146 protein-coding genes and 10 pseudogenes are annotated in these 179,693 nt (G+C 71.8%); 72 read left to right on the forward strand and 84 right to left on the reverse strand.

All coding sequences use genetic code 11. From position 1 onward, the window contains the following. Window positions 1-288 precede the first annotated feature (288 nt). The 13 genes from SCATT_RS34835 to SCATT_RS34890 all read right to left on the reverse strand — a co-directional run bounded on the left by SCATT_RS34835 (window position 289) and on the right by SCATT_RS34890 (window position 15,630). Entirely contained in the window at window positions 289-1,035 is a 747-nt protein-coding gene (locus SCATT_RS34835; RefSeq protein WP_014150620.1) for a phytanoyl-CoA dioxygenase family protein, read from the reverse strand. Window positions 1,036-1,055: 20 nt separating this feature from the next. Continuing rightward, the gene (locus SCATT_RS34840) at window positions 1,056-3,662 is read right to left on the reverse strand and encodes a YcaO-like family protein (RefSeq protein WP_014150619.1); all 2,607 of its coding nucleotides are present in this window, start codon (window positions 3,660-3,662) and stop codon (window positions 1,056-1,058) included. Further along, complete coding sequence (locus SCATT_RS34845) at window positions 3,659-4,846, reverse strand: JmjC domain-containing protein (protein WP_014627114.1); 1,188 nt, start codon at window positions 4,844-4,846, stop codon at window positions 3,659-3,661. The genes SCATT_RS34840 and SCATT_RS34845 overlap by 4 nt, the downstream gene beginning before the upstream one ends. Further along, entirely contained in the window at window positions 4,843-6,396 is a 1,554-nt protein-coding gene (locus SCATT_RS34850; protein ID WP_014150617.1) for a radical SAM/SPASM domain-containing protein, read from the reverse strand. Before SCATT_RS34850 ends, SCATT_RS34845 begins: the two co-directional genes overlap by 4 nt. Window positions 6,397-6,429: 33 nt before the next feature. Continuing rightward, window positions 6,430-8,214, reverse strand: a complete 1,785-nt coding sequence (locus SCATT_RS40515; protein WP_014627115.1) for a JmjC domain-containing protein — start codon at window positions 8,212-8,214, stop codon at window positions 6,430-6,432. Window positions 8,215-8,236: 22 nt separating this feature from the next. Beyond that, window positions 8,237-8,515 (reverse strand): hypothetical protein, encoded by a 279-nt coding sequence (locus SCATT_RS34860; RefSeq protein WP_014150615.1) that lies wholly within the window; start codon window positions 8,513-8,515, stop codon window positions 8,237-8,239. A gap of 470 nt (window positions 8,516-8,985) precedes the next feature. After that, on the reverse strand, window positions 8,986-9,510 hold the full coding sequence (locus tag SCATT_RS34865) for a GNAT family N-acetyltransferase (RefSeq protein WP_014150613.1): 525 nt from the start codon (window positions 9,508-9,510) through the stop codon (window positions 8,986-8,988). Window positions 9,511-9,602: 92 nt separating this feature from the next. Continuing rightward, the gene (locus tag SCATT_RS40830) at window positions 9,603-9,995 is read right to left on the reverse strand and encodes an ATP-binding domain-containing protein (protein ID WP_078590564.1); all 393 of its coding nucleotides are present in this window, start codon (window positions 9,993-9,995) and stop codon (window positions 9,603-9,605) included. A gap of 54 nt (window positions 9,996-10,049) precedes the next feature. After that, a complete protein-coding gene (locus SCATT_RS34870) occupies window positions 10,050-10,826 on the reverse strand; it encodes a class I SAM-dependent methyltransferase (RefSeq protein ID WP_014150612.1) in 777 nt (258 codons plus the stop codon). A 167-nt stretch (window positions 10,827-10,993) separates the two neighbouring features. After that, window positions 10,994-11,860, reverse strand: a complete 867-nt coding sequence (locus tag SCATT_RS34875; protein WP_014150611.1) for a chymotrypsin family serine protease — start codon at window positions 11,858-11,860, stop codon at window positions 10,994-10,996. 145 nt (window positions 11,861-12,005) lie between these two features. Then, on the reverse strand, window positions 12,006-13,058 hold the full coding sequence (locus SCATT_RS34880; RefSeq protein WP_041823536.1) for a BTAD domain-containing putative transcriptional regulator: 1,053 nt from the start codon (window positions 13,056-13,058) through the stop codon (window positions 12,006-12,008). Between the two features lie 333 nt (window positions 13,059-13,391). After that, entirely contained in the window at window positions 13,392-14,933 is a 1,542-nt protein-coding gene (locus SCATT_RS34885) for an FAD-dependent monooxygenase (protein WP_014150609.1), read from the reverse strand. Window positions 14,934-14,997: 64 nt separating this feature from the next. Further along, window positions 14,998-15,630 (reverse strand): acyl-CoA-like ligand-binding transcription factor, encoded by a 633-nt coding sequence (locus SCATT_RS34890; protein WP_014150608.1) that lies wholly within the window; start codon window positions 15,628-15,630, stop codon window positions 14,998-15,000. A gap of 201 nt (window positions 15,631-15,831) precedes the next feature. Here SCATT_RS34890 and SCATT_RS34895 point away from each other — a divergent pair, with 201 nt between their 5' ends. Next, window positions 15,832-16,308, forward strand: a complete 477-nt coding sequence (locus SCATT_RS34895; RefSeq protein WP_231904889.1) for a GNAT family N-acetyltransferase — start codon at window positions 15,832-15,834, stop codon at window positions 16,306-16,308. 303 nt (window positions 16,309-16,611) lie between these two features. Beyond that, window positions 16,612-17,847 carry a PP2C family protein-serine/threonine phosphatase gene (locus SCATT_RS34900; RefSeq protein WP_014150606.1) on the forward strand — a complete coding sequence of 412 codons (1,236 nt, stop codon included), beginning with the start codon at window positions 16,612-16,614 and terminating at the stop codon, window positions 17,845-17,847. Window positions 17,848-17,898: 51 nt separating this feature from the next. On the opposite strand, the gene SCATT_RS34905 is transcribed toward SCATT_RS34900, so the two are convergent. The 5 genes from SCATT_RS34905 to SCATT_RS34925 are packed head-to-tail and all read right to left on the reverse strand — an operon-like array spanning window position 17,899 to window position 23,164. Then, window positions 17,899-18,543, reverse strand: coding sequence for a response regulator (locus tag SCATT_RS34905; RefSeq protein ID WP_014150605.1), 645 nt, complete (start codon window positions 18,541-18,543; stop codon window positions 17,899-17,901). After that, on the reverse strand, window positions 18,507-19,805 hold the full coding sequence (locus SCATT_RS34910) for a sensor histidine kinase (protein WP_014150604.1): 1,299 nt from the start codon (window positions 19,803-19,805) through the stop codon (window positions 18,507-18,509). The genes SCATT_RS34905 and SCATT_RS34910 overlap by 37 nt, the downstream gene beginning before the upstream one ends. A 49-nt stretch (window positions 19,806-19,854) precedes the next feature. Then, window positions 19,855-21,426, reverse strand: coding sequence for an ABC transporter permease (locus tag SCATT_RS40160; RefSeq protein ID WP_231904887.1), 1,572 nt, complete (start codon window positions 21,424-21,426; stop codon window positions 19,855-19,857). Then, window positions 21,360-22,361 (reverse strand): ABC transporter permease, encoded by a 1,002-nt coding sequence (locus SCATT_RS40165; RefSeq protein WP_014150602.1) that lies wholly within the window; start codon window positions 22,359-22,361, stop codon window positions 21,360-21,362. The genes SCATT_RS40160 and SCATT_RS40165 overlap by 67 nt, the downstream gene beginning before the upstream one ends. Beyond that, window positions 22,361-23,164, reverse strand: coding sequence for an ABC transporter ATP-binding protein (locus SCATT_RS34925; RefSeq protein ID WP_014150601.1), 804 nt, complete (start codon window positions 23,162-23,164; stop codon window positions 22,361-22,363). Before SCATT_RS34925 ends, SCATT_RS40165 begins: the two co-directional genes overlap by 1 nt. Window positions 23,165-23,296: 132 nt before the next feature. On the opposite strand from SCATT_RS34925, the gene SCATT_RS34930 reads away from it, so the two are divergent. Further along, window positions 23,297-23,581: a hypothetical protein gene (locus SCATT_RS34930; protein WP_014150600.1), complete on the forward strand. Its 285-nt coding sequence runs from the start codon at window positions 23,297-23,299 to the stop codon at window positions 23,579-23,581. Window positions 23,582-23,876: 295 nt separating this feature from the next. Here the strand turns inward: SCATT_RS34930 and SCATT_RS34935 are convergent, their stop codons facing one another. Together SCATT_RS34935 and SCATT_RS34940 are read right to left on the reverse strand one after the other, a co-directional pair. Next, window positions 23,877-25,559, reverse strand: coding sequence for a carboxylesterase/lipase family protein (locus tag SCATT_RS34935; protein ID WP_014150598.1), 1,683 nt, complete (start codon window positions 25,557-25,559; stop codon window positions 23,877-23,879). Window positions 25,560-25,759: 200 nt separating this feature from the next. Further along, window positions 25,760-26,773: an amidohydrolase family protein gene (locus tag SCATT_RS34940; RefSeq protein WP_014150597.1), complete on the reverse strand. Its 1,014-nt coding sequence runs from the start codon at window positions 26,771-26,773 to the stop codon at window positions 25,760-25,762. 119 nt (window positions 26,774-26,892) lie between these two features. On the opposite strand from SCATT_RS34940, the gene SCATT_RS34945 reads away from it, so the two are divergent. From SCATT_RS34945 to SCATT_RS35770, 3 genes are all read left to right on the forward strand, one after another. After that, a complete protein-coding gene (locus SCATT_RS34945) occupies window positions 26,893-27,525 on the forward strand; it encodes a TetR/AcrR family transcriptional regulator (RefSeq protein ID WP_014150596.1) in 633 nt (210 codons plus the stop codon). Window positions 27,526-27,682: 157 nt separating this feature from the next. Next, a complete protein-coding gene (locus SCATT_RS34950) occupies window positions 27,683-30,670 on the forward strand; it encodes a DEAD/DEAH box helicase (RefSeq protein WP_014150595.1) in 2,988 nt (995 codons plus the stop codon). A 336-nt stretch (window positions 30,671-31,006) separates the two neighbouring features. Continuing rightward, complete coding sequence (locus SCATT_RS35770; RefSeq protein WP_014150594.1) at window positions 31,007-33,235, forward strand: putative Ig domain-containing protein; 2,229 nt, start codon at window positions 31,007-31,009, stop codon at window positions 33,233-33,235. Between the two features lie 90 nt (window positions 33,236-33,325). Here the strand turns inward: SCATT_RS35770 and SCATT_RS40835 are convergent. Then, a pseudogene (locus SCATT_RS40835) lies at window positions 33,326-33,883 on the reverse strand (hypothetical protein); the annotation flags it as partial. Between the two features lie 3 nt (window positions 33,884-33,886). Between SCATT_RS40835 and SCATT_RS34965 the strand changes: the two are divergent. Beyond that, window positions 33,887-34,408 carry a GNAT family N-acetyltransferase gene (locus SCATT_RS34965; RefSeq protein WP_014150592.1) on the forward strand — a complete coding sequence of 174 codons (522 nt, stop codon included), beginning with the start codon at window positions 33,887-33,889 and terminating at the stop codon, window positions 34,406-34,408. Window positions 34,409-34,468: 60 nt separating this feature from the next. On the opposite strand, the gene SCATT_RS34970 is transcribed toward SCATT_RS34965, so the two are convergent. Beyond that, complete coding sequence (locus SCATT_RS34970) at window positions 34,469-35,941, reverse strand: endo-1,4-beta-xylanase (protein WP_014150591.1); 1,473 nt, start codon at window positions 35,939-35,941, stop codon at window positions 34,469-34,471. Between the two features lie 450 nt (window positions 35,942-36,391). Between SCATT_RS34970 and SCATT_RS34975 the strand changes: the two genes are divergently transcribed. Then, window positions 36,392-37,888, forward strand: coding sequence for an arabinofuranosidase catalytic domain-containing protein (locus SCATT_RS34975; RefSeq protein WP_014150589.1), 1,497 nt, complete (start codon window positions 36,392-36,394; stop codon window positions 37,886-37,888). A 354-nt stretch (window positions 37,889-38,242) separates the two neighbouring features. Here the strand turns inward: SCATT_RS34975 and SCATT_RS34980 are convergent, their stop codons facing one another. Then, window positions 38,243-38,494, reverse strand: coding sequence for a hypothetical protein (locus SCATT_RS34980; protein ID WP_014150588.1), 252 nt, complete (start codon window positions 38,492-38,494; stop codon window positions 38,243-38,245). A 508-nt stretch (window positions 38,495-39,002) separates the two neighbouring features. On the opposite strand from SCATT_RS34980, the gene SCATT_RS34985 reads away from it, so the two are divergent. Beyond that, the gene (locus SCATT_RS34985) at window positions 39,003-39,497 is read left to right on the forward strand and encodes a GNAT family N-acetyltransferase (protein WP_014150586.1); all 495 of its coding nucleotides are present in this window, start codon (window positions 39,003-39,005) and stop codon (window positions 39,495-39,497) included. Window positions 39,498-39,603: 106 nt separating this feature from the next. Here the strand turns inward: SCATT_RS34985 and SCATT_RS40170 are convergent, their stop codons facing one another. The 4 genes from SCATT_RS40170 to SCATT_RS35005 form a co-directional block, all read right to left on the reverse strand. Beyond that, a complete protein-coding gene (locus SCATT_RS40170) occupies window positions 39,604-40,218 on the reverse strand; it encodes a hypothetical protein (RefSeq protein WP_014150585.1) in 615 nt (204 codons plus the stop codon). A 249-nt stretch (window positions 40,219-40,467) separates the two neighbouring features. Further along, window positions 40,468-40,851: a RidA family protein gene (locus SCATT_RS34995; RefSeq protein WP_014150584.1), complete on the reverse strand. Its 384-nt coding sequence runs from the start codon at window positions 40,849-40,851 to the stop codon at window positions 40,468-40,470. 43 nt (window positions 40,852-40,894) lie between these two features. Next, window positions 40,895-42,385: a carboxylesterase/lipase family protein gene (locus SCATT_RS35000; protein ID WP_014150583.1), complete on the reverse strand. Its 1,491-nt coding sequence runs from the start codon at window positions 42,383-42,385 to the stop codon at window positions 40,895-40,897. A 22-nt stretch (window positions 42,386-42,407) separates the two neighbouring features. Continuing rightward, window positions 42,408-43,322, reverse strand: coding sequence for an MBL fold metallo-hydrolase (locus tag SCATT_RS35005; RefSeq protein WP_014150582.1), 915 nt, complete (start codon window positions 43,320-43,322; stop codon window positions 42,408-42,410). A 318-nt stretch (window positions 43,323-43,640) separates the two neighbouring features. Here SCATT_RS35005 and SCATT_RS40665 point away from each other — a divergent pair, with 318 nt between their 5' ends. Next, window positions 43,641-44,324: an ATP-binding protein gene (locus SCATT_RS40665; protein ID WP_014150581.1), complete on the forward strand. Its 684-nt coding sequence runs from the start codon at window positions 43,641-43,643 to the stop codon at window positions 44,322-44,324. Further along, complete coding sequence (locus SCATT_RS35015) at window positions 44,321-45,880, forward strand: helix-turn-helix domain-containing protein (RefSeq protein WP_014150580.1); 1,560 nt, start codon at window positions 44,321-44,323, stop codon at window positions 45,878-45,880. The genes SCATT_RS40665 and SCATT_RS35015 overlap by 4 nt, the downstream gene beginning before the upstream one ends. A gap of 10 nt (window positions 45,881-45,890) precedes the next feature. Here SCATT_RS35015 and SCATT_RS35020 read toward each other — a convergent pair whose 3' ends face one another. The 6 genes from SCATT_RS35020 to SCATT_RS35045 all read right to left on the reverse strand — a co-directional run bounded on the left by SCATT_RS35020 (window position 45,891) and on the right by SCATT_RS35045 (window position 54,276). After that, window positions 45,891-46,907, reverse strand: a complete 1,017-nt coding sequence (locus SCATT_RS35020) for a LacI family DNA-binding transcriptional regulator (protein WP_014150579.1) — start codon at window positions 46,905-46,907, stop codon at window positions 45,891-45,893. Window positions 46,908-47,027: 120 nt separating this feature from the next. Next, window positions 47,028-49,076 (reverse strand): glycoside hydrolase family 2 protein, encoded by a 2,049-nt coding sequence (locus tag SCATT_RS35025; protein WP_014150578.1) that lies wholly within the window; start codon window positions 49,074-49,076, stop codon window positions 47,028-47,030. Between the two features lie 80 nt (window positions 49,077-49,156). Next, window positions 49,157-50,068, reverse strand: coding sequence for a carbohydrate ABC transporter permease (locus tag SCATT_RS35030; protein WP_014150577.1), 912 nt, complete (start codon window positions 50,066-50,068; stop codon window positions 49,157-49,159). Then, a complete protein-coding gene (locus tag SCATT_RS35035; protein ID WP_014627128.1) occupies window positions 50,065-51,051 on the reverse strand; it encodes a carbohydrate ABC transporter permease in 987 nt (328 codons plus the stop codon). The genes SCATT_RS35030 and SCATT_RS35035 overlap by 4 nt, the downstream gene beginning before the upstream one ends. Window positions 51,052-51,080: 29 nt before the next feature. Beyond that, entirely contained in the window at window positions 51,081-52,457 is a 1,377-nt protein-coding gene (locus SCATT_RS35040; RefSeq protein ID WP_231904886.1) for a sugar ABC transporter substrate-binding protein, read from the reverse strand. Between the two features lie 157 nt (window positions 52,458-52,614). After that, window positions 52,615-54,276 carry a ricin-type beta-trefoil lectin domain protein gene (locus SCATT_RS35045; RefSeq protein WP_014150574.1) on the reverse strand — a complete coding sequence of 554 codons (1,662 nt, stop codon included), beginning with the start codon at window positions 54,274-54,276 and terminating at the stop codon, window positions 52,615-52,617. 721 nt (window positions 54,277-54,997) lie between these two features. Here SCATT_RS35045 and SCATT_RS35050 point away from each other — a divergent pair. The 3 genes from SCATT_RS35050 to SCATT_RS35060 all read left to right on the forward strand — a co-directional run bounded on the left by SCATT_RS35050 (window position 54,998) and on the right by SCATT_RS35060 (window position 58,814). After that, a complete protein-coding gene (locus SCATT_RS35050; protein ID WP_014627130.1) occupies window positions 54,998-55,894 on the forward strand; it encodes an SAM-dependent methyltransferase in 897 nt (298 codons plus the stop codon). Window positions 55,895-56,828: 934 nt separating this feature from the next. Next, window positions 56,829-58,595 (forward strand): SpoIIE family protein phosphatase, encoded by a 1,767-nt coding sequence (locus SCATT_RS35055; protein ID WP_014627134.1) that lies wholly within the window; start codon window positions 56,829-56,831, stop codon window positions 58,593-58,595. Between the two features lie 45 nt (window positions 58,596-58,640). Further along, the gene (locus SCATT_RS35060) at window positions 58,641-58,814 is read left to right on the forward strand and encodes a CsbD family protein (protein ID WP_014150571.1); all 174 of its coding nucleotides are present in this window, start codon (window positions 58,641-58,643) and stop codon (window positions 58,812-58,814) included. 75 nt (window positions 58,815-58,889) lie between these two features. Here SCATT_RS35060 and SCATT_RS35065 read toward each other — a convergent pair whose 3' ends face one another. Further along, window positions 58,890-59,576, reverse strand: a complete 687-nt coding sequence (locus SCATT_RS35065; protein ID WP_014150570.1) for a DUF4241 domain-containing protein — start codon at window positions 59,574-59,576, stop codon at window positions 58,890-58,892. 319 nt (window positions 59,577-59,895) lie between these two features. Here SCATT_RS35065 and SCATT_RS35070 point away from each other — a divergent pair, with 319 nt between their 5' ends. Then, window positions 59,896-60,726 (forward strand): helix-turn-helix domain-containing protein, encoded by an 831-nt coding sequence (locus tag SCATT_RS35070; RefSeq protein ID WP_014150569.1) that lies wholly within the window; start codon window positions 59,896-59,898, stop codon window positions 60,724-60,726. 219 nt (window positions 60,727-60,945) lie between these two features. Continuing rightward, window positions 60,946-61,653 (forward strand): DUF6585 family protein, encoded by a 708-nt coding sequence (locus tag SCATT_RS35075; protein WP_322972898.1) that lies wholly within the window; start codon window positions 60,946-60,948, stop codon window positions 61,651-61,653. A gap of 53 nt (window positions 61,654-61,706) precedes the next feature. Here SCATT_RS35075 and SCATT_RS35080 read toward each other — a convergent pair whose 3' ends face one another. Continuing rightward, entirely contained in the window at window positions 61,707-62,312 is a 606-nt protein-coding gene (locus tag SCATT_RS35080; protein ID WP_014150567.1) for a carboxymuconolactone decarboxylase family protein, read from the reverse strand. Between the two features lie 345 nt (window positions 62,313-62,657). Here SCATT_RS35080 and SCATT_RS35085 point away from each other — a divergent pair, with 345 nt between their 5' ends. Next, window positions 62,658-63,176, forward strand: coding sequence for a hypothetical protein (locus tag SCATT_RS35085; RefSeq protein ID WP_014150566.1), 519 nt, complete (start codon window positions 62,658-62,660; stop codon window positions 63,174-63,176). Window positions 63,177-63,450: 274 nt separating this feature from the next. On the opposite strand, the gene SCATT_RS38360 is transcribed toward SCATT_RS35085, so the two are convergent. After that, window positions 63,451-63,711 (reverse strand): hypothetical protein, encoded by a 261-nt coding sequence (locus SCATT_RS38360; protein ID WP_014150565.1) that lies wholly within the window; start codon window positions 63,709-63,711, stop codon window positions 63,451-63,453. Window positions 63,712-64,166: 455 nt separating this feature from the next. Here SCATT_RS38360 and SCATT_RS35095 point away from each other — a divergent pair, with 455 nt between their 5' ends. The 14 genes from SCATT_RS35095 to SCATT_RS35155 all read left to right on the forward strand — a co-directional run bounded on the left by SCATT_RS35095 (window position 64,167) and on the right by SCATT_RS35155 (window position 79,100). After that, complete coding sequence (locus SCATT_RS35095) at window positions 64,167-64,802, forward strand: response regulator transcription factor (protein ID WP_231904884.1); 636 nt, start codon at window positions 64,167-64,169, stop codon at window positions 64,800-64,802. Between the two features lie 288 nt (window positions 64,803-65,090). Beyond that, on the forward strand, window positions 65,091-66,533 hold the full coding sequence (locus SCATT_RS35100; protein ID WP_014627139.1) for an MDR family MFS transporter: 1,443 nt from the start codon (window positions 65,091-65,093) through the stop codon (window positions 66,531-66,533). A gap of 60 nt (window positions 66,534-66,593) precedes the next feature. After that, window positions 66,594-67,418: an HpcH/HpaI aldolase/citrate lyase family protein gene (locus SCATT_RS35105; protein ID WP_014150562.1), complete on the forward strand. Its 825-nt coding sequence runs from the start codon at window positions 66,594-66,596 to the stop codon at window positions 67,416-67,418. A 48-nt stretch (window positions 67,419-67,466) separates the two neighbouring features. After that, the gene (locus tag SCATT_RS35110; protein ID WP_014150561.1) at window positions 67,467-68,672 is read left to right on the forward strand and encodes a phthiocerol/phthiodiolone dimycocerosyl transferase family protein; all 1,206 of its coding nucleotides are present in this window, start codon (window positions 67,467-67,469) and stop codon (window positions 68,670-68,672) included. 150 nt (window positions 68,673-68,822) lie between these two features. Then, window positions 68,823-69,620, forward strand: a complete 798-nt coding sequence (locus SCATT_RS35115; protein ID WP_014150560.1) for an IclR family transcriptional regulator — start codon at window positions 68,823-68,825, stop codon at window positions 69,618-69,620. Beyond that, window positions 69,617-70,495, forward strand: a complete 879-nt coding sequence (locus SCATT_RS35120) for an HpcH/HpaI aldolase/citrate lyase family protein (protein WP_014150559.1) — start codon at window positions 69,617-69,619, stop codon at window positions 70,493-70,495. Before SCATT_RS35115 ends, SCATT_RS35120 begins: the two co-directional genes overlap by 4 nt. 109 nt (window positions 70,496-70,604) lie before the next feature. Then, window positions 70,605-71,804: a CaiB/BaiF CoA transferase family protein gene (locus SCATT_RS35125; RefSeq protein WP_014150558.1), complete on the forward strand. Its 1,200-nt coding sequence runs from the start codon at window positions 70,605-70,607 to the stop codon at window positions 71,802-71,804. Window positions 71,805-71,825: 21 nt separating this feature from the next. After that, a complete protein-coding gene (locus tag SCATT_RS35130; RefSeq protein ID WP_014150557.1) occupies window positions 71,826-73,844 on the forward strand; it encodes a CocE/NonD family hydrolase in 2,019 nt (672 codons plus the stop codon). A 15-nt stretch (window positions 73,845-73,859) separates the two neighbouring features. After that, a complete protein-coding gene (locus SCATT_RS35135) occupies window positions 73,860-74,984 on the forward strand; it encodes an ABC transporter substrate-binding protein (RefSeq protein ID WP_014150556.1) in 1,125 nt (374 codons plus the stop codon). A gap of 127 nt (window positions 74,985-75,111) precedes the next feature. Further along, window positions 75,112-75,315 carry an ABC transporter permease family protein gene (locus SCATT_RS35780; protein WP_014627142.1) on the forward strand — a complete coding sequence of 68 codons (204 nt, stop codon included), beginning with the start codon at window positions 75,112-75,114 and terminating at the stop codon, window positions 75,313-75,315. A 12-nt stretch (window positions 75,316-75,327) separates the two neighbouring features. Further along, window positions 75,328-75,663, forward strand: coding sequence for an ABC transporter permease subunit (locus SCATT_RS35785; RefSeq protein ID WP_014627143.1), 336 nt, complete (start codon window positions 75,328-75,330; stop codon window positions 75,661-75,663). Beyond that, the gene (locus tag SCATT_RS35145; RefSeq protein WP_014150554.1) at window positions 75,660-77,654 is read left to right on the forward strand and encodes a dipeptide/oligopeptide/nickel ABC transporter permease/ATP-binding protein; all 1,995 of its coding nucleotides are present in this window, start codon (window positions 75,660-75,662) and stop codon (window positions 77,652-77,654) included. The genes SCATT_RS35785 and SCATT_RS35145 overlap by 4 nt, the downstream gene beginning before the upstream one ends. Then, on the forward strand, window positions 77,581-78,597 hold the full coding sequence (locus SCATT_RS35150; protein ID WP_014150553.1) for an ABC transporter ATP-binding protein: 1,017 nt from the start codon (window positions 77,581-77,583) through the stop codon (window positions 78,595-78,597). Before SCATT_RS35145 ends, SCATT_RS35150 begins: the two co-directional genes overlap by 74 nt. A gap of 5 nt (window positions 78,598-78,602) precedes the next feature. Beyond that, window positions 78,603-79,100 carry an ATP-binding protein gene (locus SCATT_RS35155; RefSeq protein WP_014150552.1) on the forward strand — a complete coding sequence of 166 codons (498 nt, stop codon included), beginning with the start codon at window positions 78,603-78,605 and terminating at the stop codon, window positions 79,098-79,100. Window positions 79,101-79,171: 71 nt separating this feature from the next. On the opposite strand, the gene SCATT_RS35160 is transcribed toward SCATT_RS35155, so the two are convergent. From SCATT_RS35160 to SCATT_RS35180, 5 genes are all read right to left on the reverse strand, one after another. Continuing rightward, a complete protein-coding gene (locus SCATT_RS35160; protein ID WP_173405608.1) occupies window positions 79,172-81,598 on the reverse strand; it encodes an SdrD B-like domain-containing protein in 2,427 nt (808 codons plus the stop codon). A 463-nt stretch (window positions 81,599-82,061) separates the two neighbouring features. Further along, complete coding sequence (locus SCATT_RS35165) at window positions 82,062-83,210, reverse strand: pyridoxal-dependent decarboxylase (RefSeq protein ID WP_014150550.1); 1,149 nt, start codon at window positions 83,208-83,210, stop codon at window positions 82,062-82,064. Next, window positions 83,207-84,502: a phthiocerol/phthiodiolone dimycocerosyl transferase family protein gene (locus SCATT_RS35170; protein ID WP_014627147.1), complete on the reverse strand. Its 1,296-nt coding sequence runs from the start codon at window positions 84,500-84,502 to the stop codon at window positions 83,207-83,209. Before SCATT_RS35170 ends, SCATT_RS35165 begins: the two co-directional genes overlap by 4 nt. 63 nt (window positions 84,503-84,565) lie before the next feature. Next, the gene (locus tag SCATT_RS35175; protein ID WP_014150548.1) at window positions 84,566-85,669 is read right to left on the reverse strand and encodes a terpene synthase family protein; all 1,104 of its coding nucleotides are present in this window, start codon (window positions 85,667-85,669) and stop codon (window positions 84,566-84,568) included. Window positions 85,670-85,735: 66 nt separating this feature from the next. Next, window positions 85,736-87,103, reverse strand: a complete 1,368-nt coding sequence (locus SCATT_RS35180) for a cytochrome P450 (protein ID WP_014150547.1) — start codon at window positions 87,101-87,103, stop codon at window positions 85,736-85,738. Window positions 87,104-87,336: 233 nt separating this feature from the next. On the opposite strand from SCATT_RS35180, the gene SCATT_RS35185 reads away from it, so the two are divergent. After that, window positions 87,337-88,245, forward strand: a complete 909-nt coding sequence (locus tag SCATT_RS35185; RefSeq protein ID WP_014150546.1) for an alpha/beta fold hydrolase — start codon at window positions 87,337-87,339, stop codon at window positions 88,243-88,245. A 67-nt stretch (window positions 88,246-88,312) separates the two neighbouring features. On the opposite strand, the gene SCATT_RS35190 is transcribed toward SCATT_RS35185, so the two are convergent. The 3 genes from SCATT_RS35190 to SCATT_RS35790 form a co-directional block, all read right to left on the reverse strand. Next, the gene (locus tag SCATT_RS35190; RefSeq protein ID WP_231904883.1) at window positions 88,313-89,692 is read right to left on the reverse strand and encodes a DUF6519 domain-containing protein; all 1,380 of its coding nucleotides are present in this window, start codon (window positions 89,690-89,692) and stop codon (window positions 88,313-88,315) included. A 268-nt stretch (window positions 89,693-89,960) separates the two neighbouring features. Beyond that, window positions 89,961-90,245 (reverse strand): hypothetical protein, encoded by a 285-nt coding sequence (locus SCATT_RS35195; protein ID WP_014150544.1) that lies wholly within the window; start codon window positions 90,243-90,245, stop codon window positions 89,961-89,963. A gap of 33 nt (window positions 90,246-90,278) precedes the next feature. Continuing rightward, window positions 90,279-91,988 carry a peptidoglycan-binding protein gene (locus tag SCATT_RS35790; RefSeq protein WP_014150543.1) on the reverse strand — a complete coding sequence of 570 codons (1,710 nt, stop codon included), beginning with the start codon at window positions 91,986-91,988 and terminating at the stop codon, window positions 90,279-90,281. Window positions 91,989-92,194: 206 nt separating this feature from the next. On the opposite strand from SCATT_RS35790, the gene SCATT_RS35205 reads away from it, so the two are divergent. The 4 genes from SCATT_RS35205 (at window position 92,195) to SCATT_RS35220 (ending at window position 97,085) form a co-directional block, all read left to right on the forward strand. After that, window positions 92,195-92,836, forward strand: a complete 642-nt coding sequence (locus SCATT_RS35205) for a hypothetical protein (protein ID WP_014150542.1) — start codon at window positions 92,195-92,197, stop codon at window positions 92,834-92,836. A gap of 179 nt (window positions 92,837-93,015) precedes the next feature. Next, window positions 93,016-94,062, forward strand: coding sequence for an NAD-dependent epimerase/dehydratase family protein (locus SCATT_RS35210; RefSeq protein ID WP_014150541.1), 1,047 nt, complete (start codon window positions 93,016-93,018; stop codon window positions 94,060-94,062). Window positions 94,063-94,429: 367 nt separating this feature from the next. After that, entirely contained in the window at window positions 94,430-95,890 is a 1,461-nt protein-coding gene (locus SCATT_RS35215) for a cellulase family glycosylhydrolase (RefSeq protein ID WP_014150540.1), read from the forward strand. A gap of 157 nt (window positions 95,891-96,047) precedes the next feature. Continuing rightward, a complete protein-coding gene (locus SCATT_RS35220; RefSeq protein WP_014150539.1) occupies window positions 96,048-97,085 on the forward strand; it encodes a D-alanyl-D-alanine carboxypeptidase family protein in 1,038 nt (345 codons plus the stop codon). Window positions 97,086-97,273: 188 nt separating this feature from the next. Here SCATT_RS35220 and SCATT_RS35225 read toward each other — a convergent pair whose 3' ends face one another. Beyond that, window positions 97,274-98,491: an alpha/beta hydrolase family protein gene (locus SCATT_RS35225; RefSeq protein ID WP_014150538.1), complete on the reverse strand. Its 1,218-nt coding sequence runs from the start codon at window positions 98,489-98,491 to the stop codon at window positions 97,274-97,276. A 92-nt stretch (window positions 98,492-98,583) separates the two neighbouring features. Between SCATT_RS35225 and SCATT_RS35230 the strand changes: the two genes are divergently transcribed. Beyond that, on the forward strand, window positions 98,584-99,183 hold the full coding sequence (locus tag SCATT_RS35230) for a TetR/AcrR family transcriptional regulator (RefSeq protein WP_014150537.1): 600 nt from the start codon (window positions 98,584-98,586) through the stop codon (window positions 99,181-99,183). 344 nt (window positions 99,184-99,527) lie between these two features. Here SCATT_RS35230 and map read toward each other — a convergent pair whose 3' ends face one another. Further along, entirely contained in the window at window positions 99,528-100,310 is a 783-nt protein-coding gene (map, locus tag SCATT_RS35235) for a type I methionyl aminopeptidase (RefSeq protein WP_014150536.1), read from the reverse strand. Between the two features lie 65 nt (window positions 100,311-100,375). Between map and SCATT_RS35240 the strand changes: the two genes are divergently transcribed. Further along, window positions 100,376-100,681: a helix-turn-helix domain-containing protein gene (locus tag SCATT_RS35240; protein ID WP_014150535.1), complete on the forward strand. Its 306-nt coding sequence runs from the start codon at window positions 100,376-100,378 to the stop codon at window positions 100,679-100,681. A 107-nt stretch (window positions 100,682-100,788) separates the two neighbouring features. Here SCATT_RS35240 and SCATT_RS35245 read toward each other — a convergent pair whose 3' ends face one another. Next, window positions 100,789-101,616, reverse strand: coding sequence for a class I SAM-dependent methyltransferase (locus tag SCATT_RS35245; RefSeq protein ID WP_014150534.1), 828 nt, complete (start codon window positions 101,614-101,616; stop codon window positions 100,789-100,791). 543 nt (window positions 101,617-102,159) lie between these two features. On the opposite strand from SCATT_RS35245, the gene SCATT_RS35250 reads away from it, so the two are divergent. Together SCATT_RS35250 and SCATT_RS35255 are read left to right on the forward strand one after the other, a co-directional pair. Beyond that, window positions 102,160-102,915: a (5-formylfuran-3-yl)methyl phosphate synthase gene (locus SCATT_RS35250; protein ID WP_014150532.1), complete on the forward strand. Its 756-nt coding sequence runs from the start codon at window positions 102,160-102,162 to the stop codon at window positions 102,913-102,915. 91 nt (window positions 102,916-103,006) lie between these two features. After that, window positions 103,007-104,095 (forward strand): NAD(P)-dependent alcohol dehydrogenase, encoded by a 1,089-nt coding sequence (locus SCATT_RS35255; protein ID WP_014150531.1) that lies wholly within the window; start codon window positions 103,007-103,009, stop codon window positions 104,093-104,095. Between the two features lie 40 nt (window positions 104,096-104,135). Here the strand turns inward: SCATT_RS35255 and SCATT_RS35260 are convergent, their stop codons facing one another. The 4 genes from SCATT_RS35260 to SCATT_RS35275 form a co-directional block, all read right to left on the reverse strand. Then, window positions 104,136-105,041, reverse strand: coding sequence for a class I SAM-dependent methyltransferase (locus SCATT_RS35260; RefSeq protein WP_014150530.1), 906 nt, complete (start codon window positions 105,039-105,041; stop codon window positions 104,136-104,138). Window positions 105,042-105,477: 436 nt separating this feature from the next. Continuing rightward, window positions 105,478-106,230: a class I SAM-dependent methyltransferase gene (locus SCATT_RS35265; RefSeq protein WP_014627157.1), complete on the reverse strand. Its 753-nt coding sequence runs from the start codon at window positions 106,228-106,230 to the stop codon at window positions 105,478-105,480. Window positions 106,231-106,541: 311 nt separating this feature from the next. Continuing rightward, a complete protein-coding gene (locus tag SCATT_RS35270; RefSeq protein ID WP_014150528.1) occupies window positions 106,542-107,333 on the reverse strand; it encodes a hypothetical protein in 792 nt (263 codons plus the stop codon). Between the two features lie 12 nt (window positions 107,334-107,345). Further along, a complete protein-coding gene (locus SCATT_RS35275) occupies window positions 107,346-107,879 on the reverse strand; it encodes an RNA polymerase sigma factor (protein WP_014150527.1) in 534 nt (177 codons plus the stop codon). A 286-nt stretch (window positions 107,880-108,165) separates the two neighbouring features. On the opposite strand from SCATT_RS35275, the gene SCATT_RS35280 reads away from it, so the two are divergent. Continuing rightward, on the forward strand, window positions 108,166-109,551 hold the full coding sequence (locus tag SCATT_RS35280; protein WP_014150526.1) for a helix-turn-helix domain-containing protein: 1,386 nt from the start codon (window positions 108,166-108,168) through the stop codon (window positions 109,549-109,551). 328 nt (window positions 109,552-109,879) lie between these two features. On the opposite strand, the gene SCATT_RS35285 is transcribed toward SCATT_RS35280, so the two are convergent. Continuing rightward, window positions 109,880-110,275 carry a hypothetical protein gene (locus SCATT_RS35285; protein WP_231904882.1) on the reverse strand — a complete coding sequence of 132 codons (396 nt, stop codon included), beginning with the start codon at window positions 110,273-110,275 and terminating at the stop codon, window positions 109,880-109,882. A gap of 774 nt (window positions 110,276-111,049) precedes the next feature. Here SCATT_RS35285 and SCATT_RS35290 point away from each other — a divergent pair. Then, window positions 111,050-111,418 (forward strand): peptidoglycan-binding domain-containing protein, encoded by a 369-nt coding sequence (locus tag SCATT_RS35290; RefSeq protein ID WP_014150524.1) that lies wholly within the window; start codon window positions 111,050-111,052, stop codon window positions 111,416-111,418. A 953-nt stretch (window positions 111,419-112,371) separates the two neighbouring features. On the opposite strand, the gene SCATT_RS35295 is transcribed toward SCATT_RS35290, so the two are convergent. Beyond that, window positions 112,372-113,919 (reverse strand): glycosyltransferase family 39 protein, encoded by a 1,548-nt coding sequence (locus SCATT_RS35295; RefSeq protein WP_014150522.1) that lies wholly within the window; start codon window positions 113,917-113,919, stop codon window positions 112,372-112,374. 391 nt (window positions 113,920-114,310) lie between these two features. Here SCATT_RS35295 and SCATT_RS40865 point away from each other — a divergent pair, with 391 nt between their 5' ends. Both SCATT_RS40865 and SCATT_RS40840 read left to right on the forward strand, forming a co-directional pair. Next, entirely contained in the window at window positions 114,311-115,660 is a 1,350-nt protein-coding gene (locus SCATT_RS40865; protein WP_231904881.1) for a helix-turn-helix domain-containing protein, read from the forward strand. Next, the gene (locus SCATT_RS40840; RefSeq protein ID WP_106433048.1) at window positions 115,621-115,941 is read left to right on the forward strand and encodes a DUF2690 domain-containing protein; all 321 of its coding nucleotides are present in this window, start codon (window positions 115,621-115,623) and stop codon (window positions 115,939-115,941) included. Before SCATT_RS40865 ends, SCATT_RS40840 begins: the two co-directional genes overlap by 40 nt. Before the next feature lie 40 nt (window positions 115,942-115,981). Here SCATT_RS40840 and SCATT_RS35315 read toward each other — a convergent pair whose 3' ends face one another. Continuing rightward, complete coding sequence (locus SCATT_RS35315) at window positions 115,982-116,947, reverse strand: Lrp/AsnC family transcriptional regulator (protein WP_014627162.1); 966 nt, start codon at window positions 116,945-116,947, stop codon at window positions 115,982-115,984. 115 nt (window positions 116,948-117,062) lie between these two features. Between SCATT_RS35315 and SCATT_RS35320 the strand changes: the two genes are divergently transcribed. Then, complete coding sequence (locus SCATT_RS35320; protein WP_014150518.1) at window positions 117,063-118,499, forward strand: FAD-dependent monooxygenase; 1,437 nt, start codon at window positions 117,063-117,065, stop codon at window positions 118,497-118,499. A 178-nt stretch (window positions 118,500-118,677) separates the two neighbouring features. On the opposite strand, the gene SCATT_RS35325 is transcribed toward SCATT_RS35320, so the two are convergent. The 4 genes from SCATT_RS35325 to SCATT_RS35345 all read right to left on the reverse strand — a co-directional run bounded on the left by SCATT_RS35325 (window position 118,678) and on the right by SCATT_RS35345 (window position 123,262). Then, window positions 118,678-119,919, reverse strand: a complete 1,242-nt coding sequence (locus SCATT_RS35325) for an amidohydrolase family protein (RefSeq protein ID WP_014150517.1) — start codon at window positions 119,917-119,919, stop codon at window positions 118,678-118,680. A 170-nt stretch (window positions 119,920-120,089) separates the two neighbouring features. Then, window positions 120,090-120,533, reverse strand: a complete 444-nt coding sequence (locus tag SCATT_RS35330) for an RrF2 family transcriptional regulator (RefSeq protein WP_014150516.1) — start codon at window positions 120,531-120,533, stop codon at window positions 120,090-120,092. Between the two features lie 479 nt (window positions 120,534-121,012). After that, on the reverse strand, window positions 121,013-121,876 hold the full coding sequence (locus SCATT_RS35335; protein ID WP_014150515.1) for a DUF1963 domain-containing protein: 864 nt from the start codon (window positions 121,874-121,876) through the stop codon (window positions 121,013-121,015). 720 nt (window positions 121,877-122,596) lie between these two features. Next, the gene (locus SCATT_RS35345; protein ID WP_014150513.1) at window positions 122,597-123,262 is read right to left on the reverse strand and encodes a SigE family RNA polymerase sigma factor; all 666 of its coding nucleotides are present in this window, start codon (window positions 123,260-123,262) and stop codon (window positions 122,597-122,599) included. A gap of 436 nt (window positions 123,263-123,698) precedes the next feature. Between SCATT_RS35345 and SCATT_RS35350 the strand changes: the two genes are divergently transcribed. Next, window positions 123,699-124,898, forward strand: coding sequence for an alpha/beta hydrolase (locus SCATT_RS35350; protein WP_014150512.1), 1,200 nt, complete (start codon window positions 123,699-123,701; stop codon window positions 124,896-124,898). A 134-nt stretch (window positions 124,899-125,032) separates the two neighbouring features. Here SCATT_RS35350 and SCATT_RS35355 read toward each other — a convergent pair whose 3' ends face one another. Further along, window positions 125,033-125,446 carry a hypothetical protein gene (locus SCATT_RS35355; RefSeq protein ID WP_014150511.1) on the reverse strand — a complete coding sequence of 138 codons (414 nt, stop codon included), beginning with the start codon at window positions 125,444-125,446 and terminating at the stop codon, window positions 125,033-125,035. Window positions 125,447-125,630: 184 nt separating this feature from the next. Beyond that, window positions 125,631-125,900, reverse strand: a pseudogene (locus SCATT_RS40675) (zinc-binding dehydrogenase); the annotation flags it as partial. 184 nt (window positions 125,901-126,084) lie between these two features. Here SCATT_RS40675 and SCATT_RS35365 point away from each other — a divergent pair. Next, a pseudogene (locus SCATT_RS35365) lies at window positions 126,085-126,301 on the forward strand (aminoglycoside phosphotransferase); the annotation flags it as partial. Between the two features lie 25 nt (window positions 126,302-126,326). Here SCATT_RS35365 and SCATT_RS35370 read toward each other — a convergent pair. Together SCATT_RS35370 and SCATT_RS35375 are read right to left on the reverse strand one after the other, a co-directional pair. Next, complete coding sequence (locus SCATT_RS35370; protein ID WP_014150509.1) at window positions 126,327-126,977, reverse strand: NAD(P)-dependent oxidoreductase; 651 nt, start codon at window positions 126,975-126,977, stop codon at window positions 126,327-126,329. A gap of 121 nt (window positions 126,978-127,098) precedes the next feature. Next, complete coding sequence (locus SCATT_RS35375) at window positions 127,099-127,611, reverse strand: MarR family winged helix-turn-helix transcriptional regulator (protein WP_014150508.1); 513 nt, start codon at window positions 127,609-127,611, stop codon at window positions 127,099-127,101. 142 nt (window positions 127,612-127,753) lie between these two features. On the opposite strand from SCATT_RS35375, the gene SCATT_RS35380 reads away from it, so the two are divergent. Continuing rightward, on the forward strand, window positions 127,754-129,007 hold the full coding sequence (locus tag SCATT_RS35380; protein ID WP_014150507.1) for a metal-dependent hydrolase family protein: 1,254 nt from the start codon (window positions 127,754-127,756) through the stop codon (window positions 129,005-129,007). Window positions 129,008-129,078: 71 nt separating this feature from the next. Here SCATT_RS35380 and SCATT_RS35385 read toward each other — a convergent pair whose 3' ends face one another. Then, a complete protein-coding gene (locus tag SCATT_RS35385) occupies window positions 129,079-131,808 on the reverse strand; it encodes a DUF6924 domain-containing protein (RefSeq protein ID WP_265736677.1) in 2,730 nt (909 codons plus the stop codon). Window positions 131,809-132,236: 428 nt separating this feature from the next. On the opposite strand from SCATT_RS35385, the gene SCATT_RS35390 reads away from it, so the two are divergent. After that, on the forward strand, window positions 132,237-132,473 hold the full coding sequence (locus SCATT_RS35390) for a hypothetical protein (RefSeq protein ID WP_014627165.1): 237 nt from the start codon (window positions 132,237-132,239) through the stop codon (window positions 132,471-132,473). A 156-nt stretch (window positions 132,474-132,629) separates the two neighbouring features. On the opposite strand, the gene SCATT_RS35395 is transcribed toward SCATT_RS35390, so the two are convergent. From SCATT_RS35395 to rpmG, 3 genes are all read right to left on the reverse strand, one after another. Further along, the gene (locus SCATT_RS35395) at window positions 132,630-134,012 is read right to left on the reverse strand and encodes a TolB-like translocation protein (RefSeq protein WP_014150504.1); all 1,383 of its coding nucleotides are present in this window, start codon (window positions 134,010-134,012) and stop codon (window positions 132,630-132,632) included. Between the two features lie 272 nt (window positions 134,013-134,284). Then, entirely contained in the window at window positions 134,285-134,539 is a 255-nt protein-coding gene (locus SCATT_RS35400) for a type B 50S ribosomal protein L31 (protein WP_014150503.1), read from the reverse strand. Window positions 134,540-134,544: 5 nt separating this feature from the next. Further along, window positions 134,545-134,709, reverse strand: a complete 165-nt coding sequence (gene rpmG / locus SCATT_RS35405) for a 50S ribosomal protein L33 (RefSeq protein WP_014150502.1) — start codon at window positions 134,707-134,709, stop codon at window positions 134,545-134,547. An 80-nt stretch (window positions 134,710-134,789) separates the two neighbouring features. On the opposite strand from rpmG, the pseudogene SCATT_RS40195 reads away from it, so the two are divergent. Next, window positions 134,790-135,093 (forward strand): annotated as a pseudogene (locus SCATT_RS40195) (hypothetical protein); the annotation flags it as partial. A gap of 317 nt (window positions 135,094-135,410) precedes the next feature. Here SCATT_RS40195 and SCATT_RS35410 read toward each other — a convergent pair. Next, on the reverse strand, window positions 135,411-136,043 hold the full coding sequence (locus SCATT_RS35410) for a helix-turn-helix transcriptional regulator (RefSeq protein ID WP_014150500.1): 633 nt from the start codon (window positions 136,041-136,043) through the stop codon (window positions 135,411-135,413). Window positions 136,044-137,301: 1,258 nt separating this feature from the next. On the opposite strand from SCATT_RS35410, the gene SCATT_RS35415 reads away from it, so the two are divergent. The 6 genes from SCATT_RS35415 to SCATT_RS35440 are packed head-to-tail and all read left to right on the forward strand — an operon-like array spanning window position 137,302 to window position 147,327. Then, window positions 137,302-137,574: a phosphopantetheine-binding protein gene (locus SCATT_RS35415; protein WP_014150499.1), complete on the forward strand. Its 273-nt coding sequence runs from the start codon at window positions 137,302-137,304 to the stop codon at window positions 137,572-137,574. Window position 137,575: 1 nt separating this feature from the next. Continuing rightward, on the forward strand, window positions 137,576-140,827 hold the full coding sequence (locus tag SCATT_RS35420) for a non-ribosomal peptide synthetase (RefSeq protein WP_014150498.1): 3,252 nt from the start codon (window positions 137,576-137,578) through the stop codon (window positions 140,825-140,827). After that, a complete protein-coding gene (locus SCATT_RS35425; protein ID WP_014150497.1) occupies window positions 140,824-141,570 on the forward strand; it encodes a thioesterase II family protein in 747 nt (248 codons plus the stop codon). The genes SCATT_RS35420 and SCATT_RS35425 overlap by 4 nt, the downstream gene beginning before the upstream one ends. 37 nt (window positions 141,571-141,607) lie before the next feature. Further along, entirely contained in the window at window positions 141,608-143,401 is a 1,794-nt protein-coding gene (locus SCATT_RS35430) for an AMP-binding protein (protein ID WP_014150496.1), read from the forward strand. Window positions 143,402-143,418: 17 nt separating this feature from the next. Then, the gene (locus SCATT_RS35435; protein WP_014150495.1) at window positions 143,419-146,430 is read left to right on the forward strand and encodes a condensation domain-containing protein; all 3,012 of its coding nucleotides are present in this window, start codon (window positions 143,419-143,421) and stop codon (window positions 146,428-146,430) included. A gap of 6 nt (window positions 146,431-146,436) precedes the next feature. Continuing rightward, entirely contained in the window at window positions 146,437-147,327 is an 891-nt protein-coding gene (locus SCATT_RS35440; protein WP_014150494.1) for a TIGR03621 family F420-dependent LLM class oxidoreductase, read from the forward strand. Window positions 147,328-148,430: 1,103 nt separating this feature from the next. Here SCATT_RS35440 and SCATT_RS35445 read toward each other — a convergent pair. The 8 genes from SCATT_RS35445 to SCATT_RS35480 all read right to left on the reverse strand — a co-directional run bounded on the left by SCATT_RS35445 (window position 148,431) and on the right by SCATT_RS35480 (window position 157,115). Further along, the gene (locus SCATT_RS35445) at window positions 148,431-149,090 is read right to left on the reverse strand and encodes a response regulator (protein ID WP_014150492.1); all 660 of its coding nucleotides are present in this window, start codon (window positions 149,088-149,090) and stop codon (window positions 148,431-148,433) included. Then, window positions 149,087-150,262 carry a sensor histidine kinase gene (locus SCATT_RS35450; protein WP_014150491.1) on the reverse strand — a complete coding sequence of 392 codons (1,176 nt, stop codon included), beginning with the start codon at window positions 150,260-150,262 and terminating at the stop codon, window positions 149,087-149,089. Before SCATT_RS35450 ends, SCATT_RS35445 begins: the two co-directional genes overlap by 4 nt. After that, window positions 150,259-151,092, reverse strand: coding sequence for a CPBP family intramembrane glutamic endopeptidase (locus SCATT_RS35455; protein ID WP_014150490.1), 834 nt, complete (start codon window positions 151,090-151,092; stop codon window positions 150,259-150,261). Before SCATT_RS35455 ends, SCATT_RS35450 begins: the two co-directional genes overlap by 4 nt. Before the next feature lie 196 nt (window positions 151,093-151,288). After that, window positions 151,289-151,678 carry a D-ribose pyranase gene (gene rbsD / locus SCATT_RS35460; protein WP_014150489.1) on the reverse strand — a complete coding sequence of 130 codons (390 nt, stop codon included), beginning with the start codon at window positions 151,676-151,678 and terminating at the stop codon, window positions 151,289-151,291. After that, window positions 151,675-152,592 (reverse strand): ribokinase, encoded by a 918-nt coding sequence (locus tag SCATT_RS35465; RefSeq protein WP_014150488.1) that lies wholly within the window; start codon window positions 152,590-152,592, stop codon window positions 151,675-151,677. The genes rbsD and SCATT_RS35465 overlap by 4 nt, the downstream gene beginning before the upstream one ends. Window positions 152,593-152,633: 41 nt before the next feature. After that, window positions 152,634-154,583 carry an ABC transporter permease/substrate-binding protein gene (locus tag SCATT_RS35470; protein WP_014150487.1) on the reverse strand — a complete coding sequence of 650 codons (1,950 nt, stop codon included), beginning with the start codon at window positions 154,581-154,583 and terminating at the stop codon, window positions 152,634-152,636. Continuing rightward, window positions 154,573-156,102: a sugar ABC transporter ATP-binding protein gene (locus SCATT_RS35475; RefSeq protein WP_014627170.1), complete on the reverse strand. Its 1,530-nt coding sequence runs from the start codon at window positions 156,100-156,102 to the stop codon at window positions 154,573-154,575. The genes SCATT_RS35470 and SCATT_RS35475 overlap by 11 nt, the downstream gene beginning before the upstream one ends. Further along, window positions 156,099-157,115 carry a LacI family DNA-binding transcriptional regulator gene (locus SCATT_RS35480; protein WP_014150485.1) on the reverse strand — a complete coding sequence of 339 codons (1,017 nt, stop codon included), beginning with the start codon at window positions 157,113-157,115 and terminating at the stop codon, window positions 156,099-156,101. The genes SCATT_RS35475 and SCATT_RS35480 overlap by 4 nt, the downstream gene beginning before the upstream one ends. A 677-nt stretch (window positions 157,116-157,792) precedes the next feature. Between SCATT_RS35480 and SCATT_RS35485 the strand changes: the two genes are divergently transcribed. Next, window positions 157,793-158,278, forward strand: a complete 486-nt coding sequence (locus SCATT_RS35485) for a DUF2716 domain-containing protein (protein ID WP_014627171.1) — start codon at window positions 157,793-157,795, stop codon at window positions 158,276-158,278. 123 nt (window positions 158,279-158,401) lie between these two features. After that, window positions 158,402-158,857 (forward strand): hypothetical protein, encoded by a 456-nt coding sequence (locus SCATT_RS38380; RefSeq protein ID WP_014150482.1) that lies wholly within the window; start codon window positions 158,402-158,404, stop codon window positions 158,855-158,857. Between the two features lie 72 nt (window positions 158,858-158,929). Here the strand turns inward: SCATT_RS38380 and SCATT_RS38385 are convergent, their stop codons facing one another. Further along, window positions 158,930-159,115: a hypothetical protein gene (locus SCATT_RS38385; RefSeq protein ID WP_193789276.1), complete on the reverse strand. Its 186-nt coding sequence runs from the start codon at window positions 159,113-159,115 to the stop codon at window positions 158,930-158,932. Between SCATT_RS38385 and SCATT_RS35500 the strand changes: the two genes are divergently transcribed. Both SCATT_RS35500 and SCATT_RS40200 read left to right on the forward strand, forming a co-directional pair. Further along, window positions 159,068-159,790, forward strand: coding sequence for a class I SAM-dependent methyltransferase (locus tag SCATT_RS35500; protein ID WP_231904877.1), 723 nt, complete (start codon window positions 159,068-159,070; stop codon window positions 159,788-159,790). The two genes, SCATT_RS38385 and SCATT_RS35500, sit on opposite strands and share 48 nt — an antisense overlap. A 159-nt stretch (window positions 159,791-159,949) precedes the next feature. Then, window positions 159,950-160,069: pseudogene (locus tag SCATT_RS40200) on the forward strand (IS481 family transposase); the annotation flags it as partial. 389 nt (window positions 160,070-160,458) lie between these two features. On the opposite strand, the gene SCATT_RS35505 reads toward SCATT_RS40200, so the two are convergent. Both SCATT_RS35505 and SCATT_RS37635 read right to left on the reverse strand, forming a co-directional pair. After that, a complete protein-coding gene (locus SCATT_RS35505; protein ID WP_014150479.1) occupies window positions 160,459-160,929 on the reverse strand; it encodes a DIP1984 family protein in 471 nt (156 codons plus the stop codon). Between the two features lie 720 nt (window positions 160,930-161,649). After that, a pseudogene (locus SCATT_RS37635) lies at window positions 161,650-161,792 on the reverse strand (IS5/IS1182 family transposase); the annotation flags it as partial. Between the two features lie 35 nt (window positions 161,793-161,827). On the opposite strand from SCATT_RS37635, the gene SCATT_RS35510 reads away from it, so the two are divergent. Further along, window positions 161,828-162,304: a hypothetical protein gene (locus SCATT_RS35510; RefSeq protein WP_078590497.1), complete on the forward strand. Its 477-nt coding sequence runs from the start codon at window positions 161,828-161,830 to the stop codon at window positions 162,302-162,304. A 118-nt stretch (window positions 162,305-162,422) separates the two neighbouring features. Here SCATT_RS35510 and SCATT_RS35515 read toward each other — a convergent pair. The 3 genes and pseudogenes from SCATT_RS35515 to SCATT_RS35525 form a co-directional block, all read right to left on the reverse strand. After that, a pseudogene (locus SCATT_RS35515) lies at window positions 162,423-162,644 on the reverse strand (transposase); the annotation flags it as partial. Window positions 162,645-162,974: 330 nt separating this feature from the next. After that, window positions 162,975-163,553 carry a hypothetical protein gene (locus SCATT_RS35520; protein ID WP_231904874.1) on the reverse strand — a complete coding sequence of 193 codons (579 nt, stop codon included), beginning with the start codon at window positions 163,551-163,553 and terminating at the stop codon, window positions 162,975-162,977. Between the two features lie 103 nt (window positions 163,554-163,656). Next, entirely contained in the window at window positions 163,657-164,766 is a 1,110-nt protein-coding gene (locus SCATT_RS35525) for an epoxide hydrolase family protein (RefSeq protein ID WP_050990271.1), read from the reverse strand. Window positions 164,767-164,860: 94 nt separating this feature from the next. On the opposite strand from SCATT_RS35525, the pseudogene SCATT_RS35530 reads away from it, so the two are divergent. Together SCATT_RS35530 and SCATT_RS35535 are read left to right on the forward strand one after the other, a co-directional pair. Then, a pseudogene (locus SCATT_RS35530) lies at window positions 164,861-165,787 on the forward strand (LysR family transcriptional regulator). A 741-nt stretch (window positions 165,788-166,528) separates the two neighbouring features. After that, entirely contained in the window at window positions 166,529-168,556 is a 2,028-nt protein-coding gene (locus tag SCATT_RS35535) for a HelD family protein (RefSeq protein WP_014150470.1), read from the forward strand. A 944-nt stretch (window positions 168,557-169,500) separates the two neighbouring features. On the opposite strand, the pseudogene SCATT_RS40845 reads toward SCATT_RS35535, so the two are convergent. After that, window positions 169,501-169,680 (reverse strand): annotated as a pseudogene (locus SCATT_RS40845) (helix-turn-helix domain-containing protein); the annotation flags it as partial. Between the two features lie 23 nt (window positions 169,681-169,703). On the opposite strand from SCATT_RS40845, the gene SCATT_RS35540 reads away from it, so the two are divergent. The 9 genes from SCATT_RS35540 to SCATT_RS35575 all read left to right on the forward strand — a co-directional run bounded on the left by SCATT_RS35540 (window position 169,704) and on the right by SCATT_RS35575 (window position 178,241). Beyond that, window positions 169,704-170,036: an amidohydrolase family protein gene (locus SCATT_RS35540; RefSeq protein ID WP_014150469.1), complete on the forward strand. Its 333-nt coding sequence runs from the start codon at window positions 169,704-169,706 to the stop codon at window positions 170,034-170,036. Window positions 170,037-170,421: 385 nt separating this feature from the next. Next, window positions 170,422-171,765 (forward strand): YcaO-like family protein, encoded by a 1,344-nt coding sequence (locus tag SCATT_RS35545; protein WP_041823513.1) that lies wholly within the window; start codon window positions 170,422-170,424, stop codon window positions 171,763-171,765. Window positions 171,766-171,864: 99 nt separating this feature from the next. Beyond that, entirely contained in the window at window positions 171,865-172,572 is a 708-nt protein-coding gene (locus SCATT_RS35550; RefSeq protein ID WP_014150467.1) for a TOMM precursor leader peptide-binding protein, read from the forward strand. Next, complete coding sequence (locus SCATT_RS35555; RefSeq protein ID WP_014150466.1) at window positions 172,569-174,710, forward strand: hypothetical protein; 2,142 nt, start codon at window positions 172,569-172,571, stop codon at window positions 174,708-174,710. Before SCATT_RS35550 ends, SCATT_RS35555 begins: the two co-directional genes overlap by 4 nt. Beyond that, complete coding sequence (locus SCATT_RS35560) at window positions 174,710-175,477, forward strand: nitroreductase family protein (RefSeq protein ID WP_014627183.1); 768 nt, start codon at window positions 174,710-174,712, stop codon at window positions 175,475-175,477. The genes SCATT_RS35555 and SCATT_RS35560 overlap by 1 nt, the downstream gene beginning before the upstream one ends. A gap of 74 nt (window positions 175,478-175,551) precedes the next feature. Then, a complete protein-coding gene (locus SCATT_RS40525) occupies window positions 175,552-175,680 on the forward strand; it encodes a hypothetical protein (protein ID WP_014150464.1) in 129 nt (42 codons plus the stop codon). 120 nt (window positions 175,681-175,800) lie between these two features. After that, window positions 175,801-176,370, forward strand: coding sequence for a GNAT family N-acetyltransferase (locus tag SCATT_RS35565; protein ID WP_014150463.1), 570 nt, complete (start codon window positions 175,801-175,803; stop codon window positions 176,368-176,370). 72 nt (window positions 176,371-176,442) lie between these two features. Next, window positions 176,443-177,390: a daunorubicin/doxorubicin resistance ABC transporter ATP-binding protein DrrA gene (locus tag SCATT_RS35570; protein ID WP_014150462.1), complete on the forward strand. Its 948-nt coding sequence runs from the start codon at window positions 176,443-176,445 to the stop codon at window positions 177,388-177,390. Then, a complete protein-coding gene (locus tag SCATT_RS35575) occupies window positions 177,387-178,241 on the forward strand; it encodes an ABC transporter permease (protein WP_014150461.1) in 855 nt (284 codons plus the stop codon). The genes SCATT_RS35570 and SCATT_RS35575 overlap by 4 nt, the downstream gene beginning before the upstream one ends. Before the next feature lie 188 nt (window positions 178,242-178,429). Here SCATT_RS35575 and SCATT_RS35580 read toward each other — a convergent pair whose 3' ends face one another. Both SCATT_RS35580 and SCATT_RS40205 read right to left on the reverse strand, forming a co-directional pair. Further along, the gene (locus SCATT_RS35580) at window positions 178,430-179,497 is read right to left on the reverse strand and encodes an IS3 family transposase (protein ID WP_014142133.1); all 1,068 of its coding nucleotides are present in this window, start codon (window positions 179,495-179,497) and stop codon (window positions 178,430-178,432) included. Further along, a pseudogene (locus SCATT_RS40205) lies at window positions 179,443-179,622 on the reverse strand (transposase); the annotation flags it as partial. The gene SCATT_RS35580 and the pseudogene SCATT_RS40205, both read right to left, overlap by 55 nt. Window positions 179,623-179,693: the final 71 nt, after the last annotated feature.

Genomic DNA, 179,693 nt, shown 5'->3' on the forward strand with positions numbered 1-179,693 from the left:
GCGCGCCGCGTCGTCCTTGGCCACCAGCCCCCCGCGTCGTGTCCCTCCCGCACCCCCTCGGTGCGAGGACGGTGCAGCATAACGCGGGGGCGAGGCGGGGGAAGCCTGACAGTTCCCGGAGGCTGATTGTTCCGGGCCGCCCAGGGTCGGAAGTAGGCCCTGAACTACCGGGCGTCGGGCCCGAGTTAGCGGGACACGGCGGCCGGTTCCTCGGGTCGGCGAAGCCGTCGAGGTGCCGGGCGCTGACGGCATCCGCCTGGTCGGTCGGGGCCGCCGCGTCCCAGCCCGTCAGTACGGGAAGTCACGGCGCGACTGGTACTGCTTGCCCCCGAGCAGTCGCACCACGATGTCCGACGGGTTGGTGAGCGCTCTCAATTGGGCGCGCATGTCTTCCTGCGGGACGCAGAAGGTGTGGGTGTAGGTGACGAGGAGGGCGGACCTCAGTGCTGTGGTGCGGTTGGGGCGGGAGGTGTGCCACCAGGCGCCGTCGGCGAAGATCGCGCTGCCGCGGGGGCCGGTGAGGATCTCGCCGTCGTCGCACCAGGAGTCGCCCATGTCGGGCAGGCGGTCGGCCCGGTGGGAACCGGGGATGCCGGCGGTGGCGCCGTTGTCTTCGGTGAAGTCGTCGAGGAACCAGATGCATTGGCCGGCGAGGGGGATGGCCGGCCATGGGGGTGTGAGGGTCCAGTAGGGGTGGTCGGCGTGCCAGTACTGCTCGACCGAGCCGGGCCACAGCGCGTTCGCGCTGAACGTCGAGCAGATCAGGTCCTCGCTCAGGTAGCGCCGCCAGACCGCGAGGACGAGCGGGTGCACCAGGGCTTCGGAGAACACCGGGTCCTTGACCAGGAGGTGCAGGACGCGCTGGTGACCGCTGGAGTGCAGATTGCGTCCCTTCTCCGCGTGCAGCAGGCGTTCCAGGGCCGTCCGCATGCGGTCGACGGTCGGTGCGGGCAGCAGGTTCTCGACGACCACGTAGCCGCGCTCGCCGATGGTGCGCACCGTCGAGTCGACCAGGTCGAGTTCTGTCGTCGTCATGGCGTTTCTCCGGACGGGGGTCAGGACCAGCGGGGCAGGAGGTCGCGAAGGAGCGCCAGGCGGGCGCGTTCTCCGGTGGCGAAGGGGTTGTTGGACTCCAGGCCGGGCACCATGACCCGGACGACGTGCGCGGGTTCGGTCTCCGGACACGTCAGGTCGAGTACCGGAACGTGCGCCAGACCGGCGTCACCCACCCGCCGCAGCGCCCACCACAGGTCGTCGAGGACGTCGTCGCTGGTCAGGCCCGGCGCCAGCGGGGCCGGCACGATGTCCGGGTCGAGCCAGAACCAGGCGTCGTCGTGCGCGATGGGGCGTGGCCTCTCATGGCGGCCGAGGCTGCGGGCCTTGATCGTGAGGTCTTCCCTGCCTCCCGCCACCAGGCAGGCGATCGACTGCGCGGCCTCCAGCAGCGCCATTTCGACCGCCGTGCCGGGATCCGGATGGGTGCCGTAGCCCTCGGAGCGGTTCAGATCGCGCCACACGGTCGCCATGAACGTCGGGATCCTGACATCCGCCGTGATGTCGAGGACCCGGACGACGTGCCCGACCCGCCGCAGCCGCTCCGCCACCTCACGTGCCCCGTCCGGGACGGTGTCGAGGTCCACGAAGCGGAACGGCGGCGCCCCGGTCCGGCCGGGGTTGACCATGGCGATCTCCGCGAGACGCTGGGCGTGCCGCTCGACGTACTCGCACAGCCCGTGCAGCAGCGCCTCCTCCCGGGAGAAGCCGGACCCCAGGCCGTTGGTGGCGATGACCTTGCGCGCGCCTCGCGGGCTGAAGCAGATGTCGTGCGGGCCGCGTTCGAGCCGCAGCAGGTCGAGGGGGACGAGCACCGTCCGGCCGGTGAGGACGTCCGGGCAACGCACCCAGGTCAGCGGGGAGCCGGGGGTGTAGCCGGTGTCGTAGGGCAGGGCGAGGCTCGTCGGGTCGACGGCGTCGCCGGTCAGCTCGCGGTAACTGCCTTCGACGAGGTCGCCGGCGCAGGGCACCCACTGCTCCTGCGCCCACTTCTCCAACTCCTCCATGACGCTGCCGATGTGCGCGCCGTCCTCGGTGAGCCCCTTGCCGCTCCCGTACGTGCTGGACCAGCAGCCGTCGGGGCGGGCGGCCTGGGCGATCTGGATGCCGCCGATGTCCCCGAGTTCGCCGACCATGCCGATCCGGGTGATCCCGATCGTCTTCGCCAGCCGGGTCGCGTGGTCGCGCGCCTCGGCCAGCGGCAGGCAGAAGCGCCGTTCGCCCGGGGGCTTCTGGCGGTGTCGCAGCGGCAGGTCCGGATGGGGCACCGGCCGGCCGGCGGGCACGGTTCGTCCCGCCATCGTCGCGGCCAGCGCCCGTCCCGCGCGGCGTGCCCGTGCGAGCCGGTGGACGAAGGCGTCCTGCGCGGCGCGGTCGTCGTACCCCCACCGAGCCCACCGCCGCCGCATGGCTTCCACGTCGAAGGCAAGGTTCGCCTTGCACAACACCCGCCACGCCTCGGTGAGTTCCTCGGCGGAGGGCGGACGGGGGTCCCGCTCGGCGAACAGGTTGAGCCCGCCCAGCCGCATCACCTCCCGCTTGAGCGACGCGTGGTGCAGGAACAGCGCCACGCGAAGGGACCGCCGGAACGCGTCGGGATCGGCCTTCGCCCAGGCCATCAGCCCGGCTTCCGCGACGGCCTCCGCCTCGGCCCGGTGGTTCAGCGTGGGCACGTCGATGCCGAGGTCCGCGAGGGTGACGCGGGCTTCCTCCGAGCTGAGCCACCCCCACCGGCGCACGGCGGTCCGGAACAGCGCCTGTGCCGCGGGCACGTCGACCGGTTGGGCCAGTTCGGGCGGTACGGGGTGGGCGGCGCGCGCCCACGGTTCCAGCTTTCCGGTGAACGTGAGGAACGCGAAGAGTTCGTCGTCGACCCGGTCGCCGCTCTCCCAGATCAGCGCGGTGCCGGTGGTGACGGAACCGGGGGCGGGGCCGGGAACCGTTCGCGCCGCTGTCGCGCGGGACGCCGACCCTCGCGGGAGCACCGCGGTCGCCGCGCCGATCGCCTCCAGGACCGACTGGGCGTCCCGGTGCTTGAGGTCGTGACCGGCCAGCATGGCGACGAGGTCTTCACCGTCGGCCCGTTCCAGCAGGCCGGCGCGGTGGGCGATGCGCCGGTAGGTGCGTGCCTTGAACGGCAGTTCGAGCGCGGCCGAAAGCAGCCGCTCGGCGGCGGGTGCGTCGATCGTGCCCGAGCGGTGGAGGCGGTCGACCGCGTAGCGCACGTTCACCGAAGGCACCGTCAGCGGGGCGCCGGTCTCCTCGTCGAACAGCAACGCGACCTCGTCGTCCCGCGTCACGACGCCGTCGCGGTACCAGGCGTACACCAGCCCGACGCCGATGACACCGGGCACCTCGGTCGCGCGCAACGCGCCCATGCTGCCGCCGCCGTACACCACGACCCCCCGCTCGACCGCCGCGCGCACCTCGGCCGGGCTGACGGAGAGGGTCTGCTCGAAGACACCATCGATGATCCCGACGACCTGACCGGCCGGGATCGCCTCGAGGTCGCCGCGCCGGACCGGGCGGCGGTAGTCGGCGTCCAGGATCGGGCGGGCCTCGGCGAGCGGCATCGACGGTCCGAGGAAGACGATCGGCCGTGGGCTCACCGTGCGACCTCCTCGATCTCACCGGCCCGGGCCCGGCGCAGCAGGCCATCGGCGACCAGCTTGCGCACCACGTCCACCACGGCGTCCGTTCCCAGCGCGCCGGGCAGGTCGGCGGCGCGCACCACGGGTGCCTTCGCGACGTGCTCTAACGCGGCCAGGACGTCGATCGGGCCCCGCACCGCGCCGCCCGGGAAGTGGATCGTCGCGGAGCCGCCGTCCTCGGTCACGTGGCAGTCCGCGCCCCGAGCCCGGACCAGCCAGGTGTTCTCGTCGATGTCGTCCAGCCCGTCGTGCCGGCCCAGCCCGCCGTCCGGCAGGACCACCCGCCGCGTGGTTCGCCGCGCGGCCACCCCGCCGAGCAGGCCCGGCAAGGCGGTGCGCACGTCCGGGGAGGCGAGCAGCTCGGCCAGGCCCGAGGCGAGAGCGGCGGCATCGGCCGTGCGCGCGCGGGGAACGTGCGCGTCCAGACCGGGCAGGGCCGCCACGACCTCGTCGAGGACGTCCCGCCACCGCAGCGGGAACAACCGGAGCGTCACATGCAGGGAGCGCTCGGCCCCGGTCCGGGCCGCGTGGCCGCAGTGCTGAGGTATGTACAGCACGTCTCCCGGCCCGAGCGAGAACTCCCGGAACCGCAGTCGCGCCCACTCCCGCGGCGGGACCGCGCCCGGCCGTGGCGGGCCGGCCCGTTCCTCCACCATCCAGGACTTGCGCCCCTCCATGTGGAGGACGAGGCTGCCGTGCTCGTCGCGATGGGGTGCGAAGCCCTGGGCGGAGCGCGGCGTGGCGAAGACGTGGGCGCCGGCCGGTTCGCGGAGGGGGACGCCGTGGTCGGCCAGGTCGAGTTCGACGCTTCGGCACAGGTCGGCCAGGGGCGGTGAGAGCCGGTGCGCCTTGGTCAGGTACAGCGTTTCGCCGCCCTCGAACGCCCGCCGGACCTGCCGCAGGTCGAGCATCCCGTCGGCGTCGATGAACACGGCCGGAAGACAACGCCGTTCACCACCCCGGGCGAGGTGGAGCACGCCCTTGTGGGCGTGGTGCAACGCGCCGAGCATCGCCTCGAAGCCGTCGAGGTCGAGCAACGAGGCCCCCGCGGCGGCGCCGGGGAAAAGACACGGGTCAAGGGCCCATACGGTGTCGAGGAAGTCCGTCACGGTCGTCGGGCGGAGCAGATCCGCGAGCGTCACGAACCCTCCAGCCCGGTTTCGGGCCGGACCTGTTGTGCGGGCTCGGGGACCGCTCGGTAGCGGCGGACGAGGAAGCGGCGCCTGCGGACCTTCTCCTCGGGCGTGCAGGTGGTGATCAGCCTGCTGCCGGTGTGCTTCTCGTCCTCCACCCGGCAGCTGCCGCCGCAGATGTTGCGCAGGTCGCAGGAGCTGCAGCCCTTCCGGTGGTCGACCCCGAAGGCCGCGGCCGTGCGCCCGAGATACTTGGTGATCTCGCCGAGGGGCAGCTGGTCGATGTGTCCGAGTGCGCCGGACATCAGGTGGCAGGGGTACACCAGTCCGTCGGGTGCGACGACGAGCTGTTCGGCGTATCCGCAACCGCTGATCTTCTGCACCATGTTGGGCCCGTGCACCCGGTCGTCCTCGGCGCGCAGCCCGCCCAGCAGTTCGTCGACCCAGGCACGCACCTGGTCGGTGTCCAGGTCGTGGTCGAGGTCGGTGCCCCGCCCGTGCGCCATGGCGCCGTAGCTGATGCGGAACCGCAGATCGGTGCCGCGCCACTGCTCGATGAAGCCGGGCAGTCCCGCTTTGATCGCCGGCCAGTTGTTGACCATGATGGTGGTGCTGACCCGGGTCTGCACCCCGGCGTCGAGCAGCAGCCGGATGGCACGCGTGGCCCGGCGGAAGGAGTGGCGGCCACGGATCGCGTCGTGGATCTCCGCCGTGGGCCCGTCGATGCTGATCTGGACGATGTCGGTGTAGCGGACGATGTCGTCGAGGTGTTTGGGCACGGCCATGCCGTTGGAGAACAACGTGACTTCCAGCCCGAGTTCGTGAGCGCGTCGCATCACCGGGACGCAGCCCTCGTGCACTAGCGCCTCGCCGCCGGTGAGCAGCAGCTTCTGCCCGCCGTTCGCGGCGAAGTCCTCCACCAGCTGGATCCAGCGCTCGGTGGGCAGTTCACCGTCCTTGGGCAGGAACGGGCTGGAGTTGGTGTAACAGTGCACGCACTGGAGCTGGCAGCGGTGGGTGAGGTGGAACCGGGCGAACATGTGCGGCCGGACCTGCTTGACGGAGTGGTAGCCGCGGATGCCGCGGACCATCCCGGCGAAGGCGAGCCGCCCGACGAGCTTGGCCATCGCCTCCGTCGCCGCCTCCGGGGCGAGCCCGCGGTTGCGGTGCATCTCACGCGCGGCGTCGGCGGGTGTCGTGCCCGCGGTGAGGAGGGTGAGCAGTTCGTGGTCGATGTCGTCGGCGACCAGCAGCTTTCCGTCCTCGACGGCGATCCAGAGGTGGTCGTCGTCGACCTCGTGGTGGACGAGCGAGGAGACGAACGGGATCGGCTCCGTCGTGGACAGGTCGTAGATGTCACGGGTGCCGTCCGCGGACCGGCGCGCGGGACGTTCCTCGTCCGTGGCGGCGGGGGGAGCAGGGTCCTCCAGGCCGACGGCGCCGAACGGGGCCCGGTCCGGTGCCCCGAAGCGGGGGATCGGCTGCGCCTCGTCGGGTCCGGAGAGTGCCGGGCCTCCCTGCCAGGCACGTAGGGTCAGCAGAGTCTCTTTGCCGCTCATCGTGTTCCTCTCGGGCCGGACCGGGGATCGGGGTCAGCGCAGCCGGGGGCCGGCGACCCATGCCACCAGCGCGCGACGCAGGCCCTCGGTGACAGGCGTGACGCAGTGGTCGATCAGGGACGGGAAGACCAGCACCGAACCCCGCTCGCGCGGCAACTCCTCGGTCTCCACGCCGAACATCCGCAGCGCCCCGCCCTGGTACGAGGCCGGATCCGACAGCTGGACGATGACCGTGATCTTGCGGGGGGAATCGAGCTGGTCGTGGCTGTAGTCGTTGTGCCGGTGGAAGTGCCCGTTGCCAGGGAGGTATTCGACGTATTGCGGAGCACGCGTGATGCCCGTCAGGTCGAACCCGTAGACGGTGCGCGCGGCCTCCCGTGCCACCTCCTCGACCAGCCGGTACACCCACGCCGTGCGCGGCCCCTTGGGTACGTGCCGCATCTGGGCGCGCCGATGGCTGGGGTGGCCGGTCTCGTCCACCGTGGTCGGTGCGGTCAACGGGAGTTCCCGGCAGGCGGCGACGAGGTCGTCGCACTCGGCGGCGGAGAGGGGTTCCCGCAGGCGCATCCAACCGAGGTGGTGGCCGGCTGCCGGGCCCTTGTCCCGTACCAGCGTCAGGTCGCGTGTGCGGACCGCCGCGGGCACCGGCTCCTGCGCCGCCGCCGTCTCCCGCGCGGCGGGGATCGCCGCCGGGACCGCCGGCTCGGGCCCCGCTGCCTTCTCCACCGGGTGGAAGATGTGGTGTCTGACCAGGATCCGGGTCAGTTCGACGGCGTCGTAATCGGCTCCGACCGCCGGAAGCTGCCGGGGTACGAAGGACTCCGCCTTCGCCACGTAGTCGATCACGGGTTGGAGCCGGCCGTCGAGACGCAGCGTGCCGCCGGGGAAGGTCAGGCGGGCGAGCCCGTTCTCGCTGCCGGATTCGCTCGGCATCAGCGGCACCCTGCCAACGAGGGTGTCTGCTTCGACCGTGGCAGCGGCGGCGTCCGCGAGCAGTTGTCCGCCGGGCAGCGGGTCGAGCCCGGCGATCCAGCGGATGCGGCGGCTGCGCAGGTAGCCGGGGACGTCCAGCTCCGGGAGGCCGGGCAGCGTGGACCCGGCGGTGTCGGGCCCGGTGACCGAGCGACGGAACGGCTCGTGCGCCCGCAGCATGTCCGCCAGGGCGTCCGCCCACGACAAGGTGTGCAGGCCGATCGTGAGGTGGAGCGACGCCTCGTCGGTGGTGTGCGCGACGTGGGGGAAGCCGGCGGGGATCGACAGGACGTCGCCGGCCTCCAACGTCGCGGAGACCACCGCCTCCGGCCCCTGCGACCCGGGGCCGAACACCTCCCACCGCTTGCTGCCGTGCAGTTGGACGACGAGCACCGAATGATCGTCGTGGTGCCGGCCGAAGCCTTGCGCCCGCGGCGGCGTGAGGTACGCGTTGGCGCTCACCGGATCGCCCGGCAGCAGACCGAGCCGGAGCAGGTCGAACTCGATGCCCCGGCACAACTCACCGACCGGTGGACAACGCGAGGGAAGGCACGACAGCAGAAGCGTCGCACCGGACCGGTAGGCGGCCAGCACATGCCGTCCGGGAACCCGGTCGGCACGGTCGGCGACGACCGGCCTGGCCTGGCCGTTCTGCACGACGCTCAGCTCGGCGCCGCCACCGCACGCCAACCGCTCGAAGTCCGCGAGCGTGAACAGCCGCCCGACGAGAGGCACCGCCGCCCCATGGAGCAGCAGCGCCTCTCGTTCCCAGCTCGTGCGGAGGAAAGCCGCGATGTCCCGGTCACCGAGGACCGCGGACAGCCCCCACTTCTCGGTGTCCACCACGATCAACTCCGAACGGCACCGCTCAACAGCTCGGCCCGCCGATGTTGGAGAAACACCCGGTGCTCGCGGTGATCATGCCGAAGCTCTGGTTCTCCACCTCGACGTCGATGCTTTCGAGGGAGATGGACATCTTCCCCGGGACCGGCATCGCCTCGTCGGCCCCCTCCGTCCGGGGGCTTCGCGGTGTGGCCGGGGCCTGGTCGGCGTCGGTCAGCTCCACCAGCGGGCTGTCGACGCCTTCGTACACCTCGGCCACGATCTCTTTCTCGGCCAGCTGCGACGGGTTGGCGGGCTCGGGCACGGCACGCTCCTCAAGGTCAGGGCGGACGACGGAACGAAGGGGGAATGTGTTGGGGAGGAAGCTCTTACCTGTGATCTCCCGGCACGGGACGTGACGCCTGTTCTCGCGGCGATCACCCGACACGCACGGCGTCGGCAGCTCACGGCAGGGACTTCCGGAAGTGCCCGTACATCGGGCAGTCCTGAGAGTGCATGCTGAGTCTGCCGCGCCATGCGGCTCTTCCGGCAGGCGTTAGTCAGCCAATCCCCTGGCACGGCCTGCGTGCGGCCTGCGCCGGTCGGCCCGGAACCCCAGCAGTGTCTTCAGCCCCAAGAGGATGTCCCCTGTGCTGGTCAGTGCCTCGGGCCGGACGCGCGGGGTGAGGGTGCGCGGGCAGCCCTGAGATGCTGGGTTCTGAGGTCGTCCGCGCCCGAGCCGCAGGCCGGAAGTGGGTGGCTCCCCTCCACCGCGCAAAAGGCTCACAAGGGGGCTCAGACACGCAGCTGCCGGAGCATGACGGTGAAGCTGGGTGCGCCCGGGAACGGCTGCCGGTCGCCGATCCGGCGGTAACCCCACGTCGCGTACAACGCCTCCACCTTCGGGTGCTCGGAGTCGACCAGGAGCACGGCCAGCGCCTCCGGCCGGCCCGCGATCAGTGCCGCGTGGAGCTGCGCCGCGGCCCCGGTCTTCCGCCGGCGCGGGATCACCATCAGCTCGGAGACGGCGAACGTCGAGGCGTCCGCCGGTGGCGTGGGCAGATGTTCACGCCACCACTCACAGCCGGGCGGGGCCGGGGCCCCGTAGGCGAACCCGACCGGCTCCTCACCGTCGTAGCCGACGACACACGTGAACCCCGGGTAGCCGCCCCAGCGATCGACGGACCCGGCGAAGTGCCGGCCGGCCTCGTCGTCCAACTCGTCCGCGTAGGCGCCCGCGTGCACGTCCATGAGCGTCTGCCGGATGCCCGGCAGGCCCTCGCGGCCGAACCGGCGAAGCGCGACGGGTGTGCGGCTCAAGAGCTGCTCCCTTCGGTGTGGCGCCGATACCCGACGCCCCGTCACCAAGGCGGCTGTGGTTTCTCGTCCCCGCCACGACAGCACGGTAAGGGCTACCTCCGGCCGGCGGGAGACGGTGGACGGTAGTCCGATCCCCGCCGCCCACGCCGTTCAGGTCGGACCTCACCTCCCCGTGAAGGCTCGCGGGGCCGGACGGTCCGGGCGAGCTGGGCCGGTGCCGGACCGGGGTGGAGGATGGCGAGTCTGCGGGTCGCCCTGGTGAGGGCGACGTACAGATCGTTCAGGCCACGCGGTGAGCCGTTCCTGATCGCCTGGGGGTCGGCGATCAGTACGGAGTCGAACTCCAGCCCTTTGGCCTGGAGCGCGGTGAGGACGATGTCCAGGACGCCCTCGGCGTAGGCGACCTGCTCGGCGTGCGCGCGAGCGGCGTCCGCCCGTTCGCGACGGTCGTCGTGGCCCAGCAGTTCGGCGGCTTCATCCAGCAGCGGAACGTCGGCGGAGCGCCTTGACCGCGGGCCGGGCCGAGTTGACGTGCCGAATCACGCCCGGGCGGTCCATACCGTCCAGGTGTCCTCTTCCCGGACGGGGAACAGGCCGCGCAGTTCGTGGGTGACGTGGTCGGCCAGGCGCCGGAGCTGGTCGTCGTCGAGGTGGTGCAGGACGGATCGTCCGGTGCGGGCCATCAGGTCTTGCCGTACGTCGTCGGCGTCGGCGTAGGTGCGGCGGACCTCGGTGAGGGTGCGGGTGCGGACGGGGGTGAGTCCGGCCGTGCGGATCGCGGTGGTGATGTCCGCGGTGGTGGGGCGGCGGGCTCGCTCGATGGTGAGCAGGGCGGGGAAGGCGTCGAAGAAGTAGCCGCGCAGGTGGGAGGGGGAGGCGGGGCGCAGTACGTCGTCGAAGGTGCGGTCCTGCACGATGAGGTGGCCGCCGGGTGACAGCAGGCGTTTCGCCTCGCGGAAGGCGGCCGGCAGGTCGGTGAGGTGGTGGACGAGGGCGCGTTCGAAGACGATGTCCACGCTGCCGTCCGGCAGCCCGGTGGCACACGCCTCGCCTTGGACGAACGTCAGCCGGTCCCGGCCACGGCAGCGTTCCCGGGCTCCGGAGAGCATGGCGGCCGAGAAGTCCACCGCGGTGACCGTGTCGGCGCCGAGGTCCAGCCACGCCGTGGAATACACGCCGCCGCCGCAGCCCACGTCGGCCACCCGCTTGCCGGCCGGGTCCACCAGCGAGCGAATGAGGGCGCCCCAGCTCTTGTCGGCCTCGCGCCGGGCGTACGTGGACCGGTTGGACTCGTCATGGAAGTCGATGGCGGGCATGCGCAACCTCCGGTGAGAAGTATCTCGACGTCAAGGTACTATGCCGGGTCCGTACCGCACCGCGCGCCTCAGTGGGAGTGCCCCTCGTGCCGACACGGGGTGACCGGGTCGGCACCCGACGAGGACGGTCGCGGGCGGCCCCGTGCCCGCCCGCGACCGTCGGTGGTTCACGGGTTGTCGGTCACCTGGAAGCCGGCGCCGTAGATGCCGGGGTGTGCGGTGTCGCGTGCCCGCAGGTCGGCGAGGATGTTCGCCGAGCTGGTGTAGACGTAGGGAGGGATGCCCAGGACCCTGGCCTTGGTGATCCCGGCCCAGGGGCCGGCCGCCTGGAAGCCGTTCGCGGAGGACGGGTAGGCGCTGCCGGGGACGTGCCATATCGCCGGGCCACCCGAGTCACCGGCTTGGTGCCCGGCCCAGGACTGGTAGACGCCGTTGGAGTTGTTGGTGATGCGTCCGTAGAGAACGCCGAGTTGACCCGAGACCACCAGCTCGTTGTCGTTGTCGAGGGCGGCGCCGAGGAGGCGTTCGTTGTCCAGGGGCGGGGTCAGGGCGTTGGGGCTCGGCTGGCCGCCGGGCACCTCCAGCTCGCCCGTCTCCTTCAGGTACGGGCCCTGCGAGGAGAGCGTCACCGCCGGGACCAGCTCGATGATCATGTAGTCCTTGGTGGGGTGTCCCACCGTCGAGCCTTCCGGGTCCTTGAAGTACCGCACGTACCCGATGGGTCCGAAACCGGCGTCGTTACGGTCGTAGACGGGTTGGACGTTCTCGGGGATCTCGCGGTCCGAGTACTGATGGCTGGGATCGGTCAGGCAGTGTCCTGCCGAAATCGCTATCTTCCGGCCGTACTTGTCGTGGCCGACCGCCCCGATGGTGCAGAACTCGTTGGAGGAGTTCGGGGGGAAGTAGATCTGCATCCCGTTGAAGACGCGCTTGCCTGAGTCGGCATGGGCGTCGGCCGTCCCCGTGACGCCGGTGACGGCCAGGAAGACCCCCAGCACACTGGCGAGTACGCCGAGACTTTTCCGTCTGCGCATACGTATGTCCTTTTCGTTCGAGTGACGTCTTCTTCCGCCGAGACGTCCCACGGGTGGCCGCAGCACGTCACGACGGACGCTACGAGCATCCGATGAAATCGCCGTGAAAGATGAAATCGCCGTGAAAGGTGAAGGCCCCCTTCCGTCAGGCCGCGTCCTCCATGACGAGGACGGGGTCCACGCCCTCCCCGCGCAGCACCGCGCGCCGTGCCCGCAGCAGCAACTCGCCCGGCCGCACCCCGAGTTCGTCGGCGAGCTTCCGGCGGGCGCGGTCGAAGACGGCCAGCGCGTCGGCCCGCAGCCCGTTGCGTGTGAGCGCGCACATCAGCAGCGCGCAGACCGGTTCGTTCAGCGGTTGCTCCAGGGCGAGGGCGGACAGCCCGGCGACCGCGTCGGCGTACCGGCCGAGGCGGAGCTGCCAGCCCGCCCTGCGTCGCGTCAGGGCGGCCCTGCGCTCGACGAGACGCAGCCGCGCCGACTCGGCCGACGGTCCCGGCAGGCCCGCCAGCGGCTCGCCGCGGAACAGGTCCAGCGCCAGACCGCACAGGCGCATCGCCTCGGCCAGGTCGCCCGCCCGCTCGGCCCCGCCCGCCGCCGCGGCCAACTCCTCCATGTGTGCCACGTCCACGTCGACCAGACCGCGGTCGAGCCGGTAGCCGTACCGGTCGTGACCGATCACCGGGTCCGGGCGGTCGTCACGCCGCAGGACCTTGCGCAGCCGGTAGACATAGACCGGCACGACGTTGCCGTCCGGCCAGTTGGTCCCCCATACGCCGTCGAGCAGTTCGCGTCGGCTGACCGACCGGTCGGGGCTCAGGGCCAGCGCCGCCAGGACGGCCTGCTGGCGGACCGGGCCGAGGTCCACGAACCGTCCGGCGCGGCACGCCCGCAGCGGGCCGAGCACGGAGATCCGCAGCCACGGAACGGACATCGGACCCGGCCCGTGCCTGCGTGGGCCGTGGCCGGGCGTGACCAGGCCGCAGTCGAAGGCGTGGACGATGGCGGCGGCCCGGTCGCGCAGGCCCAGCTTCGCCAGAATGCTGCGGAGATGCCAGGCCACCGCGTGCTCCGGCACCGCGAGGAGGTCGGCGATCTCCGCGTCCGCCAAGCCGCAACCGATCGCGTACAGAACCTCGTTCTCCTGATCCGTGAGGGCTGTCACCGTCGGTCGTGCGTGGAGCGCGGTCGTCGTAGGCATGGCGGTTCCCCGTGTCACCGGACCGGCCGCTCCGGTCCGTCCTGATCGATCCCGTCGATGCCGTCGAGGCTGGCCGAGTACCTGCACCACGCACAGGCCATCGCACCGGCCATATCCGGCCGCCGACCCTGCCGACGTGTCTGAGCTGGGGAAACGTGGCTCAGGGCGAAGGGCCGTGACCCTGGTGGCCGATGGCTCGGTGCGGTGCCGGAGAGGTGTCCACGCCCGGCGGGACGACCGCTCGCCCGGGCGTGGCCCTCCGGGTGCGCTCGCGCCGCCGCCCGCAGCCGCTCCGGCGGGGAGTACGCGTCCGGCGACCCGGGCGGCTTCCGCTCAGGCCCTGAACCACCGTTCGACGGCGGCGCGCAGGTCCGCCGACCCGGCCGCGCCCGGGCGGGGGGAACCGCTGGCCCAGGCCACGTAGCCGTCAGGGCGGACCAACAGGCCGGTGAGGCCGGCCGGGCCGGGCTGCGCGGTGACGAGGTCGATGGCGTCGTGATGATCGGCCAGTGCCGCGGCGAGCGAATGGTCCTCGGTCAGATCGACGAGCAACGGCCGGGCGTTCCGGGCGAGTTCGGCGAGTCGCACTTTCTGCGTCCCGATGATCAGCTCCAGCTCCGGCGCGAAGTGGCCGACGGCGGGGTGCGGGTCGGTGACGCCCATGTCGTAGCGTACGTCGGTGCCCGCGATGAGGTCGGCAAGGTGCTGGACGACCGGCTTGTGGGCCAGCAGTTCGGCGAAGAGATCGCGCAGAGCGGTGGTGTCCTCCCCGGGCGCGGTGAGCGCGGACTGCGCCTGGGCGTTGAGCACCATGCGGCGGGCGGCCTGGCGGCGCTCGGTGTCGTAGGTGTCGAGCAGGCCGGGCGGTGCGGTGTCGCGCAGCGTGGCGGCGAGCTTCCAGCCGAGGTTGGCGGCGTCCTGCATGCCGAGGTTGAGCCCGGGGCCGCCGCCGGAGGCGTAGACGTGGGCGGCGTCGCCGATCAGGAATATCCGTCGGTCGCGGAACCGGTCGGCGACCCGGGTGTTGCCGCCGTCCAGCCGTCGCAGCACGTGCGGGCCGGTTCCCTCCGGTGGGCCGAGCGGCAGGTCGGCGCCGAGGACGCGGCGGATGCTCGCCCGCATCTCGGCCAGGGTCATCGGCTCGTCCGCTGCGGGCTGGTCCCACTCGGTGGTGCTGACCAGCGGCGGATGGCCGGGGAGCGGCGCGTAGGAGAAGCCGCCGTGGTCGGTGCGGAGGGGGAGGAAGGGCAGGATCGGGCGGTGGCCGGGGACGGTGAGGGCGCCGTTGACCGGGTCGATCCAGTCGGCCGGGACGGTGGCGTGGGCGGTGCGGTTGGTGCGGCGGTCGTAACTGACACCGGGGAAGGCGATCCCGGAGAGCTTGCGGACCACGCTGTGCGCGCCGTCCGCGCCGACCACGTAGCGGGCGCGGAGCCGCTGGTCGCCGTCGGGGCCGGTGACGTCGAGGGTGACGGCGTCCTCGTCCTGGGTGACGGCGTCGACCCGGTGTCCGCGCCGCAGGTCGACGCCGAGGGTACGCGCGCGTTCCGCCAGGACCTCGACGATGCGGTGCTGCGGGGCGGCCAGCGTGTGGACCGGGCCGGCGTCGAGCAGGCCGAGGTCGAGGGCCATGGCGGCGAACATGAAGTAGGCGGAGTTCGGCCGCGGGGGCTCCGGGCTGCCGCTGAGCGGCTCGTGCAGGCCGCGGTGGTCCACCAGGCGCACCACCTGGCCCAGCAGGCCGTTGGCCTTGGGTTCGGTGCTGGGTTGGAGGAGTTGTTCCAGCACGATCGGGCGGATACCGGCAAGGCTCAGTTCGCAGGCGAGCATCAGCCCGTTGGGGCCGCCTCCCACGATGATGACGTCGGCGGTCACGGTCAGGTCTCCTTGGTGCGGACGGGAAAGGGGGCACCGGAAGCGAGGCGGTCGTCGCTCTTCGCTACGGGACCGGCAGGCCGGCGGCGATCTGCTCGAAAACCCGGGCCAGGATGGCGCCCAGGGGCGCGGAGGCGTCCGCGCGCAGGGCGTGTTCGACGGCCACCGCGCTGCCGGCCGCGACCACGGCCGCGACCAGCTTGGGGTAGACGTCGTGCTCGGCGTCGGTGCCGGTGCGTTGCGCGACCGCCTTGGCCAACCCCTCTTGAGCGGCGGCGTTGGCCTTGACGATCTGGCCGGCCAGCGCGGGCTCGGCCAGCATCAGCCGTACGCCCTCGCGCCAACGCTGGTCCTGCGGCGCCGAGTTGTCGGACGTGGCGAACTGGCTCAGGACCGCGTGGCGCAACGAGTCCCAGAGCGGTTCGCCGACCGGCCGGGCGAGCAGGTCGTCGGCGACCCGGAGCATCCGTTCCACGTGGCCGGCGGCGATCGCCTCGGCCTTGCCGGAGAAGTAGTTGCGGAACGTGCGGACGGAGACGCCGGCCTCGGCGGCGATCCGCTCGATCGTCACATCGGCCCATCCGTGCAGCACGCAGAGCCGGATCGCCGCCTGACTCAGCGCGACCCGGGTCTGCTTCTTCTTACGTTCGCGGAGTCCGGGCTGCCCGCTCGCGCGGGCCTCGTCTGCGGGTGCCATGCGAGGAGCGTAGAGCAAATCTTGCCGGTTGGGCAAGATTGCAGAAGCGGCAAGTTTTGCGTCGCGCATCGCCCCGTGCCGGCGGCAATACCCTGGTCGGCCGGGAACCTTCGGGCGGATGAAAGGGGCGGCATGGCGGGGACGGATCCGCGGTTCGCCACCTACGTGCCGCACCCGGCCGAGCGGCTCGCCTCCGTGGCCGTGACGGTGGTCGAGGCGAGCGGGGACGACGTGCCCGCGCTGGCCGTGATGCAGGCCCGAGCGCGTGGTGGTACGGCGGACGAATGGGCCGACCGCATCCACCGCACGCGCCAGGGCGAACGCACCCTGGTGATCACCGCGAAGGTGTCCGGTGAACCCGTCGGGTACGCGAACGTGGCGTTCCTGCCCGCGCACCCTGTGGACCGCGCACCGGCGGGCTACTACCTGACCGGCGTCACGGTCGATCCCGTCTGGCGACGACGCGGCATCGGGAAGCTGCTGACCCGGCGCCGCATGGACTGGGTCTGGGAACGGGACCCGGTGGTTCGGTGCTTCGTCTCCGCCCGGAACCGCGCCTCACTCGACCTGCATCGGGGACTCGGCTTCAAGCGCGTGGCGGCAGGTGCCTCCTTCCAGGGCGTCGAGTTCACCGGCGGAGAGGGCTTGCTCCTGCGAGCGGACGCGCCGCGATCGTGACCGGGGCGGGCTACCCGGGCAACTGGTCTCCCGACACCTACAGTTGAACGGTTGTCACACAGCGTATACGGAGGGGTCTCGTCCCCTGACGGACAGGTGAACCGGGCGTGGTGACGGTACCCACCCGTCGCCGTGCGTGAGGGAACGCCACCGGACCGGAGGCTGCCTCGCGACGCGGGCAGGCGTCGCCGACGGTGGTCCGCCCCGCCATGCGCCGGTGATCCGGAGGTGGTCTCCTGGGAAGGAGGCTTCCCCGAAGACGGCTTCCCGGAAGACAGGAGACCACCACGTAAGGGGCATCGGATGGTGGCGCTACCCGTGGTCGATCACGCGGCGGTGTTCGCCGCGGTACCGGCGCCGTGCCTGGTGCTGGACCCACGGCTGACGATCGTCGAGGTCAACGAGGCGTATCTGGACGTGACCGGACGCCGGCGGGAGGAACTGCTCGGCCGGCCGTTCTTCGCGGCGTTCCCGCCGAACCCGGCCGACCCGGAGGCGGACGGTGTCGAGAGCCTGCGGACGTCGTTCGACCGGGTCCGCGCCTTGCGGGTACGGGACGCGATGGCGGTGCACAAGTACGACATCCCCCTGGCGTCGAGCCCGGGGGCCTTCGAGGAACGCTGGTGGAGCCCGGTGAACACACCGGTGCTGGACGAGCGCGGAGAGGTGCGGTGGATCATCCACCGGGTCGAGGACGCCACGGCGTTCGTCCGCGCCGTCGTCCCGCCCCGCGACCACGCGGACCCCGCGCAGGCGATGGCCGCCGAACTGTACGCGCGCGGACGCGAGTTGCAGCGCCTCAACGAGGAACTGCGCAAGGCCCACGCCGAGGAACGGCACCTCGCCCTCACCCTGCAGAACGCCATGCTCTACACCCCCGACCTGCGACGCCACCACGACCTGGCGCTGCGCTACCGGCCCGCCGCCAGCTCGCTGAACGTGTGCGGGGACTGGTACGACGTGGCGGACGTCTCCGGCGACCGGCTGGCGGCTGCCGTCGGCGACGTCGTCGGGCACGGGCTGGAGGCCGCGTTGATCATGGGCATGCTCCGCAGCGCCCTCTCGGCCGCCATCCGCGCGTCCCAGGGCCCCGCCTACGCCCTCGAAGCGCTCGACATGTACGCCGAGTCCGTCGAAGGGGCCCTGGGCACCACCGCCGTCAAGATCCTCGTCGACAAACGCTCCCACATGATCGTCTACAGCAGCGCCGGCCACCCGCCCCCCGTACTGCTGCACGCCGACGGCAGCTGCGACCTGCTCGACCAGGCGACCGACCCGCCGCTGGGCGCCTGGACCGCCAGCGTGCCCCGTTCACAGGCCGTGACCGGATACAAACCCGGCGACGCCCTGCTGCTCTACACCGACGGCCTCATCGAACGCCGCGGCGAGGACATCGACGTCGGCCTCGCCCGCCTCACCGGCGCGCTGGCCCGGTGCGCCGACCGGACGGTGGAGCGGATGGCCGACACCGTCCTGGAACGCCTGGGTGTGGCGCAGGGCGCCCGCGACGACGTCGCGCTGCTCGTCCTCGCGCTGTGATGTCTTGCGGGGCGAGGGTTCCACGGTCCTCGCGCGGTGTGTGCGTACCGCTCAGGCGTTGAGGTGGGTGAGCACCGCGAGTACGCGCCGGTTGCTGTCGCTCGACGGCGGGAGCGTCAGCTTGGTGAAGATGTTGGAGATGTGTTTCGCGGCCGCGCCCTCGGTGATGGTGAGCCGCTGGGCGATGGCGGTGTTCGAGCAGCCCTCGGCCATCAGCTCCAGCACCTCGCGCTCGCGTGGGGTGAGGGCGGCCAGCGGCTCGTCCCTGGAGTGGCTGGTCATCAGCTGGGCGACGACGGCGGGATCCATGGCCGTACCGCCGGCGGCGACCCGTCGTACGGCGTCGACGAACTGCTCGTCGTCGAGCACGCTGTCCTTGAGGAGGTAGCCGATGCCGCCGGTGCCGTCGGCCAGCAGCTCACGGGCGTACATCTGCTCGACGTGTTGGGACAGTACGAGGATCGGCAGGCCCGGCTGCTCCCGGCGGGCGCGCAGCGCGGCCTGAAGGCCCTCGGTGGTGAAGGTGGGCGGCAGCCGTACGTCGACGATGACCACGTCGGGCCGGTGCCCGGCGATCGCGGCGGCCAGGTCCGTTCCGTTGTCGACGGCGGCGACCACCTCGAACCCGTACGCTTCGAGCAACTGGATGATCCCCTGCCTCAGGAGGAAGAGGTCTTCGGCGAGGACAACGCGCACGGCAGCTCCAGCTTCATCACGGTCGGACCGCCCCGCGGGCTGTCGATCACCAGGGTTCCGTCAAAGGATGCCAGTCGTCGTCGGATGCCCTCCAGGCCGCTCCCGGCCGACGCGTCGGCGCCACCGTGGCCGTCGTCGGTGACCCGGGCGTGCAGGGTGTCGTCGGCGCACCAGGCGATGACCTCGACGTGGCGGGCGTCGGCGTGCTTGAGGACGTTGGTGAGCAGTTCCGACACGGCGAAGTAGACGGCGGACTCGACCGGGTCGGGCAGTTTGCCGGGCAGGTCCGCCACCACGGTGACCCGCAGCGGGCTGGCCAGGCCCAGGGCGCGCAGGGCGTCGGCCAGGCCCCGTTCGGCGAGGACCGGCGGGTGGATGCCGCGGACCACGTCGCGCAGTTCGCTCAGGGCCCGCACCGAGGAGGTGCGCGCCTCGCGCAACATCCGCCGGGCCTCCTCGGGATCCTGGGCCAACTTACGGTCCACGGCGCCGAGTTGCAGCCCGAGGCTGACCAGCCGGGCCTGCGTTCCGTCGTGCAGGTCGCGTTCGATGCGGCGCAGCTCGGCGGCCTGGAAGTCCAGGGCGCCGGAGCGCGTCTCCGTCAAGTGCCGTACCCGGGACGCCAGTTGTGATTCCCGGGTGGGGCCGAGCAGGACGCGGACGAAGTGGGCGTGGCCCTTGAGCACCAGCGGGCCGAGGAACACCCAGCCGGCGAGCACCGCGAGTGCGAGCGCGGCCGCGGCGAAGGCGGCCGGCCAACTGTCCACGGTGACGAAGGCGTACCAGCGGCCCTGTCCGCCCGCCGCGACGGGCTTCCACACGCCGCAGGCGAGGACCAGCCCTTCCCCCGCGTAGTAGAGCAGCCCGGCCGGGACGAAACCGAGGAGGCCGACGACGCAGTTGAGCAGCAGCCACAGCAGGTCCCGCCAGGTGGCGGGGTCGGTCAGGATCCACTTGCAGCGGCGCGTCCAGCCGACGATGTCCTTCTCGATCTCCTCCGGCTCGGGCCGGTACGGCCGCTCCACCGGGACGCCGCAGTACGCCGCGGCGCGCCGGTTGAGGTCGCACAACCCGCGCACCGCCCGGGTGCAGTGGGGCAGGGCGAGGAAGCCGATGCCGATCGCGGCGATGACGACGACGTACGCGGTGGTGACGAAGAGCACGATCGACAGCAGGGCTCCGGCGGCGACGGCCACGCCGATCACGGTGGCCAGCGTGGCGCGGCGCAGTCGGCCGCGCCAGGTGACCGGCACAGTCTTCATGCCCTCATGCTCCCATCCCCCTGAGGCCGGTCACGTCGGGCCGCCCGTCTCACGCGGCCTTCACCGTCTCCACCGCCGGTGTGCGCATGCCGCGCCATGAAGGCAGCAGGGTCGCGCCCCACACCAGCAGCAGCGATCCGCCGACGATGGCGAGGTAGACGCCGATGGATCCGGACGGCAGGTACGAGTCGGTCTTGACGAGGCTGTACGGGACGATGGTCGTCGCGGCGGCGACGGTGCCGAGGACGGTGGCGATGACACCGATCAGCGAGCCTTCGACGGTCAGCATGGCGAGCACCTGGGCACGGGTGGCGCCGGTGAGCCGCTGGAGGCCGAACTCCGCGCGCCGGCTCCGCGTGACGGACACCAGGGTGTTGACGACGGTGATCGCGGCGTATCCGACGATCATGGCGACGACGGCGTAGTTGGCGGACGCCAGGATCTGCTGGATCTGGTTGTCGCGGACGGCGGTTGACGCACTCACGTCCAGTTCGGTGCCGGGTACCGTGGCGGCCAGCGCGGCGAGGCGGTCGCGGACCCCGGTGGTGTCGTGGGGCGCGACCCGCACCAGGATCTGGTGCGCGAGCCCGTCACCGGTGTGCGGGGCGAGGGTCGAGGCGGGCAGGGTGAGGTATCCCTGCCGGGGGTTGTCGGCGTAGAGGGCGACGACCGTGGGACGTACGGCGGCGCCGTCGCCGAGGTGCATCGGCAGCCGGTCGCCGACCTTCACCCCGTACTCGCCGGCCTTCTTGGCGGACAGGGCCACCGTGTCACCGCGCAGTCCGGCCGGTGAGCCGGCGACGACGGGCAGATCGAGACTGCGACGCACCCCCTCGGCGGACACACCCCGCAGATCGACCTCGTCCGGGCCGTGCGGGCCGTCCACGAAGCCGTGGCTGACGACGAGTTCGCAGGCCGCGGCCACGCCGGGGATGGCGCGGACCGTCCCGACGACACCGGGGGCGAACCCGCCCGTCGAGGAGTCGAGGACGTACTGGGCGAGGATGGTGTCGCGGTAGGAGGTGCGCGAGACGTGGTCCTCGGTGGACTGCATGTACAGCGTGCCGGTGGCGATGCCGATGAGCAGGACGATCGGGGCGACCGCGCCCGCCGTGCGGACGGTGGCGGTGGCGGTGTTGCGCAGCGCGAGCCGGCCGGCCGGTCCGGGCAGCGCGCGCACCGGCAGCCGCAGCAGCGCCACCATGGCCGTGGTGATGCCGGGGGCCAGCAGGGCGAGACCGACGCAGAACAGCACGGACGCGGGCCCGGCGGTGGCGGCGAGTGTCGGGCCGTCCCCCATCACCGTGGCGGTGACGACCGCCAGGCCGACGCCGCCGGTGAGGAACAACAGCGCGAGCAGCAGGCGCGGCACGCTGAACCAACGGGTTCCGGCGGTGGAACCGGCCGGGGCCGCTACCGGTTCGGTGCGGGCGGCCTTGCGTCCGGCGAAGCGGGTGGCACCGGCCGCGGCCAGCACGGTGACCGCCGCCCCGACGGCCATCGGGGCCCAGCCGGCGTGGTAGACGATCTGCGGCGGCACCACACCGCTGGAGGTCAGCACCCCGAACAGCAGCCTGCCCGCGAGATGTCCGGGGGCCAGGGCGAGCAGCACGGCTCCCACCGACACACGGCCGTCTCGGACAGGATCATGCGGCGCAGCTGCTTCGGCGTGGCGCCCACGGCACGCAGCAGGGCCATCTCCCGGGCGCGTTGCTGGAGGGAGAGGCCGAGGGTCGAGGCCACGCCGAACATGACGATCAGCACGACCGACGAGCCGAAGACCGCCGCGAGGACGACGACCGTACGCTCGCCGGCGAGGGCACCGGGCAGTTCCGCCAGGCCCCGCCGCTCACCGGTGAGCACCTCGGCACGGTCGCCGACGGCCGAGCGCACCGCGTCCGCGACGGCGGCGACGCTCGCACCGGGGGCGGCCACGACACCGATGGAGTCGATCCGGCTGCCGGCGAGGGCGCGGGCCTCCCCGTCCGTGAAGAACACGGCGGCGTGCGGGTGGTGACCACCGTGCCGCTCGGCGACACCGCTGACACGGTACCGTCGGGTGGTGCCCTTGACGACGATGCCGATCACGGACCCGGGGCGGGCGCCGGAGCGCTCGGCCAGCACCGAGTCGAGCACGACCTCGCCGACGGAGGGGGACGCACCGGCGGTGAGGGTGTAGGGGGTCAGCCGGGCGGCGGCCCAACCATGGTTGTACGAGCCGGACTTGCCGGTCAGCGGCGTGCCGCCCGCCAGCACGGTGGCCGCCACCGACACATCGGCGACGGCCGCGGCGACCCCGTGCGCCCGGGCCACCACGGCGACCAGACCGGGATCGACGCGGTGCCGTTCGGTCAACGCGACGGAGCCGTAGCTCTGGTCACCGGTGACGACGACCGGGGCGCCGCCCAGGCGCTGCGGATCGGCCGCCATACGGAGCCCCGTCTCCATCAGGCCGCCACAGCCGATGACGATCGCGGCGCCGAGGAACATGGCGAGGAAGGTCGCGGTGCAATTCGACCACCGGAACGTCAGGGTGCGCAGTGCGAGACGCCACATCAGGAACGCCTCCCGTGGGCCTGCGGCATGCTGCGGTGCCGGGGCTCGTCCTCCCAGGCGCCGAGCCGGGTCATCCGGGCGGCCACCGCGTCGGCGGTCGGCCGGTGCAGTTCGCCGGCGAAGGCACCGTCGGCGAGGAAGACCACACGGTCGGCGTAGGAGGCGGCGACCGGGTCATGGGTGACCATGACCAGCGTCCGACCCGCGGTGTCCACGGACTCGCGCAGCAGGGTGAGGACGGACGCGGCGGCCCGGGTGTCGAGGGCACCGGTGGGTTCGTCGGCGAAGACGACGGTCGGACGGGTCACCAGGGCACGGGCGATGGCCACGCGCTGCTGCTGCCCGCCGGACAACTGCGCCGGCAGATGACCGATCCGCTCGGACAGGCCCACCCGCCGCACGACGGCGCGGACCAGACCCTCGTCCGGACGCTGCCCGGCCAGCCGCAGCGGCAACGCGATGTTCTGACTGACCGTCAGCGCCGGCAGCAGGTTGAAGGACTGGAAGACGAAGCCGATCCGATCCCGGCGCAACCTGGTCAACTCGGCGTCGTCCAGGCCCGACAGGTCGATGCCGCCGACGGTGACCCTGCCGGAGCTGGGCCGGACCAGCCCCGCCGCGCAGTGCAGAAAGGTGCTCTTGCCGGATCCGGACGGCCCCATCACGGCGGTGAACGTGCCGTGACCGAAGCTCATGCCGAGCCCGCGGAGCGCGGCCACCCGGCCGCTCCCTCGGCCGTAGGACTTCGACACGGCCTCCAGCCGTACCGCCTCCGCCCCGCGAAGGTCCTGTGACGTGTGCACTCCTGGCTCCTGACGTGAGATGACGCGCTTCGAACGCGCTGTCCGCGAGTCAGGTTAGGAACGCCGCCACGGGTGGCACATTGGCATTCTCCGGTCACTTCGAGGTAGAGATTTCTCCACCACTGCCCGTCGGTGCCACCACGCGAGGGGCTGCTCGCCCGGGCCCCGGACCCGTCGGTCACCGAACGGGTGGAAGCGTTCGCGGGGCCGCTGTTCGACGAGATGCCGGCCGGTGACGAGGGCGGCTCCCGGAGGTCCCGGCTGATCGTGACGATCACCACCGACCCGGCCGAGGAGTTGCGCGCCCGGACCGGCTCGGCAGCGGATGCGATCGCTACGTGGCCGCGTTCGCGCGTGCGCTGCCCGGTCTCTGCCCGGACGAACTGTGGTTCCGGATGCGGCGAATCCTCGCCGTGACGGCCGTGGACCGCGTCGGCGTCCACAAACGCCCCTCGGCCGACCCGTCCCCGGCGGGCGAGGCGGCCCGGCGCGGGCGATCACGTTCCTGTCGGCGGCGATGAGCGCGCCGCCGACCGGGGACCTGACGGCTCGGCCCGGCCGACGACGCGCAAGGGCACTCGGGCAGGCGGGCGGCGGCCGTGTGCTCCCGCCCCGCCCCTCGCCGGGTCAGCGGGCCTGGTCGGCGCCGGTGTTCGTCGCGCGGCTCGATTCACACGCCCGCCCTGCCCGGCGCCGCCCGAACCCGCCGGACTCAGGCCGCCGTGGTGTGACCCAGCGCTTCGCGGACGTTGCCGACCAGCACGTTCTCGATGGACCGCACGGAGCCGAACCCACGGTCCTCGAAGACGTCCCACTCCGGCTTGAGCAGGCCCGGTCGCGGCTCGATGGTCCGCCCGAACTCCAGGACGTTCCAACCGGCGGTGTCGAATCGGGGCCATCCGGGGCCCGGGTCGCCGGTGCGGATGAAGGACGCGTACAGCTCGCCCATGCGCGCGCTGACCCGGCGTACCTCCTCCCGGTCCGCGCCGTCGAACGCCGGCCACCAGGCGAGGTCGCGTTCGGAGTGATTGCGGAACAGGAACGGGATGTCCCCGGTGTGCACGGCACGGAGCCGGCCGCCGAGCCCGGGCAGGTCGTAGGAGAACTGGAACACGTGGACGGGGATGTGCTGGGCGCTGAGGTTCCGGGCGATCGCCAACGACGGCAGTTTGAAGAACTCGAAGGACATGATGTCCGGCAGCAGCAGACCGGGGGAGTGGTCCGGGTGGAGTTCGTGGTACCGCTGATAGACCTCGGTGGCGCCGTCCATGCCGAACGCCTGCGCCAGAACCGCCAGCACCTCCTGGCGGGAACCGTGGCCGACCGTCCGGGAGTGGCCGCGGAAGAACTGCCATTCGTCCTTCGCGAAACCGATGGCCACCTCCAGCCCGGATGTGGTGATCGCCTCCTCCGACAGGTACTGCGCCGGGGCCTGGGGAACCCATGTCCCATCGACGACGCCGCCCAGCGGGCGCCAGGCGAGATGCCTGTCCGGGGGGAAGTAGCGGGTGAGTACGTTCTGCACGGCCAGCAGACGGTCGGGGTCGATGGTGCGCAGCTGGGCCGGGTCGTCGATACGCAACAGATCGAGGTACATGCGCGCCACGCTGACGGCCTCCGGCCGCTGTTGGGTGCACCAGGGGTTGAACGGGGACAGTGACTGCAGCACGGCGCGCCGGAAGTACGGGTGCGCGTGGGGGTTGGTGAGCAGGTGGGAGACGGCGGTGGCACCGGCCGACTCCCCGCCGATCGTGATGGTGTCCGGATCGCCGCCGAACGCCGCGATGTTCTCGTGCACCCACTTCAGCGCGGCGAACTGGTCCTGCACACCGAGGTTCACCGCCTGCGGCAGATCGCCGGTGAGAAGCCCGAAGTGGACCCATCCCAGGGCGCCCAGCCGGTAGTTCGGCCGGACCACGATCATGTTGCCCTCACGAGCCAGGTTCGTGCCCCGCTCCAGCGCGAAGGAACCGGAGCTGACCGCGTTCGCGCCGCCGTGGTAGTAGACGTAGACCGGAAGACTTCCGCGCGGTGCGGACTCCGGCACCCAGATGTCGAGGTAGAGGCAGTCCTCCGCCGCCTGGTTGTGGCGGTAGGTCGCGTTCGTGTAGGAGGGCCAGGCCATGATGCCGGGCACGCCGGGGTCGATGTCTTTGACGACGCGTTCGACGTCGGCCTGGTTGGCGGAGTTGAACTGGTAGGAAGCGGACCCCGGGCGGCGCGCGTCGCGGACGCCGGACCACGGTTCCGGCGGCTGTGGTGAGTTGAACCGCAGGTGTCCGACGGGCGGTTGGGCGAAAGGGACGCCGCGGTAGACGACGACGCCCTCCTCACGGGTTCCCTGGAGCAGTCCGGTCGTCACCCGGACGACCGCCTGGGCGTCCATCGCGTGCATGGGGTGTTCCTCCGTCGTTTTCGGAAGTGCGCGGTTCAGGCTCGCGCCGTGGTGTGGTCCATCCCCCGGCGTGTGATGTCCGGGTCCGCCGCGTGGGCGCGGGCGACGGTGCTGACCGAGGTGGCGGTGGTCGGCCTCGCGACCGGCGTGGTGGCCCTCCCGTACCGCCCGCCGCTACGCGCTCGGGTCGGAGATGGCGATCAGCGTGCGCATGACGCTGCCTTTCCGGCCCGGTCGTGCGGTGTCATGGCCGGTCGTGCCGCGTCGTGGCGGGCGCGGGCGGAGGGGAAGAGCCGGAACGCGGCCCGGCCCACCGCGTCGATCTGATCGCGGTCCAGTACCGAACTCGCCAGCAGGGCTTCGAGGTTGGCGCGGACGGTGCGGTCGGTGGAGCAGGGCACGCCGGAGTCCGAGCCGTAGACGATGTGGTCCGGACCCGTCATGAGCAGGGCGGCGGCGAGCGTGTGGGCCGTCGCGGTGGCGGCGGTGTCCAGGTGGAGCCGGCCGAGCTGCTCGGTGATGTCCTCAGGTGTGAGGCCCTCGGGGTTGGGCACCCAGGCCTCGCCGCCGAGCAGTCCGAGCCGCCCGGAGAGCGCCGGCAGCGCCCCGCCGCAGTGCGCGACGACGTGGGTGAGGTCCGGGAAGCGCCGGAAGTGCGCGCGGTAGACCAGGTCGGTGATGGTGCGCGCGGTGTCGAAGGCGACCTCGATCAGCGGGCTCGGCCGCCCCATCGAGCCGGGCGCGTAGGCGTCGGGGTGGATGAACACCGTCGCCCCGAGCCGGTCCAGCTCGGCCCAGACCACATCCAGGGAGGGGTCCCCCAGCGGCACCCCGTTGTAGACCGTGGTCACGGCGAACCCGTCGGCACCGAGCAGGGTGCGGGCGCGTTCGATCTCGGCGAGGGCCGCCGCCGCGTCGTCGGTGGGTACGGCGGCGAGCAGTCCGAAGCGGGACGGGTGCTCCCGGACCAGCGAGGCGCCGTAGTCGTTCGAGGCCGCGAGCGCGGTGTGGTCCTTGGGGATGTTGCTGAGCAACTGCATCGCGATGCCGTCGCGGTCCATCGCGCGCAGCGTCTCCGCCAGGCTCCAGTGGTACGGCGCCGGGAGCGTGAAGCACTCCTCGCGCATCGCCTGCCAGCGCGCCCGTCGTTCCTCGGGGGTCGTCGGAGGCGTGAAGTGAGCGTGGACATCCACCCAGTCGTTCGGCACGTTCATCGGTCCTCTCACAGCGTATGATGGGACTGTACGTACGTACAGTCAGCCGGTCAAGGTACGACGGGCCCCACCGTCGGCCGGTAGCCTGGGGACCCGCTGGGCAGACGGAGGAGGGCCAAGTGACGACGGCGCGGAACGCCACGACCACGCGGAAGCCGCCCCCCGGCCGCGCCGAGCAGATCCTCAGGGCAGGCGAACGGGTCTTCGCCCGCAACGGCTACCACGGCACGACGATGCGGCAGGTCGCCGACGCGGCGGAGGTCGGGCTGTCGCTCGTCGTCTACCACTTCAAGACCAAGGACCGGCTCTACCGGGCGATCTTCGAGGCCCGGCAGTACGTGAACGAGGAACGCCTCGCCCGCCTCGCCGCGCTGCGCGACCCCACGGCCCCGGACGCGCTCGACCAGCTCGTCTCCGCCTTCATCGACCCGGTGCTCGCGCTGCACGACGACCCCGCCGACGTCTGGTACGCCCGGCTGGTGCTCCGGGAGGCCTCGGACCCGTCGAGCCAGGAACGCGACATCATCGCCGAGCTGTTCGACCCGCTGGCGCGGGCCTTCGTCACCGCCCTCGAACGGATCCTGCCCGACCGGCCGCCGGGTTTCCACGCTTGGGCCTACCTGTTCTCGGTGGGCGCGTTGACCCAGAGCGCCTTCGACGACCGCATCACCAACATCACCGGCCGGCCGGACGCGGGCGGCAAGCACGAGTTCCTCCGCTCCTACATCACCGCCGCCCTGCGAGGGGCCTGACGGCCGGTGGTGGCCGTTGGCGCGTGGTGCGCCCGCGATCCGGGCCCGCTGTCCCCGGCCGATAGCATTCGCTCGTACAGCGTGTAGGTATGCGAAGGCAAAACGTGACGTGCCGCTTCGCCGCGTGCCCGCACCACGGCTCGAAGGGCATCCGGTCATGGCGCGTATCCACCAGGTCGTCGACGTGGACGAGCCCGCGGAGCACAGAAGGCCGACAGCGGTCGCGCCCGCCGCCGTACCCGTGCTCAGCCGGTGCGAGGCCGTCTTCCTGCCAGGGGATCCGCCCCGGGAGGGCCGCGTGGCGTTCTGGCGGGCGGACGGCGGCGAGCTGCCCGACTGCGGTGTGGAACCGGAGGAGCTGACCGTCGTGCGACCGCACGGCAAGGGCGTCCGGCGGCGGAGCGTGACCGCGGTGCTGCTGCCGGTCGCGCGGGCGGTGCCGGTACTCAGCCGGGCTCGCGCCATGGGACGGAGCGGCGACGCCACGGGGTCCGCCGCGTTCTGGGGGGCGGGAGCCCTCGTCGCGCTGCAACTCACCGCGCGGGGGCGGCTGTTGCCCGGGCTGAGTCCCAGCGGGTTCGACGCCTGGCGGCTCGGTCCGCTGGACGGTGACGACGTGCGCCGGATCCGCGAGCTGGCGGCGGCGATGCCACCGGAGGCGCGCGCGGTCCCGTTGCCGGACTCGTCGCCCGTGACGCTGCCCGCCGCCGAGCCGCTGCTGCGTTCTTTTCTGGACGCGGTCGCCGACGGCCTGCCGCGCTCCCCGACGGCGCGGCAACCGGCCGGTGGCCCGGCCTTCGCGGCTCCGACGCCGGTACGCGTCCCCGAACAGCGGGAGTGGGCGGCCGAGGTGGCCGCCGGGATGGACGCGGGCGTGCGCGTCTCCCTGCGCCTGGAGCACGACAGCGACATCTGGGACGGCGACTGGGACGGCGAAGACCTCGACGACAGCGCCGAGGCCGGGCCACGCTTCCGGGCCGTGGTGCAGATACACAGCCTCGCCGACCCCGCGCTGATGGTCGACGCGGCCGAGTTGTGGGCCGCGGAGGTGGCCGCCCCGGCGCAGTTCGGCACCCGGGCCCGTAGCGACGCGTTGCTGGCGCTGCGCCGGGGCGCGAAGGCATGGCCGCCGCTGTCGCGCCTGCTGTCCGCCCCCGTGCCCGATGTGTTGCGGCTCGCCGATGACGAACTGCTGGGCCTGCTCGGCCAGGCGACGGAGCGGCTGGCCGCCGTCGGCATCGAGGCGCACCTGCCGAAGGGGCTGGTCAAGGAGCTGACCGCGTCCGGTCTGCTGGTGCCGCCCCGGCGCGAGAAGACGCCGTCGGACCTGGAGACTTTTCTCTCCTCCGGTCAACTCATCGCATTCCGCTGGCAGTTGGCGCTGGGCGGCGAACCGCTGACCGAGGAGGAGACGGACCGCCTGATCGAGGCACACCGCCCCGTGGTGCGGCTGCGCGACCAGTGGGTGGTGGTCGACCAGGCGCTGATCCGCAAGGTCCGCGAGCGGCGCGGTCGCGAACTCACCGCGATCGACGCCCTGGGTGCGGCGCTGACCGGCGAGGTGGCGATCGACGGCGAGTCCGTACCGGTCACCGCGGGCGGCGTGCTGGAGCGGCTGCGCGCGCGGATCGCCGAGCCGGAGCCGGACGCGGACGCCACGTCGGCCACCCCCGGACAACCGGCCATGCTCGCCGCCACCCTGCGCGACTACCAGCTCCGGGGGCTGGCCTGGCTGGACCGGATGACCTCCCTCGGCCTGGGGTGTTGTCTCGCCGACGACATGGGGCTCGGCAAGACGATCACCGTGATCGCCCTCCACCTGCGCCGGCACCAACGATCCGCCCACGGCCCGACGTTGGTGGTGTGTCCGACCTCCCTGCTCGGCAACTGGGAACGCGAGGTACGGCGATTCGCACCCGGCACCGCCGTACGCCGCTTCCACGGCCCCGGCCGCAACCTGGACGACCTCGCACCGGACGCCTTCGTCCTCACGACGTACGGCACACTGCGGCGCGACGCCCAGCGCCTGGCCGAGCCCGGTGTGCCTTGGGACCTGCTCGTCGCGGACGAGGCGCAGCACGTCAAGAACCCGTACTCCGACACGGCACGGGCGCTGCGCAGCGTCCCCGCCGCCGGGCGCGTCGCTCTGACCGGCACCCCGGTGGAGAACAACCTCTCCGAGCTGTGGGCCCTGCTCGACTGGACGACCCCCGGCCTGCTCGGCACGCTCACCGCGTTCTGGGACCGCTACGCCCGCGCGGTCGAGGCCGACGGCGACCAGGCGACCGCACACCGCCTCACCCGGCTGATCCGCCCCTTCCTGCTGCGCCGCCGCAAGTCCGACCCCGGTATCGCCCCCGAACTGCCGCCCAAGACCGAGACCGACCAGCCCGTCGCGCTGACCAGGGAGCAGGCGTCCTTGTACGAAGCGCTGGTGCGCGAGTCGCTGGCGGCGATCGGCGAGGCGGACGGGATGGCCCGGCGAGGACTGGTGATGAAACTGCTCACCGGCCTGAAACAGGTGTGCAACCATCCGGCGCAATACCTCAAGGAGAAGAACGCGAAACTCGCCGGCCGCTCCGGGAAACTGGAACTGCTCGACGAACTGCTCGACACCATCGTGGCCGAGGACGGCTCGGCGCTCGTCTTCACCCAGTACGTCGAGATGGGGCGGCTGCTCGAACAGCACCTCGCCGCCCGCGGCACCGCCGCGCAGTTCCTGCACGGCGGAACGCCGGTGAAACAGCGCGAAGAGATGGTCGACCGCTTCCAGCGCGGTGAACGGCCGGTCTTCCTGCTCTCCCTCAAGGCCGCCGGCACCGGTCTCAACCTGACCCGCGCCGGCCACGTCATCCACTTCGACCGCTGGTGGAACCCGGCGGTCGAGGACCAGGCCACCGACCGCGCGTACCGCATCGGCCAGACCCAGCCGGTGCAGGTGCACCGGCTGATCGCGGAAGGCACGGTCGAGGACCGGATCGCGGAGATGCTCCAGCGGAAGAAGGACCTCGCGGACGCCGTGCTCAGCCACGGCGAGGCGGCGCTCACCGAACTCTCCGACGCCGAACTGGCCGACCTGGTGACGATGCGTCAGGACATCGGATCCGGAAGGACGCCCCGCCGGAGCACGGGGCGCCGCACGTGAGCCCACGCCCGGCGAAGTCCGGGCAGCGGGCCGTGGTCAACTCACCCGCGCCTGCTTTCCGTTGGCCCATCGGCCAATCCGGCCCCGATCCCGTCGCCGCCCTCGCGGCACTGCTCGCACCCCCGGACCGCCACACCTGACCTCGGAGGTCGGTTCCTCCCGGCGGTCGCCTCCGGGACGGCCGCGCGCAATCCCTGGGTGCCACATGGCGTAAGTGCGCCATGTCGGGTTCCCGCCAGGGCTGTCGCCTTCCCGACGGGCTGGGACCGCACCACTATCCGGCTGTCCTGTTCCGCCGGCAGCCGACACCGGTGCCGTTTGCATGTCAGGAGAGACATGTCCAGACTGGCAAGAGGAAGAACCGGCCTGCTCATCGGGGCGCTGGCCGCGGCGACGGGGCTGGCCGGCCCCGGCTTCGCCGCCCCCGGCTTCGCCGCCCCCGGCTTCGCCGCCCCCGCGTCCGCCGCCCCCGCCCCGACGGCCCCGCACGCCACCTCGCTCACCCGGGTCAGCACCGACCCGTACACCGACTCGCAGGCCCAGCACGCCACCGAGGTCGAACCGGACACCTACAGCTACGGCAACACCGTCGTCGCCGCCTTCCAGGTGGGACGGGTCTACGGCGGCGGCGCCTCCAACATCGGCTGGGCGACCTCCACCGACGGCGGGCAGACCTGGACGCACGGCTTCCTGCCCGACTCCACCACGAACACCGGCGGAGGCTACTCCGCCGCGAGCGACGCCTCCGTGGCCTACGACGCCAAGGACGGGGCGTGGATGGTCTCCTGGCTCGGCATCGGCTCGGGCAACGCCGTCGACGTCGAGCTGAGCCGTTCCACGGACGGCGGTCACACCTGGGGCAACCCGGTCACCGTCTCCACCGGCACCTTCGACGACAAGAACTGGACGGTCTGCGACAACCACCCGGCCAGCCCCTACTACGGCCACTGCTACACCGAGTACGACGACGCCAACGCCGGTGACGCCGAACACATGAAGACATCGGTCGACGGCGGCGTGACCTGGGGCGCGCAGCAGAGCCCGGCCGACAGCCCGAGCGGACTGGGCGGGCAGCCGGTCGTACGGCCCGACGGCACCGTCGTCGTACCGTTCGCCTCGGGCACCGAGGACAGCGAGCGGTCCTTCACCTCCAGCGACGGCGGCGCCAGTTGGGGTTCCAGCGTGCAGATCGCCACCGTCTCGCACCACCCGGTCGCCGGCCTGGAGGACGAGGCCGCCGCCCTGTCACCACGGGACACCCTGCGTGAAGGGCCGCTGCCCTCCGCCGAGATCGACGCGTCCGGCACGGTGTACGTGGTCTGGTCCGACTGCCGTTTCCGCACCGGCTGCCCGAGCAACGACATCATCATGTCGACCTCGGCGGACGGAACCTCGTGGAGCGCGCCCGCCCGGGTGCCCATCGACGCCGCCACCAGCACCGCCGACCACTTCGTACCCGGCATCGGCGTGGACCCCGGCAGCTCGGGCAACACCGCACGCATCGGCCTGACGTACTACTACTATCCCGACGCCTCCTGCACCGACACCACCTGCCAGCTCTACGCCGGCTACCTCTCCTCCGCGGACGGCGGCGCCACCTGGACGACGCCCACCCAACTCGCCGGCCCCGTGACGCTGTCCTGGCTGCCGAACACCTCACAGGGCCGGATGTTCGGCGACTACATCTCCACGTCCGTCCTGGCCGGCGGCAACGCCGTCACCGTCGTTCCGGTCGCCGCCGCGCCGAGCGGCAGCACCTTCGACGTGGCCATGTACGCACCCCCCGGCGGCCTGCCGATCGGCAACGGCCAACCGCCCGGCGGCAACACCGTCACCGTCACCAACCCCGGCGCGCAGACCGGCACCGTCGGAACCGCGACGCACCTCCAGATCACGGCGAGCGATTCCGCACCCTCCGCCACGCTCGCCTACCGCGCGACCGGTCTGCCGCCCGGCCTGACCATCGCCTCCGGCACCGGCCTGATCTCCGGCACACCCACCACCGCCGGCACGTACCAGGTGACCGTCACCGCCACCGACGACACCAACGCCTCCGGCTCGGCCACCTTCACCTGGACGATCGCCCCGGCCGGCGGCGGCACCTGCGCCAACCCCGGCCAGAAGCTCGGCAACCCGGGCTTCGAGTCCGGCGACACGATCTGGTCCGCCAGCTCGGGCATCATCGGCCAGTACGGCGCGCAAGGCGAGCCGGCCCACGGCGGCACATGGGACGCCTGGCTCGACGGCTACGGCTCGGCCCACACCGACACCCTGTCGCAGACGGTCACCGTCCCGTCCGGCTGCAAGGCCACCCTCAGCTTCTACCTGCACGTCGACACCGCCGAGACGACCAGCTCGACCGCCTACGACACCCTCACCGTCAAGGCGAACGGCACCACTCTCGCCACCTACTCCAACCTCGACGCCGCCACCGGCTACACACAGAAGACCCTCGACGTCTCCTCCCTCGCCGGGCAGGCCGTCACGATCACCTTCACCGGCACAGAGGACCAGTCCCTGCAGACCTCCTTCGTCATCGACGACACCGCCCTCACGCTGAACTGAACCCCGGCGGCGCGTCCCCCGGCCCGCGTGGCTGTCCGAGGCAGCCACGCGGGCCGGCCGCACGGGCGGGGCCTGGTGACACGTCCCGCTGCCGGTGTAGCACGGGGAGTAGGCCGGGTCCGGCGGGGGAACGGGTGCGGGATGGTGCGTTCCCAACGCCGTCAAGAAGACCACCAGGAACGCCAGCGCCGACAGCACCTGCACCACGGCCGTCAACGGGGCCCGCCGCCACACGGCGACGGCCACGGCGCACACGGCGAGACCGAACGGCAGCAGGGTCCAGTAGGGCGACGGGGAAGGAGCGGAGAGGAACCCGTTGCTGTTGCGCAACTCCACGATGATCCACACCAGCACTTCACCCGCGATGAGCAGAATACCCAGCAGGACATCGAGGACCGCCTTCGCCACGGGCCCGGGGCCGTCCTCCTCCCGCGCGGACGCGGTGTCCTTGCCACGGGGTAACGGTTCGTCAGGCATGGCGGCATTCTCCCACCGAAGGGCCTGAGCGTCGTGAGTTCGGGTGTTCAGCCGTTGTCGGCCAGGCGTCCGGGCGCGAGTCGGGTGCGGTCGGTGGCGACCGTGCCGACCTCCACCGGCACCCGACATCAAATCGGGATGCGCAACGCCCGTCCCAGGGTGTTCCCTCATCTCATGCGCACCACACGTCCGGTCCGCCTCCAGCCCTGGGCGGACGATGATCTCTGGCTGCTCCGCCGCCGCAACACCCCGGAGATGACGGCACACCTGGGTGGCCCGGAATCGGACACCGCGCTTGTCGCTCGTCACCGCCGCTGGACGGCGATGAGCGCCGAGGAACCGCACGAGGGCCGGGTGTTCCGCGTGGAATGCCCGGCGGGGGACACCGTGGGTACGGTCTCCTTCGTCCCGAAGGAACACGAGGGGGAGCCGGTGTTCGAGGTGGGCTGGGGTGTCCTTCCGGAGCACCAGCGCCAAGGCTGGGCCACGGCCTCCGTCCGCGCTCTCCTCGCCCTCCTGGCCGACTTCCCGCCGGAGCGTCGCCGCCCGGCGGCCCACGCCTTCCCCCGCGTGACGAACACGGCCTCGAACGCGGTCTGTCGCGCGACGGGCTTCGCCTTCCTCGGCGAAGTGGTGCACGAGTACCCCCCGGGCCACCACCACCCGAGCAACGACTGGCGCTACACCCTCCGTTGACGTGCGGGTGAGTGGTGGCGGGGTGAGGTGTCGTCGTCGGCGTACGCCAGGCCGTCCCTGTCAGCCGAGGGTCCATTGCTGGTTGGTGTGGCCGGTGCACGTCCACAGCTGGGCCAGGGCGCCGTCGGCGGTGGAGGCGCCGGTGACGTCGAGGCACAGGCCGGACTGGACGCCGGTGACGGTGCCGTCGGCGTTGAAGCGCCACTGCTGGTTGGCCTGGCCGTTGCAGGGCCAGGTGACCACCTTGGTACCAGGGACGGCGCCCTGCCCCTGGGCGTCCAGGCACAACTGGCCACTGCCCCCGTACACGGTCAACTGGCCGGACGGGGTACGGGTCCACAACTGGTTGGTACCGCCCCAGCAGCCGTAGATCTGCACCTGGGTACCTGCCGCGGTCGAACCACCCGGCACGTCAAGGCACTTGCCCGCACCCACCGCACGCAACTCACCCGTGGTGCCACCGCCTCCGCCGGGGTTCGATCCGCCCAGCGCGGAGAGCGCCGCGCCGTAGGCCGGCTTGGGCTGGTCGTTGCCGTCGTACATGGTGGCGGCGCCGTAGCCGGGGAAGGCACCGGGGATCCAGGAGTGCGCGTCGTCCACGCCCCACTGGCTCACGCCCACGCAGCGGGTGACGGCCAGGCAGTCGCGCACCACGGCGCCGAAGTCGGTGGACTGCTGTTGGAGGGCGGAGCCGGAGGCGGGGAGCTGGACGCGGTCGTCCAGTTCGGTGACGGCCACGTCCAGGCCCAGGTTCGCGAAGCGCTCCATGTTGGCCCGCATGTCGGCGGGGATCTGGCCGAGGACGAAGTGGCTCTCGAACCCGATGCCGCCCAGCGGTACGCCCTGGGAGAGGAGCGACTGCGCGAGGCGGTAGAGGGCGTCGCTCTTCGCGTTCTCACCCTCGATGCCGTAGTCGTTGATGTAGAGCTTGGCGCCCGGGTCGGCGGCGTGCGCGGTGCGCAGCGCGTCGGCGAGATAACCGGACCCCATCGCCTGGTAGAACACGTCCCCGACGAGGGAGCCGTCGGCGTTGAACGGCTCGTTGACCACGTCCCACGCGTAGACCTGCCCCTTGTAGTGGGTGGCCTCGGTGGTGATGTGCGACTCCATGGCGGAGCGCACCTGGTTCAGCGGCAAGTTCCTCACCCAGGCGGGCAACTGGCTCTGCCAGACCAGGTTGTGACCGCGCACCCGCATGCCGTGTGCCTGGGCGAACCGTACGAGCTGGTCGCCCGGACCGAAGTTGTACGAGCCGTTGGACGGCTCGGTGGTGTCCCACTTCATCTCGTTGCCGGGGGTCAGCATGTCGAACTGTGTCCCGGCGACGGTGGTTTCACCGGTGACGCCGAGGTCGGCGTCGGTCAGCGCGGTGCCGAAATACCGGCCGTCCGACTCCGCCGCCGCCTTCAACGTGCTGCCGGCCGCGACGGCCGGTGTCGTCGCGGCCAGTGCACCGGTCGCGAGGACCAGCGCCAGGGCGACCGCTAAGGCCCAGGCGTGGTGAAGTCTGATCAGGGTCCTTCCGAGAGGCATGTCCGACCTCCAGGTCGTTCCGGGGGAAGGCGCGCACCCGCGATGCTCCGGCGGGTTGTGGCGCGCGGGCGATGACGGTGCGATGCCACCGTCGGTTCGGGGAACGGGAGCACCGCGGAGGCCGCCCGGCAACGGCCTCGGTGAGATGTGCTCCGGTAGCCAGGGAACTCGGAATCCGGGGGAGCCGTCAATACGCGGCAGCGAGTTTCCAGGTGTTCGCCGGTGTTTCGAAACCAGAGAGGCCGACGACGCTCGCATCCCGGGTGTGACAGCGGGATTGTTCCGCGGCCCTCCGGCTGGTCCCCAACCCCATTGTGCGCGCGAACACTTGACAGGTACTCAGCCGTGGCGGCACCGTCTCTTCCCGGAGCATCCCCACCCCCTGCGGACCGGCATCTGTCGGGCGTGGCGATGTTAGCGCTAACAATTCCACCTGTCGAGGGAGCCCAGATGAGCAACCTCCGCCCATGGCACCGCCTCCGTAGGCCGCCGCTCCGCGCCAACGTCCTCGCCCGGGTGGGCGCCGCGGTGGCCATCGTCCTCGCTGGGCTGGTCACCGGCGGGACCACCGCCGGCCCGGCCCAGGCCGCCACCCAGGGACCGTGTGACATCTACGCCGCCGGGGGCACGCCCTGTGTGGCCGCGCACTCCACCACCCGAGCGCTGTACGGCTCGTACGGCGGCCCGCTGTACCAGGTCCGGCGCGCCTCCGACGGCTCGACCAGGAACATCGGCGTGCTCGGCACCGGCGGCTACGCCGACGCAGCCGCGCAGGACTCCTTCTGCGCGGGCACGACCTGCGTCATCACCGTCATCTACGACCAGTCCGGCCGTGGCAACAACCTCACCCAGGCCCCCGGCGGCGGGGCCGCGCCGGGCCCGGACAACCTCGCCAACGCCACCGCCGCGCCCATCACCGTGGGCGGCCACCAGGCGTACGGCGTCTACATCGCCCCGGGTACCGGCTACCGCGACGACCACACCAACGGCATCGCCACCGGCGACCAGCCCGAAGGCATGTACGCGATCTTCGACGGCACCCACTACAACGGCGGCTGCTGCTTCGACTACGGCAACGCCGAGACCAGCAACACCGACACCGGCAACGGCCACATGGAGGCCGTCTACTTCGGCAACATCAAGGTGTGGGGCTACGGCACCGGAAACGGCCCGTGGGTGATGGCCGACCAGGAGAACGGCCTGTTCTCCGGGGTGCACGCCGGCTACAACGCCAACGACCCGAGCGTCAACGACCGTTTCCTGACCGCCATGGTCAAGGGCGAGCCGAACCAGTGGGCGATCCGCGCCGGCAACGCGCAGTCCGGCGGCCTCTCCACCTTCTACAGCGGACCACGCCCCGACGTCGCGGGCTACAACCCCATGCACAAGGAAGGCGCCATCATCCTCGGCATCGGCGGCGACAACAGCAACGGCGCCACCGGCACCTTCTACGAGGGCGTGATGACCTCCGGCTACCCCTCCGACGCCACCGAGAACGCCGTCCAGGCCAACATCACGGCTGCCGGATACACCACCAGCCGTACCGGTGCGACCACGGGTGAGTTGCGTGCGGTGGGTGCGGGCAAGTGTCTTGACGTGCCGGGTGGTTCGACCGCGGCGGGTACCCAGGTGCAGGTCTACGGTTGCTGGGGTGGTGCGAATCAGTTGTGGACCCGTACCCCGTCCGGCCAGTTGACCGTGTACGGGGGCGGCGGCCAACTGTGCCTGGACGCCCAGGGGCAGGGCGCCGTCCCTGGTACCAAGGTGGTCACCTGGCCCTGCAACGGCCAGGCCAACCAGCAGTGGCGCTTCAACGCCGACGGCACCGTCACCGGCGTCCAGTCCGGCCTGTGCCTCGACGTCACCGGCGCCTCCACCGCCGACGGCGCCCTGGCCCAGCTGTGGACGTGCACCGGCCACACCAACCAGCAATGGACCCTCGGCTGACCCGGCCGACGCCCTGACGGGTACGGTGCCGTGGCGAGACGCCCGCAGGCCGTCCCGCAGGACAACACGCCGCGGACACTGCGGAATCGGGGCGGTGTCCGCGGCAGTGGCGGTCACCAGCGATGGGTTCGCGGCACCGGCTGCCGGTCCCCGACCGCACGGTCGTGCGGCCCGTCGCGCCGAGACACCTCATCGGGCGCTGAGGGCTGCGGACCTTGGAACACAACCCCGGGCCACCGCATTCACCGAGTGTCGCGTGCCCGGGGCGTCCAGCCGCACCGCGTACGTGCACCGGTGGACGTACGCGCCCCCGCTACGCTGCGCGCTCAAAGGGCCACGGGAGAGCGACCGTTGTCACGCCTGTTCGTCGAGCAACTGTCCACGCAGGAGGGCGGCCTGCCACACCCCGCAGCACTGCTCGCGGGTCAGGCCGGCCTGCTCGCCCCATTCGGTCATCGCCTCCGCCGTGCGGACCGCCAGGCGGCCGACGACCTTCTTGACCTCGACGGGCGTAAGCGGCTCCAGCAACGCGGCGATCCCCTCGCCATCGTCCTGGAAGGCACAGGCGATCGCGGCGTCGGCGATACGGAAGTACGGGTCTGCCATGCCGTGATCCTGCCCGCGCCGCGCCGGTCGGCATGCCGGGGCGGGGTGCACAACCGCGGCTGTGTACCGGGCAGCGGGCCCGACCGGGGCGTGGCCGGTGCGACAGGGACGCGTTCCCGGCGCAGCGGCAGCCGCAGCCGCCACCGCTTCCGGCGCGTCAGCGGCCCGCGTGCGCGGAGGCTGCGGGGCGCGGCCGGGGGCGGGTGCGCATCGGCGTCCGGGGCACCGGACCCGAACACCTGTCCCGCAGCCGGATGCCGACCACCGGCCTGGCGATCACCCAGCCGCTCGCCCGCTCGCCCGCTCGCCCGCTCGCCCGCTTGGCGCTGCGCGGGCCGGGGTCGCGCCCGGATGTGAGCGCCAACGACGTATCCCTGTGCCGGCGACGACCCGAGCAGGGACCGGGTCGGTACTTCAGCCGTGGAGCGATACGCGCCTTGGGCTTGAGGTGTCCGCCTCCGGCGGAAACCCAGGCGGCCACGGCGCGAAACCTGGCTAAGGTCGGGCCATGCCCGAGTTGAAGCGGCTGCACGCCGGTCATGCCCCGGCGGTCCTCGCCTTCGAGCTGGAGAACCGCGCCTACTTCGCCACCTCGGTGTCCGACCGTGGTGACGACTTCTTCGACCAGTTCACCGACCGGTACAACGCCCTGCTTGCCGAGCAGGAGACCGGCGTCCGCGCCTGCTACGTGCTCGTCGCCGAGGACGGCTCGGTGCTCGGCAGGTTCAACTTGGCCCGCATCGAAGACCACACCGCGGAACTCGGCTACCGGGTCGCGCGGCATGCCGCCGGTCGTGGCGTGGCGACAGCGACGGTCCGGGAGCTGTGCCGACTGGCGGCGATCCGGCACGGGCTGCGCACCCTGCGGGCAGCCACCACCAGCCAGAACGTCGCGTCCCAGAAGGTGCTGACCGAAGCCGGGTTCGTCCCCGTCGGCCCGGCCGACCCGGCCCACCTCGGTGGGAAGCCAGGCACCTGGTATCAACGCGACCTCGTGCCGTAGTCGCACAGGGCGAGGGAGTCGAGGGAAGGCCGCGGCCACCGTTGATGACCCGCGGCCCTCTCAGCGACGGATGCCTCACCGGCGCCGGACTCGGGAAGGAGAGTCCCTATGCCGGTCGGCCACCGGCACGTTCCCACTGGGCGTCGTCCCATTCCACGTATTCGATCTGGACGCCACCTGGCAGCTCGGCAGTCAGGTTCCTGCCCGTGGGAACGGCCTGCGGACCGCGCACGATCCGCGCTCCGGTCCGGTTCAGCAACGCCTGGCAATCGTCCAGGTCGTCGATGATGAGCGTGGCCACCGTCGCCCTGTAGGGCTCCAGCGCCCGCTCATCGCCCGCCACCACCAGAAGCTGGCCGACCGTGGCCAACTCCAAGCCGTTCGGCATCGTGAAGCGGGTGCTGACCGGCTCACCCGTAACCGTGGTGAGCGGTGCCAGCACCGCATCGAGGTCGTCGGCGTAGGCGCGGGCGTAGGTACGGAAGATGCGCATGATCACCAGCAAGGCGTCACGGGATGCGGATATTCCCCCTCGCTGACGGGACGAGAACGCGACGCACGGGCTCACCGGCTGCTCCAGCCCGCAGCCGTCGAGCCGGAACGCGTGGCGGATCCCCGCTCCGGTCAGGTCCGGGCGGCCGGTGATCCGCGCACCGGCGAACCGCAGTGCGGCGACGGTGCCGGACCGCCCGGCGTTCTCGCCGAGCGGCAACACCGCCACGGCATCCGCGCGCGAACCGACCGTTCGGGGCCCAACTGGGCGCCCGCGGCGGGGTCATCCGCTTCGGGCGACCCGGTACCCAGGTCCGCCCGACGCCGCTCGGGGAAGGCGTCCCACAGCTGTCGCCGCCGGCTCCGCGTCCCCTGGACCACCGGTGACCGGTCAGGTCGCCCACGGGCCGGGCGCTCCGCCAGGCCCGCCGTCCATCCCGTCGGACGCACGTCCCCCTCGGGCGACCGGACGTCCTGGTCAGTCGTCCAGCACCGCCAGGGCGTCGACCTCCACGAGCAGTCCCGGCGGGAGTCGCATGTAGACGGTGGTGCGGGCGGGGAAGGGTTCGCCGACGGATGCCGCGTACGCGTCGTTCATCGCGGCCGGATGCGCGGGGTCGGTGAGGTGGACGCGGAGCATGACGACGTCTGCCAGGTTCGCGCCGGCCGCCTTGAGCACGGCGGTGACGTTGCGCAGGGCTTGTGCGGTCTGCTCGGTGACCGTGGTGCCGACGATCGCGCCGGTGGCCGGGTCGAGTGGGAGCTGCCCGGAGACCTGTAGGACGGGCCCCTTGCGGATGCCCTGGGACAGCGGGGCCGGCAGGGAGGGTGCGTTGTCGGTGGTGACGACGGTTGTGGTCATGGTGTTCCTCGGAGGGGTGGGCGGGCACGACAGGCGGGAGCGGTCAGCTCCAGGCCTGTCGTTCCCGGCTGCGGGGGTCGTCGACCTGGGTCCACTCGGTGTCGATGCGCATGGTGGCCCTGCGGTCGGTGTCGTACGGGTGCCAGCCGGGGTCGCCGGTCGTGGCGAACCGGACCCAGGCGTTGTGCATGCGGGTGGCGAGGTCCGCGGGGGGTACGCCGGGGCCGAGAAGGGCGTTGGGGCCGGTCAGCTCGGGCCGGTCCGCCAGATCGAAGACGAAGGGCAGCTCGACGGCGTGCGTCGCGCCGAGTTGTCCGTCCAGGGCGTGCGAGCGCCAGGCGAACTCGTAGGCGTGGGTGGCGGACCCCGAGTGGGCCGCGTGGGCGTCGGCCAGAGCACGGCTGCCCGCACCGAAGAGCGCGTCGCCCATGATGGCGGAGCGCAGTTCCGCGAAGGACGCCTCGGGGCGTGACTCGCGGTAGGCGGCGACGAGTCGTGCCGGATCGGGGTGGGAGCGCGCCGCGATCGCGTCGACGTCGGCGGCGGTCGAGGTGGCGTAGGTGCCCACCGGGACCAGGTAGAGGTTTCCCTCCTCGGTGTTGGTGCCGACGAGCAGGTCGACGTCGGCGCTCAGGCCGGTGGCGACGGATTCGGCGGGCTGGGTGTCGAGGACGAGGCTGAAGGGGCTCAGTCCGATCAGCGGGTCGCGGTGGGTCGCGGTGCGCAGGTCGATGCCCGCGAGCCGGGAGGCCGACTCGACCAGGCGCTCGTCGGGGACGTCCGCGAAGGCGTCGAGGGTGGGCTCGATGCCCAGGGCCACGGCCGCCGCCCTGGTGACGCGGGCCGCCTGCTGGGATGTGAACGCTCCCAGGCCGCTGCCGCTCTGCGCGATCGCCCGGCGGAACAGGCCGGTGGCCTCAGGGGTGGCGAGGACACCGCCGACGATGGTCGCCTCGGCCGACTGGCCGAAGAGCGTGACGTTGCCCGGGTCACCACCGAAGGCGGCGATGTTCTCCCGCACCCAGCGCAGCGCGGCGACCACGTCGAGCAGACCGCGGTTGGCGGGCGCGCCGGGGATGTCCAGGAACCCGGCGACGCCCAGCCGGTAGTTGTGGGTGACGAGGACGACACCGTCGCGGGCGAAGGCGAAGCCGTCGTACAGGGCCGACCGCGTCGATCCGGCGACGAACCCGCCGCCGTGGACGAACACCATCACCGGCAGGCCCTCACCGCCGGCGGCGGGCGCGAAGACGTTGACGGTGAGGTAGTCCTCCCCACGGCTCCAACCGGCGCCGAAGTAGGGGGTCATGTCCACGTTGCCGAGTTTGCGTTCGGACTGCGGGGCGTTGGGCCCCGGCACGGTGGCGTCCCGTACGCCGTCCCACCGCTCGTGCGGGCGCGGCGGAGCGAACCGGCCGGCGCCGCGGGGCGGGGCGGCGTAGGGGATGTTCAGGAAGGTGAGGGGGGCGCCTCGGCGCAGACCGCGGACGGCCCCTTGAGCGGTGGTGACGACGGGGTCGGGGTGGTGGTTCACAGCGGTGCCTTTCCGCGGGGGCTCAGACCTGCTCGGTGTACGGGGCGAAGGGCGCCCAGCCCTTGACGGCGAACCTCCCTCTCTCGCGGACGACTTCGGCGGCGCCGTGACCGCCCAGGTGCGCGGGGACGACGAGGGCGTTGTGGTCGGCGGCCCAGCCCAGGAGCCTGCGGCGGGTGGTGCGGGCTTCGGCGGGGTCCTCGCAGAAGCAGCTGTTGGAGTCGGGCTCGTGGATCTGGACCGGGTTGTGCAGCAGGCCGCCGACGAACAGGGCCCGGTCGCATCCGGATTCCAGCGTGAGAACCGACGAGCCCGGGGTGTGGCCGGGCGCGAGGTCGAGCCGCAGGTTGGTGTCGATGCGGTGGCTGCCCTCCCACAACTCGGTGCGGCCGGCCTGGTGGACGGGGGCGACGCTGTCTTCGAAGACGTTCTGGTTGCCGCGGCCGAGCAGCGGCTTGTGTCCGTTGGCGGGGTTCCAGAAGTCGAAGTCCGCCTTGGGCATGAGGTAGGTGGCGTTGGGGAACGTCGGAACCCAGGTCCGGCCGTCGAGGTAGGTGTTCCAGCCGACGTGGTCGATGTGCAGGTGCGTGTTGACCACGATGTCGACGTCCTCGGGGCGGACCCCGGCGCGGGCGAGGTTGTCCAGGAAGTCGGTGTCGAGCCGGTTCCACACCGGTGCGTACGGGCGGTCCTTGTGGTTGCCGACACCGGTGTCGACCAGGATGGTCCGGCCCTCGCTGCGCAGCACCCAGGTCTGGATGGCCGAGTTGACGATCCGGGTCTCCGGGTTCACGAAGTCCGGCTCCAGCCAGGAACGGTGCGCCTCCCACGCCTCCGCCGGACTCTCGGGGAAGAACGCCTCGGGCGTCATGTCGACGGGACCGAAGTACTCCCGGACCCGGGTCAGCGTGACGTCGCCCAGGGTGATGGTGTCCACGATTCTCTCCAGTTCGATCGCTTCCGGCGTGCCCGGAGCGCGGGTGCGGGCGGGACGCGGACGAGCGGCCGCTCATGTCGGGTACGGGGCGCCGCGCCCCGTGGACGCCCGTGCCGCACCATGGTGTGTCGCGTGGGGCGTGCCGCGGTATGCGTCAGGTGACTGCACCGTGGAGGCAGCGCGGGACGTGGCGGGACCGTGATGCGCCCGGGACCCGTCCGCCGTCGGAATATCCCGGACGGTGTGACCGTTGACCTCGCGGTCGGTCCGTCCGAGCAACCTCGATTCCTGGAGCACCCCGAAAGACACTGGAGCACCGTGAAAGACATCGGAAGCGCTCGGCGGAACGAGCGCCCGGTCGACGATCTCGAACTGCCGATGGTGGGACGGGAAGCCGAGACCGCGGACTTCGTGCGGCGGCTCGCCGCCGGCCGGTCCCACGGCGAGGTGCTGATCCTCACGGGCGACCCCGGGGCCGGCAAGAGCGTGCTGCTGGACTTCGCGGCCGACCGCGCGCGGCGTGAGGGCGGTCGGGTGCTGCGCGCGGTCGGCACCGAGTCCGAGGCGAAGCTCGGGTTCGCGGGGCTTCATCAGTTGTTGCGTCCGGTCCTCGGCGAGCTGGACGGCCTGCCGTCGCGGCAGCGTTCCGCGCTCCGGACCGTCCTGGGGCTGGACGAATCCGCCGAGGCCTCCGATGGCATGCTCGTCGGTCTGGCCGTTCTCACCCTGGTGTCGGATCTGGCGGAGCCGGCGCCGCTGCTCGTGGTGGCCGACGACGCCCAGTGGCTGGACCGCGCGTCGCTGGACGTCCTCTCCTTCGTGGCCCGGCGCATGGACAGCGAACCCGTCACGCTGCTGGTGGGTGTGCGCGCAGCGGCCCCGCTGCCCGGGTTCGACAACGGATACGAGCGCCTGGAGGTCGGTCCGCTGGACGGTGCGGCGGCGAACCGGCTGCTCGACCGGCAGCCGCTGCCGCCGCCCTGCAGCGCGCCGCCGAGTTGAGCCCACGCCGCGCGGAGCAGGCCCGGCTGCTGACCGAGGCCGCCGCCACGGCCGTCTTCACCGGCCAGCTCGGCTGGGTGGAACACCTGGCCGCCGAGGTCCGCGAGCGCACCGACGACCCGGCACTGATCGGCGGGGCCTCGCTGGCCGTCGGGCAGCTCATGGCCCTGCGCCGGCCCCACGCGGCGGCCCTCGCCCTGCTGACCCGCGTCGCGCACGAGGCCGCAGCCGCCCGCTCGCCCCGCCTGCTGGACGCGCTCGCCGCGACCGCGGTGGTCCGCTACTACTCGGGCGAGGAGTCCCCGCGACAGCAGATCGAGGCCCTGCTCGCCGCCGTGCCGGACGCCCCCGGCGCGGGTGCCCTGCGCGCCTGGGCGCTGGCCGTCTCCGATCCCAACGGGGCGGGTGCCGCGCTCGCCCCGGCACTGCCCGGGCTGATCGCCGAGGCCGAGGACGACGCCGGCCGCCTGACCGCCCTCGCCGTCGTGGCCTGGCTCCTGGACCTGACCGCCCTCGCCACCAGGACCTTCGCCGAGGCGTTCGACCGGTGGCAGGCCCGTGGCCCGCTGCCGGACGGACTGGGATGCGCCGTCGGCTGGGCGCTGCTGGAGCAGGGCCGGTGGGCCGAGGCCCGTTCGGTGGCCGCCGAGGTCGCGGCGGTGGCGTCGGCGGCCGGGCTGGACCACGCCGAGGCGTGCGCGCACGCGCTCGACGCGACGGTGCTCGCGCTGCTCGGCGATCCGGCCGGCGCGCGCCGGGGCGCCGAACGGGCGCTGGCCCTCGTCGACCCGCTGGAAAGCCGCTCCGTCGCGGTCTTCGCACGCCGGGCCCTCGGCCTGGCCGCCGTGGCCGAGGGCGACTACGACACCGCGTACCCGCAGTTCCGTTCAGCCTTCACCGACGACGGCGATCCGGTGCACTACCACGTCTCCTCCACCGTCCTGGCCGAACTCGCCGCGGCGGCCGTCCGCCGGGGCCGACGGGAGGACGCCGCCGGACTGCTGGAGCGGTCGGCCCGGCGCCTGGGCACCGGCGCGTCGGCACGGATCACCGCACTGCTCGACCGGGGCCGCGCCCTGCTCGCCCCACCGGAGCAGGCGGAACCGTACTTCCAGGCCGCGCTGGTGGATGAGATGGGCGAGCAACGGCCGTTCGAGCGGGCGCAGACACGCCTGGACTACGGGGAGTGGCTCAGAAGACAACGCCGCGTCGCCGAGGCCCGCCCACTGCTCACCGCGGCGCTCGACACCTTCCGACGACTCGGCGCGCGGCCATGGACCGAGCGGGCGACGGCAGAACTGCGAGCCGCCGGCATCGAGGGCGATGTGGGCGTGGCGCCCAGTGCCTTCACCCGACTCAGCCCTCAGCAACAGCACATCGTCCAGCTCGCCGCCCGCGGCCTGACGAACCGTGAGATCGGGGAGAGACTCTTCCTCTCCCCGCGCACGGTCGGCTCCCACCTCTACCGGGTCTTCCCCAAACTGGGCATCACCGCCCGGTCACAACTGCGCGACGTCGTCGAAGGCACCCTGTCGGGCACCGGTGCCCGGACCTGAGCCGATGGTGTCAGCCCGTGGTGCTCTCGCGGACGGCCAGGTGGTGGGGGGCCCACAGTTCGGCGGGCGGCTCGTCGGGGCCGTCGGTGAGGCGGCCGATGAGGCGCTGGACGGCGAGGCGGGCGATGGCGGCCTTGTCCGGCGAGACGGTGGTCAGGGTCGGGGTGCTGTAGAGGCCGGTCTCGATGTCGTCGAAGCCGACGACGGCGACGTCCTGGGGAACACGCAGGCCCCGGGTGAGCAGGGTGCGGATGGCTCCTTCGGCGAGCAGGTCGTTGTAGCAGAAGACCGCGTCGGGCGGGCCGTCGGGATGGTTGAGCAGGTCCGCCATCGCCGCGGCGCCGTCGGAGCGGTGGAAGCGGGCGGTGGGCACGATCAGGGAGTCGTCGACGGGCAGCCCGCGGGCGGCGTGCGCGTCGCGGTAGCCACGGGTGCGCAGTTGGGCGGTTTCGCCCGTGTCGTAGGGCTGGTCGCCGACCGCGGCGATCCGCCGGCGGCCGAGGCCGAGCAGGTGCTCGGTGGCGGTGCACGCGGCGGTGACGTTGTCGATGGCGACGTGGTCGTAGGGGCTGTCGGCGATGCGCTCACCGAGCAGCACCAGCGGCTCGGACCCGTCACGCCGCGCGAGGTCGGCCTGGGAGAGCGACAGCGGGCTGAGGATGACGCCGTCGAAGAGGGCGGCGCTGGCCCCGCGCATGATCAGTTCCCGTTCACGCTCCGGTTCGCCGTCGGTCTGGTCGACCACGACGGTGTAGCCGTACCGGCGGCCCTCGGCGATGACGAAGCGGGCCAGCTCGGAGAAGTACGGCACGTCCAGTTCGGGGACGACCAGCGCGAGCAGCCCGGTGCGTCCGCGCTTGAGGTTACGGGCCAGCAGGTTGGGGCGGTAGCCGAGTTCGGCCACCGCCTCCTCCACCCGCCGCCGGGTCTCGTCGGAGACCTGCGCGTACCCGTTGACGACATTGGACACCGTGCGGATCGACACGCCGGCGCGGGCGGCGACATCACGCAGTCGGGTGGTGGCCATCGTGGTCCTTTCGGGCCTGTGTGGCTCGGCCGAGCCGGGAGGGCAACAGCTTATTGAGTGTCCGTCACGGGTGATGCCGGCGCCGGGGCCCCGCTGCGGGCCCCGGCGCCCCGTGTCTTCTCACCTGTCGGCGACGTCCACGCACGTACGGGCGATCACGTGGCCGTCCTCGGCGAGGGCCAGCAGGTGCAGCCGCGCCGCGCCGAGGCCGTCCGGCAGGCTTTCGGAGACGTGGACGGGTTCGCTGAGTTGGTAGGGGTGCACGGTGACCGGGGTGTGACCGGTGCCGGGTGCCGGGTCGTCGGCCGAGCCGAGTTGGGGTCCCCACACGGTGGCCAGGGTGACCTCCACCGGTTCGGGGCCGTGGTGGGAGACGTGTACGTCGAAGGCGGCCGTGCGGTCGCTGCCGACCAGGAGGTCCCGGCCGGGCGCGACGGGCTCGACGTCCACGACGAGTACGGTGTCGGCGTTGGCGTGGGCGGCCGGGTTGGAGCCGCCGTCCTTCAGGGTCCGGTCGAAGGCGTAGATGCCGGCCATCTCGTGCTCGATGTCGTACAGCTCGGTCCACACGTAGCCGGAGAGCCCGTCGTGGCGGCGCAGTTCCTGGGTCTGCCAGCGCTGGTTCCAGCCGCGTTCGACACTCGTTTTGCCGCCGCCGAACTCGCTGTTGAGGTTGGGGACGCCGACGGCGGGGCTGCCGTCGGCCATGACGAGCTTGCGCACGACGCGCCCGCCGCCCAGACCCACCGGGAAGCTCGTCTCGCCGTCGGCCAGCAGGGCCCGGACCTTGGCGGACCAGCCGGCCGGGGTCTCGTCGTAGATGTGCCAGTCGACGAGGTCGGTGGCCACGTGCGTCCATCCGGAGTTGTCGACCACGGGACGGGTGGCGTCCAGGCTCTTGAGCAGGTCGTAGGCGCGGCGGACGGCCTGCTGCTTGGCCGGGTCGCCGGGGACGTCCCAGTCCAGGCCCCATTCCTCGTTGTACAGGCCCCAGATGACGATGCTGGGGTGGTTGCCGTCGCGGGCGACCATCGGCTCTATCTGCGCGTCGAAGCGGGCCGCGGCCTGCTCGCTGTACACGCCGGTGGAGGCGGGCTCCGCCCACACCAGCATGCCGAGCCGGTCGGCGTGGTGCAGGAAGCGCGGGTCCTCCAGCTTCAGGTGCTTGCGGACCAGGTTGAAGCCGGCTTCCCGGGCCAGCTCCAGGTCGGTGATGAACGCCTCGTCGTCGGGGGCCGTCAGGCCGGTGCGCGGCCAGTAGCCCTGGTCCAGCACTCCGCGCACGTAGAGGCGTTCACCGTTGAGCAGCAGCGTGTCACCGCTGACCTCGATGCGCCGCAGTCCGGTGGCCGCGCCCACCCGGTCGGCGCCGTCCGCCGAGTCCAGCGTCACGGTGACGTCGTACAGGTACGGGTCGGTGGGCGACCACAGCCTGGGGGCGGCGACCGGCAGGGTCACCCGGACCGGACCGGCGGCGGGGGCCTCGACGGTCACCGGTTCGCCACCGGTGGCCTGGACGGTCAGCCGCGAGCCGGCGGCGTGCGGGCCGTCGAGCGTGACGTCGGCGGTGATGGCGTCGAGGTCCCGCGAGGGAGCCAGGGCGACGGAGGCGATGTGGGTGGCGGGCCGCGCCTCCAGCCACACCGGCTGCCAGATGCCGCTGGTGGGGGTGAACGCGCAGTCGTCGTAGTCGTCGCGCGGGATGCTGCGCTGCTTGCCGTGGACGATCTCCCGCTTGTCGATCGGCGCGTGGACGTGGACGAGCAGGGTGGCGGTGGTGCGTCCGGCGAGCGCGTCGGTGATGTCGAACTCGAACGGGGTGTAGCCGCCCTCGTGTTCACCGACCTCGGTGCCGTCGACCCACACCCGGGCGTGATGGTGGACGGCGCCGAAGTGCAGCACCACGCGCAGGCCCTGCCACGCCGCGGGGACGGTCAGGGTGCGCCGGTACCAGCCGTGCTCCAGCCAGTGCGTGGCGACGCCGGACGCCTCGGTCTCCCAGGCGAACGGCACGGTGATCCGCTGCGGCCACCGCGTGTCGTGGGCCAGATCCTCCGGCAGCGCGGTGCCCCGCGGGTCGGGGGCGAAGTCCCAGGTGCCGTTGAGGGATTGCCAGGCGTGGGAGCGGTCGAAGTGGGGACGGGGGTATTCGGGGCGGACCGAGGTCACTCGTGTTCTCCAAGATGGATGGTTCGGACGCCGCTCGCGGCGGCACGGGGCGCGGCTGCCGGGGCCGGCCGCGCGGTGGTTCAGCCGGTGGTGCTGCCTTGCAGGGCCCCGCCCCGGAAGTACTTCTCCAGGAACAGGAAGAGCAGGATCAGCGGAAGGACGGTGACCAGACCGCCCGCGATCAGGACGGGGACCAGCTCGGCCTTGGAGCCGGTCTCGGCCGCGTGCGACAGCGAGGACAGGCCGACGGTCAGCGGATACAGGCTGCTGCGGTTGAAGACGATCAGCGGCAGGAAGTAGTTGTTCCACACCGCGACGACGGTCAGCAACACCACGGTGACCAGCCCGGGCACGGTCAGCGGCAGCACGATCCGCACGAAGATGCGGATCTCGCCCGCACCGTCCATACGGGCCGCGTCGATCAGGTCGCGGGGCACGGAGGAGTCGATGTAGGTACGCATCAGATAGACGCCGACCGGGGAGACCATGCTCGGCAGGATCATGCCCCACACCGAGTTGACCAGTCCCACCTTCGCGTACACCAGGAACAACGGCAGGGCCACGGAGGTGATGGGCACCAGCAGGGTCGACATCACCAGGTAGAACAAGGCGTTGGCGCCACGGAAACCGAAGCGGGCGAAGCCGTAGCCGGCCATCGCCGACAAGAGGGTCGCGCCGATCGCCGCGCACCCCGCGTACAGCAGGGTGTTGCCCAGCCAGTGCAGGTACACCCCGGCGCCGCTGACATCCCTTCCCAGGGCCGAGAGGTTCTGGAAGAGATGGAACGGCCGGGCGAACCAGAAGCCGTTGGTGCCGTAGACGTTGGCCTGCGTCTTGGTCGCGTTGATCGCCAGCCAGGCCACCGGGGCCAGGATGAACAGCGCGAACGCGGTGCTAACGAGGGTCAGTACGGTCACGGTGCCGCGGCGCAGCCCGTACAGGTGGAGCGGCACGGTGTCGGGCGGCTGCTCGGCGGTTCGTCGGTTGCTCATCGGAACTCCCCCGCCCGCTTGCGGATCGCGAAGGCGCCCAGCGACAGGGCGCCGATGATCAGGGCCAGGACGACGGCCGCGGCGGCGCCCAGGTTGTAGTCGCTGGTGCCCACGGCGGTGTTGTAGACGTACAGGCTGGGTGTGAAGCCGAACGAGACGGCCTGTGGCTGGAAGGCGGCCAGGATCGACGGCTCGGTGAACAGCTGGAGCGCGCCGACCGTGTTGAGGAAGCACAGCATGACGATGGTCGGGCGGACCATCGGCAGCTTCAGGCGCATGATGATGGTGCCGAGCCTGGCGCCGTCCATGACGGCCGCTTCGGTGATGTGCTGCGGGATGGACTTCAGCGAGGTGTACAGGACGGTCACGTTGTAGCCGGTCCACTCCCACATCACGATGAGGATGATCGTCGGCAGGATCAGCTTGGAGGAGAAGAAGTCCACGTGCCCGAGGCCGAGGGCGCGCATCAGCTTCGCGTAGGGGCCGAAGTCCGGCAGCAGCAGGAAGGACCACATCACCGCGGCCACCACGCCCGGCACGGCGAACGGCATGAAGAACACCGTGCGGAAGAAGCGGGCGTACTTGACCACCCCGGCGTCGAAGAGCGCGGCGAAGAAGAAGGCCAGCGCGATCGTCACCGGCACCTGCACCACGGTGAAGACCAGCACGCGGCGCACGCCGTCCCAGAACTCGGGGGAGTGCAGCACCGTGCCGTAGTTGGCCAGCCCCGAGTAGTGCGTGCCGCCGACCAGCCGTGTGGTCTGCAGGCTCTCGTAGACCGCGTAGACCGTGGGCACCAGCATGAACAGGGCCAGCACCAGCATCTGCGGACTGATGAACACCGCCCCGGGCCACTGCCTGCCGCGGGCCCGGCGCCGGGCGGGCCGGCGCGGTGCTACGCGGCCGGGGGCGCCGGGCCCGTCGGGCACGGGGCCGCCGGACACGCGCGGCGGCGACGCGAGGTTCGCGGTTTTCTGGTTCACGAGCTCGTCCCCTCCTTTCTCATCCCTGCTCAGCCCTCGGTGACGGTGAAGCCCTGGGCCTTGGCGTACGTGACCATCTGCTGCTGGAAGGCTTTGAACGCCTCCGCCAGCGTCTCGGTGCCCTTGGTGACTCCGGCGAAGGCGGAGGTCCACTGGGTGAGGACCGCGGTCATGATCGGCGGCCACTGCGCGGGCCTGGTGTTCCGCGCCGCCTTGGCGAAGACCTTGTTGGGCTGCGAGGTACCGGAGATCGGCAGCGTCCTGCTTTGGAAGGCGGGCGAGTTCAGCAGCGGCAGGTAGCCGGGGAACGCGCCGGCGACATCACCGCTGAGGATCTGCCAGGCGTCGGCGGAGCCGCCGAACCACTTGACGAAGGTCGCGGCCTCCTTGGCGTGGCCGGTGCCCTTGACCACGGCCAGCGTGGAGCCGCCCCAGTTGCCTTCGAGGTCCTGGCCGGCCCGGGTCTGCGGCATGGGGGCCGCCCGCCAGTCGCCGATGGTCTTCTTGATGCTGCCCTGCATGCCCACCGGCCCCCACGCGGGGCTGATCCGGGCGGCGTTGGCGCCGCTGTCGAGGTTGGCCCACTGGGCGGGCGAGAAGTCGGCGGCGGTGGTGACCTCCTTCTTGTCGATCATCCCCTGCCACAGGTCGGCGAAGGCGGTCTGCGCGGGCCCGGTGAAGTCGATGCCGAGCGTGTCGCCGCCGCTGTAGGTGAACGGGAACGCGCCGTACTGCTGCATCAGCGCCAGGACGGGTTGGGCGTCGACGGGGTCGAAGTTGGTGATCGCGGCCTTGGGGTCGGCCGCGTGCAGGGCGTCGGCCGCGGCGGCGAAGGCGCTCCAGGTGGTGGGCACCGCGATGTCGTGCTCGGTGAAGACCTTGGCGTTGTAGTAGAGCCCGAGCGGGCCGAGGTCCACCGGCATCGCGTACTGCGCCGAGCCCTCGGTGACCTGTGACCACGCGGCGGGGGCCTCGTCGGCCCTCGCGTCGCCGACGCCGTACGGGGCCAGGTCCACCAGCGACTTGGTGATCTCGAAGGACGGCAGCGCGAAGTACTCGATCTGCGCCACGTCCGGGGTGCCGGAGTTGGCCTTGAGCGCGTCGTTGACCTTGACGTACTCGTCGCTCGCGTTGCCCGCGTTCTCCAGCCTGACGCAGATGTCGGGGTGGGTCTGGTTGAACTTCTTGACCACCAGGTCGTACCCGGCCGACCAGCCCCAGAACGTCAGACCGGTGGCGCCGGCGTGGCAGCCGGATCCGCCGGACGCGGCGGTGTCGTCGCCGATGCTGCCGCACGCGACCAGGACGACGGTCGCCAGCACCGCCGCTCCGGTCGCCGTGGCCCACCGGCGGCGCCGGCCGCGCGGGCGACCTCTGTCTGCCTCGTCCGCGGGCATCTCGCTCATCACCTGAGTCCTCCATGGTGCGCAATGCGACGTTGCACGGCGCCGGCCAGCGGCTTGCAACGCTGTAACGGGTTGGTTGGTCACGGTCGGTCCCGCCCGGGACGGCCGAGGGGGCGGCGTGCGGTGCCCCGGCGAGCGGGGCACCGCACGGGTGGGGCTACGGGAGGTTCCACACCTGGGTGAACAGCCCGTTGCAGTCGTAGATCTGCAGCTGGGTGCCGTTGTCGGTCTTGGCCTGCGGGTCGTCAAGGCAGCGTCCGGACTGCGGGTTCAGCAGCGAGCCGTTGGCCTGGTGGACCCACTTCTGGCCGCCGGCGGTTCCGCAGTCCCACAGCTGGACCGGCGTGAAGTTCGCCGTGCCGTTGCCCGTGATGTCCAGGCACTTGCCGAAGGCGCGCACGGTGCCGTCGGACTCCACCGACCACTGCTGGCCCGGGATGGCCGTGCTGTTGCAGTCCCACAGCTGGACCTTGTTGCCGCTGGTCGAGGTGTTGGTGTCCACGTCCAGGCACTTGCCGGTGGTGCCGGGGCCGGTGATGTGACCGGTGGGCCCGGGGGTCACGTCGATGCCGAAACGCACCTCGCACTTGCCGTTGCTCAGGTGGGTGCCGGCCATGTACAGGACCGTGGAGCCGTCGGCGGACGGCAGGATCGGTGAGCTGTACCCGGGGCACGGCGTCTCACCGGAGTCGTAGCCGCCGGTGGGGTCCACCACCACGGGCGCGGTGGTCTCGGTCCAGTTGCCGCTGCCCAGATTCGTGTTGGCCAGCAGGACGCTGCCGGACTCCTTCTGGACGGTGATGGCGCCGTCGTTCCCGTAGACCACGCGCTGGCCGGAGAGCAGCAGGGTGCCGTTGGCACCGCCGGAAGGGCTCCAGGCCAGTTGCGGGGTGTGCAGGAAGTGGCGGCCGTCCGCGGTCTGCGCCAGGTTGCCGAGGCTGCCGGGCGTCCAACCCAGCCCGTCCGGTGACGTCTTGACGTACACCGAACACGCGGTGTCGGGGTCGTATCCCGCCTTGCAGTCCTCGTAGGCCATGGCGTACGAGCCGTTCGGCAGCTTGACGACCGAGGCCATGCCGGGCCGCTGCACGCCGTCCTGCACGGCGACGTCGTACACCTCGTTGCCCCAGGTGGCGCCGCCGTCGGTGCTCACGACGTGGGCGACCACCTGGTTGTAGCTCTGCGAAGACGGCCGCTCGTCGGAGAAGAAGCACACCAGGCTGCCGTTGGACGCCACGGTGAACTCCGGCTCCCAGATGCCGTGTCCGATGGTGTTCGCGGTCCCCGACTCACTGGCGCAGGAGCTGCGGTACGACCAGGTGGCGCCGTGGTCGGTGCTGACGAACACCTCGACGGACTGCTGGGTGTAGTCGCCGTGGTTCCACGCCGTACCCGAGGCCAGCAGGGTCCCGGCCGGCAGCGACCCCTCGGCCTGCGGGAGTTCGTAGAGCGTCGGCCCGTCCAGGTCCCAGCCGTGCACGGTGTCGGTGACGGTCCCGATCGGCGAGGCGGTCCAGTGGTTGCCGCCGTCGGTCGAGCTGTAGATCGGGAAGTTCGCCTTGGTGCCGGCGACGCCGGAGTGGGCGAAGGTGGCGAGCAGGGTGCCGTTGGAACTGCCGCTGTGTTCCAGCCGGATCACTCGCGGATAGCTCGCGTCCTCGTTGGGGTTGGCCGAGATGTTCGGCGTGTACAGCGTGCCGGTGGTCGGCGCGGCCGAGGCGGAACCCCAGGAGAGCGCCAGGCCGGAGACGGCCAGGGCGATCGCGGCGAGAACGGCGCCCGGCCGGGACAGCCACCGGGGTGTTCTTTTCCTGTGCATCAAGCGCTCCTTCGCAGACAGGCGCCAGGTACAGCGGGGATCGAGGAACGTGCGGGAAGGTCGGAGGGCGTGCCGGACGACGCGTCTGACGCCGCGTCGGGCGGAGTCCTGAACTGATGGCTGTGGAGGCGATGCAACGTTGCAAAACCGGTTTGGGGACCGGCCTGTGCAACGTTGCAAGGAATGGCGGGAGGCTACCCCGGCATCTCACGCCTCCACAACGGGCGTGGCCGAAAAAGTCGGTTGCGGTTCCTTCGGAGCGATAGGCTGAGCCTACCGGGGCCCGACCGGGCGGCGTCGCGAAGCCGCCGGCCCACCGGGTTCGCGGCACCCTGGAGAACGTGACGGGACCCGCCGGCACCACGGTCGGACGACCGGCGTTCAGCTCCGCGTGGTCGGCATGGCCATCACGCCGCGGGCAGTCGCCGACCGGCCGCGGCAACGGCACGTCCACGCCGACCCCGGGTACGAACGGGGGGCCGGGGGACCCGCGTGCCGCCACCGGGTACCCCCGTGCGCGTCGGCGAGGCGGACGGCCGACACCATGGTGCGGGAGGGATCGTTCGTGGTCGCGCAAGCATGATCCAGCCAGGTCTAGACTTCCCGTGACCGGAGCCGCCGGGAGCGCGCGACGGCCCGGGCCCCGGTCACCGACGCGCGAACGGCCGCGTCGATGACCGGCGATGGACGGTGCGGCCGGAACAGAGGGATGGAACCAGGAATGAGCGTCATACCTGCCGGAGTGGGTTGGACGGCCCTGCTGACGGCGTACGGGAGAGCACAGGAGGCGTTGGAGGCGGAGCCCCGCTTCGCCGACGCGTGCGCGGCGGACTTCGTGGCGGCGGTCGCCGGGGCGCGACCGGCCGGGGGCGATCCGCTGCCGCGTCTCGGACCTGCCCGGGACGACGGTTCCTCCGTGCTCTGGGAGTCCTTCCGCTTCTGCTTCACGCAGCGCACCCTGTTCTACGACCGGCACGTCCTGCGGGCGGTGGCGGCGGGGTGCCGGCAGGTGGTGGTCCTCGGCGCGGGGCTGGACTGCCGCGCCTTCCGTCTCGGACTGCCGGCCGATGTCACGGTCTTCGAGGTCGACCGGGCGGCGGTACTGGACTTCAAGCACGAGGTGCTGGCGAAGAACGGCAGGGTGCCCACATGCCGCAGGGTTGCCTTGGCGGCGGATGTGACAGGTGGGCTGTCCGGGCCGTTGGCCGCCGCGGGCCTCGACCCCGCGAAGCCCGTGCTCTGGGTCGTCGAGGGGCTGCTGATGTACTTCACCGCCGATGTCGCGGACCGGGTGCTCACCGAGGTGACGAGCCTTTCCGCGCCCGGCAGCCTGATCGTGAGCGAGTACTTCGTCCGCTCCTGGGAGAACGAGGACGTCGGGTACGACGCCTTGGACGAACAGGAGAAGGCGGCCTGGCACCTGTTGGTGGGCGCCTTCGAGTACGGCCCCATGGATCACAAGCCCGGCGACTGGCTGGCCTCGCACCACTGGACTCCGGACGAGGTCACGACCGTCGCCGAAGAGGCCCGCGAGGAAGGCCGCGCCATCCCGGACGTGTTCGGCCGCCCCGGAGCCAACGACCTCTGGCTCTTCACCGGTACACGGGTGGCGGACTGACCCGGTGGTCTCCGGCCCCCCGCACCGCAGGCCGAGCCGACGGCTGGAACGTATCCCACTCCAGGTCTTCGTCGGTCACCACGCGCCCGGGTCGTACGGCGGCGGAAGCCTCCTGAGCGTGTCGAGTCGGCTGACGGCGCTGTGGAGTTGGCGGGCGTCGCGAGGCGACGTGGCCGTATCACGGTGTCCGGAAGGGCTCGGGCGTCCAGGGGATCACCGCCGGCACCAGTGCGGGTGGCCGCGATCGTGGTCGTACCACAACTGACGCCGTCGACCCCTCGGAAGAAGTGCCGGACGCACCGGCGGGCGCACCTCCGGAGCGGACCTCGGCCGACGGGCCGGGCCAGGGCGGGCCGTCGGAGCGGGCCGCCGGAACTCGGCGGCACGCGCGGGCGTCACCTCGTGGCGGCGTCGTAGCCGGCTCGGGCGTCGGCGATGCCGGCCCGGTGACGCTGCGCCCGTCCGACAACTCCGGTCGCACGCCGGGCGCCGTCGGGCCGGCCGGGGAGGGGGCAGTGTGCCAGGCCGGGCGGAACGTGTCCGGAGAACCGGTGATCCCGCCCGCGCGGCCGGCCGCGCCGCGTACTGTGACGGGCGCCTGACCAGGTCGGCCGCCGCGCGCCACCACGCGGCAGAGCGCCCGCCGCCGCGTCACACTGGCAGCGAGCCGAGGAGGTGAAGGGTCCGTGAGCGTCGCCGCCGCGTTCACAGCGGGCGATGGACGGTCGAGGACGTCCCGCACTGGCCGTCCCTCCCGGTGGCCGGCCGGAGGACGAAGCCGGTCCGGTGCCGGGGCCGGACGCCGTGCCCGGGTCGGCCGGGGTCGGGGCTCGCGCGGGTGACGGTGGCGTTCCGTCCGCGTTGGGCATACGCAACATCGGGCCCGCACGACACAACAAGGCGGGGCCGCGCTCGATCACGGGAGGCCGGGAACATGGCAGGGGCGAAGGGCGTCGGGGCTGATCGGCAGCAGCGGGCAGATCACCCTCCCCGGCTCGCCGAGGCGTTGGAGGCCATCGGCGCCGGAGCGTATGTCGTCGACGAGCGGGGGCGCATCGTCGCGGCCAACAGCCGCGCGGAGGAACTGCTGGGCCGCCCCGTGGCGGACCTCACCGGGCAGGACGCCCACGAACTGCTGCACCGCGGGTGCCAGGGGCAGGCGCTGCCCGCCACGCAGTGCGGCATGCGGCAGGCGTTCCACGCCGGGCGGACGGCGCAGGGCGGAGAGGAGCACTTCGCCCGCCCGGACGGCTCGCTCCTGCCCGTCTCCTGGCTGATCACCCCCTATTCCGCCGACGGCCACCGCACCTGCACGCTGGTGATCTTCCACGCCTCCGGACACCCGCACGGCCCCGGGCCGGGAACGGCGCAGGCCGGCGAACCGCTGAGCGAACTGGAGCGGCTGGCCCTGCTGGCCGAGACCACCACCCGGCTGACCTCCACCCTGGACGTCGACGAGGCGCTGCGCCGACTGGTGGACCTGGTGCTGCCCCGGCTGGCGGACTGGGTGGTGATCGACCTGATCACCGAACACGACGAGGTGTGGCGCACCGCCGTGGTCCACACCGCCGGCGACCGCCTGGTGCACCACGACGACCTCCAGGGGCCGATGCCGCCGGTGCCGGAGGACTCGCCGATGCCGTTGTCCCGGGCGCTGCGCGGGGTGGCCTCCGCCCTGGCCGGGCCGGAGACCTACCGGCGCCCCCCGGACTCCGGCATCGCGGTCGAACAGCGCCGGCTCTTCGACACCACCGGCATCCGTTCCGCGGCGATCGCCCCGATCCGCGGTGCCCGGGACGTCCTGGGAGCCCTCACCCTCGGCCGCGCCGAGACGCCGGGCGGCTTCACCGCCACCGATCTGCCGCTGATCGAGGACATCGCCCGCCGGGCCGGGCTGGCGCTCGACAACGCCCGCCTCTACCAGCGCCAGCGCGCGGTCGCCGAGACCATGCAGAACCACCTGCTGCCGCAGATGCCGCGCGTGCCCGGCCTGCAACTGACCGTGCGCTATCTGCCCGCCCCCGACGCCTCACAGGTCGGCGGCGACTGGTACGACGCCTTCACCCTGCCCGACGGTGCCACCGCCCTGGCCGTCGGGGACGTCATGGGCCACGACCTGGAGGCCGCCGCGGGCATGGCACAACTGCGCAACATGCTGCGTGCCTACGCCTGGTCCCAGCAAGGACCTTCCAGCCGGATCGTGGAATGCCTCGACGAGGCGATCACACCCATCACCGATGTCTCCATGGCCACCCTGATCTTCGCCCGCGTCACCCGCACGGGCGCCGACCCATGGCAGGTGACCTGGACCAACGCGGGCCACCCCCCGCCCCTGCTGGTCACCCGGGACGGCCTGACCCGCTACCTCACCGACGGGCACGGCCTCCTGCTCGGCACCGGGGTCCACACACCCCGCCCGGACGCCACCGTCGTCCTGCCGCCGGGATGCACGCTTCTGCTCTACACCGACGGCCTCGTCGAAACCCCCGGACAAAGCCTCGACGACGGTCTCGACCAACTGCGCCAGCACGCCGCCGCGCTGGCCCACCGCCCCCTGCCGTTCTTCACCAACCAACTCCTCGAACGCGTCCAGCCGCCCGGCCTCGACGACGTCGCACTTCTCGCCGTGCGCACACCGTACCCGTCAAGTGGCGCCGACGGAGGGTTGGCCGGCGGTGACGGGGTAGGCGCCTTGCCGTAACCGTACGGCCCGAGCGCAAGGCCGGGCCGGAGAGGATGGCGCAACATGAGTGGTGCGGACAAGGCCGACAACGCGACCAAGAAGGCCAAGGGCAAGCTGAAGGAGGCCGCGGGCAAGACGGTCGGCAACGAGCGTCTTACGGCCGAGGGCGAGGCCGACCAGGTGGCGGCGGACGCCAAGCAGGCAGGGGAGAAGATCAAGGACGTCTTCAAGGACTGACCTCCTCCTCGAACGAAGGGCGGGGCCGCGGTCGAACTTCCGGGACGCGCGGCCCCGCCCTCTCGTGCCGCCGTGTCAGCAGGGATCGTCCTCGTCGAACAGGGCGTCGAAGTCGGTAAGGAAACAGGCGACGTCACCGTCGGCGGTGCGACCGATCCAGGTGGGGTAGACGCCGTCGCCCCAGCCGGTGCTGAAGACGACCACGGCGTGCCCGTCATCCTCCACGGCGAGGGTGACCGGGTCGGGCGTGCGCTTGGGCCCCGGGGCCCCGGCGTCGTCCTCCCACATGGCGGAGACCACGCGATCGGCGAAGTCTTCCTCCTCGCCGATGGCTTCGAAGGTCTGGGCATCGACGAAGCATCCGGTGCCGCCGTCGACGGGGTAGCCGAAGTACTCGTCGTCGGAGAGGCCCGCCGCGTCCTGCCCCGGCCTGAGGGCCAACTCCCAGGAGACCACCGGCTCGTCACGTATCTCCAGCCGCGCCGCGGCCACGCGGGTGTCCGTGACCTTCCCATCCTCACCGACCACGTCCACCATGACCAGCACGACCGGATAGGTACCCGGAGCCACCCGTTCGTCGAACGCCAGCTTCTCGGCGTCGTCGAAGCCGCACAGGAACGGCTCCATCGCGATGACGCGCCCGGAAGGCAGCGACAGGGGAACGCCGGGTACCACCCGTACCCGCAGGCTGTCGCCGTCGGTGGACGGATGAATGGCGCCAGGCTCGAAAAGCCCTATGAAGTCAGGGGCCGCGAGGGGCATGGTCTCTCCCGTGCTGTGAACACCGGCCGTACGGCCGGTGGCCGAGAACGTACCGTGCCGCGCGGCGGTGCGGGCCCGGCAGAGCAGGGATTCGGCCTGTTGGGCTGAGGGATTCTGCCCGCCAAGCCGTTCCCCGGCGTCAGGCGGGGCGGAGTTGGGTGGAGCGTTGGCAGGGCTCGCCGGGGAATTGTGCAGTGCGGTGGTCGGTGGGGCGCGGGTGGGGTAAGGAGGGGAGGACGGGGATCGGCGGGTGGCCGGTCCGTTGGCGAGGGGTGGTCCGGCGGTGTTGTCGGAGCGTGGTGGTGTGACGGGGGCGGGGATGCGGGTGGTGCGGGCGGGCGGGGTGTGGCGGGTGACCCGGCCGTTGCATCCGGGGCTCCGTCCGTTCGTGTGCGGTTATGCCGGCTATCGGGTGGCGGTGGCCTTGCCGTATCAGGCACGGGTGGTCCCGACCGGGCGAGCGGTTGTCGTGATCAATCTGGCCGAGCCGTTCTCCCGGGTGCGGCGGTTGGGGCTGCCGGGCGCGGGCAGCGGACGGATCGGTTCCTTGGTGGTGGGGCTGGAGGACAGGCCGGCGATCTGCGAGCACCCCGGTGGGCAGGAGGCGATCCGGTTGGAACTCACCCCGCTCGGTGCCTACCGGCTGTTCGCCGTGCCGATGGGGGAGTTGACCAACCATGTGATCGAGTTGCCGGACGTGCTGGGCCCCGGCGCCGGTGAGCTGGTGGAACGCCTGGCGGCCACGGGGGACTGGACGGCGCGGTGCGATCTGCTGGACGCGGCGTTGCTGGACCGGTTCGGCGAGGGTCCGGCTCCGGCGCCGGAGGTCGAGCATGCCTGGCGGTTGCTGGCCGCGACGGCCGGGACCATCCCGATCGCCCGGGTCGCCGAGGAGGTGGGCTGGAGCCAGAAGCATCTGGCGCGCCGGTTCGAGCAGCAGGTGGGGCTGACGCCCAAGAGGTCCGCCCGCGTGCTGCGTTTCCAGCGGGCCATGGGGATGCTCACCGGCGGCAGGGCGTCGGCCGACACCGCCATGGTCAGCGGGTTCTACGACCAGGCCCATCTGGTGCGGGAGTTCCGGGCGCTGGCCGGCGTCACGCCGGGGCAGGTGGTCGGCGCGCGTCGGACGGAGGGGGCTCTGGTGCTGTGAGCGCGACGTCGTGGTGAGGGCGAGGTCGAATTCGTCCAATCCCCGTCCGGTGCGGCACCGTTAGCGTCCCTCGTGGGCGGTCGCGTCGTGTCGGGGCCGTCCGCAAGCCCGTTGGGTCGGAGAGAACGCGGAGCGGTGGTGGGCGACACCGACACGGGGACGCCGGCGATCGACCGACGCTGCCGCCACCGCCGCGCACGGAGGTCGCACGTGGAGCTGATGATCCTGCACGAGAACAGCGAGTGGGGGCAGCTGACCCACGAAGCCGGGGAGTTGGCCCGGCGGTTGGGACTCGGCGAGTTGCAGCACTCCCTGCCGACCAAGGTGGGGGTGCGCAAGAAGAGCGTGCGCCGCGTGTACGTGTTCCGGGGCGGGGTGGTCTGGCAGGATCCCGACGCGGCGGAGCAGGCGCTGCGCTGGAACGACGTGGTCGACTGGCGCGAGTCGACCACGCACAACTACCGGTACTCCACCTACACCCACACCAACTTCTCCTACACCTTCACGGGAAGCGGCCAACTCTCCCTGAAACTCGCGAGCTCCTTCCGGGACGGCAGGATGCACCAGCCGCCGATCGACCGGTTCGGGCCGCCGCAGGCATGCGTCTGCTCGGAGATCGGCCGGGAGATCTGCGACTACCTGGCCAGGACCAGACTGCCCGGAACCCTGGAAGCCGTCGGGCGCGGAGAACGGCAGACCTTCGGCAGCGTCTCCCTCGCCTCGGACGGGATCCAGGTCGGCGGGACCGAGGTGCCCTGGGAACTGGTGGAGGACCTGCGGGTCGACAAGGGCTGGTTCAAGGTGGCCGGTGCCGGACTCCGCCGCCCGCCGACCCGGGCGGTCAGCGACATACCGCGCTTCACACTGCTGAAGGCCGCTGCCGACGCACTACTGGAGAAGAACCGCGACCTGCCCCGGATCGGTTGATCCGGAGCACGCCGGCAAGCCCGTGGCGCGGACCGGACCGGCGCGGAGCGACGTCAGCCGTGCGGGGCGGGCGCCGGGACCTCGAAGCAGGTCAGCAGCGCGCAGGTGTTGAGGTACTGGCCGATCAGGTTGACGAGCGCGACGAGGGTGTGGGTGCCGAAGGCCGCCACCGCCTCGTCGTAGAGGCCGGGCGGCACGTGGTGGTCGGCGACCAGGGCGATGGTCAGGCGGTGGGCGAGGTCGGTGTCGGCGCGCATCGCGGGGGGAGCCACGCCGTCGCGGAGGGCGGCGACGGCCTCGCCGGACAGTCCGGCCCGCTCGGCGGCGGCGGTGTGGGCGTACAGCGCGTACTCGGCCCGCCAGTGGGCGGCGACGGTGAGGACGACCACCTCGCGGACGTCCGCCGGGATGCCGGAGCCGGCGATCGCCTGCCCCCACTCCAGCAGGGGCCAGGTGATGCCCGGGGCGCGGAGCATGGCGTTGAACGGGCCGACGAGCCGCCCGTCGGGCAGCACGGCCTGGTAGCCGGCCCGCTGCGCCGCACGCCCCCGGGTGGCCCGTAGCCTCTCGTACAGACCGCGCTGCGCCTCGTCGAGGTCGTCCGGAGCGAGCAGCGGCAACCGGCCGCCCGAAGCGTCGTTGGTGGGGTCGTCGTTCATGGCCGCCACGCTACGAAGCGGCGGGCCATTCCGCCAGCGAATGCTTGGTATGGCGGGTATGCGGCTTGCTCATGCGAGGGCATCGTGTTGTGAGTGGTGAGTTCGGGAACCGGTGGGTGGCTCAAAGCGTCCATTGACGGCTGTGTCGGGGCCGTCCTGACGTCTGAGCGTCTGTTCGGCTCCGATCCGCTGTCAGACCGCTCGGGACACGAACGACGACACGTAGCCCACGATCCCGATGGGCGAGCGCGGTCATCTCTTCGCGGATCCGTTGTCGGGTCCCGAAGGGGCCGAGCAGATGGGTTCTTTCCGCAAGCTCCGAAGTCATCGGCGAAAGGAAAACCCATGGCACGCCGGCACCATGCGCGGAAACTGTGGCGGGCGTCGTTCGCGGCGGTGGCAGCACTGCTGGCCGTCCTCGCGTTCCAACTGCCCGCGCAGGCGCGGCCCAGTGCCGCCGCCCAGCCGAACGCGGCCCTCGCGGAGTGCAACGGTGGTGTTGACGTCTACACCTTCACACCGCCCCTGACCCTGACCCTGCAGTCCACGACGTTCAGCGGTGTGGGACAGGACCCGAGTTCCTGTGTGGCACCCAACTCGTTCAACGCGGCGCAGGTCAAGCTGCTCTCCGCCAAGGGGTCCTCCCCGTCCATGTCCTGCGAGGCCAGCTTCAACGTCACCGGCACCCTGGAACTCGGCTGGTACGACTCGACCGGCAAGCTGGTCGGCACCAGCACGGCCACGTTGATCCAATTCCTGCCGTCCCTCGACCCGAGCAACGTCAGCAAGGTGGTCGTCCTCAAGGCGAACATCACCGCGGGGCTCGGCGCCGGAAGCCTGCTGGTCATCAACTACGTCTCGTAGGCCGACACCGAGAAGTGCCTTGAAACGCCCCCAACGGCCTGAGCCCCGTCTTCGGCACGGTCGGCACCCTGACCGTCGGCTGACCCAGGCCGTCGCCGATCGGTCCACGGCGGCGTCCCCGAACCACCCGGCCCACGCACCAACGGCCCCGGGAGGCAACGGGCCACGGTGACCGCCGGCCTCCCGGGGCCCACGTACGCGCCCGCCGCCGGCGACTCCGCCCACCGCGCGAGGCTCCACCACGGGGCGGCGAAAGCTGAGACCGCGGGGTTCCTCAGTAGCCGATGACGTCCGTGTAGCCGTGTCCGTCGATCTCCTCTCCCGCGCAGGCACCGGTCACCTGGCATGCGCCGGTGTAGGCGCCCGGGGAGCCGGGCAGTTCGCGCCGGGTGATCGCGAGGGAGGCGTCGAGGCCGGGGACGGTCAGCAGCCAGTGGCCGTCGTGGTCGGTGCGCCGGGCGTGGGTGATGAGGTGGGAGCCGTCCGCCTTGAGGGCGGTGAGCCAGGAGGTGCCGTCGCCGGTGGTGTCCCACACGCTCAGGTACCGGCCTTCGCCGAGGTCGAGTCCGAGCCAGGTGAAGCGTGGCGGTTCGGTGGCTCCGCTCGCCGCGCCCGGCGGAAGCCGAGTGTGAGGCCCGGCGAATGCCGACCGTGGGCGGCGGCAACCGGCCAGTGAACGGCCACAGTGAGGGCATTGGTTTTCGAGGTCCACCGCATCCAGGATATTCGCGTATCACTTCGGCGTTTTCCTAATACGGCGACCAGCCAGGTCATATGCCACGAGCAATATCATGGATCAACTGGCCGGAAATACCCTGGGGAACTCCCCGTGCCGTCGATAACGTGTCCCGCATCCATGGGCAGGGAGCGAACTGTGGACGACCACCGCGGCGGGCCGTTCGGTCCGCCGATGGACGACGGGGTGAAAGCGACGACAAAACCGGCGGGCCGGGATGGAAAGGCCTTGCCGTGCCCGTGAGGATCGTGCTCGTGGGACTGGGTTCCGCTGCCGCCGACGGGATACGCGACGTGTTGAACGCCGCCGGGGAATCGGTCGTCGTGGCCGAGGCGCCGGGAACGGGTGAGGCCGCTTCCGCGGTCCGCCGCCGGCGTCCGGACGTCGTGGTGGTCGACGCGGACGCGCAACCGGACCGCTGGACCGACCGGTTGCCGGCGCTCCTGGCCCGCTCCGCGGCCCCGGGGGCGCGCGCGGTGGTGCTGACCGCCGCCGCGGGGGACGTCGACGTGGCGCGGGAGGCGGCGGCCGGGGTGAGGGGATGGGTGCTCAAGGACGACGCCGCCGCCTCGCTCGTCACCGCTGTCGAGGCGGTCGCGGCGGGGCACGCCTGGCTGCCGCCGCCGCTCGCCCGCCGGCTGCTCGGGGACCACCTGGCGTTGGTCTCCCCGCCGGCCCCGGGACCGGCCGAGGCCGGACAACTCAGCGCGCGGGAACGGAGCGTGCTGCGTCTGCTGGCCCAGGGGCGGTCCAACGCCGAGATCGCGCGGGAACTCGTGCTCGGTGAACCGACGGTGAAGACCCATGTGTCACGGCTGCTGGCCAAGCTCGGCCTGCGTAATCGCGTGCAACTCGCGGTTTTCGCCCTCCGCAGCGGCATGAGCGAGTGACCTGTTGCGCAACACCTCGGAAACAAAAGGCGCCGAAATGGCGTCAGCATTGCCGGTACGTTTCCTCTTCCCCTGTCGTCCGCCGAACGGCGAGCCCACGCCGGATTCGCGCGGACGCCCCCGTGGAGATTCGGCCGGACGGATGAAGACAGTGTCTCCGTGACGGCGTAGCGTTGGGGCGCCGAGGAAAAGCACTGGCATTCGACGGCCGTACTGCAAAACCGTCGACGCGAGTTCCGGCCGTGACCGGTCCCGGTCGCGGCGGCGAGGGCGGCAGGAAGGACTGCGGTGAGAAAGCGGTTCGCGACCACGATCACCGTCCCACACCGGCCCGGCCCGGCGGCGGCCGGCGAGAAATTGCCGCACCGGATACGCGTGCTCGCGGGGTTGCTCACCCTCGGGGCGGTCATGACCCAGCTCGACTCCACCGCGGTGAACGTCGCCTTCGACTCGATACGCGGTGACCTGCACGCCTCACTGGGCGGCGCGCAATGGGCGATCACCGGTTACCTGCTGGCCATGGCCGCGACCGTGCCACTGGTCGGCTGGGCCGCCGATCGGTTCGGAACGAAACGGCTGTGGATCTGTTCCGTCACGTTGTTCGTCGTGGGCTCGGCGCTGGCCGGGCTGTCCTGGTCCATCGGCTCCCTGATCCTCTTCCGGGTTCTCCAGGGGATGGGCGGCGGGTTGATCGTGCCGGTGGCCCAGACCATCATGGCCGCGGCGGCCGGCCCCCACCGGTTGGGCAGATCGATGAGCCTGCTGGGGCTGACCACCCTGCTGGGACCGATCCTGGGTCCGGTCCTCGGCGGCGTCCTCGTGCAGTACGCCGACTGGCACTGGATCTTCTACGTCAACGTCCCGGTCGGCGCCGTCGCGTTGGCGGCGGCGGCCAGACTGCTCCCCGACCGCCGTGCGGGTGAGCGCCGGCCCTTCGACGCCGTCGGCATGGCGCTGATCTCCGCCGGAGTGACGGCGGTTGTCCTCGGCCTCTCCGAAGCGGCCGGCCCCTCGGGCGTCCGCGGGGCCGTGACCGCCGGTCTGGGGGCGGGACTTCTGGCGGCGTTCGTCCTCCACAGCCTGCGCCGGGGACCAACCGCGCTCATCGACGTGCGTTTGTTCCGTCACCGGTGCTTCTCGGTGGCGTCGGTGTTCCTGTTCGTCGTCAGCACGGTGCTGTTCGGCGCGCTGCTGCTGGTGCCGCTGTACTACCAGGTGGTGCGCGGCCAGGGCGCGTTGACGTCGGGGCTGCTGCTCACGCCGCAGGCGATCGGCACGGCCGTCGTGATGCCGGTGGCGGGAAGGCTGACGGACCGCTTCGGTCCCCGGGCGGCCGTGCTGCCCGGCCTGGTGCTCGCGGCGCTGGGAACGCTCGTCTACGCGCACGTGACGTCACGCAGCCCCATGACGCTCCTGGCGGGTGCGCTGGTGGTACGGGGCTTCGGGATCGGCCTCGTCATGACACCGACGACGGCCGCCTCGTACGTGTCCCTGCCGGGCGGCGCCCTGGCCCGCGCGGCCGGGGTCACCACGATCCTGCGGCAACTCGGCGCGTCCGTGGGGACCACGGTGTTCGCGCTGCTCCTGGCCGGCGACCTCGCCCACACCCGGCAGGCCGCGGCGTTCCGGGACACCTTCCGGGTCGTCGTCGCCCTCACCGGGCTCCTGGTGGTACCGGCGGCGCTGATGCCGGGGAGGCCGGGGACGCCCGGGAGCACCGCGCCGGGATGACGTCCGGCAGCCCTCGACCACAACCACCCACCGGCCACCGTCGCACCAGGGAGTACCCGTATGAGCAGCATCTGGGGTTTCACCGCTCGTGCTCGTTCCTTCCTCTTCGTCCCCGGCCATCGGCCCGACCGTTTCCCCAAGGCCGAGGCCAGCGGGGCCGACGTGGTCGTGCTGGACCTGGAGGACGCCGTCGGGCCGGAGGCGAAGGCAGCGGCGCGGGAGAACGTCAGCCGCTGGCTGACGCCGGGCAAGGCGGCCGTGGTCCGCGTCAACGGGGCGGACACCCCGTGGCACCGACGGGACGTGGCGTCGCTGGCGGGCCGTCAGTGCGCCGTGATGGTCCCCAAGGTCACCCGGCCGGACGAAGTGACTCAGGTGATACGGGAGTTGGCGCCCGGCTCGTGCGTCATGCCGTTGCTGGAGACCGCGGCGGGGATCCTCGGGGCACGGGAGGTGTGCCGCGTTCCCGGTGTCGTGCGCGCCGTCTTCGGCAACGCGGACCTGGCGCGTGAACTCGGCATCGACATGGGCGACCGGGCGGCCCTGGCGTTCGCGCGGTCGGCGATCGTGCTGGCGTCGGCGGCCTGCGGGCTCGTTCCCCCGGTGGACGGCGTCACGGCGTCCCTGTCCGACGAGGGCGCGCTGCTGGCCGACGCGGAACACGCCGCGGCGCTGGGGTTCACCGCCAAGCTGTGCGTCCACCCCTGCCAGGTGCCGACCGTCACCGCGGTGTTCTCCCCGTCGACCGAGGAACTGCGCTGGGCCCGCCAGGTGGTGGCCGCGGCGGCCGGGGACGGCTCGGTGGCCGCTGCCGACGGGCAGATCATCGGCAAGCCCATCGTGGACCGCGCCCGCCGGTTGCTCGCCCGGGCGGAGCGCCGCTGACACGCCAGATCCCACCCCCCTCACCCCTCACCGGAGAACAGGCCGACTGTGCTGCAACGGTATCTGGACGCCATCGAGGAGCGGCATGTGAACGCCGCCCCGGCGCACGCCGCCGAATACCGCGGAACCGTGGACGAGGCGGCGCTTCGTCACGCCTTCGAGCTGGTCTGCGTGCGCCACCCCGTCCTGCGGGCACGCGTCCGGGCGGGTGAGCGCGGACACCTGCTGTACGTGCCGCCGGGACACTGGCCGGAGGTGACCGTCCTGGACGGTGACGGCACCACACTGCTGCGTGCGGTCCACGCCCCCTGGGACCCCGCCCGCGCCGTGAGCAGGCTGATCCTGGTCAAGGGGGAGAACCACGGTTTCGTCGCGCTCAGGGTCGACCACTCGGTCATGGACGGCCACAGCTTCAGGGCGATGTTCGAGCAGTTGTGGAACCTCTACGGTGACCTCCTCGGCGCCGCCGACGTGTCGGTGCCCGTGGGCCGGTCGCTGCCGTGCCCGCCCTCGGAACTGCTCGGTGAGCGGTGGCACGGCGCGTCCTGCGCCCCGCCGCCCGAAAGCCCGGACGCCGCGCCGGGGACGTCCACCGACGGCCCGGTCAGGCCGGTCCAGGGCTACATCCGCCTGAGCGGGGCGCAGACCGAGCGGCTGCTGTCGGTGGTGCGGCGGCGGAAGACATCGGTGCACGCGGCCGTGTGCGGAGCGGTGCTCGCCACCCACCGGGCACACGGAGCACCACCGGAGGGCGGCGGCGAACCGATGTACTGCCTGTCACCGGTGAACCTGCGCGACCGGGTCACCCCGCCGGTCGGGGTGACGCAGACGACGATGTTCGTCGCGGTGCACGCCGCCCGGGTCACCGTACCGTTCGACGCCGATCCGCTCGCGGTCGCGCACAGCGTGAAGGAGCAACTGGATACCGCCGTCGCCCGCCGGGAGCTGCTGCTGTCGCTGGACGCGGGAAGGCTGCTGAAGGCGACCGGCCCGGCATCACTCGACGCGCGCCTGCGGATCGCGCAGGTCAGCAACAACGGCGTGCTCCATTCCGCCCTGCGTGACCCGCGTCGGGTGGAGGTGGTGCGGTTCCTGATGCCGGCCGACGTGACCTCCTCCGTCTTCCCGATCTACAGCGTCTACACCTACCGAGGACACCTGAGCATCCGTTACCTGTATCCGTCGACCCTGTTCTCCCGCGCGCAGGCCGATCGGCTCAGCGCCTCGGTCACGACCCGGCTGACCGCCATGTGAGACGTCGTCCGCCCCGCGCGACCGGTGTCCGGCCCTTCCGTCATCCCGTCCACTTTCTTCAACGCGGCTTCTTGTCGGCCGAGTTGCGCGGTCGTATCCTCCCGGCTCCAAGGGTGAGACGGGCTCTCACCAGGTGAGAGGACGACGGACGTGAGTCAGGCAGCGGAGAAGGTCCTGGCCGTGCTGGAGCATGTGGCCGGCGGGCGGGAACCGATGACGGCGATGGCGATCGCGGCCGGTCTCGGGCTGGACAAGTCGACGTGTTCCCGCTCGCTCGCGGTGCTGGTGGAGCGCGGGTGGCTGGTGCGGGACGAGCGGACGCGGCTGTTCGGTCCGGGGCCGGTGCTGGTGGGTCTGGCGGCGACCGCGGCGGTCAGCGGCCAGCTCCAGGCGATCCTGCTGCCCACCCTGGCTCGGCTGCGTGACGCGACGGACGAGACGGTGAGCTTCCACCGCCGGGTCGGGGACCGCCGGGTCTGCGTGGCGGGGCTGGAAAGCAGGCAGGTGATCAGGCGGGTGCTGCCGATCGGCGACTCCTTCCCGCTGCCGGTGGGTCCGTCCGGCAAGGTGATCCTGGCCTTCGTCGACTCCGCGCAACGCGAAACGCTCCTGGCCGCCCTCGACCCCGCCGAGCGGTCCGAGATCCGGTCCTGGATCAACGCCGCGATACGCACCGGGGTCGTCTCCACCGACGGCGACCACATCGCGGGGGTCGGCGCGGCGTCCGTACCGGTCTTCGGCCGCGAAGGTGTCTTCGGCTCCCTGACGGTGGCGGGCCCGCTGCCGCGCTGGAACGCCGTCCGCCGCACGGAGGCGACCGGGCTGCTGCTGGCCGCCGCGCGCTCGCTGTCCGAGACGCTCGGAGGCGCGCGCCTGGCCGACTACGAACGGTGGATCGGGACGTGCGCCGAGACCCCCGCCACCACGGAGAGGGTGACGACGCCATGAGGCGCAGCTGGCTGTTCTTCCCCGCGGACAACGAGAGGTTCGCGGCCAAGGCGCTCGCGGGCCCCGCCGACGCCCTCATCTTCGACCTGGAGGACTCCGTCGTCCCGGCCCGCAAGGAGGACGCGCGCGCCCAGGTCGTCCAGCACACCCAGGACCCGGGCAACGCCGGCCGCGGACTGTTCGTCCGCGTCAACGGGCTCGACACCCCGTACGCGCTGAGCGACCTGGTGACGGTGGTGGGGCCCGGCCTCGACGGCGTGGTGCTGCCCAAGATCGACTCCGCCGCCGACGTGCGGATCGCCGACTGGTTGCTCACCAACGCCGAACGGGCCGGCGGTCTGCCCGGCGGCAGCGTCTCGATCGTCGCGCTCATCGAGACGGCGGCGGGGCTGGTGCACCTCGGCGACATCCTGCACGCCAGCCCCCGCGTCACCACGGTCGCCTACGGCTGCGGTGACTTCGCCGCGGACTCGGGCATGGCAGGGCAGTGGGCCGGACGCAGCGAGACCATCCGTACCCTGCTGACCGCCCACTCCAGGGAAGCCGGGTGCGAGCCGCCCGTCGACTCGGTGACCATGGCCGTCGACGACCTCGACGAGCTGCGCATCCAGGCCGAACAGGCTCGACACCTCGGCTTCCAGGGCAAGTTGTGCGTCCACCCCGACCAGGTAGACGCCGTCAACGAGGTCTTCACCCCGCAGGCGGCGACCGTCGACTGGGCCCACCGGGTGCTCGACGCGGCCGGCGCGGCGGAGGCGTGCGGACGCGGGGCCGTCAAGTTGGACGGCACACTCGTCGACCGGGCCACCGTGGCCGCCGCCCGGCGCATCCTGGAGACCTCCCGGGCCCTGGCGGACCACCGCGCCCACCGCTGACACCACCCGGCCCCGGCACCGCTGACACCACACACGGCACCACACCGCCGGCACCCCCGTGCCACCACGCACCGGCGCCGGACCCGACACACCTGTGAACGAGATCCCCGTGTCCCTGGGGTTACTGGAGGGGTGCACCGTCATCGACATGTCCACCCTGTTCGCCGGGCCGTTCGCGGCCACCCTCCTCGGCGACCACGGAGCCGACGTCATCAAGGTCGAGCATCCGCGGGGGGACGACCTGCGCAACTGGGGGCCGCGCAAGGACGGGCACCCGCTGTGGTGGAAGGTCGTCAACCGCAACAAACGCAACGTCTGCCTCGACCTGCACCAGCCCGCCGCCCAGGAGGTGGTGCGCCGGCTCGCCTCCCGGGCCGACGTGCTCATCTCCAACTTCCGCCCCGGCCGCCTCGACGCGTGGGGCCTGGGCTGGTCGGCCCTGCACGAGGTCAACCCCCGCCTGATCATGGCCGAGGTGTCGGGTTTCGGGCAGAGCGGACCGTACTCCGGCTTCCCGGGGTTCGGGACCCTCGCCGAATCGATGAGCGGGTTCGCCGCCGTCACCGGGGAGGCCGACCGCCCGCCCATGCTGCCCCCGTTCGGCCTCGCGGACGGGATCGCCGGCCTGACCACCGCGTTCGGGATCGCCTCGGCGCTGTGGGACCGGGAACGCGGCGGCGCCGGAACACGCATCGACAGCGCCCTGTACGAGCCGCTGATGTGGATCGTCGGCAGTCACATCATCGAGTACGACCAACTCGGCGCCGTCCAGCGGCGGATGGGCAACGCGGTGCCGCAGGCGGTGCCGCGCAACGCCTACCGCACCGGGGACGGCAAGTGGGTGGCGCTGTCGGGCGCCGCGCAGACCGTCACGGCCCGGCTGTTCGCCCTGATCGGCCGGGCGGAGGCCATCGACGACCCCCGGTTCGCCACCAACGAGGCCCGGATCCGGCACCGCGAACTCATCGACACGATGATCGGCGACTGGATCGCGGCCCGCACCCTGGACGAGGCCGTGGCGGCGTTCCGCGCGGCGGACGTGGCCATCGCCCCGGTCTACGACGCCCCGGCCATCGTGGGCGACGAGCACTTCCGGTACCGCGACAGCGTCATCGAGGTCGACGACGAGGACCTCGGAACGATCCGGATGCAAGGGGTCGTGCCGAGGATCCATCAGAAGCCCGGCGCCGTCCGGTGGACCGGCTCCAGCGTGATCGGGTCCGACACCGAGGAGATCCTGCGCGGCCTCGGCTACCCGCCCGAGCAGATCCGGCAACTCGACGAAGCCGGCGCCATCAAGCGCGGCTGACCGAAGCGGTTGGAGACACCCATGCCCACCCTCACACCCACGACGCCGCCGGCCGGTGACCCACCGCCCGGCCCCCGCCCGGTCCGCGTCGTCCGGGACGCCCGCGTACCCACCGCCGACCCGCGGTGCACCCTGTCCGCGGACCTCTACCTCCCGCACCACGACGACCCGGTCCCCGCACTGGTCACCGTCCTTCCCTACCGCAAGGACCTGGAACACGGTGAACTGCCGCGCTCACTGCGCTGGTTCGCCGAACGCGGCTACGCGTGCGTGCTGGTGGACCACCGCGGCGTCGGCTCGTCCGACGGAACCCCGCACCCGCCGTGGACCGAGGGCGAGACCGACGACGCCATCGCCACTCTCACCTGGGTCCGCGCCCAGCCGTGGTGCGACGGCGGTATCGGCATGTGGGGCCATTCGCACGGCGGCTTCACCGCCATGCGCGCCGCCTGCCGCAAGCCACCGGGCCTGAAGGCCATCGCCCCGATCATGAACGCGCTGGACGTCGAACGCGACATCATGCACCCCGACGGGGCCCGCGGCGATCTGGTGCGCCTGGCCTCCTGGGGCGGCATGATGCTCCTCCAGCAGCTCCTGCCACCCCTGCTGCACCACACCTCCGCCGAGGAACGGGAGCGCTGGCACGGGCGGTTGAACGGCACCGAGCCGTTCGTCATGGAACTCGCCCGCCTGGGCCCCGGCGATCCGGCCTGGCGGGAACGGGTGATCGACGCGTCGCGCGTCACGGTGCCGACACTGTGCGTCGGCGGCTGGCACGACATCTACCCGGACGCCGTCTGGCGTGCCTACGAACAGATCCCGGCGCCGAAGAAGCTGCTGATGGGACCATGGGGCCACACCCTTCCCCACGCCTCGCCCACCGGCCCGATCGACTTCCTCCCGATGCTGCTGCGCTGGTGGGACCACTGGCTGCGGGGCGCCGCCAACGGCATCATGGCCGAGCCCCCGGTGACCCTCCACGTACGCGGGGCCAACCCCGGCTGGCGGGCGTACCCGTCCTGGCCCCCGGCCGGCGGCGAACTGACCCTCGCCGCCGACCCGCTGGGACGACTGCGAACGCCGCCGCCCCACCCGCACGCGCCCGACGAGGCCATCGCCCGCTACGACCCCGATCCGACGACGGGCACCGCGGGCGGACTGGCGGGGGTGGGCTTCGGCTCCTTCGCCCCGCCCGGCGACCAGGCCGACGACGACGCCCGTTCGCTGACGTTCACCAGCGGTGACCTGCCCGCGGACCTGTCCGTCGTCGGACGCCCCAGCGTGGTGGTGCGTCTGGACGAGGCGCCCTCGACCACGTCCGGGCGGCGCGTCGTGGTGCGGCTGACCGACGTCGACCAGGAGGGCCGTTCGGTCCTGATCACCTCGGGAACGGCGAGCCCCGGTGACGGCGAGCGGACCGTCCGGGCGGTGCTGTGGCCCACCGCGTACCGGATCGCGGCCGGACACCGTGTCCGCGTGGCGCTCGGCGACTCCGACTTCCCGCGGCTGACGCCCCTGACCGAGCCCGTCCCGTTCCATGTCACCGGCCTGGAGGTGACCGTCCCCACCACGGCCGGCGAAGCGGGCCGCCCCGCCGACATCCCCGCCATCGGCCTTCCCGCGCCCCGCCCCGACGAGCGCGCCGACCACTGGACCGTCACCCGCGACCCCCTCCACGACGCCGTCGACGTCACGGTCACGACCAGCACCGGCGGCATCCCCACCAGCCAAGGACACCTCCTGGAACGGACCGCGGAGATCCGGGCGTCCGTGGCGCGCACCTCACCGGCCTCGGCGCACACCAGCGGAACCCACCGCGCACGCCTCCGGCTCGGCGACGGGCGGGACGTCGCCGTCACCGCGTCCGTACGGTGCGCCCGAACGACGCTGTGGGTGCACGGTGAGGTCACCGTCGACGGCCACCCCGTCTTCACCCGCACCTGGGAAACGTCCCTCGACCCCGCCGCCGGAGCCCGCCCGGACACCGCACCGCCCACCGCGCGGAGCACCACCGCACCGGACCACCGTCGCACCGCATGACCCGGAGGCCGCCACGTGCCCACCCCACCTAGCACGGCCCCCTTCCGTGACCGCGGACCGAGCCGACCGCGACACCGCACCGCCCTGGCCGCCCTCGCCCTCACCGCCCTGCTGGCAGGCGGCTGTTCGGCCGGCGCCGACCAGTCCCCGAACGGCCCCGGCGTCCTCGCCGTCGGTACCGGATTCACCCCCGACAGCCTCGACCCGGCGCGGATCAACACCGCGTTCACCTGGTACGTCGACCCCGCCTACGACCCGCTCATCTACCTGGCCCCCGACGGCAGCCTCCACCCCCGCCTCGCGCTGTCGTGGAGGTACGTGGGCTCCGGGAACCGGGTGTTCGAGATCCGTCTCCGCCCCCACGTCAGGTTCAGCGACGGAACGCCGCTCACCGCGGACGTGGTGAAGAGGAACATCGCCTACTTCCGCGGCGCGGGCGGCGGCGCGGCGCCGTATCTCGCCCCGGTCACCTCGGTCGACGTGATCGACCCCCTCACCGTCCGGCTGACGCTGTCCAGGCCCGATCCGCTGCTCGCCCAGGTGTTCACGCAGGACCACCAGGCCGGCGACGTCATCAGCGCCACCGCCCTCGACCGGCCGGGCAGGCTGGCCACCCGCACCTTCGGCGCCGGACCCTACGTGCTGGACGCCGCCGCCACGGTGGCCGACGACCACTACACGTACGTGCCGAACCCCGGCTACTGGAACCGGGCGGCGGTGCCCCGCCACAAACTCGTGATCAAGGTCCTGCCCAATGCCGACACCGCCCTGGCGGCCCTGAGAACCGGGCAGGTCGACGCCGTCCAGGGGGACCAGACCACCGTCGACGCGGCCCGGACCGCGGGGCTGAACATCGCCGACGCGCCCCATGTCGTGTGGGGTCTCGCCCTCGCCGACCGGGCGGGAACCCTCAGCACACCACTGGGCGACGTGCTGGTCCGGCAGGCGCTCAACTACGCCGTCGACCGGCGCGCCATCACCAAGGCATCTTCGGCCGCTACGGCACCGCCACCGAACAGCTCGTGCCCCCCGGCCAGGACGGATCCGACCCCGACGACCGCTACCCCCACGACCCGGCCCGGGCCAGTTACCCGGACGGCTTCACCCTGCCGGTCGTCGTCAGCCCCAACGGCAGCCTGATGAGCCAGGCCGTCGCCGATGACCTCGGCAGGATCGGCGTGCGGCTGCGGATCACCACGGACACCAACGCGGCCCAGTACCTCGGCGACATGGCCGCCCGGAAGTACCCGGCGTCCTGGGCCGGTCGGTGGACGTGCTGGCGCTGGCCGGGTTCGCCCTCCCCAGCTTCTGGCTGGCGCTGGTGCTCGTCACGGTGTTCGCCGTGCTGGTCCGAATCTTCCCGGCCACCGGATACGTGCCGCCGGAGGTCTCACCGGGCCAGTGGCTGCGCTGCCTGGTCCTGCCCATGACGGCGCTCGCGGTGCACGGCATCGCGGTGATCGCCAAGTAGACACGGGACGGGATGCGTCAGACGCTGGCCCGGGACTTCGTGCACACCCTGCGGGCCAACGGCGCGTCGGAGTCCTCGATCGTCCTCCGCCACGCCCTGCGGAACGCCGCCGTCCCCGTGGTGACCGTGATCGGGCTCGTCTTCGTCAGCCTGCTCAACGGCACCGTGCTGGTGGAAGCCGTCTTCGCCATGCCCGGCCTGGGCGGACTGGCCGTGCAGTCCACCACCGAGCACGACCTGCCGGTGCTCCAGGGGGTCGCGGTGGCCTTCACCCTCGTCGTCGTGGCCACCAACCTCGTGGTGGATCTGGCCTACGGCCGGCTGAACCCGAAGGTGCGTGTGCCATGACCCCACCGGAGGGGACGAGGACGCGGGAGGGCCGGCCGGAACGGATCCGGCGCACCGTCCTGCGCCGCCCGCTCGCCCTGGCCTCGCTCGGATACCTGGCCCTCGTCCTCGCCGGGGCGGTGTTCGCCCCGCTGCTGGCACCGTACGGCCCGACCGCCACCGACCTGCAACACGTGCTCTCCGGGCCCTCGCCGGACCACTGGCTGGGCACCGACAGCCTGGGCCGCGACGTGCTCTCACGGCTGCTCCACGGAAGCCGCGTCACGTTCCTCGGGGTGGGCGAGGGCGTGGCCACCGCGCTCGTCGTCGGGGTGACGACCGGTCTGCTCGCCGGTTTCCTCGGCGGCTGGACCGACCGCCTGGTCTCGTGGCTGACCGACGTGGTCCTCGCGGTACCGGTGATCGTCAGCCTGCTGGTCGTCCTCGCCGTCTTCGGCAGCGACGAGACCGCCGCGATGGTGGCGTTCGGCGTGCTCGCCTCGCCCGGACTCGCCCGGGTGGTGCGCGGCGCGACCCTGGTGGTGCGCCGGGAACCCTACGTCGCCGCCGCCCGGGTGGCGGGGCTGCCGCGCCGGCGGATCCTGCGCGGCCAGGTGCTGCCCCGGGTGGCCGGACCCGTCATCGTCCAGGCGTCACTGCTCGCCGGGTCCGCGCTGCTCACCGAGACCGGCCTCGGCTACCTGGGCCTCGGCGTCCAGCCCCCGGCGCCGACCTGGGGGAACATGGTGGCCGACGCGTCACACGTCATCGACCGGCAGCCCTGGCTCCTGGTGCCGCCCGGCGTCGTCATCGGGCTGGCCGTCCTCTCCTTCGGCCTCATCGGCGACACCGTCCGCGACGCGACCGCCGACCGCGTTGCCTCCACACCAGCACCACGCCCGATCCGGCGGGCCCGTGCGACCACCACGCGGCCGGTCCCGGCCGCCAACGCCAACGCCACGGCGCTGCTGTCGGTGGAGGAGCTGACGGTCGCCCTGCCCACCGGTGACGGGCTCACGCCGGTCGTCGACGGCGCGAGCCTGGAGATCGGCAAGGGGGAGACGGTGGGCCTGGTCGGCGAGTCCGGATGCGGCAAGACCCTCACCGGACGGGCCATCCTCGGCCTGCTGCCACCGGGCGGCCGGATCACCGCCGGACGCGTCCTGTTCGACGGCGCCGACCTGGCCACGCTGGGCCCACGGCAGTGGCGCGGGGTGCGCGGCGCACGGATCGCCCTGGTCTCCCAGGAACCGATCGGCAGCCTCGACCCGATGGTCACCGTCGGCCGGCACGTGGACGAACTGGTGCGCCGCCACCACGGCGGCAACCGGAAGGCGTCCCGCGCCCGCACCCTCGACCTCCTCTCCGCCGTGCGCCTGCCCGACCCGGAACGGACGGCCGACCGCTACCCGCACGAACTCTCCGGAGGCATGGCCCAACGCGTCGCCATCGCCATGGCCCTGGCCGGCGAACCGGAACTGCTGATCGCCGACGAACCGACCACGGCACTCGACGTCACCGTCCAGGCCGAGATCCTCACCCTCCTGCGGACGTTGCAACACGACAAGGGCACCGCCATCCTCCTGGTCAGCCACGACTGGGGAGTGGTGGCCGAGATGTGTTCGCGCGCGTACGTGATGTACGCCGGGCACATGGTCGAATCCGCCCCCGTCACCAGGCTGTTGGACCACCCCCGGCACCCGTACACCGCCGGTCTGCTCGCGTGCGCCCCCCGCCACGCGCGGCCGCGCGGCCGGCTGCCGTCGATCCCCGGCACGGTGCCCGACCCGGGCCGACGGCCGGACGGATGCCACTTCGCCCCGCGCTGCCCGCTGTCCACCACCGAATGCACCACCGGCCCGGTACCGGTCTTCCAGCCCGATGCCGGCCACCGCACCCGATGCCTGCACCACACCGACGTGGCGAAGGAAGTCAACGATGAGCAGCCGGCCGGCGCCCCTCCTCCAGGTACACGACCTGACCGTCACCTTCCCCGGCCGCCGCGGGGGTGAGCCACCGCGCGCCGTGGACGGCGTCGACCTCACCCTCGACGCCGGAGAAACCCTCGGCCTGGTGGGCGAGTCCGGATCCGGCAAGTCCACGCTGGGCAACGCGCTCCTCGGCCTCGCCGAGCCCACCGCAGGCCGGATCCTGCTGCACGGCGACGACATCACCCACGCCCCGCCACGGAAGCGGCGCACCCTCGCCCGGCACATCCAGGTCGTCTTCCAGGACCCCTACGGCTCGCTGAACCCCTCACGCACCGTCGGGGACACCCTCGCCGAACCACTGCGTTTTCATTTCGGGGCGACCCGCAAGGAGGCGATGCGCAGGGCCGGTGAGGCGCTGGAACGGGTAGGGCTGCCCGCCGCCGTGACCGCCCGGTATCCACGTCAGTTCTCCGGCGGCCAACGGCAACGCATCGCCATCGCCCGCGCGTTGCTCCTCGAACCCGAACTCGTCATCTGCGACGAGCCGACCAGCGCCCTCGACCTGTCCGTCCAGGCCCAGATCCTCAATCTCCTGCTCACCCTCCAACGACAACTCGGCTTCGCCTACCTGTTCGTCTCCCACGACATCGACGTCGTGCGCCACCTCGCCCACCGCGTCGCGGTCCTCCTCGCCGGACGGCTCGTCGAGGAAGGCCCCGTCGACCAGGTCACCGAGGCCCCCAGCCACCCCTACACCCGCGCGCTGCTGGCCGCGGTGCCGACGACGAGGCGGCGGAGAGCGGAGACGACGCCCCCGCCCGCACCCCCGCCCGCCCGCTCCGCGACAGGGTGCCCGTTCGTCACCCGCTGCCCATCGGTGCTGGACCGGTGCGCCACCGTCCGGCCGCCCCTGCGTCCCACCGGTGTCGGCGGTGTCGCCGCCTGCCACCTCCACGCCCCGGAACCGGCGTCCCGCACCGCCGTGACCGCCCGGACCTGTTCGACCACGACATGTGACACGTGATGCCCATGACTTCCTCGCCCGCCTCCCGCCTGCCACACCACGTCCCGCTGACGACCGGACGTCCGAGCCGCACCGGCGACGCCCCGTGCCACGCGCTCCTCGCCCTGCCCGCACACGACGTCCACGTCGCGAGCGCACGCCACTTCACCGCCGACTGGCTCGCCTTCTGGGGGCTGCCCGGTGAGGAACGCGACACCGCGACGCTCATCGTCGGCGAACTGGCCGCCAACGCCGCGCTGCACGGACGAAGCGACATGACGCTACGCCTCTGCCTGGCCGACGACGCCCTCCACATCACCGTGACCGATCACGGCACACCCTCCCCGCACGGCACCCCGGCACACCGCGACGCGGACGAGTACGGACGGGGCATGCACATCGTGTCGGTGCTCTCCGACCGGCTGGAGATCAGCTACCGGCCCGGCGGATGGTCCGTGCGCGCGGTCGTGGCGGTGCGGAAGCCGTGCGACCGGTGCGCTGCGTGGCGGCCCGGCCACGGATGACGTCGGCCCGAACGCGATCTGCCTGCCCGCGCCGTCCTGAGCGCGAGCAGGCAGATCGTCGTTGCGTTCGTTCAGCGCTTCCGGGCGCGGCGCTTCCGGGCCATGAACGTGATGGCCGAGCCGGCGCCCACCAGTATGGCGACCAGGGCGACCAGTTGCGGCACCCCGGACGTACCGGTGTGGGCCAGCGAACCCGTGCTGCCGCCGGGCGGGGCCGGGTTGGCGGGCGGCGCGGGTGACGGCGGCGTGGAGGCCGGCGGCGAGGACGGCGGCGAGGACGGGGGCGGCGTCGCCTTCGGGACGTAGACCCCGGCGTCGATCGTGTGGTCGACACCGCCCGGGGTGTCCGGCGCCGTGACGGGCGCGTAGCCGTTGCACAACTGCCCGCTGGTCGGCGGGGTCACGTTGGAGTCGTGCGCACGGTCGGCGCCGGCCCGCGGCAGGGTGAACCGCAGCTCACTCGCCGGAGGCCGGCCCGGTACCTTGCCGGTGTCCGCGGTGCACACGTCGAACTGCACGGTGTACTTGGCGCCGGGCGTCAGCTCGTACGCGGCGCCGACACCGCCGAAGTAGTATTCCCCGTCGGCGTCCGTCCTGGTCGTGGCGACCTTCTTGCCGCTCGCGTCCAGCAGGTTGACCGTCGCCCCGGGCAGCTTGACCTCCGCCGGGTCCTGGATGCCGTTGTGGTCGCCGTCGAACCACACGAGGTTGCCGATCTGGATCGGCGCGTTCGCCGCCGCGTACGCGATGTCACCGAGCCCGCCGGCCTTGCCGAACCCGTTCTGTTCCTGACCGACGAACTGGTACGCGTTCTCGGTCGGGCTGTTGCCGGGGCCCTGACCGGTCGTGACGTCGTAGTAACCGGTCCCGGCGGATTCGACGTTGATGGTCGGGTCGAACTCCGTGCTGACGACCCACTGCTGCCGGGGGATGTAGGCCACCGACCCCAGCGCGGTCTCCTGGTGCGCGCCGGCGAAGAAGTCACCCGGGAAGTATTCGACGACACCGTCGTCCTGGCCGCCGTCGTTGGCGGGGGTGGCGTGGTTGGGGCAGTTGCCGGTGCCTTCCCACGCGTACCCGCCGGCCGGATCGGCGCAGGCCATGTTGATGTCACCACCGGACATCCCCATTTCCTGCGCGTTGTTCCCCGGGCGGGGGTCCAGCCCCTTGGCGCTGAGCACGTCCATGAACCGGTCGCGGAAGCCCAGGATCATCGAACCGTCGCGGGTGAAGGCCAGGGAGGCCAGCTCCGGCTGCGGATCGATGAAGGCACCCATGTTCCGGTCGTCCCAGGTGGCCAGGGAGGTGTTCCACGGGTTCCAGTGGGTGGCCTGGTCGGCCTTGGCGGCACCGCGGATGACGGCACCGCGCTTGTCGGTGAGCGCGTGGGTCAGCACCGTGGTGAACCGCTTGCCGTCGTAGGCGTAGACGACGGCCTTGAGATCCGTGCGCTGCTGGGTGCTCTCCGCGTCGCACACGCCGCCGACGTACAGCGTGTTGTCGTGGACCGAGAGACCGAACGGCCGCCAGTCGCCGGAGCTCGCGCACCCCGGGTCCGGGATACGCACCGTCGACCTGGGTGCCGAGGCGGTGGCCCCGGTCGCGTCGAAGGCCACCAGGCTGCGGGTGCGCAGGTTCACCGCGTACAGCGTGCGGCCGTCCTCGGACAGGGCCAGGCCGCCGATGCTCTCCTTGCCCGGTGCGTCGATGAACCCGGGGTCCTTGAGCATGTCGGCCGTGTCATGCTGCGTCACCGCGACGTCCGGCACCTGGGCGAACAACTCCGGCGCGCCCGAACTCCCGGTCGGCACCGTGTAGATCGCGCCGGGGCCCTTCGGCCCGTACGGGGCGTACCGGCGGGCGAACGCGCTCTGGAAGAGCCGGCCGCGGTACTTGTCGTACGCCAACCCGAACGTCGTGCCCACCTGGGCCTGCGTGTCCAGCGTGGCCGGGCACGACACATCCGTGGGACACGTTCGCCGGGTGTCCGTACCGAAGGCCACCAGCGCCCGGGTGTCGGCTCCGCCGGCGCCGTTCTGGACCGGTACGAAATACCGTGAGTCCGGCAGCGTGTAGTCGGCCGGGTCCCACACCCCCGTCACCACCGAGGCGTTCTTTCCGGCCGATACGTCCACGAACGACGTGAAGCTGTCGAAGTGGTTGGCCGACGTCGCCGCGGGCGCCGCCCGCAGATATCCGCTGTACGGTGCCGGGATACCGACGTCGACGCGATATTGGCCGCCGCTCAGCACCGTCGAGTGCGGCACCACCACTTTCCCGGTGGCATCCGTGACGCCGGAGACGGCGTGCCCGGCAGGGTCGGAGACCTCCACCTTCATGCCCCGCTGCGGCACGTCCATCGTCGCGTTGATCACGCCGGTGCCGAAGAAGTCCCGCAGCACCTGGACGGTCAGCGTGCCGTCGGCGGCCGAAGCGGTGGCCGGCCCGGCCGCCGCGCCCACGCCGCCGCCGGCCAGCAGCACGACGGATAACCCCATGCGCGCCAGCGGCCCCGTGAGCCTCCAGGCCGTCCGGCGCGAGTCCTTGCCGACTTGGTTCATGACATCACCCCCCACACCTTTCTTGTCAGGGAAAACGAAGCCCCCGCTATCGCCGCACGCCGTTTCGTGGCTCCGGACGCGGATACCGGTCGCGGACGCCACGGAAAAGAAAAAGGGCCCACCGCCGTGGCGTGGGCGCTTCCTGATGATCGCTCGAAGAAATCGCGGGCGAGCCGTAAACGTCGCACGCCAGGAAAAGCGAACGCGCGTTCAGAGCCTCGGGCGGAACCGCCGTGAACCGTGTGCTTTCGCAGCTCCATCACGGCGCTCTCGCCCCCCGCCGGCCTCACCGATCGCCATCGCGAGCAGCGCGCGGCATTCTATCCACGGGAGCCGCGCCGCCACCAGCGAAAGCGCTGACATTCATGGTGACCTGGCGCCCGGGATCCCGGGGCCCTCATCAACTGCCGCGAAGGTCGGCGCAAAGGGCGTCGACGGCCTGCGGCGTCACGTGCGGCATGGCCACGAGGTGGGCGCGGTCGCCCTGGGTGGCCAGGTGCCAGGTGGCGCAGGTCCGCGGGCCGGGGCGGTCGAACGTCACGGTCAGGGCCCCGGGAAAACGCTCCGGGTGGGCCCCCGCCGCCGCCAGGGCCTCGGTGGCGTACGCGGCGGTGCGCCGGCACCGGTGGACGGTCTCGCGCACGCCACGGGTGCCCGCCTCGCGCAGCCTGCACCACAGCAGCGCGGCCGCGAGGCCGCTTCGGGAGCAGCCCAGGGTGTGGTCGGGGGCGCCGAGGTACTGTCCGGTCGGCGCCGGGGGCAGGTACCGACGGGGTGTCAGGACCACGCCGCACGGCACCGGACAGCCCAGCAGTTTGTGCCCGCTCACCGACACGCTGTCAGCGCCGTGGGCGAGGTTCCAGGCGGGCTCCGGGTGGCAGAACGCCGCCACCAGACCGCCGAGGGCGGCGTCCGCGTGGAGGTGGACGCCACCGGCCGCCAGCGCGGCTTCCCGCAGCGCCGGCAGGTCGTCGACGGCTCCCCGCATCACGGTGCCGATGGTGGCCACGACCACCGCGCCGTCGCCGGGCCGGCCACCCCGCGCGTCCCGATGCCTGCGGCACAGGCGGGCCAGCGCCGACGGATCCATCGTCCCGTCGTCCCGGCAGGGCACGGTGACGGTCTCCATGCGCAGGATGGTGGCTGCCTTGCGGACGCTGTAGTGCGCGTCCGCCGAGAGGTACACCGGCGCCCGGGGGAACCGGTGCCGCGCGACGAACAGCCCGAACAGGATGCCCTCGCTGCCGGAGGCGGTGACGTACCCGTAGGTGTCCCGGTCGCCGCCCGCGATGCCGGTGAACCAGGAGAGCACCGCCCGCTCGAAGGACTTCACGTCGTTGCCCGAGTCGTCGTGCTCCGACGGATCGCCCGCGTTGTTGATGAGCATGGACAACAGGCTGTGCGCGGCCGAGGCGTCCCACGCGAGGTTGGCCGGGAAGCCGAGCATCCGCGGTACCCGCTGCCGCAGTTCGCCGACCATGGCCGTCACCACGGACCACACCTGCTCGGCGGCGACACCGTCCTCCTCGATCCGCAACGGGCTGTTCACGCACGGTCACTACCCGGAAATGGAATGAGATATTCCGACCGCTTCCCCCGGCTCGTCCAGGACCCTGGCGAGCTGATCGGCGAGGGAGCGGGCCAGACCGGCCGCCTGGGCGGCGTCGAACCAGGCGCGCGGGGTGGCCAGGTGGAACCCCAGGCACCGGCGGGTGCGGGTGACGAAGACGGTGGGAACGGGGCCGGGGGCGGGGCGTAGGCGAACAGCCCGGTGACCGCCGTGCCGGGCGGCGGGTCCAGGCGGACCGGACAGGCGGCCAGATTGCTGACCATGGCGGTGAACGGCAACGGCGCGGGACCGGCCAGCAGGCGCCCGGCGGCCATGACCTGCCGTTCGGGCCAGGCGTCGGCGAGGGCGGAGGCGAGCTGTCCGGCCACCGTCCGTGCGATCGCCGCCGGGGCATCACCCGCTGCCACCGGTGCCGTGACGGGTACGAGGGACGCGGCTTGCATGATGTGGTGGCGGGGGACGGGCGGTGCCGTGCGGCTGCGCAGATCGACGGTGACACCCAGGGCCAACGGCAGGGGCCCGGCGTCAGGGCCGAGCCGGGCGCGGGCGGCGAGCATGATGAGCGCGCAGACCAGGGCGGCGGGTGTGGTCCCCGCTTCGCGAGCGGTCCGGTAGAGCCGTACCGCCTGCGCGCTGGTCAGCTCGGTGGTGTGCAGGTGGGCGCCGTGCGGGGGACCGGTCCCGGGAGGGGTGCCGCGGGCCGGGAGCCGGGCGGGTGCGGGCTGTCCGGCCGAGGCCGCTTCCTGGCGGGCGAGCCAGGCGTCGATGTCGTGCCGAGGGTGCCGCCGCGCCAGCAGTTCGTCGACGGCGCGGGGGAGTTCCGCCCTGGTCGGAGGCGGAGCCGGGCGCACTCCGGCCAGGAGCGCGGTATAGGTCTGCCACAGGCGGGACAGAGCCGTCAGGGCGGACATCCCGTCGCTGACGGCGTGGTGGAGGGCGAAGGCGAGCAGGTGGGTGTCGTCCGGCCGGTGGACCACGGTGGCCCGCATCAGGGGTTCGTCCAGGGCGAAGGGCGCGTCGACGGGCCACGGGTCATCACCCGCCGACTCGCGCAGCGGTGGCCGGCGGCGCGGTGTGGTGACCAGGCTGGGGCCACCGACGGTCCCGGTGATGCGACAGGTGAGGACCGGGTGCCAGGAACACATCAGTTCCATGGCACGTGCCAGAGCACCGGTGTCGAGGCGGCCGTGGACGGTGACGCCGGTCACCGCCGGGGTGCCGGTGCGCGCCAGGGCGGCCTCGCCCGGGGAGAGCGAACGGTGGGTTCCCATGTGCGGGTCGTCCTCCTTCGGCGGTGCTTCGGCGGTGGCCTGCCCGGGGTGCGCGGCGGGCTGCTACGGTCGCCCACCGAGCGGATCCCACCACCACGCGATGGAGGGGATCGCGGGCGGGGAGGTGTCGGCGGGCGGGTCGGTGTCGCGGGAGGCGGTGGTGGTGACGGCGCCGGGGGTGCGGCCGTCGGGGTTGCGGTAGCGGTCGGCGGTCAGACCCCATTCGAGGTTGCCGGGCAGCAGGTGGCAGAGGTGGTCCAGATAGGCACGCAGCGGCGCGCTCGCGTCGGGCAACACCCGTTCGCGCAAGGCGATGAAGCGGTGGGTGAGCCGGTTGCACAGGCACACCGCCGCGCGGAGCGCCTCGGGCCGGCCGCAGCGGTTTTCCCGGCGCAGGATCTCCACCAGGCCGAGTCCCGACGGTGCGGTGCCTTCGGCGCGGGCGACCCACAGTTCCTTCCCGTAGGAGAAGAGGTCGTCGTCGAAGGCGGCGGTGGTGAAGGCCAGTTCGGTCAGAGCACGCACCTCGGGGGAGGACAGCTCACGGTCGGGGATCTCCGCCCCGTCCACGATCTCGGCCCAGGCCAGCGTGGCCGCGCCGGCCGCCGTGTGCTGCCGCATGTGGGCGTAGTCGTTGAGGGCCGGGGTACTCCGCGCGGCCCGGTGGCCCAGTTCCCACGCAACGGCCAGGAACCACGCCCGGTGCGCCTCGGCACAGCGGCGCATCTGCGCGGGGGTGGCCCATCGGCGCGCCCGCAGCGCCAGGTCCCGCACCGGCGCCAGCATCGTGTCACCGGGACCCTCCAGGCGCGCGTCCGGTGCCTCCAGCACCCGTACGATCCTGGTGGCCAGGTCCGCGAACCGGGCAGCGCGCCCGGTGGCCGGACCCTCGTCGCAGTGCACGTCGTCGAAGTGGAACATCACGGTGCACCAGTCGACCGCCAGTTGCAGTCGGTCGGTCGGCGAGTGCGGCATGATCCGTCCGTAGAAGCCGGGGCAGTCGTTGCCGCGCATACGGGCGCGCTGTTGTGGCGTCAGTTCCAGGTCGAAGCCGTCGATCCAGTCGGCGGTCCGGCGGGCCAGCACGGTCTCGTCGGGATGCCGGGCAGTGGGCAGCGGACAGTAGCGCGGCGGGATCTCCACGGACAGCGTGCCGGGGACCGGCATGGTTCACCTCCTGCCGTGTCGGGGGCGACGACCGGGCGGGGCCACGGCGTGCTCACCCGACGGTCCTCACTTCGGGAGTCCGCGTCGGGCCGAGGTCTCCATCAGCAGCCGTCGGGGGCGCAGCGCGGTGGAGAGCGCCACCGGGCGGACGTCACAACCGGGCGCGGGGCGCAGCCGCCAGCGGCTGACGATCGTGGCCAGCAGCAGAGTGCATTCGGTGAGGGCGTAGGCCTCGCCGGCGCACTTGCGGGCGCCGCCGCCGAAGGCGGTGAAGGCCCCGCGAGGCAGGGTACGGGCGCGTTCCGGCAGCCACCGGTCCGGATCGAACTCCTCGGGATCGTCGTACAGTTGGCGCCCGCGGTGCACCGCGGGGGCGCAGAAGGCGACGGTGGTTCCCGGTGGCAGGCGGTGGCCGCCCAGCTCCGTCTCGGCGGTGGTGACCCGCGTGAACAGCCAGCCTGGCGGGTACAGGCGCAGCGCCTCGGTGATCACCCGGCCGGTGTGGGCCAGAGCGGGGACGTCGTCACCACGGGCGGCCCGGCCGGCGAGCACCGCGTCCACCTCCCGCTCCAGCCGGTCGAGCGCTTCGGGGTTCCGGTCGAGCAGGTAGAGCGCCCAGGACACGGCGGCGGTGACGCTGTCCGAGCCGGCGGTCAGCATGGTGAGGACCTGGTCGTGGATCTCGGTGTCCGTCAGGCCGGTTCCGCACCCGGTGCCGTTCTCGTCGTCCTGGGCGGTCATCAGGGCGGAGAGCAGGTCTCCGCGGTCGGTGCGGTCGCGGCGGCGCTCGGCGACCAGGTCGTCGATGCCGCGTCGCAGGTCGGCCACGGCGCGGTCGAACCGCCGGTTGACCGGGAGGGGCAGCCGTAGCAGTGGCGCGGGGACGAACATCCGGGCGGTGAGCTGCTGGAGCACCGTCTCCACCGAGGTCCGGAACCGGTCCACCACCGCATCGCCGGCCCGGGTGGCGAACAGGGTGCGCAGCACCGAGCGCAGAGCGGCCCCGAACAGGGACCGGTAGGCGTCGATCACCCCGCCGTCGTCCCAGCGCTCCGTCAGCGCGGCGGCCTCCTCCTCCATCACCGCCGCATAGCCCTTCAACCGCGCGGGCTGGAAGGACGGCTGGATGAGCCGGCGCTGCCGGCGGTGCTCGCCGTACGGGCAGGCCCCGACCCCGTTGCCGATCGTCGCGCGCACCCGGTCGAAGAACGGACCGCCCTTGTCGAAGAGCCGGTCGTCGGTGAGCACCCGCCACAACAGCTCGGGATCGCACGGCACTTGGGCCCGCACCGGGCCGAGGCGTACCTCGACCAGATCACCGTGACCGGACAGCGACTGCGCGAACCGCAGAGGACGGCGCATCAACGGCCACGCGTGGCCGACCATCGGGAACGCCCCAGGCACCACCGGCGTCGCGCAGGTCCTCGAGGCCATCGGATCCCCTCCGTTTCCCGCGGCACGCCCCCGTCCGCCGTCGTCCCCACGCGCGTTGACGTCCCGCTCACGGATCTCCTCGTACGAAGACCGTGAAAACAGTGCAACTCATCGCGTCAACCAACAAAAGGCGTGGTAGCCGTTTTTCACTCGAACGTGTTGGAGTCCGCCCGCGGCTCCGCATCGCGCGGACCAGGCTCCAGCGGCGCGCCGGTGCGTGGGAGCATGGGAGGGTGACTCCCACCTTCGACGACCGGAACCGCGTGGCGACCCCCGTCCTCGACATCGCGTACGAACAGGCGGGTGAGCGTACCCCGGGTGCGGGGGTGCCGGTGATCCTGCTGCACGGCTTCCCTTACGACGTCCGGGCGTTCGACGAGGTCGCGGCCCGGTTGGCGGCGCGCGGCAGGTTCGTCCTGGCGCCGTACCTGAGGGGCTTCGGGCCGACCGCGTTCCGGCACGCGGAGACGATGCGCAGCGGGCAGCAGGCCGCGCTCGGGCAGGATCTGCTGGACTTCATGGACGCGCTGGGCATCGAGCGGGCCGTGGTCGCCGGCTACGACTGGGGCGGGCGCGCGGCCTGCGTGGCGGCAGCCGCCTGGCCGGAGCGGATCCAGGGGCTGGTGACCGCGGGCGGCTACACCATCCAGGACATCGCCCGCGCGATGGAGCCCGCCGCGCCGGAGGCCGAGCACAACTACTGGTACCAGTACTACTTCCACTCGGAACGTGGCCGCAGGGGGCTGGAGCGGAACCGTGAGGAGCTGTGCGGGCTGCTGTGGCGCCTGTGGTCGCCGACCTGGCGGCAGGCCGGGGAGGCGTTCGCCGCGTCGGCGGCCAGCCTGCACAACCCGGACTTCGTCGACGTGGCGATCCACTCCTACCGGCACCGGTACGGCCTGGTGGCCGGAGACCCGCGCCACCAGGCGCTGGAGGACCTGCTCGCCGGACGGCCGCGGATCACGGTGCCCACGGTCGTGCTCGTCAGCGGCGCCAACGGTGTGATCGCGCCCGCCGACCAGCGGGGCACCGAGCACTTCACCGGCCCGTGCGACCTGAGGACTCTGCCCGGGATCGGCCACAACGTACCGCAGGAGGCACCGGAGGCATTCGCCGAGGCGATCCTGAGCCTGCCCTCCTGACGCGCCGGGCCGCCGCTCCGTCGTGGGCGTGTACCCGCTGCCACGGCGGTGCGGGCACCCGGTTCCGTCACCCCTGACGGTCCACCGACGCCGCAGCCGTCAACGGGGCGAAGACATGCCGCAGATCGAGCACGGCGTCGGCGCCCATCACCCACGCCAGCGGGGCGTAGCGCGTCGTGATCCCGGCCGGCGGCTGGAGCAGCGGGTCGCCGGCGGTGTCCTGGGGCCATTCGACGGTGCCGGTGAGGGTACGCGCCGGGACGAGCCAGTGGTCGCCGGTGCGGTAGGTGCCGCCGGGTTCGAACCACACCTGGACACCGTCCTCCAGGTCGGTCCAGGCGCCCTCGGTGATCGGCGGGGCGCCGTCCTCCGCCCCGGTCGCGGGGTGGTCCCAGCGGCGCAGGAACGGATGGCGGGCGGCGAGCCGTCCCACCCCGGGCGCCGGCTCGCCGGACAGCCGCACCCGGCGCCCGGGCAGGTCCACCTCCTCCACCCGCGACAGCGGGAACGCCTCCAAGCGGCTGACGGTGGCGGAGTCGGCCACCTCCACCAGGTCGCCGGGGTCGAGGGTGAGCCTGTCGTCGTCGCCGAGCGTGGCCAGGTCCACCCAGGTGCCCTCGACGGCGGTGACCGGGAAGACCACGCTGCCGTTCTCCCGCGACCACATGAAGGAGGCCCCCTCGGCCGCCGTGCCACCACGGTGGACCTCGATCCGGTGGAGCTGGTTCTCCGGCCCCCGGTAGGCGGCGTCCGGACGGGCCAGGCACGGCTCGTCGTCCGCGCCGTCCGGGCGGCGGGTGCGCACCGCCAGCCGGCCCCCCGCCCGCTGACGGGGCCGCGCCCAGGCGTCGAAGGCGGCCCGCACGGTCTCCGCGCCGCCGTCCGGCACCGGCAGCTCACCGGCGTCCAACGGCAGCACCTGCCACACCACCTTGCGCCACACCACCGTGTCCGGCAGCGCCGCGCCCAGCGCCACCTCCCGGATCGCCGGGTCCTCCACCGCGCTCACCGAGCGCTCCCACACCTTGAGGTGGGCCAGGAACGGGAACCGGTCGGGCAGCCGGTCACCGGCGCGTTCCGGATCGCGGTAGGCGTCCGGCTGGTCCCAGTACGTCCATCCGGCGGGCGGCGGCGGAACCGAGGGGTCCGGGGCGTCGGCGTCCCGCGCCGCCGCGTCGTCCGGGGGCACCGCGGTCCCGGGCGTCGGGCGGGTGGCGTCGCACAGGATGCCGTCCACGTAGTAACGGCCGCCGCCGATGGCCAGGTCGGCGAGGTCGTGGTGTCCGGCCCGGTAGCCGATGGCGAAGCCGGCCGCGCCGGCCGGTCCGCCGTGCCGCCCGATGAGGTCGGCGGCGAGGGTGCGGGCGCGGTGCAGTTCGATCGCCGCCCGCTCGTTGGCGTCGGCGTCCGGTAGTTCGCGTTCCAGCAGCAGCGCCAGGTCGGTCACGGTGGCTGGCGCGGTGCCGGTCCTGGACCGGCTGGGTGAGGTCTGGCAGCCCGCGGCGAACGGCTTGGAGACCGTACCCACCGGGTCCGGCCGCTGCGGGACGAGGAACTTCCCCCCGGGCCGAAGGCCGTGCCGCAGTTGCCCACCGTCTCCACGAAGTCCGGCCGGTCGGGGCGGGCCGACGCCCGGTGAACAGCTCCAAGGCGCTGCCCGGAGCGTGATCCTCGGCCGTGGCCGAGCGCGTCTCCTTCCCGCCGGCCGTACGCCGTCAGCCGCCTTCGGGCAGCGAGGAGTAGTCCACCGGCGTCGGTGCCGCGGCCTTCGGCTGGTAGGACGGCGGCCGGGCCGCCCCCAGGAACCAGCCCCAGCGGCGGCCGAGCCGCGCCTCCAGGTACCGGAAGACGGCGTAGTACACCGTCCCGAACCCGGTGGTCAGCGCGGAGGAGACGGTGGCGTCGTCGATGCGCACCCCGAGCCTGGCGGCCTGGACGGCCAGGAACGCCACGACGTACGGCACGCAGGTGCGCCACAGGGACAAGGCGAGTTGATACATGAGCCCTCCGTATCGCAACGGACCGGCGGCCGGTCAGCGCACGGTGAAGCCGTGCGCCCGGCCGAGCCGGGTGAGGGATTCGGTGCCGGGGATGCCGTCGGCCATCTGCCCGGAGTAGCCGTAGCGCCGCTGAAGCTCCGCATAGGCTGTGATCGTCCTGGTGCCGAACGAGCCGTCGGCCCACTCGCGGTCCAGCAACCCCTCGTCGACCAGGGCGAGTTCCACCGTGAAGACATCGTCCGGGTGGCTGGTGGCACCCTGCGGCGCCCCGGGGTCGTGGTGCGCGGCGGCCACCACGTCGGCGTGCGAGACGGACGCCAGCGGGATCGGCCCGCCGAAGAGTTGGCGCAGCGACGTCTCGCCCGGTATGCCGTCCGCGTCCGCCCCCCGGTACCCCAGACTGCGCTGGAAATCGGCGTAGTTGAGGGTGTCGGCCTGCGTCCAGTCGGGGCCCGGGCCCGCGCTGTAGTGGCTGCCGAAGCCGGCCGCGACCAGGGCCCGGCCGACCGCGGTGACGTGCGCCCCCCGTGCCCCGTCCCCGTACCGGAGCCCGCCGATCACCACGGAGCGGCCGGCCGGCGGTGTCGGACCGGAGGGCGGCGCCGGGGTGCCCGAACCGGCCGGACGCGGCGCCCCCGCCCGCACCCACGCGTAGAGCGTGTCACCCGGGCACTCGGTGGCGTAGCCGTCCCGGTGCCCCTTGATCTCGTCGCCGGCCGGGCCGTCCTGGCGGCAGAGTTCGATGGCGTCGCGCAACCCGTTGAGCTGGTCGTCGGTGGGACGGGTGTCGCCTTCGGAGCCGACCAGTCCGCACACCGCGTAGTGCGCCTCGTTGAGCGGCACGTCACCGTTGGCGCTGTTGCGGCGCTTCAGGCCGCGCCCCTCGAAGACGTATCCGTGCTCGCACACCACGAAGCTGTACCCGATGTCGGACCAGCCGTCCACGTCCATGTGCGAGTCCTGGATCCTGCGGACGTAGGCCGGGCACGTGTCGTGGGCACCGAAGGTGTACCGGGTGCCGAGGTAGTGGATCTTCACCCCGGCCCGCGGACCGGCGTAGGGGATCGACCCGTTGGGCTCCCGCCACGGCCGCGCCCCCCACTCCTGCCGGGTCACCAGGCGCAGCCCCGACCAGGGCTTGGGGGCGGGCGTCGGGGGCGGGGCGGGGGTCGGCGTGGGTGTGGTGCGGTGTCCGGCCCAGGCGCGCAGTTCGTCCAGGGTGCCGTGGTAGACGTCGGTGTCCAGCGGGGTGTCGGTGTACTGGTGGAACGTCCAGGTGGCACGGATGCGTGGTGCGCCGGCCGGTACGTAGTCGGCGATCCAGAGGAAGTCACCGGCGTTGTCGTCGGTGCGCAGCCAGTAGTCCCGGTTGGTGTAGAGCCCCACCCGGTTGTGCGGGTAGCGCTTCTTGACCGCCGTCAGCCACTGGTTCTTCACCGCGGTGGCATGGGTGTCGGAGACCCCCTGCCCGTACGGTTCGAAGTCGAGCACCAGCAGCTCACCGGCGGGCACCGTGCCGACCACCCGGCAGAAGTGGTCGATCTCGCCCTGCACCGGGTTCTCCGCGTGCAGGAAGTGGTAGTGCCCGGTCACCAGGCCGCGACGGCGGGCCTCCGCCAACTTGTTCCGGTACCCGGCCTGCTCGGTACGGGCGCCCTCGGTGGCCTTGATGAACACGAACTGCGCGTCGCCCGGTATCCCCGACTGGTAGTCGGACACGTCGTAGCCTTTTGCGTTCGCCATGGTGTCGCCTCCCCCTTGATCCCCCGTGGCGGGAGTGTCCCCGTGGTGATGGCACCGGTGACGGCCGGTCACGGGGTGGCGTGGATAGGAGATACCCATTCCACGCCGCCGTTACCGGAGGCGCCTGGTTGTTCGCAGTTCCCTCACACGCGGCGGATCGGCCCGATGCGAGGACGGCGACCGTGCGGCGTTGGCAAGATGTCCCCATGGCGGACACCGCGGCGATCTACGGGTTGGTCGGGGCGATAGGCGGGGCCCTGCTGGGGGCCGGAGCGGCTGTCGCCGTGCCTGTGCTTCAGAACAGAAGCGCGGCGCGCGCTCGCCGTTGGACGCTGGCGGAGGCCGAGATCACCCGACTGGTCAAGATCCGGAGCGGCGTCCGTGCGGTGCTCCAGCTCCAGGCTGAAGCCGTCGACGCGCTGGCGGCCGGACGGGAAGTGGCGGCCGACGGTTTCGCGGCCGCCATGTCCACTGCCTTCTCCGACCTGCGGAAGGCGGCGGACGACGCTCTCATCGACGGCCTCGTGATCCCGCAGTCCGGGGGCGGTGACCTCCCGGCCTACGGATGGAGTCCGCCGAGCGGCGGGGGTCGGATCGGCACGCGAGGACGGCTCCACCAGGAAACGATCACATCTCCGATCGTGGTGACCATGCAACGCCTCAACGACGACATCCGCTCCGCCTTGGACTCTGCTTCGGAAGGGGTCTCCGCCGCGACCGTCGACAGCCTGCGGGGCCAGGTCGAAGAAGTCGAGCGTCTCCGCGCCGAACTGATCTCGTTGCTCCTGGACCGCGTCGAGACGGCGCGAGGTCGCACCGGCGCACCCCGCGACACCGACACCGCCTGAGACCGCATCACCGCCCCCGGGCGGCGGCGAGACCGCCGCAGCTCGCAAGAGACCGACACCATCACCTCCTTCCCGTATGAACCGCCCGTGCCGCAAGCGCTTTCGCGTCACGCGCAATCCGTTCGCCGTCCGCGCACAACCGTTCCGCCGGTGCCGTGGCGGCGCCGAGACTCGTGCCCATGAAGCTTCTCGTGATCGGTGGATCGGTGTTCGTCGGGCGTGCCTTCGCGGTGGAAGGGGTGCGCCGCGGCTGGGAGGTGACCGTCTTCAACCGGGGCCGTTCCCAGGCCGACCCGCCCGGCGTCCGTGTCCTGCGCGGGGACCGCACGGACGCGGCCGACCTCGCCGCGATGGCCGCCGCCGGGCCCTACGACGCGGTGGTGGACGTGTGCGGGTACGTGCCGCGTGAGGTGGGGAAGTCGGCCGCCGCGTTGGCCGGGCACGCGGACGCCTACCTGTTCGTCTCCACCATCAACGTCTACCCCGGCTACCCCGCGCTGCCGACCGACGAGTCCTCCCCGCGCCAGGGCGGCACCGCCGACGCCGGGCCGGAGGACGGTGACTACGGCTGGCTCAAGGACGGTTGCGAGAAGGCGGTACGGCAGGCCTTCCCCGGACGGGTCGTGGTGCTCCAGCCGGGTCTGATCGTCGGGCCGCACGACCGCGCCCGGCGCACGGCGGCCTGGCTGCGCCGCGCCGCGCTCGGCGGCCCGATGGCCGTCCCCGGCACCCCGGACCGGCCGCTGCGGGTCATCGACGTGCGCGACCTCGCCGCCTTCGGCCTCGACCTGCTCGCCGGCGCGCCGAAGGACGAGGTCGAGGACTACATGGTGCCCGGCGCGCCGGACAACGGGAACTGGGGCGACTACCTGGACGCCTGCGTCGCCGCCACCGGGAACCGGGCCGAGCTGGTCTACGTCGACGACCGGCACTTCGTCGACCACGGGGTCGAACCGTGGACGGAACTCCCGCTCTGGCTGCCGCCGGCCCCGCAGACCGCCGCCGTCTGGACGGCCTCGTGCGCGAAGGCGCTCGCCGCCGGCCTGCGCTGCCGCCCGGTCACCGATTCGGTTCGCGACACAGCCGCCTGGCTGTTCGCGCCCGGCGGCGAACAGGAAGCCTTCGAAGACTACAAGCACTTCACCCAGTGGACGCCGTTCCTCTCACCCGACAAGGAGCGGGCGATCCTCGCCGCCCACGCGACCGAGCAGTCCCGCACCAGGTGAACGCCGGCGCGGTCGAGCTGGATCCGGCACGAGTGGTCCGGCTTCGGACGTCGGGTACGGGAGGGCGTCGCCCACCTCGCGCACGCCACCGTCGTCTGCACGTGACCGCGGCCCGCAGCGGTACGCGTGGGCACGACGGTCTCCGTACCCCCCGTACCGACGGATCTTCCGACGGCGGCAGCCAATCGGAGCGCTCTGGCACCTTACCGGTTAAGTAGCCCGCGTCAACACCGCTGGAACGCAAGCGCGGCGCAAGGAATGCGGGCCGCAGATCTGTCATGTCACCGTCTGCTTCGCTACGGTGAGCCCCGGCAGCCAGGAGGAGCGCATCCACCGCCATGGACCACCGGGTCCGAAGGAGGGTTCGATGAGCTCCCGTACCATCCTCGCCGTCGCCGCGGCGGGCACGGCCGCCCTCGCGGCCACACTCGTACCGGCGGCGGCACCGGCCGCCGCCAACACCGCGCCCGGTTCCGCGGCAACCGGCATCGCCTGCTCCGTCGACTACCGGACCAGCGACTGGGGCGGCGGCTTCACGGCCGGCGTCACCATCACGGACACCGGCACCACCGCCATCAGCGGCTGGACGCTGACCTACGCCTACAGCGGCGACCAGACCCTTCAGAACGGCTGGAACGGCACCTGGTCCCAGTCCGGCAAGAACATCACGGTGACCAACCCGGCCTGGGCCCCCACCATCGCGGCCGGCGGCAACTACGCCACCAGCGCGAACTTCAGCTACTCCGGCCCCAACACCGCCCCCACCGCCTTCGCCGTCAACGGAACCCCCTGCGGCGGGACCGCGCCCTCGGCGGGCGCGCCCCAACTCCATGTGTCCGGGAACCAACTCGCCGACTCCAGCGGCAAGACGATCACCCTCCACGGGGTCAACCGCTCCGGCGCCGAGTTCTCCTGCGTCCAGGGAACCGGCATCTTCGACGGACCGACCGACCAGACCTCCGTCACGGCGATGACCTCCTGGCACATCAGCGCGGTCCGCGTACCACTGAACGAGGACTGCTGGCTGGGCCTGCCCGACGTCAACTCCGCCTACGCGGGCGGCAATTACATCAACGCCGTCAAGTCGTACGTCTCGCTGCTGGAACGCAACGGCCTCGACGTCATCCTGGACCTGCACTGGACCGACGGCGTCTACACCGGCCCCTCCTCCGGCTGCTCGTCCACCACCGCGACCTGCCAGAAACCCATGCCCGACGCCGCCGAGGCCGTCCCCTTCTGGACCTCGGTCGCCAACGCCTTCAAGGGCGACGACGCGGTACTGTTCGACCTGTTCAACGAGCCCTACCCGGAACGCGCGACCGGGAGCGAGGCGAGCGGCTGGAACTGCTGGCTCGACGGCGGCACCTGCCCCGGCATCGGCTACCAGGTGGCGGGCATGCAGACCCTGGTCGACGCCGTCCGCGGCACCGGCGCGGACAACGTCGTCATGCTCGGCGGCCTGGCCTACGCCAACGACCTGACCTCCTGGCTCGACCACGAACCCACCGACCCGGACCACAACCTGGTCGCCTCCTGGCACTCGTACAACTTCAACTCCTGCGCCGACGACACCTGCTGGGCCGACCAGATCGCACCGGTCGCCGCCCGGGTCCCGCTGGTGACCGGCGAGCTCGGGGAGAACGACTGCGGAACCGGCTACCTCGGCTCACTGCTTCCCTGGCTCGACACCCACGGCGTCTCCTACCTGGCGTGGACCTGGAACACCTGGGACTGCTCCTCCGGGCCCGCGCTCATCAGCGACTACGACGGCACCGCCACCGCATACGGGGCCGGCTACAAGGCACACCTCGCCGCGCTCGCGGGGTGAAGCGGTTAAGCGGTCGCGCCTCCACGAGACGACCAGGGCCCCGAGCCCGCGTCCCAAGTCCCCCGGTGCGTCAGGAGGATCACCCTGCCGGGAGAATGGCGGCGGATCCACGACCGCCGCTGGGTGGGTCGTGTTCTCTACAAGGGAGATGTATCTCGTGGTATCCGCTGTGACCTCGTCCCGTGGGACGGTCGGCGCCGGGACGCCGGCCGTCGAGGCCGTATCCGCCGCCCCCGCCGGGGAACGCATATCCGCCGGCCGCAAGCGCAGGCTCGGGGCCGCCGCGCTGGCCGGCGGGCTGCTGCTGAGCGCCGTTTCCACCGCCACCGCCCAAGCCGCCCCGGCCCGGTCCGCCGCGGCGACCGCCACCCCGGCCCCCACTGTCTCCGCCAAGGGCGCCTACCTCCTCGACCGGACCACGGGCAAGGCGCTGTTCGCCAAGGACGCCGGCACCAGCCGGCAGATGGCCAGCACCACGAAGGTCATGACCGCCACCGTGGTGCTCGGCCGGCCCAAGCTCGACCTGAAGCGCCTGGTGACCGTCAAGCAGACCTACCGTGACTACGTGACCCAGGTCGGCGGGAGCACTGCGGACCTGCGCACCGGTGACAAGCTCACCGTCGGGCAGCTGCTGTACGCCCTGATGCTCCCCTCCGGCTGTGACGCCGCCTACGCGCTGGCCGACACCTACGGCACCGGTTCGACCACCGCCGCCCGCGTGAAGTCGTTCATCGGCATGATGAACACCAAGGCCCGCGAACTGGGCCTGAAGAACACGCACTACGACTCCTTCGACGGCATCTCCTCCAAGGGCGCCAACTACACCACGCCCCGCGACTCCGCCGTCCTGGCCGGCAAGGCACTGGGCTACGGCACGCTGCGGACCGTCGTCGGGAGCGCCAAGACCGTGCAGAAGGCCACCAACGGCCGCACCTACACCTGGTACAACACCAACCGGCTGCTCGGTTCCTACCAGGGCGCGATCGGCGTGAAGACCGGCACCGGCACCGCGGCCGGGCCCTGCCTGGTCTTCGCCGCCGTCCGGGGCGGACACACCGTGATCGGCGTACTGCTGAACGACGCCTCCCGCTACGACGACGCCGTCAAGATGCTCAACTACGCCTTCCACGTACCGACCGCGAAGACCGCCCCGATGCGACTGCGGGTGCTGCCCGCCGGTGCGCAGCGGGACTGACCGTGAGAATGTGACGTGGTGACGCCGCTGGTGGGTCCGTCCCGGCGACTGCCTGACGTCCCCGACGGCCCTGTCACGGATGTGGCGGCCTGCCGGGCGTCACCACCGTCACCGTGGGCCGGGGGAGCGCGGCTGAACTGGTCAGCCGAACGGCGGTGTTGACACCGAAGGTGGCGCCCCCGGTGGTGTCAGCCGCGTCCCATGGTGTCGTCGAGCCAGTCGTAGATGCGGGCGTAGGCCAGGCGTTGGGCGCCGGCGTGGCAGTGGGCGTCGGCGGCGTCGGCGGCGGTGAACTCCAGCAGTGTTTTGGGGCAGGTCAGGTGCTCGTGGAGGAGTTCGGGCTGGCCTTTGAAGAATCCGTCGTCGGCGGCGGCGCAGACCAGGGTCGGGCAGGTGATCTTCTCGGCGATGCCGTCGCGCAGGTTGTAGTCGAGGAAGGCGGCGCCGAACGCGCGGGGGGTGTCGGCGCCCATGACGTACATGCCGTTCTCCATGGCCCACCGCTGCACCGGGTTGGTGGCCATGGCCGCCTGAAGGGCCGCGTCGAGTTCGGGGTCGTGGGCGGCGCGCAGTCGTCGTTCGGCCTCGGCGCGGTCGCCGGGGATGCCGGAGGTGACCATGGTGCCCAGGTCGTAGACGCCGTCGACGGCGATGAGGGCGGCGACGCGGTGGTCGAAGGCGGCGGCGCGCGGGGCGAGTACGCCGCCCATGCTGTTGCCGAGCAGGGCGATCCGGGCCGGGTCCACTTCCGGGTAGGTGAGGGCGTGGTCGAGGACGGGGCCGACCACGTTCTCCCAGTCGGGGCGGAAGACCAGGCCCTGGTGGTGGCGGGTGCCGGGCTGTCCGGGCCCGTCGAAGGACAGGACGTTGTAGCCGCGTTCGACCGCCGCCGCGGCTCCGGCGAAGTGCATCTCCTCGGCCGACCCGTCGAACCCGTTGAACATGACCACGGTCGGCCGGGGGATGCCCGAGTCGTCGGCCCGGTAGAGGTAGCCGGGCAGGGTGGTGTCCTCGTAGGGGATCCGCACCGGTTCGATGGCCGGGGTGAAGAGCGCGGCGGCCTGGCGGAAGCAGGCCACCTGGGCGTCGTAGGCGCGGTTGGCGCGGGGGTCGGCGGGGTTGCCGTGCAGGAAGAACTCGGCGCTGCGGTAGTAGTTCGAGGCCCGCAGGAAGGCGTCGCGTGCGCTGATCCGGTGGCCGCCGGCCAGCGCGGTGCGGGCCTCGCCCGCCACCCGCTCCGCGGTGGCCAGCCACTCGTCGTGCCAGCTGTCGTAGTCCCCGGCGGTGATGCGCCGGGCCGTCGTCGCGACCTCGGCGAAGTCGCCGCCGCCGTAGGGGATGTGTCCGAACATCCGCAGCGTCTCGTACCAGAACGTGGGGTCGTCCGGGAAGAACAGCGGCTCCATGGCTCCTCCTAAAGCAGCTGGTTACTGCGTTTGATGGAACCGTAGAGCCGGAGAAGGGCAAACGCAAGTCGTGGCTGCGTTAAGGTGGAGGCATGACCGAAGAACGAGAACGGGCCCGGCGGCCCGGCGGACGCAGCGCCCGCGTCCGCGCGGCGGTGCACCAGGCCGTCACCGACCTGGTCGCCGAGCGCGGCTACGGCAACTTCACCGTGGGGGACGTCGCGGCCCGCGCGGGCGTGGCCGACACGAGCATCTACCGCCGCTGGGGCAACCTCGAAGCGCTGACCCAGGACGTGGCGATCACCCGGCTGACCGAGCAGTCGCCGATCCCCGACACCGGAAGCCTCGAAGGCGACCTGCGCGACTACGCGGCCAAGGTGGCCCGGGACGTCAGCGGACCCGACGGCCCCGCGGTGCTGAGCCTGGTCGTCGCGCTCTCCACGGCGGGCCCGGACGGCGCGCGGGCCCGCGACGACTTCCTCGCCGAGCGCACCCGCCAGCTCCAGGTCATGCTGGACCGCGCCCGTGACCGTGGCGAACAGCCACCGGACACCCTGGCCGTCCTCGACCACATCCTCGCCCCGATGTACGTGCGCGTCCTGTTCGGAGCCGGCCCGCTCGACCCCGACTACGCCGACACCCTCGTCGACCACCTACTGGCCCTCCACGCGGCCCCGCCCCCCGCGCCGTAACCGAAACCCACCGGCCCCCGACGTACCGCCTCGGCGGGAGGCGCCGCCCGGTCCGACCTCGCGGATTCGTCCGAGCAAGCGCCGTGGTTGTTGTGCTCGGCCCCGTCGGCAAGCGGCGGGGTCGGCCGGGGCGGCGGCATGACAGCACGTGCCCTCGGCATACCTCGTCCGCGCCCATGACCGGGGCACCCGCTGCGGCTGCGGCGCGAGTTCGCCCGCCGGGCCGGCGGCGTCGTCGAACCCGACGCCGGTCAACACCGTTCCTCTTCACGGGTGTTCGGCGCCGCCCTGCCCGTCGAACCGCCGTGGCCGGGGGTGGTTGGGGCCCGGCCGGCGGGGCTCCCTTACCGTCGTGCCTGCGTGGGCAGGGTGAGGATCTCCGCTCCGGTGTCGGTGATGGCGATGGTGTGTTCGCTGTGCGCGGTCCGGCAGCCCGTGGCGCTGCGCAGCGTCCAGCCGTCGGCGTCGGTGACGAGGGTGGCGGTGTCGGCCATGATCCAGGGTTCCAGGGCGAGCAGCAGTCCGGGGCGCAGTTGGTATCCGCGGCCGGGCCGACCGGTGTTGGCGACGTGCGGGTCCTGGTGCATGGTCGAGCCGATGCCGTGGCCGCCGAACTCGGTGTTGATCGGGTAGCCCGCCTCGCTGAGGACCGTGCCTATGGCGTGGGAGAGGTCGCCGATGCGTGCCCCGGGCTTGGCGGCGGCGATACCGGCGGCGAGTGCGCGTTCGGTCGTCTCGATCAGCGCGACGCTCTGGGCCGGCCTGGCCGTGCCCACCAGAAAGCTGATCGCGGCGTCGGCGGCCACCCCGTTCCTGGACACGGCGAGGTCGAGGGTGAGCAGATCGCCGTCCGCCAGCGTGTAGTGGTGGGGCCGCCCGTGGAGCACCGCGTCGTTGACGGCCGTGCAGATGTAGTGCCCGAACGGGCCGCGTCCGAAGGACGGCGCGTAGTCGACGTAGCAGGACTGCGCCCCCGCCTCGGTGATCATCTCCTTGGCCCACTGGTCGATGTCCAGCAGGTTCGTCCCGACCGTGCTGCGCTGCTTCAGCGTGTGCAGGATGTGCCCGACCAGGGCGCCGGTGTCCCTGGCCCGCTCCAGCCGCGCGGCGTTCAGGATCTCGATCATGGGGGACCTCTCAGGTATGTCCAATAACTATCCCGGGCTAACTGTACCGGTATTAGAATGGGGTCATGGTCAGGTTGCCGCTCACCCCCGCCGAGGTCGAACGTGGAGAGCGCCTCGGCGCCCTGCTCCGCCGGGCCCGGGGCCGCCGCTCGATGCTGGACGTGGCGCTCGCATCGGGCATCTCGCCGGAAACGCTGCGCAAGATCGAATCCGGTCGTGTGGCCACCCCCGCCTTCCCGACCATCGCGGCGATCGCCGACACCCTCGGCCTGTCCCTCGACGCCCTCTGGGCCGAGATCAGCCGGACGGAGCGAACCGCCGAGGATCAGCCGGTCCCGCCCGTCGCACTGCGCCCGTCGCTGGTGTCATAACACCGCACGCGGAAAGTCAGCGGTGCCTGCGCGCACGCTGGTCACCTTCCAGCGACCAGGCGGTCGCGGGCCGGCCGTGGCCCAGGCGCCGGCGGATTCGTCACGGCTCAGCGGCTCGCCAGCAGACCGTACAACAGCGGGATGCGGGGTTCGGGCAGCCGCCACCAACCGTTGGGCGTGCGGACCATCCGCGGCCAGCGCGGCCACGGCAACTCCGGCTCCTCCCTCAGCCGCCGGATCGTCATCCCCGCCCCGCTCACGGCGTTGACCACCTCGGCGACCCCGTGCATCCACTCGTAACTGTCCCGCGCGCCGTCGACGGCCGGACCGTCGGTGTAGGTGTACGTCGCGTCGCGGTGAACGGGCCCGCCGCCGCCCAGGTAGTCGTGGCGCAGCAGCAGTTCGCTGCCCTCACCCGGGGCGGCGGTCGGGCCGAGGGCGTTGAGCAGGGGGTGGAACTCCACGACGTACAGCCGGCCGCCCGGACGCAGCAGACGCGCCACGGTCCGCGCCCACCGCGGCAGATCCGGCAGATAGCACAGGGCTCCCTTGCCGGTGTAGACGACGTCGAAGCGCGCCTCCCCGAGCGCTTCGACGGCCTCGTACACGTTGGCCCGTACGTAGGTCACGTCCGCGCCGGCCCGGTCGGCGATGTCGCGGGCGGCCGTGATCGAGGCGGCGGAGAAGTCCAGGCCCACCGTCCGCGCCCCGCGCCGGGCGAAGGCGATCGTCTCGGTTCCCAGATGGCACTGGAGGTGCAGTACGTCGCGTCCCGCGAGATCTCCCAGGTCGTCCCACTCGTAGGGAGCGAACCAGCGCGCCGCGTCAACGCCTTGTTCCAGCCCGTAGAACCGGCTGGCCACGTGTACGGGGGTACGCGCGTCCCAGTTCGCCTCGTTGGCCCGCATCAGCCGCTCGTGTCCGTCGCTACTCATGCGGACATCCAACCGCCACGGCCCGGGTGGGCCAAGGCGTGCGGGCAGGCCGGGTTGCGCGACGGCGCCGTGCGCGCTCCTGCGGTGCGGTTCGAGCGGGGAGTGCGCGCTTGCCCGGCGGGTGCGTGCGGTCGGCCGGCGCTCCGGCGGCGCCTCCGCACGCCGTCGCACGGGGGTCGTCCGGGCGGGTGCGGGGTGTGTGAGAGTTCACCGTGCGAAACGCAGTGCCCAGGACCCGGCCCTCGAAGGGAGTCATCATGGGCTTACGCACCTGTCTGACGGCGATGAGCGCGGCGGTGCTGCTCGTCGGCGGAGCGAGCGTGCTTCGACTTCGAGGTCGCGCCCCGACGCGCCGACGGGGCACCGCCGTGCGTGTCCGGTTTCCACCGGCGCGGGACGGCGCACTGGGGGCGGACGCGTTCGGGCTCCGCGCGCCCTACCGGTGGTCATGGGGCGCGGCGATGATGAGCGGACCGCACGTGACCCGAACGCCTCCGCAACGCCTGCCCCCGGCCAGGCGGACATGCCGTGAAGGAGCCCACGTTGTTGCTTCTCATCTCCCCGGACAGCGTCGAGGAGGCCCTGGACTGCGCGAAGGCGGCGGAACACCTCGACATCGTGGACGTCAAGAAGCCCGACGAGGGCTCGCTCGGCGCCAACTACCCGTGGGTGATCAGGGAGATCCGCGACGCGATCCCGGCGGACAAGCCGGTGTCCGCCACCGTCGGAGACGTGCCGTACAAGCCCGGAACGGTGGCGCAGGCGGCGCTCGGTGCGGTGGTGTCCGGAGCCACGTACATCAAGGTCGGCCTCTACGGATGCACGACACCCGACCAGGTCGTCGAGGTCATGCGAGGGGTCGTCCGGGCCGTCAAGGACCACCGGCCGGACGCGCTCGTGGTCGCCTCCGGCTACGCCGACGCCCACCGCATCGGGTGCGTCAACCCGCTCGCCATCCCCGGCGTCGCCCAGCGCTCCGGGTGCGACGCGGCCATGCTCGACACCGCAGTCAAGGACGGAACCCGGCTCTTCGACCACGTTCCCCCCGATGTCTGCGGCGAGTTCGTGCGGCTGGCCCACGAAGGTGGCCTGCTCGCCGCCCTCGCGGGCAGCGTCAAGGCGGAAGACCTCGGCGCGCTGACCCGCATCGGTACGGACATTGTGGGGGTGCGCGGGGCGGTCTGCGAGGGCGGCGACCGCAACGCCGGCCGGATCCAGCCGCACCTGGTGGCCGCCTTCCGCGCGGAGATGGACCGGCACGCCCGGGAACACGCCGCTGTCGTCACCCCCACGGGCTGACCCCCGCCGTCCGCCGCGAAGGCACCGGGGCGGCCGAACGCCACGCGGATCCCGGGTCGTTGGCCGTCCACCGTCCGGAGGGGACGTGACCATGAGGTTCCGCGCGGCGGTACTGCGTTCGTACACCGGTCGGTTCACCGTCGAGGAGGTGGTCCTCAAGGAGGGGCCGGCCGAAGGCGAGATCCTGGTCAGGATCGCCGGCTGCGGAATGTGCCGGACCGATCTGGCGGTGCGGCGTTCGGCGGGCCGTTCACCGCTGCCGGCGGTACTCGGACACGAGGGGGCCGGAGTCGTGGCGGAGACCGGCGGCCCGGGCACCGGCCTGCGCGTCGGCGACCACGTCGTGCTGAGCTTCGACTCCTGTGGACACTGCCGCAACTGCCTGGGCGCGGTCCCCGCCTACTGCGACTCCTTCGCCTCGCTCAACCTCTTCGGCGGGCGCGAGACGGACGCGGCCCGGTTCACCGACGCGGCCGGGGCCGAACTGGCCCCCCGATGGTTCGGCCAGTCGTCGTTCGCCGAGTACGCGCTGGTCAGCGCCCGCAACGCCGTCCGCGTCGACCCGGCGCTCCCCGTGGAACTGCTCGGACCGCTCGGCTGCGGCTTCCTCACCGGGGCCGGAGCGGTCCTGAACGCCTTCCGGGCCGGCCCCGGTGACACCGTCGCGGTCTTCGGCGCCGGAGCCGTGGGCCTGGCCGCGGTGATGGCGGCCACCGCCGCCGGTGCGACGACGGTAGCCGTCGACCGTCACGCCCGACGGCTCGCGTTCGCCGAGCGGTTCGGCGCGATTCCGTTGCAGGTCACATCGTCCGGCCTGCCGGACCGCGTGCGGCGGTTGACCGACGGTGGCGCACAGTACGCCGTGGACACCACCGGCTCCGTCCAGCTCATCAACGACGCGCTCCGCTCCCTGCGTCCGACCGGCCACCTCGGTCTGGTGGCACGGCTCCACACCGCGCTGTCGCTGGAACCCGGAACACTGGACCGGGGCCGGCGGATCTCCCACATCTGCGAGGGCGACGCGGTGCCGAGCCTGCTGATCCCGAGGCTGACCGCGCTGTGGCAGGCCGGACGGTTCCCGTTCGACCAGCTGATCCGCACGTATCCGCTCGCCGATGTCAACGAGGCCGAACGCGACAGCGACCTGGGATGTGTGGTCAAGCCGGTGCTCGTGCCGTAGGGCGGGGAACCGGTGCCTGCCGTCGCCCCGCCCGGAGCGGTCACGGACGCGGCTTGTCCGCGAACACCCACCGGTTGCCCGCCAGCGCGTCGTTCGGCTCCGGCAGCGGTCCGCGTCCGTACCGACGGGTGAACTCGAAGGGGGTGTGCACCGAGGTGGACCAGCCCTTGGCGGCCAGATCACCCGCGGAGTCGGGCCGCGGTTCGAGGGAGAACAACGTGAGCAGGTCGATGCCGATCTGCTCCCGGGTCGCGGTGTAGGTCGGGCTGTCGCGGTAGGCCAGCAGGTCCTTCTCGAGCTTGGCCTCGTACGCCAGAGCGCTTCCCGCCGCGGCCAACCGGTCCACCGTGTCGATGAGATACCTCTCGGCGGCGTTGGGCAGGTAGAACAGCAACCCCTCGGCCAGCCACACGCTCGGCACCGTCGCGTCGAAGCCCGCATCGGCCAGCGCCCCGACCCAGTCGGCACGCAGATCGGTCGGTACCGGGACGCGTGCCGTCCTCGCGGTGGCCGACAGCCCGCCGAGCACCTCGTGCTTGAACGCCAGCACGCCCTCCCTGTCGATCTCGAACATCACGCAGCCGGCCGGCCAGTCGAGTCGGAAGGCACGGGAATCCAACCCGGCCCCCAGCAATACCACTTGACGGGCGCCGGCCTGCGCCGACCGGAGGAGGAAGTCGTCGAAGACCCTCGTCCGCAGCCCGAAGTACCGCGCGAACCGCCCCCACAACGGGTTCGCGTCCCCGTCCGGCACCTGCTCCATGCCGACCGGCCACCCCGCGGACGCCGGTGCCGCCCGTACGAAGTGTTCGGCGTACACGTCCCGTACCAGACTGTCGGGCCGGTGACTCTCGATCGCCCGAGCCGCGGCGACCAGGAGCGCGGTCAGCCCGACCCCCCCTTCCACGCCCCCCACACCCGTGTCCCGACGCGCTGCGCCCACCATGTGCCCTCCGTTGCCTTGAGCGGATCCCACCGACATCGCCGAACAGCGGTGACGGAAAGGTCCTGGCGGCCGTCGTGGTCAGCGGCTGCCGCGACGAACGACCGCCGGTCACGAGGACCGTCGCCGCGCGGACCGCCGGTCACGGCAGGCGACTCGGCGACGCCACGGATCCGTCCCGTCGAACCGCTCGTACCACGGTACGCAGGTGGTGCGCACGCCGACAGTGGTCCTGGTGTGGTGGCGGTCCGGTTTCCGGGTCGTTCGGCAGTGCCGGAGGATCGCCGGCGGCGGTCGGTCGTCGGCGCGTCCGGCGCAGCGATGGGCACTCCATGAACCGGTCCGGAACCGGATGCCTCATAGCCTTCGCACTGTCCCGTCGGCCGGTATCGTCTTTCGAACGGAAAGCCCGCCAGAATTCACCCGACCAGCACATCGGTCATTTCCTGGCGGCGATGATCAGGGAGTGTGCTGTCAGGTAAAACCTGTGGAGATCAGGATGGGCGGAGGGCTCCGGCATGCTCGTTTCAACGAAAACGCAGATGGCCAGCCCAGCGGCCAGTACGGCGCGTACGTGATACCCGATGGGTCGGTGATAATGGGTGACCGTGGCCGACGGAGCCATGCCGCCGAACGGGTTCTTCGTCCACCGGACCGGCACGGTATAGCGTCGCCGTGGTCGGCATCCCTGCTGTTCTCCGCTGCTTTCCTGTCGGCCAAGGATGTGGGCGGAGAAACACGGATGGGTGATGGAGAACACGAACCGGCCGTTCTCCTTGAGGACCCGCTCCGCCTGCCGAACCACGTCGGCCACCTGGTCGACGTCCATGAGCACCATGTTGTACACGGCCACGTCGAAATTCCGCTCCGGGTACGGCAGAACCGTCCGAATGTCGGACTGCCGAAAGGCAACGGCAAGTCCGGCCGAGGCACGGCGGGCGATGGCGATCATGCCGGCCGAGCCGTCGACGCCGTCGACGACGGCACCCATGCGCGCCAGGGTCCGGGCCAGGTGTCCCTCACCGCAGCCCAGGTCGAGAACGCGACTACCTGAAACGTCGCCAATGACCTCAAGCACCGCTGAAGTGACCATCTCGGTCACCTCTTTGCCGTCCGGGCCGTCGGCTCCGCTGAGCCAATCCGCGTATCGCTGGGCCACCGAATCCCATCGGCGAATGTCGTTACGGTCCATCGAGACTCTTCCGACCAGGGCTTCCACGAGCTCACGAAGCGGCCACTTCGCCAGCGCCGGGCCCTCGCGTGCGGGCCCTGCTCTCCAGGCCAACGATCCACCGCCTTCGCGGCAACGGGCCGGACCCGGCCCCGGTCCTGTCCGGCGGTGCGACCCGTCGCGGCGGTTGCTCGATGGTCCAGGCGGGAATTGACGCGGGCGTGGCTACCGGGCGTGATGCGGCGGATCGGCTTCCCGGTCTTGATCCGTTGCCGTGTCCGGTGAGGTCCCGGCGCCTCCTTGGCCGGGGGATCAGCGCCTCGGCGGTGGAGTCACCACCTCATCAATGACTTGCTGTGGATGGTGCGGGTCGTGCCGTCGGTGAGGGTGAGGACGACGTTGCCGGACAGCAGTCCGTCGGGGTTGCCGTTGGGCCACCAGGCGGTCCATCGGCCGTGGTCGAGGGTGGCGTGGACGACGTGTCCGTGGTCGTGCAGGGTGATCTTCGTGACGTCGGGACCCGCGGATCCGAGGGCGTAGTTGAACTCGGCCGCGCCCCTGCCGCGGGAGCCCGTGGTCTCGATGGTGATCCGGCCGGCGGGGACGGTGGCGGTCGGGGGCATGCCCATCGCCATGCCGGTGCCGTCCGGGCCGGCCAGGCAGTACAGCGCGTCGTTGCCCTGGGTGATGACCATCGAGGCGACCTTGCCGCGGATGTCCGCGTTGCTGATGCGGGGGGTGGCTCCGGCGCCGGGGAAGCCCTTGGCGTCGTCCAGGCACCATTTCACCGCTGCGGAGGAGGCGCCGCCGGTGGGCAGGGTGTTGGGGGTGCTGGTCCAGGAGGCCAGGTCCGCGGAGGACAGCGGGCCGGCGGCGCCGGAGCCGGACAGGCGGCCAGCCAGCATCACCACGGCCGCGCCCGCGGCGACCGCTCCGGCCACCATGAGCACCCTGCGCCGCACGAGGGGCCGGCCCGGCGCGGCGCCGACGAGCCGGCCGGGCCGCCCGGTGTCGGCGAGGACGGTGCGCAGCAGCTGCTCCTTGCGGTCCAGATCGACGGCGGCCAGTTCGTCGTGCGGTGCGGCGTCGAGTCGGGCGAGGCGGGAGAGGAGATCGTCGGTCATGGCGGATCCCTTTCAGTCGGTCACGGTGACGGCGGGGGAGGCCGGGGCTGCGGGGGCGAGATGGCCGGCGAGGCGGCGTTTGGCACGGGTCAGGCGCATGGCGTAGGCGGCGCGGGTACAGCCGAGTACCTTCGCCGCCTCCCTGGCGGCCAGCCCTTCCCACACGTGCAGCGCGAGGACTTCCTGGTCGGCCGGGGCGAGCGCCTGCCAGGCGGCGACCAGGTCGATCCGGTTGTCCACCTGGGCCATCGCGTCGGCCGCCGGGGCGTGGACGGCGGAGTGCGCGGTCTGCTGGATGTGCACCGCCAGCGCGGTCCGCCGCCGCGTGCCCCGGTTCGCGTTGAGCATCACGTTGCGTGCCGTGCCGAACAGCCAGGCCCGCGGGTCCCCGCGCAGCTCCCGCCGGCGCCGCCACGCCGCCAGGAACGTCTCCGCCACGATGTCGTCGACCTCCATCGGCTGGGCACGACGGCGCACGAACCGCAGCACGTCCTCGTAGTGAGCCCGATACACTTCCGTGAACCGGGCCTCGGTATCGATCGGCATGGCTTCCTTCCGTCGCTTGCACCCGTACCTGTCCGCCACCAGCACAGGTGCAACAGCCGCCGTTCCCCGCCGCTCCCGGCCCGCACGCCCCGCAGCCGCCGGCCGCGGTGGCCTGCGGATCAGCAGTCCACGGGATGTTCGGGGCCTCAGCGCTCACGCGCCACTTCGGTGGTCTCGTACGCCGCAGTGCGTACCGGGTGTCGTAGTCCTGATGCAAGATGGGGATGGCCTCCGTGCCAGGGCGTGGAGGCAGTCGGGGTCTGCTGGATTTCTTTGGGGGGCGTTCGTGTTCCAGCGTCATCTTCACCGTCACGACGACGTCGATCTGGTGATGTCGGCGCTGGGGGACGATCCTCAGTGCCTGCCGGTCTTGATCACGCTGGGTGCGGCCCTGCGGCGTGACGTGGCTTCGGCCCTGCGGGAGGTCATCGCGACCGGTGTGTGGCAGAACGACGCCCATGTACGCAGGGCCAGTGCCCGCTGGCGCGAGGAACCCCGCTTCTCCTCCTTCCTCGATCACGGACTCGAGAAGCGCCGTGACCGAGGTCCCAAGTATGAACACCTCTACGCGGCCCTGCTGACGTTCCCCGAGACCAGGGCCGCCCTGTACCGGGTGCATGCGGCGGAATGCCCGCAGCACTGCCGCACGCAGACCTCCGCGTTCCACGCAGAGCGGCATGTCGACGACTATCGGGAAGCACTGTTCGGCTGGTACGCCGTCATCCAGCACGCGCACGCCTGCGTGGTGCGGGCAGCGCGGTGGTTCGCGGACGCCGACCATCGCGACCTGCGACGCCCGCAGACGTTCACCGAGTGGCTCGTCCACAGCGAACCACGGCGCGACCGACGGGCCGGAGCCGAAACGCCGCCTGCCGTCCGGGAGGAGGCAGTGCGGGAGATCCTCCTGATGATGCATGCCTGGAGTCCCCACACCTTCGAAGCCCTCGACGTGGCCTTCCGCGTAGCGGAGGGAGAACGCGCGTCCCACGCCTGGGGCGGCAGCTTCGAACCCGCCGGCCGGCCCGAAGCCCAGGCCGCCGCCGAAGCCCTCGCGAGTGTGCTTTCCCCGCAGGAGCGCCAACACCTGCGGGACGTCATCGCCGGCATCGAAGCCGACGACGCGTGGGACCGGGACATGGACCTGGCCAAGGGCGGCACACTGCCGTGTACCAGCGGCCGACACCATGCCTGGGGCACCGCCAGTTCCGGGGAGCGAGAGGAGTGCGCCACGGCCCGAAGCCGCGTGTACGACGAGGCATCCCGGACCTGGAGCGAAGGCGTCGACCGCGCGGCCGACGCTGTCAGGCTTGCCCGGTTCCTGCTCGGTCCCCGTACCGACCGGATCCAGGCCACCCTCGCCACGGCACGCGCAGCCGTTGCCCGGTCCACCGCCGAGACCGCGCCGCAGGTCTGGCACGACAACGCCGAAACGCTCCGGGAAGCCCGTGAAGCCGCAGGACTCGACCTCGATGCCGCCGCGGGCGATCTCGGCATCAAGCCCGCCACACTGCGGCGCTTCGAACAGGCAGCGGGCAAGCTTCCCGGACGACCGGTATCCCTCGGCTACCTCCAACTCCTCACCCTGACCTGTGCCCAGGCGGGTCACACCGTCCCCGCCTGCATCCCGCAGGCCATCTCCCAGCCGGTCATCTCCCTGCCGACCACCCTGTAGTGCGCCACCGCGCCCACCCCGCCTGCTCCCATCCCACCACTGTGAATAACCTCGTGACCGGACAGATCCATCACCGGCCCTGCGGACGCCCCACCAAGCCCCGTACTCCCCGCCGTGCACAGTTCCCCGGCCCGGACTTCGCCTGCGAACTGCACACCACCGGCCACGAAAAGCCTTGGTGGAGGCGTAACGGCAGAGCCTTGAGTCCGCCCGGTGCGGTCGTGTGTGTCCCGTGCTGCTGGGCTCGGAGCGATCGCCAGTGATGTCGGCTCAGCCGGACCGGTCCGTCCTGTTGGCGTTGTCCGGCCCGGATCGGTACCGCAGGTCTTCAGGTGGCGTTGTGCCGCTGCTCAACGATGCGGGCGAGATCGCCGTCCACGGGGATGTCGAAGGCGTCGGCGATCGAGCCGGTGGCGGCTCCGACACGAGCGCGCATCGCCCGTAACGCTTCCCAGAAGGGCCCGAAGTCCCCGGGGGCTTGTGTGGGCATGCGGGTGAGGAACTCGCGCAGGGCTGCCTGGATCTCGCGAAGACCGTCCCGGAGTGCGACGGATTCGCATCGGGGGATGTGCTCGCTCAGGTAGGCGCGCAGACGGTCGGCCGACTCGACCACCGCGTCGAAGAACTCGTCTTCGTACGGGTCGTAGAGCATCCGGTGATCCTCGAGGTGATGCAGGTTCTGCCGGGCTCGCGCGCGCTCGGTCTCCTGGGCCTCCCAGCTCAAGGCCGCGCCGGTGAGCGAGACGCTGACGCTGGTGAGTCGCCTTCTCCTGTCCCGCTGCCGCCTGAACCACATAGGCTCCCGCCCCGCACGCGCACGGTCCAACTCCCGTGGCGCAAGCGTAGTGACCGCCCGACTTCACCGGCAAGCAGCCCAGTTGCGACGTCGCAGGACACCGCGCGTGCCACGCCCCCGCGCGCAGCCGCGAGTGCGGCCACCGGCGCCCCTGCTGAACCGGTCTCGTCCTCCCGCCGCCCGCGTCGGCCCACATCGCGGCGGCACCGGACGGGCTCGGCCGCTGGCGCTCGGCCGGTGGAACGCTTTCGGGGCGCCTGGCCCCCCAAGGCGAGGCCATCGTGCCCAACACCGCCGAAGGCATCGTGGAACCGCTCGATCCCACGCGGTGCCGCGTCATCACGGGCTCCTGGTCGTGGACGGCCCGCGTCGCCGGTCTTGGCCGCTTCGACGCGCCCGGCAGCCCTCCCCACGAAGCCCACGCCCCCGCCCGGCGTGTCGGCCTCGTGGCGAGGCGCTGTGACGCTTGTCCGCCACCGATCGCAACCGTCTCGGCGACAGTGCGCTCAGTGACAACGAGCCTGCGCTCACCGCCGTGGCACCACCGGCCACGGCGCGGGACGATCCACCTACCAGCACGGCGCAGTGGGCGAGGGAAGGCTCTCGGACCAGGTCCGTTCCTTCGGGAAGTGACGCGAGAGACACAACGTCGCCCGAACACATCGTGTCGTGTCCATCAGCAACAGGGGGAGAGAACGGGACATGAACATCCGCAGGAGTCTCACGGCCGCCGCTGCGGCCTGCCTGACAGCTGGAGCGGTCTTCGCGGCCGTCCCCACCCAGGCGGTCGCCGCCCCGGTCCAGCCGGCTTACTTCACCTGCAACTACACGGCCAGCGAGCCGGAGTTGTCCGTCGGAGACACCGGAACGGCGGTCAAGCAGGCTCAGTGCCAGCTGAACAGCGTCCTCGACCGGCATGTGGTTTCCGACGGCATCTTCGGCTCGGGTACCCGGAACGCGGTCATCGCCTTCCAGGAATGCGCGGGGCTCGGCACCGACGGCATCATCGGCCCGAACACCTGGTCGGCTCTCGACTACTGGTGGCTCAACGACATCGACTGCCACAAGTAGGCCGCGGCCCGCGTCATCCCGCCGCACGATAGTGGCCTGCCGGCGCGCACGGTAGTCCACCACCGGTCACCATCCGGCCCGGCCCTGCCCCTGGCGGGACCGGGTCGGCGACCGGCACGAGTGAAGTCCCGGGGTTGCCCGCTGTGCGCAACGCCTGTACGCCCGCGCCCTGTTGCAGCGACGGCAGGCGTGGTCACGGTCACGGCACAGGTACGTGATCTGCTCCCCGCGATGGTCGTCGTGCCATCGCTTCCGGCCGAGATGGGGAACAGCCGTCTGCGTCGGCCCGGAGCGATGCCCTCATGCCGGCGGAACGCTCTGCTGAAAGCCGCGTCATGGGTGTTGGCGGTGAGGGCCTGTTCGCCACCGTGGGCCACGTACAGCCGCCACACTGGACGCGGGCCGAGCCGCTCCTCGTTCAGCGCGGCCAGTTCTGTCCCAGCAACGTCGTAAACGCCGCTGACCTGGGCCAGGGCGCCCGGCCTGAACCAGCGGTCCTCACCCGCCCGCAGGGCCCGGTCCAGCCCCCAGCGCCGCCGAGACCCCCTGGGAGGATCTGGCACCGGGACCGGCGACATCCGCGTGTGTCCGGTGCGCGGCGCGAAGGCCGAGCTGCCGCGTGGTGAGGGTGAGACAGGGATGACCATGACGCTTCTCCAAGTCCTCTGCCGCGAGGACCAGTTCAGCGTGGTGAAAAGCGGGCTTTTCCGCACGGAGGCGGGGCTGCGTCTTCCGTAGGTCAGCCCCCGTCCGCGTCCTGCGAAGAGCATGGTGACCGCCCGGCAGGAGGAGCCCTCGGCACGCCCCCGTGGCCGACCGCCGGCTCGCCTTCTCAGCTGTGTACCGGGGGACTCGGTGCCGCGTGTCGCCGGGGGCGAGCGGCAGGCCGGCCCCCGGCGAGACCGGGGCGTCCGGGGCTGCGGGCGTCACCGATGCCGTATACCGGCTGGTTGTCAGCGGGTGGCCGCAGCGGCGGGCTGCGTGCTGGTGGGGCGTTGTTCGATGGTGATGTCCACGCCGCGGGCGCTGTGGTGGTAGGCCGGGGTGAAGCCGGCGCGGATGAGGGCCTGCTTCTGGGCTGCGGCGGTGCGGGCGGCGGCCTGGCGGGCGCCGGGGGACAGGTGGGTGCAGCTGACGTGCCATACCCGGGAGGTGTGGCTCAGACGCTGTTGCAGGAGGGCCGGGTCGGCGGGCAGGTTGTCCAGGGCGCCGGACGCGGCGGCGGTCCGGGCCCGGCCCACATCGGGGCGGTTGGTGAAGGCCTCCTTGAAGGCGGTGGCCATCAGCCCGCATCGGGCGCCGGCGAACAGGACGGCGTCGCCGGGGGCGTCGCGGGTGCTCAGGGAGCTGATCACGGCGTGGGTGTCCCACTGGCGGCTGTCCACCTGGCGTATGGCCTGGTGGGACGCGTACATGGGCACGGCCGCGAGGAGCGCGAGCAGCAGTTGCTGGTACGGGGGGACGACGGTGGTGGCCAGGGCGAGCAGCAGGGCCAGGGCGGGCAGGCAGAACAGCAGGTAGCGGTAGGCGAAGAGGGGGTGGCCCAGGGAGACGGCCAGGAGGAGCAGCGGGGGCACGGTCAGCCAGGGCACGCCGACCGCCAGGGCCTGCGGCGGGGCCTTGCGCCGATGCACGGCGAGGAGGACGAGGGCGGCGAGCGCGGTGGAGGTGAGCAGGAGTCGCAGTGCGGTGGGCAGGGTGCCCTGGCCGGGCGTGAGGAGCCAGGAGAAGTAGCCGAACGGGGTTCCGGCGCTGACCGGTGCGGCGTCGCCGACGGCGGAACGCTGAGCGGCGGCGAGAACCAGCAACGGGACGACGGCGGCGAAGCCCGCGGCCGAGGCCAGGAGCAGGCGGACGACGACACGGCGTCCGGGGCGGCACAGGACCACGGTGACCGCGTGGGCGGCCACCAGCAGCAGCCCGATGAGGTTGAACCAGCCCAGCAGGGCGATCAGCACGGCATAGGCGACCGGCCACCGCCCCCGGGCGCCGGTGGACAGGACTTTCACCAGGACACCCGTCGCCAGCACCGCCACCGCCATGACGAAGGCGAACGAGCGGGCCTCCTGCGCGTAGCGCGACGCGGTCGGCAGGACGGCGAGCACCAGCCCCGCGTACAGCCCCGGACGCCGGCCGCCGAGCAGCCGCCCCAACCACGTCAGACCGGCCGCCGCGACGGCCACCGCCACCGCGGACGGCACCCGTGCCGCGTACCAGTACAGCCCACCGTTCACCTGCCCGACCAGCCACATCAGCACGTAGTGCAGGCCGTGGACCGCGTCGACCCGCCCCAGCAGCTCCATCATCTGCGGCCAGGAGCGCCGTGCCACGTCGATGGTGACGATTTCGTCGGTCCACGGGGAGGGATACCAGGCCCCCCACAGACCGAGGACCAGCGCGACGACCGCCGGCATGAACCCGGCCGCCCGGCTCAACAGCGCGCGGCCGGCGGACGCGCCGGGTATGACCGGCAGGGCGGGCTGGGGTGAGGTGGCCGTCACAGTGGTGCTTTCCTCGCTAGTACTCCGCGCAGCGGACGGTGCCGGGACGAGGGCGAACCGCATCGTGTGTGACGCGAGCAGCATTGCCCCTCCGTTGGGCACAGTAGTTGAAATACGGACCTAATGTCCAAAAGAGTGCCGTCCGGGGCGGTGGTCCCATCGTGCTGGCTCGGGCGGCGGCGGGGCAGGAGGCCGGGCCACGCGGTCAAATCCGGGACGCCGAGCCCGTGACCTGGAGGTTCCCTCCGGCCGCTGACGCAATTCCGGGACGGGGACGGCGCACGGATGACCAAAAAGCGCTGGGCGTCCGCCTGCGGGACCAGTCCGCGATGCGCCATCGTTGAATGTGACGCGGCACGTAGGGGGACGCGGCATGGGGCGATGGAAACCGTTGGCCGACGATCTGGAACCGTCGGTGCGTCAATTGGTCGTCCGCTTGCGGGAGATCAAGGACCGCATGGGCGTCAGCACGGCGACCCTGGCGGTCAAGACCGCCTTCAGCAGGTCGTCGTGGGACCGGTATCTCAACGGGCGGGCGCTGCCGCCGCGTGATGCGGTCGAGGCCATCTGCAAGGTGTCCGGCGCCGACCGGGCGAACACGCTCGCGCTGTGGGAAGTAGCTGAGCGGGCACACGCACGGACACGGCACACCGCGCGCCCCGGTCCCCGGGGGCGGAGGCCGGACGCGGCACGCCTGCCGGAAGGACACGCCTCGCCCGGCCGGCGCGCAGCCGTGATCGCCGTCGTCGCGTCGGTGCCGGCCCTGCTGGGCGCGGTCGGCTGGCTGGTGCTGCGCCAGGCACCCGGACCGGAACCCTCCGCCCGCCAGGGTCAGCCCCTGGCATCCGTGCGGCCCGGCGGCTTCGCCTGCCACTACGCGCGGCGAGGCGGACGGTTGTTCGCCGGCCACAGTGCGTCCGAGCCCCTCGTCCTGCTGAACGCCGGCGGCGAGCCGGTGGCCGAGGTCCAGTGTCTGCTGACCTACCACGGGCACCCCCCCGGGCCGGATCGACGGACTCTTCGGAGAGCGCACGCAGTCCGCCGTCGAAGAACTGCGACGCGCGGGCGGCGCCGCGGTCGACGGAAAAGTGGGCCCGCAGACCTGGGCCCTGCTGCGGGCGTGACCGGCTCAGCCTGGCGGGCGCTCCCGCCGACCCTCGACCCGCAGGTCGCCCATTTGATCACCGTGCTACGGGAGTTGAAGGACCGCTCCGGACTCAGCCTGAACACCCTGGCGGCCGAGACCGCGCACGGCAGGTCCTCGTGGAACCGATATCTCAACGGCATGGCGTTGCCTCCCCGCAGCGCGGTCGAGATGCTGGGGCGCCTCGCCGGTGAGCCCCCTGAACGGCTGGTGGCTCTGTGGAGGCAGGCCGAGGCGCGGTACAGCGGGCGGGACGCCGGGCCCGCACCGGCGGGCGGTTCCGTGGAGGCGGCGCCGCGCGACGACGCCTCGCCGTCGCCCGCCGTCGACCGTTCCGGCCGGACCGGCTGGTCCATCGCCGGCCGCCGGTTCCCCCTCGCGGTGATCGCGGTGATCGCGATGGCGGCGGTGCTGGCCGCCTTCGCGTGGGCAGGTTTCCGCCTCCTCGATCCACGGGGCACGGTGTCGTCCGTGGGACTCGAGCCGGGGCCGTTCAGTCCCGTCCCCTTGACCGTGGGTTGCCGGAGCGTCAGTGCGCGGGACCGGAAGCCGCGGCCATGGCCTGTGACGTGGACGCGGCCTCGTACGCCGCCGTGAAGACCGGTCCCAGCCGCGTGGAGGTCCGTGTGAGCCGCAACTGTGCCGCCGCCTGGGCGCGTATCTCGTACTCATCCGTGGGGGACCACGTCAGCGTGCGGACCCGATCGGGCGCTGCCGAGACGGTCGCGGTCACCGACGACAGGACGACCGACCAGGACGTCGTCACGCACATGGTCCCCGCCTCGTCACCCACTCAGGTGCGAGCGTGCTGGGAGCCCCGCTCCGGCGGGCGGCAGTGCACGCCCTGGGGGCGGGCGGCGCCCGTGGTCGTGCGATGAGTTGTGCTCGCGTGAGCGAAACAGCGGGGCCGGACGGTTGCTACGGCCGGTTCGCTGCCTGCTTGACGGTCCTGATCACCGGTGCCGTTTCGAGGTGGGTGATGGCTGGGAGTGCGGCGACCCGGGTGGTCAGGTACCGGTACAGCTCCCGTTGGTCCGCGCACACCACGCTCGCGTACAGGTTGGTCGGGCCGGTCGTGGCGGCGGCGAACGCGATCTCCGGATGCCCGGCCAGCGCCTGCCCGGCCTCCTGGAGGTGCGCGGGGGCGACCGAGAGCCAGAGCAGAGTCCGGGTGTTCACGCCGAACATGCGCCAGTCGACGTCGATGTCGAGGTAGAGCAGGCCGTGTTCGCGCAGCTCCGTCATCCGGCGCCGGACCGTCGTCGGAGACCAGCCGGTCGCCGCGGCCAACTGCTCGAACCCGGCGCGGCCGTCGGTGGCGAGCAAGGCGAGGAGTTCGCGGTCACCGTCGTCGAGCCGCACCGGCCCCCGCCGATGCGGTACCGGAGGCGGGCGCAGTCGCTCGATCGCCTCAGCGTCCAACGACCCGAGCTTTCCCACCAGGTTGTCCGGGCCGCCGTAGAAGGCGTGCAGCACGGAGTGCGCGGTCACGCCCTCCACACGCGGGGTACGGGGGAGCTTGGCCAGCAGCAGCGCCTCGCTGTCCGCCTCGCTCTCGGTACGGACCACGCAGGTGATCTCGGTGCCGCCGGAGCTGAGGCTCACCCAGGACGTGTCGGGGCGCCTGGCCAGGGCTTCGGCGACCGGGAGTGACGCGGCGGGCGCGCACCGCACCCGCAGGAACCACAGAACGGCGCCCAGCGCGGTGGGGTCGACCGCGCCCACCACCCGTACCGCCCCGGCCGAACGCAACCGGGCGTACCGGCGGGCGACGGTGCGATCCGATACGCCGAGAACCTCGGCGATGGTGCTGAACGCGGCACGGCCGTCGATCTGCAGGGCGTGCACGAGCCGACGATCCAACTCGTCGTAGTCGGATTCCACCGAGCCGAGGGTAGACGGCGTCAGTTCCCGACGCAATCGAGCCCGTTGCTGGCTCGAACGGCTCGGCCGGCGGAGTGTTGCTTCCGTCCTGATCGACACAGCAACAGGAGAGTCCATGGATACCGATGTGCTCGTCGTCGGCGCCGGCCCGACCGGAATGACGCTGGCCAACGAGCTGCTGCTGGCGGGGGTGTCAACCGTGCTGGTCGACAAGCTGGCGCAGCGCGGCGACCTGTCCAAGGCAGGCGGCGTGCAGTCCCGCACCCTGGAGGCGCTCGACCAACGAGGGCTGCTGGAGCCCTTGCTGGCCACCGGGGACCACCCCGTCACCACTGGCCACTTCGCCGGTGTCCCCCTGCCGCTCCACTCCAACCGGCACCGTCTGCCCTGGCGGTCCGTGCCGCAGGTGGTGATCGAGGGGTTCTTCGAGCAGCACCTCGCCGCGCACGGCCTCCACGCCCGCAGGGACCACGAACTGGTCGGCCTCGCCCAGGACGACGACGGGGTCACCGCAGCCTTCGCCAACGGCGCCACCCTCCGTTCCCGCTACCTCGTCGCCGCCGACGGCGCCCACAGCACCGTACGGTCACTGCTGCGGGCCGAATTCCCCGGACAGCCCGGAACGGTGACGATCACCTCCGCCGACGTGCGCCTGGGCGGCGCCGTACCGTCCACGTCGCACACCTGGAGCGAGGACGGGCACTGGGCGGCGCTGTTCCCGCTCGGCACCGATCCGCAGGGCAGGCAGCTGCGCCGACTGGTCCTCGGCGGGCCGGACCGGTCCCTGCCGAGGGAGGTCCCGGTCACCGAGGACGAAATCCGCGACGGCCTGAGCACCGTGTTCGGAACGCGCGTGCACCTGCTCGAACTGCGCTACGCCCGCCGTATCACCAACGCGTCACGGCAGGTCGAGCGGTACCGGCACGGGCGGGTGTTCCTGGCGGGCGACGCCGCCCACGTCCATCTCCCGCTCAGCGCGCAGGGCATGAACACCGGGATGCAGGACGCGCTCAACCTCGGCTGGAAGCTCGGTGCCGCCGTGCACGGCTGGGCGCCGAAGAACCTGCTCGACACGTATCACGCGGAACGGCACCCGGCCGGGGCCGCCGTGTTGCGCAACGTGCGGGCACAGAGCCTGCTGATGGACTGGGCCGGCACCCGCGATCCGGACGTGCTGGCCGCCCGGGAGATCTTCACGGCACTGGCCCAACTGCCCGAAGTCCAGCAGCATCTCGCCGACCTGACGTCCGGGATGTCCGTCCGCTACCCGATGCCGGGCACCGAAACCCATCCGCTCGTCGGCCGGCCCGCACCGGACCTGGACCTCGGCCCGGCCCGGCTGCACGAACTGCTGCGGTCCGGGCACGGCGTCCTGCTGGACCCGGCCGACACGTTCGCCACGGTCGCCGGCGCCTGGTCGGACCGGGTGGACCGGGTGGGCCAGGGCGCTGACACCGAGCCGATGCTCATCCGTCCGGACGGCTACGTGTGCTGGGCCGGCGCGGACGACCTGGAACCGGCGCTCAACCGCTGGTTCGGCGAGCCCCGCTGAGCAGGCGATCACGAAGCCGGCGGCTCAGCCCCGCCGCGCCGGGCCGTGATGGATACCTGCCGCGGCGGCCCCGTGTCCGTGAGCCGCCGGCTTCGATCACCCCTGACGGTCCACTGGTACGGATCGCGCCCGCGTACGCGAGGGCGGACATCACCCGCCAGTGGCTGTGATCGCGGTTTCAGCGCTTGTCGACGGTGAGTTCGCCGTTGAGGATCACCATGCGGAGGTCGCGGAGGTTGCCGATGTCCGCAGTGGGATCAGCGTTCAGCACGAGCAGGTCGGCGCGCTTGCCGGGGGACACCGTGCCGAGGTCGGGGCGGGCACACTGGCGAGCCGCGCCGCTGGTGCCCGCGGACAGCACCTGGGTGGGCGCCATCCCGGCCGCCACCATGAGTTCGGCCTCTTCCAGGGTGTTGGCTCCGAAAAGGCCCCGACCGCTGAAGGTGTCGCTGCCCAGCGCGACGTGCACGCCGGCGTCGGCGACCTTCTTGAGGTTGCCGCGGGCGTCCGGGTGGGCGTCGTCGATCCAGAGCGTGGGTGTGTAGGTGATGTCGTGTTCGAGCATGAGGTCGATGAGCGAGTGGTCGGTGAGGGGCTCGACGGTGACACCGTGCTCCAGGCCGTCCGCCCCGGCCTCGATCGCCTCGCGCGCCGCGACTTGCTGGGTGGTGTGGACGGTGACCCGAAGGCCCCGCTCGTGCCCGGCCTCGATGCCCGCCCGGAGGAGATCGAGGGGGAGCCGTTCCAGCTCGACGCCGTCCGGGAAGGCAGGGTTCCGCCAGAGGTACTTCGGCCCGCCGGAGTGCGCGCAGGCGCCTTCCGACAGGAGTTTGACCGCGTCCACCTTGCGGTCGGCGAGGTGGTGCACCAGGTCGCGGATCTGCTGCACGCTGTCGACCTCTCCCGTGAAGCGCTCGCGCGCCCAGGGGTTGCCGCTGAAGACGGTGGCGGCGGGATGTCCGTCGCGGCCGGTGATACCGCAACCGGTCGCCAGCAGTCGCGGGCCCCGCAGCGTGCCCGCAGCGATCTTGGCCCGCGTGTCCAGGATCCCGCCCGTCGGGTCGCCCACCGACTTGATGGTGGTGATCCCGTGGTCGAGGAAGAGCCCGAGCCTTCCGGGAAGCTCGTTCTGCTCGAAGGCCCGCATCGAATCGGGACCGGAGACCGCGTGCACGTCGTAGAAGTGGATGTGCGTATCGATCAGGCCCGGCATGACCCATCCTTCGGCCGCGTCCACCTCCTGTCTGCCGCGGAGCGGCTGGGCCGAGACGAAGGCGATCTGCGCGCCGTCGACGGCGACGTCGTACAGCCCGGCGAGCGCCTGGCGGCCGTCGAAGACATGTGCGCGACGGATCACGAGGTCGTAGGCCGCGGAGCCGCGAACCCCGGTGCTCGCCGTTGCTTCGGGTTCCTCGGGCATCGCTCTCACTCCTGGTACGTGCTGAGTAGGTGTTCGGACCGTGGTGCCGCGGATGGATCGTGCGGCCTGGCCGCTGACATCGGGAGCCGGGCCCGGCCCGGAACTGTAGCTATGTCGGTTACAGTTAAGTCGTGCGTCATGGTGCGGGGCGCGCATGCGTCACCGCTTGGTCAGTGAGCACTCGGTTCGTTGTCGAAGGCGAGTATCCGTTGCAGCAGGCCGGCGATGGTCGTCCTGCCGAGCTGTTCCTCCAGGGCTCGCTCCGCCTTCTGGAACTCGACGTCGAGCAGGACGCCGATGGTGCGTCCGACCTCGCACGCCCCGCTGGGCGGACGGGTGTGCCGCGAGAAGATCTGCCCCTCCTCGACGGCGGCGTACGCGTCGTGGAGCGTGATGTCCCGCGGGTCGCGAGCAAGGGACCAGCCGCCGCCCCGACCCTCGGTGGACCACACCAGATGAGCGTCGCGCAAACGGCCGAGGACGCGCCGCACCAGGACGGGATTGCTTTCCAGGCTGTCCGCGATCTCCGCGGAGGTCAACGAGCCCCCACGCCGGTGCGCCAGCATCGCGAGCGCGTGAATCGCGACTACGCTCCTGCCGCTGAGCCCCGCCATCTCCCGCTCCTGCCGTCACCGCCGATTAACTGTAATCAGGCTAGTTGCAGTTGAATCGGTCGTCAACCAAGCACCTGAGGCGAGTCCGCGCCCGAGGCGAGGGCCGAAGGCCCAGGCCGACCAAGATCGGCCTGGACGCCGGTGCCACGGTGTTCCACGCCCCGGACATCACCGACGGCCTCCTCAGCCCCGCCGTGTCGCACCATGCCACTGGGCGAGCTGCCGCGCCCGCTGCTTCCGCCCCGCGTCTACCCGAGCCTCCCTGCGGCTGGACGAGGCGGAGACGGGCGAGCACGGCACCGGAACCGTCGTGTCCCTGTGTTGGTGTGAGGGACCGGCGCATCCCGGCACCGAACTCGGCCACGTCGCGGCCTAGTTGCGGCGCGGGGTCCGGGCTCCGACCGGATCCCGTTCGTCAACCACCCCCGTTTCTCGCGTTGCTCGCCATCACCCGACGTGTGACGCGCGAACCGGTCGGCTCAGGGGTTCCAGTACACGTTGGTGAACGCCCGGTCGAAGCGCCCGGCCTCCAGGTCCTTGCGCTGGATCGCCCAGTGGACGCTGGACCCGGCGGCCACGTCACCGAGTTCGGGGCTCCAGCTCGCGAGCAGCACCCAGTCGTCGACGTTCTCCGACACCGGTTCCCCGCCGCCCCATTCGCTCGTCGACGCCTGCTCCACCGCGCAGCGCACGAGGTTTTCCAGCGGGTCGAGATGAACCATCTCCTCGTCGGCGTACCCGCCTATGTGCAAGGGGCCCCGGAGGTCGAGGTAGCGGCACGCCATCTCCCACTCCTCGGCCAGTTCCTCGGCGTGGGGGAAGCCGGGCAGCGGCTCCAGGTCGCCATCGGGCAGTTCGACCTCGTAGTGGTACGGCAGCGACGGCTCCGTCCGCACCCGCAGCTCGCCCTGCGGGAAGGCGTCGGCGACCTCCCGTTCCTCCGGTATGCCGTACGGGTCCCAGGCGTACGTGTCGTGTTCCTCCGTGGGCGTTCCGGCGGGAACGTGCACGACCGCGCCGTGGTTGCTGAGGTCACCCTTGTCGCGCGGCCAGGCGAAGAGGAGCAGGTGGCCGTCGGACGGCAGGGGCAGGTCGGTCGAGTCCGGCGGCAGCGCCGAGAGGTCGATGGAGGCGACGTAGGGGAACGCAGGGTGCGGGGTGCCGGCCGGCAGCCGCGCGGGGCCGCCGAACCGGGCGGCGACCGGGCCGTCGTCGCGCGTCGACAGGACCGCGCAGGGCCGCACCATGTCGATCCACCGGTCGACCTCGTCGGCCGGGATGTCCAGTTGGACCGCCTCGTCGCGGAAACGGGCCAGTCGCTCGCGTAGTTCTTCGGTAGTCACACGACCAAGGTAGGGCCCGGCACTGACATCGATGCCGATACCGGGGTTCCGGTGGCCGCGGCGCGGGCGCCTCCCTCGCGCTGGTCGACGCGCGCCGGAAGCCGCGGTCCGCCGTGTCGGCATCGGGCTCCCGCCCGCGCCGACGTCAGGGCCCGGTCCGCCGCCTGCCCCGGCCTGGGCGTCAACTGGGCGCCTCTTACGTGCGGTTGACCTGTCGGGAACGCCGCCGTACTCACCCGCGCCGTCGGGACGGAACGCATCCGGCCACCACGGGCGGGTGGCACGGCTGACTCCGCCCCGGCACGGCCGCCACGCGGCGCTACCTCGGGGCGGCCCCCGTGAACCGGGGGCCGGGAGGCTCGACCCGGCTGCCGGAGGGCGGTGGGGCGGGGACGGGTGCCGCGGTCCCCGGACCCGGGGACGCCGTCGGGCGGCGGGGGCCATCGGACGGGGAGGCCGAAGGACCGGCCGGAACCACTGAAGGGCCCCGCGACCGATCCGCCGCGCCGTGCACGAGGAAGACGGCCGCGGCCACCACGGCCGCCAGTCCGACGGCCGCCAGCACGGCCGGGTGGAGCCTGTGCCGCCGCGGCACGCCGGCCGGCGACGGTGGTCGCGCCGGACGCAGATCCCCGGCACCGACGCTGTCGGCGCGCGCGGCGAGCGCCTCCCGCAGCACCTCCTCCAGCCGGTCCGGACCGTGGGGACCGCTCCGCCCGCTCATCCGATTGCCTCCAGCTTCCTGCCCAGGGCGTCCAGCGCCCGGCTGGCCGTGGACTTCACCGTGCCACGCGACAGTCCGAGCGTTTCAGCGATCCGCGCTTCCGACAGATGGGACCAGTACCGCAACACCAGCACCTCGCGCTGCCGTCGGGTGAGCGACCGCAGCGCCGCCAGCACCTGCCGGTGTTCTTCCTTCAGCAGCACGTCCTCGTCGGCCGGCGGTACGGTGACGGGCCGCTCCGGCACGTGGGCCCGGGCGGTCCGGCGCCTGCGCAGGACCGAGCGCGCGCCGTTCACCACGCTGGTCCGCAGATACGCCTCGGGGTCGGCCAGGCCGGCGAGTGTGCCGCCATGACGGCGGAACATCGCCGTGAACGCGTCCTGGACGACGTCCTCGGCGGTGGGGAGGTCGTCCACGAGCAGCAGGGCCAGACGCACGTAGTGGAGCCGGCGGTGGTGGTACAGACCGTCGAAGTCGGGAGTGATGTCGTCGTGGCATCCGCCGGGTGCGGCCCGGGCCGGTCCGAGGGTGATGACGTGATCCCCGCCGTGCCGTGGCCCTTGGGACAGCCTCAGCAGCAGTCGCGTCCAGCGTCGGCGGAGCCCGCCGGTGTCCGTACCGGCAGCCGCGGGCGAACCCGTCGGCCAGGCGGCCACGTTCATCGCCGACGTGCCCTCTCCCCGGCCGGGGCCCCGGCGCCGGACGAGGGCCGGAGCGCTCTCGTGACGGTGGTGACGTCGGGATCGGTCATGCGGAACCTCACAACGTGTCGGCGTGCGGAGGCGGCCTGCCTGCCTCCCTCCTTCAGACGTCCACCCCCCGCCCACGTTGCGGGTGCCGGGAAGAATATGACGCCGCTCACACGTCACACCGCACGGTGCGCCGCGTGCGGACGGGAAGGCGGAGCCCGGGCATGCCGGAACCCCCGTGCGGCGCAACCTCGGACCTCGCCGGGCGTCTGTCGGAATGAAGCCATCGTCCGGCGCCTGGCGGCTGCCTGCCGACGCCACCGCTCACCGCTCACGGAGACCGTCCTTGACACACCACGACACACCCGCGGCTGCGCGCCGCCGTCTGCTTCGAGCCCGCGTACTCGCCGTGTCCGCGGCGGCCCTCTTCGCGCCGCAGGCCCTGGCGGGGAGCCCCGCGTCCGCCGCGACCCCCGATGGGCCGGGGGGCGTCGCCACCGTCACCTACAACCTGGGCGACCAGGCCTATCGGCTGCCCGGAACCGGGGAACCGGTCGAGATCGCCGCGACCGTGCACTACCCGAAGGACCTCGGCACCACGCCGCGGCCACTCGTCGTCCAACTGCACGGCTGGCACGAGACCTGCGCGGACCGGGCGGCAGCGGCTGCCCGCGACGCCGCCGAAAAGGCCGGGGACCAGGACGCGTACGCGGCTGCCGGCCGGAAGCTGTTCAGCTGGCCCTGTGCCCCCGGTACACGCCCCATCCCCAACGAGCGCGGCTACGACTACCTCGGCGAGGAACTGGCCGGCCACGGGTTCATCGTGGTGTCCATCCGCGCCAACGGCATCAACGCCTCGTCGGTGTGGGGCGACGAGAACGCCTCCGCACGGGCCGACCTGATCAACAAGCACCTCGCCCTGTGGCAGCAGCTCGACGACGCGGGCCGTGGCGGTCTCGTCGGCGCGTTCCGCGACGCGGTCACGGGCAAGCCGCGACGCGTCGACTTCAGGCACCACGTCGACCTGAACGAGGTCGGCACCATGGGCCACTCGCGCGGCGGCGCGGGCGTGACCTGGCAGGCGGCCGATCGCCACAAGGCCCAGTGGCCCGCCGGGGTCAAGGTCAGGGCGGTCATGGCGCTGGCCCCCGCCTACAACGTCATGACCGAGGACATGACCGCGTACCGGATCACGAAGACGCCCGTGGCCGTGATGCGCGGGACCTGCGACGGCCAGGTCGGGCGTGAGGCCTTCTCCTTCGCCGCCGACGCGACGGCCAAGAGCTCCGCAGCGTTCTACCGGTTCGAGATCCACGGTGCGAACCACAACTACTTCAACACACAGTGGTCGCCGGAGAGCGGACAGGTCGCCGCCGCCGACGACGCCGGCCACGACGCCGCTCACCCCGGCCAGTGCACCGGGCGCGATGACCCCGCCTACGACCCCCAACTGACCGAAGCCGGCCAACGCCAGGTCGCCGTCGCCTACATCGACGCCTTCTTCCGGCGCCACCTCACCGGTGACAAGCGGTTCGACGCGATCCTGACCGGCAAGCGGCACCCTCTGGCGGGCGTCGCCTCCGTGGACGTGACGGCCGACCGCCGCTGACTGCGACACACCGCCACCGGATCCGGGCGCGGGCGCGCGTCCGGGTCCGGCGCGGCGTGCTGTTCACCGAGGCCGCCCTCGGCACCGCTCCGGCCGGTCTCCCGCCGAGCCGGCCGGAACGGATCACCGCGCCGTCACGGCCGGTCGAGCACGATGGAGTTGATCGGGCCGAAGTCGAGCTGGATGCCCATGCGGGGGAGGATCTGCTTGGTGCAGTCGGCCCCGTTGTAGCCGGTGCAGGTCTCCGCCCACGCGTTCATCGACGAACTCGGCGTCTGGTTGTTGACCAGCCAGTGCCAGCCGTACTCGTTGCTGAGGTTGTGGGACCCGTAGCTCCAGTAGACGTTGGTGATCCGGCTGGGGTCCAGCCCGTCCCAGCCCTGTGTGGCGTCCTGGGCGTAGAGGCAGACCGCCCCCGCCGGGCAGCCGTAGTACGAGTCGTCGGCGGCCCGGTGCCCGGCCGCCACGGCGCTGTTGGCACCGACGAGACCGAGCGAGGCGAGGGCGACGACGCCGGAAAGGGACGCAACGGTGCGTGACAGTCTCACATTGCCTCCGTGAGGGGATGGGTCCCGGAAAGGAACGGTTGTGTCCTGTCGCGGCAGGCGCCGCTCGAGCGGGACACCGCGACGTTAGGTCCGCCGCCCCGTACCGGCCTTGGCGAAATGCGAACGGCTCGGCCGAGGGCCCTTTCCTGCCCCGCGCCGCTGCGCGGCTACGCGCGGGGCGCCCCCCGGGCGCCGCGGCGGCGAGGACCAGCTTCCCGGTGGTCCCTCCGGATTCGACGCGGCGGTGGGCCTGCGCCGCCTGTTCCAGCGGCGGGGACTCGACCCGCACCCGCAGGGTTCCCCGCGCCGCGCCTCGACCGCGCGGCGCAGGGCACGCCCGGCGTCTCGGGGAAGGCGGCGGAGAAGGCCGCGGGTTGAACCCGCAGACGGCCCTGTTGGTGAACCACAGGCTGTTGGCCATGACGGCGGCGTCGTTGGCGCCCGAGGCGTTGCCATCACCGTTGATGTCGGTGAGATTCCAGTGCCGGTCGCGGATGTACCCCGGTCGCGGCGACCAGGCGTCCAGCAGCCGCCGCACCTGTGGGGGAGCGGGCATGGCGGCCGCCGAAGCGACGACCTGCGGAGGGTTGAGGCCGGCCAGCCGGTCCAGATGGGCCCGATCGTGGCGTCCAGCCCCGCGGTTCGCCGAGGCGTACGAGGAGGCCGGCGGGGGTGCTGGCCGCGGCGGGGTGTGAGCGGTTGTACTGGCGGGTGCGGGACGCACTGGCGTGTTCGGAGGAGGTGCGGGTGGTGGCGCGGTCGTGGCGGGAGGCGGGGAGAACCGAGCTGACGACGGGAGTCGTGGAGGGGCGGCTGGATGCCTATGTCACCGCCCTGATGGACACGTTGGGCTGAGCGAGGCGCACGCAAGCCCGAGGGGCTACGCGCCGACCGTGAAGCGTTCGCCGACGTGGTCACCGCTTTCGATCTCGTCCACGAGGGCTACCGCGAAGTCCTCGGTGGAGATGCGGCTTTCACCGTCGGCGCCCACGATCAGGTCGTCGAGAGCGGTGCGGTAGGTGCCGGTGCGTTCGCCGGGGGCGATCTGCGCGGCGGGGCTGAGGCAGGTCCAGCGGACATCGTGGACGGACCGGTAGAAGTCGAGCGCGTCACCGTGCGCGTGCATGATCTGGAGCAGGAACTCGGGCAGCCCTTCGGCATCCCACACCTGCTTGCCGTCGGGTGTGCGCAGCGAGCCGGCGCCGTTGACGGCGATCAGTCGCGGTGCCTTTCCGCCCAGCGAGCGCAGGCCGGCGACCAGGGACTGGGCGGCGGGCTCGATGGTGGCCACGTGACCGGGGCCGTCGCCGCCGCCGACGGCGCTGACGACGACGTCCTGCCCGTCGGCGACGGCGGCCACCGAGGCGGGGTCGAGTACGTCGCCGGTGGTGACCGTGAGGTTCGGGTGCCGCTCGGTGAGCTTTCCGGGGTCGCGGACGGCGGCCGTGACGTGGTGACCGCGGTCCAGCGCCTCGCGCAGGACGCGGCTGCCGATGGTACCGGTGGCGCCGTAGAGGGCGATCTTGGCCATGAGGTCTCCTCGGAACCGCAGTGGGCTGGAGAGACCACGCTAGCGACGGATACCCGCCCTGCCCGGGAAGGCGCGCGATACCGGCCGGGCACGAGGCGACCGGCGCGGGTGCGCGGTGGTCCTACGTGGCGGACGGCGGCGGGGGCGCGTCGGCGGTGCCCGGGGCGGGCAGCCGGGCGGTGGAGTCGGCGTACTTGAGGAGGAGGCGGGCGAACTCGAGCCGTTCGGCTTCGGGCCAGTCGCGGGTGATGTATTCGAATGCCTGCCGTTGCTGGCGGCGGAAGTGGTTGAGGAGGGCGGTGCCTTCCTCGGTGAGGTGGAGCACGGTGCGGCGGCCGTCCTGTTGCGAGGCCGCGCGGACCAGGTAGCCGTGGGCGATGCAGTCGCTCACCATGCGGCTGGCCACCGACGGGTCCACCAGGAGGTGGGCGGCGAGCCCGCCGACCGTCATCTCGGTGCCCGCCTCGGCCGCCTCGTCGACGATGTTGAGGACCAGGTTGCGCTTGAGGTCCTTGGGCCCGGAGGGCGGGTCGACCGGGGCCTGCATGGTGCGCCGCCTCAGCCGGGCGAAAGCTGTGCCGACGGCTTCCAGAAGGTCCTCGCCCTGCGGTGTCGAGGCATCCGTGTTGGTCACCCCCACAGCCTAGCGCATGCACATGCAACTCGCAGATGCATGTCAATGTGCATGGAATTGCAGTTTGCATTAGTGTGGTCCCCGCGGTGGGAAGAGCTCGGCATCAGCGCGAGCGACGAACCTGCCCGGAGGAGAGTGGGTCATGATCACAGCCATCATCAACGGCCGGGTGTTCGACGGTGAGCGCGTGCTGGAGGACGCCACCGTCGTGCTGGACGGCACGCGGATCGCCGCCGTGGGAGGCGAAGCGCCGGCCGAGGCGGACATCGTCGACGCCCGGGGCGGAACACTGCTGCCCGGTCTGATCGACGCCCACGTCCACACCTCCGACGAGGCACTCGCGCTGGCACTGCGGTTCGGGGTCACCACCGAACTGGAGATGCAGGGCATGAACACCGGGGCCGGCCGCGCGCACATCACGGAGAACGACTCCCTCGCCGACGTCCGCTCCGCCGGATTCGGCATCACCCCTCCCGGCGGCCACCCCAGCGAACTCATGCCCGAGGACTTCAGCCCGGAAGGCCACGGCGAAGCGGACGACCAAGGCGAACGGCCCGGCCCGCACGAGATGCCCCTGATGCCGTTCTCCACCACACCGGAGGAAGCGGTCGCCTTCATCCCCCAGCTCGTCGCGGCGGGCTCGGACTACATCAAGTTCATGGTCGACGACGGAACCGTCGAGGGCCACCCCGGTCTGCCCATGCTCGACCAGGCGACCCTGACCGCCGGGGTCGCCGAGGCCCACCGGCACGGGATGCTCACCATCGCCCACACCCTGACCGTCGACGCGACCCGGATGGCGATCGAGGCCGGCATCGACGGCTTCGCCCACCTGTTCATGGACCAGCCGCACACCGCCGAGATCATCGAACTCATCGCCGCCTCCGGCGCGTTCGTCGTCCCCTGCGTCGTCCTGAACGCCTCCATGATGGGCATCACCGGCGCGTCCCTCACCGCGGACCCCCGCGTCGGCTCCCGCCTGAACGAGGCCTGGACCAACACCCTCAACAGCAGCTACGACCGGTACCCGCACGGCAGACTCGACGACGTCCTGGCCTCGGTCAAGGCCCTCCACGACGCCGGCGTCGACCTGTTGGCGGGCACCGACGCGGCCCCCATGCCACTGCCGTTCCTGGGCGGTGTGGTCCACGGCGCCAGCCTCCACCAGGAGTTGCAGTACCTCGTCCGGGCCGGCCTCACCCCGGTCCAGGCCCTGCGCGCGGCGACCGTCACCCCGGCACGTCGCTTCGGCCTGGACGACCGTGGCCGCATCGCCGCGGGCCTGCGGGCCGACCTGCTGCTCGTGGACGGCGACCCCACCACCACGATCGGCGACACCCTCAACCTGCGCGAGGTGTGGCGCCGCGGCACCCGCACCACGCTCTCGGCCTCGTAGCCACCCGGCCCCGGCGAACCACCGCTGCCCGCCACGCCTTCGATGGCGGGCCGCCACGGAACGCGGTGACGTCAGCCCACCATGCGTTCGCCCACGTCGCTGCCGGCGAAGTCCTCGAAATCCATGGTGCCGATGCCGAGGTTGCAGCTGACCTCGATGGCCGCGTCGGGCCGGATGCGGAACTGCGTGACGAAGGCCTCCTCGTCCGGCTCGAAGGGCTCGCCGTCCCACTCGGTGGACACGGCGAGCGGCGGATGCGCCTTGTGACGCATCGTGGTGGCGTCGGCGATGAAGACCGCCCCGGGCAGGTCCGGCTCGGGCAGGGCCGCGCGTACGGCCTTGAGGACGCGTTCGGCGGGGACGCCGTCGTACGCGGGCTCGCAGACGAGGTGCGGCTCCGGGATGTTGTCCATCCACGGTTCCCCAAGCCTCGTGACGACCTGGTTCCAGGCGTCCTCGTCGCTGAAGTCTGTACGGATCACCAGCGGGCTCAGCGTGTCGCGTTCCGCGATCACCAAGGGCGGCAGGGCGTCCCCGGTGTCGGGCGCCACGACGGGCTCCGCCGAGGGGACCGGCACACCACCGAGCAGTACACCGCCGAGCCCGGCGGCATCGGGTACCACCCCGCAGACGCGGAACAGCAACTCGAAGCGGTGCCGGTCGCGGTCGTTCTCCGCCAGCGCGGCGGCCACCTCGGGCACCTTGACCCCTTTGCGCCGGAACGGCTGGTCCGTGAACTCGCTCACCAGCTCGCCGCGTTGGTGAAGGGTGAACCGCGCACCGTAGCCGTTTCCGCCGGCCGGCGCGTGCACCACCGCGACCGACTCCGCCAGCACCGACCGCGCCACCGGCAGCGTGGCATCGTCGCTGAGAACGATGACGTCCGGCCCCGCGGCGACCACCGCGACGACACTTCCCGCACCCACCGCTTCCCGCCGCTGCTGGAGCTGGCGCCACGTGCCCCGCACCACCGAGCACGGCACGACGCCGAGACGCTCCAGCACCTGCGTGGGCGAACTCTCCTCGACCACCGCGACGCAGAATCCGCGGCCCTGTCCGATCAACGCCCCGAACCAGGCGGCCAGTACGTCGTTGCGCGGCACAGCCGGCTCGCGCACCGGCGTGCCGTCGAGCCGGGCCGGGCCGTTGGCGGATGCCCAGACGACGCCTCCCGTCTCGTCGCGCAGCTCCGCAGCCCCTCGCGCCACGACCAGTTCGGTGCCCGGCCCGGCGATGCGTTCCAGCTCGGAGCCGTCGAGCGCCAGCGCGCGCAGAACGCCGTCCTCGCCGAGTTCGAGAACGTTGTGTTGGTCGTAGAACCTGTCCCAGTGGGAGGTGTGGCCCTTGACGATGCAGCGCAGGACACGGCCGTCGTGGAAGAGCACGGTCGACCCGTCAGCACTGGTGAGCGTCTGCCCGTAGAGGCTTTCGCCCCGGCGCATCCGCGATCCGCGGGCGACCGTGGGCAGTTCGCCCGACGCGGCCGGAACCTCGGGGATTCCGGTGCTCCACACGATGCCACCGTGCGCGTCGGTCAGGACCAGGTCGCCGGTGTCGCGCATCTCCAGCCGCCGCACGCCCCGCCACGCGGTGCCCGTACCCCACACCCGCCGGCCGTGGTGGTCCCAGGCGGCCAGGTCTCCGTCGGGGCCCAGGGACAGCAGGCTGAACGACCGCGCGTCGCCGACCCACACGTACGCGCGCGTGAGGTTGTCGCGTATCGCCAGTGGCGGGTCGTACACCCCGCTCAGCACCGTGAACCGGCCCGATGGTGAGGTCGAGGACTCCATCGAGAGCGCGCCACCGAGCGGGAGCCAGGAACAACCGGGCTGCCATGCTGAGGGCGTTGTCGCGTCGTCGGGCAGTGGCTGCGACGGGATCTCCGGTGGTATCCGCATCACGCGTGTTCCGCGGCAGGCGACGGGGGAGTGGCCCGCTCGTTGCCGGTAGCCGACGAATCCGCCGCTGCCGGCCAGGAACCGGACGGCTTCGAGTTGCAGGTGCGGGGAGCCGTTGCTGCCGGTGATGTCGAGACGGTAACGGTTGTAGGCTCCGGGTCGGGCTATGCGGTACGTCCGGGACCGGTGCCGGCCGGGAAGGGACTGGCCCGTGCGGGCATCGAGGGTGCGCCACAGCCTTCCGTCCGCCGAGCCGCGCAGAGTCCAGGCCGCCGGATCGCGGTCCGGAGCGTCGTTCGCGGAGGTCAGGACGTACCGCTTCACCGGGACCGGTTGGGAGAGCCGGAAGTCCAGGGACGCATGACTGTGGGGCGCGAACCATTTGCTGCTCGAGGTGTCGACGAGGTTCGCGGCAACCTCGCCCGCGCCGTGGTGCTCGGCGCTGGCCGACACGGCGACAACGAGGTCGCTCACATCCGCGTTGCCGGTCGGACCCGCCGGGCGCAGCGTCAGCGAACACGCGTTGCCGGACCGGTCGTGCCAGGCCACCCACTGCACGGGGGCCCGACTACCGTCCTCGACCAGCACCCGCAGCCGCCCCGCGGGAATCCAGCCGTCGGCATCCCGCACCTGCGTGTCGAACTCGTATCCCTGGGCGCCCTCGCGATCCTGCTCCCCCCGCTGCTCATCGAGTTCGCCACGGACCTCCACCATGTCACCGTCGGCGGTGCGGCGTTGGCCGTAGCAGCCGGCCAGGTCGGGTGAAAAGCCCAGCGAGCACTGCGTGCCGTCCTCGGTGGTCCAGGACAGTTGCGCCAGCGCCTCGGTTCCACCGTCGTCGACGTGCACCAGCAGCCGTGCCCCTGGCACCCACGGCTCCGAGTCCCGCGCGCGCTGCCACATCCGGAACGCGAGCGCAGACGTCTGATCCGGTACGGGCCGCACTGGTCCTCCTCGCCTTTACGTGGACGACAGCGTAATCCGCCGAGCTTGTGTCAGCTCAACTGCCGTTGCGCGTGAGCGCGTTGATGTGTTCCGGGACCTCGTCGTGGTCCGGCGTCGACCATCGTCCCTGACCCCGCGATGCACTTCGGCGGGTGCCGAGCCGCCGTTCCGGCCTTTCTGCTCCGAAGCCGTGATGGGCCGTAAAGTCGGATGTCTCGGTGTATGTCCGTCCGGCTTTGTAGGGGCCTTGTAACAGGGGCCTTGGTGGCTTTGAAGTGCGTGGTTCCGGCATGTTGGGGTGAGGAGTGCCCGGGGCCTCCCCGGGCAGAAGTTGATCTGACGCGGTCGGCCCGTCCGGGGCCGACCCTTTGCGTGAGGAGCGTTGTATGAAGTCGTGGCGCAAGCGAATGACCTACGGTCTTGCTGTCGTGGCCGCTACGGTCGCGATTCCGTTGACTGCCGGCTCCGCCTCCGCCGCCAGCTGGCACGACATCGCCGGTGGTCCGGAGATGTACCCCGACATGGCCGCGTGCCAGGCGGACATCCCGACGGCGAAGCAGCATTACCAGGACGCCACTTGTGTCGACAACAACGGGCGCATCTCCCTCTGGGTGCTGTACTGAGCTGTTTCCGAGCCGGCGGCGCTGACCGCGGGTTGGACCGTCCTGCGTAACGACGAAGCTCCTGGTGGACGGGTTCTCGACCAAGATCACCCGTGTCCGCCAGGAGCTTCGCGTGCTCGTCCACTCGTCCTCGATCCGCGTGAGGTCGGAGAGAGCTCAGTGCTCGCCCGGCGTACGGGCGTAGACGTGCCAGTCGTTGGACGTGGTGCCTCCGGGGAGCAGGTTGGTGCTGTTGTCGGTGAACTCCACGGTTCTGCCGTTGTCGGACACGTACGGGGCGATCGCGGCGCCGTCCTGTTGTGAACCGTCGGAGGCCGTGCTGATGGTTTCGGTGCGGCCGGTCGCCAGGTTCTGGCGGTAGAGGTCGTGGCGGGCCTGCCGGGCGTGGATGATCGTGTCGGAGCAGCCGCCGGAGAAGTAGACCCACCGGTCGTCGGAGCTGATGGCCGCCGAGGGGTCCGCCCAGCAGATCGCCGCCGGGTTGGCCGAGGTGCGTGCGCTGTTCACCTTGCCTGTTCGCAGGTCGTGGACGAACAGTTCGGTGCGGGCCTTGCCGCCGGGCAGCGGGGACGCGCCGAGGGCGTAGGCGGCGTAGCGGCCGTCGGGGCTGAGCCGGAGGGCCGGGGCCGCCGGGCCGGCCGTGCCGTCGGCGGCCAGGCTGGCGAGAGTGGTGGTGCGGCGGTGCAGGTCGTAGGTGTAGAGGTTGGTGTAGCGCAGGCCGTGCGGATGGACGGCGCCGTTCGCCGGGGTGGCGGGTGGTAACAGGTTCGTGGCCCGGGAGCTGAAGCCGACGGTACCGCCGTCCGCGCTGATCGTCGGGTTGTCCGAGTCGTTGTCGGCTGCCTGCCCGTTCGCGCCGGGTGATGCCAGGCGGGTGTGACCGGTGATGCGGTCGGTGACGTAGATGTTCCGGGTGTCCGGCTTGACGGCGGCGCCCGGCACGAGGTCGGTGCGGGTCGACATGTAGACGATGCGCCGGCCGTCGGCGCTGATGGCCGGGTGGTAGGCGCCCGGGTCGCCCTGGGTTCCGCCGGTCGGGGTGCCGGTGGTGACGAGCCGGGTACGTGCCTTGACGCGGTCGCGGACGTAGACGTTGTACGCGCCGTTGGCGGGCTGGCCGGGCGCCACGTCGGCGGCGCCGCTGGAGAAGACGACGTACCGGCCGTCGCCGCTGATCCCCGCCCTGTCGTCGAGCGCGGTCAGCGGGGTGCCGTCGTCGGCCCGGCTGACCAGTTCGGTGCGGCCGGTACGCAGATCGCGGACGTACAGGCCGAAGCCGGCCTTCGCGCCGTCCGGCACCAGATTGGTCGCCGACGAGGCGAAGAGCGCGTAGTGGCCGTTGCCGCTGATCCCCAGGCTCGTCGACGGCTGGTCCGCCGGGGCGCCGTCCGTCCCGCGGTCGACCTGGGTGACGGGGCCCCACGCCGCGTCGGCCCGGGCGGGCGCGGCGGTGCCTGCGACGGCCGTGGCCGCCGCCAGCACGCAGGCGCCGAGCGTGAGTCGGCCTCTGGTACGGGTCGTTCGGTGGGTCTGCTCCATGCTGATCCGTCCTCCCCGGATGGCTGCTCCCACCCGCCCCCGGCAGTCCGCGGACGGGTTCCAGGAGAGCCAATCGCCGACGCCGCCGACGGTCAACGGGGGAGGAGGAACCGATCGAAAAACGCGAGGGGTTCGTCTGCGGCGGCGACGACCCCGGCCGTGCCCTGGGGGATCCACGGCGGCCGGCCGGTACCTGTCCTCCCGCGCCTCATCGCAGGTGCGTCGCCGCCGAGCCGGTCCCCGGCGGCCCAGCGGCAGCCGCCCGTCGCTCACTACGCGCTCCGCGAGCGTCCGTAGCGCCGCTCGAAGCGCTCGACGCGCCCCGCGGTGTCCAGGACCCGCTGGGTGCCGGTGTAGAAGGGGTGGCTCGCCGAGGAGATCTCGACGTCGATGACCGGGTAGGTGTTGCCGTCCGCCCACACGACGGTCTTGTCGCTGGTGGCCGTCGAACGGGTCAGGAAGGCGAAGTCGGCCGCCCGGTCACGGAAGACGACCGGGTGGTAGGCGGGGTGGATTCCGGGCTTCACGGCTCTCAGCGCTCCTCACGGAAGTCGACGTGGCGGCCGGCGACCGGGTCGTACTTGCGCAGCGTCAGCCGGTCGGGGTTGTTACGGCGGTTCTTGCGGGTCACGTACGTGTAGCCGGTGCCGGCGGTGGACCTGAGCTTGATGATCGGGCGCAGTTCGTTACGGGCCATGGACGACACCATACACACATTGATTTTCATTTTCATCAAGCTGTTAGTGTGCCGCTGTTGCCGCCAACAGAGGAGGAAGCATGTCCGACCACCGCCAACCCGCCGGCCGCCGGCCCGTGCAGAACGGACAGCGGCGCCTTGTCGTGGCCCGCTACGCCGCACGCCGCGCCGCGCTGAAGGCGATCAGCTCATTCCCCCGACCCTCCGACGAGGAACGCGCCGCCCCCCAACGGGAAGCGCGCCGACAACCCCGCGACGCCGACACCACCCACCCGCGCACCCGCGACGCCGTAGCCGGGCGTCCCCGTGGCCGCCTGCGCGCCTTCGGCCTGACCCGCATCCGCGCGCGAGACGGCACGCGTGAACGAACTGCCCGGCGCCACAGGGGCAGTTGACGATCCACACCCGATCCGCTCACGCCGTGACGGGAACGGTGGCGCGGGGCGCGACGGACCCGGCAACGGCACCGGGCGGCGCACGACACCGCGCCCGTGCCTGCCTGGCGCGGACCCCGGCGCCCTGGACCTGGACGCGCCGACCAACCACCTCCGCATCCGTCACCAGGTCGAACTGCTCGCCCCGCTACGTACGCGGGGTGCGGGCGGCGGCCGTCGACCACCGGGCGCCGGCGGACGGCCCCGGGACGGACGCGGCGGCGGAAGCGGGCTCCGGCCGCCACGCCCGGTCACCGGCCGCCTCGGTCACAGAATGCCCAAGCGGAGCGCGTACACGACGGCGTGCGTGCGGTTGCGGAGGTTGAGCCGTGTGACGATGCTGTGCACGATGCTCTTCACGGTTCGTTCCGAATAACTGAGCTTTGTGGCGATCTGCTTCGTGCTCCACCCGTCGGCCAGCAGGCGGAGCACTTCGACCTCTCTGTCCGCCAGGCCGGCGACGTTCAACCCGTGCGGCACGAGGACGGTGTCCCTGATGGCCTTGATCTGCTTGATCAGGGCCTGTTGCACGTCCCCGCACCGTTCGATGCCGTGGGTCACGGCGCCCATGACGGCCCGCCGCACTTCTTCGAAGCAACTCTGCTGACGGGGTAAGAAGCTCACCAGACCGAGGTCGATCGCGCGCAGGAGATGGTGCTCGGGAAGTTCATGGGCGACCATGACCACGGGGAGCGTGTGGTCCGAGGTCTCGTGCTGGACCTGTTCCACCCGGGAAAGCGTGTCCCCGGTGACCTCTGTCGCCAGTACCAGCAGGATGTCGGCGGGGAGACGCTCGGAGCAGTAGCTCGCCTGGATCTCCTTGTGCGACGAAAGCCACGAGACGGCTCCTTCTCCGGTGACCGGGTCATTGGCAAGTACGGACACGGTGATGGGTTTCACAGTCTTACTTGTCATGGCTCATCAATCTCGGTGGAGGAAACAAGGTCGGCCGGCGATTTGAAGAAGTGGTCAGGACGCACCTGGGACGCGTTCCGCTCGTTCCGTCGGTGAGTGCCGCGAGAGGTGAACGACCGCCAAGCGAACGGGAGTCCGGACCGGGAGCGCTGTGCGATTCCCCGGCGGCTCGAACGCGACGGCGCGGAAACCGCCTTTACGCCTTTGCGGATCAGGCGTGTCCGTAGGCCGCGCAATCTCCCTGGCCCGGCGGGTCGTTGAGCGGGCGGGCATGGGGCGCCGTGCCGAACGACCGCACGTCCCGGTCGCCCTGGCCGACCGGGACGGCCAGGGACCTGGGACGGCCGGGGAGACGGCAGGTGTCAGGGGTCGGTGGCCATGCTTCACCCGCGGTGGTCGAGGATCCCCCCGTCACGCCGGCACCGGCCCAGGCTGGATCGTCGGCACCACGGCTCACCCATCCTGATCACCATCCCGCCGCGCGTCGTGCGGAGCTGTCCGTGCGCCACACGACGTCGCTGGAGTAGTCGGTACGGATAACCAGGTCAGCGTAGCCCACGTCCGCCGATTCATGATCGATTCCACCCGGCCAATGGTCGGTTGTGCCGTCGCCGTCGGTACGGGACCGTGGCGTGTCTGCCTGGCCATACCGCGAGGTTTACCCCTGGGGGCACGGGGACGGGTGAACCGGGGCAGTTCCGTGCCGCCGGAGGGCGGTCCGTGGGGGTGGAGCGGCCGTCGCGGACCATGAGCCGTCGGCGGCCCTGCTCCCGAAGTCTCCCGTACCGGCGCGAGGAGCCGGTGATGGTCCCTCGCGCTCCAGGACGACGCAATGGCGGCGCACCAATGTGCACCCTTCAACTCCCCAAAGGGTGGGGCGGCTTGCGTCCGTCTGCTGGGCCGTTCATCTTGGGAGCAGTGCGGATCGGGAGCGGAATAACGTTCCACGTGGTGTGTGCATCTGTTGTGTTTCATTGAATTGAGAACAGGCTGTATGCGTTTCCTGGGGTGAAATCGCGGGCAGCACGCAGCAGTTCCCGGGAATCCGCGTCTCATCCGCGCCGGTCCCCGGTTCTCGTGCACCCCGACGGAGCCTGACTCGATACAGCGGACAGAGGGGAAGCCTGGGATGGTGCCCGACGGGCAGGAAGTGGGAGATACCGCGGCGGAACAGCCACCGCGGACTCTTCCGGATAGGGAACACGCCGGGACCGCGGACGGTCCGGCACGGACGGGCCAAGCGTTGGACAACGAGGTGCGGCACTCGGTCACCCGCATATGGGAAGACGTGCTCCGCCTGGACGATCTGGCTGCCGGAGACAACTTCTTCGAGCTGGGAGGCCATTCGCTCTCCGCTTCCCAGGTCATCTCCCGCATACGGGACTCGTTACAGGTCGAGGTGTCGCTCGCCGCCTTCTTCGAGTACCCCACGATCGCCGAACTCGCCCACTTCGTGGCGCGGCAGCGCGCACTGGCGCACGCGGACGGCCCCCGCCGGGAGAAGGGCGAGGGCTGACATGGGCGTAGACCACTCGCCACTGGCGTCCGCGCAACAACGACTGTGGTTCCTGTGGCGGTTACGGCCGGACGGCAACGAGTACAACGTGCCGAAGGCCACCCGGCTGCGCGGCACGCTCGATGCGGCTTGCCTGGAGCGGGCGCTCGCCCGGCTGGTCGAGCGGCACGCCGTCCTGCGGGCCACCTTCCCCTTCCTGGACGGCGAACCGGTCCTGCGGATCGCGCGGAACGCCACCGTGCCACTGGGCCGGACCGACCTCTCCGACACACCCGCCGCAGCGCGCCACACCGCCCTGCGGGACGAGGTCGACCGGGTGGCCCTGGGCGCCTTCGACCTGGTGAACGGCCCGGTGTTCCGGGCCCAGTTGATCCGGCTCGCCGAAGACGACCACGTACTGGTACTCGCCTTCCACCACATCGTCGTCGACGGCTGGTCGCTGGGCGTCATCGAGCGCGAACTCGCGGCCGTGTACGCCGCGAACCTCGACGGCGCCGAGGACCCGTTGCCCGTGGTGCGCCACGGGTACCAGGACCATGTCGCCGCCGAGCGGGAGATGCTGTCCGGGCCACGCCACGCCGAGGCACTGGAGTTCTGGCGCCGCAACCTCGCCTCCGCGCCGCGGCAACTACCACTGCCCACCGACCGGCCGCACCCACCCGTCCAGAGCTACGCCGGTGACAGCCGGGGCTTCACCGTCGCCCCCCAACTGAGCGAGCACATCAGGTCGTTGGCCGCCCGCCACCGGGCGAGCAGGTTCGTCGTGCTGCTCAGCGCCTACGCCGCACTCCTTTCCCGGCTGGCCTCGGCGCCGGAGGTGGTCATCGGCGTACCGGTCAGCGGACGGACGACGCTGGAGGCCGAAGCCGTCGTCGGCCTGTTCGTCAACATGCTGCCGTTGCGCATCCGGATCCAGGAGGGCATGACCTTCGCGGAACTGCTGCGTCACGTCCGCGACACCTTCCTCGCCGCGCACGAGTACCAGGACCTGCCCTTCCAGCGGGTGGTGGAGGATCTGCAACCCGAGCGTCTGACCTCACGCAACCCGATCTTCCAGTGCGCCTTCACCTACGAGGAATCCGCCGGTGACGTCGGCGCGTTCCCCGGTCTGGAGGCGAGCCCCGTCCCGGTGCGGATCGAGACCGCCAAGTTCGAGCTGACCCTGCACATGGCGTGGAGTGCGGAACGGGTCGAAGGCTGGATGGGTTACCAGACCGATGTGTTCGACGGACGCACCGCGGAACTGCTCGGCGCACGTTACCTGCGGCTGCTCTCCGGGGCGTTGGCGGCACCGGACACACCGGTCGCACGACTGCCCCTGCTGGGCGCCGAGGAGGAGCGGACGGTCCTGGCCGGCGGCCCGCGACCACCGGCCGCCGACGGCGAACGCGTGGAACGGATGGTGGAACGCCACGCCCGCGAACGACCGGACGCCGTGGCGGTGCGTGCGGGGGAGCGGGCGCTGACCTACGCGCAGCTCGACCAGCAGGCGAACCTCCTCGCCACGGTGTTGCGCGCGTCGGGCGCGGGCCCCGGAACCCTCGTCGCCACCTGCCTGCCCCGCGGCGTGGACCTGGTGATCGCCGAACTCGGCATCGTCAAGACCGGAGCCGCCTACCTCCCGCTCGACCCGGCCAACCCGCCGCCCAGACTGGCCGCCGTCCTCACGGAAGCGGATCCGCTGCTCACCGTGGCGGACAGCGAACACACCACATCGCTGCCGACCGGGAAGATCCTCACCCTTGAGCGGATCCGGACGTCCGGCACCGTCGCCGCACCCGCGCCCGCGCCGAGCACGGACCCGGCGGACCTCGCCTATGTCGTCTACACATCCGGCTCGACGGGCCGCCCGAAGGGCGTGATGGTCGAACACCGCGCACTGTCGAACCTGGTCGCCTGGCACCATGAGGAGTTCGGCATCGGGCCGGGCGACCGCACCACGCTGATGGCCGCTCCCGGCTTCGACGCGTCCGCCTGGGAGATCTGGTCGGCGCTCACCGCCGGGGCCACGCTGGAGGTGCCCGACGCCGAGACCGTGCTCTCCCCCCGTGACCTGATCCGCTGGCTGGTCGCGCGGGAGGTGACCAGTTGCTTCGTTCCCACCCCTCTCGCCGAGCGACTGGCCCGCGCCGACTGGCCGGCCGAAGGCGCCCCGCGTTCCGTGCTGACCGGCGGCGACCGGCTGCGCGGAACGGGATCCGGAACGCTGCCGTTCCGGCTGGTCAACAACTACGGGCCGACGGAGAGCACGGTCGTCGCCACCTCGGGCACGGTCCAGCCCGAACCCCACCGCCGGGGAGTCCTGCCGGACATCGGGCGTCCGATCGCGGGGGTGGAGGTCTACGTGCTGGACGCGGAGTTGCGTCCGGTGCCGGTGGGGGTGCCCGGTGAGTTGTATCTGGGCGGGGTCGCGCTGGCGCGTGGGTACCTCAATCAGCCTGGTCTGACGGCGGACCGGTTCGTGCCGAGTCCGTACGGGGGCAGGCCGGGGGCCCGGTTGTACCGGACCGGTGACCTGGTGCGGTGGCGTTCCGACGGCAGCGTCGACTTCCTGGGCCGCAACGACCACCAGGTGAAGATCCGTGGCTTCCGTATCGAGCCGGGGGAGATCGAGAACGTCCTGCGCGGCCACCCCGGGGTGCGGGACGCCATCGTCACCACCACACCGGTCACCACCGGGTCCGCCGAACCCGCCCTCGTCGCCTACCTGGTGCGGGCGAGCCGGACGGAACACCGCACGGAATCGTGGGCCGTCCTGGACGACGACGCGTTCGCCGCCCTCCTCCGCGACCATCTGCGGGACCACCTGCCCCGCTACATGGTCCCCGGTCACCTGGTCGTCCTGCCCCGGTTCCCGCTCAACCCGAGCGGCAAGGTCGACCGCGCCGCGCTGCCGGTCCCCGAACTCGGCGGCGTGGGACGGCACGTGGGCCCCCGTGACGAGATCGAACGGGTACTGGCCGGCATCTGGTCCCAGGTCCTCGGCCGACAGCACAGCGACGTCACGGAGGACTTCTTCGAGATCGGCGGCGATTCGCTCAAAAGCATCCAGGTCGTCCACCGCGCGCGCGAGGCCGGACTCACCCTCACCGTCAGCCACATCTTCCACCACCCCACCATCGAGGAACTCGGGGCCCATCTGCGGCAGGAGACCGCGGCCGGCACGCCTGCGGAGCCCGTACCCGAACCGCTGGTGTCAGGCACCGCCGAGGAGCGGGCGGACAACGCCGGCCGGGAACGGGAGAGCCGGTGAAGAACCGATGGCTGCTGCGCTTCCCGCCCCGCCCGCAGGCACGGATGCGCCTGCTGTGCCTGGCCGGGGCGGGCGCCGCGGCGTCGATGTACCGCTCCTGGTCCCAACACCTCCAGCCCGAGGTGGAAGTCTGCGCCGTCCAGCTGCCCGGCCGCGGCGCCCGGCTGCGTGAGGCGCCGTTCACGAGGATGGAGCCGCTGGCCGACGCCCTCACCGACGTGGTCCGGGCCGAGTCGGACCGCCCGATGGCGATCTTCGGTCACAGTCTCGGCTCGCTGATCGGGTTCGAGGTGGCCAGCCGCCTGCTCAGCACCGGCGCGGACACACCACTCCGGCTGATCGCCGCGGCACACCGGGCCCCACGGCTGGGCAGCGCGCGCCTGCCGTACCACCGCCTGCCCACGCCGGAGCTGATCGACGTCATGGGAGGGCTCGGCGGGACACCCCCCGACCTCCTCGCGATGCCGGACGTCATGCGGCTGACCCTGCCCGCCGTCCGGGCCGACTTCGAGATCGACTACACCTACCGGTACCGGGAACGGCCCCCGCTCCCCGTCCCCATCAGCGTGTTCGGCGGCATCGACGACACGACCGTCTCCAAGGCGGAACTGGAGGCGTGGCAGGAACACACCAGCACCGGGTTCAGCCTTCGCCTGCTACCCGGCGACCACTTCTTCCACGAAGGACCAGGCGGCCCGCGGATGCTCGCGCGGATACGCCGGGAACTCCTCCAACACGTCTGACCGGCCCGGCCGACCGCAACCGAAAAGGAGTGCCGACATGTTCGAGGACGGCGACGACCGCCGCTATCTCGTGGTGCGCAACCACGAGGAACAGTATGCGATATGGCCAAAGGACCATGAGATGCCGCCGGGCTGGGACCCGGTGGGCGTGGCCGGCAGCAAGCCGGAGTGCCTGGCCCACATCGAGAAGACATGGACCGACATGCGTCCGCTCAGCCTCCGGTCCGCGCCGGAACTCTGCCTCCACCAGGTGTTCGCCGCCCAGGTGGCGCGCACCCCGGACGCCCCGGCCGTCCGGGACGGGCGGGAAGAACTCACCTACCGGCAACTCGACGAGCGGGCCTCCCGGCTCGCGGCCGTGATCCTGCGCCAGGTGTCCGGACCCGGCGCCCGCGTCGGCATCTGCCTGCGACGCGGCAACAACGTGGTGACCGCGATCCTGGCCGTGCTCAAGGCCGGCTGCGCCTACGTACCGCTCGACCCCGACTACCCGCCGGAACGGGTGCGCTTCATGGCCCAGGACGCCTCGGTCGACATGGTGCTGGCGGACCCCGGTACGCGTTCGGCGCCCGATGCGGCACGTGTCGTCACCGTCGAGGACAGCCTGTGGTCGGACGACGCACCCCGCGCCGACGACGTCCAGGTGGGCCCGGACGCACCCGCCTACGTCATCTACACCTCGGGATCGAGCGGACGGCCCAAGGGGGTCGTGGTCTCGCACCGCAATGTGACCGCGCTCCTCGACGCCTGCGACCGGATCCTCGACACCGACGGCACGGACGTGTGGACGCTCTTCCACTCCTACTGCTTCGACTTCTCGGTCTGGGAGATGTGGGGGGCGTTGTCGCACGGCGCGACACTCGTGGTGGTACCGGCCGACGTCGCCCGGTCCCCCGAGGCCATGCTCGACCTGCTGCGCGAACAACGGGTGACCGTGCTCAACCAGGTGCCCTCGGTGTTCCGGTACCTGTCGCGCGCCGCGACCGGTGCGAAGGCCACGGGAGCCGGAACGGCGCTCAAGTACGTGGTCTTCGGCGGCGAGGCCGTCGACGTCGAAGCGGTCCGCGACTGGCGGCGGGCCCACGGCACGCGCACCGAGTTCGTCAACATGTACGGCATCACCGAGACCACGGTCTTCGCGACATACCGACGGCTGCCCGCCGACGAGATCGACGCGCCGCCCGCCCCGCCCGGGGCGGACCCGTCGGCACCGGACGGCGCGGAGACCACCGGCACCCGGCGGAACCCTCCCGACCCAGCGCTCAACATCGGCCTGCCGCTGAACGGATTCGACATCGCGCTGCTCACCGAGGACGGCCTTCCGGCCCGCCCGGGAGAGATCGGCGAGATCCACCTGGCAGGCCCGCAACTGGCCATCGGATACCTGGAGCGGCCGGAGCTGACGGCTGAGCGCTACCCCGTGCTGTCCCTGCGCGGCGAGGCCCCCCGCCGCTACTACCGCAGCGGCGACCTGGCCGTGGCCCGGGAGGACGGCACGCTGGAGTTCGCCGGACGCGCGGACGACCAGGTGAAGATCAACGGGTACCGGATAGAGATCGGCGAGGTCGAGTCCGCATTGCGGACCGCCGAGGGCGTCGGCGATCTGGTGGTGGTCCCGACCACCAGCCGGATCGGCGAACGGACGCTCGTCGCCTTCTACACGACGACGGACGACGGCGCACCGGACACGCTCTCCGAACGGCTGGCCGGCCACGCCAGGACCGCCCTGCCGGCCTTCATGGTGCCGAGCCGGTTCGTCAACGTGCCCACCCTGCCGCTGAGCCCCTCGGGAAAGACCGACAAGCGGGCGCTCGCCGAGCAACTGCGCTAGCCCGTACGGGAGGACAAATGGACGACAACCGATCGCGGGACCTCGACGGAGCTCGGACCACGCTGACCCAGCACCTTCCCCTGTCGGTCAACCAGGAGGCGATGTGGGTCACTTGGCAGATAGACCCCACCAAGTGGGAACACATCATTCCGCTGGCGCTGGACGTCAAGGGCGTCCTGGACCTTCCCCGCCTGCGAGCGGCCGTCGCCCAGCTGAGCCGACGCCACCCCATGCTGCGGGCACGCGTCCGTGACGTCTCCGGGCACCTGTGCCTCGACTGGGCCGGCACCGCCTCGCTCCCGGTGACCGTGCGCGCCGTCACCGCCCCGCGCGACGAAGCGGTCATCGCCGCCCGTTCCCCGTTCGACCTGGACGAAGGCCCACTGGCCCGGGTGGAGGTGCTGGAGGGACCCGACTACACCGTCCTGCTGATAACGGTGCACCACATCGTCCTGGACGGCACCGCGACCCCGCTGCTCCTCGACGATCTGCGCCGCGCCTACGCGGGGGAGGACCTGGGGCTGCCGGAGGACCTCACACCACTGGTGGACCACGCCCGACGCTCACGGGAGGCCGCCGACGGGGCGATCGGCGAGGAATCGCGGCGCTACTGGCGCGACGAGTTGGCGGACATGCCACCCGCCCGCACCCTCCCGGTGCGATCCGCCGAAGGGGCGCGGGCACTGACGCCGTTCACCGTGGACGCCCAACTGAGCCGGCAGGCACGCCGACTCGCCAGGGAACTGGGCGTCTCCTACTTCACCGTGATGCTCGGCGCCCTGTTCATCACGCTCTCCCATCACACCGGCAGCGACGACCTGATCGTCTCCGCGCCCTATCACGGCAGATCGGACAAGCGACTTGGGGAACGGGTCGGTTACTTCGTCAACGTGCTGCCGTTCCGCCAGAAGCTGTGCCCCTCCGACACCTACGAGCGGTTCCTGCGGAAACTGCGCACCACCGTGCGTGACGGGCTGAAACACGGCGACCTGCCGCTCCCATCGATCCTACGGGCCGCCCACCTCGTGGGACCGGACGCCCGTGCCCACACCCACCAGGTGGTGTTCGAGTACTGGGACACCACCAGCACCAGCGGACTGGATGTGCACCGCTTCGAACTCGTCGGCGGCGGCTCCCGGTGCCGACTCAGCTACCTCGACTCGACGGACGTCGCCGACTACCGGCTCACGGCGCAGCTCAACGAGGGCAGCACCGGTAGCAGGATGCTGTGGAAGGACCCGGGCGGCACCGTCGGGCCCACCGCCCTGGCAGCGCTGACACGTGACTACCTGTCCATCGTGGCCGACATGGTGGCCGACCCGGGTCGCACCCTCGGCGAGGCGACGGCACGGCTGCCCGCCGTCGTCCTCCCGGACACCGGCGGCACGGAGCCGGCCGAGGACACCGAACGCCCCCGCGAACCGGCGGGCACGGCGGCCACGCCCGCGTCGGCCGCAATGCTCGGTGAAATCTGGCGCGAGGTACTGCGGATCCCCGAGGTGTCCGCCGACGATTCCTTCTTCGAGCTGGGCGGGCACTCCCTGCTCGCCACCACGCTGCTGAACCGGATCACGGAGCGCCTCGGTGTCGAGCTGTCCGTACGCGATCTGTTCAGCCACCCCAGGTTCGGCCGGCTCGCCGAGGTCATCGACGACCGCCGCGCCGCCGCCCCGGTGGACGCGGACGACACACCGCACCCCGAGGAGACCTGGGAGGACGTCTTCCCGGCCTCGGTCTTCCAGGAGAGCATCTGGCTGGCCGAACGCCTCGACCCCGCGCACGCCAAATACCACATCCCGCTCCTGTGGAAGGTACGGGGAACCCTCGACGGTGACGCCCTCTCCCGCGCACTCGCGCTGCTGGTCTCCCGGCACGAGATCCTGCGTACCCGTTTCGTCGACAAGGACGGCAGGCTCTACCAGGAGGTCACCGAGCCCTGGGCTCCCTTGGTGGACCGGCTCGACGTGACCGCCGCCGCCGAGGCCGGCCAACGGCAGTGGCTGCGGAAGTGGTCCGACACCACCACCAGCGCCTTCGACCCCTCCACCGCACGGCTGCTCGCGGCCGGCTGGTTCTCCCTGCCGGACGGCGGCCAGTTGTTCTCCCTCTGCCTGCACCACCTGGTACTCGACGGGGAGTCCGTCCCCGTCCTCGTCCGCGACCTGGAACGTTGTTACCAGCAGGCGGCGGGCCTGGCATCCGGGCCGCTCCCGGAACCCGGCCAGTACCGCGAGCTGGTCTTCGCCCAGCAGACCGAATCAGCCCGGTCCAGAACGGCGGCGGACCTGGCGTACTGGCAAGACCACCTCTCCGGCGCCCCGGCCTCCCTCGGACTGGCCGGGCCCCGCGCCGCGGGCGAATCCGGCAACATCCCCCTGCGACTCGACGGCGACACGGCACAGCGGCTGACCGCCCTCGGCACGGAGCGGAACGCCTCCCGGTTCATGGTGACCGCCGCGGCCTTGGCGGCGGTGCTGCACCGGGCGTCCGGGCTGCCGGACATCACCTTCGGCGTCCCGGTGGCGAGCAGGTCGGCAGGTGTCTTCGACGATGTCATCGGGCCGTGCATGAACACCCTCGTGCTGCGTTCCCGCTGCGGGGCGGAGACGACCTACTCGGATCTGCTGCGAACGGTGCGGGAAGAAGTCATCGCGGCCTTCGAGCACCAAAGCGCCCCGTTCGACGACGTGGTCCGGCGGCTACGGCCCCCACGGTCGCGAGGACGAACGCCCTTCGTCGACTGCCTGCTCAACAGCGTCGGGATGGACCAGTGGTCGGCCACGCTCGGCGACGCCCGCCTGGTCTTCCTCGATCAGGACCTGCGGGGCGAAGAAGTTAGCAAGTTCCCCCTCACCGTGACCTTCACCACGGCGCAGGACGTGGTGGAGGGGAACCTCGCCTACCGCGGCGACTGCCTCGACGCGGCAGGCGCGCTGCGGTTGACGGACGAAATCACCACGGTGCTCGGTGACTTCACGGCACTGCTGCCGCGACGGGTGTTCGACGCCGATCCGACCAGGGAGCTCTGAAGCGGCGTGACCAGCAGGTTCCGATTCGGTGTCATCCTCGTCCCGGGTCCCGGGCGCCAGGAGTGGTGGCAGAGCTGTCGCACCGCCGAACGGCTCGGCTACGACGTCATCGCGGTCCCCGACCACCTCGGGGTACAGGCCCCGTTCCCCGCGATGGTCTCCGCCGCCGCCGCGACGGAGCGGGTGCGCCTGACCACCTACGTCCTCAACAGCGCCTTCTGGAATCCCACCCTCCTGGCCAGGGAGATCCTCAGCACGGACCTCCTCACCGACGGCCGGGTCGAGGTGGGGCTGGGCACCGGATACGTTCGCGCGGAATTCGACAAGGCCCGGGTCGAGTGGGGCACCGCCGGCAGCCGGGTGCGACGGCTGGAAGAGGCCATCGTCTCCCTGCTTGGCCATCTGGCGGATCCCCGCGGCCTCGGCTTCACGCACGCACCGCCACAACTGCCGCTGCTGGTCGGCGGAAACGGTGACCGGGTGCTGCGACTGGCCGCGGCACACGCGGACATCGTCTCGTTCGCCGGTGCGGTACTCGCGCCAGGCTCCTCACGAGGCACGTTGCGACTGATCGACGGCGACGCCATGGCGGAAAGGGTCAGGTATTTCGAGAACGTGGCGGGCGACCGCGCCGCCCGGCCGGAACGCAACATCCTCGTGCAGTCGGTGGTGGTGACCGCCGACCGGCGGGGCACCACCGAGGCGCTGCGCCGCCGCATGCCGTACCTCACGGCCGAGCAGGTGGCCGACGTTCCCACACTGCTGATCGGGACTTCGAAGGAGATCGCGACCATGCTCCTGGAACGGCGGGAACGCTACGGGTTCTCCTACGTCTGCGTCCAGGAACGCGACATGACCGCCTTCGCCCCGGTGATCGAGCTCCTGGCCGGGGAGTGACAACACACCGCTCAGCATGGCCCTCGCGCGGCACGCTCGTTGCCGATCGTCGACCTGGACGGCGGCCTGGTCCACGTACGCCCTGGTGAAGCGGGACGTGACCGTATCCGCTGCCGGGTTGACGGGCGGCGCCGGCGACGGCCCGGGGCGGCAGCCGGGGGAGCCGGGGACCGCACTGCTCCGGCCCCGGGGCGTTCGCGCCCGAGTCCGCCGGCCATCGTGCGCAGAACCAGCCCCATCCGGCGCCCTCATGGGTTCCCTGGCGTTGATCAGTTGTTGTGCGGTCGTGTTCGCGGCGCGAGTCGTGTTCCCGTCAATCCGCTCCGCCCACTGGATATGACCAGGGACCCGCGCCGGAAACCCGACCACACGTGGTGAAGGGGGATGTCTTCATGAGCACCGGGAAGCAGGGGGCGACCGCCAGCGCGATGAGGGGCGGCACTGCGGTCCGTAACGGCGGTCGCTCCTGGTGGACGAGGGCCGCCGCCACGACTGGGCAGACCATCGCCCTGACGGCCGGCGCGACAGCACGGGTACCGGCCTTCGCAGCCGGCCACTCCACCGGCGCACGACCGGGCATCACCTGTGCAGTGCGATTCGTTCGCGGCCTGGAAGCTCTACGAGAACCTGGCGGGCCTGCAGGGCAGCGCCGCGGGCCAGACTCCTCCCGGCAGCATCCCGGCGGCCGGCTGGGTCCCCCTGGTGGCCCAACGCCGTCACCGATCCGCAGGACGGCAACCCGCCGGACACGGTGCACGGTATCCCGGGCAGCAGCAACGGCCATGTCGGGTTCGTCTCGGACGTCTACCCAGACGGGTCGATCACCGTCGAGTCCTACAACATGCGGGAGAACGGCGCATACTCGGTCGTCCAGGTGAAGTACGACAGCGGGTACACCGACACCAGCTTCGGGCTGTCCGCCTTCGGCGTTCCGTGGCCGGGCGGCTTCACCCGCATCGGCGATTCCGACCGCAGCCCGCCACGTCGTCCCCGTCCGAGGCCGCCGACCCCGGAGTCGTGCAGTCGCTCTACCCCTCGGCCACGTGGACCGGCATCCGTCGTGCCGGAACCCGGCCGCCGGAACCAGGGACGCATCATCCAGTTCAGGTCGCCAGCCCGTGGCGGTAGGCGTAGACGACGGCCTGGACGCGGTCGCGGAGCTGGAGTTTGGCGAGAATGCGGGAGACGAAGGTCTTGACGGTCTCCTGGCTGATGACGAGGGCCGCGGCGATCTCGCTGTTGGAGAGGCCCTCCGCGATGAGGCGGAGGACTTCCAACTCGCGTGGTGTGAGCGGGATGTCGCGGGAGGTGTTCTCGGCGGGACGGATGCGGGCGGCGTAGTGCCCGACGAGCCGGCGTGTCACGTCGGGGTCGAGGAGGGCCGCGCCGGTGGCCACGGTCCGGATGCCGTGGAGCAACCGGGCCGGAGGGGCGTCCTTGAGGAGGAAGCCGCTGGCGCCGACACGTAGTGCCTCGTAGACGTACTCGTCCAGGTTGAACGTGGTCACCACGAGGACTTTGACCGGGTGGGGCACTCCGACACCGGCCAGCAGTCGGGTGGCTTCGAGGCCGTCGAGGACCGGCATGCGGATGTCCATCACGACGACGTCGGGCTCCGCCTTCCGGGCGAGGTCGACCGCGGTCCGCCCGTCCGCGCACTCGCCCACCACCTCCATGTCGGGCTGGGCGCCGATGATGGTGACCAGGCCGGTGCGGACCAGCATCTGGTCGTCGCAGACCAGGACCCGGATCGGTGCGCTCACAAGGCGCCGCCGAGGGGGATGCGTGCCCGGACGGTGAAGCTGCCGTCCGCGCCGCGGCCGGCGCTGAAGTCGCCGTCCAGGACGTCGACGCGTTCCCGCAGGCCCGCAAGGCCCCGGCCGCTGCCGGTGGCGACGGCGGCGCGTGAGCCGGTTCCGTCCGTGCCGACCTCCACGGTGATCTCCCTCTCGCCGTACCGGATCTGTACGGAAGTGCGGCTGCCGTGAGCGTACTTGAGGGCGTTGGTCAGCGCCTCCTGCACCACCCGGTAGGCGACGAGGTCGGCGCTGCCCGTCGACGCCGGCGGTGTGCCCTGCTCGGTGAAGTCCACGGGCTGCCCGGCCCGGCGGGTCTGCTCGACGAGGGTGCCGACCCTGCCGACGGCCGGTGTCCTGGTCCGCGTGGCCTCCGCCGTGCCGACGCCGTGGTCGGGGTTGAGCAGGTCCAGCAGGTGGCGCAGGTCGGTGATGGCGCGGCGGCCGGTGTCGCTGACCGCGGTCAGGGACCGCTCCAGCCGCTCGGGTGCGGCAGTCAGGTAGCGGGCGGCTTCGGCCTGTACGACCATCGCGGTCACGTGGTGGGTCACCACGTCGTGCAACTCGCGGGCGATGCGGGTGCGTTCGGCGGCACGGACCTCGGCGGCCACGCTCTCGCGGCGTTCGGCCTCCGCGGCTCGACCGGAACGCAGCCACGCCCCCGCCCCCCAGGCCAGAGTGAGAACCAGGTAGAACGTCACGAACCCCGTCGGTGTCTCGCCGCCCGAACCGAGCCGGCTGAGCGCGATCGCCAGTGGCACGTATGCCACGGAGAGAAGGATCACGGTGGTGCGCCGGCGTTGTTCCAGATGGGAGCCCGCACTGATCAGCGCGATGGGCAGGGTGGCACCGGCGACCGAGTGGTAGCCGCGCAACTGGTCGAGAGCGAAGCCGCACGCGACCAGCGCGAGGCAGACGACCGGCCACCGCCGGCGCACCACGAGGGAGAGGCATTCGAGGGCGAGGGCCACGCCGGCGAGCGCGTCGAAGGGGCGGGTCGGCAGGTCCCCGACCTGCGTCCCGTGGCCGCGCAGCCCCGGCAGGAACGACGCGACCAGGAACAGTGTCCCCAGGGGGAGGTCGCGCAGGGTGACGTCGAGTCGGCGCCACGTCTGGTCGGCCCCCTGAAGACTGATCACCGGGCGAGTGTAGCGAGGGCGTCGACGCGCCCGGCACGCTGCCGGGGGACGATGTGGCCGCGTCGGCGGGCCAGCCACAGGAAGGCAACCGTGAGCAGCGCGCCGAACAGCATCGCGTACACGCTGGCCTCCGGCCCGAACTCGCCGCCGCTGATCAGCCGGGGGCCCGACGTCGAGGCGTCCAGCAGCCCGTGTACGTCGCCGTTGCCCGAGACCTCGGTGCCGAAGATGCCGGACTCCGCGAAGTTCCAGCCGAAGTGCAGGCCGATCGGTAGCCACAGGGAACGGGTGGCGGCGTACGCGGCGGCGAGCATGCCGCCGGCCTCGAGCGCGATGGCGATGGCGCCCAGCACGGTGGCGTCCTTGTTGAGCAGGTGGACCGCGCCGAACACCACACCGGACAGCGCCAGCGCGATGTACGTTCCCAGACCTCGCTCCACGAGCCGGAAGAGCAGGCCACGGAACATCAGCTCCTCCGAGACGGCGGCGCCGGCCATGAAGCCGACCAGCCCGATCGCTCCGGTCGGCGAGCCCAGGCCGTGGACCTCGTAGTCCCCGAGGAAGGAGATGTTCGCGATGACGCACCCGAACATCGCGACCCCGATGACCAGGCCCCGCAGAAGCGACCCGGACGCTCCCTCGCGGGCCAGTTCCGCGACCGGGCGCCGCTCGGTGCGCCCCACGACCCATCGGTAGACGACCACCGAGAGCACGACCGCCACAGCGCCCAGGAGGAGTGAGAGCCACGGGTCGTCCCGCACCGCGGTGACGCTCCGACCGCCGACCGCACCGACCACGACCACGGCCAGGATCTGCCACACCAGTTTCAAGACGACTCCTTCTTCGTTCCCGTTCCCGGTTCTCGTCCGGTCCGCGAGCGGGCGCCGCGGCCGAACTGAACGCTAGGGAACCGGTGATCAGGAATCGTCACCTCACAGAGGACACCCGCGCGTAGCTCTCACGGGGGACAGCCCCCGCCACCCCGGTCCGGCTGAGCGGGCGGTCGACCGCCAGGCGGACAGGAGTTCAGAAGAACACCCCGCACCGCAGCAGCACGTTCGCGTACGGCCGGGCCTCCCCGGTCCGGACCACCAGACGCGCGTCCGCCGCGAGTTCCTTCAGCCGCTCGTGGGGGACGAGGGCCAGATCGGGGAAGCGGTCCTCCAGCAGCGCGGCCGTAGGCGGATTGGCCTGCCGTACCTCCGTCGCCGCCGTGGCGGCTTCGATCACCAGCTCGGCCAGCAGGCCGTCCAGGACCTCGGCGAAGGACGGCACCCCCGCGCGGAACGCCAGGTCCACCACGCGCGGCCCGGCCGGAATCGGCATGCCCGCGTCGCACACCAGTAACCCGTCGGTGTGCCCCAGTTCGGCCAGCGCCCCGCACAGGTGACGGTTGAGGATGCCGGTTTTCCTCACAGCGCGTCGACCTCCGCCGCCGTGGGGTAGGACTCCTGCGCGCCGTGCCTGGTGACGGCCACCGCGCCCACCCGGGCCGCGTAGCGGGCCGCCTCCTGCAAGGACGCTCCCGCGCCCAGCCGGCAGGCCAGCGCCGCGGTGAACGCGTCGCCCGCGCCCGTGGTGTCCACGGCGTCCACCGTCACCGACGGCACCCTGACCACCCGCTCGGGCCACGCCACCAGCGCGCCCTCGGCGCCCAGGGTGACGACCACCGAGCGCGGGCCGAGGGCGAGCAGCGCCCGCGCCCACCCTTGCGGATCCTCGCCAACGTCCGCGCCGCTCCCGTCCGCCCCGGCGAGGATCACCTTGGCCTCGTGCTCGTTGACGATCAGCGGGTCGCAGGCCTCCAGCAGTTCCCGCGGCAGCGGACGCGGCGGGGAGGGGTTGAGCACGAAACGGCTGCCGGGAGCCAGGTGCCGTACCGCCTCCACGACCGTCTCCAACGGGACCTCCAACTGCGCGGAGACCACCCGGGATGCCTGGAAGAGCCCGGCCGCCGCCCGCACGTCCTCGGGCGTGAGCCGGCCGTTGGCACCCGGCGAGACCACGATGCTGTTGTCCCCGGACGGGTCCACCGTGATCAGCGCCACCCCGGTGGGCGCCCCGCCCACCAGCACGCCCACCGGGTCCACCCCGGCCGCGCGCTGCGCGTCGAGCAGCAGCCGGCCGTGTGCGTCGTCGCCGACCCGGGCCAGCAGTGCCGTACGGGCCCCCAACCGGGCGGCGGCCACCGCCTGGTTGGCGCCCTTGCCGCCGGGGTGGACGGCCAGGTCCGAACCGAGCACCGTCTCGCCGGCCGCGGGCCGCCGCTCGACGCCGATCACCAGGTCGGCGTTGGCCGACCCCACGACCAGCAGGTCGTACTCGTCCATGCAAAGTACCTCCTCGCCCATCCGCCCAGGGTTCCCGCCGGTCAGCCGGTGAAGCCGGCCACGTTCTCCTTCGTGACCACCTTGACCTGCACCTTCACCATCGGGTCGACCGCCTTGCCCTGGACCGCCTTGAGCGCGTTGTCCACCGCGATCCGGCCCAGCTGGCTGGGCTGCTGCGCCACGGACGCGTACAGCGTGCCGTTCTTGACCGCGGCCAGCCCGTCCGGGGTGCCGTCGAAACCGACGACCTGCACCGACGTACCGGCCTTGGCGCCCAGCGCCTTGACGGCGCCGAGGGCCATCTCGTCGTTGGCGGCTATCACACCCTGCACGTCCGGGTGGGCCTGGAGCAGGTTGGACATCACATCCAGCCCCTTGGTCCGGTCGAAGTCGGCGGGCTGCTGGGCCACGACCTGGATGCCCGGGTATTCCTTGAGCCCCTGGGCGAAGCCGGCGGCGCGCTCCCGGGCGGCGGAGGTGCCCGCCTGACCCTGGAGGATCACGATCCTGCCCTTGCCGCCCAGCTTCTGGGCGATGGTCCGCGCGGCCAGTTCGCCGCCGGCCACGTTGTCGGAGGCGACGAGCGCGTTCGTCCTGGCGTTGTTGACCCCGCGGTCCACGGCGATCACCGGGATCCTCGCCTTGTCGGCGGCCTTGACCGAGTTGCTCGCCGCGTCCGAGTCGACCGGGTTGACGATGATCGCGCCCAGGCCCGAACTGGTGAAGTTCTGCAACTGGTTGGCCTGCTGCGAGGCGTCGTTCTGGGCGTCGGTGACCGTCAGGTCGATGCCGAGCTTCTTCGCCTCGGCCTGGGCGCCCGCCCGGATCTGCACGAAGAACGGGTTGTTGAGCGTCGACAGCGACAGGCCCATCTTCGGCGTGCCCGAGCCGGAGCCGGTGTGCAGGAACGAGGTCGCGGCCACCAGGGCCACGGTGACCACGGCCGCCAGTCCGTACGTCGCCGCCTGCCGGCCCTTGCCGCCACCGCCGGTCCCCGCGGACACCGGTGTCGCCCCGGCCCTGCGGCGCACGGTGTCGAGGAGTACCGCCAGCGCGATCACGGCACCGATGACGACCTGCTGCCAGAAGGCGGAGACCGACAGCAGGTTCAGGCCGTTGCGCAGCACCGCCAGGATCAGCGCGCCCACCAGCGTGCCCGACGCCTTGCCGGTGCCGCCCGCGAGCGACGCGCCGCCGATGACGACCGCGGCGATCGCGTCCAGCTCGTAGCCGTTGGCGGCCTGCGGCTGCGCGGAGGACAACCGGGCGGCGAGCACGATGCCCGCGGCGGCGGCGAACAGACCGGACAGGGCGTAGATCGCGAGCTTCTGCTTCTTGACCTTCAGCCCCGACAGACGGGCCGCCTCCTCGTTGCCGCCGATCGCGTACATCGAACGGCCGATGTAGGTGCGGCCCAGCACGAGCGCCGTGAGCAGCCCCATCACCACCATGACCAGCACGGGCACCGGCAGCCAGCCGCCGAGGGTGTCACCCAGGTGGGCGACGGAGCCCGGCAGGGCGATCGGGGAACCCTGCGAGATGACCAGCGACAGACCACGGCCCACCGACAGCATCGCCAGCGTCGCGATGAACGGCGGCAACTTCCCGTAGGAGACCAGGAAGCCGTTGACCAGGCCCGCCACCACGCCGGTGGCGACGGCCAGGACGACCGCGAGCACGACCGGCACGCCGTGCGCGGTGGCGCTCCAGGCGAGCACCGTCGCCGACAGCGCCGCGACCGAACCGACCGACAGGTCGATACCCGCCGAGACGATCACGAAGGTGACACCGAAGGCGAGGATCGCGGTCACCGCCGCCTGCACACCGATGTTCAGCAGGTTGTCGGTGGTCAGGAAGTCACCTGACAGCGCCGACAGCGCGATCACGAGGACGATGAGCGCGGTCAGCGCGCCGTTGTCGAGCAGCAGACGACGCAGACCACCCGAAGCGCCACGCGCGCCCGTCGTGCTCTTGAGCGTGTCAGTGGCCACGGTGGGCCTCCACTTCGTTGGTAGGGGTGCTGACGGCGAGGGACATGACCGCGTCCTGCGTGGCCTGGCCGGCGCCGAGTTCGCCCGCGATCCGGCCCTGGGCCATCACCAGCACCCGGTCACTCATGCCGAGCACCTCGGGCAGATCGCTGGAGATCAGCACGACGGCGGCGCCGGCGGCCGTGAGTTCGTTGATGAGCTGGTAGATCTCGACCTTGGCGCCGACGTCGATGCCACGCGTCGGCTCGTCGAGGATGAGTACCTTGGCGTCGGCCAGCAGCCACTTGCCGATGACGACCTTCTGCTGGTTGCCGCCGGAGAGCGTGCGCACGTGCTGGCCCAGGCCCGCCATGCGCACGCCGAGCTGCGCGGCGATCCGCTCGGCGGCCCGGCGCTGCCCCTTGAGGTCGACGAGCCCGCAGCGGGCGGCCGACCGCAGCGTCACCAGGCCGAGGTTCTCCGCCACGGAGGCGTCCAGGACCAGCCCCTGGCCCTTGCGGTCCTCGGGCACCAGCCCGACCCCGGCGGCCATGGCGGCGCCCACGTCGTGGCGCCTGAGCGGTGTGCCCGCCACCTTCACGGTGCCCTTGTCGTACGGGTCCGCGCCGAACACCGCCCGCGCGACCTCCGTGCGCCCGGCGCCGACGAGCCCGGCGATGCCGACGACCTCCCCGGCGCGCACCTGGAAGCTGATGTCGTGGAAGACCCCGTCCCGGGTGAGCCCCTCGACGGTGAGCAGCGCGGAGGCCCGTCCGGCGTCCGCCGGCCGCTCCCGCGGATACTGCTGCTCGATCGAACGCCCCACCATGAGCCGCACCAGCTCCTCCTGCGGCGTGGTGGCGGGCACCCGGCCGACACTCCTGCCGTCCCGGATCACCGTGACCCGGTCGCCGAGGGCGGCGATCTCCTCCAGGTGGTGCGTGATGAACACGATGCCGACACCGTCCGCGCGCAGCGCCCGCACGATGGTGAACAGCTTCTCGACCTCCTCGGAGGTGAGCACGGCGGTCGGCTCGTCCATGATCAGCACGCGCGCGTCCAGGCTGAGCGCCTTGGCGATCTCCACCATCTGCAGCCGTGCGATGCCCAGTTCGCGCACCCGCGCACGCGGCGACACGTTCACCCCGACGCGGGCCAGGAGCGCGGCGGCGTCCGCTTCCATCCTCCCGCGGTCGATCAGCCCGAAGCGGCGCGGCTGCCGCCCCAGGAAGATGTTCTCGGCGACCGTGAGGTCCGGTACGAGGTTGAACTCCTGGTAGATGGTGGCGATCCCGAGGCGCTCGGAGTCCTGGGCGCCATGGATGCGCACTTCGCGCCCCTGGACCAGAATCCGTCCGGCGTCGGGGGCGTAGGCGCCCGACAGCGTCTTGATCAGGGTGCTCTTGCCGGCTCCGTTCTCACCGAGCAGGACGTGCACCTCGCCGCGGCGCAGGTCGAAGTCGACGCCGTCCAGCGCGACCACGCCCGGGAACGCCTTGCGGATGCCTTCGATGCGCAGCAACTCATCCGGGTCGCTCACGACGTGCTCCTTCGGGTGGGGGACGGCTCGCCGCACGAGCGCCGCGCGACGAGACGGGCGGGAAGGGTGACGGACCGGGGAGGCCGTCCCTCGATGCGGGCCACCACGGCCTGTACGGCGGCCCGGCCCAGTTCGCCCGTCGGCTGGGCGATGGCGGTGATCGGCGGATCGGTGTGCACGAACCAGGAGATGTCGTCGAACGCGGCCAGCGCGATGTCGTCGGGGACCCGCAGCCCCCGGGCGCGGATCGCGTCCAGCGCGCCGAGTGCCATCAGGTTGTCGGCGGCGAACACCACCTCGGGCGGCTCGGCCAGGTCGAGGAACCTCTCGGTCACCCGCCGCCCGCTGCCGGCCTGGAAGTCGCCCTGGCCGGTGTAGGCGTCGGGAAGGGCGAGCCCGTACTCGGCCATGGCCTCCCGGAACGCCCGTACGCGTTCACTGCCGGTGGTGGTGGCGGCCGGCCCCGCGATGATCGCCAGCCGCCGGTGCCCGAGCCCGTACAGGTGGGCCACGAGTGCCCGGATGGCCCCCTGCCCGTCCGCGCGGACCACCGGCACGTCCACACCCTTGATCCACCGGTCCACGAACACCATCGGTGTCCCCGCCCGCGCGGCGTCCAGCATCAACGGCGAGCCGCCGTCGGTCGGTGAGACGAGCAGCCCGTCGATCCGCCGGTCCAGCAGCGTCCGCACATGGTGGTCCTGGAGCTCGGGCCGCTCATCGGCGTTACCGATGATCACGCTGTACCCCAGCGCACGGGCCTCCTCCTCGACGGAACGCGCCAGCTCGGTGAAGTACGGGTTGAGCACATCACTGATGACCAGCCCGAGCGTGCGGGTCTGGTCGGTACGCAGGGAACGGGCGACGGCGTTCGGCCGGTACCCCAGCACCGCCACGGCGGCCAGCACCCGGGCGCGCGCCTCGGAGCTGACCGACGGATGGTCGTTGAGCACCCGCGAGACCGTGGCGACGGACACCCCGGCCTCGGCGGCGACGTCCTTGATACCCGCCATCGCCTGCCACCTCCTCGTGTAATCGATTACACGAGGATTGGAATCGATTACACACCTTCAAGACAAGGGGGCGTTATCGAACCGTGACGAGGTGGGCAGGCGAGCGCGGTCGGCTCCGTCCCGCAGGCGATCCGGTCCGGCTTCGCCCCGCAGGAGCGCACCACCGTTGCGGACCGCGGCGGTCAGGCGACGCCCCACCAGCCCCTGCACATCACACCGCTCGCATGCGTGTAGCACGTCTGCCCGCATCAGCGGCGGCGGAAGAGGCCGTGGAACGGCGCCGTGATCCCGCCCCACCGTCTTGCGCAGTCGCACCGGCGCGGCGACTTGATCGCCACGACTGCACCGAAACGGTGGGAAGACACCCCGTTACCCGGGGCTGATCCGGCCGCTTGGAGGCGGCGGGCAGCGTACTCGAAGGCGTGAGCGCGGTCACCGGGGTGGTCACGGTGGTGGCGCGCCGCCGCTGACGCCCAGGCTCCGGAGCCGTGTCGTGGCATGCGGGCCGGGTGCGAACTTCGCATCCGCGCCACCGCAGTGCTCATCGAACGTGATGCGGGCCGTGGTCGGCAGGTCGCTGACCCCGCTGCCGCGGGCACCTGCGGGAGCGGACTCTTTTGTCTACTCTCCAGGTGGGGCCGGTGGCGGCCCCACCTCTACCGCAAAAGGAGCGCTGCGTGGATATCCCGTTCCGCAGGGAATTGAACGATGCGGAGACAACGTCCGCGTGGCATACCGCTCAACACCGGCTCGGGTTCGACCACCTGCGGCCCTCCTCCGTCAAGTCGGCCCCCAGCGTGACCTGGTCACTGGCCAGCCTGACCACACCGGACGGCTTCCCGGACGAGGACCGGGTGGACGCACTGTGCCGCGTTGTCAGCGACGCGCTGCGAGCATGTACCCCGCAGGGCACCGACCTGTTGCTCCTGGACTGGCAACATCTCTGCTACAGCGTCGATCCGCACCGCGCGGCGGCCTCAGTCTGGAGCAACGCCTTCATCCCCGACCCGGACCCGGCGTTCGTCATAGCACCCGACTTCAGCTACGGGGTGTTCGGCCAGGCCTCCGACGACACACTGCTCGTCTTCGGACAGGCCCTTGTCGACCGGACCATGCCACAACTCAACCCCGTCCTCGGAGAGCCGGTCGGCAAGGACGCCTGACAGCCCCCGCTCCCGCACCCCCAGCCATGCGCGCGGTGGGCCGCTCTTCGTGCGACGCGTACGCGTTCGCGGACACCTACGAGGACGGTGCGCGTCTTCCTGCGAGCCGGCGGGAGAGCACCTATGGAACCATCCGCGCGGGCCGCCTGCCCGGTTCAGGGGACCGGCAAGGATCCTTCGCTGTTGGTCGGGACGCGGCTGGTGGAGGTTGTGGCGTCGCGGCTGACCGTGGTGGATCGCTGTGAGAGAGAGCCGGTCGATGTGTGGCTCCGCGACGACGTCGGTGCCTGGACCTGGATCACCGCAGGTTCGGACTGGTGTCTGGCCGTAGCAGCCTCACCCCCGCCGGAAGCTTATGATCTGGGCGAACTGGGCCGGATCGACGTAGCGCCCGATCGCAGCTCTCCCTTCCACCGTCACCTCGGGGAGCCGGTGACCGCGGTCCGCGAGCGGTTCGACCCGTTCACGGGCCGGACGGGCCTGCTCGTCCTGTTCCCGTCCGGTGGTGTCGACTGCGACACCTGGAACGGTGACCTGCGCGTGCGCCGACAGGTTCTCGGGGCCGCGGCTGAGCGGTGACTGCGGCATCCCAGGGCGCGCCGTGGCCCTTCCTGATCCGTGCCGGTGGCCGATGTTCCCGGATGCCCTGGATCAGATGTGGGCCCTGATCTGCCGGACGGGGTGCCCGAGTTGATGGGCCACGGCGGCCAGTTCCTCCTCGGTGAACCAGATACGTTCGGGGTTGGTGACGGCGATCTGGAAGCGGGCGAAGCCGAGGGGCCACTGGTAGTGGAGCGCGTCGAGCGTGGCGGCGGAGCCGCAGCAGGGAACCCGCACGGCCAGACTGGCGAAGCCGTCGAGGTAGCGGGCATCGACGGCGCGGCGAAGCCGGACGAGAACCTGGCCGCCTACCTCGACCAGGGTCTGATCGCTCCCTGCCGGGCCCTGGGCCTGGGTTGCGGACCGGGCCGCAATGCCGTCTACCTCGCCTCGCACGGCTTCGAGGTGGACGCCGTCGACCTCTCCCCGGTGGCCGTCGCCTGGGGCAACGACCGGGCCGACCAGGCCGGAGTCGACGTCCGCTTCCTGTGCGGTGACGCTTTCGCCCTCCCCGTCACCGAGTTGAGCGGCCCGTACGACCTGGTCGTCGACTCAGGATGCTTCCACCACCTGCTGCCGCACCGCCGCGTCAGCTACCTGGCCCTCCTCGACCGCGTTCTCGCCCCCGGCGGCCATCTCGCACTCACCAGCTTCGCCGTCGGCGAGGCGGGAATGGGTTCGGAGCTGTCCGACGCGGACCTCTACCGTGAACGCGATTTGCAGGGCGGCCTCGCCTACACACCCGACTCGCTGCGTTGGATCTTCTCCGACCTGATGGAGGTCGAACTGCGCCGCATGCGGGAGGAACCGCCCGAGTCGGCGCTGTTCGGGGTGGCGTTCCTGTGGACCGCGTTGTTCCGCCGGGGCGCGGCTGCGTCAGGCGACGTTCATCCTGCTCACGACCTCGCGTAGGCGCTCGTCCTGGGCCTGTTCGTTTCGCCGGATGATGTAGCGGTGGATCATGCTGCCCCGCCCCCAGGCAGCTCCCTTGCCGCTCATGGCCCGGTCGGCAAGCGCAGATGCCGCAGAGCAATCACTGACGAGGTCTCCTCTTGCCACACGCCTGCACCCATGTCCGTCGAAAGGCGCCGTCGCCTCATCCAACGGTGCAAGAGCCGACCGATCGCCCACGTCGCTGTCGAGATGACGATCTCCCGTGCATACGCGCCAAAGTGGGTCAACCGCTACCGGCTGCGGACGTGCTCTGTTGCCGGGGCGCCGGAGAACATTGGTTGTCGGCGTTCTCCAACGACCCGGCTTTCGCGGAGGTCTCGTTCGCAGTAGATGGAGGAGCACCGCCGTAGTCGCCAACAGTAGCCGCCGGAGAACGCCGTTCTCCACGGTGCTGTGATGTGGAAAGCCCCGATCCCGCCCTCGCTGCCTCGGATCTGCACGTGGTGATGTGCTGTGCGATGTGCACTGTTACCTGTACGCGGTGCTGAGCTGCATTGTCATAAGGGGAGTCGAACCCCCGCGTTGCTCCTCACGCGCCAGGAGTGGGCCGGAAAACCGCCGGCCCTCGGTGTGTGCACGCCTCCGAAGCTGCTACCTGCTCCACATCTCCCAGCTTGCCGGTGAACTCAGTCCAGCAGATAGACTTCCCAATTCGTACGCTGGATCCGCACATCGACCTCGCGGATCTCCCGGGCGAGTGCGTCTGCCTGTCCGCGCAGTTCCGCGACCGGAAGCGCGGAAAGCATCATCAGCTCCGACCGAAGCTGTCGGCCGTATCCCCGCTCGCCCTTCCCCGCCGCCGCATCAGCCGCCGCGGTGACCACGGAGTGACGCAACCGTAGGACATCCCGGCGTGCGAGAGCATCGGTGAGCGTGCCGTCCGGACCCATCTGCACAGCGGCATTGGTCCGGTTGATCCGCCGGATCAACGTTTCCAGAGCGTCAAGTACCTCACCGGCCTCAGCCAGCAACTGCGCTGCGTCCTCGGCGGGTGTCTCCCCTTCCTGGTACCGCGCACTGCTGACGATACGCGCTCGCAGCTGTTCTACACGGCGCGTCGCCTCCGCACGTTCTGCCAGTGCCTCAGCAAGCTTCATTGTCTCCACCTCCCCCTCCACGAACTCGCACGAGTATACGAGTACGAACCAGCTCGTACGCACCTGGTTCTGATCTGCCGGAGACCCGACCAGTCACAGGAGCGAGTGTGGTCACCCCTTCGCGAGCCGGGCCACCATCGGGACACACACCCGGCCACCAGACGTCAGCCGCGATCTGTCACGCCGCAGCTGCCCGCATCGCGGCATGGCGGAAAAGCCGTCGGCATTGACCTGTCCGCAGCCAATTCGGCGAGCCCGTTGCCAGCCGCGTGCCACAGGAGTTCGAAGGCCTCGGCCCCTGCCAAGTCTCGCGCTGACCACAGCGTGCATGGCACGTGTCCGAAGGCGCGAAAACGCCAAGACTGTAGTTGTCCGCTTTGATGATGTCTGACGTCGGGTCGCCGGATGCGGTGGAGTTGGGCCTGTGGAAGTCTTGCGCCCGTGCTTCGGCGCGACACTCCGAGTTGTACCGAGTGTCGCAGGTGTCTTGGTGGGCCTGGCCCCGCAGGACCGACGACCATGAGGTCGCCGGTCCTCAACCCTCGGAACTCAAAGCCGATACCGCCTTGAGTCTGCGGCTACACCCCGAAGTCTCCAAGTTCGTCGAGGAGACGGCTTCGTGCCGCCTGTAGGTTTTCGTCGTAGTCGGCGGCGAAGATTTCCGGAATTTTGGTCTCCAATGAGCCGCTGATCTTCAACAGCGGTTTCCATACTGCACGGTGGCAAGCCCCATGGGCGCCCGCGCCGAGTCTCGTTCGCGCTCTCGTGGCGCACCACGGTCACCAACTTGCCGAAACAGCGCGGGCTCAGCCCGGGAACGGGGCTACCCAGGACGGCTCGGACGCCGTGATCACACCAGTCACAGCGTGATCGTCCCAGAGCCCGACCACATGGCACGATGACGACCATGTCAGGTCAGGTCTGGGTGTCACTCATATCGTTGGGCGGCGTTGTCCTCGGCGGCATGCTGTCCTACCTCGTGCAGCACAGGACTCAACTGTCAGCGGAACGCGCTGAAGCGCAACGGCAACAGAACACCCTGTCGGAGGCTCGGCGCGCGGAACGGCTGACGCTGCTTGAGCGGTTCATCGAGGTGGCGGCCGAGGCCGAACGCTCCGCGTTCAGTCGGCCTCCCGAGTTCGATGACACCCACCCCTGGTACCTGAAGACCCAGGACGTCATGAACAGGCTATGGGTCGCCGAGCGGCTCATCCGCGTCCAGTTCCCCCTGCCGGTGCATGACGCGGCACGTGCGTACTTCCTCGACCTCAACCGGACGGTATGGGAAGGCTTGCCCGGCGGTGAGAGCGTACGGGACTACCTGGAGGACAACCGGCTGGCATTCCTCGACACGGCCCGAGCGGTTATGGGATAGCCCACCACCGAGTCCTGAAGATCTTTACGGGACAGTCTTCAGAGGTCGTTTTGTCCCGGAGTTTCATGCCGAAATCTAATATTTAGCCGGATATGTCGGGTGCGCCAGGGCCGTGTTTCCCGTGCGGGGAGTCGTGCGGGAGGTAACGCCACTGCACCCCGGTCCGGTCCACGTAAAGGATCGCGTCCATGATGTCGCGCAGGTCGTGTTCCGGCGGCCGGCCGAAGTCGACAGCCCTGCCGCGGCGCTCGAACCGCCAGGCCGCAAGGACCGGCTCGATCAACTCCCAGGGGGCGGGGGCATCGGACAGATCACTCGGAGACGGGCGTGGCGCCGGCATGCTGCCGGCGTACCGCCCCGGACCGAGTCCACCCAGCCGCACAGCGACGACAACGAAAACACGCGGCCGCGAAGGTCAGGCATCCTGGGATGAGACAGGCATCAACCACGTGCCGGATCCGGCGGGGCGCGGTGGATCGTATGGAGACGCCACGGCCGCCGCACGGTTTCGTCGTGAGTGGGGACGGCGCGGTAGCCCTGGCCGGTGATCGGGGCGATTGTCGTGGCGGGGAGACCGAGAACTCGGTCGGCCACTCCCGCGGCCGGCTGGTGCCGTCGGGGAGCAACTGGTGGAGAGGCGGTATCCCGAGGGTGTGCTATTCACGGATGCCTACGGCCTCGATCGCAGGCCGACGGCTTGCACTTCAGGTCGCGGCCGACGCGGTGGCCAGGGCGACGAAGACGCAGATCGCGACGGTCCCCCTATCTGGGGCCAAGGGATCACCGTCGGAGCCGCCGTCACGAGCCCGCTCAACGGGGCGTGTTGGGTCATCGCGGCCAGTACGGTCGCCAAGGTGGCGAGGGCTGTGCCGGTGACCACCGCCACGGCGGACTCGGCCGCGGCGGCCTTGACCTCGTAGTCCCACGACCGCGCGTCCGGGGCGATGGGGATCTTGTCGTGGGGTCTCTTGATCGCGGCCGGGTTCGAGAAGGAGAAGAGCGGATGCTCGTGCCAGACCGGGCTGACCGTGCCGTGGCCGCCGGCTGCCTTGCCCGTGTTGCTGATGTGGTGTTCGAACGTGGTGATGTTCCGGACTGCCGGAGGCACTGGTACCGGCGCCGGCAGGTGGGCCGTGGCCAGCTCGACGGTCTCGGTGGGTTCCCTGGTCGCGGCGGTCTGCAGCCCGCCTTCGGCGCGCAGCTGCTCCAGCAGGTTCGTGCCCAGGGCGTGGATGGTGTTGTCGTGCACCACGCCGCAGCGTGTGGAGCCGTCGGTGGAGCGGTAGCTGACCCGCCTCATCGGGCAAGGCCCCCCGGGTGTAGTGGTGGAGTCTTCGTGATCCCAACTGTTCTCACGGGGTCACCGTCCGGGCGAACTTGACGATCTCCTCGACGAACAACTCCGGCTGCTCCAGGGCGGCGAAGTGGCCGCACGCGGGGATGTCGTCGGTGAAGTAGCGCAGGTCGTGGTTGGCGCGCTCGGCCCGGATGCGCGGGGTGCGCGTCAGTTCGTCCGGGAAGACGCTGACGCCGACGGGGAGGTCCGGCTCGGTCAGGGCGAGTGGCTGCCGGGCGTACTCCCAGTACAGGCGGGCAGAGGATGCGCCGGTGCCGGTGTACCAGTACAGGGAGATGTGGTCGAGGATCTCGTCGGGGGTGAGGGCGTCGGGCCGTGTCCAGTCGAGGAACTTCTCGTAGATCCACGTGGCCTGCCCGGCGGGGGAGTCGGTCAGGGCGTAGCCGATGGTCTGCGGCCGGGTGCGCTGCACGACGTGGTATCCGGAATGGACGGTGAGGAAGCGGCTGCCTTGTTGGGGTGCGGCCTTCTCCTCGGGGGTCGGGTCGTCGCCGACCGGTGGCGCGGCGAGGAATTCGGGGAAGTTGAGGTGGATCGCGCGCAGGCCTGCCGGGCGCTGCGCCCCCATGCGGGTCGCGATGACACCGCCCCAGTCGCCGCCCTGGGCCAGGTAGGAGTCGTAGCCGAGGCGCTGGATGAGTACGCCGTACGCGCGGGCGATCCGGTCCGGGCCCCAGCCGGTGGAGGTGGGCTGGTCGGAAAAGCCGTAGCCGGGCATCGAGGGGATGACGAGGTGGAAGCCGTGGCCGGTGAGCGGGCCGACGGTCCCCAGGAACTCCAGGAACGGGCCGGGCCACCCGTGGAGCAGCAGCAGGGGGGTGGCGTCGGGGTGCGGCGAGCGCACGTGCGTGAAGTGGATGCCGAGGCCGTCGATGGTGGTACGGGACTGGCCCAGCTCGTTGAGCTGCCGCTCCAGCTTGCGCCAGTCGTAGCCGGTGGCCCAGTACTCCAACAGCTCTTCAAGGCGCTCCCGTTGCACCCCCTGGCTGTTGTCCGGTGCTGTCTGCCGGCCGGCCAGGCGTACCCGGTGGAGCCGGTCCTTCAGATCCTCCAGGGCACTGTCCGGAATGGCGATGCGAAAAGGTGTCACGCTGTTCGATGTCACGATCACCACGGTGCGGCCACCACGGGTTCGCGGTCCAATGATTGTTCCGCAAAACGTCATACGGGGTTTGCATAATGCCAGTTAGGGTGGGTTGATGTCCGAGCCCTTCCCCGCGCCCGTCGACCTCGACCTGCGGCTGGTGCAGTGCTTCACGGTCGTCGCCGAGCACCGGCATTTCGGCCGTGCCGCCGAGGCGCTGCACACCACGCAGCCGTCGCTGAGCCGGCAGATCCGCCGCCTCGAACAGCAAGTGGGCGTCCGCCTGCTCGACCGCACCACGCACGCACCCGGCTCAGCGAGGCCGGCGAGATCTTCCTGCCCCGGGCCAAGGGGCTGCTGCGTGCCGCGGTCGAGGCGATGGCCCGCACCCGGGCCGCGTCCCGGCCCAGCAGCGTCACCATCGGCTACACCAAGGGGCTGATCATCACTCCGGCGGTGCGCGCCCTGCGCGACCGCGATCCCGGTGCCGAGGTCAACACCCGCCTGCTCGCCTGGAACGACTCGCGCGGCGCGTTGCTGGAGCACCGCGTCGACGCGGTGGTGACGCGTCTGCTGTTCCCCACCGGCCAGCTACGCGTCACCGTCCTCTACGACGAGCCGCGCGTGCTGATTGTGGCGCGGGACCATCGTCTGGCCGGCAAGGAGTCGGTCACCCTCGACGACATCGTGGACGAGCCGATCCCCCGCGTACGCCGGTCCGACCCGCTGCTGAACGCCTACTGGCGCCTCGATCCCCGGCCCGACGGGCGGCCCGCGCCCGACGGCCCCCTGCTCGAAGCCCTCGAAGACGAACACGAACTCATCGCCGCCGGGCAGGCCGTGGCCATCGGGCCGCCCCCTCGACTACGCGACCGGGCTGCATCCCAGCCTCACCACGGTCCCGTTGCGCGGGGTCGGACCGAGCCAGGTCGTGCTCGCCACCCGCGCCGGCGACCGCAGCCGTCTGGTCACCGCTTTCCGCAAACACGCCGAAGCTCTGCTCACCGGAACCCACCAGATCGGACCGGCACGCACAACATGATCCGCGGCGGCTCCGCCCGCCCGCCCACACGAGCGATCACGGCCCGCGCCTGATCTGCCGCCCCGGCGCCCCGGTGAGACCGCCGGACCGGTCCGGGAACTTCCTCCGCACCGTCGAACTGGACGACGCCGCGCGGGCCGCGCTCGGTCTGGGCGTGCCCGACCCGGTCTCCACCGTGTTCTCCCCGGACGCCGTATCCCTCGCACCACAACGCGTCCTCGCCGGACACACCCCGCGGAAAATCGCACGCCGGCTGTGTCGGAATGCTCCGGCGGATCGGGCCTTAGCCGCCAGTGGACCCTGTTCCCGGCCGTCATCGGATTTCATGGGATCTCCTTGGACCGGAGCCCGGAAAAGACCGGTCCATCGGGCCCCGCCGGGCCTGTCGTCATTCTTTCCTACGGCGACATGAAAGCGCGGAGGCCGGTGACCGGCGAATCCAGGCCGGGCAGTGGTGAACTCGATGGCGCGGAAAGACACCGCCGGCGTTCAAGGGCGGGTTCGCCCATAAGGCAGGCGGGCACCGGGAGCGCGATTGGCGATGTACGGAACGGCGGAATGCGTGATACGCCACACGGTCAGCCGTCACGGATTCAGACGTAATGACATGGCTCGCCAGGTAAGTCAAGACTTACCTTTCGGAATCCTTGGTCGTATGGTGTGGCTCCAATCGAAGGAGCCTCCCTGTTGTCGAAGATGAATGACCCAGCTGTGCGTGCGGTTGACTTGGAGCAGGATTATGTGTCCTCCGTGTACGAGTTGCTCACCGAGCGGCTTTGCGAGGCGCGAGCACACCGGGCGAGTGTGCTGAAGGCCCCGGCGGGCAGCCCCGGTGAGGCGTACGCGAGGGAAATCGCCGCCGAGCGTCTGGCGAAGGAGATCGGCCGGCTGGAGGGCGCCGAAAAGGGGCTGGTCTTCGGACGCATCGACTGGACGGATGGCACGGCCCTGCGCATCGGGCGCATCGGACTGCATACGGAGGAGGACGACCTGCCTCTGCTCGTCGACTGGCGCGCGAACGCGGCGCGGCCTTTCTACGAGGCGACACCGGTCCACCCGATGGGCCTGCGGCGGCGCCGGCACCTGCGCCTCGAGGAGCGCACGGTCATCTCGGTGAGCGACGAACTGCTGGACGGGACCGCCCCGACCCACGATGACATCGTGGGGGACGGCCCGTTGACCGAGGCTCTGTCGGCACGGCGTACGGGCAGGATGCACGCGGCCGTCGCGACGCTGCAGGCCGAGCAGGACGAGATCGTCCGCTCCGCCCACCGCGGGGTGACCGTGGTGCAGGGCGGCCCCGGCACCGGCAAGACGGTGGCCGCCCTGCACCGGGCGGCCTATGTCCTGTACGCGTTCCCACGCGCCGCGGAGGAAGGTGTCCTGGTGGTGGGGCCGAACGCCCGGTTCCTCGACTACATCTGCCAGGTCCTCCCCTCGCTCGGCGAGAACGACGTCGTCCTGGCGACCTGCCGGGAACTGGCCGGAGCGTCCACGGACACGGTCGACCCGTTCGATACGGCGCGCCTCAAGGGCGGCTCCGGCCTCGCCGACGCCTTGGCCGGCCTGCTGCGCGTCCACCAAGCCCCCGCCGGTGACTTCACCGTGCGGGTCGGACAGGAACTGGTTCACCTCTCCGGCGAGGAGGTCGCCACGGCACGCGACGCCGCCGTGGCAGCCGTTGCGGGGCACAACCCCGCGCGCCAGGTGTTCAAAGAGCTCCTGGCCGACGCCGTCACCGACGCGATGCGACGAGACATGGGTGACCTCCTGGAGCAGATCGACGCCGATGCCGAAAGGATGACGGGCATCAACCTCGACCGGTTCACGGGAGCCGCCCAGCGCCGCGTCGAAGGCGCGGCCGATCCCGGCCCGGCCCACGAACTGGACCTGGACGCCGTCCGGGCCGATCTCCTCGACGACGCCGGCGTCGACCGAGCGGTCGAGGTGTTGTGGCCGCGGCTGGCACCCGGTGACCTCGTGAAGGCACTCCTGACGAACGCCGCAGCTCTCGCCGAGCACCTGCCCCGCCTGACCGCGCACGAGCGGTCCCTTCTGCTGCGCGGCCCGGACGACCCGTGGACCGTTGCCGATGCGCCGTTGCTGGACGAGGCGGCGAGCCTGGTCGACGGCCCACCCGAGCGGACGTACGGGCACGTCGTCGTCGACGAGGCGCAGGAACTGACCGCCATGCAGTGGCGGATGATCGTCCGCCGCTGCCCGTCGAGGTCGATGACGCTGGTGGGTGACTTCGCCCAGGCAGGCCCGGTCGCGACGGCACGCGACTGGAAGGAAGCACTGGGCCCCCACGCCGGACCGAGGTTCAAACTGCACAACCTGACCGTCAGCTACCGCACCACGCAGGAGATCCTGGCAAGCGTCCGGGACCTGCTCACCCGGATCGCTCCGGACCAGAAGCCCACACGATCACTGCGAAGCGGTGAGAACCCTCGCACCGTGACCACACCTCCGGACGGGCTGGTCACCGCCGTCGTTCACGAACTCCGCGCCCAGAGCGCCGCGTACCCGGGCGAGCTTGCGGGAGTGATCTGCGCGGACACCAGGGTGAGCGAACTGACGGCCCAGGGCATCGCTCACCACGCACGCATCGTGCCGGCGTCCGAAGCACGCGGCCTGGAATTCGACACGGTCGTCGTCCTGAACCCCGAGGAAATCATCACCAACCGCCCCGGCGGCGAAAGGGACTTGTACGTAGCCCTGACCCGGGCCACCAAGCGCCTTTGCACCATCACCGTCCAGCCCGCCTGACGGCCCGGCACCCGCGCCGTCGCTGCGCGGGCGCACCCGGCGCGGCGCAGACACCGGCCCGCGCGCCATCGAGGCCCGCACCGCAGCCCCTCCACCACCGCCCGCGACCAGTACCCCGGCGGGATGCCCGGAGCCGGGACCAGCCCCGCGAGCCGTGTCCAACGCCAGGTGGCAACCGGGGCCCCGGCCGTTTGACGGCCTGGTGTTCGCCGTACCCGCCGCGTGGTGCCATGACGGCTCTCTCTGTTCTCTCGCTGCGCCCTGTGCGTCAACACCCGGTCCGGGCCGGGGCACCCGGATCGCCTCCATGACTGGCTCGATTTGCGGGGGAACCGCCCCGCTGCCCGGCCGTGACACGACCGGCAGGGGCTTGCGGTCCTGCTCGACCGCGAGGTGGATCTGGCTCGTCCGTCCGCCCCGGGTCGGCACGGGCACGGGGTGGACGGCCCGTTCGGCATCGCGCCCGGGAGAATCACGCCGTGCGAACGGCCGAGTCGGCTCCGCGTCCGGTCCGTGAAGACGGCTTCAGCCGCGGACCGCGCCGGTGAACGCGGGCAACGACCCGCCGGTGATGCCCGTCCGTCCGGTCCCGGCGGCCACTGCGGTCCGGAGCGCCGTCGGGCTCCCGGCCGTCCCGGCCGCTGGCCGCGACGCGCCAGGCGCGACCCATCGCACCATCCCCACAGCCGCACGACGGGGTGCCGTGTCCGGGACACGGCACACCCCGCACGCCGCGCAAGGCGGTGCGGATACCGCGCCTGCCGATCTCGGCCCGGCCGGGCCGGCGAATCCCCGGCGGCGAGAGGCTCCCGTGCGCTCTGCGGGACGCCCAGGATCCGATCAGCGGGGCAGGTCCGGGCGGGGCAGTCCGATCGGGTTGGGAAAGGCAGTACGCCGCAGGACGTGATGGCGCGGACGGCCGGGGTCAGTGTGTGCAGGAGGCGGTCCGCATCCGGTTCCCGCAGGGGGCGCAACAGCCGTTGGGCGAGGCGGTTGGTGGCGTCCTCGATGTGTTCGCGTTCCTGGCGGCCTCGTGCGGTGGCGTTGCCGTGTTCGTCGAGCAGGGCGCGTGACCGCAATTCGGTTGGGCGGGCCGGCGACAGGCTGAGGGGCCGGTGAGGCATCGCGTCCCCACCGGGTCCCCGGGTTGCCGACGTTCGACGCCGCCGACCTGATCGCGTTCGCGACCATCGAGGGCGCGCGGGCCTGCGGGATCGACGACCGCACCGGCAGTGTGACGCCGGGCAAGGAGGCCGACCTGATCATGGTCCGCCTCGACCACACCAACCTCCTGCCCGCGACGGACGTGGCGGCGTCCATCGTCGCGGGCGGACACGCCGGGAACGCCGACCTGGTCGTCGTGGCCGGCGAGGTCCTCAAGGAAGACGGAGCACTGGTCAGGGGCGACTCCGTCTTCGCGGAGGCGGCGGCCTCCCGGGACCGGCTGTTCCACGCGGCCGGCCTGCCGCTCCCCTCCTGAGCCGGACCCCGCAGCCCGTCCCGGCCCTGTCCCGGTCCTGTCCCGTCCCGGTCGGTCGGGCCGCGACGGGCCGGCCAACGCGCCGGGGCGGCGGGAGTTGATGCCGTCTGCCTCCGGCAAGGCGGCTTCGCGGGGGCTGGCTGGCGGGTCGGGGGGGTGGGCGGAAGGGCATAGGCGGCTGTCCGGGAGGTCAACAACTGCCGTGTTGGTCCCGGGTTGGCCTTGTGGTGGTATTCACTCGTCCCCACCGGCCGTGGCAGGCACATGGTGTCCGGGCCGGGCAGGGCTGTCCGGGGCCTGCGGTGTGTGGGACGCCCCTCGTTGTGGGGCGGTGCGGGGGCCGGGTTCCGTTGAAGGTTTGCGCTGTAAGGGGAAGGGAGTGGGAGTGGCCGGCGATGTGCTGGAGAATCTCGATGGTCTCCTGTCTCCTTACGGGGTGGCCGGGGGCGTCAGGGAGTTGCCGTATGCGCCGGGGGAGCCCACGGTGCCGGCGTACGGGGCGCTGGCCGGCCATGTGCTGCGTCTGCTGGACGCGGATCCTTTTCACCGGCCGGGCGGGCCGGGGGGCAGGCCCGGTGCCTCGTACGACTACAGTTCGGCCGGGACCGCCCAGAGTCCTGAGCGGGCACGTCTGCTGGCTTTGGCGGAGCTTTTGGAGCGCTACTGCGCCACGATGGCCCAGGACCCTGGTGTCGTGGTGCGGGCCAGCGCGGTGGAGCTGGGGGACGAGGCGCTGGATCTGGGGTCGTTGCCGCGGCTGTCGGCCCAGGAGTACGCCTGCGCGGGCCAGCCGCTGCTGCCGCCGGATCCCGCTGCGCCGATGCGGTGGGTGCGCGGCTGGTCGCTGACCCGGCGGCGCCCGGTGTACGTGCCGGCGGTGATCGCGTGGATGGGGTGTGCCCCGCAGCGGCCCGCGGAGCGTATCTGGCACCCGGTCAGTACCGGTTTCGCGGTCCACGGAGATCTGCGTACCGCGGTGATGCACGCGCTGTGCGAGTGCGTGGAGCGTGACATGATCAGCACGGTGTGGCTGCGCCGTCTGCCGCTGCCGCGGCTGGACATCGGCCGCGTGAGTGAACTGGGGGATGCGGCCCGGGTGATGCTGGAGCGTTACCGGCGGTCGGTCCTGGCCGATCCGGTCCTGTTCGATGCCACTTCCGATCTGGGGATTCCCACGATCTACCTGGTGGGGCGTGCGCCGCACAGTTCGCGTGCGGCCACGATGGTGGGGTGTGCGTCCGGGGCCGATCCGCAGCAGGTGCTGGCCAAGGTGCTGCGTGAGGTGATCGCCTACCGGGTCGCGCTCCACGTCGACCATGAGGTTCCTGCCGAGGTCGGTGACTTCCAGGATGTGCTGGACGGTGCGCAGTGGATGGGCCGGCCCGAGCGTGCGGATGCTTTCGGCTTCCTGCTGTCCGGTGAGCGGCGTGCGCGGCTGTCGGACATGCCGGTGCTGGCGCGTGGTGATGCCGCCGGTGATCCGGATCTGGTGGTCGGGCGGCTGCGTGAGCGGGGTATGGAGGCGGTGGCGGTGGATGTCACCACCGATGAGGCGCGTGATGTCGGTTTCCATGCGGTCCGTGTCTTCGTCCCTCAGCTCGTTCCGCTGTCGTTCCAGCAAAACGGCCGTTATCTCGGTCATCCCCGGCTGCTGGACGCTCCTGAGCGGCTGGGTTATCCCGAGTGTGCCGGTACGGACATCAACCCGCTGCCCCAGCCCTTCGCCTGACGTCCCCCACCCCCAATCCCCCTTCCCTTCTTCCTTCCTGCTTGTTTCCTCGTCCCTTGTCGGCCGGTGTGCCGGCGCTCTGCCTTGGAGGTCCGTGTCGTGGGCGTGCCGCCCCTTCACCTGGTAGCCCTGGACGCGTGGGGCGAGGCCGTGGTGCCGCAGCCGGACCGCGGCGTGGTGGTCTCGGCCGTCTCCGCGGCGCCGCGGGCCGGCGCCGGGGGCCGTACGGTGTCCGCGGCTCCGGCCACGTGGCCGCAGGCGGGGTGTCACGTGGTGGCCTGTGCGCGTGAGGACGTCTCCTTCTTCCGTGACGTCGACACGTTCTGCTTCCTGTGGTCGCTGACCTGGGCGCCTTTGGTCCTCACGCCCCGCGGGGTGCGGCTGGGGCCCGTGGTGGTGCCGGGCCGTTCCGCCTGCTACCACTGTTTCCTGCGGCGGCAGAGGCAGCACGACTGGGATGTCGGCGATACCCAGGCCTGGTGGGACAGCGTCACCCGGGACCCTTCGAACTGCGTGGCGGGGTGGCTGCCTTCGGACGTTCTGATGGCCCGGGGACTGACCCGGGTGCTGGCCGCCAGGGGGCCCGGCGCGTTCGCCGGGACGGTGGTGACCTACGACGGGGTGACCGGGGACGTCAGCGGTGACCCGGTGACCGGGGTGCACGCCTGTCCGCGCTGCCGGCGCCGCCCGGACCGCCGCGCCGATACCTGGACCGCCCTGGCCCAGCAGTTCCCGCCCCCGTCCGCGACGGCCTGCCCGCCCGTATCCGCGCCGGTCTGCCCGGCTGGTGGGGAGCAGGCCCGGTGAAACTCCCGACCCGGTCGGTGGGGGCCGGCACCGCCGCCCGTCACCTGCACCGCAGCCCGCTGCCTGCTGTGCCGCGGCTGCCCCGGCTGCGTCACGGCATCCGGTTCCTGAGGCTGCCGGACGGTATCCAGTTCGACGGCGGGCCCGAACGCGAGGTCCTGCGGGGCACCGCGACCCGGCACCTGCTGCCGCGCCTGCTCCCGCTGCTGGACGGGGCCCACGACGTGGCCGCTCTGGCCGAGGCGGCCGGCAGCGAGACCGGCGTGATCGAACGCCTGCTGGCCCTGCTGCACCTTCGCGGGCTGCTGGAAGAGGGCGCCTTCGTCCCCGGCACGCCCACGGCGCTGGCGCTGTCCAGGCTGGGCGCCACCACCTGGGCCGATGCCCACGCCGGGCAGAGTGTGGACCGGCTGGCGGCCGCCCGGGTGGCCCTGCACGGCACCGCGCCCCTGCTGTCCGAACTGGCCGGAGCCCTGCGCGAAGCCGGGACGGGGGAGGTGGTGACCGCCGGGCCGCAACCGTGCCCGGCCGACCTGGCGGTGGTCCTCCTCGGACCCTGCGGCATGGCCGGTGACGAGGCTGAGCGGCTGTCCGCGGCGTACGCACGGGAACCGGTGGCGCTCCTGCCCTGGTTCGTGGCCGGGCCCGTCTCGGTGATCGGCCCGCTGCTCGCCCCCGAACTCGACCTGTGCCTGGGCTGTCTGCGGCGGGAGCTGGCCGACACCGGCAGCACCCCGCCGCCCGGCCCCGCCGACCCCTGGACGGCGGTCCACGCCGCGCTGGCCTGCCGCGAGGTCCTGGCCTTGCTCGCCCACGTCCCGCCCGCCCACTCCCCGGACGGCGCCACCCGCTACGACCTGGAGGCATGGACGACCGAACGCGCCATGCCCACCGCCGGCCCGTCCTGCCCCGTCTGCCGCCCGCGGTCGGCCGCCGAGGAGGCGTCCGAGCCCGCCGCGTGTCCCGGCTGCACCCCGGCAGCCGGCCGTCTCCCCGGCGCCGACGTTCCGTCAGACCACCTGCCCACTGCCGGCTCGTCCTGCCCCGCCTGCCACCCGCGGTCGGCCGCCGAGGAGGCGTGCGAGCCCGCCCCGCGTCCTGCCTGCGTTCCGGCAGCCCACCGTCCCCCCGATGCCGACGTTCCGGCGGCCCACGTGCCCACTGCCGGCTCGTCCTGCCCCGCCTGCCACCCGCGGTCGGCCGCCGAGGAGGCGTGCGAGCCCGCCGCGTGTCCCGGCTGCGTCCCGGCAGCCGGCCGTCCGCTCGACGCCGACCCGGTGTCCGTCGCGGTCCGCTACCACCAGGCGGTCGCCAAGCCGGCACTGCACCGGGTGACCCCCGCCTCCCGCCTGCAGTCTTTGAGCCGCCTGCCGGCAGCGGTACAGGAACGCCGCCGGTGGCCCAGCGCCGCTCTGGTCCCCCTGCCGGCTCTGCCCGCCCCCGGCACCCCGTGGCGCCCCGCCGGGCCCCCCGGCACCTCGTGGGGCGGCGCCGCGGACGCCGGCACACCACGGGGCCCCGCCGGGCCCCCCGGCATCCCGTGGGACGGCGCCGGCGCCGGTGCGGCGACCGCGGCCAAGGCACCGGCTCTGGGCGACCTCGCGCTGCTGCTCGGCATGACCGCGGGCCGCCGCGGCGCGCAGGGCATGGATTTCTGGGCACCCAGCGGCGGCAACCTCGGCTCACCGTGCCTGTACCTGGCCGCGCGGGGCATCGACGGGCTCGCCGACGGCTGCTACGGCTACGACGCCCTCGCCCACGCGCTGGCCCGGCTCGCCGGCCTGCCCGCCGTGGACCTCGTTCCCGGCCCGCACGCCCCTAGCGCCGTGCTGGTGCTGACCGGCGACGTGCCGCGGATCCAGGGCAAGTACGGCCCCTTCGCCCTGCACCTGGCCTGCCTGGACGCCGGGGTCGCCCTCACCCAGCTCGAGACCGCCGCCGGCCTGCTCGGACACCGTGTCACCCTCCACGACGACCTGCCCGCGCCGGGCGTCGCGGCCCTGGCCGACGCCTTTTTGATCGACTCCGGCCGGGAACCGGTCACCGCGGTCCTGTCGGTGACACCGCATGCCCGCGACCGCGGTGAGCCCCCGCCGTCCACGGGCGCCGCCGGCCCCGTCCACCCCCAGGAGCGGTGATGGCGGACACCTTCCCGCTCCCGGCGACCCCGCAGCAACTGGCCGACGGCCTCCTGCGCGCCTACGCGGCCGGACAGCCGGGCGCAGGCGGCACCGTCCCGCCCCGGCTGCGCCCCGGCCTGCCCGCCGGCACCGCGCCGCGCCACCGGCTGCCGCCCCCGGCCCCGCCGCTGCGGTCCTTGCACGCCGTGCTGGACGAGCGCCGCACGGTGCGTGACTTCGCCGCCACGCCCCTGCCGGACGCCGTCCTGGCCGCGGTGCTGGCCGCGGCGCGCGAACACGACGCCCGCACCGCACCCGGCGAGACCCGGGCGGGCAACGGCCTGGCCCCGCTCGTCGTCGCACGGCGCGTTGCCGGACTCACCCCGGCCGTCTACGGCACGGGGCCCGACCCGGCCTGCCTGTACCGGTACGGGCCGCTCACGTCCCCGGCATGGCACTGCCTGTTCGCCGATCCGCAGATCGCCGGCGCACCCGTGCTGGTCGTGATGGCCGGCAGCGTCGCAGCCGCCTGCATCCGGCACGGCGCACGCGGCCACCTGCGGCTGCTGCGCCGGGCCGGATCGGCCGTGCACGCCGGCTGGCTGGCCGCACTCCAGCGCGGATACGGCGGGGTGATCCTGGGCGCCACACTGCCCAGCCCCGAACTGTCCGCGACCGCCCGCCTGGACCCGGTCAGCCGCCGGCCCCTGGCCGCCCTGGCCCTGGGCACCCCCGGACCGGACCCGTTACCGCACCCCGCGGCCCCGTCTTCCGCCGGGCGCTGACCGGCGGACCACCGACGTGCACCGCCAACCGGCGGCGCAGCAACCCCAGACACGCATAAGGAGGTGATTCGGTCATGATCGAAAAGGAGAACGAGAACGCCGCCGAGGCGGACGAGTTCCTGTACGCGGAGGTCCTCGAGGACACCGCGACGTCCTACAGCAAGGGCAGCTCCAGCTGCGGCTTCAACCCTTCGGGTACCTGATGCAGTGGCCGGCGGGAGCGCAGCGCTCCCGCCGGCCGCCGCACACCGCGCCGTGGGGCCACCGGCCCTGCGGCCCGGGCAGGCGGTGCGGGCGGATCGAGGAAAGAAAGAGAGTGTTCCATGCGGCTTCCCGGCGCGTTCACCGCGATTCCGACGGTGACCGGGGACGGCGTCCGGCTGCGCGCACCGCGCCAGGAAGACCTGCCCGGCCTGGTCCGCGCGTTCAGCGACGAGCGGGTCCGCCGCTTCATGCCGGTACCGTGCGAATACACCGCCGCCCACGCCCAGAACTTCATCGACACCGCGCCGGCGATGTGGCGGGCGCACCGCGCGGTCTTCGTGCTGGCGGACGCGGCCAGCGACACCTTCATCGGCGAGGCGGAACTGCTCTCGCTCAACGAGCTCTACCGCAGCGCCGAGGCCGCGTTCCTGCTCGACGCGCCCGCCCGGCGCCTGCGCACAGCGGTGGCCGGCGTGCGCCTGCTGTGCCGGTTCGGCTTCGAGGAACTGGGGCTGACCCGCATCGAGGCCTTCACCGACCTGGACAACAGGGCCGTCCACTACGTGGGAGCGCACGCGGGCTTCCGCAAGGAGGGGATCGCCAGGGGAAAGATCCCCGGCCCCGGCGGACAGCGCCGGGACTGCCTGGTGGCGGCACTGCTGCCCGGGGACCTGGCACCACAACGGTAAGGCAGCCGGTCGGCTGCGGCACACAGGGCAGATGCGGGTACGCGGTGTCCGCGGAAAGGGGGGGCGGTACCCATGGCCGGCCCTGCCATCGAGGCGGTCCGACTCACCCGCACCTTCGGCGGGTCCACCGCTGTCGACGCCTTCGACCTGACGGTCGCGGCCGGCACGGTGGTGTCCCTGCTCGGCCCCAACGGGGCCGGCAAGACCACGATCGTGCGCATGCTCGCCACCCTCATCCGGCCCACCTCCGGCTCGGCGCGGGTGTGCGGTCACGACATCACCACCCGCCCGCAGGCGGTGCGCTCCGTGATCAGCCTGACGGGACAGTTCACCGCGCTGGAAGACACCCTGACCGCGCGCGAGAACCTGCTGCTGATGGCACGGCTGCGCGGACACGGCAAACGCGGGGCGGCCAAGGTCACCGACTGGCTGGTGGACCGCTTCGAACTCGGGGCGTTCCGCGACCAGCTCGTCAAGACGCTCTCCGGCGGCCAGCGCCGCCGCGTCGACCTCGCGGCCGGCCTCGTCGTCCAGCCCCGCCTGCTGGTGCTCGACGAGCCGACCACCGGCCTGGACCCCCGCAGCCGCGAGACCGTCTGGTCCACCGTCCGCGAGCTGGTGGCCGAAGGCGTCACCCTCCTGCTGACCACGCAGTACCTGGACGAGGCGGACGCCCTGTCGGACCACATCGTCCTGCTCGAACACGGCCGGGCGACGGCAAGCGGAACCCCGGCCCAGCTCAAAAGACGCGTCGGACACCAGCGCATCGATGTCACCACGGCGGACGCCACCGGGTTCACCCGGCTGCGGGCGGCCCTGGCACCCCGGTTCACCCTCACCGGCGTCCCCGAGCGGCTCCTGCTGCAACTCCCCGCCCCGCACGCGGCACAGGACCTGGCCGCCGTCAGCCAGGCCGTGCGCGACAGCGGCGTGCCCGTCGAGGAGATCGTCCTGCGAAGCCCGACCCTGGACGACGTCTTCCTGACCCTGACCGGTCACCCCCCCAAGGACAGGACATGACCACCCCCACCCCGCCGCGCCCCGCTCCGCCCCGGCCGGCCACGCACCAGCGCAAGGCCCTGCGCCGCTTCCGCACCTGGCGCTACCTGCGCGAGACCGCTCTGCTGGTCTCCCGTACGCTGCGCGTCGCGGCGCGGATGCCCGTCCGCATCGGCGGCGTGACGCTGCAGCCGGTGGTCAACACCGTCTTGTTCGTCACCGTCTTCGGCAGCGCCGTCCACATCCCCGCAACACGCTACCCGGACTACCTGCTGCCCGGCCTGATCGCCCAGTCCGTCGCCTTCGGCGGGGTCAGCGCGGGGGTCGCCACCGCCACGGACTTCTCCCTCGGCGTCATCGACCGTCTCACCTCCCTGCCGATCACCCGCCTGGCCGTCATCACCGCGCAGATCGTGGGCCAGGTCATCGAACAGGCCGCCAGCATGCTCGTCGTCGCCTGCCTGGGCGCCGCACTCGGCTGGCGCCCCCGCGTGAACGCCGACGCCATCTGCGAACTGGCCGGGCTGCTGCTGCTCGGGCTGTTCGCCTTCACCACCTTCGGCGTGCTCCTGGGCACGATCGTGCGCACCCCCGCCACCATCCAGGGCCTCGGCTACGGCATCCTCCTGCCGCTGGTGTTCCTCGGCGGCACCTACGTCCCCGTCACCGGCATGCAGACCCTCCCGCGGACGATCGCCGAGTACAACCCGATCGCCGCCCTCGTCGCCGCCGTCCGCCAGGTGGCCCAGGGCACCGGCTCCACCGGCAGCTTGATGCTGGAACACCCGGTCCCCTCCACCGCCGCCTGCTGCACCCTCCTCATCGCCGTCTGCCTGCCCCTGGCCGTGAAGAAGTTCGGCCCCGGGCCCTGAGCCCGCCCCCCACGACGTGTGCACGGCCGACGGGAACCGGCGTGGAGCCAGGAGCCCCGCCGGCCCCCGGCTTCCCGCCCGGCGGCGCCGGCCCCACCGCCAACGCCAGGACAGACCACCACTGGCCCGCAGACTCGGGCCGGCCCGGCTGAGCTGCCCCGACTTTCGTAGAGTCCGCGATCGTGTGATCAAGCGGTCTGTGGGACTTGCTCCGGTCTCGCCCAGTACGCCTGTTCGTACTCGTCGGGTGGCAGGTAGCCGAGGGCGGAGTGGAGTCGTTCACCGTTGTACCACGCGACCCACTGGAAGACGGCCCGCTCGACTTCGTCGAAGTCCCGCCACGGGCCCTGATGCTCGATCAGTTCGGCCTTGAATGTGCCATTCAAGGCCTCGGCCATCGCGTTGTCGTACGAATCGGCGACGGAGCCCACGGACGCGGAGGCGCCGGCCTCGGCCAATCGCTCCGTATAGCGAATGGACACGTATTGCGACCCGCGGTCGCTGTGATGAATGAGGCCGGCGTCCTTCTTGATCTGCTGCCGCCACAGCGCCATCTCCAGTGCGTCCAGCGGCAGGTCCGTGCGCATGTGGGTGGCGGCCTGCCAGCCCACGATCCGGCGGGAGTACGCGTCCAGGACGAACGCCACGTAGACCCAGCCCGACCACGTGCGGATGTAGGTCAGGTCCGCCAACCACAGCTGGTTCGGCCGCTCGGCGGTGAACCGCCGGTTGACCAGATCCGGCGGACGCGGCGCGGTCGGCTCGGGGACCGTGGTGCGACGACGTTGCCCGCGGATGACGCCCTCGATCCCGAGCTCCCGCATCAGCCGCTCGACCGTGCAGCGGGCCACCGCGTGGCCGGCGCGGACCAGCGCGCGGGTGACCCGGCGGGCGCCGTAGGTGCGGCCGGAGTCCTCCCACGCGGCTGTGACCAGCGGAATCAGCTCTTCATCACGCAACCGGCGGGCGGACTTCGGTCGCGTCTTGCGCGCGAAGTACGTCGAGGGAGACAAGCCCAGCACCCGGCAGACGGGATCGACCCCGAGGCCCTTGTCTCGCAGGTGGTCGATCACCTGCTCGGCCTCGTCCGGGGACGGTCGATCTCCTGGGCAAAAAACACGCTGGCGGCCTTGAGAATCTCGTTGGCCCGCCTCAACTCGGCATTCTCTTTCCGGAGTTGCTTCAGCTCCTCCAGCTCGGAGCTGGTCAGGCGGTCGTCGCGCTCGCCGGCGTCGGCCTCGGCCTGGCGAACCCATGACCGCAGGGCCTCCTTGTGGATGCCGAGGTCGCGGGCGACATGCGTCACTGGGCGGCCGGTCGAGCGGACCTCGCGGACGGCGCGCTCGCGGAGTTCATCGGGGTACTTACGTGGTGCTGGCACTGCAGGTGGTTCTCCTTACGCCTGGATCGTAACCCAGGCTTCAAGGACTCCACGAAGATCAGTGCAGCTCA

This window comes from Streptantibioticus cattleyicolor NRRL 8057 = DSM 46488 (assembly GCF_000240165.1).
Lineage (GTDB): Bacteria > Actinomycetota > Actinomycetes > Streptomycetales > Streptomycetaceae > Streptantibioticus > Streptantibioticus cattleyicolor.

Coding starts and splice junctions, on each gene's coding strand:
- SCATT_RS34835 (WP_014150620.1), bottom strand. CDS start 1,035: ATGACGACGACAGAACTCGACCTGGTCGACTCGACGGTGCGCACCATC.
- SCATT_RS34850 (WP_014150617.1), bottom strand. CDS start 6,396: ATGAGCGGCAAAGAGACTCTGCTGACCCTACGTGCCTGGCAGGGAGGC.
- SCATT_RS34870 (WP_014150612.1), bottom strand. CDS start 10,826: ATGCCCGCCATCGACTTCCATGACGAGTCCAACCGGTCCACGTACGCC.
- SCATT_RS34875 (WP_014150611.1), bottom strand. CDS start 11,860: ATGCGCAGACGGAAAAGTCTCGGCGTACTCGCCAGTGTGCTGGGGGTC.
- SCATT_RS34880 (WP_041823536.1), bottom strand. CDS start 13,058: ATGCCTACGACGACCGCGCTCCACGCACGACCGACGGTGACAGCCCTC.
- SCATT_RS34890 (WP_014150608.1), bottom strand. CDS start 15,630: ATGGCACCCGCAGACGAGGCCCGCGCGAGCGGGCAGCCCGGACTCCGC.
- SCATT_RS34900 (WP_014150606.1), top strand. CDS start 16,612: ATGGTGGCGCTACCCGTGGTCGATCACGCGGCGGTGTTCGCCGCGGTA.
- SCATT_RS34910 (WP_014150604.1), bottom strand. CDS start 19,805: ATGAAGACTGTGCCGGTCACCTGGCGCGGCCGACTGCGCCGCGCCACG.
- SCATT_RS40165 (WP_014150602.1), bottom strand. CDS start 22,361: ATGTGGCGTCTCGCACTGCGCACCCTGACGTTCCGGTGGTCGAATTGC.
- SCATT_RS34935 (WP_014150598.1), bottom strand. CDS start 25,559: ATGCACGCGATGGACGCCCAGGCGGTCGTCCGGGTGACGACCGGACTG.
- SCATT_RS34940 (WP_014150597.1), bottom strand. CDS start 26,773: ATGAACGTGCCGAACGACTGGGTGGATGTCCACGCTCACTTCACGCCT.
- SCATT_RS34950 (WP_014150595.1), top strand. CDS start 27,683: ATGGCGCGTATCCACCAGGTCGTCGACGTGGACGAGCCCGCGGAGCAC.
- SCATT_RS35770 (WP_014150594.1), top strand. CDS start 31,007: ATGTCCAGACTGGCAAGAGGAAGAACCGGCCTGCTCATCGGGGCGCTG.
- SCATT_RS34965 (WP_014150592.1), top strand. CDS start 33,887: ATGCGCACCACACGTCCGGTCCGCCTCCAGCCCTGGGCGGACGATGAT.
- SCATT_RS34970 (WP_014150591.1), bottom strand. CDS start 35,941: ATGCCTCTCGGAAGGACCCTGATCAGACTTCACCACGCCTGGGCCTTA.
- SCATT_RS34975 (WP_014150589.1), top strand. CDS start 36,392: ATGAGCAACCTCCGCCCATGGCACCGCCTCCGTAGGCCGCCGCTCCGC.
- SCATT_RS34980 (WP_014150588.1), bottom strand. CDS start 38,494: ATGGCAGACCCGTACTTCCGTATCGCCGACGCCGCGATCGCCTGTGCC.
- SCATT_RS34985 (WP_014150586.1), top strand. CDS start 39,003: ATGCCCGAGTTGAAGCGGCTGCACGCCGGTCATGCCCCGGCGGTCCTC.
- SCATT_RS34995 (WP_014150584.1), bottom strand. CDS start 40,851: ATGACCACAACCGTCGTCACCACCGACAACGCACCCTCCCTGCCGGCC.
- SCATT_RS35020 (WP_014150579.1), bottom strand. CDS start 46,907: ATGGCCACCACCCGACTGCGTGATGTCGCCGCCCGCGCCGGCGTGTCG.
- SCATT_RS35030 (WP_014150577.1), bottom strand. CDS start 50,068: ATGAGCAACCGACGAACCGCCGAGCAGCCGCCCGACACCGTGCCGCTC.
- SCATT_RS35040 (WP_231904886.1), bottom strand. CDS start 52,457: ATGAGCGAGATGCCCGCGGACGAGGCAGACAGAGGTCGCCCGCGCGGC.
- SCATT_RS35045 (WP_014150574.1), bottom strand. CDS start 54,276: ATGCACAGGAAAAGAACACCCCGGTGGCTGTCCCGGCCGGGCGCCGTT.
- SCATT_RS35050 (WP_014627130.1), top strand. CDS start 54,998: ATGAGCGTCATACCTGCCGGAGTGGGTTGGACGGCCCTGCTGACGGCG.
- SCATT_RS35055 (WP_014627134.1), top strand. CDS start 56,829: ATGGCAGGGGCGAAGGGCGTCGGGGCTGATCGGCAGCAGCGGGCAGAT.
- SCATT_RS35060 (WP_014150571.1), top strand. CDS start 58,641: ATGAGTGGTGCGGACAAGGCCGACAACGCGACCAAGAAGGCCAAGGGC.
- SCATT_RS35065 (WP_014150570.1), bottom strand. CDS start 59,576: ATGCCCCTCGCGGCCCCTGACTTCATAGGGCTTTTCGAGCCTGGCGCC.
- SCATT_RS35070 (WP_014150569.1), top strand. CDS start 59,896: ATGCGGGTGGTGCGGGCGGGCGGGGTGTGGCGGGTGACCCGGCCGTTG.
- SCATT_RS35075 (WP_322972898.1), top strand. CDS start 60,946: ATGATCCTGCACGAGAACAGCGAGTGGGGGCAGCTGACCCACGAAGCC.
- SCATT_RS35080 (WP_014150567.1), bottom strand. CDS start 62,312: ATGAACGACGACCCCACCAACGACGCTTCGGGCGGCCGGTTGCCGCTG.
- SCATT_RS35085 (WP_014150566.1), top strand. CDS start 62,658: ATGGCACGCCGGCACCATGCGCGGAAACTGTGGCGGGCGTCGTTCGCG.
- SCATT_RS35105 (WP_014150562.1), top strand. CDS start 66,594: ATGAGCAGCATCTGGGGTTTCACCGCTCGTGCTCGTTCCTTCCTCTTC.
- SCATT_RS35120 (WP_014150559.1), top strand. CDS start 69,617: ATGAGGCGCAGCTGGCTGTTCTTCCCCGCGGACAACGAGAGGTTCGCG.
- SCATT_RS35130 (WP_014150557.1), top strand. CDS start 71,826: ATGCCCACCCTCACACCCACGACGCCGCCGGCCGGTGACCCACCGCCC.
- SCATT_RS35785 (WP_014627143.1), top strand. CDS start 75,328: ATGCGTCAGACGCTGGCCCGGGACTTCGTGCACACCCTGCGGGCCAAC.
- SCATT_RS35145 (WP_014150554.1), top strand. CDS start 75,660: ATGACCCCACCGGAGGGGACGAGGACGCGGGAGGGCCGGCCGGAACGG.
- SCATT_RS35150 (WP_014150553.1), top strand. CDS start 77,581: ATGAGCAGCCGGCCGGCGCCCCTCCTCCAGGTACACGACCTGACCGTC.
- SCATT_RS35155 (WP_014150552.1), top strand. CDS start 78,603: ATGACTTCCTCGCCCGCCTCCCGCCTGCCACACCACGTCCCGCTGACG.
- SCATT_RS35160 (WP_173405608.1), bottom strand. CDS start 81,598: ATGGGGTTATCCGTCGTGCTGCTGGCCGGCGGCGGCGTGGGCGCGGCG.
- SCATT_RS35170 (WP_014627147.1), bottom strand. CDS start 84,502: ATGGGAACCCACCGTTCGCTCTCCCCGGGCGAGGCCGCCCTGGCGCGC.
- SCATT_RS35175 (WP_014150548.1), bottom strand. CDS start 85,669: ATGCCGGTCCCCGGCACGCTGTCCGTGGAGATCCCGCCGCGCTACTGT.
- SCATT_RS35180 (WP_014150547.1), bottom strand. CDS start 87,103: ATGGCCTCGAGGACCTGCGCGACGCCGGTGGTGCCTGGGGCGTTCCCG.
- SCATT_RS35195 (WP_014150544.1), bottom strand. CDS start 90,245: ATGTATCAACTCGCCTTGTCCCTGTGGCGCACCTGCGTGCCGTACGTC.
- SCATT_RS35790 (WP_014150543.1), bottom strand. CDS start 91,988: ATGGCGAACGCAAAAGGCTACGACGTGTCCGACTACCAGTCGGGGATA.
- SCATT_RS35205 (WP_014150542.1), top strand. CDS start 92,195: ATGGCGGACACCGCGGCGATCTACGGGTTGGTCGGGGCGATAGGCGGG.
- SCATT_RS35210 (WP_014150541.1), top strand. CDS start 93,016: ATGAAGCTTCTCGTGATCGGTGGATCGGTGTTCGTCGGGCGTGCCTTC.
- SCATT_RS35215 (WP_014150540.1), top strand. CDS start 94,430: ATGAGCTCCCGTACCATCCTCGCCGTCGCCGCGGCGGGCACGGCCGCC.
- SCATT_RS35225 (WP_014150538.1), bottom strand. CDS start 98,491: ATGGAGCCGCTGTTCTTCCCGGACGACCCCACGTTCTGGTACGAGACG.
- SCATT_RS35230 (WP_014150537.1), top strand. CDS start 98,584: ATGACCGAAGAACGAGAACGGGCCCGGCGGCCCGGCGGACGCAGCGCC.
- map (WP_014150536.1), bottom strand. CDS start 100,310: ATGATCGAGATCCTGAACGCCGCGCGGCTGGAGCGGGCCAGGGACACC.
- SCATT_RS35240 (WP_014150535.1), top strand. CDS start 100,376: ATGGTCAGGTTGCCGCTCACCCCCGCCGAGGTCGAACGTGGAGAGCGC.
- SCATT_RS35245 (WP_014150534.1), bottom strand. CDS start 101,616: ATGAGTAGCGACGGACACGAGCGGCTGATGCGGGCCAACGAGGCGAAC.
- SCATT_RS35255 (WP_014150531.1), top strand. CDS start 103,007: ATGAGGTTCCGCGCGGCGGTACTGCGTTCGTACACCGGTCGGTTCACC.
- SCATT_RS35260 (WP_014150530.1), bottom strand. CDS start 105,041: ATGGTGGGCGCAGCGCGTCGGGACACGGGTGTGGGGGGCGTGGAAGGG.
- SCATT_RS35265 (WP_014627157.1), bottom strand. CDS start 106,230: ATGGACCGTAACGACATTCGCCGATGGGATTCGGTGGCCCAGCGATAC.
- SCATT_RS35270 (WP_014150528.1), bottom strand. CDS start 107,333: ATGACCGACGATCTCCTCTCCCGCCTCGCCCGACTCGACGCCGCACCG.
- SCATT_RS35275 (WP_014150527.1), bottom strand. CDS start 107,879: ATGCCGATCGATACCGAGGCCCGGTTCACGGAAGTGTATCGGGCTCAC.
- SCATT_RS35290 (WP_014150524.1), top strand. CDS start 111,050: ATGAACATCCGCAGGAGTCTCACGGCCGCCGCTGCGGCCTGCCTGACA.
- SCATT_RS40840 (WP_106433048.1), top strand. CDS start 115,621: ATGGCCTGTGACGTGGACGCGGCCTCGTACGCCGCCGTGAAGACCGGT.
- SCATT_RS35320 (WP_014150518.1), top strand. CDS start 117,063: ATGGATACCGATGTGCTCGTCGTCGGCGCCGGCCCGACCGGAATGACG.
- SCATT_RS35325 (WP_014150517.1), bottom strand. CDS start 119,919: ATGCCCGAGGAACCCGAAGCAACGGCGAGCACCGGGGTTCGCGGCTCC.
- SCATT_RS35330 (WP_014150516.1), bottom strand. CDS start 120,533: ATGGCGGGGCTCAGCGGCAGGAGCGTAGTCGCGATTCACGCGCTCGCG.
- SCATT_RS35345 (WP_014150513.1), bottom strand. CDS start 123,262: ATGAACGTGGCCGCCTGGCCGACGGGTTCGCCCGCGGCTGCCGGTACG.
- SCATT_RS35370 (WP_014150509.1), bottom strand. CDS start 126,977: ATGGCCAAGATCGCCCTCTACGGCGCCACCGGTACCATCGGCAGCCGC.
- SCATT_RS35380 (WP_014150507.1), top strand. CDS start 127,754: ATGATCACAGCCATCATCAACGGCCGGGTGTTCGACGGTGAGCGCGTG.
- SCATT_RS35385 (WP_265736677.1), bottom strand. CDS start 131,808: ATGTGGCAGCGCGCGCGGGACTCGGAGCCGTGGGTGCCAGGGGCACGG.
- SCATT_RS35390 (WP_014627165.1), top strand. CDS start 132,237: ATGAAGTCGTGGCGCAAGCGAATGACCTACGGTCTTGCTGTCGTGGCC.
- SCATT_RS35395 (WP_014150504.1), bottom strand. CDS start 134,012: ATGGAGCAGACCCACCGAACGACCCGTACCAGAGGCCGACTCACGCTC.
- rpmG (WP_014150502.1), bottom strand. CDS start 134,709: ATGGCCCGTAACGAACTGCGCCCGATCATCAAGCTCAGGTCCACCGCC.
- SCATT_RS35420 (WP_014150498.1), top strand. CDS start 137,576: ATGGGCGTAGACCACTCGCCACTGGCGTCCGCGCAACAACGACTGTGG.
- SCATT_RS35430 (WP_014150496.1), top strand. CDS start 141,608: ATGTTCGAGGACGGCGACGACCGCCGCTATCTCGTGGTGCGCAACCAC.
- SCATT_RS35435 (WP_014150495.1), top strand. CDS start 143,419: ATGGACGACAACCGATCGCGGGACCTCGACGGAGCTCGGACCACGCTG.
- SCATT_RS35465 (WP_014150488.1), bottom strand. CDS start 152,592: ATGGACGAGTACGACCTGCTGGTCGTGGGGTCGGCCAACGCCGACCTG.
- SCATT_RS35480 (WP_014150485.1), bottom strand. CDS start 157,115: ATGGCGGGTATCAAGGACGTCGCCGCCGAGGCCGGGGTGTCCGTCGCC.
- SCATT_RS38380 (WP_014150482.1), top strand. CDS start 158,402: ATGGAACCATCCGCGCGGGCCGCCTGCCCGGTTCAGGGGACCGGCAAG.
- SCATT_RS35505 (WP_014150479.1), bottom strand. CDS start 160,929: ATGAAGCTTGCTGAGGCACTGGCAGAACGTGCGGAGGCGACGCGCCGT.
- SCATT_RS35510 (WP_078590497.1), top strand. CDS start 161,828: ATGACGACCATGTCAGGTCAGGTCTGGGTGTCACTCATATCGTTGGGC.
- SCATT_RS35560 (WP_014627183.1), top strand. CDS start 174,710: ATGGCGGACACCTTCCCGCTCCCGGCGACCCCGCAGCAACTGGCCGAC.
- SCATT_RS40525 (WP_014150464.1), top strand. CDS start 175,552: ATGATCGAAAAGGAGAACGAGAACGCCGCCGAGGCGGACGAGTTCCTG.
- SCATT_RS35565 (WP_014150463.1), top strand. CDS start 175,801: ATGCGGCTTCCCGGCGCGTTCACCGCGATTCCGACGGTGACCGGGGAC.
- SCATT_RS35570 (WP_014150462.1), top strand. CDS start 176,443: ATGGCCGGCCCTGCCATCGAGGCGGTCCGACTCACCCGCACCTTCGGC.
- SCATT_RS35575 (WP_014150461.1), top strand. CDS start 177,387: ATGACCACCCCCACCCCGCCGCGCCCCGCTCCGCCCCGGCCGGCCACG.
- SCATT_RS35580 (WP_014142133.1), bottom strand. CDS start 179,497: ATGGGTTCGCCAGGCCGAGGCCGACGCCGGCGAGCGCGACGACCGCCT.